This is a genomic window from Halomonas sp. AOP13-D3-9 (assembly GCF_052379125.1).
Lineage (GTDB): Bacteria > Pseudomonadota > Gammaproteobacteria > Pseudomonadales > Halomonadaceae > Vreelandella.
On sequence record NZ_JBQSYH010000003.1, the window covers coordinates 1 to 230,686 of the forward strand.

At 55.0% G+C, this 230,686-nt stretch carries 205 protein-coding genes, 7 tRNA genes and 2 pseudogenes (1 of these 214 cut by a window edge); 93 read left to right on the top strand and 121 right to left on the bottom strand.

What is annotated here, in order from left to right; genetic code table 11:
• Positions 1-50 precede the first annotated feature (50 nt).
• The 5 genes from ACT3UM_RS03735 to doeA form a co-directional block, all read right to left on the bottom strand.
• Complete coding sequence (locus tag ACT3UM_RS03735) at positions 51-1,484, bottom strand: aspartate aminotransferase family protein (RefSeq protein WP_498896244.1); 1,434 nt, start codon at positions 1,482-1,484, stop codon at positions 51-53.
• Between the two features lie 187 nt (positions 1,485-1,671).
• The gene (locus tag ACT3UM_RS03740; RefSeq protein ID WP_498896246.1) at positions 1,672-3,168 is read right to left on the bottom strand and encodes an NAD-dependent succinate-semialdehyde dehydrogenase; all 1,497 of its coding nucleotides are present in this window, start codon (positions 3,166-3,168) and stop codon (positions 1,672-1,674) included.
• 223 nt (positions 3,169-3,391) lie between these two features.
• Positions 3,392-3,868 (bottom strand): Lrp/AsnC family transcriptional regulator, encoded by a 477-nt coding sequence (locus ACT3UM_RS03745; protein ID WP_498896248.1) that lies wholly within the window; start codon positions 3,866-3,868, stop codon positions 3,392-3,394.
• Between the two features lie 8 nt (positions 3,869-3,876).
• On the bottom strand, positions 3,877-4,908 hold the full coding sequence (doeB, locus tag ACT3UM_RS03750) for a N(2)-acetyl-L-2,4-diaminobutanoate deacetylase DoeB (protein ID WP_498896250.1): 1,032 nt from the start codon (positions 4,906-4,908) through the stop codon (positions 3,877-3,879).
• Between the two features lie 24 nt (positions 4,909-4,932).
• Positions 4,933-6,132 carry an ectoine hydrolase DoeA gene (gene doeA, locus ACT3UM_RS03755; protein WP_498896252.1) on the bottom strand — a complete coding sequence of 400 codons (1,200 nt, stop codon included), beginning with the start codon at positions 6,130-6,132 and terminating at the stop codon, positions 4,933-4,935.
• Between the two features lie 305 nt (positions 6,133-6,437).
• Here doeA and ACT3UM_RS03760 point away from each other — a divergent pair, with 305 nt between their 5' ends.
• From ACT3UM_RS03760 to ACT3UM_RS03770, 3 genes are all read left to right on the top strand, one after another.
• Complete coding sequence (locus tag ACT3UM_RS03760) at positions 6,438-7,376, top strand: 2-hydroxyacid dehydrogenase (protein ID WP_498896254.1); 939 nt, start codon at positions 6,438-6,440, stop codon at positions 7,374-7,376.
• Positions 7,377-7,464: 88 nt separating this feature from the next.
• Complete coding sequence (locus ACT3UM_RS03765) at positions 7,465-8,184, top strand: hypothetical protein (RefSeq protein WP_498896256.1); 720 nt, start codon at positions 7,465-7,467, stop codon at positions 8,182-8,184.
• The gene (locus ACT3UM_RS03770) at positions 8,185-9,117 is read left to right on the top strand and encodes a LysO family transporter (protein ID WP_498896258.1); all 933 of its coding nucleotides are present in this window, start codon (positions 8,185-8,187) and stop codon (positions 9,115-9,117) included.
• Here ACT3UM_RS03770 and nanR read toward each other — a convergent pair.
• Positions 9,114-9,824, bottom strand: a complete 711-nt coding sequence (gene nanR / locus ACT3UM_RS03775; RefSeq protein ID WP_498896260.1) for a transcriptional regulator NanR — start codon at positions 9,822-9,824, stop codon at positions 9,114-9,116. The genes ACT3UM_RS03770 and nanR overlap by 4 nt on opposite strands.
• A 233-nt stretch (positions 9,825-10,057) precedes the next feature.
• Between nanR and ACT3UM_RS03780 the strand changes: the two genes are divergently transcribed.
• The 8 genes and pseudogenes from ACT3UM_RS03780 (at position 10,058) to ACT3UM_RS03815 (ending at position 18,787) form a co-directional block, all read left to right on the top strand.
• Entirely contained in the window at positions 10,058-10,885 is an 828-nt protein-coding gene (locus ACT3UM_RS03780) for a phosphogluconate dehydrogenase C-terminal domain-containing protein (RefSeq protein WP_498896262.1), read from the top strand.
• A gap of 59 nt (positions 10,886-10,944) precedes the next feature.
• Positions 10,945-11,943 carry a TRAP transporter substrate-binding protein gene (locus ACT3UM_RS03785; RefSeq protein WP_498896263.1) on the top strand — a complete coding sequence of 333 codons (999 nt, stop codon included), beginning with the start codon at positions 10,945-10,947 and terminating at the stop codon, positions 11,941-11,943.
• 65 nt (positions 11,944-12,008) lie between these two features.
• Positions 12,009-12,539: a TRAP transporter small permease gene (locus ACT3UM_RS03790; RefSeq protein ID WP_144811333.1), complete on the top strand. Its 531-nt coding sequence runs from the start codon at positions 12,009-12,011 to the stop codon at positions 12,537-12,539.
• Complete coding sequence (locus tag ACT3UM_RS03795; RefSeq protein WP_498896266.1) at positions 12,536-13,810, top strand: TRAP transporter large permease; 1,275 nt, start codon at positions 12,536-12,538, stop codon at positions 13,808-13,810. Before ACT3UM_RS03790 ends, ACT3UM_RS03795 begins: the two co-directional genes overlap by 4 nt.
• An 18-nt stretch (positions 13,811-13,828) precedes the next feature.
• A complete protein-coding gene (locus ACT3UM_RS03800) occupies positions 13,829-15,097 on the top strand; it encodes a ribulose-bisphosphate carboxylase large subunit family protein (protein ID WP_498896268.1) in 1,269 nt (422 codons plus the stop codon).
• Positions 15,094-16,431, top strand: coding sequence for a four-carbon acid sugar kinase family protein (locus ACT3UM_RS03805; protein ID WP_498896270.1), 1,338 nt, complete (start codon positions 15,094-15,096; stop codon positions 16,429-16,431). The genes ACT3UM_RS03800 and ACT3UM_RS03805 overlap by 4 nt, the downstream gene beginning before the upstream one ends.
• 89 nt (positions 16,432-16,520) lie before the next feature.
• Positions 16,521-17,757 (top strand): annotated as a pseudogene (locus ACT3UM_RS03810) (nucleoside recognition domain-containing protein).
• A gap of 163 nt (positions 17,758-17,920) precedes the next feature.
• Positions 17,921-18,787 (top strand): DMT family transporter, encoded by an 867-nt coding sequence (locus ACT3UM_RS03815; protein ID WP_498896272.1) that lies wholly within the window; start codon positions 17,921-17,923, stop codon positions 18,785-18,787.
• 5 nt (positions 18,788-18,792) lie between these two features.
• Here ACT3UM_RS03815 and ACT3UM_RS03820 read toward each other — a convergent pair whose 3' ends face one another.
• The 3 genes from ACT3UM_RS03820 to ACT3UM_RS03830 form a co-directional block, all read right to left on the bottom strand.
• Entirely contained in the window at positions 18,793-19,806 is a 1,014-nt protein-coding gene (locus tag ACT3UM_RS03820) for an asparaginase domain-containing protein (RefSeq protein ID WP_498896274.1), read from the bottom strand.
• A gap of 39 nt (positions 19,807-19,845) precedes the next feature.
• Positions 19,846-21,309, bottom strand: coding sequence for an alanine/glycine:cation symporter family protein (locus tag ACT3UM_RS03825; protein WP_144811351.1), 1,464 nt, complete (start codon positions 21,307-21,309; stop codon positions 19,846-19,848).
• A gap of 185 nt (positions 21,310-21,494) precedes the next feature.
• The gene (locus ACT3UM_RS03830) at positions 21,495-21,710 is read right to left on the bottom strand and encodes a DUF2798 domain-containing protein (protein ID WP_498896276.1); all 216 of its coding nucleotides are present in this window, start codon (positions 21,708-21,710) and stop codon (positions 21,495-21,497) included.
• Between the two features lie 101 nt (positions 21,711-21,811).
• Between ACT3UM_RS03830 and ACT3UM_RS03835 the strand changes: the two genes are divergently transcribed.
• Complete coding sequence (locus ACT3UM_RS03835) at positions 21,812-22,714, top strand: LysR family transcriptional regulator (RefSeq protein WP_498896278.1); 903 nt, start codon at positions 21,812-21,814, stop codon at positions 22,712-22,714.
• Positions 22,715-22,804: 90 nt separating this feature from the next.
• Here the strand turns inward: ACT3UM_RS03835 and ACT3UM_RS03840 are convergent, their stop codons facing one another.
• On the bottom strand, positions 22,805-24,988 hold the full coding sequence (locus tag ACT3UM_RS03840) for an OsmC domain/YcaO domain-containing protein (protein WP_498896280.1): 2,184 nt from the start codon (positions 24,986-24,988) through the stop codon (positions 22,805-22,807).
• 191 nt (positions 24,989-25,179) lie between these two features.
• Positions 25,180-25,821 (bottom strand): TetR/AcrR family transcriptional regulator, encoded by a 642-nt coding sequence (locus ACT3UM_RS03845; RefSeq protein WP_035585227.1) that lies wholly within the window; start codon positions 25,819-25,821, stop codon positions 25,180-25,182.
• Between the two features lie 81 nt (positions 25,822-25,902).
• Between ACT3UM_RS03845 and fabF the strand changes: the two genes are divergently transcribed.
• Entirely contained in the window at positions 25,903-27,174 is a 1,272-nt protein-coding gene (gene fabF / locus ACT3UM_RS03850) for a beta-ketoacyl-ACP synthase II (RefSeq protein ID WP_498896282.1), read from the top strand.
• A gap of 61 nt (positions 27,175-27,235) precedes the next feature.
• Here the strand turns inward: fabF and ACT3UM_RS03855 are convergent, their stop codons facing one another.
• Positions 27,236-28,120, bottom strand: a complete 885-nt coding sequence (locus ACT3UM_RS03855; protein ID WP_035585230.1) for an alpha/beta fold hydrolase — start codon at positions 28,118-28,120, stop codon at positions 27,236-27,238.
• Positions 28,121-28,237: 117 nt separating this feature from the next.
• A complete protein-coding gene (locus tag ACT3UM_RS03860; protein ID WP_498896284.1) occupies positions 28,238-29,122 on the bottom strand; it encodes a LysR family transcriptional regulator in 885 nt (294 codons plus the stop codon).
• A 122-nt stretch (positions 29,123-29,244) separates the two neighbouring features.
• On the opposite strand from ACT3UM_RS03860, the gene ACT3UM_RS03865 reads away from it, so the two are divergent.
• Positions 29,245-30,255, top strand: coding sequence for a zinc-binding alcohol dehydrogenase family protein (locus ACT3UM_RS03865; RefSeq protein ID WP_498896286.1), 1,011 nt, complete (start codon positions 29,245-29,247; stop codon positions 30,253-30,255).
• Between the two features lie 108 nt (positions 30,256-30,363).
• A complete protein-coding gene (locus ACT3UM_RS03870; RefSeq protein WP_498896288.1) occupies positions 30,364-31,167 on the top strand; it encodes a helix-turn-helix domain-containing protein in 804 nt (267 codons plus the stop codon).
• 24 nt (positions 31,168-31,191) lie between these two features.
• Here ACT3UM_RS03870 and ACT3UM_RS03875 read toward each other — a convergent pair whose 3' ends face one another.
• Positions 31,192-31,782, bottom strand: a complete 591-nt coding sequence (locus ACT3UM_RS03875; RefSeq protein WP_498896290.1) for a TetR family transcriptional regulator C-terminal domain-containing protein — start codon at positions 31,780-31,782, stop codon at positions 31,192-31,194.
• A gap of 216 nt (positions 31,783-31,998) precedes the next feature.
• Here ACT3UM_RS03875 and ACT3UM_RS03880 point away from each other — a divergent pair, with 216 nt between their 5' ends.
• The 6 genes from ACT3UM_RS03880 to ACT3UM_RS03905 all read left to right on the top strand — a co-directional run bounded on the left by ACT3UM_RS03880 (position 31,999) and on the right by ACT3UM_RS03905 (position 40,609).
• Positions 31,999-33,213: an efflux RND transporter periplasmic adaptor subunit gene (locus ACT3UM_RS03880; protein ID WP_498896292.1), complete on the top strand. Its 1,215-nt coding sequence runs from the start codon at positions 31,999-32,001 to the stop codon at positions 33,211-33,213.
• Positions 33,210-36,332, top strand: a complete 3,123-nt coding sequence (locus tag ACT3UM_RS03885; protein WP_498896294.1) for an efflux RND transporter permease subunit — start codon at positions 33,210-33,212, stop codon at positions 36,330-36,332. Before ACT3UM_RS03880 ends, ACT3UM_RS03885 begins: the two co-directional genes overlap by 4 nt.
• Positions 36,332-37,738 carry an ATP-binding protein gene (locus ACT3UM_RS03890; protein ID WP_498896296.1) on the top strand — a complete coding sequence of 469 codons (1,407 nt, stop codon included), beginning with the start codon at positions 36,332-36,334 and terminating at the stop codon, positions 37,736-37,738. The genes ACT3UM_RS03885 and ACT3UM_RS03890 overlap by 1 nt, the downstream gene beginning before the upstream one ends.
• Before the next feature lie 87 nt (positions 37,739-37,825).
• Positions 37,826-38,521: a response regulator gene (locus ACT3UM_RS03895; RefSeq protein WP_498896298.1), complete on the top strand. Its 696-nt coding sequence runs from the start codon at positions 37,826-37,828 to the stop codon at positions 38,519-38,521.
• A 14-nt stretch (positions 38,522-38,535) separates the two neighbouring features.
• Entirely contained in the window at positions 38,536-39,237 is a 702-nt protein-coding gene (locus ACT3UM_RS03900; RefSeq protein WP_498896300.1) for a response regulator transcription factor, read from the top strand.
• The gene (locus ACT3UM_RS03905; protein ID WP_498896302.1) at positions 39,230-40,609 is read left to right on the top strand and encodes a sensor histidine kinase; all 1,380 of its coding nucleotides are present in this window, start codon (positions 39,230-39,232) and stop codon (positions 40,607-40,609) included. Before ACT3UM_RS03900 ends, ACT3UM_RS03905 begins: the two co-directional genes overlap by 8 nt.
• Here ACT3UM_RS03905 and ACT3UM_RS03910 read toward each other — a convergent pair.
• The 4 genes from ACT3UM_RS03910 to ACT3UM_RS03925 all read right to left on the bottom strand — a co-directional run bounded on the left by ACT3UM_RS03910 (position 40,602) and on the right by ACT3UM_RS03925 (position 44,712).
• Entirely contained in the window at positions 40,602-41,612 is a 1,011-nt protein-coding gene (locus ACT3UM_RS03910; protein ID WP_498896304.1) for an AbrB family transcriptional regulator, read from the bottom strand. The two genes, ACT3UM_RS03905 and ACT3UM_RS03910, sit on opposite strands and share 8 nt — an antisense overlap.
• Before the next feature lie 21 nt (positions 41,613-41,633).
• Positions 41,634-43,142, bottom strand: a complete 1,509-nt coding sequence (locus ACT3UM_RS03915) for a tripartite tricarboxylate transporter permease (protein ID WP_498896306.1) — start codon at positions 43,140-43,142, stop codon at positions 41,634-41,636.
• Positions 43,143-43,151: 9 nt separating this feature from the next.
• Entirely contained in the window at positions 43,152-43,601 is a 450-nt protein-coding gene (locus tag ACT3UM_RS03920) for a tripartite tricarboxylate transporter TctB family protein (protein WP_027958069.1), read from the bottom strand.
• Positions 43,602-43,698: 97 nt separating this feature from the next.
• A complete protein-coding gene (locus ACT3UM_RS03925) occupies positions 43,699-44,712 on the bottom strand; it encodes a Bug family tripartite tricarboxylate transporter substrate binding protein (RefSeq protein WP_009287368.1) in 1,014 nt (337 codons plus the stop codon).
• A gap of 366 nt (positions 44,713-45,078) precedes the next feature.
• Here ACT3UM_RS03925 and ACT3UM_RS03930 point away from each other — a divergent pair, with 366 nt between their 5' ends.
• Positions 45,079-45,579, top strand: a complete 501-nt coding sequence (locus ACT3UM_RS03930) for a hypothetical protein (protein ID WP_498896309.1) — start codon at positions 45,079-45,081, stop codon at positions 45,577-45,579.
• A 13-nt stretch (positions 45,580-45,592) separates the two neighbouring features.
• Here ACT3UM_RS03930 and ACT3UM_RS03935 read toward each other — a convergent pair whose 3' ends face one another.
• Positions 45,593-46,546, bottom strand: coding sequence for an alpha/beta hydrolase (locus tag ACT3UM_RS03935; protein ID WP_035585255.1), 954 nt, complete (start codon positions 46,544-46,546; stop codon positions 45,593-45,595).
• 148 nt (positions 46,547-46,694) lie between these two features.
• On the opposite strand from ACT3UM_RS03935, the gene ACT3UM_RS03940 reads away from it, so the two are divergent.
• The 5 genes and pseudogenes from ACT3UM_RS03940 to dauA all read left to right on the top strand — a co-directional run bounded on the left by ACT3UM_RS03940 (position 46,695) and on the right by dauA (position 52,065).
• On the top strand, positions 46,695-47,117 hold the full coding sequence (locus ACT3UM_RS03940; protein ID WP_498896311.1) for a hypothetical protein: 423 nt from the start codon (positions 46,695-46,697) through the stop codon (positions 47,115-47,117).
• A 202-nt stretch (positions 47,118-47,319) separates the two neighbouring features.
• Positions 47,320-49,368: a choline BCCT transporter BetT gene (betT, locus tag ACT3UM_RS03945; protein WP_498896313.1), complete on the top strand. Its 2,049-nt coding sequence runs from the start codon at positions 47,320-47,322 to the stop codon at positions 49,366-49,368.
• 185 nt (positions 49,369-49,553) lie between these two features.
• Entirely contained in the window at positions 49,554-49,781 is a 228-nt protein-coding gene (locus tag ACT3UM_RS03950) for a DUF433 domain-containing protein (protein ID WP_498896315.1), read from the top strand.
• Positions 49,782-49,806: 25 nt separating this feature from the next.
• Positions 49,807-50,112, top strand: a pseudogene (locus ACT3UM_RS03955) (DUF5615 family PIN-like protein); the annotation flags it as partial.
• A gap of 192 nt (positions 50,113-50,304) precedes the next feature.
• Entirely contained in the window at positions 50,305-52,065 is a 1,761-nt protein-coding gene (gene dauA / locus ACT3UM_RS03960) for a C4-dicarboxylic acid transporter DauA (protein ID WP_498896317.1), read from the top strand.
• Positions 52,066-52,138: 73 nt separating this feature from the next.
• Here dauA and adhP read toward each other — a convergent pair whose 3' ends face one another.
• Together adhP and exaC are read right to left on the bottom strand one after the other, a co-directional pair.
• Positions 52,139-53,167 (bottom strand): alcohol dehydrogenase AdhP, encoded by a 1,029-nt coding sequence (adhP, locus tag ACT3UM_RS03965; RefSeq protein WP_498896319.1) that lies wholly within the window; start codon positions 53,165-53,167, stop codon positions 52,139-52,141.
• A gap of 122 nt (positions 53,168-53,289) precedes the next feature.
• Positions 53,290-54,810 (bottom strand): acetaldehyde dehydrogenase ExaC, encoded by a 1,521-nt coding sequence (gene exaC / locus ACT3UM_RS03970; protein ID WP_498896321.1) that lies wholly within the window; start codon positions 54,808-54,810, stop codon positions 53,290-53,292.
• Positions 54,811-54,939: 129 nt separating this feature from the next.
• Between exaC and ACT3UM_RS03975 the strand changes: the two genes are divergently transcribed.
• Positions 54,940-55,617, top strand: coding sequence for a response regulator (locus tag ACT3UM_RS03975; RefSeq protein ID WP_498896323.1), 678 nt, complete (start codon positions 54,940-54,942; stop codon positions 55,615-55,617).
• Between the two features lie 9 nt (positions 55,618-55,626).
• Here the strand turns inward: ACT3UM_RS03975 and ACT3UM_RS03980 are convergent, their stop codons facing one another.
• The 11 genes from ACT3UM_RS03980 to ACT3UM_RS04030 form a co-directional block, all read right to left on the bottom strand.
• Entirely contained in the window at positions 55,627-57,039 is a 1,413-nt protein-coding gene (locus ACT3UM_RS03980; RefSeq protein WP_498896325.1) for a hybrid sensor histidine kinase/response regulator, read from the bottom strand.
• Complete coding sequence (gene nosP, locus ACT3UM_RS03985) at positions 57,008-58,174, bottom strand: nitric oxide-sensing protein NosP (protein ID WP_498896327.1); 1,167 nt, start codon at positions 58,172-58,174, stop codon at positions 57,008-57,010. The genes ACT3UM_RS03980 and nosP overlap by 32 nt, the downstream gene beginning before the upstream one ends.
• Positions 58,155-60,404 carry a hybrid sensor histidine kinase/response regulator gene (locus ACT3UM_RS03990; RefSeq protein WP_498896329.1) on the bottom strand — a complete coding sequence of 750 codons (2,250 nt, stop codon included), beginning with the start codon at positions 60,402-60,404 and terminating at the stop codon, positions 58,155-58,157. Before ACT3UM_RS03990 ends, nosP begins: the two co-directional genes overlap by 20 nt.
• Positions 60,394-60,891, bottom strand: coding sequence for a putative pterin-binding protein (locus tag ACT3UM_RS03995; RefSeq protein WP_498896703.1), 498 nt, complete (start codon positions 60,889-60,891; stop codon positions 60,394-60,396). The genes ACT3UM_RS03990 and ACT3UM_RS03995 overlap by 11 nt, the downstream gene beginning before the upstream one ends.
• A gap of 176 nt (positions 60,892-61,067) precedes the next feature.
• Positions 61,068-61,886, bottom strand: coding sequence for a DUF2189 domain-containing protein (locus ACT3UM_RS04000; protein WP_498896331.1), 819 nt, complete (start codon positions 61,884-61,886; stop codon positions 61,068-61,070).
• Positions 61,887-62,382: 496 nt separating this feature from the next.
• Entirely contained in the window at positions 62,383-62,811 is a 429-nt protein-coding gene (locus ACT3UM_RS04005; protein WP_498896333.1) for a universal stress protein, read from the bottom strand.
• 11 nt (positions 62,812-62,822) lie between these two features.
• Positions 62,823-65,417 (bottom strand): TRAP transporter permease, encoded by a 2,595-nt coding sequence (locus ACT3UM_RS04010; protein ID WP_498896335.1) that lies wholly within the window; start codon positions 65,415-65,417, stop codon positions 62,823-62,825.
• Between the two features lie 157 nt (positions 65,418-65,574).
• On the bottom strand, positions 65,575-66,555 hold the full coding sequence (locus ACT3UM_RS04015; protein WP_498896337.1) for a TAXI family TRAP transporter solute-binding subunit: 981 nt from the start codon (positions 66,553-66,555) through the stop codon (positions 65,575-65,577).
• Positions 66,556-66,905: 350 nt separating this feature from the next.
• Positions 66,906-68,210, bottom strand: coding sequence for a TRAP transporter large permease (locus ACT3UM_RS04020; RefSeq protein ID WP_498896339.1), 1,305 nt, complete (start codon positions 68,208-68,210; stop codon positions 66,906-66,908).
• On the bottom strand, positions 68,200-68,679 hold the full coding sequence (locus ACT3UM_RS04025) for a TRAP transporter small permease (RefSeq protein WP_498896341.1): 480 nt from the start codon (positions 68,677-68,679) through the stop codon (positions 68,200-68,202). Before ACT3UM_RS04025 ends, ACT3UM_RS04020 begins: the two co-directional genes overlap by 11 nt.
• A 61-nt stretch (positions 68,680-68,740) precedes the next feature.
• Complete coding sequence (locus ACT3UM_RS04030; RefSeq protein ID WP_498896343.1) at positions 68,741-69,751, bottom strand: DctP family TRAP transporter solute-binding subunit; 1,011 nt, start codon at positions 69,749-69,751, stop codon at positions 68,741-68,743.
• Positions 69,752-69,969: 218 nt separating this feature from the next.
• Here ACT3UM_RS04030 and ACT3UM_RS04035 point away from each other — a divergent pair, with 218 nt between their 5' ends.
• Positions 69,970-70,704, top strand: coding sequence for a ParA family protein (locus ACT3UM_RS04035; RefSeq protein WP_498896345.1), 735 nt, complete (start codon positions 69,970-69,972; stop codon positions 70,702-70,704).
• Positions 70,705-70,808: 104 nt separating this feature from the next.
• Here ACT3UM_RS04035 and ACT3UM_RS04040 read toward each other — a convergent pair whose 3' ends face one another.
• Positions 70,809-71,807, bottom strand: a complete 999-nt coding sequence (locus ACT3UM_RS04040; protein WP_498896347.1) for a LacI family DNA-binding transcriptional regulator — start codon at positions 71,805-71,807, stop codon at positions 70,809-70,811.
• A 262-nt stretch (positions 71,808-72,069) separates the two neighbouring features.
• Here ACT3UM_RS04040 and ACT3UM_RS04045 point away from each other — a divergent pair, with 262 nt between their 5' ends.
• Genes ACT3UM_RS04045 through ACT3UM_RS04055 form a run of 3 tightly spaced genes read left to right on the top strand, consistent with a single transcriptional unit; the run spans position 72,070 to position 75,612 of the window.
• A complete protein-coding gene (locus ACT3UM_RS04045) occupies positions 72,070-73,248 on the top strand; it encodes a Gfo/Idh/MocA family protein (protein ID WP_498896349.1) in 1,179 nt (392 codons plus the stop codon).
• A gap of 2 nt (positions 73,249-73,250) precedes the next feature.
• On the top strand, positions 73,251-74,327 hold the full coding sequence (locus ACT3UM_RS04050) for a sugar phosphate isomerase/epimerase family protein (protein WP_498896351.1): 1,077 nt from the start codon (positions 73,251-73,253) through the stop codon (positions 74,325-74,327).
• Positions 74,328-74,385: 58 nt separating this feature from the next.
• A complete protein-coding gene (locus tag ACT3UM_RS04055; RefSeq protein WP_498896353.1) occupies positions 74,386-75,612 on the top strand; it encodes a nucleoside permease in 1,227 nt (408 codons plus the stop codon).
• Between the two features lie 110 nt (positions 75,613-75,722).
• On the opposite strand, the gene ACT3UM_RS04060 is transcribed toward ACT3UM_RS04055, so the two are convergent.
• From ACT3UM_RS04060 to ACT3UM_RS04100, 9 genes are all read right to left on the bottom strand, one after another.
• Entirely contained in the window at positions 75,723-76,001 is a 279-nt protein-coding gene (locus tag ACT3UM_RS04060; protein ID WP_035585297.1) for a hypothetical protein, read from the bottom strand.
• A 393-nt stretch (positions 76,002-76,394) separates the two neighbouring features.
• The gene (locus tag ACT3UM_RS04065; protein WP_498896356.1) at positions 76,395-76,736 is read right to left on the bottom strand and encodes a hypothetical protein; all 342 of its coding nucleotides are present in this window, start codon (positions 76,734-76,736) and stop codon (positions 76,395-76,397) included.
• 130 nt (positions 76,737-76,866) lie between these two features.
• On the bottom strand, positions 76,867-77,505 hold the full coding sequence (locus tag ACT3UM_RS04070) for an HAD family hydrolase (protein WP_498896358.1): 639 nt from the start codon (positions 77,503-77,505) through the stop codon (positions 76,867-76,869).
• A 244-nt stretch (positions 77,506-77,749) separates the two neighbouring features.
• Entirely contained in the window at positions 77,750-78,520 is a 771-nt protein-coding gene (locus ACT3UM_RS04075) for a 3-keto-disaccharide hydrolase (RefSeq protein ID WP_498896360.1), read from the bottom strand.
• 37 nt (positions 78,521-78,557) lie between these two features.
• Complete coding sequence (locus ACT3UM_RS04080; protein ID WP_498896362.1) at positions 78,558-79,718, bottom strand: carbohydrate porin; 1,161 nt, start codon at positions 79,716-79,718, stop codon at positions 78,558-78,560.
• 212 nt (positions 79,719-79,930) lie between these two features.
• Positions 79,931-80,590 carry a gluconate 2-dehydrogenase subunit 3 family protein gene (locus ACT3UM_RS04085; protein ID WP_498896364.1) on the bottom strand — a complete coding sequence of 220 codons (660 nt, stop codon included), beginning with the start codon at positions 80,588-80,590 and terminating at the stop codon, positions 79,931-79,933.
• Positions 80,587-82,275 carry a GMC oxidoreductase gene (locus tag ACT3UM_RS04090; protein ID WP_035585310.1) on the bottom strand — a complete coding sequence of 563 codons (1,689 nt, stop codon included), beginning with the start codon at positions 82,273-82,275 and terminating at the stop codon, positions 80,587-80,589. The genes ACT3UM_RS04085 and ACT3UM_RS04090 overlap by 4 nt, the downstream gene beginning before the upstream one ends.
• Positions 82,276-82,311: 36 nt before the next feature.
• The gene (locus tag ACT3UM_RS04095) at positions 82,312-83,211 is read right to left on the bottom strand and encodes a hydroxypyruvate isomerase family protein (RefSeq protein ID WP_498896367.1); all 900 of its coding nucleotides are present in this window, start codon (positions 83,209-83,211) and stop codon (positions 82,312-82,314) included.
• Between the two features lie 47 nt (positions 83,212-83,258).
• Positions 83,259-84,143: a sugar phosphate isomerase/epimerase family protein gene (locus ACT3UM_RS04100; RefSeq protein WP_498896369.1), complete on the bottom strand. Its 885-nt coding sequence runs from the start codon at positions 84,141-84,143 to the stop codon at positions 83,259-83,261.
• A 326-nt stretch (positions 84,144-84,469) separates the two neighbouring features.
• Between ACT3UM_RS04100 and ACT3UM_RS04105 the strand changes: the two genes are divergently transcribed.
• Entirely contained in the window at positions 84,470-85,330 is an 861-nt protein-coding gene (locus tag ACT3UM_RS04105; RefSeq protein WP_498896371.1) for a DMT family transporter, read from the top strand.
• Here ACT3UM_RS04105 and ACT3UM_RS04110 read toward each other — a convergent pair.
• From ACT3UM_RS04110 to ACT3UM_RS04140, 7 genes are all read right to left on the bottom strand, one after another.
• Complete coding sequence (locus ACT3UM_RS04110) at positions 85,327-85,860, bottom strand: DUF192 domain-containing protein (protein WP_144811430.1); 534 nt, start codon at positions 85,858-85,860, stop codon at positions 85,327-85,329. The genes ACT3UM_RS04105 and ACT3UM_RS04110 overlap by 4 nt on opposite strands.
• Positions 85,861-85,862: 2 nt before the next feature.
• The gene (locus ACT3UM_RS04115; protein WP_498896373.1) at positions 85,863-87,011 is read right to left on the bottom strand and encodes an ABC transporter ATP-binding protein; all 1,149 of its coding nucleotides are present in this window, start codon (positions 87,009-87,011) and stop codon (positions 85,863-85,865) included.
• Positions 87,004-87,672: a molybdate ABC transporter permease subunit gene (gene modB, locus ACT3UM_RS04120; RefSeq protein ID WP_144811436.1), complete on the bottom strand. Its 669-nt coding sequence runs from the start codon at positions 87,670-87,672 to the stop codon at positions 87,004-87,006. Before modB ends, ACT3UM_RS04115 begins: the two co-directional genes overlap by 8 nt.
• A 13-nt stretch (positions 87,673-87,685) precedes the next feature.
• Positions 87,686-88,480 (bottom strand): molybdate ABC transporter substrate-binding protein, encoded by a 795-nt coding sequence (gene modA, locus ACT3UM_RS04125; protein ID WP_498896376.1) that lies wholly within the window; start codon positions 88,478-88,480, stop codon positions 87,686-87,688.
• Positions 88,458-89,942 (bottom strand): pyruvate kinase, encoded by a 1,485-nt coding sequence (gene pyk / locus ACT3UM_RS04130; RefSeq protein WP_498896378.1) that lies wholly within the window; start codon positions 89,940-89,942, stop codon positions 88,458-88,460. The genes modA and pyk overlap by 23 nt, the downstream gene beginning before the upstream one ends.
• Before the next feature lie 104 nt (positions 89,943-90,046).
• A complete protein-coding gene (locus ACT3UM_RS04135; protein ID WP_498896380.1) occupies positions 90,047-90,535 on the bottom strand; it encodes an ureidoglycolate lyase in 489 nt (162 codons plus the stop codon).
• A 9-nt stretch (positions 90,536-90,544) separates the two neighbouring features.
• Positions 90,545-91,375 carry a bifunctional allantoicase/(S)-ureidoglycine aminohydrolase gene (locus tag ACT3UM_RS04140; RefSeq protein WP_498896382.1) on the bottom strand — a complete coding sequence of 277 codons (831 nt, stop codon included), beginning with the start codon at positions 91,373-91,375 and terminating at the stop codon, positions 90,545-90,547.
• Positions 91,376-91,697: 322 nt separating this feature from the next.
• On the opposite strand from ACT3UM_RS04140, the gene ACT3UM_RS04145 reads away from it, so the two are divergent.
• Positions 91,698-93,146 (top strand): YfcC family protein, encoded by a 1,449-nt coding sequence (locus ACT3UM_RS04145; protein ID WP_498896384.1) that lies wholly within the window; start codon positions 91,698-91,700, stop codon positions 93,144-93,146.
• A gap of 11 nt (positions 93,147-93,157) precedes the next feature.
• Here ACT3UM_RS04145 and ACT3UM_RS04150 read toward each other — a convergent pair whose 3' ends face one another.
• The 6 genes from ACT3UM_RS04150 to puuE form a co-directional block, all read right to left on the bottom strand.
• Entirely contained in the window at positions 93,158-93,886 is a 729-nt protein-coding gene (locus ACT3UM_RS04150; RefSeq protein ID WP_035585332.1) for an amino acid ABC transporter ATP-binding protein, read from the bottom strand.
• Complete coding sequence (locus ACT3UM_RS04155; RefSeq protein ID WP_498896386.1) at positions 93,867-94,523, bottom strand: amino acid ABC transporter permease; 657 nt, start codon at positions 94,521-94,523, stop codon at positions 93,867-93,869. The genes ACT3UM_RS04150 and ACT3UM_RS04155 overlap by 20 nt, the downstream gene beginning before the upstream one ends.
• Positions 94,520-95,197 carry an amino acid ABC transporter permease gene (locus ACT3UM_RS04160; RefSeq protein WP_035585336.1) on the bottom strand — a complete coding sequence of 226 codons (678 nt, stop codon included), beginning with the start codon at positions 95,195-95,197 and terminating at the stop codon, positions 94,520-94,522. The genes ACT3UM_RS04155 and ACT3UM_RS04160 overlap by 4 nt, the downstream gene beginning before the upstream one ends.
• Before the next feature lie 8 nt (positions 95,198-95,205).
• On the bottom strand, positions 95,206-96,060 hold the full coding sequence (locus tag ACT3UM_RS04165) for a transporter substrate-binding domain-containing protein (RefSeq protein ID WP_498896389.1): 855 nt from the start codon (positions 96,058-96,060) through the stop codon (positions 95,206-95,208).
• A 339-nt stretch (positions 96,061-96,399) separates the two neighbouring features.
• A complete protein-coding gene (locus ACT3UM_RS04170) occupies positions 96,400-97,275 on the bottom strand; it encodes a MurR/RpiR family transcriptional regulator (RefSeq protein WP_498896391.1) in 876 nt (291 codons plus the stop codon).
• Positions 97,276-97,297: 22 nt separating this feature from the next.
• Positions 97,298-98,236, bottom strand: a complete 939-nt coding sequence (gene puuE, locus ACT3UM_RS04175; RefSeq protein ID WP_498896393.1) for an allantoinase PuuE — start codon at positions 98,234-98,236, stop codon at positions 97,298-97,300.
• Between the two features lie 309 nt (positions 98,237-98,545).
• Between puuE and ACT3UM_RS04180 the strand changes: the two genes are divergently transcribed.
• From ACT3UM_RS04180 to ACT3UM_RS04190, 3 genes are all read left to right on the top strand, one after another.
• The gene (locus ACT3UM_RS04180) at positions 98,546-99,310 is read left to right on the top strand and encodes an aspartate/glutamate racemase family protein (RefSeq protein WP_035585342.1); all 765 of its coding nucleotides are present in this window, start codon (positions 98,546-98,548) and stop codon (positions 99,308-99,310) included.
• Positions 99,311-99,476: 166 nt separating this feature from the next.
• Positions 99,477-100,835 (top strand): NCS1 family transporter, encoded by a 1,359-nt coding sequence (locus tag ACT3UM_RS04185; RefSeq protein WP_498896395.1) that lies wholly within the window; start codon positions 99,477-99,479, stop codon positions 100,833-100,835.
• 30 nt (positions 100,836-100,865) lie between these two features.
• On the top strand, positions 100,866-102,335 hold the full coding sequence (locus ACT3UM_RS04190; RefSeq protein WP_498896397.1) for an NCS1 family nucleobase:cation symporter-1: 1,470 nt from the start codon (positions 100,866-100,868) through the stop codon (positions 102,333-102,335).
• A gap of 358 nt (positions 102,336-102,693) precedes the next feature.
• Here the strand turns inward: ACT3UM_RS04190 and ACT3UM_RS04195 are convergent, their stop codons facing one another.
• The gene (locus ACT3UM_RS04195) at positions 102,694-103,458 is read right to left on the bottom strand and encodes an alpha/beta hydrolase (RefSeq protein WP_498896399.1); all 765 of its coding nucleotides are present in this window, start codon (positions 103,456-103,458) and stop codon (positions 102,694-102,696) included.
• 171 nt (positions 103,459-103,629) lie between these two features.
• Entirely contained in the window at positions 103,630-104,373 is a 744-nt protein-coding gene (locus ACT3UM_RS04200) for an SDR family NAD(P)-dependent oxidoreductase (RefSeq protein WP_498896401.1), read from the bottom strand.
• A gap of 88 nt (positions 104,374-104,461) precedes the next feature.
• Here ACT3UM_RS04200 and ACT3UM_RS04205 point away from each other — a divergent pair, with 88 nt between their 5' ends.
• The 7 genes from ACT3UM_RS04205 (at position 104,462) to ACT3UM_RS04235 (ending at position 107,901) form a co-directional block, all read left to right on the top strand.
• Complete coding sequence (locus ACT3UM_RS04205; RefSeq protein ID WP_498896403.1) at positions 104,462-105,019, top strand: TetR/AcrR family transcriptional regulator; 558 nt, start codon at positions 104,462-104,464, stop codon at positions 105,017-105,019.
• A 72-nt stretch (positions 105,020-105,091) separates the two neighbouring features.
• Complete coding sequence (locus ACT3UM_RS04210) at positions 105,092-105,199, top strand: hypothetical protein (RefSeq protein WP_498896405.1); 108 nt, start codon at positions 105,092-105,094, stop codon at positions 105,197-105,199.
• A 189-nt stretch (positions 105,200-105,388) separates the two neighbouring features.
• Positions 105,389-105,865 (top strand): transposase, encoded by a 477-nt coding sequence (locus ACT3UM_RS04215; RefSeq protein WP_498896406.1) that lies wholly within the window; start codon positions 105,389-105,391, stop codon positions 105,863-105,865.
• A gap of 203 nt (positions 105,866-106,068) precedes the next feature.
• On the top strand, positions 106,069-106,647 hold the full coding sequence (locus tag ACT3UM_RS04220) for a hypothetical protein (RefSeq protein WP_498896408.1): 579 nt from the start codon (positions 106,069-106,071) through the stop codon (positions 106,645-106,647).
• Positions 106,634-107,053 carry an SH3 domain-containing protein gene (locus ACT3UM_RS04225; RefSeq protein ID WP_498896410.1) on the top strand — a complete coding sequence of 140 codons (420 nt, stop codon included), beginning with the start codon at positions 106,634-106,636 and terminating at the stop codon, positions 107,051-107,053. Before ACT3UM_RS04220 ends, ACT3UM_RS04225 begins: the two co-directional genes overlap by 14 nt.
• 132 nt (positions 107,054-107,185) lie before the next feature.
• Positions 107,186-107,407, top strand: coding sequence for an addiction module protein (locus ACT3UM_RS04230; protein ID WP_498896412.1), 222 nt, complete (start codon positions 107,186-107,188; stop codon positions 107,405-107,407).
• Positions 107,408-107,442: 35 nt separating this feature from the next.
• Positions 107,443-107,901, top strand: a complete 459-nt coding sequence (locus tag ACT3UM_RS04235; protein ID WP_498896414.1) for a hypothetical protein — start codon at positions 107,443-107,445, stop codon at positions 107,899-107,901.
• A 49-nt stretch (positions 107,902-107,950) separates the two neighbouring features.
• Here the strand turns inward: ACT3UM_RS04235 and ACT3UM_RS04240 are convergent, their stop codons facing one another.
• Positions 107,951-108,223 carry a BrnA antitoxin family protein gene (locus ACT3UM_RS04240; protein ID WP_498896415.1) on the bottom strand — a complete coding sequence of 91 codons (273 nt, stop codon included), beginning with the start codon at positions 108,221-108,223 and terminating at the stop codon, positions 107,951-107,953.
• Complete coding sequence (locus ACT3UM_RS04245) at positions 108,198-108,509, bottom strand: BrnT family toxin (protein ID WP_498896417.1); 312 nt, start codon at positions 108,507-108,509, stop codon at positions 108,198-108,200. Before ACT3UM_RS04245 ends, ACT3UM_RS04240 begins: the two co-directional genes overlap by 26 nt.
• 217 nt (positions 108,510-108,726) lie before the next feature.
• On the opposite strand from ACT3UM_RS04245, the gene ACT3UM_RS04250 reads away from it, so the two are divergent.
• Complete coding sequence (locus tag ACT3UM_RS04250; RefSeq protein WP_498896419.1) at positions 108,727-108,963, top strand: type II toxin-antitoxin system Phd/YefM family antitoxin; 237 nt, start codon at positions 108,727-108,729, stop codon at positions 108,961-108,963.
• 19 nt (positions 108,964-108,982) lie between these two features.
• Here the strand turns inward: ACT3UM_RS04250 and modF are convergent, their stop codons facing one another.
• Together modF and ilvC are read right to left on the bottom strand one after the other, a co-directional pair.
• Entirely contained in the window at positions 108,983-110,470 is a 1,488-nt protein-coding gene (gene modF / locus ACT3UM_RS04255) for a molybdate ABC transporter ATP-binding protein ModF (RefSeq protein ID WP_498896421.1), read from the bottom strand.
• Positions 110,471-110,608: 138 nt separating this feature from the next.
• Complete coding sequence (gene ilvC / locus ACT3UM_RS04260; protein WP_498896423.1) at positions 110,609-112,081, bottom strand: ketol-acid reductoisomerase; 1,473 nt, start codon at positions 112,079-112,081, stop codon at positions 110,609-110,611.
• 208 nt (positions 112,082-112,289) lie between these two features.
• On the opposite strand from ilvC, the gene ilvY reads away from it, so the two are divergent.
• Positions 112,290-113,168, top strand: coding sequence for an HTH-type transcriptional activator IlvY (ilvY, locus tag ACT3UM_RS04265; protein WP_498896425.1), 879 nt, complete (start codon positions 112,290-112,292; stop codon positions 113,166-113,168).
• Between the two features lie 51 nt (positions 113,169-113,219).
• On the opposite strand, the gene ACT3UM_RS04270 is transcribed toward ilvY, so the two are convergent.
• From ACT3UM_RS04270 to uraH, 3 genes are read right to left on the bottom strand one after another with little or no spacing between them, the layout of a single operon-like run.
• Complete coding sequence (locus ACT3UM_RS04270) at positions 113,220-113,966, bottom strand: GntR family transcriptional regulator (protein ID WP_498896427.1); 747 nt, start codon at positions 113,964-113,966, stop codon at positions 113,220-113,222.
• Positions 113,967-113,981: 15 nt separating this feature from the next.
• Positions 113,982-115,184 carry a urate hydroxylase PuuD gene (locus ACT3UM_RS04275; protein ID WP_498896429.1) on the bottom strand — a complete coding sequence of 401 codons (1,203 nt, stop codon included), beginning with the start codon at positions 115,182-115,184 and terminating at the stop codon, positions 113,982-113,984.
• Between the two features lie 11 nt (positions 115,185-115,195).
• Positions 115,196-115,549, bottom strand: coding sequence for a hydroxyisourate hydrolase (gene uraH / locus ACT3UM_RS04280; RefSeq protein ID WP_035585369.1), 354 nt, complete (start codon positions 115,547-115,549; stop codon positions 115,196-115,198).
• Between the two features lie 146 nt (positions 115,550-115,695).
• Here uraH and uraD point away from each other — a divergent pair, with 146 nt between their 5' ends.
• Together uraD and ACT3UM_RS04290 are read left to right on the top strand one after the other, a co-directional pair.
• A complete protein-coding gene (gene uraD, locus ACT3UM_RS04285; protein ID WP_498896431.1) occupies positions 115,696-116,232 on the top strand; it encodes a 2-oxo-4-hydroxy-4-carboxy-5-ureidoimidazoline decarboxylase in 537 nt (178 codons plus the stop codon).
• A 152-nt stretch (positions 116,233-116,384) separates the two neighbouring features.
• Positions 116,385-117,752 carry a uracil-xanthine permease family protein gene (locus ACT3UM_RS04290; RefSeq protein WP_498896433.1) on the top strand — a complete coding sequence of 456 codons (1,368 nt, stop codon included), beginning with the start codon at positions 116,385-116,387 and terminating at the stop codon, positions 117,750-117,752.
• 75 nt (positions 117,753-117,827) lie between these two features.
• Here ACT3UM_RS04290 and ACT3UM_RS04295 read toward each other — a convergent pair whose 3' ends face one another.
• From ACT3UM_RS04295 to ACT3UM_RS04305, 3 genes are all read right to left on the bottom strand, one after another.
• The gene (locus ACT3UM_RS04295) at positions 117,828-118,187 is read right to left on the bottom strand and encodes a phasin family protein (RefSeq protein WP_035585375.1); all 360 of its coding nucleotides are present in this window, start codon (positions 118,185-118,187) and stop codon (positions 117,828-117,830) included.
• Positions 118,188-118,368: 181 nt separating this feature from the next.
• On the bottom strand, positions 118,369-119,058 hold the full coding sequence (locus tag ACT3UM_RS04300; protein ID WP_498896436.1) for a glutathione binding-like protein: 690 nt from the start codon (positions 119,056-119,058) through the stop codon (positions 118,369-118,371).
• A gap of 114 nt (positions 119,059-119,172) precedes the next feature.
• Positions 119,173-119,865, bottom strand: a complete 693-nt coding sequence (locus tag ACT3UM_RS04305; protein WP_498896438.1) for a glutathione S-transferase family protein — start codon at positions 119,863-119,865, stop codon at positions 119,173-119,175.
• Positions 119,866-120,242: 377 nt separating this feature from the next.
• Between ACT3UM_RS04305 and ACT3UM_RS04310 the strand changes: the two genes are divergently transcribed.
• The gene (locus tag ACT3UM_RS04310; RefSeq protein WP_498896440.1) at positions 120,243-121,934 is read left to right on the top strand and encodes an L-lactate permease; all 1,692 of its coding nucleotides are present in this window, start codon (positions 120,243-120,245) and stop codon (positions 121,932-121,934) included.
• Between the two features lie 94 nt (positions 121,935-122,028).
• Here ACT3UM_RS04310 and ACT3UM_RS04315 read toward each other — a convergent pair whose 3' ends face one another.
• The 9 genes from ACT3UM_RS04315 to ACT3UM_RS04355 all read right to left on the bottom strand — a co-directional run bounded on the left by ACT3UM_RS04315 (position 122,029) and on the right by ACT3UM_RS04355 (position 132,692).
• Positions 122,029-122,553, bottom strand: a complete 525-nt coding sequence (locus tag ACT3UM_RS04315; protein WP_498896442.1) for a gamma carbonic anhydrase family protein — start codon at positions 122,551-122,553, stop codon at positions 122,029-122,031.
• 36 nt (positions 122,554-122,589) lie between these two features.
• Positions 122,590-125,592, bottom strand: coding sequence for an FAD-binding and (Fe-S)-binding domain-containing protein (locus ACT3UM_RS04320; protein WP_498896444.1), 3,003 nt, complete (start codon positions 125,590-125,592; stop codon positions 122,590-122,592).
• 18 nt (positions 125,593-125,610) lie between these two features.
• Positions 125,611-126,822: a pyridoxal-phosphate-dependent aminotransferase family protein gene (locus tag ACT3UM_RS04325; protein ID WP_498896445.1), complete on the bottom strand. Its 1,212-nt coding sequence runs from the start codon at positions 126,820-126,822 to the stop codon at positions 125,611-125,613.
• 100 nt (positions 126,823-126,922) lie between these two features.
• Entirely contained in the window at positions 126,923-128,110 is a 1,188-nt protein-coding gene (locus ACT3UM_RS04330) for a CaiB/BaiF CoA transferase family protein (protein WP_498896447.1), read from the bottom strand.
• A gap of 41 nt (positions 128,111-128,151) precedes the next feature.
• Entirely contained in the window at positions 128,152-128,958 is an 807-nt protein-coding gene (locus ACT3UM_RS04335; protein ID WP_498896449.1) for an enoyl-CoA hydratase/isomerase family protein, read from the bottom strand.
• A gap of 64 nt (positions 128,959-129,022) precedes the next feature.
• Entirely contained in the window at positions 129,023-130,306 is a 1,284-nt protein-coding gene (locus ACT3UM_RS04340) for a TRAP transporter large permease (protein WP_240718793.1), read from the bottom strand.
• Between the two features lie 9 nt (positions 130,307-130,315).
• Complete coding sequence (locus ACT3UM_RS04345) at positions 130,316-130,876, bottom strand: TRAP transporter small permease (RefSeq protein WP_498896452.1); 561 nt, start codon at positions 130,874-130,876, stop codon at positions 130,316-130,318.
• Between the two features lie 66 nt (positions 130,877-130,942).
• A complete protein-coding gene (locus ACT3UM_RS04350; protein WP_498896454.1) occupies positions 130,943-131,920 on the bottom strand; it encodes a TRAP transporter substrate-binding protein in 978 nt (325 codons plus the stop codon).
• A gap of 310 nt (positions 131,921-132,230) precedes the next feature.
• Positions 132,231-132,692, bottom strand: coding sequence for a GlcG/HbpS family heme-binding protein (locus tag ACT3UM_RS04355; protein WP_498896456.1), 462 nt, complete (start codon positions 132,690-132,692; stop codon positions 132,231-132,233).
• Positions 132,693-132,899: 207 nt separating this feature from the next.
• Here ACT3UM_RS04355 and ACT3UM_RS04360 point away from each other — a divergent pair, with 207 nt between their 5' ends.
• On the top strand, positions 132,900-133,583 hold the full coding sequence (locus tag ACT3UM_RS04360; protein ID WP_498896458.1) for a GntR family transcriptional regulator: 684 nt from the start codon (positions 132,900-132,902) through the stop codon (positions 133,581-133,583).
• A 7-nt stretch (positions 133,584-133,590) separates the two neighbouring features.
• Here ACT3UM_RS04360 and glcC read toward each other — a convergent pair whose 3' ends face one another.
• Positions 133,591-134,370 carry a transcriptional regulator GlcC gene (glcC, locus tag ACT3UM_RS04365; RefSeq protein WP_498896460.1) on the bottom strand — a complete coding sequence of 260 codons (780 nt, stop codon included), beginning with the start codon at positions 134,368-134,370 and terminating at the stop codon, positions 133,591-133,593.
• A 216-nt stretch (positions 134,371-134,586) separates the two neighbouring features.
• On the opposite strand from glcC, the gene glcD reads away from it, so the two are divergent.
• From glcD to ACT3UM_RS04385, 4 genes are all read left to right on the top strand, one after another.
• The gene (gene glcD / locus ACT3UM_RS04370; protein WP_498896461.1) at positions 134,587-136,086 is read left to right on the top strand and encodes a glycolate oxidase subunit GlcD; all 1,500 of its coding nucleotides are present in this window, start codon (positions 134,587-134,589) and stop codon (positions 136,084-136,086) included.
• Positions 136,087-136,138: 52 nt separating this feature from the next.
• Positions 136,139-137,239: a glycolate oxidase subunit GlcE gene (gene glcE / locus ACT3UM_RS04375; protein ID WP_498896463.1), complete on the top strand. Its 1,101-nt coding sequence runs from the start codon at positions 136,139-136,141 to the stop codon at positions 137,237-137,239.
• 14 nt (positions 137,240-137,253) lie between these two features.
• On the top strand, positions 137,254-138,486 hold the full coding sequence (glcF, locus tag ACT3UM_RS04380; RefSeq protein WP_498896465.1) for a glycolate oxidase subunit GlcF: 1,233 nt from the start codon (positions 137,254-137,256) through the stop codon (positions 138,484-138,486).
• Positions 138,487-138,580: 94 nt separating this feature from the next.
• Positions 138,581-138,982 (top strand): heme-binding protein, encoded by a 402-nt coding sequence (locus ACT3UM_RS04385; RefSeq protein ID WP_498896467.1) that lies wholly within the window; start codon positions 138,581-138,583, stop codon positions 138,980-138,982.
• Positions 138,983-139,101: 119 nt separating this feature from the next.
• On the opposite strand, the gene ACT3UM_RS04390 is transcribed toward ACT3UM_RS04385, so the two are convergent.
• The 6 genes from ACT3UM_RS04390 to ACT3UM_RS04415 form a co-directional block, all read right to left on the bottom strand.
• Positions 139,102-139,178, bottom strand: a tRNA-Asp gene (locus ACT3UM_RS04390).
• 78 nt (positions 139,179-139,256) lie between these two features.
• Positions 139,257-139,332 (bottom strand) — tRNA-Val (locus ACT3UM_RS04395).
• A gap of 53 nt (positions 139,333-139,385) precedes the next feature.
• A tRNA-Asp gene (locus tag ACT3UM_RS04400) sits at positions 139,386-139,462 on the bottom strand.
• A 58-nt stretch (positions 139,463-139,520) separates the two neighbouring features.
• Positions 139,521-139,597, bottom strand: a tRNA-Asp gene (locus tag ACT3UM_RS04405).
• Between the two features lie 70 nt (positions 139,598-139,667).
• Positions 139,668-139,743: transfer RNA gene (locus tag ACT3UM_RS04410), tRNA-Val, on the bottom strand.
• A 149-nt stretch (positions 139,744-139,892) separates the two neighbouring features.
• Complete coding sequence (locus tag ACT3UM_RS04415; protein ID WP_498896469.1) at positions 139,893-140,669, bottom strand: alpha/beta fold hydrolase; 777 nt, start codon at positions 140,667-140,669, stop codon at positions 139,893-139,895.
• Positions 140,670-140,833: 164 nt separating this feature from the next.
• Between ACT3UM_RS04415 and ccoN the strand changes: the two genes are divergently transcribed.
• The 11 genes from ccoN (at position 140,834) to fnr (ending at position 152,032) form a co-directional block, all read left to right on the top strand.
• The gene (gene ccoN, locus ACT3UM_RS04420) at positions 140,834-142,258 is read left to right on the top strand and encodes a cytochrome-c oxidase, cbb3-type subunit I (protein ID WP_498896471.1); all 1,425 of its coding nucleotides are present in this window, start codon (positions 140,834-140,836) and stop codon (positions 142,256-142,258) included.
• Positions 142,259-142,277: 19 nt separating this feature from the next.
• Positions 142,278-142,886 carry a cytochrome-c oxidase, cbb3-type subunit II gene (gene ccoO, locus ACT3UM_RS04425; RefSeq protein WP_035585413.1) on the top strand — a complete coding sequence of 203 codons (609 nt, stop codon included), beginning with the start codon at positions 142,278-142,280 and terminating at the stop codon, positions 142,884-142,886.
• 3 nt (positions 142,887-142,889) lie between these two features.
• A complete protein-coding gene (locus tag ACT3UM_RS04430) occupies positions 142,890-143,114 on the top strand; it encodes a CcoQ/FixQ family Cbb3-type cytochrome c oxidase assembly chaperone (protein ID WP_035585415.1) in 225 nt (74 codons plus the stop codon).
• Positions 143,111-144,040: a cytochrome-c oxidase, cbb3-type subunit III gene (ccoP, locus tag ACT3UM_RS04435; protein ID WP_498896473.1), complete on the top strand. Its 930-nt coding sequence runs from the start codon at positions 143,111-143,113 to the stop codon at positions 144,038-144,040. The genes ACT3UM_RS04430 and ccoP overlap by 4 nt, the downstream gene beginning before the upstream one ends.
• Before the next feature lie 257 nt (positions 144,041-144,297).
• Entirely contained in the window at positions 144,298-145,737 is a 1,440-nt protein-coding gene (gene ccoG, locus ACT3UM_RS04440; protein ID WP_498896475.1) for a cytochrome c oxidase accessory protein CcoG, read from the top strand.
• Between the two features lie 6 nt (positions 145,738-145,743).
• A complete protein-coding gene (locus ACT3UM_RS04445; RefSeq protein ID WP_498896477.1) occupies positions 145,744-146,295 on the top strand; it encodes a FixH family protein in 552 nt (183 codons plus the stop codon).
• Positions 146,292-148,760 (top strand): heavy metal translocating P-type ATPase, encoded by a 2,469-nt coding sequence (locus tag ACT3UM_RS04450; RefSeq protein ID WP_498896479.1) that lies wholly within the window; start codon positions 146,292-146,294, stop codon positions 148,758-148,760. The genes ACT3UM_RS04445 and ACT3UM_RS04450 overlap by 4 nt, the downstream gene beginning before the upstream one ends.
• Positions 148,757-149,002 (top strand): cbb3-type cytochrome oxidase assembly protein CcoS, encoded by a 246-nt coding sequence (gene ccoS / locus ACT3UM_RS04455; RefSeq protein ID WP_144811500.1) that lies wholly within the window; start codon positions 148,757-148,759, stop codon positions 149,000-149,002. Before ACT3UM_RS04450 ends, ccoS begins: the two co-directional genes overlap by 4 nt.
• The gene (locus ACT3UM_RS04460) at positions 148,999-149,691 is read left to right on the top strand and encodes a sulfite exporter TauE/SafE family protein (RefSeq protein ID WP_144811502.1); all 693 of its coding nucleotides are present in this window, start codon (positions 148,999-149,001) and stop codon (positions 149,689-149,691) included. The genes ccoS and ACT3UM_RS04460 overlap by 4 nt, the downstream gene beginning before the upstream one ends.
• A 78-nt stretch (positions 149,692-149,769) precedes the next feature.
• Positions 149,770-151,203 carry an oxygen-independent coproporphyrinogen III oxidase gene (hemN, locus tag ACT3UM_RS04465; protein ID WP_498896482.1) on the top strand — a complete coding sequence of 478 codons (1,434 nt, stop codon included), beginning with the start codon at positions 149,770-149,772 and terminating at the stop codon, positions 151,201-151,203.
• A gap of 82 nt (positions 151,204-151,285) precedes the next feature.
• Positions 151,286-152,032, top strand: coding sequence for a fumarate/nitrate reduction transcriptional regulator Fnr (fnr, locus tag ACT3UM_RS04470; RefSeq protein ID WP_035585430.1), 747 nt, complete (start codon positions 151,286-151,288; stop codon positions 152,030-152,032).
• On the opposite strand, the gene ttcA is transcribed toward fnr, so the two are convergent.
• From ttcA to ACT3UM_RS04485, 3 genes are all read right to left on the bottom strand, one after another.
• Entirely contained in the window at positions 152,025-152,936 is a 912-nt protein-coding gene (gene ttcA / locus ACT3UM_RS04475) for a tRNA 2-thiocytidine(32) synthetase TtcA (protein WP_035585432.1), read from the bottom strand. The two genes, fnr and ttcA, sit on opposite strands and share 8 nt — an antisense overlap.
• A 101-nt stretch (positions 152,937-153,037) precedes the next feature.
• Positions 153,038-153,691, bottom strand: coding sequence for a 3'-5' exonuclease family protein (locus ACT3UM_RS04480; protein WP_498896705.1), 654 nt, complete (start codon positions 153,689-153,691; stop codon positions 153,038-153,040).
• Positions 153,692-153,696: 5 nt separating this feature from the next.
• Positions 153,697-155,541: a DUF294 nucleotidyltransferase-like domain-containing protein gene (locus ACT3UM_RS04485; RefSeq protein ID WP_498896485.1), complete on the bottom strand. Its 1,845-nt coding sequence runs from the start codon at positions 155,539-155,541 to the stop codon at positions 153,697-153,699.
• Positions 155,542-156,251: 710 nt separating this feature from the next.
• On the opposite strand from ACT3UM_RS04485, the gene ACT3UM_RS04490 reads away from it, so the two are divergent.
• From ACT3UM_RS04490 to ACT3UM_RS04505, 4 genes are all read left to right on the top strand, one after another.
• A complete protein-coding gene (locus ACT3UM_RS04490; RefSeq protein WP_498896487.1) occupies positions 156,252-156,512 on the top strand; it encodes a DUF4212 domain-containing protein in 261 nt (86 codons plus the stop codon).
• A gap of 6 nt (positions 156,513-156,518) precedes the next feature.
• Positions 156,519-158,300: a sodium:solute symporter family protein gene (locus ACT3UM_RS04495; RefSeq protein ID WP_498896489.1), complete on the top strand. Its 1,782-nt coding sequence runs from the start codon at positions 156,519-156,521 to the stop codon at positions 158,298-158,300.
• A gap of 120 nt (positions 158,301-158,420) precedes the next feature.
• Complete coding sequence (locus ACT3UM_RS04500; protein WP_498896491.1) at positions 158,421-158,942, top strand: hypothetical protein; 522 nt, start codon at positions 158,421-158,423, stop codon at positions 158,940-158,942.
• A 126-nt stretch (positions 158,943-159,068) separates the two neighbouring features.
• Complete coding sequence (locus ACT3UM_RS04505) at positions 159,069-163,010, top strand: hybrid sensor histidine kinase/response regulator (RefSeq protein ID WP_498896493.1); 3,942 nt, start codon at positions 159,069-159,071, stop codon at positions 163,008-163,010.
• A 45-nt stretch (positions 163,011-163,055) separates the two neighbouring features.
• Here the strand turns inward: ACT3UM_RS04505 and ACT3UM_RS04510 are convergent, their stop codons facing one another.
• The 3 genes from ACT3UM_RS04510 to ACT3UM_RS04520 all read right to left on the bottom strand — a co-directional run bounded on the left by ACT3UM_RS04510 (position 163,056) and on the right by ACT3UM_RS04520 (position 166,678).
• On the bottom strand, positions 163,056-163,718 hold the full coding sequence (locus ACT3UM_RS04510) for a response regulator (protein ID WP_007113812.1): 663 nt from the start codon (positions 163,716-163,718) through the stop codon (positions 163,056-163,058).
• A 268-nt stretch (positions 163,719-163,986) separates the two neighbouring features.
• Positions 163,987-165,936, bottom strand: coding sequence for an acetate--CoA ligase (gene acs, locus ACT3UM_RS04515; RefSeq protein ID WP_498896496.1), 1,950 nt, complete (start codon positions 165,934-165,936; stop codon positions 163,987-163,989).
• A 193-nt stretch (positions 165,937-166,129) separates the two neighbouring features.
• A complete protein-coding gene (locus tag ACT3UM_RS04520) occupies positions 166,130-166,678 on the bottom strand; it encodes a SprT family zinc-dependent metalloprotease (protein WP_498896498.1) in 549 nt (182 codons plus the stop codon).
• Positions 166,679-166,741: 63 nt separating this feature from the next.
• Here ACT3UM_RS04520 and ACT3UM_RS04525 point away from each other — a divergent pair, with 63 nt between their 5' ends.
• Positions 166,742-167,401, top strand: coding sequence for a YecA/YgfB family protein (locus ACT3UM_RS04525; RefSeq protein ID WP_498896707.1), 660 nt, complete (start codon positions 166,742-166,744; stop codon positions 167,399-167,401).
• A gap of 19 nt (positions 167,402-167,420) precedes the next feature.
• On the opposite strand, the gene ACT3UM_RS04530 is transcribed toward ACT3UM_RS04525, so the two are convergent.
• From ACT3UM_RS04530 to ampD, 7 genes are all read right to left on the bottom strand, one after another.
• Entirely contained in the window at positions 167,421-168,542 is a 1,122-nt protein-coding gene (locus ACT3UM_RS04530) for a phospholipase D-like domain-containing protein (RefSeq protein WP_498896500.1), read from the bottom strand.
• A 36-nt stretch (positions 168,543-168,578) separates the two neighbouring features.
• Entirely contained in the window at positions 168,579-169,322 is a 744-nt protein-coding gene (locus ACT3UM_RS04535; RefSeq protein WP_498896502.1) for a class I SAM-dependent methyltransferase, read from the bottom strand.
• Positions 169,319-170,017 carry a tRNA (adenosine(37)-N6)-threonylcarbamoyltransferase complex dimerization subunit type 1 TsaB gene (gene tsaB, locus ACT3UM_RS04540; RefSeq protein ID WP_498896504.1) on the bottom strand — a complete coding sequence of 233 codons (699 nt, stop codon included), beginning with the start codon at positions 170,015-170,017 and terminating at the stop codon, positions 169,319-169,321. Before tsaB ends, ACT3UM_RS04535 begins: the two co-directional genes overlap by 4 nt.
• Positions 170,018-170,159: 142 nt before the next feature.
• Positions 170,160-170,813 (bottom strand): adenylate kinase, encoded by a 654-nt coding sequence (gene adk / locus ACT3UM_RS04545; protein ID WP_498896506.1) that lies wholly within the window; start codon positions 170,811-170,813, stop codon positions 170,160-170,162.
• Positions 170,814-171,084: 271 nt separating this feature from the next.
• Positions 171,085-173,103, bottom strand: a complete 2,019-nt coding sequence (gene aceF, locus ACT3UM_RS04550; RefSeq protein WP_498896508.1) for a pyruvate dehydrogenase complex dihydrolipoyllysine-residue acetyltransferase — start codon at positions 173,101-173,103, stop codon at positions 171,085-171,087.
• Between the two features lie 58 nt (positions 173,104-173,161).
• Positions 173,162-175,834, bottom strand: a complete 2,673-nt coding sequence (gene aceE / locus ACT3UM_RS04555) for a pyruvate dehydrogenase (acetyl-transferring), homodimeric type (RefSeq protein ID WP_498896510.1) — start codon at positions 175,832-175,834, stop codon at positions 173,162-173,164.
• A gap of 400 nt (positions 175,835-176,234) precedes the next feature.
• Entirely contained in the window at positions 176,235-176,816 is a 582-nt protein-coding gene (gene ampD, locus ACT3UM_RS04560) for a 1,6-anhydro-N-acetylmuramyl-L-alanine amidase AmpD (RefSeq protein WP_498896512.1), read from the bottom strand.
• A gap of 113 nt (positions 176,817-176,929) precedes the next feature.
• Here ampD and nadC point away from each other — a divergent pair, with 113 nt between their 5' ends.
• Positions 176,930-177,784, top strand: a complete 855-nt coding sequence (gene nadC, locus ACT3UM_RS04565; RefSeq protein WP_498896514.1) for a carboxylating nicotinate-nucleotide diphosphorylase — start codon at positions 176,930-176,932, stop codon at positions 177,782-177,784.
• 6 nt (positions 177,785-177,790) lie between these two features.
• Here the strand turns inward: nadC and ACT3UM_RS04570 are convergent, their stop codons facing one another.
• Positions 177,791-178,321 carry a GNAT family N-acetyltransferase gene (locus ACT3UM_RS04570; RefSeq protein ID WP_498896516.1) on the bottom strand — a complete coding sequence of 177 codons (531 nt, stop codon included), beginning with the start codon at positions 178,319-178,321 and terminating at the stop codon, positions 177,791-177,793.
• Positions 178,322-178,493: 172 nt separating this feature from the next.
• On the opposite strand from ACT3UM_RS04570, the gene tsaA reads away from it, so the two are divergent.
• On the top strand, positions 178,494-179,231 hold the full coding sequence (gene tsaA, locus ACT3UM_RS04575; protein ID WP_498896518.1) for a tRNA (N6-threonylcarbamoyladenosine(37)-N6)-methyltransferase TrmO: 738 nt from the start codon (positions 178,494-178,496) through the stop codon (positions 179,229-179,231).
• A gap of 15 nt (positions 179,232-179,246) precedes the next feature.
• On the opposite strand, the gene purC is transcribed toward tsaA, so the two are convergent.
• From purC to dapA, 3 genes are all read right to left on the bottom strand, one after another.
• The gene (gene purC / locus ACT3UM_RS04580) at positions 179,247-179,963 is read right to left on the bottom strand and encodes a phosphoribosylaminoimidazolesuccinocarboxamide synthase (RefSeq protein WP_498896520.1); all 717 of its coding nucleotides are present in this window, start codon (positions 179,961-179,963) and stop codon (positions 179,247-179,249) included.
• A 32-nt stretch (positions 179,964-179,995) separates the two neighbouring features.
• A complete protein-coding gene (locus ACT3UM_RS04585; protein ID WP_498896522.1) occupies positions 179,996-180,979 on the bottom strand; it encodes a lipoprotein, NlpB in 984 nt (327 codons plus the stop codon).
• A gap of 77 nt (positions 180,980-181,056) precedes the next feature.
• Positions 181,057-181,941 (bottom strand): 4-hydroxy-tetrahydrodipicolinate synthase, encoded by an 885-nt coding sequence (gene dapA, locus ACT3UM_RS04590; protein WP_144811540.1) that lies wholly within the window; start codon positions 181,939-181,941, stop codon positions 181,057-181,059.
• A gap of 280 nt (positions 181,942-182,221) precedes the next feature.
• Here dapA and ACT3UM_RS04595 point away from each other — a divergent pair, with 280 nt between their 5' ends.
• A complete protein-coding gene (locus tag ACT3UM_RS04595) occupies positions 182,222-182,698 on the top strand; it encodes a peroxiredoxin (protein WP_498896524.1) in 477 nt (158 codons plus the stop codon).
• Between the two features lie 68 nt (positions 182,699-182,766).
• Here the strand turns inward: ACT3UM_RS04595 and ACT3UM_RS04600 are convergent, their stop codons facing one another.
• Both ACT3UM_RS04600 and ACT3UM_RS04605 read right to left on the bottom strand, forming a co-directional pair.
• Positions 182,767-183,876 carry an AI-2E family transporter gene (locus ACT3UM_RS04600; RefSeq protein ID WP_498896526.1) on the bottom strand — a complete coding sequence of 370 codons (1,110 nt, stop codon included), beginning with the start codon at positions 183,874-183,876 and terminating at the stop codon, positions 182,767-182,769.
• Positions 183,873-184,136 (bottom strand): sulfurtransferase TusA family protein, encoded by a 264-nt coding sequence (locus ACT3UM_RS04605; RefSeq protein ID WP_498896528.1) that lies wholly within the window; start codon positions 184,134-184,136, stop codon positions 183,873-183,875. Before ACT3UM_RS04605 ends, ACT3UM_RS04600 begins: the two co-directional genes overlap by 4 nt.
• A gap of 216 nt (positions 184,137-184,352) precedes the next feature.
• On the opposite strand from ACT3UM_RS04605, the gene ACT3UM_RS04610 reads away from it, so the two are divergent.
• Complete coding sequence (locus tag ACT3UM_RS04610; RefSeq protein WP_498896530.1) at positions 184,353-185,816, top strand: M48 family metalloprotease; 1,464 nt, start codon at positions 184,353-184,355, stop codon at positions 185,814-185,816.
• A gap of 105 nt (positions 185,817-185,921) precedes the next feature.
• Here ACT3UM_RS04610 and nadA read toward each other — a convergent pair whose 3' ends face one another.
• The 9 genes from nadA to radD form a co-directional block, all read right to left on the bottom strand.
• Positions 185,922-186,968 (bottom strand): quinolinate synthase NadA, encoded by a 1,047-nt coding sequence (gene nadA, locus ACT3UM_RS04615; RefSeq protein WP_498896709.1) that lies wholly within the window; start codon positions 186,966-186,968, stop codon positions 185,922-185,924.
• Positions 186,969-187,235: 267 nt separating this feature from the next.
• Positions 187,236-187,311, bottom strand: a tRNA-Lys gene (locus tag ACT3UM_RS04620).
• A 119-nt stretch (positions 187,312-187,430) separates the two neighbouring features.
• A tRNA-Lys gene (locus ACT3UM_RS04625) sits at positions 187,431-187,506 on the bottom strand.
• Between the two features lie 174 nt (positions 187,507-187,680).
• On the bottom strand, positions 187,681-188,556 hold the full coding sequence (rluB, locus tag ACT3UM_RS04630; protein WP_498896532.1) for a 23S rRNA pseudouridine(2605) synthase RluB: 876 nt from the start codon (positions 188,554-188,556) through the stop codon (positions 187,681-187,683).
• Positions 188,543-189,385 carry an SMC-Scp complex subunit ScpB gene (gene scpB, locus ACT3UM_RS04635; RefSeq protein ID WP_498896534.1) on the bottom strand — a complete coding sequence of 281 codons (843 nt, stop codon included), beginning with the start codon at positions 189,383-189,385 and terminating at the stop codon, positions 188,543-188,545. The genes rluB and scpB overlap by 14 nt, the downstream gene beginning before the upstream one ends.
• On the bottom strand, positions 189,382-190,332 hold the full coding sequence (locus ACT3UM_RS04640) for a segregation and condensation protein A (protein ID WP_498896536.1): 951 nt from the start codon (positions 190,330-190,332) through the stop codon (positions 189,382-189,384). Before ACT3UM_RS04640 ends, scpB begins: the two co-directional genes overlap by 4 nt.
• Positions 190,333-190,361: 29 nt before the next feature.
• Positions 190,362-190,610, bottom strand: a complete 249-nt coding sequence (locus tag ACT3UM_RS04645) for a DUF2442 domain-containing protein (RefSeq protein ID WP_498896538.1) — start codon at positions 190,608-190,610, stop codon at positions 190,362-190,364.
• Entirely contained in the window at positions 190,594-190,836 is a 243-nt protein-coding gene (locus tag ACT3UM_RS04650; protein WP_498896540.1) for a DUF4160 domain-containing protein, read from the bottom strand. The genes ACT3UM_RS04645 and ACT3UM_RS04650 overlap by 17 nt, the downstream gene beginning before the upstream one ends.
• A gap of 66 nt (positions 190,837-190,902) precedes the next feature.
• On the bottom strand, positions 190,903-192,693 hold the full coding sequence (radD, locus tag ACT3UM_RS04655) for a DNA repair helicase RadD (RefSeq protein WP_498896542.1): 1,791 nt from the start codon (positions 192,691-192,693) through the stop codon (positions 190,903-190,905).
• A 117-nt stretch (positions 192,694-192,810) separates the two neighbouring features.
• Here radD and ACT3UM_RS04660 point away from each other — a divergent pair, with 117 nt between their 5' ends.
• Positions 192,811-193,050, top strand: a complete 240-nt coding sequence (locus ACT3UM_RS04660) for a hypothetical protein (RefSeq protein WP_081899177.1) — start codon at positions 192,811-192,813, stop codon at positions 193,048-193,050.
• 85 nt (positions 193,051-193,135) lie between these two features.
• Here ACT3UM_RS04660 and purL read toward each other — a convergent pair whose 3' ends face one another.
• Positions 193,136-197,083 carry a phosphoribosylformylglycinamidine synthase gene (purL, locus tag ACT3UM_RS04665; protein WP_498896544.1) on the bottom strand — a complete coding sequence of 1,316 codons (3,948 nt, stop codon included), beginning with the start codon at positions 197,081-197,083 and terminating at the stop codon, positions 193,136-193,138.
• A gap of 165 nt (positions 197,084-197,248) precedes the next feature.
• On the opposite strand from purL, the gene mltF reads away from it, so the two are divergent.
• Both mltF and ACT3UM_RS04675 read left to right on the top strand, forming a co-directional pair.
• On the top strand, positions 197,249-198,712 hold the full coding sequence (gene mltF, locus ACT3UM_RS04670) for a membrane-bound lytic murein transglycosylase MltF (RefSeq protein ID WP_498896546.1): 1,464 nt from the start codon (positions 197,249-197,251) through the stop codon (positions 198,710-198,712).
• 12 nt (positions 198,713-198,724) lie between these two features.
• Positions 198,725-200,683 (top strand): GGDEF domain-containing protein, encoded by a 1,959-nt coding sequence (locus ACT3UM_RS04675; RefSeq protein WP_498896548.1) that lies wholly within the window; start codon positions 198,725-198,727, stop codon positions 200,681-200,683.
• 3 nt (positions 200,684-200,686) lie between these two features.
• Here ACT3UM_RS04675 and tadA read toward each other — a convergent pair whose 3' ends face one another.
• The gene (gene tadA / locus ACT3UM_RS04680; protein WP_498896549.1) at positions 200,687-201,154 is read right to left on the bottom strand and encodes a tRNA adenosine(34) deaminase TadA; all 468 of its coding nucleotides are present in this window, start codon (positions 201,152-201,154) and stop codon (positions 200,687-200,689) included.
• 112 nt (positions 201,155-201,266) lie between these two features.
• On the opposite strand from tadA, the gene ACT3UM_RS04685 reads away from it, so the two are divergent.
• Complete coding sequence (locus ACT3UM_RS04685) at positions 201,267-202,085, top strand: acyl-CoA thioesterase (protein ID WP_498896551.1); 819 nt, start codon at positions 201,267-201,269, stop codon at positions 202,083-202,085.
• A gap of 71 nt (positions 202,086-202,156) precedes the next feature.
• On the opposite strand, the gene ACT3UM_RS04690 is transcribed toward ACT3UM_RS04685, so the two are convergent.
• The 7 genes from ACT3UM_RS04690 to rpmE all read right to left on the bottom strand — a co-directional run bounded on the left by ACT3UM_RS04690 (position 202,157) and on the right by rpmE (position 214,076).
• Positions 202,157-203,428: a malic enzyme-like NAD(P)-binding protein gene (locus ACT3UM_RS04690; protein ID WP_498896553.1), complete on the bottom strand. Its 1,272-nt coding sequence runs from the start codon at positions 203,426-203,428 to the stop codon at positions 202,157-202,159.
• 758 nt (positions 203,429-204,186) lie between these two features.
• Positions 204,187-206,304 carry a sigma factor-like helix-turn-helix DNA-binding protein gene (locus ACT3UM_RS04695; RefSeq protein WP_498896554.1) on the bottom strand — a complete coding sequence of 706 codons (2,118 nt, stop codon included), beginning with the start codon at positions 206,302-206,304 and terminating at the stop codon, positions 204,187-204,189.
• Position 206,305: 1 nt separating this feature from the next.
• Complete coding sequence (locus ACT3UM_RS04700; RefSeq protein ID WP_498896556.1) at positions 206,306-208,549, bottom strand: DEAD/DEAH box helicase family protein; 2,244 nt, start codon at positions 208,547-208,549, stop codon at positions 206,306-206,308.
• Between the two features lie 363 nt (positions 208,550-208,912).
• On the bottom strand, positions 208,913-209,581 hold the full coding sequence (gene gmtX, locus ACT3UM_RS04705; RefSeq protein ID WP_498896558.1) for a gamma-mobile-trio protein GmtX: 669 nt from the start codon (positions 209,579-209,581) through the stop codon (positions 208,913-208,915).
• Positions 209,571-212,198, bottom strand: a complete 2,628-nt coding sequence (gene gmtZ / locus ACT3UM_RS04710) for a gamma-mobile-trio integrase GmtZ (RefSeq protein ID WP_498896560.1) — start codon at positions 212,196-212,198, stop codon at positions 209,571-209,573. Before gmtZ ends, gmtX begins: the two co-directional genes overlap by 11 nt.
• Position 212,199: 1 nt before the next feature.
• Positions 212,200-213,666 (bottom strand): gamma-mobile-trio recombinase GmtY, encoded by a 1,467-nt coding sequence (gene gmtY / locus ACT3UM_RS04715; RefSeq protein ID WP_498896562.1) that lies wholly within the window; start codon positions 213,664-213,666, stop codon positions 212,200-212,202.
• 194 nt (positions 213,667-213,860) lie between these two features.
• Positions 213,861-214,076 (bottom strand): 50S ribosomal protein L31, encoded by a 216-nt coding sequence (rpmE, locus tag ACT3UM_RS04720; protein ID WP_081742600.1) that lies wholly within the window; start codon positions 214,074-214,076, stop codon positions 213,861-213,863.
• A 183-nt stretch (positions 214,077-214,259) separates the two neighbouring features.
• On the opposite strand from rpmE, the gene ACT3UM_RS04725 reads away from it, so the two are divergent.
• The 13 genes from ACT3UM_RS04725 to tatC all read left to right on the top strand — a co-directional run bounded on the left by ACT3UM_RS04725 (position 214,260) and on the right by tatC (position 226,990).
• Positions 214,260-216,518, top strand: coding sequence for a primosomal protein N' (locus ACT3UM_RS04725; RefSeq protein ID WP_498896564.1), 2,259 nt, complete (start codon positions 214,260-214,262; stop codon positions 216,516-216,518).
• Positions 216,519-216,653: 135 nt separating this feature from the next.
• Entirely contained in the window at positions 216,654-218,339 is a 1,686-nt protein-coding gene (argS, locus tag ACT3UM_RS04730; protein WP_498896566.1) for an arginine--tRNA ligase, read from the top strand.
• 3 nt (positions 218,340-218,342) lie between these two features.
• A complete protein-coding gene (locus ACT3UM_RS04735) occupies positions 218,343-219,080 on the top strand; it encodes an SPOR domain-containing protein (RefSeq protein WP_498896568.1) in 738 nt (245 codons plus the stop codon).
• Positions 219,081-219,218: 138 nt separating this feature from the next.
• Complete coding sequence (hslV, locus tag ACT3UM_RS04740) at positions 219,219-219,752, top strand: ATP-dependent protease subunit HslV (RefSeq protein WP_113268993.1); 534 nt, start codon at positions 219,219-219,221, stop codon at positions 219,750-219,752.
• A 52-nt stretch (positions 219,753-219,804) separates the two neighbouring features.
• Entirely contained in the window at positions 219,805-221,127 is a 1,323-nt protein-coding gene (gene hslU / locus ACT3UM_RS04745) for an ATP-dependent protease ATPase subunit HslU (RefSeq protein WP_144811563.1), read from the top strand.
• Between the two features lie 101 nt (positions 221,128-221,228).
• Positions 221,229-221,612, top strand: coding sequence for a gamma-butyrobetaine hydroxylase family protein (locus tag ACT3UM_RS04750; protein ID WP_498896570.1), 384 nt, complete (start codon positions 221,229-221,231; stop codon positions 221,610-221,612).
• Between the two features lie 149 nt (positions 221,613-221,761).
• A complete protein-coding gene (ubiE, locus tag ACT3UM_RS04755; RefSeq protein WP_144811567.1) occupies positions 221,762-222,517 on the top strand; it encodes a bifunctional demethylmenaquinone methyltransferase/2-methoxy-6-polyprenyl-1,4-benzoquinol methylase UbiE in 756 nt (251 codons plus the stop codon).
• Positions 222,518-222,569: 52 nt separating this feature from the next.
• Positions 222,570-223,226 carry a ubiquinone biosynthesis accessory factor UbiJ gene (locus ACT3UM_RS04760; protein WP_498896573.1) on the top strand — a complete coding sequence of 219 codons (657 nt, stop codon included), beginning with the start codon at positions 222,570-222,572 and terminating at the stop codon, positions 223,224-223,226.
• Entirely contained in the window at positions 223,223-224,845 is a 1,623-nt protein-coding gene (gene ubiB / locus ACT3UM_RS04765) for a ubiquinone biosynthesis regulatory protein kinase UbiB (protein ID WP_498896575.1), read from the top strand. The genes ACT3UM_RS04760 and ubiB overlap by 4 nt, the downstream gene beginning before the upstream one ends.
• Positions 224,846-224,877: 32 nt before the next feature.
• Positions 224,878-225,240 (top strand): phosphoribosyl-ATP diphosphatase, encoded by a 363-nt coding sequence (locus tag ACT3UM_RS04770; protein WP_498896577.1) that lies wholly within the window; start codon positions 224,878-224,880, stop codon positions 225,238-225,240.
• A gap of 185 nt (positions 225,241-225,425) precedes the next feature.
• Positions 225,426-225,719 (top strand): Sec-independent protein translocase subunit TatA, encoded by a 294-nt coding sequence (tatA, locus tag ACT3UM_RS04775; protein ID WP_498896579.1) that lies wholly within the window; start codon positions 225,426-225,428, stop codon positions 225,717-225,719.
• A gap of 3 nt (positions 225,720-225,722) precedes the next feature.
• Positions 225,723-226,202, top strand: a complete 480-nt coding sequence (tatB, locus tag ACT3UM_RS04780) for a Sec-independent protein translocase protein TatB (protein ID WP_498896581.1) — start codon at positions 225,723-225,725, stop codon at positions 226,200-226,202.
• Positions 226,199-226,990 carry a twin-arginine translocase subunit TatC gene (gene tatC, locus ACT3UM_RS04785; protein WP_498896583.1) on the top strand — a complete coding sequence of 264 codons (792 nt, stop codon included), beginning with the start codon at positions 226,199-226,201 and terminating at the stop codon, positions 226,988-226,990. The genes tatB and tatC overlap by 4 nt, the downstream gene beginning before the upstream one ends.
• Before the next feature lie 81 nt (positions 226,991-227,071).
• On the opposite strand, the gene elbB is transcribed toward tatC, so the two are convergent.
• The gene (gene elbB, locus ACT3UM_RS04790) at positions 227,072-227,731 is read right to left on the bottom strand and encodes an isoprenoid biosynthesis glyoxalase ElbB (protein WP_498896585.1); all 660 of its coding nucleotides are present in this window, start codon (positions 227,729-227,731) and stop codon (positions 227,072-227,074) included.
• A gap of 200 nt (positions 227,732-227,931) precedes the next feature.
• On the opposite strand from elbB, the gene hemB reads away from it, so the two are divergent.
• Complete coding sequence (gene hemB / locus ACT3UM_RS04795; RefSeq protein WP_498896587.1) at positions 227,932-228,942, top strand: porphobilinogen synthase; 1,011 nt, start codon at positions 227,932-227,934, stop codon at positions 228,940-228,942.
• Positions 228,943-229,049: 107 nt separating this feature from the next.
• Positions 229,050-230,686 carry the 5' portion of a polyphosphate kinase 1 gene (ppk1, locus tag ACT3UM_RS04800; protein ID WP_498896588.1) on the top strand. Its footprint extends 553 nt past the window's final position, so the window shows 1,637 of its 2,190 coding nt (coding positions 1-1,637); the start codon lies at positions 229,050-229,052; its stop codon lies off the right edge, out of view.

Here is a 230,686-nt window from a genome sequence, read left to right on the forward strand (position 1 = left end):
CAAAAGCGCCGCTGCACAGGCAGCGGCGCTTAGCAGGCTAAAACAGGCGATCAAACCGTAAACGCGGCTTCTTTTTCTCCACTTTTCAGGTCACCAGAGCGCACTAGCTCATCGGTCACCCGATCAATGGCGCGCTTGGCACGGCCGATCATCTCGTCCACTTCATCACGATTGATGGTCAGCGGCGGTGCGAAGCCGAGAATGTCGCCTTGGGGCATGGCGCGGGCAATCAGGTTCTCTTCCATGGCGGCGGCGGCTACACGAGGGCCGACTTTGAGTGTCGGATCGAAGTGCAGGCGCTGTTTGGCATCTGGTGAGAATTCCAGTGCCGCCATCAGGCCAACGCCACGAACGTCGCCCAGCAGAGGATGACCTTCGAAGTTAGCTTTTAGCTGCTGCTGAAAGTAAGCACCGGTTTCTGCCGCGTTGCCCACCAGGTTTTCTCGCTCAATAATATCCAGGTTGGCCAGGCCAGCCGCGCAGCCCAGCGCGTGACCGGAGTAAGTCCAGCCGTGGCCGATGGGGCCATACTCACCGGTTCCTTGCTCCAGCACCTGCCACACCTTCTCGCCAACAATCACGCCAGACAGCGGCTGATAAGCGCTGGTGAGGCCTTTGGCAATAGTGACCAGATCAGGCTTCATATTGTAGTGGTGGCTACCGAAGTCAGAGCCGGTACGGCCAAAGCCACACACTACTTCATCGGCGATTAGCAGCACATCGTACTTCGCCAGTACGGCCTGAATCGCATCCCAGTAGCCTTCCGGCGGCGGTACGATACCGCCAGTACCCAGCACCGGCTCGCCAATAAAGGCGGCCACGGTATCCGGGCCCTCTTCCAGAATCATGGCTTCCAGCTTCTCGGCGCAGTAGGCGGAGAACTCAAGCTCCGTCATACCGTGCTGTTCGGCGGCACGCAGATAGTAGTGCGGCGCTTCGGTATGGCGAATGGTGTCAATCGGCAGATCGAAATGGTCATGGAATGCTTTCAGGCCGGTCAGCGAGCCGGAAGCAATGCCCGAACCGTGGTAGCCGCGCATGCGCGAAATGACTTTTTTCTTCTGCGGGCGGCCCAGCACGTTGTTGTAGTAACGTACGATCTTGAGCTGTGTTTCGTTGGCGTCCGAGCCGGACATGCCGTAGTACACCTTGGACATATTCATCCCGGCGATTTTCAGAATGCGCTCGGAGAGCTCGATCTGCGGCTCGTTGGAGTGACCCACATAGGTGTGGTAGTAAGAGAGTTCCAACGCTTGCTTATAGATCGCTTCGGCCACTTCGGTGCGACCGTAGCCGATGTTGACGCAGTAAAGCCCGGCAAAGCCATCGATAAATTCACGGCCATCTTTATCCACGATATTGATGCCTTTACCGCCGGTAATCACTCGGCCCGGCGCATCGCCATGGGCGAAGTCGCGCAGGTGGGTAGAGGCGTGGAAAGTGACTTTACGGTCGCGTTCGATCAAATCCTGATGCAAGCTCATAGCGTTCTCTCTATACGGTAAACCTCCCCAAAAAGTGGGGAGGTATTTTATCTTGGGTACTAACGAATTTCTTGGGCACCTAGCGGTGCCTTCGCCTGGCGCAGCCGGCCTCCCACAGAAACAGCTCAATTTCCTGAACGGGTATTGTGGGAGGGCGCTTCAGCGCGCGATGCTGTTCTCCTCAAATCTAGCTACCAGAAACTGAACCCAGCGCGCCCAGGCAGTAGTATTTCGTTTCCAGGTACTCATCGATACCCGTGGCGCCGCCTTCCCGGCCAAGACCGGACTGCTTAACGCCGCCGAAAGGCACCGGCGGGCCGGTCATCTTCACTGAGTTGACGCTGACCATACCGTACTCGAGTGCGCGCATTAGCTTCCAGATACGGCGAATATCGTGGGTGTAGATATACGCGGCCAGGCCGTACTCGGTGTCGTTGGCCATTTCGATGACTTCGTCGTCGGTGCTGTAAGCAGTGATACCGGCCACAGGCGCGAAGTTCTCTTCCCGCCACACTTTCATCTGAGGCGTTACGCCGGTTAGCATCACCGGCATAAAGAAGTTCTCACCGGGCGCTTGGCTTTGGTCGCCGCCGACCATGGTGGCGCCTTTAGAAATGGCGTCATCGACAATCGCTGCGGCTTTCTCTACTGCTTGGCGGTGTATCAGCGGGCCAAGATCGATCTCCCCCTGCAAGCCGTTGCCCACGGTGAGTGCGGCCATACGTTCGGCGAACTGCGCAACGAACTCATCGTGAATGGACTCGTGCACAAGGATGCGGTTGGCTGCCAGGCAATCCTGCCCCGCGGTTTGAAACTTGGCGTCGACGGCCGCGTAGGCAGCCTCTTTGGGATCCATATCCGGCCCGACAATAAACGGCGCGTTGCCCCCCAGCTCCAAAGACAGACGCTTGACGGTATGCGCGCTCTGCTCGATCAGAAGGCGGCCAACGCGGGTGGAGCCGGTGAATGACAGCGCCCGAATGCGCGGCTCAGCGCAGAGAATTTTCGAGACCTCCGCCGGGTCACCCAGCACCACGTTAAAAATGCCCGCTGGAATACCTGCGCGCTCGGCAAGTTCTGCCAGCGCCAACGCCGAGTAAGGCGTTTCATTGGCAGGTTTGACGATCACCGGGCAGCCCGCCGCCAGCGCAGCGGCGGCTTTGCGGGTGATCATCGCCAACGGGAAGTTCCAAGGCGTAATCATTGCCGCGATGCCCACCGGCTCTTTAATGGTGCCCAGCGATGCGTTCGGGATATGGCTAGGGATAGTCTCGCCATAGGTGCGCTTGCTCTCTTCGGCAAACCAGCGCACAAAGCTGGCACCATACTCAACTTCACCACGGGCATCGGGCAACGGCTTGCCCTGCTCCAGCGTCATGATAGTGGCGAGGTCTTCACGGTTGGCTTGTATCAGGTCGTACCACGCCAGCAAACGCTCGCAGCGCTCATCAACGCGCAGGGCGCGCCACTGAACAAAAGCGACTTCAGCCGCATCCACCGCAGCGGTAATTTGCTCGGCTTCCAGCAGCGGGATATGGCCAATGGCTTCGTTGGTGGCAGGGTCATAAACCGCTTCTTCGCGTCCGCCTTCCCCGTGGGTCCACTTGCCGTTCACGTAGGCGTACTGCCGGAACAGACGCGGATCTTCCAAGCGCTTTGCGAGCGTGGCCGATAGTGTGGTCATGGGAACCTCTCCTCAAATGCAGGCTGGCTAACCGAGCACTGCAATCACTGTGTGGCATTGTCAGCAAGCACTTATTAGCCTTGCCGTCGAATGCCCCCAGGTTAACGGAGAGTGGCCACGAAGTGTTTTTGAAAACCGAGGCTTATCGCGCGACTTTTTTTGTCAGTAGTCGTTTAACAGTGCTTTTTTTTGGTGGGCTAGCCAGAATAATGAAAGGTGTGTTTTAAAGTACATCATCGGTATCAATACCGATGGGCACCCGCTTAACGGTCTTCGTCACGATATAAGTGAAGTAGCGCTCGATACCGACTTCCGAGACCAGCCACTTATCCATCAAACGCTGGTAGCTATCGATAGTGCGCGCCTCAAACTTCACCAGATAATCGACCCCGCCGCCTACTGCGACGCACTCAGTAACTTCTGGCGTTTTCATCACCAGGGCTTCAAAGCGGGTGAAGCTTTCGGCGTTGTGCTGTTTAAGCTCTATCTGTACCCAAACCGGGTTGCGTGGCACCAGCACGTCGGCGTCAATGCGCGCACTATAGCCCTGGATAACCCCGGCATTTTCCAGCCGCTTTACCCGCTCCCAGCAGGGACTGACCGAGAGGTTGATCGCCTCGGCCAGCTTCGACTTGGTGATTCGCCCGTCGCGGGAAAGAATGTCGAGAATTTTCAGATCGTAACGGTCAAGTTTCATCACGATGAACGTTACGCCTCCAGGCGTTCAACAACATCGGCGATCACCGCCAGGGTGTCCCCCATATTGATCAGCGAGGGCGCACGGCGAGCCATTAAAATACCGTCGCGCTCTGCTTTATAGGCCACCGGCTCGGGGCCGCTGCGGGTCATATCGTACACGTAGGCGATGGTTTGGCCTTTTTTCACCTCGTCCCCCAACGCGACCAACAGTTCTAGCACGCCCGAGTGCTGGCTCTGCACGTAGCAGCTGGCATCGGGCATATCGAGGTACATCTGCCCGCCTGCAGGCATTGCCACTTCGCCTTCTACCAGGCCGTAGTGAATCAGGAAGTTGCGTACACCGCGTTCGGCAATCGCGATACTCAGCGGCGTCGAGGTGCCGCCGCCGCCAAGCTCGGTGGCGACGAATACTTTGCCCTGGCGCTCGCAGGCGGTGTCGAAGAGTTTTTCCGCATCCAGCTCAAACATCACCATGGCGTAAGGGGCACCAAAGGCTTTGGCACCTTCCAGAGCTGCCTGCTGCTGCGCTTTATCATCCAGCACGTGGGATGCACCAAACGGAAGAATGTCCAGCGTGCGGCCACCGGAGTGCAGGTCGAGTACTACGTCCGCCATGGGCACCAATACGCGGGTAAAGTAGTCGGCGATTTGTGGCGTAACGCTGCCGTTGGGGTCGCCGGGAAAGCTGCGGTTAAGGTTGCCTTTATCCATCGGTGAGGTGCGCTTGCCCGCCATCACCGCCGGGGTGTTCATGCACGGCACGATAATCACCCGCCCCGTCACGTCTTCTGCCTTCAGCGTTGAAGAGAGCTTCAACAGCGAGGTGATGCCTTCGTACTCATCGCCGTGGTTACCGCCGGTCAAAAGCGCCGTTGGGCCGTCGCCGTTTTTCACCACGGTCACGGGGATCATCACCGCGCCCCAGGCAGACTCATCGGTAGAGATCGGCAGCTTTAAAAAGCCGTGCTGCACGCCATCGGCATCAAAATCAACGGTGGCGGAAATCGGGCTAGGCCGCAGTTGGCTTGGTTGATCGGTCATTGGATGTTCCTTTTTTACAATCCGCTACTTAACAAACAGCTGGCGCGGGAAATTGGCCAGGGTTTCGCAGCCATCTTCAGTAATTAAAATACTCTCGGTAATTTCCAAGCCCCACTCCTCTACCCATAGCCCCGGCATAAAGTGGAACGTCATGCCAGGTTTGAGAATGGTGTCATCCGAGGGACGCAGGCTCATGGTGCGTTCGCCCCAGTCGGGCGGGTAAGAAAGACCAATCGAGTAACCACAGCGAGCGCCGCCGCGGTCAAAGCCGTATTTATCCATCGCTGCACCCAACGCCATGGCGATATCCGCCGTGCAATTGCCGGGCTTGGCCACCGCCAGTCCGTTTTCGATGCCTTCCAGCAGGGCGGATTCTGCACGGATAAAGTCAATCGGCGGTGACCCTAAGTACACAGTGCGCGACATCGGCGCGTGGTAGCGCTTAAACACCCCGGCAATCTCAAAGAAAGTGCCTTCGCCTTTGCGAAACGGCGTGTCGTCCCAGGTCAGGTGCGGCGCCGCGGCGTCTTTGCCGGTGGGCAACATGGGCACAATGGCGGGATAATCACCGCCAAACACTTTGCCGTTCTCATCCACAAAGCCTTCAATGCCAACGCGATAAATTTCCGAGACCAGCTTGCTCTTCGGCAAGCCAGGTTCAATGACTTCCAGGATACGCGTGTGCATGCCTTCGACAATTTTGGCGGCAATGCGCATGTACTCGACTTCTTGCGGCGATTTGATCGCCCGGCACCAATTCACCAGCGAGTTGGCATCCATAAAGCGCGCATGGGGCAGCTCTTTAAGCAGGCTTAAATAGGCCTTGGCGGAGAAGTAGTAGTTATCCATCTCCATGCCTACCACGCCCAGATGCCAGCCGCGGTCAGGCATAATCGACTGCGCCAGATACTCCATCGGGTGCATATCCGGATTCTGTACGTAGTAATCCGGGTAGTAGGTAATATTGTCAGGGTCGATCCAGCATGTGCGCAGGGCACCATTGGCATCCATGCGACGTCCGAACCATACCGGCTCGCCTTCAAGGCCCACCAGCACACACTGATGCACATAAAACGACCAACCGTCGTAGCCGGTTAGCCAAGCCATATTGGAAGGGTCACTGACGATCAATACGTCAATGCCGCGACTGGCCATTTCAGCACGCACTTTCCACAGGCGGGTAGCATACTCTTCGCGCGTGAAAGGCAGGGAAACCTGAGTCATCGGGCAACTCGCCATTAAAGATCACCAAGAACCAGCGTACTGCCCACTATAGGCACGCAACGCTGGGCCACAGGATCGACCTGGCCACCACCGATCAGGCGTCGGGGTTGCATCTGCTGCCATTGCAGCAGGCCCGCCAATGTCGTCTTAAGCCGATACTAGCACCGACCCTTGGTCAGCGGTCAAAGGCTTTATGACAAAAAGTGCATACGGCATCGATATTTGCACTAAGCAAGCTTGCAACGGCCTCTAGGGCTCACCATGATAGCTTGCAGTAATAACACTTTTATCAAGAGGGGATGGCGATGAAAATTGTTGTGCATATTGATGAGGCTGATCAGTGGCAAGCGGCGCTTGCGGAAGCATTGCCCCAAGCCACTGTGCTGACCAGCGAGGCGCCAGCGCATGAGCGAAAAGGTGCGGACTATCTCGCTATCTGGAAAGCCCCCGCCCACTTGCTGCAAGAGCAGACCCAGCTTAAAGGCATTATCAATTTAGGCGCCGGGGTGGATTACCTGCTGAAAACCCCAGGACTACCCAGCGATGTGCCCATTGTAAAATTACGCGACGCAGGCATGGGCGAGCTGATGGCCGATTACGCTCTGTATGGCGTACTGCACTTCTATCGCAGCATGGATCGTTACGCGGAACAGCAGCAAAGCACCACTTGGCAGCCGCAGGAAGTGGTAGAGAAGGCGCAATGGCCTGTAGGTGTATTAGGGTTAGGGGCCATTGGCGGTTTTGTGGCCAGCGCTCTGCAGCAGGCTGGTTTCCCAGTGCTGGGCTGGAGCCGATCCCCCAAACAGATCAGCGGCGTACACTGCTTTCACGGCGATGATGGGCTAACCGAACTGCTCGGCCAAGTGCAAAGCCTGATCACTATTCTCCCTGACACGGCCGCCACCCAGCATATTCTCAACGCCGAGCGACTGGCCCAACTGCCCCAGGGCGCCAGCGTGATTAATCCTGGTCGTGGCAGCTTAATTGATGAGCAGGCGCTGTTGGATGCGCTGGGAAGAAGCGCCGGTCAGACAGGCCACTTGCGAGGTGCACTGCTGGATGTATTTCATGAAGAGCCGTTGCCCACTGACAACCCGCTATGGCACCACCCCAAGGTAATCGTCACACCGCATATGGCGGCACCCACTCCGCTGAATGATGCCATCGACCAAGTGATCTCTTACTTGCATGCCTTTGAATCAGGCGAAAAACTCTCCACGATAAACCCCGAGGCAGGTTACTGACGACGCTACCACCGGCTATACTGGTGCGCTGGGAACCAAGTGCAGTCTCAAGGCTCTTAGGAAGATACGTTTTTATGGAGGAAGGCTCTTGGTCAATGTTCTCGCACGACTGCCTAGCCGCTTGCTAGCAGGTATGGGGCTGAGTTTTGCCGTCTTGTGTTCCAGCGATATGGCGTTAGCAGCAGACACACTTAAAGACCCTCGTCCCTTTGAAGCACAGTACCGGCTAGAGGTTCGCGGTTGGCCTGGGGCGACTATTACCCATCGTCTCTCTAACGAAGGAAATCACTGGTTAAGCGATATGCGCTTTTCGGTCACCGTGGCGCGCGGCCAGGAGTTCAGCCGTTTTTCGCTGAACAACAATGATACCCACGCGTTGCTCTATAGCAGTAGCTATTCGTTGCTGGGCGTGGGCGACAGTTATCAACTGAGCGAACGTGATATTCCCACCTTAGACCGGCAGACGGCGCTCTTTGACCTATCGCGCCGAGCAGGTCACGAAGAGTGCACAGAGAGCGCCCCGTGCGATATTGAGTTTGTCGATCACAAAGGGCGTGATGAGCATTTCCAATACTATGTTGAAAAGCAGCGGGTAACTGATCCTAGTAGCATTGGGATGCCGGGCGACGAGTTCGAAGCACTCAACGTATCGCTCATCGATATGGAAAAGCCTAACCGCCTGCTACAGATCCGTTTTCACCCTGACTGGCCCGGCCTGATTCTATCGGTGGTGTACCAAAAAGAGGGCAGCCGTGAAACCCAGCTGACACTGACTAACTTCAACCCAAACGGGGGCGCGACGCCCTAAATGTTTTCAGGTTTATTGATCGTTCTATTACCACTTTTATTGGGCTACTTAGTTCGCGTCCGTTCCGCACAGTTACAGAACTTGATCAATCGAGCGGTTAATAGCTCGGTCTATCTTATTCTACTGTTCATGGGTATAAGCCTTGCCGGCCTTGAGAATCTGTCTAGTCAGCTTTCACGCTTGGGCGGCAACGCCTTGCTGTTGTTTAGCATTACCACCCTGTTTAATTTAGCAGCGCTATGGTGGTTATCGCACCGTTTAACGCTTAAGGCAGGCAACTCGCCGGTGGTCAAAGACGCCCCCACCAGCAAGCTGGCGGCCATGCAGGGGTCGCTGTTATTGGTCGCCGTGGTGGCTGGGGGTGTGATCACTGGCTTGCTGCTGGGGCCACACCTGGGCGAAAGACTTTTCAACACCGCAGATTTACTGGCCGAATGGGTACTCTATGTACTGCTAGCGCTGATCGGCTGCCAACTGCGTAACTCCGGCATGCCACTCAGGCAAATATTACTTAATCGCATGGGGCTGGCGATTGCCATCACGCTGGCGCTAAGTTCGCTGTTAGCTGGCTTAGCCGCCGCCCCACTGCTCTCGCTAAGCTGGAACGAAGGCCTAGCGATGGCATCAGGCTTTGGCTGGTACTCGCTTTCAGCCATTTTGATTGGCGACCAGCTTGGCCCATTGATGGGTGGCGTGGCATTTTTCAACGATCTCACCCGTGAGTTGCTGGCGTTTATCCTGATTCCGCTGGTCATCCACCGCCACACCGCCTTGGCCATTGGCTACGGCGGCGCCACCTCCATGGACTTCACCCTCCCCGTCATTCAGCAGCACGGCGGCGTAGCCTGCGTGCCTATTGCCGTGGTCAGCGGGTTTATTCTCTCGCTGCTGTCACCACCGCTGATTCTGTTTTTTCTCTCGCTTTCGGGTTAACTATTCAGGCTATAAAGCAAACGTGCGCGCTCTAAGTGTTTGCGCATCTCCTCTACAGCAGCCCGCTTATTGCCTTGCTCGATACAGTCGATAATTTTGGCGTGCTCCAGCAGGGTAATATCCTCGTTGCCTTCCCAGTGCAGCAAACTAGCGTGAAAACGCGCCAGCCAACCCAGCATGGCTTGGCTAGTCGCCATAAAAATCGGATTGCGGGTTATCCCGGCAATGGCGGTATGAAAGGCCATATCGACCTCGATAAAGGCTTGAGCATCGCCATTTAAATGCCCGCGCTGCTGCTCTAACAGCTCTCTTAAGTGAGCAATGTCTTGCGCGGAGGCCTGACCTGTCGCCTTTTCCACCATGCCCAGTTCAAAGAAGGTGCGTGCCTCTTTAAGTTGTTCAAGCGACTGTGGCGAGCTAGCGAGCATATGACGAGCGGTTAAATCGATCTGCGACATCAATCCTACCGCCGTCGGCTGCAGTACTTTAGGGCGCTGACCATGGTTTATCTCGACAAGACCAATACGCTCAAGTGTTTGCATCGCCTCACGGATTGCCGGTCTTCCCACGCCATAGCTATCCATCAGCTCGCGCTCGGAAGGCAGCGCATCACCAGGCTTGTATTGGCCCGCTTCAATCATTTCATACAGTCGATCAAACACCTCATCTGACAGCTTGCGCCGAGTGATTTTAGGGGCTGGTTGCACGGCGGTTTCTCCTAACAAGCCAAACAGCGGCTTGGTTATCCAATGAGCGTCAGCAGTCTAACGCTGCACTACTGCAAATGGGCAAAATTTACTTAAATACGACCAAAGCAGCATTTGACAGACTGCTATAGATATTATGTCATCATACCAGTTGCCGAGCAATCAGCTCTTTCCCTTTAGACCCTCGGCCAACACATGGCTAGCGCCATGCAACCCCTTCATTGGAGTCTGCTATGACCAACATTGCCCTTATCGGCGCAGGCGGAAAAATGGGCTATCGCCTGTCGAGCAACCTGCAACCGTCAGATTACGCCGTCAGCCACGTTGAATTGAGTGACGCAGGCCGCCAGCGCCTATTGGAAGGCCTCGGAATCAGTTGCGTAGATGCCAAACAGGCAGTTCCCGAGGCTCAAGTAGTGATACTAGCGGTTCCCGACACGCTAGTGGGCCGCGTCGCCGAAGAGCTATCGCCACTAATGGCCAGCGGTACCATGGTGATCACCCTGGATGCCGCCGCCCCTTTTGCCGGCCACCTGCCCAGCCGTGACGACTTGGTCTACTTCGTGACGCACCCTTGCCACCCACCGATCTTCAATGATGAAACGGATCTAGATGCCAAGCGTGACTACTTTGGCGGCGCCAAGGCTAAGCAGCACATCGTCAATGCCCTGATGCAGGGGCCTGAAGAGCTTTATGCATTAGGTGAAGCGATCGCGAAAACCATTTATGCGCCGGTGGTTCGCTCGCATCGAGTGTCGGTTGAGCAGATGGCACTGCTTGAGCCCGGACTTTCTGAAACCGTATGCGCCACGCTGCTGGTAGTAATGCGCGAAGCAATGGATGAAGTCGTTGCCCGCGGCGTTGACCAAGAGTGCGCGCGCGACTTTTTACTCGGCCATATGAATATTCTGGCGGCAGTCATTTTCGAGGAGCAGCCCGGCGTATTCTCCGATGCCTGCAATAAAGCGATTGAAAATGGCAAACCCCAGTTGATGCGCGATGACTGGAAACGCGTATTTGAGCCTGAGGAAATTGCCGAAAGCATTCGGCGTATTACCTAGGGTTAATGCGACTTAAACACCTCAGCTCTACCGCTAATTACAACAAACTGGAGTAGAACATGACCTCTTACAAGCTCAACAAAATATCAGTCAGCATTGCGGCCACCCTCGCCTCAGCCCTTGTACTGACCGCCAGCACCTCAGCGTTTGCCGTTCAAGAGATGAATCTAGCGTTCACGCCGCCACTCAACTCCCACTATGGTGAGGCAGGCCAAGCGTTTGCCGAAGAGATTGACCGGCTTAGCGACGGTGAATTTAAAATCAATCTGCGCCCTGCCAGTGCATTAGGCGGCGAGCGCGACGTACTTGAAGGCCTTCAGATCGGTTCAGTGGAGCTGACGCTAACCTCCACCGGCCCTATCGGTAATTTCGTCCCCTCGGTTTACGCTCTGGATTTTCCTTTCCTATTCCGCGACTACGATCACGCCCATAAAGTGCTGGATGGCGAGATTGGCCAATCACTGCTGGAGGAGTTCGAAGACGAAGGCTTAATCGGATTAGCCTGGGCGGAAAACGGTTTCCGGCACCTCACCAATAGCGTGCGCCCGGTCAAAACGCCCGAAGACATGGAAGGCATGAAGATTCGCACCATGGAGAATCAGGTGCACCTGGAAACCTTCAAAGCCTTGGGCGCCGCACCAACGCCCATTTCTTGGACAGAAGTCATTACGGCCCTTCAGCAAGGCACCATCGACGGCCAAGAAAACCCGATACCCATTTTGACCGTGAATAATATGTGGGAGATCCAGGATTACCTGACGCTGACTGGCCATGTTTACTCCCCCACTGCCCTAGTAATGTCCAAGATCTATTGGGACGACCTGAGTGAAGAGCAGCAAGGCTGGTTCAGAGAAGCGGCTCAGGTAGCCGCTCAAACCTCACGTGATGCCGTCCAGCGTATCGAAGCGGAAGGCGTTGATCTGCTGCGCAGTAACGGCATGGAAGTGGTGACCGAGATCGACTACGAGCAGTTCCGTGCCGCCGCCGAACCTGCCTACGAACGCTACGCCGACCAGTATGGCAGTGAACTACTAGAGCGTATCCGCGCAACCGAGTGAGCCTTCCTCTGCTGCATGCCTCCCTTACGGGAGGCATTTTCTCCCCGACGATGAGGTTTACGCTTATGTTGTCGCTACTGAATAGCTTGGCCCAGGGGCTCATCAAGCTCAGCCATAATCTCGCTGCAATACTCCTCGCCATTGCGGTGGCCTTAGTCTCCTTCCAAGTCTTTACCCGTTTTATTCTCGGCGACCCCGCTGCCTGGTCAGAAATCCTGGCGCGAGGATTAATTGTCTGGAGCGTGTTTTTAGTCAGTGCTGCGGCTTTTTGGTATGGCGCCATGATCTCCATTGACCTTTTCCTTGATCGCTTGCCGCCGCGTTTGCGCATTTATGGTCAGCGTTTGGTATGCGCCGCCGTATTAACACTACTCACAATTCTTGTCTGGCAGGGGTACCTGATCACCTTACGCGTCTCTGGACAACAAATTGCCATGCTCGAAATTCCTATGTCCTGGTTTTATGCCGCTATACCCACTGGCTGTGCCGTCGCCATCGTCGCAGTGGTTGCGCGCCAGCTCAGTGTCGAGTATCAGCATCATCACGGGCAGCACAGGACGAGCCCTATCCGCCCTGATGTAGGAGAAACACCATGAATCTGGCAATCAGCTCAGCGTTGATCGCGCTGTTTGCCTTGTCGATACCGATTGCGGTTGCTATCGCCTTAACCGCAGTGATTGGTCTTTATTTCTTCAGCAGCGTTCCACTCATGGTCGTCCCACAGCGCATGTTCGTGGGCTTGGATAGCTTTCCGCTCATGGCGGTGCCGTTCTTTATTCTAGCCGGCCATATAATGAGCAACGGCGGTATTGCCACCCGCATGGTCGAGTTTGCCCGCTCACTGGTAGGCGGCATTCAGGGCGGCCTGGCCTGCACCTGCGTGGTTACCTGCATGATGTTTGCCGCCATCTCGGGCTCCAGTGTGGCCACCACCTTTGCCATTGGCGCCATCTTGATTCCTGCCATGGTAGCCCGTGGCTACCCGGCGCCGATGGCTGCCTCTATCCAGGCCTCTTCTGCGGAACTGGGTATCATCATACCGCCTTCCGTACCATTGATCCTCTACGGTGTCAGCACAGAAACCTCCATTACACAGCTATTTCTCGCTGGCTTTGGCCCCGGCCTAATGATCGGGCTAGCCTTGATTGTAATGGTCGTTATTTGGTGCCGTTTAAAAGGCTACGGCACCCAGGATGGTGATTTACGCTCGTCCATCTGGCCCGCATTTCGCAGTGCCTTTCTCGCTCTGCTAATGCCGGTCATTATCATTGGTGGGATTTACGGTGGCATCTTTACCCCCACTGAAGCCTCCGCGGTGGCAGTGATGTATGGGCTGTTCTTAGGCATGGTGGTTTATCGCACCATCAAACTAAGTGATCTGCCGCGTATTTTTCGCGAGAGCGCGCTATCGGCAGGTTCGATCATGCTGATTATCGCCGCGGCCTCGATTCTTAGTTTTGTAATTGGACGCTCTGGACTAGCTAGTGACATCGGCGCCTGGGCACAAAACACCTTTGATAATCGCTACACCTTCCTACTAGCCATCAATATGTTGCTACTGGTGGTCGGAATGTTTATCGAAACCTCCGCCGCCATTTTAATTCTTGCCCCCATCTTGGCCCCCATTGCGATTGGGTTTGGCATTGACCCAGTGCATTTCGGCATCGTGATCGTCGTGAATTTAGCGTTGGGTATGTTTACCCCGCCTCTAGGGGTGAATCTTTTTGCCGCCGCGCAAGTAGCCAAGCTACCCGTTGAACAGCTATTTCGCTTTTTGCTGCCGCCGGTACTCACCATCATCACCTGCCTGATGCTGATTACCTATGTGCCGATGATCTCGCTGTTTCTACGCGATCTTCTTTTTTAAGCTGCCGGAGTCTAATTGATGAGCACACGTATTCACGCCCGCTACCTGATTGAGACGCCCTACCCGGTTGAACATGCGGCTCAGGTTATGGCCGGTGAGCAGTCGTCCGGCACCTTTACCCGCTTAGCCAATGAAACCGACGCCTTGCGAGAAGCCCATGGGGCGGTTGTCGAAAACATTGAGACACTGGAGGCGGTTGAGACACCTTCGCTACCCATGCGAGAAGATCTGGCGCCGCAAGGCCACTCTCTGTTTCAGCGCGCACTAGTGGAGCTTTCCTGGCCTCTAGAAAACATGGGCCCCTCTCTGCCGAATCTAGTGTCTACCGTTGCGGGCAACCTGTTTGAACTCAAAGAGTTTTCCGCACTGAAGCTACTGGATATCGACTTACCCAGCGCCTTCGCAGGCGCCTACCCTGGCCCACAATTTGGGATGGCGGGCACACGACAGCTAACCGGCATTACCAACGGCCCACTGATAGGCACCATTATTAAGCCCAGCGTGGGTTTATCTCCGGCTGAAACTGCTGACATGGTGGCGCAACTTGTGGCGGGAGATATTGATTTTATTAAAGACGACGAGCTGCAGGCCAACGGCCCCCATAGCCCGCTACGCGCGAGGGTCGATGCTGTCATGCCCATCATCAACGCCCATGCAGAGCGCACCGGCAAAAAGGTGATGTACGCCTTTAATATCAGTGGTGATATCGACGAGATGCGCGCTCAGCATGACTACGTGGTGGCTGCTGGCGGCAGCTGCGTCATGGTCGCCATTAACAGCGTTGGCTTAGCAGGTGTCGTGCATTTGCGCCGCCACTGCCAGGTAGCGCTGCATGGCCACCGCGCAGGCTGGGGCATGTTAAGCCGTTCACCTCACTTGGGGATGGCGTTTGACGCTTACCATAAACTGTGGCGGCTAGCGGGGGTGGATCATATCCACGTTAATGGTCTGCGCAATAAATTCAGCGAAGAGGACGACAGCGTGATTAACAGCGCACGCGCCTGCCAAACAGCGATGTTTGAGGCGCCTACGGCGGGTTATCAGATTATGCCGGTCTTCTCTTCGGGGCAAAGCGCCGCCCAAGTGGCTGATACCTATCAGGCACTTGGCAATAGCGATCTGATTTACTGCTGTGGTGGCGGCATCATGGCTCACCCCGGCGGCATTTCTGGCGGGGTCGCCAGCCTGCGCCAAGCGTGGCAAGCCGCCATGGCGGGCATCCCGCTGGCAACCTATGCTCGTGATCACAGAGAACTTGCCCAGGCCATGGAGACCTTTAGCGTATGAGCACGCCTCTTCTTCTCTCCTATTACGGCGATGACCTTACTGGTTCGACCGATGTGATGGAAGCGTTAAGCCTGAACGGGGTGGAAACAGTGCTTTTTCTGGCACCGCCCAGCGAAGAGCAATTAGCTCCATTTGCCGATTTTCCAGCGATTGGCCTAGCGGGTACCAGCCGCAGCGAATCACCTGAGTGGATGGAAACACACCTCACCAACGCCCTGGCATGGCTGCAATCCCTTAACGCCTCACTGTGTCACTATAAGGTGTGTTCCACCTTCGATAGCGCACCGGATATTGGCAATATCGGCAAAGCGCTGGAAATAGGCCAAGCCCTGTTCGCGCAAAGCTGCGTACCGCTGGTGGTCGGTGCCCCTCAGCTAAAGCGCTACACCGTTTTTGGCCAACATTTTGCCGCCTTCGATGGCGAGGTTTATCGTATTGACCGCCACCCGGTAATGAGCCGCCACCCGGTGACGCCCATGGCAGAAGCCGATTTACGACTTCATTTGGCTAAACAGACAGCGCTCTCTATCGGTTTAGCCGACGTACTGTGTATCGAATCAGCCGATACCGATTCTCGGATTGACCAGCTTAGCCGCTCAAACGACGTACTGCTTTACGACACGCTGACCCGCGACCATCAGGCAAGAGTGGGCAAACAGCTTTGGCGAACGCGCTTACCCGATGGAAGCTACGTTGTGGGTTCATCCGCCGTAGAATACGCGCTAGTAGATACTTGGCGAAAGCAGGCGCTCATTCCCGAAAACCCACCACTGTTCTCCTCTCCCGGGGCGGTTGAACAAATTGCCGTAGTCTCAGGAAGTTGCTCTGAAGTAACTGCCCGTCAAATCCGCCACGCGGAAACCAACGAATTTCGCGCCATTGCCATTGATGTCGTCAAACTTATCGACGATCGGACGCATGCCGACACCATGAACAAGGCATTGAAAGAGGCTATCGAGGCACTCAATCAGGGCAAAAGCGTCATTGTGTACACTGCCATGGGGCCAAACAGCGATGCGGATGCAGTGCGTAAGGGCGGAGAAAAGGCACGCCACCTTATTGGCCGCTCTTTAGGTCAGTTATTACGCCAAATGTTAGAAGCCCATAGGCTTCAGCGCATAGTGATCGCTGGGGGCGACACTTCCAGCCATGCGCTTAGCCAACTTGGCGTACACGCCCTAACCACGCGCCTACCGCTGCCGGAAACGCCGGGCTCGCCGCTCTGCACCGCCCATAGCAACCAGCCAGCCTTTGATGGTTTGGAAGTCGCCTTAAAAGGCGGACAGATCGGCAGTGAAAGCTACTTTGTGACTATTCGTGATGGCAACGCCTAGGCGTCTATTACCCCCACTAGTGTTGTAGCGACCTGAATTCGGTAGGATTGGCGTCATCGCTCGTTTCGCTGCCCAGGATGCCACTCCCCATGCTCAACGGAATTTGGTTAAGCTTCTTTATCGCGGCCTTTGCGGCCTCTCTCTGGCAGTGGTTGGTTGGTGGCGATAGCGAGGTATTTGCCCGCTTGGTGCAGTCACTGTTCGATATGGCAGAAGTAAGCGTTGATATTATTTTGGTGCTACTGGGCACCATGACACTGTGGCTGGGGTTTCTCTCGATTGCCGAAAAAGCGGGCTTGATTCGCTTGCTAGGGCGGGTGCTCGACCCGCTGTTCTGCCGCTTAATGCCAGAGGTGCCCCGCGGCCACCCCGCTATGGGGCTGATCAGTATGAACTTCGCGGCAAATATCCTGGGTCTGGATAACGCCGCCACGCCGATTGGCATCAAAGCGATGCACTCGCTGCAGAGCCTTAACCCCAGCTGTGAGACCGCCAGCAACGCGCAAATTCTGTTTCTGGTGCTCAATACGTCTTCTCTCACACTACTGCCGGTAACGATTTTCATGTATCGCGCCCAGCAAGGCGCTGCCGACCCCACGCTGGTCTTTTTACCTATTTTGCTGGCGACAACGGCCTCTAGCCTGGCTGGGCTTTTGGCAGTGGCGATGATGCAGCGCTTAAAACTGTGGCAGCCCGTGGTGCTAGCTTATTTATTAGCTGCTGCTCTAGCGTTGGGGCTACTGATTACCACGCTGGCAGGCATCAGGCATGTCCGCGCAGGCGCTGGCCGCGGCCTCTACACTAGTCGGTAACCTGACGCTATTTAGCATCGTGATGATGTTTTTAGTGGTGGGGGCGTTACTGGGTGTGAGGGTGTATGACGCCTTTATTGAAGGCGCGAAAGAAGGGCTAAGCTTTACCATTACCCTGCTGCCCTACTTGATCGCCATGCTGGTGGCCGTCGGCGTGCTGCGCGCCAGCGGCGTATTGGACGCAGGCCTTAGTGGCATCCGCTGGCTAGTAGAGGGCTTTGGCTGGGACACTCGCTTTGTCGATGCGCTGCCCACCGCCTTTGTGAAGCCACTTTCCGGTAGTGGCGCCCGCGCCATGATGATTGAAACCATGGACACCTTTGGCGTCGATAGCTTTCCAGGGTTGCTCGCCGCCACTATGCAAGGCAGCACCGAGACCACTTTCTATGTATTGGCTGTCTACTTTGGCGCCGTTGGCATTACTCGCATTCGCCACGGTCTGGGCTGTGCTCTGGTAGCAGACTTCGCAGGCGTTACCACCGCTATTGCAGTCTGCTACTGGTTTTTTGGCTGACCGGCGTTAATAGGCTTTCGTTTGTAGAGCACAGCGTCTACCTTTCATATGAGTAAAAATAGGGTCTGCAGGCAGCAGATCTAGAGCTATCGTTAAGCAAAGGAAATGCGTTTAAACAGCCGTCGCTCCCGGGTGTTAACCGCTCAAGGATGAAAGGTGAAATATGGCAGGCGCCAGCACTATGTTGATTGCGCTCGCCGCTTTTTTCTGGGGAATTTCCGGAGGAATCGCGGGCATTCTGTTAGACAGCGGTTGGGATCCGGCTGTCGTGTCATTTTATCGAGGGTTTGTAGGACTTCTCTTCGCGCTTGTTTGGCTACTGTTTCAACGCAGCCATAGCGGCCTGAACAGCAGGCAGCTTTGGTTCTGGTCGGTCGTGGCAGGCCTTGGCGTGGCAGGTAACTTTACGTTCTATTTCCTTAGTATTGAGTATGGCAATGTGGCGGTCGCGGCCACCTTGATGTACTGCGCCCCTGTTTTTGTCTATCTCGTTTCATTTGCCCTCAAGCTTGAACGACCCACCGCCGCCAAGTGGCTCGCCATCGCACTAGTGATGGTGGGTGTGGTGTTGCTAACCAAACTGTATGCTATTGGCGCCAGCGACCTCTCGCTGATGGGTGTGGGTACGGGTCTGCTTGCCAGCCTCTCTTATGCGCTGTTCATTTTTGGCTTTAAGTATGCGGCACCCCATGGCAGCCCATCCGCCGTTCTCACAATTGCCTTCACCGTATTAGCGATAGCCCTTCTACTACCAGCGGATATCCCCCAGGTGATCAGCGTTATTAACGCTCCAGAGCTGCCGCTGTTTGTGGTGTTAGGTATTCTGGGCGCGGGTCTATCGTTCTTGCTTTATGTGGTCGGCATTAAGCATGCGGCACCGGCGTTAGCTTCCATGGTGGCCATGGTGGAGCCGGTCACCGCCACTCTGTTTGGGGTAGCGGTGTTAAGCGAGAGCCTGGGTATTATTCAAATGGTAGGCATGGGGATCATATTGATAACCGTCACCGCGTTGAGTCTCTCCTCCCGTTAATGGGCTTAACGGCTACACTCACCGCGCATGGACGCGCTCAATGCCTTGCGCAGCGCTGACCCCACGAGCCCTTGCCCAATTAACACGGTGAGCTTCGCGATGGCGGCTTCCAGGGTGATATCGCTGCCGGCAATCACGCCTGCTTGGTTAAGTGCGGCACCCGTGGCATAGGCGCCTTGCACCACCTCGCCTTGGGCGCACTGGGTCACGTTAAGCAGTGTTACACCTCGCTCGTTGGCAGCCGATAAGGCGTTAAGCAGCTCGCCTTCAAAGCTAAGCGGGTTGCCAACCCCGTAGCTATAAAGCACCAGTCCTTTTAGCGCTTCATCCTCCAGCAGCGCCTTGGCACGGCGCAGCGACATCCCTGGGTGCAACGGCAGTACCGCTACCGCCTCGTCGTCCACATCAATAGGCGCAAGATTCGGTAGTCCGCTCAGCAGCGCCGAGGGCTGGAGAAAACTAATGCCAATGCCCAGCTCGGCAAGCCAGGGGAAGTTGGGTGAGTCGAAGGCATCTAAGCCTTGTGTGCGCACCTTCCGGGCCCGGTTTCCACGCAACAGCCGGTCATGAAAAGCCAGGGTGACTTCGCAAGGTGTCGCGGGGTGAGCCGCAAGCTGCAGCGCGCTGACCACATTATTCAGTGCATCGCTTCTTGGCTCACCCAATGGAATTTGAGAGCCGGTAAAGATCACCGGCTTGTTCAACGCACCGAGCATAAACGAAAGCGCGGCGGCGCTGTACGCCATGGTATCGGTGCCGTGGAGCACCACAAACGCATCGTAACGCGGCCAGTGGCTTTCCAGCAGCGCCACCAGGCGATTCCAGGCCTCCGGCATTAACTCGGCGCTATCAATCAGCGGCTGCATTTCCAGCACATCAAACGCTGGCAGCCGGTAAGGATCGTCCAAAGCCAAATGCGTCGTTAGGCGTTCAGCCAGCCCCGCGCAGGGTATATAACCGTGTGGCGATGGCTGCATACCAATAGTTCCACCGGTATAGAGCATCAGTACGCGGGGCATGGGCGCTCCTCTCCTTATCAGTACAATCTAGTTAACTACTTACTTCGCAGGTGCGCCTTCCAGGCGCTGTTTTAACGCTTCAGCCTCTTCAGGCTCTAGCTCCCAGGCTTTTGGATCCAAATCGAGATCCGGATGCTGGTTAGCGTCAAAAATCGGCTGCTTGATGCCCTGCCGACGCTGCCCATCAAAGTCTTTCAAAATGCGCAGGCCACACTTGAACAGCAGAATCAGCGCAAACAGGTTAACGACCGCCAAGAGCCCCATGGTGACATCAGCAAAGCCGAACACGGTGCCCAAATCGGTAGTGGCACCCCAGCACACCAGCAGTACGATGGCCACGCGGAAGGCGTTAAAAAGGTTTTGGTTGTCGCGGCTGAAGAAGTTAAGGCTGTTCTCGCCCAGGTAGTAGTTATAAAGAATCGTACTGAAGGCAAACAGCAGCAGTGCCAGGCTGACAAAGGTGCGGCCCCATTCGCCCACATGATCGGCCAGTGCTGCCTGGGTCAGGGCAATGCCCTCAACGCCAGCGCCCGCAGCAGGGTCGTATACACCGCTGAGTAGAATCAAAAACGCCGTGGCAGAACAGATAATCACGGTATCGATAAAGACTGAGAACGCCTGCACGATGCCTTGGTTAGCCGGGTGCGGTACGTAGGCCACTGCCGCCACATTGGGCGCACTACCCAGGCCCGCTTCGTTAGAGAACAGGCCACGCTTCAGACCCATCATGATCGCCGCGCCAATACCGCCACCAATCAGCGGTTCAAGGCCGAAGGCACTCTTTACAATCAGCGCAATCACGCCAGGGATTTCCGTAATATTCATGGCGATGACCAGCAGCGCAATGGCGATATAGCTGACCGCCATAAAGGGCACCAATACCTCGGAAATACGTGCGATACGCTTAATACCGCCAAAGATAATCAGTCCCACCAGCATGGCAAGACCAATGCCGCTATACAGTACCGGTACGCCGAAAGCGTCACCGAAAGAGGTCGCCACCGAATAAGATTGCAGTGCGGTAAACGCAAAACCGAAGGTCAACAGCAGTAGTACCGAGTAGAACGCTGCCAGCCAGCGCCACTGTTTACCCAACCCTTTAACGATGTAGTACGCCGGGCCGCCGCGGTAAGTGCCGTCACCTTCGGCTTCTTTATAGGTTTGTGCCAGGGTGCATTCCAAAAAGCTGGTGGCCATACCCATTAAGCCCACCAACCACATCCAAAAAATCGCCCCTGGGCCACCCAGCGTAATCGCCACCGCTACACCGGCGATGTTGCCGCCACCGACACGCCCGGCTACTGAAAGCACCAGCGCCTGAAACGAGCTTAAATGGCCGTGTTTATTACGCTTAAAGGCTTGGCCGGAACCAAGGATACGAAACATCTCACCGAAATAGCGAAACTGCACAAAGCGGGACGCAACGGTAAAACCGATGCCAACGCCCACCAGCAGCACTAGCAGAACCTTCCCCCATAGGAGGTCATTGAGCATATCAAGCATGTGATTCTCTCCGCGTTTTTGTATTAGCGTTATGTTGGAATTCGCGTCGTTTGCTATCGCGCTTTTGGAATTCGCGCCGCGGAGAATGTTGTACCAAGCGTGGGGCAGGATTAAATTTGGCGCAGCGATGCAGTTGTGTGCACTCACTGCATCAGTGGGTGCACCAGAGTGCATCAGGCGGGCCGTCAGATCTTCTCGGCAATGCGATGGGCTAGCTTATGAATAAAGGGGCCGCTGATAAACGCGATGATCCCCGCAGCTGGCCAAGCAAGGAGCCATGCATGCATCCAAATAGCCACAAAATCGGGATGAGCTCCGATATTCACATAAGTCACCCACGCCGACATAATCAGCGAGAGTGCGAACGACATCAGTAGCGCGAAAATAATTCTGTGTTTCATGGGGTGTCCTTAAAAGCATTATTTACCTGGGACAAGGCTATCAAACACCCATTACGGTAATATATGCCAATATATAAGAAACCATTTTACAGAATTGCAAAATGCGAAAGCCTTCTCTGGATGACCTGAACATCTTTATCGTGGCTGCCAATCAACACAGCCTTACGGCGGCGGCGGCAAAGCTAAAGATGACTATCGCCACCGTGTCGCGGCGTATTAGCGCACTGGAGGCCACGCTAGGCGTAGAACTGCTCCATCGCTCCACTAAAGGGTTAACGTTAACGCCCCACGGTGAGTCCTATTATCGCGAGTGTGAAGAGCTAGTGCTCGCGCTGGATCAGCGCATATTGGATCTGGATCAGACGCTGCATAGCCTGAGCGGGCCGTTGAAGATTATGGCGCCGGTCAATCTGGGGAGCGGGCCACTAGATGCGTTTTGGCGACACTTTATTCACCGCTATCCTGAGATTGCACTCACTATTGAGTTAGATAACAACGTGGTCGATATTCGCGATCACCAAGCGGATATTGCGCTTCGCTCTGGGCCACAAAAAGATTCGACGCTGATACAGAAATACCTGGGCTATATAGAGCCGATTTTGGTGGCTTCTCCGACGATGAAGCACCCTATTCCCAGCAAGGTTGAGGAACTACAGGCGTGCCCCAGCGTGGCAGCAAAGATGTTTAGCGAGTGGCAGCTGTTCCATCAAGAGGGTAGTCAGCACGCTTGTCACAAGAGCCATTTCCATATCAGTAACGATATGAATATTGTGCTTAATCTCACTCTATCTGGGGCAGGTATCTCATTGATGCCCGCCAGTATGGTGGCGAACAGCTTACAAGCGGGAGAATTAATACGAGTGCTCCCTGAGTGGCAGGGACGCCACAGAGAGATCTTTTTGGTATGGCCCTATCGGCGTAGCCTTTCAGCGCGGGCCAAGCTATTTCGCAGCGAGTTAATCGAATTTCTCAGTTACCAATCCTGGTTCCACTCTGCTGATTAGATCGCCTGTTCGGAGCAAGCTGGCTGCAAATAACCAGCTCTGCTGACGCCGTAAGGCCAGCAGAGCTCTATCAACTCTCGTGGATAATGCTTAGAGGCCTGCTTTAGCCGCCCTTGCTGCATGAAGCTTCTTATAGCTTTCAATCAAGCGCTGGTGGCGCTCCAGGCCGTCTAACTGCATATTCGTTGGCGTTAGTCCGTGGAAACGTACCTCGCCACTCACCGAGCCAACAACCGCCGCCATGGTCGCTTCGCTGAACATACGCTGGAAGTTGTGCAGGTAATCGTTCAGTTCCAGTTCATCATCCAGCACAATTTCCAGCACCGCATTCACCGCCTGGTAGAACAGGCCGCGCTCGACGGTGTTGTCGTTGTACTGCAGGAACATCTGCACGCAGTCCAGTGCTTCTTCATGGCGTTGCAAAGCTAGGTAGACCAACAGCTTCAGCTCCAGAATCGTCAGTTGGCCCCACTCGGTGTTCTCATCAAACTCGATACCAATCAGGGTGATGATATCGGCGTGGTCATCCATCTGGCTCTCTTCCAGCCGCTCGACCAGATCAGTCAGTTGATCGTCGTCGAGGCGGTGCAGGTTGAGAATATCTTCACGGTAATCCAGCGCCTTATTGGTGTTATCCCAAATCAAATCTTCGATGGGGTACACCTCGGAGTAGCCCGGCACCAGAATACGACACACCGGTGCGCCCAAGTCTTCGTGTACCGCCATATACACTTCGGCGCCCAGCTCTTCAAAAATGCCAAACAGCGTGTCGGCCTCTTCTTCATTGCTGCCGGAGAAGTCCCACTCGCTGAATTCAAAGTCAGGCTTTGCGCTAAAGAAGCGCCAGGAAACCACGCCCACCGAGTCGATAAAGTGCTCAACAAAGTTGTTGGGCTCTGAAACCGTCTGTGAGTTAAAGGTCGGCAGCGGCAGGTCGTTAAGGCCCTCGAAGCTGCGGCCTTGCAGCAGCTCGGTCAGGCTGCGCTCCAGCGCCACTTCAAAGCTCGGGTGGGCGCCAAAGGAGGCAAACACGCCGCCGGTGCGTGGGTTCATCAGCGTGACGCACATGACCGGGAACTGCCCGCCCATGGAAGCATCTTTGACCAGCACTGGGAACCCTTGGGCTTCCAGGGCGTTAATGCCCTCTACTATGCTTGGGTATTTCGCTAACACCTCCTGCGGTACATCCGGCAGGGTTAGCTCCTGCTCAAGGATTTCCCGCTTCACCGCTCGCTCGAAAATTTCCGACAGGCACTGCACCTGGGCTTCCACCAGGGTATTGCCCGCGCTCATGCCGTTACTTAGGAACAGGTTTTCGATCAGGTTGGAAGGAAAGTAAACCGTTTCGCCATCGGATTGACGCACATAAGGCAGCGAGACAATGCCCCGGTCTTCGCGACCCGAGTTGGTATCGATCAGGTTTGAGCCGCAAAGCTCGCCTTCCGGGTTATAGATCGCCAAGCAGTGCTCGTCGAGGATTTCCGCAGGCAGTTCATCGTTCGGGCCCGGCTTGAACCACTTCTCATTGGGGTAGTGAACAAAGTCGCTACCCGCAATCTCTTCGCCGAAGAACTGGTCGTTGTAAAAGAAGTTGCAGCTCAGGCGCTCGATAAATTCGCCCAATGCCGAGCACAGTGCACTCTCTTTGGTCGCGCCTTTACCGTTGGTAAAGCACATGGGGGCAGCCGCATCGCGGATATGCAGTGACCAGACGTGGGGCACGATATTACGCCAGGAAGCGATCTCGATTTTCATGCCCAGGTCGGCAAGGATCGCGCTCATATTGGCGATGGTCTGCTCTAACGGTAGGTCTTTGCCCTCGATATAGGTGCTGCCGCCTTCCGGGGCGCCCATCAGTAGCGCCTGGGCGTCTTCGTCGATGTTCTCGACCACCTCGATCTGGAACTCGGGACCGGTCTGGACGACTTTCTTCACCGTACAGCGGTCAATGGAGCGCAGCATGCCTTCGCGATCCTTATCCGATATATCTTCCGGCAGCTCGATCTGGATTTTGAAAATCTGCTTGTAGCGGTTTTCCGGGTCGACAATGTTGTTTTGCGACAGGCGGATATTCTCGGTGGGAATATTCCGTGCGCTGCAGTACACCTTGACGAAGTAGGCAGCGCACATGGCCGACGAAGCCAGGAAGTAGTCAAACGGCCCAGGCGCCGAGCCGTCGCCCTTATAGCGAATTGGCTGGTCAGAGATGACCGTAAAATCGTCGAACTTGGCCTCCAGGCGGAGGTTGTCGAGATAGTTAACTTTGATTTCCATGAGCGGGCGTCCGGGGTAATGAGTGTGCCTGGGCCATTAAATACTTAAGCCGGTAGGCGAATGGCAGCCATTATCCAGTTTTTCACCCGCTTCGTCTTGGGCCATCGCCCAAATCATCCACCACTCGTCGTGCGAAAACGGCAGTGCTTGCTACAGCAGCATCTTGGCGATCTCTCCAGGAGAGGAAGGAATTACTGTGCTTGCAGCATACTCTCTGCCTCGGTTTCGCTGACCCCGAGCATTAGTAAAATCTGGCGTTGTGTGGCTATCAGCACCTGCTTGCGCTCCACTTCTCCCGGCAGACTTTTGGCAATGGCGACGGCCCCTACCAGGGAAGCCAATATAACCCGGGATTTATCAGCAATCGCGTTGCGGTCATTGGCAAAAGGGAGTTGTTTCAACTTGCTCAGTGCTATTAAACGGGTTTCAAGCATCTTTTTCATACTCATATAAGACGCTTCAAACAGGGTGCGGATTTCTGTTTTTTCACTGCCTATTTCGTTAAACAGTACCGCTTCAGGCCCCGGCTTATGCTTAGCTTCCAACTCTTGGAGATTGCAGTAGTTGGCGACTAATTCGGTTAGATGCTGTAACGAAAGCGGGCCTTTTACCAGTCTAGCCGCCCGGCTGTTATCAATGGTCAGGCGAACAGACTCATTGTAAAGGGCCTCTTTTGAAGCGAAATGGGCGTAAAAGGCGCCGTGGGTCATCTTGGCTAGTTTCATGATCTGGCCAATCGATACCTTTTGAAACCCATTGCGGCTAAATAGCTCCGTCGCCGAAGCCAAAATGCGCTCTTTGGTTTTCGATTTATGGCTCTTGGGATAAGGCATATCTACCTCGTCAGCTAAATATTATCTTGATCATATAGTGCCCATTGCTAGGGTGACCATATCAATAAATTAGGAGCCACTATGCACTCACCTATCGTGATTACCGGCATGGGCATGGTCAGCCCGCTAGGCAACAGCGTCAATAAAAGTTGGCAGCGACTGGTTGACGGCCAGTCTGGCATCAGCACCATTGACCGCTTTGACACCAGCAATATCCCGATCAAAATTGCTGGGGTGGTGCCTAGCATTAACCAAGACCCCAGCGGCGGTATTGACCTGAATGAGATAGCCGACCCCAAAGAGCAGCGCAAAATGGATCTGTTCAGCCTTTATGCGTTAGCAGCAGCCCATGAGGCACTGTCACAGGCCAACTGGTTCCCCGTTGAGCAGGCTCAAAAACGCAGAACGGCCACCATTATTGGCTCTGGCATTGGCGGCTTCCCTACCATTACTCAAGCCCAAAAAACCCTTGCTGAGCGCGGCTATCGCAAACTCTCCCCCTTCACGGTGCCCGCCTTTCTGGCCAATTTGGCGGCTGGCAATCTCTCCATTCGCTATGGTTTTCAAGGCCCTCTGGGATGCCCGGTTACAGCTTGCGCGGCAGGTCTACAGGCCATTGGTGACGGTATGCGCATCATACGCAATGGAGAAGCCGATGTAGCCCTCGTCGGCGGCGCCGAGGCGTGTATTGACCCGCTTTCACTGGCCAGCTTCAACGCTCTAAAGGCCGTTTCCAAAGAAGCAGACCACCCTGAACGCGCGTCCAGGCCCTTTGATAAAGCCCGTAACGGTTTTGTGATGGGAGAAGGCGCTGGCGTTATGGTGATCGAAACGCTTGAACATGCGGTCGCCCGGGGTGCAACGCCGTTAGCGGTGATCAGCGGCTACGGTACCAGCGCGGATGCCTACCACCTGACGGCAGGCCCAAAAGATGGGGCTGGCGCAGCAGCAGCGATTCAAGCAGCGCTAGGCATGGCGAACCTATCTACTGATGCTATTGACCATATCAATGCCCACGCCACCTCGACACCCGTTGGCGACCGGGCTGAAATTGCTTCATTGCGTAATGTATTCGGCGAGCGCTTGCCCGCCATCCCGATTTCGGCAACGAAAGCCGCCACAGGCCATCTCTTAGGCGCAGCAGGGGGCATCGAGAGTATTTTTTCTGTATTGGCAGCCAATACGCAGCAACTTCCGCCTACCATCAATCTTGAGCACTGCGATGATGATATGCAGGATTTAACCTTCGTCACGGCGACTCATCAGAAGCACGTCACTAAGCATGTATTGTGCAACGGATTCGGTTTTGGTGGCGTCAATGCGGCGCTTATTATTAGCAGTATCGAGCGTTAAAGAGGGAAATAAATAAACCGATCTGCCGCCAGACTATGATCGGTTTATCCAAACAATATTGTCATCCTTTCTTGCATAGAAACGATAGCGCTTCCTCAAGCAGCATTTCGGGAACTTCCTCAGCGATGTAGTGGCCGCAAGGAAGCGCCTTGCCTTCTATATCAATGGCGACTTTTTGCCATTCACTTAGGGCATCAAAGCAGGCTTCAATGGCGCCTTCCGCGCCCCACATCACTTTTAACGGGCAGGTGAGTTTTACGCCCGCATCGATATCGGCCTGATCATGCTCCAAATCGATGGTGGCGCTGGCGCGGTAGTCACCGCAAATGCCGGTAGCCGTACCGGGTAGAGCGAGACAGCGCCCGTACTCCGCCAGTGCTTCCGGAGAGAAAGGCGCCATACCGGCACTGCGGGCACCCATGACGCTTTTCAGATATTGGGCGGGATCGCTCTGGATCAGCATTTCCGGCAGCGGCTGGGGACGAATCAAGAAGAACCAGTGCCAGTAGCTGCGCGCAAAGGCCTCATTAGTGCCACGATACATGGCAAGCGTCGGGGCGATATCCAATAGCACCATGCGCTCTACGCGTTCAGCGTGGTCAACCCCTAAACGGTGGGCAACCCGCGCCCCGCGATCATGGGCTAGCACTTTAAAATGCTCAAAGCCCAGCGTGCTCATCAGTTCTGCCATATCGGCAGCCATAGCGCGCTTGGAGTAATTTAGATGCTCAGGATCATCGTCGGGTTTACTGCTGTCACCGTAGCCGCGCAGATCCGCGGCGATAACGGTGAAATGTTGGGCAAGTTCTTCTGCCACTTTGTGCCAAATCACGTGGGTCTGAGGGTGACCATGAAGCAGTAGCAGTGCCGGGCCTCTGCCACCCATTCGAAAAGCGATCTCGACGCCGTTAACGTGGCGCGTTTGTTTTTCAAACCCATGAAACATGGTGTTCTCCTGATCTGCTGGCAATGTAACTAACACAACGTAATCGCGTAACCCTTTTATAAACGCCTATATCAGTGATTCGCAATACAAGTTGATGTTAAACCCTGACCTCAGCCGCTAGCGGCTGTAACCTTTTAACTGCTGGATAAGAAAGTCTTTTAACGCTACCACGGCAGGCGTTAGTGAGAGGCGATGAGGGCACACAAGATAGAGCGGCGTTGGCTCACTGGGAAACTCCTCCAGCATTGCCACTAGGCGACCATTGCGAAGATCTTCTTCAACGTCTAGCCGTGACTTGTAAGCAATGCCCTCGCCAGCCAATGCCCAGCGCCGCACACAATCGGCATCGTCGCTCACCCGATTGCCTTTTACGTTGATGTTGTCACTCCCGAACTTCCACTGGTTATGAACACGTTCGCCAAGCACGAAACATAGGCAGTTGTGCTGATGTAAATCGTCGGGGTAAGCAGGACTGCCATGACGCGTAATATAGTCTGGAGAGGCACATACCACGCGATAATTATCGCTTTTAAGCGGCAATGCGACGAGGCTGGAGTCTTCCGGAACGCCGTATCGCAGGGCGATTTCTACGGGTTGGCGGAACAGATCACTCACGCGGTCACTTACTCGCAGGCGTAAATGCAACTGCGGGTGCTGGGCCATAAAGGTGTCCAACCAGCCCAGCAGCACATTGCGACCCAGGTCGGAAGGCATGGCAAGACTGAGCTCTCCAGCGATCTCTTGGCGCTCGCGGTGAAGTTCTTTCTCGCCTTGGTTGAGAGCATTGAGCGCCGCTTTAGCGTGCAAAAGGTAGTGTGCGCCCGCGGTGGTTAGCCGCAAACTGCGGGTAGAGCGCACCAATAGCCGCGTGCCTAGCGCATCTTCCAAACGTTTGATGGCCACACTGGCCACCGCTGGAGTAATCGCTAACTCCCGTGCAGCGGCAGAAAGGCTGCCGTGCTCGGCAGCATAGATCAGCACTTTTAGATCATCGACACGCATTAAAACCTCTGGCGCCTACTATTTTCAAAATTTATTAGAAACTGTTAGCAAGATTACCCCTCTTTTTAGCAAAACAACATCCAGGCATGATGGCGCAACCTAAACTCACGAGACTACCCATTATGAAAGCGATTGCCTTTACCCAAAGCCTGCCTATTGATCATCCTGATGCGCTTCAAGAGATTGAATTACCCACCCCAACCCCAGAAGCCCACGATATTCGTGTTGCGGTTAGCGCCATTTCCGTAAACCCCGTTGATGCCAAAGTGCGCAACAGCGCCTTGCCGAAAACCGGCGAGCCGCGAGTGCTGGGGTACGATGCTGTGGGCATTGTGGATGCCGTTGGCAGCGCCGTTACGCGTTTTCAGCCGGGCGACCGAGTGTGGTACGCGGGCAACATTGCGCGCCAGGGCTCTAACGCCGAGTATCAACTGGTCGATGAGCGCATCGCCAGCCTAGCGCCAAAAAGCCTCTCTGACACTGAGGCCGCTGCGTTGCCGCTCACCGCCATTACCGCTTGGGAACTGCTGTTTGACCGCCTAGAGCTGGGCATGCGCGACACTAAAGGCAAAAGCCTGTTGGTGATTGGCGCGGCGGGGGGAGTAGGCTCCATTTTGATTCAGCTTGCCAAACAACTCACCGATATTACCGTCATTGGCACGGCATCCCGGCCTGAAAGCCAAGCCTGGGTGAAGTCGCTAGGCGCGGACGCCGTTATTGACCACCACCAACCACTTGATCAGGCGCTTAAAATGGCAGGCTTTGACGGGGTGGATATGGTGATCAGCCTTAACCAGACCGATCACCACTTTGAGGCCATTATTGAAGCCCTTAAGCCGCAAGGCAAACTGGCGCTTATTGATGACCCGGAGCTGATTGATGTGCGTAAGCTCAAAATGAAAAGCTTGTCGCTGCATTGGGAGCTGATGTTTACCCGCCCTTTGTTCACCACGGACGATCTTGCCAAGCAGCACGACTTATTGATGGAAGTCGCGGGCATGGTTGATAGTGGCCGGTTGAAAACCACCCTAGGGGAAGCATTAGGCCCCATTAACGCTGAGAACCTAATACGCGCGCACGCACTTATTGAGAGCAACAGCACGATCGGCAAACTGGTCTTGGAAGGTTTTTAAACAAGCTACCGCTTAATTGACGCGACGGCCCTGGCACCGGGCCGTTGCACTCTGGGGCGTGAACCATCACATTAGGCAGCCACGACACTAAGAGAAACGAGTCACCCCATGCATGACGATTTCGTGGCCAACCTGCGCCTGCTCTGCAGCTACTACCCGTCTATTGCTGAGGTTTGTCGGCGTTTAGCGATCAACCGTGCTCAGTTTAACCGCTACCTGAGTGGGCGCTACCGTCCCAGCCACGCGGCACTACAACGCATTTGCCACTTTTTTGGCGTCACCACTGAGGATATTGCGCTTCCCCACCACGATTTTCGTGCCCTGGTGCAAACCGGCCAACTGAAGTCAGAAGCAACCCCAGCAGCATTGCCGTGGCCGAACGCACTGGTTCAGCGCGGCAGCGAAGGGATGGAACGCTATATAGGTCGCTACTTTGAGCTTTATCACTCTATGTCCCGTCCGGGGCAGTTGATGCGTACCTTGGTTTGCCTGGAAGAGCGAGAGGGCGGCGTGGTTTATCAGCGCACCGAGCGGATGCAGACCGCCCCCGGCGCCCGCCCGTGCCACAATCGCTATGTAGGCACCGCGGTTAAGCTTGCGGATCGGCTGTTTTTGGTCGACCACGAAACCCTTAACGGCCACGAAATCACCCAGACGATTCTGTTTCCGAGCTTTCAAAGCCAAGTAACGCGATTGACCGGCTTAAAAATGGGCGTGGCGGATAACAGCGAGCGCATGCCCTGCTGTGTGCGGGTGGTGTATCAGCGCCTGGATGAGCAAGTCAGCCTACGCGAAGCGCTGGCACAGTGTGGTTTAATCGCCCTGGATGACCCTTCACTCGATGATGCCCTCATAGCTGCAACCCGAAACGATGTAGCCACTGAAGAGCATCACTTCCGTGCTCGTCACTAGAGCACAAGCGAGAGGGAAAAGGGGTTAAGGCGAAGGCACCAGCACCTGCTGAAATAGAATCGTTTCAAAGTGCACCATGGGCTCGACAGACTTCAATGTCTTGGCGCGTAGAATAGCGCCCTCCCAACCGGTAAGGATAAAGCTGGCGAGCGCTTCTGGCGTGGTATGGATGGCAATATCACCTTGCGCCTGGGCGTCTTTCAGGCACTGCACGAAGCGCTGTTCCCAGCGCTGAAAGACCAGATTTAGCGCATCACGGAAGGTGTCACTTTGGCCCGAAAGTTCTTGGCCGAGGTTACCAATCAAACAGCCTGTGGCGTGATTGCATTCGTGCATATGCTCACGGCCAGCCGCGAAGTAACGCCTTAGACGTTCGAGCGGCGGCGTGTCATTATCTTCCAGCAGCGCCACCAGGGTTTCATCATAGCGGGTAGCAAAGCGTTCGATCACCGCCAGCCCGAAATCTTCTTTGCTGGAGAAATAGTGATAAAAGGAGCCTTTGGGCACACCGCAAGTTTTTAACACGGCATTAATGCCCGTCGCATTGTAGCCTTGCTGACTAATCAGCTGGGCGCCACTATCGATGAGTTTGTCACGGGTTGCATTGTTTTTCATAATCTTAAAGTAGACCAGTCAGTCTATTGTTTTCAAGTGAGAGAACCAAGTGAATAAAAGCCAAGTTAAGCTAAAACCAAACCAGCGGATGCAAGTGAAGTAGCGGTTGCATGTTATTTGCACATTGTTTGACTAATGGCTGCTTAACAATGCGAGACCCTAGCATCATACGCTTATTTTTCTGGAATTTTCGCTCCTAATGGATGACGCGCGGTAATGACTCTTTCTCGCTATTACGCTACGCATCAACATGGCCGCATTCGTTTAGGTGCCGTGGTTGCATTATTGATTCTTGTTGCCACATTGGCGCTTGCTTGGTGGATTATTACCCAACCACCGCGTATAGAGCGTACCCCACCACCGGAGCCTCTGCCTAGTATGGTAGACGTCGTCACGGTGAGCGCTAGTGCCCAGGCTCCGAACCTGTATGCTTTTGGTCGCGTTGAGGCGGAGCAGGAAACAATGCTGGCCAGCCGTGTGGCGGGCCAGTTGGAGCGTTTTGCCGACGGCGTTGTGCCCGGCCAGGTAGTCGAGCAGCAAGCGCCGGTCGCCTATATTGACCAAGCCGACTTACAGCTAGCCCTTGAAGATGCCGAGGCCCAGCTCGCCAACGCCCAGGCCCAGCTAGCGCTAGAGCAGGCGGAACAGCAGCGGGCTCGCAGCGAGTACGAATCTTTTGGCCGCCAGCTCTCTGCCGAACGTCGGGCGCTGGTACTGCGCGAACCGCAGTTGCGCCAAGCCCAGTCTCAGGTCACCCAAGCGCGGGTGGCTCGCGATCAAGCGGCGCTCAATGTGGAGCGCGCCACCCTCATCGCGCCCTGGCGAGCTATGGTGCAAGAACGCTTGGTCGGTGCTGGCAGCTTGCTCAGCCAAGGTACCGAGGTGCTGCATCTGGTGGGCGTGGAACAATTTTGGGTGCGCGCCTCGCTCCCCGGTGAGTGGACTGAGTGGTTGGAAGCGGGCACCACAGTCACCTTAACCAGCCGCGGCTGGCCCGAAGCCGCCACACGCCAAGGGACACTGGTCTCGATGCTGCCTAGCCTTGAAGAGAATGGCCTGCAGGCTCAACTGTTGATCGCCGTTAACGACCCGCTCGCCCTAGAGACCGACGGCCCTGCCCTGCGCCTGGGTGATGTGCTGCGCGCCTCTTTCCAACCGGCTGTTCAGGAGCAGCTCATTTCTCTGCCGTCTGCGGCGCTTCGTCCAGGTGACGTAGCATGGCGGGTAGATGAAGATAACCGCCTACGCCGTACACCGGTCACGCTGGCTTATCGCGGTGAAGATGATGCGTTAATCCGTAGCGGGTTGGAAACCGGCCAGCAGGTCGTCACCGCTGGGTTGGCCCAGCCCAGAGAAGGCCAGCTAGTGCGCGTCCGCCGCCCCAACGACACCCCGGCTCAAGCGGAAGATGAACCGGGAGATGAGTCATGAAAGTGCCACGCGGCCCATTAGCTTGGATGGTGGATCACGGCGTAGCGCCTAACTTACTGATGGTGCTGTTTATCGTCGGCGGCCTCATGGCTTCGCTGGCGATTAAAAAAGAGGTCTTCCCCGAGTTCGAAACCGAAGTTGTGCAAGTCTCTATCAGCTACCCAGGCGCCACGCCGGAAGATGTGGAACAGAGCCTGCTGCTACCGGTAGAAGCCGCGATTGCTGATGTAGAAGGCATCGACGAGCTGACCGCCACGGCCAGCGAAGGCAGCGCCAGCGTCAACGCCACGCTGATTGATGGTGTGGATGTGATGCGCGCCTATCAGGATATTCAGCAGGCAGTGAACGCCATCACTACCCTGCCCAGCGCTGCCGACCCACCCCGCTTTACCCTAGCGGGGCGCTCCCGAAGCGTGTTGAGCCTGCAGGTATATGGCCAAGTCGGACTGGAGGCACTGCACAACGCGGCTGAAGATGTACGCGGTGAGCTGCAAGCCACTTCCGGCATATCCCGAGCGGAGCTATCCGGCAACCGCGAGAGGGAGATTCAAGTTCACCTGGACGAAGAGGCCATCGAGCGCTATGGCCTCGACCATCAGGAACTGGCCAGTCGCATTGCCGAAGAGGCGCTAGATCTTGCCAGTGGCCAGCTAACGACAGCCGAAGGGGAATGGCTAATTCGCTACCAAGGCCGCCGCAACAGCGCCGAGGCTTTTGCCGAGCTGCCGATTCTGACCAGCACTCAGGGGTCGCCGATTACCCTGGGCGAGATCGCCAGAGTCAGCGATGGCTTTGCCGAAACCGACCGTGAAGAGTTTTATAACGGCCAACCCGGCCTCTCCGTGGATGTTTACCAGATTGGTGACCAAACCCCGACCAGTATTTCACAAGCGGTCAACGGTGAGCTTGAACGCCTGCGCGCCAGCATGCCGGAAGGCGTTAGCCTGGATATTTCCCGCGACAGCTCAGAGATTTACGAAGCCCGCCTCAGTCTGCTGCTTAAAAACGCCTGGATGGGGCTAGCGCTGGTACTGGTACTCATGGCACTGTTTTTAGAAGCGCGGCTGGCGTTCTGGGTCACCCTGGGCATCCCCACGGCGTTTCTCGGCGCCATGCTGTTTCTGCCCTGGATCGGCGTCTCGCTCAATATGATGTCGATGTTCGCCTTTATTATCGCTCTGGGGATCGTCGTCGATGACGCCATTATCGTCGGCGAGAATATCTACAGCTACCGTGAAGAGGGCTATTCGCTGCGCGATGCGGCAGTCAAAGGCGCCAGCGAAATTGCTACGCCGCTGACCTTCGCGATTCTCTCCAATATTGTCGCCTTCCTGCCGCTGCTATTTTTACCCGGTTTTTTGGGGCTGATTTTTGCCACCGTGCCGGTGGTGGTCGTGACGGTGTTTTTGATCTCCTGGCTGGAAGCTTTGGTGATTCTGCCTGCCCACCTGGCGCATAGCCGCAAACCCCGCCAAACCCCGGCGTGGCAACGCCCCCTTGAAGCGTTGCGCCAGCGGCTTCAGGGCGGTTTACACCACTTTACCTACCGCCAGTTTGAGCCGTTCTTGCAGCGCGCCCTGAACCAACGCCTGCTGAGCATTTCCCTGGGCATCGCCATTCTGCTCATCGCGCTCTCCTGGGCGATGAGCGGGCGGTTGGGTTTCTCGCTAATGCCACGGGTCGAATCGGATCAGGTGCAGGCCACGGTCACCCTACCCATTGGCAGCAATATCAGCATTAGCCGCGAGCTAAGCCAACAGCTGCTCGACGCTGCCGATGTCCTTAGCGAGCGCGAAGAGACCCTCAGTTTTAGCAGTTCACGCAGCCGCCTGGACGGCGAAAGCCTGGAAGTGCGGTTAGATATTGCCAGCGAAAGCCTGGAAGCGTGGCCACCCTCACGCATCGCCCGGGAATGGCGTGATCTCACCGGCGATTTACTCGGCGCCCAGTCGGTGCGTTTTGAAGCCGACGTCGGCGGCCCTGGTAGTGGCGCGGCACTCAGTCTACGCCTCTCACACCCGGACACCCAGGTGCTGGAAGCCGCCGCCGAACGCTTAGCAGAAACGCTAAGCGGCTATGGCCTCACGGATATCGACAGCGGCCTGGGAGACGGTAAGCCACAGCTGGAAATGCGCCTTTCTGCCGAAGGCCGCGCCTTGGGGCTGACGGGTAATAACTTGGCCCAAGCCCTGCGCGGCCCCCTCCAGGGCGCCACGGCGCTTGAACAGTACGTAGGTCGCAGCGAAATCAGCGTTGAGGTACGTTTACCCAACGACAACCGCAACAGTTTGAATGCGCTCTACCGCATGCCGGTGCGCACGCCTGATGGGCTAAGTGTACCGCTTTCCCGGGTGGCCGACATTACCATCAGCCAAGCCTCTAGCAGCCTTGAACGCATTAACGGGCGGCGGATTATTACCGTCACCGCTGACTCCGAAAGCGACCTGGCCATTAACCAAGTGCTTGCCACACTACAGGAAGAGGTGTTCCCCAATTTGGAAGCGACCTGGCCAGGGCTGGAAGTCAGCATGGGTGGTCGTCAGCAGGACACCGCCGACAACTTAGCCACGCTAAAAACTTCCATGTGGTTAATGATTGCCGCGCTCTACGCCTTGCTCGCTATTCCCTTCAGAAGCTACCTACAGCCGCTGCTGGTGCTGGCCGCGATCCCCTTTGGCATTGTTGGCGCCGTCGCTGGGCATATGATCATGGGCTTTGGGCTTTCGATCATCAGCCTGCTCGGCATGTTGGCACTATCCGGCGTGGTAATTAATGATGCGCTGGTACTGATCGACTACGCCAACCGCAAACGCCGCGAAGGCATGGCCGCCCGGGAAGCCATTGTGGCGGCCGCCACCCGCCGCCTGCGGCCAATAATGATGACCACGCTGACGACCTTTCTCGGCCTGGCACCGATGATCTTGGAAACCTCCAGACAAGCGCGCTTTATGATCCCCATGGCGATCTCGCTCGGCTTCGGTATGCTTTTCGCCACAGTGATACTACTGATCCTGGTGCCCTGCCTCTATCTAGGCATGGAGAACATCCGCGAACGACTTAACGCACCGCGCCAACCTGCATTAGATAAAAAGCCTAGCCAAGAAAAAGGAGCCCACTGATGGCCTTGCCCACAGCGATACGTCAATGGCGCCCCTCTCGGCTGGGACTCAAACTGTTCGTCATTATTCTCAGTGTCAATGTAGCAATCTCAGCCAGTATGTTTCTGGCGGTCTCTTACAGTATCGACCGCGGCTTTCTCGACTACCTCAATCAAGCCCAGGAGCGCCGCGCCACACTGCTGGCTGATGGACTCGTCACCCGCTGGGAAACCCAGCAGAGCTGGGAGTGGCTGGTGCAGTCGCCGGAACGCTGGCCGTATATCGTCCGCTTTGAGCTCGGCCAGGAGCACCGCGATCGCCCTTCCCCGTTAGGCGAGGCGCGGGATTTCACTCTGCGCGCCGCCGATAACCGCTTTGTGGTCCCGCCCAGAAGTGGACGAGAAAGTTCGGGTAGCTGGCACTGGCTCACCCTTCAAAGCGGCGATACCCATATCGGCTCGCTGGGTTTCCGCCCTCCCCGAGAAATGATGGAACGCATGGAGAGCCGCTTCCTGGAGCGCCAACAGCGCAACCTGGTGCTTATCGTAGTCTCACTCTGCGTTGCCTCGTTACTCTTGGCGGGGGGGCTATCTTGGTGGTTGGGTCGGCGCACCCGAGCACTGGCGGGGGCTACGCTGCGCCTTACCGAGGGCGACTATCGCACCCGTCTTCCCGAGCGCGGTCGCGATGAGCTGTCGCGCTTGGCGCGCGACTTCAACGTCTTGGCGGCCACGCTGGAAGCCAGCCGCGATGCCCGCGCCCGCTGGGTGTCTGACACCGCCCACGAGTTGCGCACGCCGCTGGCGGTGCTGCGCGGCGAGATCGAAGCCATGCAGGATGGCATTCGCCCGCTGAACCAGGAGAACCTTAGTTCCCTCGCCCAAGAGGTGGGGCAGCTAGAGCGCTTAGTGGCGGATTTGCGCTTGCTATCGCAAAGCGACGCGGGTGCGCTGGATATCCAACTGGCGCCGATGGATCTGAGCGACTGCCTCGTCAGCCGCCTGGCCGACGCCGACCGCTGGTTAGTCGAAAGCGGGTTAACGCTGACCGAACAGGTCGAACCTGGCATTATGATTCGTGGCGATGCCCAGCGCCTGCGCCAGCTGTGGAACAACCTGTTGGACAACAGCTGCGCCTACACCCAGCCGCCGGGTGAGCTGCGAGTCACGCTCACCAAGAGCCAGGGGATGGCGGTGGTCACCTGGGAAGACACTACCCCAGGCGTGCCGGAAGGTGAATTAGCCCGCCTGACCGAGCGGCTCTATCGTGTGGAAGGCTCGCGCAGCCGTGCCAGCGGCGGCAGCGGCTTGGGGCTCTCGATTGCCAGCGCCCTGGTTAATGCCCACGGCGCAACGCTGACGCCCTCTAGCTCAACGCTGGGTGGGCTACGCTGGACGCTACGTTTTCCGCTGTTGGCTGCTGATTAATATTCCCGGGATTAGTACCACCAAAACTGATACTACACGAACCGTTAAGCCCTGCTTTTACGTTCACTGTTAAGCGAGTCTACCGCTATGTCTGATGCTGCCTCTTTACTGATTGTTGAGGATGAACCGAAGATTGCCCGCCTAATGGCAGACTACTTAACCACCCACGGTTTTGAGGTGACGACCCTGGGTCACGGCGATGAGGTGATGCCGTGGCTGGAGCAGCACTCCCCTGCGTTGGTGCTACTCGATATCATGCTACCGGGTAAAGATGGCCTCACCCTCAGCCGGGAAATTCGTCAAAAGTGGCCGACCATTGCGATCATTATGGTCACCGCCAAGGTGGAAGAGGTGGATCGATTACTGGGTCTGGAGCTGGGCGCCGATGACTATATCTGCAAGCCATTCAGCCCACGGGAAGTCGTCGCCCGGGTGAAAGCGGTACTACGCCGTAGCCAAGCGGCGGCCGATGCCCCAGCCGAGGTGCAAAACGCACCGGTGGTATTAAACGAAGATGGCTGGCAAGCGCTCGCCCACGGGCAGGATTTAGGTCTAACGGCAGTGGAGTTTCAGCTATTGCGGGTGATGATGCAGGCGCCGGGACGTATCTTCAGCCGCGAGCAGCTAATGGATCACATGTACCGTGACAACCGCATCGTCTCGGAGCGCACCGTAGACAGCCACATCAAAAAGCTGCGCAAGAAGATCCACGAAGCGCTGCCTGAACTGGAAATTATCCGTTCGGTGTATGGCGTCGGCTATAAGTATCAGCCGGAGGGGTAACAATAGGACGACGTATGAAGGCGCTCGTAGTAGAAGACAACGTTAATCTAGCTAACTCTATTGCAGCCACACTTAGCGAGGCTGCCTTTAGCATTGATGTCGCCGACGATGGCAGAAAAGCACTCCATATGCTTGAACAGGGCGGGTACGACCTGTTGGTATTGGATCTTGGCCTGCCTGAATTGGATGGCATCTCCCTACTACGCACATTACGCCACCAGCAAGATACGATCCCTGTCTTGATTATTTCGGCACGCGACAGCCTAGATCAGCGCATACATGGTCTTGAAGTGGGTGCAGATGACTATCTATGCAAGCCTTTTTCGCTGGAAGAAGTGACTGCACGTGCCCGGGCGTTAGTGCGGCGTGCCAAGCACTTTGGCGGAGAAACGCTGCAGTGCGGGCGCTTAGAGTTTTTACCTGATGCCATGGAGCTTCGGCTTGACGGCAAACCCTTGCTGTTGCATCGCCGCGAGCTAGAAGTCATGGAGTACCTGCTGATAAACCAAAATCGCCTCGTTAATAAGGATCAAATTATCGACCGACTATCCACCTCAGATGAGACGGTCAGCTACGCCGCGGTGGAAACTTACATCTCCCGGATTCGTAAAAAAATTGGCTACGATTTCGGCTTAAAAACGGTACGCGGTCTGGGCTATTACCTGGAAGCTAAAGACTGCGAACCTAAAGACGTGGAAGCCCCTGACGATGAATAAACGCCAATCGATCCGCAGTCGGCTGCTTTTATGGATTGGGCTGCCTTTCACCGCCCTCGCTATCTTGGCATTGATCTCTAGTCACCTGCTGCTGTCTCGGCAAATTAATGCCACCTTTGATGACCTGCTACTTAATGCAGCCCAGCGGCTGGAGCGTCGAATTTACACAGCGGATGGCGAGCTACGCATCAATATGCACTATTTCAGCATCAGTACACTTGGCAGCAGAGGTGAAGGAAAAATTTTCTATCGCATTAAAGAAAATGACGGAGACATAATCGCAGGCTTTAGCGGTTTGACAGATCCACCCGAAACGTCACAAGAGCCGATTTTTTATGATGTAGATTATGCGGGCAATGCTTTAAGAGCTGTTGCGCTCACCCTTCCGTTCCGGCGCGGAGGCGAACCGGTAGACATTGAAGTCGTCGTCGCCGAATCAAAGGAAGCCCGCCACACCCTTACCAACGACTTCATGATAACGCTCACAGGATTAATGGTCGTTACAGGATTACTAGCCATTTCAATTGCACTTTTAGCCATTCACCTTGGGTTAGCACCTCTTAACGCGGTTAGCCAAGCCTTGCGACAACGTTCACCGAATGACTTGCATGCATTGGATGATGCAGCCCCAAAAGAGATCCTGCCGCTAATCCAGAGCATTAATCATTTAATGCAGCGTATGCGGCGCAGTATTGAAAGCACTCAGCAGCTCAATGCTGATGTCTCGCATCAGCTTAGAACACCCGTCTCAGAGATTCGCGCTTTAACGGAAATGTCGCTTAAAGACCCCTCGCAATCACCCGCTCATACTAGCCTGCGAGAGATTCAACGCATCGCTGAACATGCCAGTCATACCGTTAAGCAACTGCTTAAATACGCCAAGACACGCAGCGAATTAGTCGATACGTCTCATCTCGAAAGTGTCGATTTAATCGCCATTTGCCATGATGCCTGTGCCCAGACTGCCCCTAATATTTATAAACAAAGCCAAGAACTCGCCTTTGATCAACATAAAGCAATACCTAACATTTTGGGCGACCCCATTATGCTGCGTTGGTTGGTGACCAATCTCATCGAAAATGCCAGCGTGCATGCGGGTGGCAGCATGGCCTATAGAGGCGTTATAACCGTTGCACTAACGGCTGACTCGCGCCAAGTAACCTTAACGGTTAGCGATGAGGGTACCGGCGTGGAGGAAGCGCAGCTTTCCAAATTGACGGAGCGCTTTTTCCGCCACAACAAACATACGCCTGGAAGCGGATTAGGTCTGGCCATTGTGGAACAAATTACAACGACGCACTCTGCCCACCTGGCGTTAACGAATCGACCCCAGGGCGGCTTTGAGGTTACGGTGACTTTCCCCGCTATTTAAGCGGCTGATTAACTATTCGCAGCATTAGCGGGGTCATAAAGATCAATAACAGTAGACGCAGTATGTGGTGAGAAACAACATAGACTGGGTCGATACCCATCACCATGGCGATCACCGCCATTTCTCCTACTCCACCAGGAATTAACGCAAGCAGGACAGCAACGAAGGCTAGTTGAGTAAAACTTGAAACCAACCATGCCATTAGCGCCGCTACCACCAACGCAAATAGGGCAAATGTAATCCCATAGCGCCCCATGCTGACTACCTGCGACCACTGAGTTCCTGAAAAACGCGAGCCTACAGAAGCCCCCAGCACCAGAAAGGCTGCAAGCACTACCCCAGTCGGCAGGGAGTAATCAAATCCAAGGTTAGCAATAATGGCCCCTGCGGCCATGGGCCCTAAAAACTCAGGCAGGGGAATTCTTAACAAGCGCGCTAACCACCAACATAGTGGTGCCAATAACAGAGGCAAGATATCGACTAAGGCTAGCGCTGATGGCGAACTGGCAAGCGCTACATCATCAACAAAAAAACTCGCCACGAAAGCCGCACCCGAGACCACGGTGACTAAGCGTAGCGAGTGAGAGATGGCGATCCAGCGTAAATCTCTATTTGCACGTTCAGCCAGCACCAGCGCTGAATTCATACTCCCTGGGTACGAGCAAAAAATAGCATTCATGCGTCCTACACTTGCTCGGTTAAAAATCCAGAATCCGCCGATCAGCATTAGTCCCATATAAACCAGCATTGCCAGCACACTGGGGTACCACAACACCAATCCTACGAGTTCATCTGCTTGGATTCGACTCCCTATAAATAGCCCTAGCAGTGCGATGGCAGTGCGATGCAGGCGCTTATCGACACCTGTTTTCACCCCCATCAGTGATAAGCCCATCACCATAAACAGAGACCCAAGCATCCAAGCCAAGGGCAATGAAAAAAGGGTGGCAAACCAGCCACCCATAAAACCCAAGCCAACGGTAATGACAGTTCTTTTCAACATTTCAAATTCTGAATTCAAGAATCATAGTTGAGCAGCCTCTTGGCGCGCTTTAAGCTGCTTCATTACAGGCTGGCTAAATAGCGAGATCAGCAGTAAGGCAAAAATAGCCAGCGTTACTGGGCGCTCAAAAACGTACGTAATGTCGCCACCACTGATTTGGTAGGAGTGAAGTAGCGATTTTTCAGCCAACGATCCTAATAGCATGCCGATAACAGCGGCGGGTACGGAGTAGCCGTAGTGGCGAAATATCCAACCGATCACCGCAAACACCAGTACCGTAGCGGGGCCCGTCATATTGCCGGTTAGCCCGAAGGATCCCATTACCGCCAGCACCAACACAGAAGGTATCAAGTAGCGCATGGGCACTTTGACGATATTGGCCAAGAGAGGAATAAACAGTAAACCGATGATCACCAGTAGAAACACCTGGGCAAAGTTAGCGAAGATAATCGCGTAAACCACATCGGTTTGTTGGCGAATAAACTGCGGGCCGCCAGTGATATTATGCATAGCAAACGCCGCTAACATTACCGCTGTAGCGCCACCGCCGGGAATCCCTAGTGCCAGCAGTGTTGCCATCGAGCCCCCTTCGGAGCTGCTATTCGCCGCCTCAGACGCCACGACCCCTTTCGGATTGCCCTTCCCAAATGAATCGGGATCCCGGTCACGGCGCTTAGTTTCTATGTAAGAGAGCAGGTTAGACACGGAGGAGCCCACCCCAGGAACCGCCCCAACCAATACCCCGATCAAACCACCTCGAATCATCACAACAGGGTAGCGCATCGCCATTCTGCAACCTTCGAAGATCTCGCTCACCTTGACCTTACGGGCATCGGCGGATTCAACGATGAAGCCTTTATTAGCTAGCTTAAATAGCTCTGAAGCTGCAAACATACCCATCATGGCAGGAATGACGGGGACGCCGTCCAACAGGTAAGTCTGCCCCATCGTCCCGCGTGCCAAGCCGATTTCGCTAAACCCAATCGTCCCAACTAACAGGCCAACAAACCCTGCAATCAAGCCTTTAAGTACCTGTTCACCTTTCAAGCTCGCAATCAGCGTCATCCCCCAGAGAATAACCACAAACATCTCTGCTGGCCCCAATCTCAGCACCATGTAGGAAAGCGGCTGTATCATAAAGAACAGCACCACGTAGCCCATCAGCGCGCCAATCACCGAGGAGGCTAACGCGACACCTAACGCCTGGTTATGCTGCCCCTTCCGCGCCATGGGGTAACCATCAAACGCGGTAGCGATTGCCGAAGAGGTACCCGGAATATTCATCAGAATGGCTGGGATACCGGCACCAAATGAGCCGCCAGTAAAAATAGCGGTAAGGAACAACATGGCTTGAATAAAGTCCATGTACATGGTCATCGGCAGGAAAATGGCCATAGCCATTGATATCTGCAGGCCTGGCGTTGCGCCAAAAATAAGCCCCAGTACGATACCCGGCACTACCACCAACCAAGGGCCAAAATTAGAAAAAAGCAGATCAAAACTCTGCCCTACTGCGCCAAAATCAATCATGGTATCTCCTCAGCTTGGAAGCAGCAGCAGTGTCATCGGGTACGGCAGCATCTGCGAGAAAAAGAACGCGACACTCAGCCCAAAAACGACGCTATAACCACCTACCAACAACCAATTGCGCTCCCCCTTAAGGATCAGGAAAAGCGCCAGAAACGCTACGGTGGCAATATCAAAGCCTATCGCTTCAAGCGACATTACATAGGCGGCGAAGAGACCCACAACAGGTAATGTTTTATGCAGCGGTTCTTCTTCAGAGGAGCGAAACAGCGAGCCGTGTTTAATACGCAGGATCAACTCGAGTGCAATAATCGCTAACACGATAACGGCAAGTGGCAATATAAGCAGCAGGTTTTGCGGTGTGGCGGATACGCGAATGGCGTCTAATAAATACCATAGTGTAAAGCCAGCCAGACCCATGAGAACGATAAAGTCCCCATAGTCACGTTTACATTCAGACATGGTAAAACCCCATACTGGCCCCTCATTAATGTGAGGGGCCAGCTATCATGGAAGGACTAGTTCGAAAAAACTGTTCGGAAAAACCTGGTCGTGAAAATTAGTTAAGCAGGTGAGCGTATTTTTCAAACACCTGATAGTTTTCGCGCATCAGCTCGTTGGAGCGCTCTGGGCCTACCCAAACGCCGCCCATTTCGTTGCGCTCAAGCTGCTCTTGAACATCTTTGCGGGCAAGCGCACTTTGAATAGCCGAGGAGATCTTCTCGAAACGCTCAGGATGCTGGCGCTCCATTTCACTGGTCACTGCAAAGCCGCGCATTGAGCCCTGAAGAACGGGCACCTCAAGATTCATCGGCGCCAGCGCTTCATTGATTGGGAGTGCATCCCACTGCTCAATGCGCTCATCACTTACGATCGCCAACGGGGTTAAGAACTCACGGATTCCCTCACTGCCCTGGGCACTAATAGAGACGAAATCCACCTGCCCACCCGCTACCGCTGAACGGGCTTCGCCACCGCTGTTATAGGTCACCAAGTTGAGGTTATCTTGGGGAATACCTGCTTCATCAAGTAGCAAGCGCACCATTAAGTGACCAGCAGAGCCTTGAACCACCGCACCGCGTACTTGACCCTCTTCTTCGCGGATCGCTTCAAGCAGGCTTGGCAGGTCTTCATAACCGCTGTCTTTATTTGCAGCGATTAGATCCAAATCAAACCACTGGAAGTTGATATAAGAAAAGTCGTCGACACTAAACTCTGCATCACCAGTCAGGATCGAGTTGGTTAAGTAAGGAGCAAACGTCGAGGCATAGACGGTATAACCATCATCAGGCACGTTAAGGACGTAATTAGAAGCAACCTGAGTGCCCGCACCGGGGCGATTAGTTACTTGTACCGGCACACCTAGCTCTTCGGAAATAGGCCCTGACATCATGCGGGTCATACGATCCGCGCTTCCGCCGGTGCCAAAACCTACCACCATGTTGAGCGGTCGAGAGGGAAAGTCGTCAGCTACAGCAGGAAGCGCCATTGATAGAGAGGCAATGGCGGCCGTTGCCCCTACCAATATCGATTTGATATTAAACGATAAGGAAGCACTGGAAGTGTTAAGCATAGCGTGGCTCTCTTTTTATAGGTTTGTTTGGTTTTCGCACAGGTATCTCGCTGTGAGCTTAGAACGCTACTCCCCGAAACTGTCACCAACCTTGCATAAAGTAAGAACGCAACTAAAGTCTAGTCCTCACTAACTACCTGCCGATTGAACAACGCGATGCCTGCATCAATGGCTGTGCAGAAAAAGATCGCTATCAATATTCCACTGACTTTCAGGTTATCTAGGTGTTTCTTAGCGTAAGCTAAAGTATTGGTTCGGACTGTCGATAGTACTATTAGCCTGCTTAGAACCTATTTCCCTAAGCAGGCCTGCGTAGTCGCTGTTGCGCCTGCTTAAAATAGCCTTTAACACTATCGAGAGATTGCCATGACCATCTCTTTACCTACCGGGAGTGCCCCTTTAGACGCACATCCTTTACGTAGTGAGCCGTCAAATGCCCAGCAAGTAACAACAACATCGGTTTCTTCCAACGCCGCAACGACGGATTCCAATACCAGTATTCACTTGGATCTTTCGCCCGTGGCTAGAGGCATAGCCTCAGCTTCAGAAAAGGCTGGTAACACACAGGAAGCGAAGAACACTAAAATCGATGAAAGCGATCTCCCACAGGAGGTCAAAGAGTTACTAAAGCGAGTTGCTGAATATAGAGAAAAATTAAGGGAGAAACAGCAGGAACTGGAAGATGTTATGCGCGACCAGTCCCTAAACGATGAACAACGACAAGCAAAACTTGACGCCCTGCAACAGGAAATCAGTAGCCTCAATAATTCGCTTCAAGAGGCTATGAGCCAACTAAGCAAACTCGTCACTCAGATGGATCTTGATGATGACGCTGTTGTCGGAATGATGTCATTGGCCATGTCTTGATGACGTATAGGCGTTAAGGATTGACCTGCCGATTGAGAAACGCGATGCCCGCATCTATGGCGCCGCCACGCAGCAGGAAGCTAGTAATGTGGCCGCGCCAGCGCTGCAGGTAAAGCTCGCTCTCTATATTGTTGTCCTGCAGGGCTTTATAAAAGTCCGTAGCGTGATCGACCGGCACTAGTTGATCCCAATTGCCGTGGAACAGAAAAAAAGGCGGCGCCTTCGGGGTAATTTGCCGCGCGGGTGAGGCTAAGCGATATGCTTCGTTTTCTTCAGCGCGGGTACCGCCGATAAAGTCGACCACTAAGCGCCCATCATCAAATTTGAGCAAATCACTGGGTAGCCCGCCAGCCAATACCGCGGCTAAACGGCTCTGCTCGCCGCCGTAGGGTTCGGCCAGCGGCCCTTCTGCTCCCGCCACCGCCAGCAAGCTCACCAAATGCGCACCGGATGAAAACCCAACGCCTACAATTCGGTTTGTATCCACTTGCCACTCATCCGCATTAGCGTGAATCCAGGTCATCGCCTGCTGCAAATCATGCAACTGGCTAGGGAAGCGATACTCCGGCGCAAAACGGTACTCAATATTCACCGCCACGTAGCCTTGCCCCGCCAACTGCTCGGCGATGCCCTGCATATCTTCCGGCGTTCGATTGCGCCAGCCACCACCGTGTACCACCAAGGCGGCTGGTCGCAGCCCGTCACTTAAATTATTAGGCAGGTAAACGTCCGCCGTTAACGCCTGGGGCCACTCGTCTGGCGTGTAGGTTGCTGGCGGAATGCGTGTAAAGGGCTGGGGTTCGTGCAGTTGACTACCTTCAATGGCAGGGTCATCACCTTGGCTAACGTGCTGGACAGCGCTACAGCCACTTAGCAATAAGGCAACCGCCCCTAGGCCAGTAACTCGGCGTAGGGTGGTAAGTGCTCCATGCTGTTGCCACTCGCGAATTAGCTTGGTACGCGACATTATGTTTCTCCTGGATTAATAGGTGACCCCTCACCTACCCACTACGACCTGCAACAAGCCAATAAGATCATGATTGTTGCACACTATCTGCAAACGGTTTGCACGCCGCCTAGTGATACTGGCATCGTCAACTCACCAGGAGAGAACTATGAACGTTTCAAGTGCTAAGAAAATGTCAATTCGCCAACTGTTTGCCCCTGCCCTGCTGGCTATCGCCATTATGCCATTAGCGTTTGCCGCTCAAGCGCATAGCCACGGTGACCATGAAGGCCAAGGCCCTGATCGCGAGCGTATGGAAGAACGCATGGAGGAGCGTCGCCAAGAGGTGTACGAGCGTGCTGATATCTCAGCTGAAAAACAGGCCGAGCTCAACGAGGCACACGCCGAACATCGTGAAGCCATGCAGGCGCTGCGCGAAGAACACCACGAGCGGGTAGCTGAAATTCTCACCGAAGAAGAGCAAGAAGCACTGCGCAACGCCATGCAAGAAGCCCATGAAGAGTATCGTGGCAAGCACGGCAAACGCGGCCAACACGATGGTCATCACGACGAAAATGCCGATAGTGAATAAACGCGGGTAAATCGTCAAAAGTAGAGCCAACGCCCGGTACCCCCGGCGTTTTTGTATCTATGCGTTCGTCACCACACCGCTAGCTTCACGCTAATTCAACCCAAATAGAGGAGGTTAACTTGAAGGGGGGCGCTTAATCGCGTATTTTATTTGAACGTTCATTCAAAATAAAATCATCTTTCAACAACAGGAGTCCGCCTGCATGGCGAAAGACAACCCCATCCTCCCCTCCCGCGACCGCCTCAACCCCGTGGTTTTCCATGGCAGTGTGGCGGGTATCATCATTTTTTTGGTGCTCACCATGCTGTTCACCGAACAAGCAGGCGCCTTTTTTGATGCCGGCCTCGCTTGGGTAAGCAAAACCTTTGGCTGGTACTACATGCTCGCCATTGTGGCGTATCTGGTCTTTGTCATTGCGATTGGCCTATCACGCTTTGGCAGTATCCGCCTGGGGCCCGATCACTCACGACCTGAGTTTTCGCTGCTCTCCTGGTCTGCCATGCTGTTTGCCGCGGGTATCGGTATCGACCTGCTGTTCTTCAGTGTTGCCGAGCCGGTTGCACACTATTTAGCACCGCCGGATTTAACCCCAGAAAGCCAGGCAGCGATGCGTAATGCCGTCGTCCAAACCTATCTGCACTGGGGGCTCTCCGGCTGGGGGCTGTATGTGTTGATGGGTATGGCGCTGGCCTACTTTAGCTACCGCCACCGCCTGCCGCTTGCGATCCGCAGCGCGCTCTACCCGATTCTGGGCAAGCGTATCCACGGCCCCATTGGTAACGCTGTCGACATTACTGCGGTGATCTCCACCGTATTCGGCATCGCCACCAGCCTCGGCATTGGGGTGATGCAGCTGAACTACGGCCTGGCATATATGTTTGACGTGCCGGAAACCATCACCGTGCAGATCATTTTGATCGTCATGGTGGTCATATTGGCGACGATTTCTGTCGTAACCGGTGTTGAAAAAGGCATTCGCCGCCTATCAGAGTTCAACATGCTGTTGGCGTTAGCGCTGATGCTGTTTGTGCTCTTCTCCGGCGACACGCTGGTTTTGCTAGATAAAGTGGTCAATAACGCCGGTGATTATCTGTCTGGGTTTGTCGGTGCCAGCTTTGACACCTATGCCTTTGCCGATGAAGGCGCCCAAGAGTGGAAGATGTGGTGGACGATCTTCTTCTGGGGCTGGTGGATTGCCTGGACACCGTTTGTGGGTCTGTTCCTGGCGCGTATCTCCCGCGGCCGTACCATTCGTGAATTTGTCGCAGGCGCCTTGTTTATTCCGCTGGCCTTTATGATGGTGTGGATGTCGGTATTTGGTAACACTGGCATCGAACTGGTGGCCAATCAAGGCGCTGTTGAATTAGGCCAACAGGCGCTCAACACCCCGCAAACGACCCTCTATACCTTGCTAGAGTACTTCCCCTATGCGGGCCTAACCGCCGCGGTTGTCACCGTTCTCGGTATTGTGTTCTTTATTACCTCTGCAGACTCCGGCGCGCTGGTACTGGCCAACTTCACGTCTATTTTGAGCGACGTAAACCACGATGCGCCGGTGAAACTGCGTATTTTCTGGTCGGCCGTCATCGGCTTGATCACTATTGCCCTGCTCATGGCCGGTGGCTTGAACGCGCTGCAGAGTGCCGTGGTGATCACCGCACTGCCCTTCTCGCTGGTTATTTTCGCGGTGATGGTGGGTATGTATAAAGCGCTGAAACTGGAAGGCAGCAAAGCCGACGCGCGCCGTATGATTGCCGGTGGCGCCCCCGGCGGCGACTGGAAGGAGCGTTTGGATCGCGCCCTGGATACCTCCACGCGAGCCGGTGCGGCGGCGACCCTTGAACACTCCATCCGCCCGGCGATGACCCAGTTTGCCCAGGAGCTTGAGAGCCGTGGCCAAACCGCTAACGTGACCGAAGAGCACCTTGAGGGTGAGACGCTGCCTAACTTAATGCTCCAGGTCGACTTCGGCGAAGCTACCAGCTTTGTCTATCAGGTGTGCCCGCACCGCATGCGTACACCAAGCTTCATCCCCGCCGATGATGACTTCTATGTACGTCTGGACGTCTACCTAGCAGAAGGTGGTCAAGATAAAGACCTTAACGGTTATACCCGTGGTCAGGTGATTGGAGATCTGGTGGCTGAGTATGAACGACATCTGCACTTCCTCACCTTGGCCGGTGAGCAGATGGGCCACGTGCAGGCAATGCCCGGCACCATCGGCGAACCGCCGGAAGATTCCCAGATGTAACGGCGTTAGCGTTTAAGCCAACAGATTAATCCCGGCCTGAGTGCCGGGATTTTTCACTGCCTCCTAATCAACCTAGGCGGCTCTTTTCCTCACAAAACCAACCTCACAGTGCTGCCCCCCCCTCTTGACGCCTCAACCTCCAAGAACCAAAATGAATGACATAATTCGATTACCTTGGATCAATTATGAATTACCAAGCGCATATTGAGATCACATCAGGCAAAAGAAGCGGAAAGCCTTGTGTGAAGAACACTAGAATATCCGTGTACGATATATTGGGCTGGCTTGCAAATGGCATGTCCACAAAGGAAATTCTAGAAGACTTTCCAGAGCTGAGCGCAGAGCAAATTCACGCTTGCTTGGCCTATGCAGCTGACCGTGAACATCACCTGACAGTTATACCTGCAGCGTGAAGCTACTTCTTGACAAAATCTCTCTTATCGTCTGGTTAAGCACCTGGAAGAATTCTTCCCTGGCAGTAATCAGGTCTCGCTATTGGAGCTGGGCACAGCACCGGATCAAACGATATGGCGCTACGCAAAGGATAATCAATACGCTATTGTCACGTTAGACGCAGATTTCCACGAATTCAGCCTGCTATGGGGCAGCCCTCCACTAGTCATATGGTTAAAATGTGGAAACCAACCGAAAAGTGTGATTAAAGAAATCCTGCTGAGTAACAGACAGGCAATAAAGGGGGCATTCAGCGATCCAGAAATATGGTGCGTGGAACTCTACAGCTAATGACGAACAGCTTTCATTCACTTCTTTAATATCTGCGACTGATACGAACCGCCTCCCTCTTATCCAATACAGAAATACGCGCTTCGCCCCGCCCCGCTATTTTAGCCATAAATGACCAATAGCCAGTTGTGCAAATTTCAGCACAGGCGTAGCGTAATGGCTTGTTTTCCCTATTTTTAGGAGGCTCGCCCCATGTCCCGTGCCCATCGTTCTTCGGGTTACGTTTTTCCGCTGCCTGGCAGTGCGCTAGTAAGCACTTGGCGTGAAGGGTATACGCTGGCCAAGTTAAAGCGCGATGTGATGGCGGGGCTAACGATTGGCGTGGTGGCGGTACCGCTTTCCATGGCGCTGGCAATCGCCACCGGCGTGCCGCCCCAGCACGGGCTATACACCGCTATCGTAGCGGGCGCGGTAATCGCCTTAACCGGCGGTTCGCGGTTTAATATCTCCGGACCCACCGCCGCTTTTGTGGTGATTCTGTTTCCCATCGTGGCCAACCACGGCCTGGGTGGGCTGCTGATTGCCACGCTCATGGCGGGCGCTATTTTAGTCGCGCTGGGGCTTTCGCGGCTGGGAAGCCTGATTCAGTACGTGCCCTACCCGGTCATTCTCGGCTTTACGGCGGGCATTGGCGTGGTGATTGCGCTGTTGCAACTACCTGACTTTCTCGGCTTATCCGGGGTCGAGCTTGGCGACAGCACCCTGCAGAACCTAATGCTGATTGGCCAGGCGCTACCCACACTTTCACCAGCAGAGATCAGTGTTGGGCTTATCACCCTGGCGACGCTGTTAATCTGGCCCCGCCTGAATACGCCTGTACCTGCCCCGCTGGTAGGTTTGGCGGTGGGCACGGTGGCGGCTGCGCTGTTGCTGATGAGTGGTATTGAAGTCGATACCATCGCTTCACGGTTTAGCTGGGAGTTCGAAGGTGAGAGCGGCAGTGGCATCCCCCCCTTTGCGCCTAGCTTCACCGCGCCGTGGCATTTTCCCGGCGCAGATGGCACCCCACTTGAGATCAACTTTGCACTGATTCAGGCGCTGCTTGGCCCAGCATTGGCGATTGCGCTACTGGCGGCGATTGAATCGCTGCTGTGTGCCGTAGTGGCGGATGGCCTAACCCGCACCCGTCATGACCCTAACGCGGAGCTGATTGGCCAAGGGCTGGGCAATATGGTGGTGCCCTTCTTTGGCGGCATTACCGCCACGGCAGCCCTGGCCCGCACGGCGACCAATATCAAAAGCGGTGCCTATTCACCTGTCGCCGCGGTGGTGCATTCGCTGGTGGTATTACTTGCCGTAGTCGCGCTGGCGGGTGTGCTGGGGTTTGTCCCCATGGCCGCCTTAGCCGCCCTGCTGTTTATCATTGCCTGGAACATGAGCGAGGCGCGCCACTTTGTACATACGCTGAAAAGCGCTCCCGTCAGCGATGTATCAGTGCTGGTGATCTGCTTTGCCCTCACGGTGATTTTCGACATGGTAATCGCGGTGGCCGTTGGGATTGGCCTTGCGGCGGCACTATTTATCCGCCGCATGGCACAGCTAACTCATACCCAGCGTTTAGACACACCCGATTCCGACCAACACTTCCCCGCCGAAGTAGCGCTCTACAAAATCAGTGGCCCGCTATTTTTCGGTGCGGCAGAAAAGGCGATTGCCACGCTGCGGGTGATTGATCACTGCGTTCGGGTTGTCGTTTTGGATATGCGCGATGTGCCCAGCCTGGACACCACCGCCATGGTGGCGCTGGACAGCCTGCGCCGGGAACTGGGGGAGCAAGACGTAGGCGTTATATTTGTTGGGCTGCCGCCGCGTATGGCGCTGAAAATTAAACGCGCGGGCATTAAGCGCGAAGCGGGTAAGTTAGCGGTCGTCAGCAACCTTGCCCACGCTGAGCGCATGTCGCGACGTTGGTTGAGCTGGTGGGATAGCAGCGAGGTGACAGCGGGGACTTAATAGCGGCGGTGCAATGAAAACGTCAGCATTAGAAAGGGGAGTTGCCTCCCCCGGTTGCTTATATAGCCAGCTTTCAGCTCGCCATATCAAGCACAATACGGCCTTCTATCTTGCCGTCGATCATGCGCTGGAAAATGTCGTTGATATTGTCCAGCGTATCAGTTGCTACCGTGGCTTTAACCTTGCCTTCGGCGGCGAAGTCCAGCGCTTCCTGCAAATCGCTGCGGGTACCGACGATAGAGCCACGAATGGTAATACCGTTGAGCACCGTGCTGAAGATCGGCAGCGGAAAGTCGCCGGGCGGTAAGCCATTGAGCACTAACGTTCCGCCGCGGCGTAGCATATTCTGCGCCTGATCAAACGCCTTCGGCGATACCGCGGTGACCAAGGCCCCGTGAGCGCCACCGATGGTTTTCTTCAAGTACGCCGCCGGGTCGGTTTTCATGGCGTTAACCGTTACCGTGGCGCCTAAACGCTCCGCCAGAGCAAGCTTACCGTCATCGATATCAACAGCCGCCACGTTCAGCCCCATGGCTTTGGCGTACTGCACCGCCATATGCCCCAGACCACCAATGCCCGAAATCACCACCCACTGACCGGGGCGGGTATCGGTCATTTTCAAGCCTTTATAAACCGTCACCCCCGCACACAGCACCGGGGCTATTTCGATGAAGTCGATGGCATCCGGCAGTCGCCCAACATAGCCCGCATCAGCCAAGGTGTAGTCGGCAAACCCACCGTTAACGCTGTAGCCGGTATTTTGCTGAGACTCACAAAGGGTTTCCCAACCGCCCAAACAGTGCTCGCAGTAGCCACAGGCCGAGTAGAGCCAGGGCACACCAATACGATCACCCTCTTTGACATGGGTGACACCTGCACCCACCGCCACGATATGCCCAACGCCCTCATGGCCGGGAATAAATGGCGGCGAGGGTTTCACCGGCCAATCGCCATGGGCGGCGTGTAAATCGGTATGGCAAACCCCAGAGGCCGCCACTTTCATCAATACTTCGCCCTGCTTGGGGCGAGGTACGTCGACTTCTTCGATAACCAACGGCTGGCCAAACTCACGAACCACCGCCGCGCGCATTGTGCTATCCATGATACAACTCCTAATAATTTTCGATACGGCCATTTAACAACGGCTCTTATCGGTAGAGTCAGCGTCAGGGGGACTGACAATACCACCCGGGAAATAACCGGGCGGTGTGGCTAGCAGAACGCTTAGAAGAAGCCCAGCGGGTTGATATCGTAGCTGACCAGCAGGTTTTTGGTTTGCTGGTAGTGCTCAAGGGCAACTTTATGGGTTTCACGACCGACGCCGGACTTCTTGTAGCCACCAAAGGCCGCGTGGGCCGGATACTGGTGGTAGCAGTTGGTCCACACGCGACCGGCTTGAATGCCGCGCCCCATGCGGAAAGCGACGTTCATATCGCGGCTCCACACACCCGCGCCCAGGCCAAACTCGGTGTCGTTGGCAATCGCCAGCGCTTCCTCTTCGTCTTTGAACGTGGTCACCGCCACGACCGGGCCAAAGATCTCCTCCTGGAAGACGCGCATCTGGTTATTGCCCTTCAACAGCGTGGGCTGAATGTAGTAACCGCTGTTAAGGCTGTCGTCCATGGTCTCTTTATTGCCGCCAGTGAGGAACTCCGCCCCTTCGTCTCGAGCGATATCCATGTACGACATGATCTTGTCGAACTGCTCTTGGGAAGCCTGAGCCCCTACCTGTACATCGGTATCCAACGGGTTGCCGCGCTTGATGGTTTTCGTGCGCTCGATCACCTTGGCCATGAACTCTTCGTACATGCTCTCTTGAATCAGTGCGCGTGACGGGCAGGTACACACTTCGCCCTGGTTAAAGAACGCCAACACCAAGCCTTCAACCGCTTTATCAATAAACGTCGGTTCGGCGTTCATGATATCAGCGAAGTAGATGTTGGGGGATTTGCCACCAAGCTCTACAGTAGAGGGGATAATGTTTTCCGCCGCGCATTTCAGTATATGCGAACCAACGGGGGTGGAGCCGGTGAAAGCAATTTTGGCGATGCGTTTGCTGCTGGCCAGTGCCTGACCCGCTTCGGCGCCAAAGCCGTTGACGATATTAAGCACGCCCGGAGGTAGCAGGTCGCCAATCAATTCGACGACTTTCAAAATCGATGCTGGGGTTTGCTCGGCAGGTTTGAGCACCACGCAGTTACCCGCCGCCAGTGCAGGTGCCAGTTTCCAAACCGCCATTAGAATCGGGAAGTTCCAGGGGATAATCTGGCCCACTACGCCCAGCGGCTCGTGGAAGTGATAAGAAACCGTGTTGGCATCGATATCCGCCGCCGTGCCTTCCTGCGAACGCAAACAGCCCGCAAAGTAGCGGAAGTGGTCAACGGCCAGCGGGAGATCTGCATTGAGGGTTTCGCGTACCGCTTTACCGTTATCCCAGGTTTCCGCGACGGCAAGCATTTCCAGATTTTGCTCAATGCGGTCGGCAATTTTCAGCAAAATATTGCTACGCTCTTGAACAGAGGTTTTTCCCCAGGCAGGTGCCGCTTTGTGGGCTGCGTCCAGCGCTTTATCGATATCTTCTGCCGTGGAGCGGGGGATTTCGCAAAAGACATGTCCATTGACGGGGCTAATATTATCGAAGTACTGGCCTTTCACCGGGGCGACAAATTCACCGCCGATATAGTTACCGTAGCGTTTTTCAAATGACACCACAGAACCGGTATCACCAGGGTTGGCGTAGATCATTGTCATGCTCCTGAGTATTATGATTATTTAAGGTGCTTTTTTAAGGTGCATTGACAGTGTTGTTCACTAAAGCAAATGGCGATATAGCCCGATGGCAGGATTAGCCCTCATCCCTTGGTAGGAGACGCCATGTATTCCCTGTTGGTGGCGGATGACCATCCGCTGTTCCGCGACGCACTACAAACCGTGATTAGCGGGGGCTTGGCAGGTAGCCAGTTATTGGAAGCGGAGAGCCTCGCTGACGCCATCGCGCTGATTGAAGCGCATACCGAGTTAGATCTACTGCTGCTGGATTTAAGCCTGCCGGATTCAGAAGGGCTAGAAGGTTTAACACGGCTGCGCGAGAAATTTCCCTTGCTGCCGGTGGCAATCGTATCTGCTCATCAGGAGCGTCAACTGGTGCTCGATGCGATAACCTTGGGCGCAGTGGGCTATATCCCCAAATCCACTCCCCGGGAAGCATTGCTGGCCGCGTTAACGCAGATTCTTGAGGGCCAGCTCTACCTGCCGCCCGATGTGATGCGCCGCCCAGCGCCGCGCACTACTTTGCCACAACCCGTCACCCAGGTTTCGTCGTCCAGCGAGCGCTTAGCGCGCTTAACCGACAAACAATTAGAGGTGTTGGCGTGCATGACAACAGGCATGTCGAACAAGCATATTGCCCGGGAGTTGTTGATTGCCGAAACGACCGTTAAAACCCATGTCTCAGCAATTTTACGTAAGCTGAATGCCACTAGCCGGGTTCACGCGATCGTTATCGCAGGAGAGGAGGATCTAAGCTTTCACCGGGCCAACCGCACTCGTTAGGCTGCGCTATTAGGCTTTATTGAGTAGCGTGCCAAGCAGCATACGCAGCCGCAGGGGCTTTAACGGTTTGAGCAAGCAGTGCATACCGGCTTCACGGGTGGCACGCTTAATCTCCGCTTCGTGGTTGGCCGTAATCACCACCGCTGCCAGGCCGGGATAGCGCCGTTGCAGCCGTGCGGCCAGCTCAATACCGGTTTCGCGGTGCTCGCCCAAATGGTAATCCACTAGTAACACCGCCGGGCGCTCACCGTCACTGGCAGCTTCCAACGCACTTACCGTGGCCGCCGCACGCACCCTGCACCCCCAACTGCCCAGCAGCGCCTGCATGCCTTCTATAATCGCCAGGTCGTCATCAATCACCCAAATAACACAGCCGCTCAACGCATCCTCTCCGGCCTCAGGCAGTATCGCGCTACGCGAGTTGCTGACGGTGGGAATCGCCGCCGTTGCATAGGGCACGGTAATCGAAAATAGCGCGCCCACGCCGGGGCGCGAGGCCAGCGATATCGGCTGCTCCAGCATAATGCTGATACGATCGACGATGGCCAGTCCCAGCCCCAAGCCGCGGCTGTGGGCACTGTTGGTCTGATTAGCGCGCCGAAACTCAAGGAAGATGGCTTCGCGCTGCTGCTCGGGAATGCCGGGGCCGGTATCGCCCACCATAACCTCCAGGCCGTCCCGTCTGCGCCGACAGCCCAACAGCACACGGCCCTGGTCGGTGTAACGCACTGCGTTGCTTAAGAAGTTACGAATCACCCGCGCAAGCAGCGCCAGATCGGACTCAACCACTGCGCTGGAAGGCACATAGTGAAGCGCCAGACCCCGCACCCCGGCCACTTGGCGATACTCTTCGGCTAGCGCGTCGAGCAGCGTGCTCACTGCAAAAGGTGCTTTATCGGCGTGGAGCACGCCTGCGTCCAAGCGCGAAATATCCACCAGCGTGCCTATCAACCCTTCGACATCTTTCAGCGAGCGTCCAATATGGCCTACTAACATTTGCGAGGTTTCTGGCAGTGAATGAGTCTCCAAGGCACTGGCAAACAGCCGGGCAGCGTTAAGCGGCTGCAGCAGGTCGTGGCTGACCGCCGCCAGAAATTTCGTTTTGGATAAGTTGGCAGCTTCGGCTTCGGCTTTCGCGGCCAGTAAGCGCGTATTGACTTGGCTCAGTTCGTCTAAGGTGCGGTGCAGCGCGTCGGTGCGCTCACGCACCTGCTCGGCAAGTAACACCGAGCGCTCAAACGCCGCATAGGGGGCCGGATCAGCACCGCCCCCGGTTTCCACCCGCTCCATCAGCGCTTGGCACACTTTACGCAAGCGGCGGTTCTCTTCCCGCAGCGCTGCCACGTCCGCCTCATCAGTGCCCTTTGCCGCTGCTGTGTGTTCAGCCGCGTCAGTGGCTGTCGTTAGTTGGAAGAGATCCAAACGCCACCCCCGTAAACGTTTGATTCACATGCATACCGTGATGCTGCTCGCCATAGGTATTGAAGCCCACTACGCCTGCTTGGCGCAGCAGTTGTGATGCCTGATCCAGTTGCTGCAGCGCCTCAAGCTCCATACGGCGCAGAAAACAGTCACAGCCAATAATCATGCTCGGCGCCCCCAGTCTTGCACCCACCCCGGCAAGCATCACTTTGAGATCATCCAACAGCGGGGTTGGCTGCATGGCCGTGAGTACAATGCCGTTTTCCACCGCGCAGTAAAAACTCAAGCTACTGTCACTGTTAACACGCTGAATGGAGCGCACATAGTGCTGCCCACCGATGCGCACGGCGAGTGGGTGACGGGCAAAAACGGCGGCGCTCAGCTGCGCAGGCGCCATACCTACCAGCTCCGCATAGACCTGGGCGGCGGGTAGCCCATTGAGTTCAATCACTCGCCGCTGCTCACGGTCAGCCTCGGTCACCACCAGCTTGTGGGTCAATGGGATTAAGTGATGGGTTGAGAACACTTCAAAGGGCAGCCGGGTGTTGATCATTACCACCACCGCCGCACGGGTATGAAAGTGCCCGGCGGTATACACATGGGTATGGCTAAGGTGATTGTCATCGCCCGCCGAGCCGCCAAAACTGGGAATACGCCCTAGCGCGGCGTCTAAGGTAGCCAGCACCTGCTCTTCACGACTGGATAGGCCATCCAGCAGGGTCAACGCAAAGCTGTGCTCATTAATCGGCGCGATGGCTTGTTGGCGACACTGCTCCAACAGCGTATCGACCAGCGGTTGAGCGTTGGCCAGCTCAAAATGCTCAAGATCATCAATCAGCGCCGTTTCAATGGCAAACAGGCGGCGATCAAATCCGATGGCCACGATGGAGCCGCGATCATAGCCTGCAGGCGTTATTTCTCCAGCAGTGGTACAGCCACTTAGCGGCGTGGTGGGGAAGCAGCTTTCCAGTGCGTCGGCCAGAGCCGCTAAATCATACTCCGCACTGCAGAAGAACAGCACGAAGCCCAAGTGTTCGTGGCGTAAAATGTCGGCTAGCTCCGCCGCGGCCTGGTTAGCATTAGTCTGCTGGCTGGTCGCAGTGCGAATACCCTGTTCAGCCTGATAAGTGGTCACGGCTCCACCTCTCCAGTGCGGCATGCGTATGCGCCGCTGCGAGCCTTAACGTACTAAATACTTCATCAAGTTGCGTGGATGTGGACCGCTGTGTTTTGGCTAATGTCTCAAGCTGTTTTGCCAGCTCGGCAATCTTGTCGGCCCCCATGCTTAATGATTCACCACGCAGTTGATGCGCAAGCCGCGCGACTTGCTGTTCCTGCTCTGGCGTTAAGGGGGTTGCAGCCAAGCACGCAGCCAATTGAGCGGAGTAATCACTGACTTGCTGGTGGTAAAGCATGATCAGCTGGATCATGCTGGCTTCCCCCAGCGCTGTTTTCAGCATGCTAAGCGTGTCGCTATTAAGCAACGATTGCTCTCCAGTGAGCCCTGGGGTCACCGCTAACGCCGGTAAAGGCGTCTCGTCCAAGGACGACAGTTGCAACGCCAGTACGTTACTTAATGCAGAGAGCGACAGCGGCTTGGTGACGTAATCATCCATACCCACTGCCAGGCAGCGTTGTCGGTCATCTTCGGCGCCACCGGCCGTCATGGCAACGATCGGTACACTGGCTAACCACCCGCCCTGTTCACGCAGACGCTGGGTGACCGTTAGGCCATCCATATCAGGCAACTGAATATCCATAAAGATCAGATGCACCTGCTGCGACTGAACCATGGCCAAGGCGTCATGGCCACTCTCCGCCCAGACGATATCGCACCCTAAGCGCGCCAATAAACCCATCGCGACTTTGCGGTTGACAGCGTTATCCTCTACAAGCAGCAGCGTTGTGCCGGCAAAGTCCCGCTTGGGCACTGGGGGCAGCGATGTTGCTACGGGGTCAGCGGCGATCAAGGGCAACTCGCACCAGAAGGTACTCCCCTGGCCTGGGGTACTTTTTACCCCTAAATGCCCTTGCATGGCCTCGCTTAGCCGTTTGCAAATTGCCAACCCTAACCCAGTGCCACCAAATCGACGTGCCACCGACGCGTCTGCCTGCTGAAAAGGCTCAAACAAGCGTTGTTGTTGCTGTTCACTTAGACCACAGCCCGTGTCACTGATCTCAAAGAGTAGCTGCTCCACCGTTGAGGAGACTCGCACGCGGACTTCACCGTGGTCGGTGAATTTGATCGCATTAGCAATAAGATTAAGCAAAATTTGTCGCAGGCGGCCTGCATCTACCAGCACCCAGGTTGGCACCAGCGCATCCACATTAACCGTCAGCGCTAGCCCTTTCATTTTTGCTCGGGGTGCAAACAGCACCACCACGCTATCAATCAGCGGTTTGAGTTCTGTGGGCGATGTTTCAAGGGTTAAGTGCCCTGCTTCGATTTTTGAGAAGTCGAGAATTTCATTGATCATTGCCAGCAATTGATTGGCGCTATCGTGGATCGTATGGGCGTAATCCTCTACCTGAGCGGGGCTCGCTGATTCGCGTAACAACTCGCTCATGCCGATAACGCCGTTTAGCGGCGTACGAATTTCATGGCTGACCATGGCTAAAAAGTCTGACTTGGCTTGATTCGCCGCCTGAGCCTGTTTGGCAGTGACTTCCAGTTGGCGGCCAAGCTGCTCCTGATTGCGCCTTATCGCCGCACTTTCACGCATTTCGCGCACCAAAAAGGCAATCACCAGAAAGGCCGCTAAGCTCATGCCAATAATCAGGCTCATGAGTAGCTTGTAAAGCAGGCTAAGCTGGGCACGCTCTTCCGTCGCCGATTCAGCTAAATAGCCGTTAATCGCAATCACCAAGCGTTCAGTTAGCCGCGTTAGCGCCTGTAGTTCATCTTCCAGCAGCGCTACCGGCAACTGATCAAGCTCGAGCGCATTATAGGGCGTAAATATAATATCCAGCACATCAAGCTGCTGCTGGATTTGCCCCAATAGCTCACGGGCGGTATCGATCTGTTGCAGGAGGTTGCTGACTTCACCGTCGTTAAGCAGCGTGATGCGGCTATAGAGTAACTCAAAGCGAAGATTGAGTTCCTCGTGAGCCGCAGGTGATAACGGCTGACGGGTCACTGCCAACAAATGGTTCAGTAGCTGTACCGCATCACGATCCAGTTTATAGACAACCCATGCGGTATCTTCCCGCAGACTTTGAGTGAGATTTTCCTGCCGCCACGCAGCCAAGGTGGCGACGACCAGCGCCGCAGCGAACAGCAACACCGCGACAATGGCAACGAGCTTAAAACGAAGAGGATAACGCAGTAGACTGGAAGCCTGCGCATTAGAAGCGCTAGAGAACATCAATATGCATAACCTGCCATACCGCTCTAAAGCGAATTTTTTCGCTTAACAGCGTTTCATCTTGATCAAAGGGATAAAGCACCCACAAAGGGCCGTATTCTCGAATCGGAATCGCCTCACCATTTTTGGTCATGGCTAAGATAACATCGTGATCATTAAAATCACTGACCGGTATTTCGGCTTCGTAGCCGTTCAGCGCGGAGACGAGCACTGCATCACACTCCAGGCTTAACAGCGCCAGCAAATCACGCATTAATGGGCCACTATAGTGGCTGCTGCCCTCTGTCCAAGGCGTGCTGGTATCAAACTCGTGCTGGGGTAACGCCGCTAACATGGCACGGTCAAACTGGGCTTCACTGCCCACATTGGTATGATCAAGATTACCGCTGACGGTCAAGATAACTGGCCCGCTAGGCGCCTCTAAGTCATCAGCCGATTTAGCAAGCACCGCCAGAGGAGTGCTGAACATCAGCACGACCCACCCCATTAACAACGCTTTCACAGTGAACACCTCACACAGGATTACTCTCTGGTTATACCAGCCAGGAGCAATGGAAGAAGATAGCGTAAAGACTACGCTATCCCCTTGAGCAGGTCAGGGTAAATACTGTATTTCGGCGCTATTTTTAGCAACCAGAGCGTTATTAACTGTTCACAGTTGAGTTACGTTTTAATTTTCTCGAAGGGCTCAATGCGCACTAGCTCTTCATAGGCGTGCCAGCTTGCGTGGCCTAAAACGGGCAAGATCAGCGCCAAACCGATATAGAACGTCATCACACCCACCAAAACGCACAGGGTAAGAATCACCGCCCACAACAGCATCACACGGAAATTACGCGCAACACAGCGCACGCTGGCTTCAATACCCTCCATAAAGGTTAGGTCTTGATCCATCAGCGTGGGAATCGCTACAACGCTGATAGCGAAGGCACCAAAAGCCAGGATGCCGCCAGCTACCGTGCCAACCGCTAACATTCCTAAACCTTCAGAAGTGGTCAGCAGTGAGGAGTAAAGTGTAGCGGGGCTGGGGACTTCAAAGCCAAAAAACAGTGCAAAGAGAAGCGTTGCCAAGCGTATCCAGGCGAGGAAGAAGATCATCATCATCACGCCCATCATTGCCAGCTGCCCGGCATGGGGTTTCCAACTGCCGAATGCATCGCCTAGGTTAGGCACCTGGCCACGCTCCAGCGCCCTGCTGATGCCATAAGATCCCACTGCCACCAGGGGGCCAATAAACATAAAGCCAGCAATCATGGGCAGTAGCCAGTACCAGTACCCCATGGTGAAAGCGCCTAGGGTAATAGCGATACTTAGGCCCACCCAAAACATGCCATAAGAAAGGCTTACTACTGTAGCACGGCGAAAATCCTCTACGCCTGCAGCTAACCACGCCCTGGGTCGATCCAAACCGACTTTGTTGATAGTGATTTTAACGCTGGGCTGATCCGAAGAGTGGTTTGTTTTTGTTGTAGCCTCATTCATGGCATTACTCCTGTCGTTCCTGATATAGATCCTGGATTCAGGATTTACCTCAAACGCATCAACGCGGGTTACTCGCTGACGGTATTAATACCAACTCAATGGCTGAACATTATCTTTTAATACCCTCTTAATGTAGCTGACCAGGGCTCTTGGCGAGTGGCACTTTGAGATACGCGTACAAAAAATCCACGAAATAGCGGCAAAGCGTCAATTAAATTGCTGCGTTAGCAAAGATAGATATAGGGAACCCCTGATTAACGTAATGAGCGAAGGCCAGACAAGGCAAAAATCAACGAAAAAAGGATCGGATTCGCGTGCGAATTTACAGGTTGTAAATGAGCATTTTGAGGCGATTTCTAACGCCGTATGGTCGAGCGCAATAGTTAATCAGAGGTTTCATAGTTAAAAAGTGCTATCGACAGCCATAAAAAACCCCGAGCACTTGCCCGGAGTTCTTGGTTTTTCCTATGCGGCTCGCACTACACAGGCATGGCGTCTAGCGTACGATCATTACTGACATTTTGGCATGGTGCACAACGTGCTCGGCATTGGGACCGAGCACATAATCGACAAACTTACGCTTATTGTGGGAAGCCATGACGATTAGATCCACGTCCAGTTTTTTACCCGCTTTGATAATGGCCTCCCAAGGTGAACCATCCACAATGACGCTTTGCGTCTGGATATCGTCAGGCACATTCGTCTTGATAAAGTCGTGAAGCGCATCGGTAATCGCCGCATGCGCTTTTTTGGCGAAGTCCTTGGGGAAGTAGGAGCCCACCATGGGCATGCGATAGTCCGGCAGTACCGTGACCACATGCAGCGAGGCACCGAACGTCCGGCATAGCGTCAAGGCTGTGGGCAGCGCCTTCGCCCAGGAAGACTCCTCGTTCAAATCCACCGGCAACATGATTTTGCTGTACATGGCACTCTCCTTCACGCGGTGGCGGCAGCTTGCGTGTTATCACGACGGCGACGCTGCATCAAAACAATCAACCCAAAGATCAGGAAGGCAGGAATCCACATTAACTCTTTCGTCCAGCGGTCAACGGGGGCCAGTACTTCAATGATTTCTTGATCGAAGTCGAAACCAAGTTCTGCCGCCTGGCTGCCGTAGGTCACCATATCCACGGTTGCCGTGCCGTCTTCAATAAACAGCTCCATGCCCAGATTATCGAGCCGCTCCTGCCCCGTTTCACCTTCCGGCACCGGTAGCGTCATATAGGTGGTCATGGGGTCGCCATAATCATCTAGACCGGCAATCTGTAAGCGCAGGGTGGAGTCTTCGTCGACATCGCCCAGCGCTTCGACGAACTGCGCGGGCGGTATCGATTCATAGGGATCATGGATCATGTCCATCCAGAAGCCGGGCCGGAACAGCGTGAACGCAATCAGCAGCAATACGACAGACTCATACCAACGGTTGCGGGTAATCATGAAGCCCTGGGTCGCCGCGGCGAAAATCAGCATGGCGATGGTCGACACCACAAAGATCAGTACCCCCTGAAGGAAGGTCACATCGATAAGCAGCAGGTCGGTATTAAAGATGAACAAAAATGGTAGCGCCGCGGTGCGCAGGCTGTAGTAGAACGCCTGGAAGCCGGTTCGAATGGGATCGCCACCCGATACTGCCGCCGCCGCAAAAGAGGCAAGCCCCACCGGTGGCGTAACGTCGGCCATGATGCCGAAGTAGAACACGAACAGGTGTACCGCAATCAACGGCACCAGCAAGCCGTTTTGAGCACCCAAGCTGACGATAACCGGTGCCAACAGCGCTGATACGACGATGTAGTTAGCGGTCGTTGGCAGCCCCATGCCGAGAATCAAACTAAGTACGGCGGTAAGCAGCAAGATCAGCATCAAGTTACCCATGGCCAGTGTTTCCACCACTTCGGCCAACACCAGGCCCACCCCAGTCTGGGAGACGGCACCGACGATGATACCGGCGGTGGCCGTGGCAATGCCGATGCCGATCATATTGCGGGCACCCGTGACGAGACCGTTCCACAGATCCATCGCGCCCTCACGCAGATCCGCACGCATATCGCTGCGACCCCGGAAAATCGACGTAATAGGGCGCTGGGTAAGAATGATAAAGATCATAAACACCGTGGCCCAAAAGGCCGACAGCCCAGGCGACAAACGCTCAACCATCAGACACCAGACCAACACAATGACCGGCAGGATGTACTGCAGGCCCACTAACACCGTCGGCTTGGTTTGCGGCAGCGAATAGATCGGTTCGTTAGGGTCATCGAGTTCGAGTTCGGGATAACCTGCCGCCAGTTTAAGCAGGGCGATATAGATGATGGTAAGCCCAACCGCCACTACCCAAGGTGTCGCATCGCCCAGTACCGGCTTGAGCCAGCCAAGACCGTAATAGACCGCCAGGGCGGTAACCATCATCAGTAACAAACCACCCAGAAAACCGATTACTTTGTTAACCAGCGGCTTAGGTGGATTGCTGCTTTTAAGCCCCTGCATATTGGCCTTTAAGGCCTCAAGATGAACGATATAAACCAGCGCAATATAGGAAATCAGCGCGGGCAGGAAGGCATGCTTAATCACCTCGACATACGAGATGCCGACATACTCGACCATTAGGAAGGCAGCCGCCCCCATTACCGGGGGCATAATCTGACCGTTGACCGATGATGCCACTTCGACGGCACCCGCCTTTTCGGAGGAGAACCCAACGCGCTTCATCATCGGCACCGTAAAGGTACCGGTGGTGACCACGTTGGCAATCGAAGAGCCGGAAATCAGCCCGGTCATGGCCGAAGCCACCACAGCGGCCTTCGCTGGCCCACCGCGGTAGTGGCCGAGTAGCGAGAACGCCACCTTGATAAAGTAATTGCCCGCGCCCGCCTTATCGAGCAAAGCACCGAACAGTACAAACAGGAACACGAAGCTGGTGGAGACCCCCAGGGCAATACCGAAGACCCCCTGAGTCGTCAACCACTGGTGGTTAATCAAGCCAAAGAGACTTACCCCACCATGGGAAAGAATACCCGGCATCCAAGGGCCAGCCAGGCTATAGATAAGAAATACCGACGCCACGATCATTAACGGCGGGCCAAGTGCTCGGCGAGTCGCCTCAAGCAATAGCAATATCCCGGCGATACCAATAATGACGTCCTGCAATATGGGGGCGCCAGGACGCTGGGATAACTGCTCGTAAAACATGAACATGTAAGCGCCACAAAAAGCCGCTGCCGCGGCAAGCACCCAATCCTGAATCGGAACACGGTCGCGCGGGGAGCGCTTGAGTGCCGGATAGGCCATATACGCCAGAAACAGCGCAAAGGCTAAGTGAATAGAGCGGGCTTCCGTGGCATTAAATACACCAAAACCCAGAATGAAGGGCACCGGGGAAGCGATCCACAGTTGAAAAAGAGACCACGCTGCTGCAATGCTCACCAAGAGCTTCCCGGGCATGCCGGCTGGTTTACGGGCTCCCGTGTCACTGGAGGCGACCATATCCTCCAAGTCTAACCCAGCTCCCGAAGGCCTGTTCTTATCGTCTGTCATATGCCTGCCCTGCTCCGAGTCGATTGACGCATCATTGCCATATCGAAATGCCCTATCCACATTCTCAATGCCTTATCAACATTCTAAACCAAAATGCGCGGCACCCTGAGGTAACCGCGCATTTCTTACCAAGGTAGCAATACCTTAGGCTTCTGGATTACTCAATCCAGCCCTGTTCACGGTAGTAACGCGCCGCTCCATCATGCAACGGTGCGGAAAGACCCTGAGTTACCATCTCTTCCGGAACAAGATTTTCGAAGGCCGGATGCAGACGCTTGAAACGATCAAAGTTGTCAAAAACCGCCTTGACGGTTTGATAGATCACTTCATCGTCAGCTTCAGCGGTGGTGACAAAGGTCGCCGCCACACCGAAGGTTTCGACATCTTCGTCATTACCGCGATAAAGACCACCCGGGATGACCGATGCGGAGTAATAAGGGTATTCATCGACGATGCCTTGAATATCTTCGTCGTTCAGCGGAATCAGACGAGAATCAACGGTAGTGGTCGCTTCCTGAATGGAGCCATTGGGGTGGCCAACCACATATACCATGGCATCGACGTTATTATCGGCGAGTGCCGCAGCCTGCTCGGCAGCATCAAGCTGAGATGCCAGAGAGAAGGTATCTTCGGTCCAGCCCTTGGCGTCCATCACCACTTCCATAGTGTTGCGCTGGCCTGAGCCTGGATTACCAATATTGACGCGCTTGCCTTCCAAATCATCAAGGGTCTCAATGCCTGAGTCAGCACGCGCCAGCAGGGTCAAAGGTTCACCGTGTACGCGGAACACTGCCCGCAACGCTTCATAGGGTTCGCCTTCGAAATTACCAGTGCCGTTATAGGCCTGATACTGCACATCGGATTGCGCGACCCCCATGTCCAACTCGCCGGACTTGATGCCATTGATGTTGGCAACAGAACCACCGGTGGAAGGTGCATTACACTTGATATTGGCCTCTTCCAAGCGATTTACCAGGCGACAGATCGACTGGCCGACCACGTAATACACACCTGTTTGGCCACCGGTGCCGATGGTGATGAATTGCTCATCATCCTGGGCCATTGCCGGTGAGGCGAAGGCAGCGGCGGCAAGCAGCGCACCGGAGAAGGCAGTAGTGGAAAATACATGGCGTTTCATGAACACACCTCTTTATATTGATGTTATGAGCATATTTGATGTTATGGGCATCGTGCGCTTTGTTCTCACCTGACGAACCGTTCCTTCAGGTAGACTTGCTCCAAACGCTTTTTCAAGACAGCCTATTTTTAAGGCCGCCTTTTTTTTAAGACAATTTGTTTTTAAGACAAACCGTTACAGGCATCCCTTTGGCTACCTGCTAACACTACTTTAGCGAAAAAAACCTGATTAGCGAAATGTAATACGCTAAAAAATGCGCTTCGCTGACCTCTAATACTCAGTGTAGCGGTCTTCATCGTTTAGGGAACGTTAATTGCGATGCCGCCTTTGCATAGGCTAAGCGACACCAATCAAACGTTGTAGCCCAACACGCTGGGCAGCCACAGCGCGATGGCGGGGAAAACGGCCACCAGCGCCAGGGCGCAGCCCATCGCAACGACAAACAGCAGCGCCCAGCCGAGAGTTTGCTCCAAGCGAATTTTGGCTACTTCCGTGGTCACCATCAAATTGACCGCTACCGGCGGGGTAAATTGACCAATGGCAATATTCATTGCCAATAGAATCCCAAACCACACCGGGTTCCACTCAAAATGCTGCATCACTGGGATCAAAATCGGCATCATAATCAGATAAATCGAGATCGCATCCAGCAGCATCCCGGCGACCAGCACTGCCAACATCACCAGAATCAGCAGCAGCACGCCGTTATCGGTCAGGCTAATAATCCACTCGGCCAGGTGGCGGAAGGTGCCCAGCATGGTGCCCGCCCAGGCGAAAATACCTGCCAGCGCGATAATCAGCATCACCACGCCGGAGATAATCGCCGCCTCACCCAATAGCTCCCATAAATCGCGCAGCGACAGCTCTCGGGTAAGAAAAAGCCCGACAATCGCGCCATAAGCGACGGCCACCACTGCGGCTTCGGTGGGTGTAAACAACCCTGAACGCAAACCGCCCAAGATCAGCACGGGAGCAAACAGCGCCGGTATCGCCTGTTTAAAGGTGGTGCGTACGCTTAGCCGTTCGGCGCCCTCTACCGGCGTGCCGCCCTCCCAGCCGTAGCGTTTGGAAACGATCATGGCAGGTACCAGCAGCGCCAGCCCGGCCAAAATGCCGGGAAATAATCCCGCTGCGAAAAGGGCGCGCAAATCGACACCCGGTACCACAATCGAGTAGAGAATCAACGCCACTGAAGGGGGAATCAGAATAGCGGTAGACGCTGAGGCGGCAATCAGCGTGGCCGAAAACGGCTTGGGATAACCCGCTTTGGTCATGCTCGGCAGCATTACCATCGCGACGGCCGCCGCATCCGCGGGGCCTGAGCCGCTCATGCCGCCCATAATCATGCACACCAGCACTGCGACCAGCGCTAAACCACCATGGCGCGGGCCAATCAATGCCTGGGCAAAGCGCACCAAGCGCAACGCCACGCCGGAACGCTCAAATATAAGCCCGGTTAAAATAAACAGCGGAATGGCAATTAACGGGTACTTGGCGATGCTGTTGTAGGTGTTGGTGCCCATCGTCGCCAACATATCCGGCGACAACCCCAGCACGATGCCCACCGCCCCGGAAAGCGCCAATGAAAAGGCCACAGGCACACCCGCAATCAGCAAGCCTGCAAAGGCCAGAATCATCCATATATCAGGGCTCATCAGTGAGCCTCCCGGTCAAGCGGTCAGCGGTTTGCTGGAACAGGCGCCAGAACATGACCGCGGAAAGCACCGGCAGCCAGACTAAATACCACCACTGGGGCAGCCCAAGCCCTGGCGAAAGCGACTCCCACTGATACTCTTGCCAGGCTAACTTGCCGCCGTACCAAGTGATCAATCCCAGTACGATGGCGCCGCAGAGCGCTTGAAAAAGAATCAAAGCACCACGGTACTTAGCGGGCAAGGCGCGTTCCAGAAAGCCAATGCGAATATGCCGGTTACGCCGCAATGCCACGGAAGCGCCCGCAAAGGTAAGTACCACGAGCAGAAAGACGGAAAACTCTTCAGTGAACGAAAAAGAGCCACCGGTTACGTAGCGTGTAATGACATTACCCAGACTAATCAACGAGATAATAATTAATGCCAGCGCACCCAGCCAGCGTTCGGGGCGCGCATCAGGAAAGCCTTTCATGGCAGCCTCACAGCAAAAAATACCCGGCCCTCAGGGCCGGGAGTGACAACATCAAAAGTAATTAGCGGGCGTCGATAGCGGTTTGTGCAGCGTCTACCACCTCTTCACCAATCCGCGGCGCCCATTTTTCATAGACAGACTGTGTGGCCTCAACAAACGCCTGGTACTGCTCGTCAGAAAGCTCAGTGACCGTCACGCCGCGCTCCTGGATGGCCGCTAGCCGCTCGCCCTCCTCTTCACGGGTCATGGCGATTTCCCACTCACCGGCTTCTTGAGCGGTTTCACGCAGCATAGTTTGCTGCTCTTCACTCAATGTTTGCCAGACCTGCTGGTTGACCGCAAAAATCAGCGGATCATTCATGTAGTTCCAGAGCGTTAGATGCTCTTGGCCTACTTGGTCGATACGCGCCACATCAAACACTGAAAGCGGGTTTTCCTGACCGTCTACCGCGCCGGTCGTCAGCGCGGGCTGCGCATCCGTCCAGCTCATCTGCGTCGGGTCAGCACCGAGTGCCGAGAAGGTGTCCTGGAACAGCGGCGAGCCCACAACGCGAATTTTTAGGCCATCCAGATCATCTGGCTGACTAATCGGACCACGTGAGTTTGAGACCTGACGAAAGCCATTTTCCCCCCACGCCAGCGGAATAACACCGCGGGATTCAATCGCCTCAAAGACCAACCCCCCCGCTTCCCCACCAGTGACCGCATCCACGGCGGCTTCATCGGGAATAAAGAATGGCAAAGAGAATAGATTAAGCTCCGGCACCTGAGGCGACCAGTTAATGGTCGAGCCTACGGCGGCGTCGATCAACCCAGAGCGCATAGCAGAAAATTCGCGGGTCTGGTCGCCAGAGACGAGTTGAGAGTTGGGATAAACCCGCAGCGTGAGTTCACCTCCGCTGCGTTCTTCCACCAGTTCGGCCCACTTCTCCGCCGCCTGCCCCCAAGGGAAAGCGTCAGACAAAACGGTGGAAACCGAAAGTTCGCGAGCCTGTGCAGAAAGGGAGGCGGAAAGCAGTGCCGCACCAGCAAAACCAGCGGCCAAACCAGCCATTGAGCGTGTCAGCGTCATGTTAGATCCTTTTTTAGCTATTTTTATGGTGTGCGTTTTTATGGTGTGTCGATAACAGTTGCGAGGCTTTTGAAGAAGCCCCGCTTATTGTATGCACTTAGCGCGCGAAAGAAACACGCCTAAAGTTGGCATGATGCCACCGCCGCTGTCATCGTAACGTCACATATCCGCGCGGGCCAATCGGTTAGACTGGTCTGTCACCGAGTTTGGAGTTCCCCATGCAGATGCTGGCGCTTTACAGTATCAAAGGCGGGGTGGGCAAGACCGCCTCCGCCGTCAATCTCGCTGCCGAAGCGGCACGCGACGGCAGGCGAGTGTTACTTTGGGATATCGACCCCCAGGCTGCCACCACTTTCTACCTGCGCAGCAAGCCCAAAGTGCGCGGAGGGGTCGACAAACTGGTCAAGGGCAAGGCCGATCTCGATCGAGCGATCCGCGAGACCGACATTGAGGGGCTCGACCTGCTGCCTGCTGCGCTGGGCTCGCGCGATTTGGAAGCGTCAATGGAAACCCGTAAGCCTAGTCGGCTGCGCAAGATTCTCAAGCCGGTGATGGCCAGTTACGACTTGGTGATACTCGACTGCCCGCCGAGCCTGTCGGGGCTCGCCGAGCAGATTTTCTCAAGCGTCGATGCCCTGCTGGTGCCGGTGGTGCCGACTACCCTATCGTTGCGCACCCTTGAGCAACTGGACAGTCATCTCGACGCAGTCGAACAGGCCTGCCCAATCTGGCCGTTCATAACCCTAGCCGACCGCCGCAAGACTCTGCACCGCCAGGTGATGGAGACTCTCAGCGAACGCTGGCCGAGGCGCCTGTCGACAACCGTGCCCAACGCCAGTGCGGTCGAACGCATGGGTATCGAACGCGCGCCGGTAGGGCATTTCGCCCGCAGCAGTCCAGGCGGTCGCGCCTATGCCGCGCTATGGCGAGAGATCGCTCAGCGTCTGCAATAACTGTCTACAACGACCCGGTCGCCCACTACGATGTTTCGTGAGGTGAAACCGCTGTCGTTAAAGCCTTATTAACTCTAGGCACTGAGTAGGCAAAAGGACGGGGTCTAAGGTCTGCATCCCGCTGTGCTTTTCCTTGATACAAGGGAGTGGGGCAGCATCAGGTTATTAACTTGCCGCCCTTCCAGCACCTCAATCAACATGGCAACCGCTTCGCGTCCGAAGGCTTCCGCCGGTTGGGCAATCGTGGTCAGCGGTGGGTCGCTATAGGAAGCGAACGCAATATCGTCAAAACCTGCCACCGAAATATCCTCCGGCACGCGTAGCCCTGCTTCTTTGATACGGCTCATGGCGCCTATCGCCATTTCATCACTTTCACAAAAAATAGCAGTGGGCCGCTCCGCTAATGCAATCAGCGTTTCAGCCGCCTGATAGCCCGCCAGAGGGGTGAAATCGCCAGGGCACAGCAAGCACTCATCCAACGCAATACCCGCCGCGCTCAACGCATCCTGATAGCCCAGTTGGCGGTCACGGGTTAACGGGCTGCGCCGCGGTCCTTTAATCATGCCAATTCGCCGATGCCCCAGGGCAATTAAGTGCTCGGTGGCCTCGCGAGCCGCCGCGCGGTTATCCAGCTTGACGGTAGGACACGGCGCATCGTCCAGCACCTCGCAGGCATTGATCATGGGCAATGCTGCCCCGGCGGGAAAGGCATTGTCAGAAAAAGGGTTGAAAGCGCGCAGTTGGATCACACCATCCGCCTGGCGCGTCGTCACTAAGCTGGCGTATTGAGTTTCCATCGCCTCATTACCGAGCGTATTACACAGCAGTACGCCGTACCCGCGTGCTTGGGCAGCTTCCTGGATGCCGCTGATGACCCGCGCAAAGAAAGTGTTGGCAATGGTGGGCACCAACACCACCAAATTATAAGTGCGTTGTGAACGAAACTGTACCGCCATCAAGTTAGGCTTGTAGCCCGCCTGTTCAACCGCCTTGAGCACTTTTTCACGGGTGACGGGTGAGACGATATCCGGCGACTTCAACGCCCGCGACACGGTCGCTACCGACACCCCCGCCAACTCGGCGACCTTACGTATATTGGTCATGGACTCTCTTAACGTTATTTAATCGCCGTTAGCAGATGATTGCGCGGCATTATTTATCTCAGCTTAACGCATCCCAGCGTTAAACTCAGCGCGCTATTTAACGACCCCTTTTTCAACACCGATAGACCTTTGTCGCATTGACGCTCACAGCGTGGCGGCCTAATTTCCACTTAAATGTAACCGGTTACATAACGGTTTTGATAACCGCTTTACTAACCGTGAATATCAACAAATACAGTTTGCTTAAAACAGGAGCCTACCTATGCCGCGACCCAAGCAGTCACGTATCCGTATCGGCATGATCGGCGGTGGACAAGGGGCGTTTATCGGCCAGGTTCACCGCTTAGCCGCCCGCCTCGATGATACTTGCGAGCTGGTGTGTGGTGCCTTTAGCCGCTCAGCGGATAATAACCAATTGACCGGCGAAGCGTGCCACCTAGCCGAAGAGCGTGTGTACGCTGACTGGCAGCAGTTACTCGAAGGCGAGCAGCAACTTCCCACCGAACAGCGCATGCAACTGTTGGTGATCGCCACGCCAAATCATCTTCACGTGCCGATCGCCGAAGCGGCGATGCAGGCAGGCTTTCATGTATTCTGCGAAAAACCGGCGGCAGTATCGCTCCAGGAGGCCCAGCGCTTAGCAGAAAGCTGGCATGCCAGCGGTTGCCTGTATGGCTTGGCGCATACCTACTTAGGCTACCCCATGGTATGGCAAGCCCGGGAAATGGTCAGCGAGGGCCAAATAGGTAGCATCCGCAAAATTCATGTGGAGTACCCCCAGGGCTGGCTAGGCGAGCGTTTAGAACAGCAGGGTAATAAGCAAGCCGCGTGGCGCACCGACCCTTCGCTCGCAGGCATCAGCGGCTGCATGGCCGACATTGGCACTCATGCGTTTGGCCTTGCTGAGTTTATCTCTGGTCATCAAGTTAGCGAGCTGTGCGCATCGCTTTCCAGCCACGTCGACGGCCGTCAATTGGACGATGATGGCGATGTGCTGCTGCGCACCGACCAAGGCGCCAGCGGAACCCTGGTGGCCAGCCAGGTCTGCAGCGGGGAAGAAAACGCACTTAAAATTCGCATTTACGGTGATCGAGGGGCGCTGGAGTGGCACCAAATGGAACCCAACAGCCTGCTCTACCGCCCGCTTCAAGCGCCGATGCGCACGCTCCGTGCGGGCATCGACCAACCCGACCTTTTTCCCAGCGCGATGCAGCGTCTGCGCCTACCCGGCGGCCATCCCGAAGGGTATCTGGAAGCACTCGGCAACCTTTACCGCGACTTCGCCCAGGCGATTCATCAAGGCCAGCACGGGGACGTTGATGGCGTTCCCGGCATGGCATCAGGGCTACGCGGCATGGCGTTTATCGAGGCCGTCACCACCAGCGCCAAAAGCGAACAGAAATGGACGCCGCTGCCCGCCACTGACCTACCTGGAGCTTAACCATGCCAACTACCCATAGCGGCATCCGCGGGCCCGCCATTTTTCTGGCCCAATTTATCGGTGATGAAGCGCCTTTCGATAGCCTCGACGGTATCGCTCGCTGGGCGGCCGAACAGGGCTATCAGGCCATTCAACTGCCCACTGTTGATAGCCGCTTTATCGACTTACGCAAAGCCGCTGAAAGCCAAACGTACTGTGATGAACTCAACGCCCGCTGTGAACAAGCCGGCGTTGTAATCAGCGAACTCTCTACCCACTTACAGGGCCAACTGGTCGCCGTGCATCCCGCCTGTGACGACTTATTCGATGATTTCGCGCCCGCCGAGCTGCACGGCAAGCCCCAGGAGCGTACCGAGTGGGCCATTGAGCAGCTAAAACTGGCTGCCAAAGCCAGCCAACGGCTGGGATTAACGGCTCACGCGACGTTTTCCGGCGCGCTGCTTTGGCCCTTCGTTTACCCCTGGCCCCAGCGTCCCGAGGGGCTAGTCGAAGAAGGGTTCAACGAGCTGGCCCGGCGGTGGTGGCCAATTCTGGATGCCTTTGAAGAGGCAGGTGTTGACCTGTGCTTTGAGATTCACCCCGGTGAGGATCTCCATGACGGCGCTTCTTTCGAGCGTTTTCTAGCCGCGGTGGACAACCACCCACGGGCAAAAATTCTTTTTGACCCCAGCCACTTACTGCTCCAGCAGCTCGATTATCTCGATTTTATTGATCGCTACCATGAGCGTATCGGCATGTTCCACGTTAAAGACGCTGAATTTAACCCCAATGGCCGCAGCGGCGTTTATGGCGGCTACCAAGGCTGGGTAGAGCGCCCTGGGCGCTTCCGTTCATTAGGCGATGGGCAGATTGATTTCAGCGGTATTTTTAGCCGCCTGACCCAATACGGGTTTAATGGCTGGGCGGTGCTTGAGTGGGAGTGCTGCATTAAGGACGCCGCTCAGGGCGCTGCAGAGGGCGCGCCTTTTATCGAAGCGCACCTGATTCAGCCCGCCGGTCGCGCCTTTGACGATTTCGCTGGTGTCACCGCCAGCCCTTCTCGAAACCGACGAATTCTCGGTCTTCCTCCACACCGCTAATTGATTGTTTTAAATCAAGACAGCAATCACGACCACAACCACAACAAAGGATCACGTCATGGCTATGATACGCACACGACTCAGTATCATGATGTTTTTGCAGTTCTTTATCTGGGGCGGCTGGTTTGTCACCCTGGGAACATTTCTAGCTAACAATCTCAACGCCAGTGGCGGCCAGATTGGCATGGCCTTCTCCACCCAATCCTGGGGCGCTATTATTGCCCCTTTTATTATCGGCTTGATCGCTGACCGTTATTTCAACGCCGAGCGTATTCTCGCCGTGCTCCATTTAGCAGGCGCAGCGCTAATGTACGGCCTCTATATGGCCAGCGATTTCAGCACGTTTTACCCGCTAGTGCTGATGTACATGATTGTCTATATGCCCACCTTGGCGCTGGTCAACTCGGTCTCTTTCCGTCAAATGAGCGACCCTGGCCAAGAGTTCGCTAAAATCCGCGTGTGGGGAACCATTGGCTGGATTATCGCCGGTCTGGGTATCAGCTACTTATTCGCCTGGGACTCATCACAAGGCATTGCCGACGGCATGCTGCGTAACACCTTCTTGATGTGCGCTATCGCCTCTTTAGCCCTTGGCCTGTATAGCTTTAGCCTACCCGCGACACCGCCTAAAGCAGACGGCCCGGTCGGCTTAAAAGAAGTGCTAGGGCTCGATGCGCTCGCCCTGCTGAAAGACCGTAACTACGCCATCTTCTTTATTGCCTCGATCTTGATCTGCATTCCGTTGGCCTTTTATTACCAAAACGCTAACCCCTTCCTGGCCGAAATCGGCGTTACTAATCCTACCGGCAAAATGACCTTGGGCCAGGTATCAGAAGTGCTGTTTATGCTGCTGCTACCGGTCTTTATTCATCGCTTTGGTATCAAGAAAACCTTGCTGATCGGCATGCTGGCCTGGGCGCTGCGCTACGCGCTGTTTGCTTTCGGTAACGCTGACGAGATGGTGTTTATGCTCTTGATCGGTATTGCCCTGCATGGCGTGTGCTACGACTTCTTCTTCGTGACCGGGCAGATCTACACCGATGCCCGCGCGGGCGATAAATTTAAAAGCTCAGCCCAAGGCATGATAACGCTGGCCACTTACGGGGTAGGCATGCTGATAGGTTTCTGGGTCGCGGGTCAGATTACCGACCACTTCTCTACCAACGGCGCCCACGATTGGCAGGGCATCTGGATGTTCCCAGCGGTGTTTGCTATCGCGGTACTGGCGCTGTTCTTCCTCACTTTTAAAGACGATAAAAGCGTAACGGCTAAGTCTGAACTGTAAGAGTCTAGAACATAAAACATGCCGGGCGCTTTGGCAGCGCCCGGCTAACTATTTTATAAACTTTTAAAGTACTTAATGGGCACATCGTCTCAGTCATGAAGCCTTATTGGTCACAGGCTAAAAAGCCCCGATATTGCGCCTACGACAACTTCAACAATAGTCATGATGCCTTCAGCTACCGACATGACGATCTCTAGCAGCACCTCTAAAACTCCCTCACTGCTGACAATCACGGGTGTTGAGATACCAGTGAGAGCAATCCCCATCGCGCCAAGCGCCACCACTTCAAACCCCATGATCACTATATAAAGTAGCGCCCCGATTAACGCACTTGCACAAACTGAGTTTAGCGTCTTGATCTTCAATGATCTTTGTTTTCTAGCCGCCACTCCTTTCCCTCCTGACAATAGAATTAAACTCACCTAAATGAATGGCATAGCCGAAATCTAAAACTGTCCGAGCAAATAAAGCGCCAACACAATCAACGCTAGCAAACCCACTACTGCACATCAAGCGCCGTCAGCTCGACTCCTATGCTCATCGAGATATATCACTTTAGAAGCCGAAGGATATTTTCCCAAAGTAACTAGCTTGCAGATTGGCCAGCCAACCCAGTAACAAATTGTTCTGAAGAATATCTCTGCCAGTATGTAACCTATTCCCCTAAAAAACCCCCTGCCTATCTCTTCATAAAAGCCGTCCATAAAATCCCTTTTTGGTTAAATGTAACAAGGTTGTAGAGCAAACGCATAATGCACGTAAGTCAGCGCTTGCCGTGTTTTCTACCATATTTCGATAGTCGGGTTAATCTGCCCTGGCTTACCGGAATGACTTGTACGCATATGGATTTTGGATGGGACAAAGCTATTCCCCTTATATTCCGGCTCGGCATTTAAGTTGTCTATGAGCCCCTCTTCAACAAACCTGATCAATGTGCCAATAATTTGTGTTTGAATATCTCGTGTTTCAGGTGGCACATAAACCGTGTTCTGTGGAGCTTCTGGGCCACCAAGCTCTGCGGGAAACAATAGAATGGGCACGAGTCTACCTTCTTCCACTAGCCTTATTGCCTTCTCTTTCGAATCAATGTCCGTAAAGTTATGTGGATTTTCAGCAAACGCCATGGCAGCTCCCAGAAGGCTAAATAATAGAATTATAAATTGCTTCATTGAAGTTTCTCACTTTAGATGTAACGCCATTACCGGTGATAAAACGGTAGCGAAGCGGAGATTGCGCATTGGTTGCTTGGCCTGTTTATAATCCAATGTACCTAAAGGCCACATCAGCTTCACTATAATCTCGAATCGACTGAGGGCTAGAAATACGATTTCCGACTGAGATGAAGTTGTACCCCAGAGTTTCAGATGCTTTCTGATCCCAGGGGCCGTCTCCAAAATAGGTTATAGCGTCGTAATGACCGTTACCCGCGCGCCTTTCTGCCAATCGCATAATCTCTATCCTGCGAAAGTGATCCGAAGACGAAGCCAGTGGTATAGACGGAAAGCAGATACCTGCAGCTTCAAGCTTCATCCTCGCGGATTCACTCCAGCCACCAGTAGCAAATGCTAACGCAACGTCCTGACGTGCAACGAGCTGCGATATAAACTCATAAGCTCCAAAGATAGGGAATACATCATGACACGAGATGTAATCCGCTACTCGACTCACGAACCGCGCCTTCACTTCCGTTGTGATTCGCTCGCTGTCACTTTGAAGATGCAGTTCTTCAATCACCTCAGTGAGAATTCCAGCATCGGTCACATGATTATAACGGCTCCAATCAGGGCCAATGGTCACACCCAATATATCCTTGGTTGCTGCTTGAAAGCATTCTGTATCGAAATCGTATGACTCGACTAGCGTTCCGTCTATGTCGAATAAGACTAGGTGCACAACCGCCCCCTTGGCTTATAAAAGTAATTATACCGAGCATCTAATTATTGAATGATGGAGAAAAATTAATTTTACCTAATAATATTGTATGGAAAAGCAACGTACAAAGCACTAACCCATGATGAAAAAAGTTCAAGGCCTGCCTGCCAACTAGTGACGACACCTATAACGCAAAAAAGCCCAGCCTCCGATACTGTCTAGCATCAGAAGACTGGGCTTGCTTAGGGTGCTTATAAGCGCTCTGCTATAACTCTCTCACCCATATATTGCGAAAGCTAACGTCAGCATCGTGATCCTGCAGGTAAATGGGCGCACAGCCGTGGGCTTCTTCGTAATTGGGCTCTCCAATCCATTCGGTGGTGCCTTGCACTTCAACGTGGTGCTGAACCACTACGCCGTTATGCAAAACAGTGATGTAGGCAGGGCTTTCAAGGGCGCCCTCATCATCAAAGCGTGGCGCGGTGTAGAGAATGTTATAGCTCTGCCACTCCCCCGGCGGGCGCGATGCGTTAACCAGCGGGATATGCTGTTTATAGATGGAAGCCGCCTGGCCGTTGGGATAGGTCGGGTTGTCGTAGGAGTCCAGCACTTGGACTTCATAGCGCTCCTGTAGAAAGACGCCGCTATTACCTCGATCCTGCCCCTCCATACCATCGATATCGGACGGCGCTCGCCACTCCAAGTAGAGCTGCACATCACAGAAATCCTTGCGTGTACGAATGCCTCCCGCACCGCGATTTACCGTCATGGCGCCATCTTCCAAGTGCCACTCGGCTGCCCCGCCTTCTTCGTTTTCCCACTCATCTAAGTCGGTGCCATCGAACAGGATGATCGCATCGGATGGTGCGTCGGTTTCGGGTACCGAAACCGTAGTGGGTACTGGTTCCCACACTTCGGTTTTGGCAGCCTGTTGTGGAGGACTCAGTTCATCTTCAATTGAGCCCTCATTTGCTAATAGCGGGGCCGCTATCAGACCACTACAGACCGTAAAAAATAGCTGTGTTGGTAAGCGCATATAGGTTTTCCTCAGCAGTTAAAAAAAGCAAAAATTATTAAAACAAATATTTAAAACGCATTCTTCCGCCATAGCGATCTGCATCATCTAGATCATCAATTTGGTAATGATCAATACGGCCAAAGTAGGCACCAAGGTAAATACTCAAATTTTCAATATTCAGCACATCTGAGAAATGATAAGAGGTATAAAGCGTGTCGATGTTATAGCGACCAGGCATGCTAAAAACCACCTCTTCATCGTTAATCGGTTTAACATCGTCAATTTCATTGCGTGCATGTATATAGCCAACGCCGAAACCTCGCCATAACGCGTTAAAACCCAAGGTTAGATTTGTCTCTTCATAAGCGTCCAAATAAGCTAGGTTTGTGTTCAATTGCCAATCGCCTTGGTTATACGACAGCCGTGTCCCATAGCCTGTGCGGTTACTAATATCGGCGCCACGTTCATCGACAACAGCATCACTCACCAGATTAGCTTCAAGCCCTGCAGCCAGTGTCCAGGGGCCTGGAGACCAAGCAACAACTGGGCGTACAATAAACGAGTCTTTGACTTGTCCATCAGGATCAATGCGATAGCCATGATAAGTATCTGTATCGAACAGATCTGTACGGTCTCCGAATAGCGTTGAAACCTCGCCGTAAAGATTTCCACTGCGCTTGCTAACCATTACTTGACCAGAATCACCTCCTCTCCCACGTCCTTCCTTAGCTTGATACACATAGCCTTGACCATCGCGGTACAGGCTATCTGAGGTATCTCCACTGAAACCAACAAATACATCTTGACCTAAAGGGAATAGATCAAATGCTTCGAAGCGACCAATCTTAACTTCAAGCCCGTAGGAACTACCGATTGCTAACCATGCGTCATCGACACCAAAATCACCGTTAGTCTGAACCAGTGGCTGCACTTTAAAGCGCGCATAGTGGTTAGCAGGACTACTACGCTCGCCACTAATATCGAGCAATATACGACCGGTTTGGTCAAATTCATCACCTCGTTCAATATCCCCCTCAAAAAAAATAGGGCCTTCACCTGCATGGGTATTCTGCGCATTAATATCTAGTTCTACATCGCCTCCAAAGGTAAGTTTTTGCGATTCATCTTCATAAAAAACTTGTGCAATACTGGAAGTGCTACTAAGAGTTGCAATGCTGACAATAAGAAAGCCTCTAAGAGGAAGCCTTTGAGACATCACGCTTTGCTCCTTTTATTCTTGTTACTAATATGCAATTTACCGAAATTATCCCTTAGAACAGTCGCAACAATGCACTCAGCTAGACAGTTGTCGTCTATAAGCCAAGTCAATGTAGACTTCAAAGAGATAGCTGCATCCTGAGCGCGGTGCCAACGTCTGCCGCCAACAATAGGCGATAAATCACTTGGCACCACTGCTTTAAATCACAATTAAGTTGCCCAGGCAGGCTCGCCGTTATAGGGCGCGCAGCCGTCGTAACGGCCAGGCACCGCTTCATAGCGTAAGACTTCCGTCGCGCCGACTTCTGAAGTAAAAAAGCCGAACAGCGTTAGCTGCTTCATCATGGTGAAGTAGTGTGGAAGCGATTCTTCGCTACCCGCGCGCTCCTGGGATGACTGGTTTTCTGCCGTTTGATTTTGAGCGGTCTGGGTCTCTGCAGTCAGTGCCTCAGCAGGGGTTGGCTGCTCTCTACGAGCCTGTTGCTGGGCGTGCGCCATCGCTTCACGGTCTAACTCGGTTATGAGCTCTAATCGCTGTTCGCCGCTTAACGCCATAAAGTCACGCTCGTAAGCCGCTCGGCTGCGCGCCTCAAGCTGCGCTAAACCAAAATAAAACACCTCTCTCTCTGAGGGCGTATAGCAGTCGCTAACGAACACGGCCATAAACTCCCCGACGTTGGCGTCCTTAGCGCCTGGGGTATCGGTACGTGGCAAAATAGTTTCGGCCAGCTCATCTAGGCGCTGCACATCCTGGCTGCTAAGGGAGTGGTCTGCCTGACCAGTACCGCTAAAGGCAAATAGAGATTTGCCCCCAATCATCGCTGTACCGGTCGTCAGCGCGATCATTTTGAGTAGCTCGCGACGATTCATGACAGGTTCCCCCGCTTAAGCTCTTCCACGGCATAGTCCACCGCCCGAGCGGTAAGTGCCATGTAGGTTAAAGATGGATTCACACAAGAGGATGACGTCATGCAGGCACCATCCGTCACGAAGACATTGGGCGCGTCCCACACCTGGTTATGGCTGTTCAGCACGGACGTTTTCGGGTCACGGCCCATCCGCGCAGTGCCCATTTCATGAATGCCCATGCCCGGCGCGTAATCGCCTACGTCGCCTTTGACGTTCTTCACGCCAGCGGCCTCCAGCAGCTCGACCGCATCCTGAACCATATCCCGGCGCATATCGCGCTCGTTTTGCTTGAGCTCAACATTGATCGACAGCACCGGCAGCCCCCACTTATCGCGAACGCTATGATCCAGAGAAATACGGTTATCGTGGTCGGGCAGCATTTCGCCGAAGCCGGTCATTCCGATCGTCCAACCGCCTGGCTGGGTGAGTGCTTGCTTTAAATCAGCGCCGATATTGAGTTCGGCAATTTCGCGATCCCAACCCTGGCGGCTCGCCGCACCTTGATAACCAAACCCCCGCACGTAGCTACGCTGCTCATCGCCTACGTTGCGAAAACGAGGGATGTAAAAGCCTGCGGGGCGGCGTCCAAAATAGTATTTATCCTGATAGCCTTCCACTTCGCCACTGGCACCACAGCGGAAGTGGTGATCCATCACATTGTGGCCCAGTTCGCCGCTGCTGCTACCCAAACCGCCTTCCCAGACATCGGTGGCAGAGTTCATCAAAATCCAGGTGGTATTGAAGGTCGAGGCGTTGAGAAACACCACATCGGCGGTGTACTCGTGGGTTTCATGGGTTTCGGCATCAATCACCTCAACGCCTCGCGCTCGCTGGCGGTCCTTGTCATACAGCACCTGGCTGACAATCGAGAACGGACGCAACGTTAAATTGCCGGTGGCCACCGCAGCAGGCAGCGTAGCGGACTGAGTGCTGAAATAGGCGCCATAGGGGCAGCCCAGCCAGCACTTATTGCGGTATTGGCAGTTGACTCGATTTTGCTCCGGTTTTGGCTGGGTAATATTGGCCACCCGGCTGTGGATAAGATGACGCTGGCCACCAAACGCCTCTTTAATACGCTTGGCGGCATCTTCTTCCACGCAGTTAAGCGGTATTGGCGGCAGAAACTCGCCATCAGGAAGAATATCCAGTCCTTCCTGGGTGCCCGCGATACCGGCAAAGCGCTCCACATAGTCGTACCACGGGGCAATATCTTCGTAGCGAATCGGCCAATCAATGGCGATGCCTTCCCGCTGGTTAGCCTCAAAATCCATCGGGCTGAGCCGGTAGCTTTGTCGCCCCCACAGCAGGGAGCGCCCGCCTACGTGGTAGCCGCGAAACCAGTCAAAGCGCTTCTCTTCTACGTAGGGATTGGCCTGTTCATCCGCCCACATGCCCATGGTGGCTTCATTGAGGGGATAGTCGCGTTTGAGCACCGGAAACTTGGCAATCATCTCTTGGGTAGGCTCGTTGCGGTGGGGATAGTCCCAAGCCTCTTTATCGGCGTTGTGGTAATCCTTCACGTGCTCAATATTGCGTCCGCGCTCAAGCAGTAAAACCTTTAGCCCCTTCTCGGTTAGCTCTTTAGCAGCCCAACCGCCGCTAATGCCTGAGCCAACCACAATGGCATCGTAGTGATTATCTGGCATGGTCATCTTCCTTACTGTGTTGTTATTGGAGTCGAATCACACATCACAGAGCTGAATAGCCGCCTGCAGTGATTCTATTTTTGCCTGTTGACTAGCCCGGTCAGGGAGAAACTCTTGGGCGATATAGCCCTTAAAGCCGGTATCTCGAATAGCGCGACAAATCGCGGGGTAGTTGAGCTCTTGGGTGTCATCTATTTCATGCCGCCCAGGCACACCGGCAGTATGGTAATGGCCGAAAAAATGGGAGTTTTCACGGATTGTGCGAATGACATCCCCTTCACTGATCTGCATGTGATAGATGTCGTAGAGTAGTTTGAAGTTGGGTGAATCGAGGCGACGGCAAAGCTCAATCCCCCAGGCAGAGTTATCGCAAAGGTAGTCGGGGTGGTCGATTTTGCTGTTGAACAGCTCCATCTGCAGCACCACGCCCTTTGACTCCGCATGGGCGATCACCTGCTTTAAACCCGCTTCGGCATTTTGCAAACCCTGTTCAGGTCTCATGCCCCGGGCATTGCCGCTAAAGCAGATTAAATTGGTGTAACCCGCTTGGCTGACCAAATCGATATGATTGAGATAGCGCTCAACCAGTTCGGCATGAAAACGGGCATCTCCCCAGCCATCCTCAAGACTCAGCTCCGCGCCATTACACATAGCGGAGTCGAGCCCGTAGCGCCGAAGCACAGGCCACTCTTCGGGCCCCACCAGATCAATCGCCTTAATACCCAACTCAGTTGAAAGCTGGCACAGCGCTTCCAGAGAAAGAAAATCGAACGTCCAGCGGGCAACCGAATGCTGGATATTGCCCTTTAAAGCCCGCTGAGCAGGTGTGTTGTCAGCTAAGACTTTAGACCCAAGATGCGGTAGTGCAGCCAAGCCGATAGCACCAGTAACGGAGTGGCGCAGCAGGCTACGCCGATCAATAAGGTAGCGCTTCATAAAGCATCCTCGCGTTTGTCATCTAAATGAGATGGCCTATGCGTGCATTACTCTTCTCGAAGCGCTGCCAATTTCTCCTCTAGGAAGCTATTTCCTTCGGTAATCACCGCTTCAGCGTCTAGCGGCATATCGTGTTCGATGATGTACCATTCAACATCAGTGGCCTCAATGGCGGGTAATATCGCATCCCAATCCAGTACGCCTTTGCCGAGTGTTGCGAACCCACCCTCATCTTCAGCGGTGCCTTCTGGCGCGTTATCTTTGGCATGTACAGCAAACAGTTGCCCATCAAACCGCGTTACGTACTCGACCGGGTCAAGCCCACCACGCGCTACCCAGGCGATATCCAGTTCTGCCAACAGGTCAGATCCGGCCGCATCAAACAGATGCTCTAGGGCGGTTTTATCGCCGTACACTTCCATTTCAAAATCGTGGTTGTGATACGCCAAGCGCAACCCTTCGGCGTCTAGCTCAGCGGCAATATCACCAAGCTCTTCACCCAGCGCCTGCCAGCCTTCTGCATCGCTAGGGCGAGCGTCCTCGGCTAAATAAGGCACCGTTAAGGTGTCGTTACCTACCGCCTGATTAAACGCCACCGTTTCGTCTAAGCGATTGCGCAGGTCATCTAGTTGCACATGGCTTGAGATCACCTCAAGCGCATGCTCTGCTAACAGTGCATTGAGTTCTTCGGCAGTCACTTCCTGGGTGCCCACCGTTTCAATCGCCGAAATACCTGCCCTGTTTACGGCAGCTAACTGTTCTTCCAAACTGCCAAAATCCCGCAGCGTGTACATTTGCACGGCAATGGGTAGCTCGGCGGAGTCGTCTTGAGCTTGGGCAAAGCCAGCTACACTCAGCGCTGACAGCGTCACGGCACTGGCAGCCAATAGAGCCTGTGAACTCATGCGTTTTAAGCGTCGCGGGGTATCCATATCCACCTCGTTGTTGTTGGATTGTTATAGGTTGTGAAAGCGCCGATGCAAAAATGTAATCGGTTACATTTTTTTAGATCATCTTAATTAAATGTGCAAGTCAGCCGTCTGCTTTACCGCTTAAAAGATGCCCAAAAGAACTGAACATCCTCACAAATTAATTCACAACCAATTGGTTATAAACGACATATAGACTATTAAAGTAAAACCTAATACTTTGGTATCAAACAGCAGCGATGCCTAACAGCTACTCATAGCACTATTATTTTTGCCGTCGGCCAAACTGGTACAATGGCTATCGTTTCCCTCTACCAACGGACATCAACGTGCCACTACGCGATTTACTGCTCGGCCTGTTTGTGATCGCCATTTGGGCGCTGAATATCATTGTGATTAAGGTCGGCGTGGCGGAGTTACCGCCGCTGTTGATGACCACGCTGCGTTTTATGCTCGTCGCGGCGCTGCTGGTGCCGTTTTACCCTGTGGCGCGGGTACAACTGCCCTTTTTGCTGCTGCTCTCGGTAACCTTTGGCAGCCTGCACTTTGCTCTGCTGTTTATTGGCCTGGAGCACGCTGAGGCGGGTACCGGCGCGCTACTGGTACAAATGGGGACGCCTTTTGCCACGCTGTTGGCGGTAATTTTTCTGAAAGAGAAGCTGGGGCCCAAGCGTATCGCCGGGCTGCTGCTCTCTTTTGCCGGGGTCGTCGTGCTGGCTGGCGGGCCAACGTTACCCTCTCCGCTCCCGCTGGCGATTCTTTTGTGTAGTGCCATGGGCTGGGCAGTATCACAGCTATTGATCAAGCGCGGCCCGCCGATTGCGCCCATGGCGCTGGCAGGCTGGATGGCACTGTTTGCGGTGCCCCAGGTAGCGCTAGGCTCATGGCTGTTTGAGAGCGGTCAGTGGCAGGCGATGCAGCAGGCAACTTGGTTAGGCTGGGGGGCGGTGATTTACACCGCTGTGATGTCGTCGATTGTTGCTTATGGGATTTGGTACGCACTGCTGCGCCGCCACCCGGTTAATCGCGTGGTGCCCATGACGCTACTCGTACCGGTACTGGCAGTCGGCTTAGGTGCGCTGTTGATGGGCGACAGCCTAGGCGTGCATAAACTGGTGGGCGGCGGCTTAGTGGTCGCGGGTATCGCTCTGATTGTGCTCAAGTTTCGCCGCCGACCACGGCCTGCTTAATCGGTAGGTTGGCAGAAACCGGCTTCGTCAGGAATCGATACGCAGTCGCCCACTTTGATACCGCGCTCGGCAAAGTAGCCGCCATTGACCTCTAGCGCTGAATGGTAAGCCGCACCCGCCGGGTAAGAGGGGCAGTCACTCGGCGAGGAGGATTCGCAGGGCTGCATGGTATTGATCGCCACGATGCGCCCGTCGCCACCGATAAAGGCAATATCGAGGGGGATCAGCGTGCGATACATCCAAAAAGCGTTGTTGGCCGACTGCTCGCTCTCAAAGCGAAACAGCATGCCGCGCTCTTCGGGCAAGCTCTCACGCTCCATCAAGCCACGCTGACGCTGAGGCGTCGTTTCTGCCACTTCAACGTCTAAACGATGCGGACCGCCCTCGCTGTGAATAGCCAGCGCCAGCGTTTGCATCTCTTTCGTTGACGCCTGCCCCCAAGCCAACGAGCTGAGTAGCGACATCGGCAGCAGCGCCGCCAGCGGTAATAGTAACGATGCTTTAAGCAGCGTGCGACGCGTGGGATCCATGCTTACTTCCTTTTATCATGCGCATCTGCGCGAACTCGGTGGCCTCGCATCAGGTGAATGCCTGCCGCCAGTAACGAAACGTTCACCACAGCGCCGCAGGTTAACTGATTGCGCCGTGCGGCATGGGTGGCGATATCGAAACGTAACATATCACCATGGTCTGCGCGCAATGAAACTGACGTAATGCCACCCAACACCACCAACTCACTGACCGTGGCCGTGATCGGATTTTCCCGCTCACCCTGGGATGGGCGGTCACGGCGGTGAAGCACAATATCTGACGGCGGCAAATACCAGGTGACACTTTCGCCCAAAGGTAAACCGTTGAGCCCATCGGCGACTTCCAGGCAGCTTTCACCCCACCGCAACCGTCGCTCACCTTCCACCTCCACAATCACGCCTTCAAACAAATTGTGGCGGTCCAACAAACGCGCGACTAACGGTGATGAAGGGCGACTAAATAGCGCTTCGGGGGTGCCCTGCTGAAGGCTTACCCCGTTGTGCAGCACACAAATTTGGTCGGCTAGCGCGGAGGCTTCTTCCAAATCGTGGGTCACTAGCACAATCGGAATGTCGATCTGCTGGCGCAGCAGCGCCAGCTCGCGCTGCAGCCGCCGACGGGTAACCTGATCCACCGCCGAAAACGGCTCATCCAGCAACAGCACCTTGGGGTCACGGGCCAAAGCGCGGGCCAACGCCACTCGCTGGCGCTGACCACCGGAAAGCGCATTCGGGTAACGCTCACCCAGCCCTTCCAAGCGCACCTTGGCAAGCCACTGCTCCGCCTGCTCACGGCGTTGCGGTTGGGCTAAATGGCGCAGAGGGAGCTGAATATTTTGCGCGGCAGTAAGGTGGGGAAACAGCGCATAGTCCTGAAACACCATGCCTACCTGCCGACTCTGCGGCGAGAGTGAATGCTTACCCTCAGCGTCAAACCAAACGTCGCCCGCGCACGCCACTCGTCCACTTTGGGGGCGGTAAAGCCCGGCAATAGTGCGCAGCAGCGTGGTTTTTCCGCTGCCCGATGGCCCTACCAGCGCCAGCAGTTCACCAGGCTGGCAAGCAAACTCGGCGGCCAGAGGAATCGGCCCCGTTTGATCGACCGCCACGCATAGCCCTTGAAACGGCTCTGCCATTCGCGAATCAGTCACGTGCCCACCGCCTACGCCCGGCCAGCCCATACACCAGCCCCAAGGTAATAAACGATACCAATAGCAACAGCGCCGACATCTGCGCCGCGCCCTGTTCATCAAACGCTTGAACGCGATCGTAGATAGCGATGGCGAGGGTGCGGGTTTCGCCATCAATGGCGCCGCCCACCATTAAAATCACCCCGAACTCCCCCAGCGTATGAGCAAAAGTGAGCGCGGCTGCTGACATAATCCCTGGCCATACCAGCGGCAGCTCAATGCGTAGCAGTGTTTGCCAAGGGCTAAGCCCGCTGCACCAGGCCGCCTCGCGTAGATTATGAGGAACGTGCTCAAAGGCGCGCTGAATCGGCTGAACGGCAAACGGCAGGTTAGCGATAAGAGAGGCCAGCAGAATGCCAGTAAAAGTGAAGTTCAGCCCGTTGCCGGTCATTTGTGCCCAAAAAGAACCCACCGGCGCGTCGCTACCGAAGCTAAGCAGCAGATAAAAGCCCAGTACGGTAGGTGGCAATACCAGCGGTAACGCTACGAGCGCTTCGCATAAGCCTTTGCCACGAAAACGCGCGTAGGCCAGCGCGCGGCCTAGCCAGATAGCGACAGGGATAAGAATCAAGCAGGTAAACCCGGCAAGGCGAAGCGAGACCGAAAGCGCCGACCAATCCATTAAGAACCAGCCATTATTCGGCGCTAAAGCCGTAGCGGCGCAGAATGGCTTGCCCTTCGTCTTCTTGCAGCCATTGATAGAAATCGCTAGCGATGTCTCCCGCCTGGTTAGTCAACACCATGCGCTGGCGTAGTGGGCTGTGCCATGCCTCAGGGATAAGTACGTACTCACTTCGCTCACTCAACGCGGGGGCAAGCGCCAAGGAGTATGCGACTAATCCGCCGCGAGCATCGTCAGAAAGCGCAAACTGCGCTGCCTGGGAGACATTTTCGCCTAGCACGCGCAACGGCTCGGTTTGCTCCCAAAGCCCGGCATGCTCAAGCGCCTGTTGCGCCGCCACACCGTAAGGCGCGTGCTCTGGGTTAGCCAGGGCGATGCGCTCAGTGGCGCCACTTGCGTGAGCTTCCAGCGCGCTTTGCACCGCCGCTAGCGGGGTATCCTGACCGGGCAAATTATCGTGCCCGCTGCGCTGCAGCCACACTAAACGCCCAATGGCGTAGATCACGCCTTCGTCTTTGGTGTAACCCTCTTCATACAGCGCCTGAACGTAGCGTTCGTCAGCCGAGAGGTAGAGTTCAAAAGGCGCGCCCTGGGCGATTTGGCGGCGAAAGTTGCCCGACGAGCCAAAGTTGAGCCGCAGGGCATGGCCAGTTTGCTGCTTAAACTGCTCAGCGGCTTCAGTGAGGGCAAACTGCAGATCCGAAGCCGCGGCGACAATGGGCGCCCCTGCCATCGCAGGGGACCCAATCAGCAGCAGGCAGGCCAGCAGCAGCCCACGAGCGGCTTTAGCGGTTGCTAGCTTCAGCATTTTCGTCGCTAATCTCCATCACTTTCATGGTGTTGGTGCCGCCGTGGGCATTCATGTGGTCACCGCGGGTAAGGATCACATGGTCACCGACTTTAGAGATCCCCATCTTCACCAGTAGCTCAAGGGCACGACCATTTAGCTCGGTGGCGCTCATTTCAGAGGTATCAAACGGCAGCGAGACAACGCCGCGGTAGAGCGCCATACGCCGCTGGGCGATGGGGTTATGCGCCAGGCCCACAATCGGTAAGCCCGAGCTAATGCGCGAGGCAATCAGCGGCGTATAGCCCGACGACGTCATACAGGCAATCGCGGTAACACCCGTCATGTGGTTGGCAGCGTACATGGCGGAAAGCGCGATGGTTTCGTCCGGGCGGGTAAAGCCTTCATGAATACGGTGGCCGGACTCCTGGGCGGACTTTTCACGCTCGGCACCCAAACAAACACGCGACATCGCTTCCACGGTTTCCAGCGGGTAATCGCCAGCAGCGGTTTCCGCCGAAAGCATGACCGCATCGCTGCCATCCAGCACCGCGTTGGCCACGTCAAACACTTCTGCGCGGGTGGGAAGCGGCGCAGAAATCATGCTTTCCATCATTTGTGTGGCGGTAATCACCGCACGATTCAGCGAGCGAGCGCGTTTGATCATGCGCTTTTGCACGCCGACCAGTTTGGCATCGCCAATTTCAACGCCAAGATCGCCCCGCGCTACCATTACCGCTTCAGAGGCTTCGATAATGCCGTCCAGTGTGGCGTCATCCGCCACAGCTTCGGCGCGCTCGACCTTGGCAACCAAACCAATTTCCTTGCCCGCCTCGCCCAACAGGCGACGCGCTTCGAGCATATCTTCGGCATGGCGGGGGAAAGAAATGGCGAGGTAGTCGACGCCAATCTCAACAGCGGTTTTGAGGTCTTCTTTGTCTTTCTCGGTCAATGCCGGCGCTGATAGCCCGCCGCCCTGCTTGTTGATGCCTTTATGGTTGGAGAGCTTACCGCCCACGACCACAGTGGTATGCACCTGCTGACCTTCAACGCGGGCCACGTCGAGCACCAAGCGCCCATCGTCTAATAGTAGGCGGTCACCGGCGGTGACGTCTTGGGAGAGGGTTTTATAATCACAGCCCACCTGGTGAATATCACCCGCATCGCCATCCAGCGCCATATCAAGAATAAACGGCTGGCCCTCTTTGAGCACCACGGCACCATCTCTAAACCGCGCAATACGAATCTTGGGGCCCTGCAGATCACCCAACACCGCGACACTGCGGCCTAGCTGGGCAGCAATTTCACGCACCTCGGTCAAACGGCGGCGGTGGTCATCGGCGGTGCCATGGGAGAAATTTAGACGCACCACATCCACACCCGCTTTAAGCATGGCTTCCAACACGCCTTTCCGGTCGCTGGCAGGCCCAAGGGTGGCGACAATTTTGGTACGACGGATCGAAGAGAAGTGCAGTGCGTTCATAATATTCCAACCATGCAAATTAACGTGTAGTGGCTCTATTTAGTCACCCTAGCTTATCAGTTTAACGCGCTCTACATGACAGCGGTGCAACGTATCGGGTTGGACTACGCTAACGTCACCGTGATCGCCAGAGGAAACTCATCGCAGTTATTGCCATCGCCGCCCCTGTCCACCACCAAGAACTCGCCTTCACGTTCCAGCACCGATTGAATCGCATGCCAAGTGCCTGCGCGGTAGTTCACCCCTTGGCGGCCATCGGTGACAAAAGCGCGTACATCTGCAGGATCAATGTTCTCACCTGCCGGAGCCACCACGACAATAAATCGTTCCTGGTGCAGCGGCATAAACGCTTGGCTGCCCTGGGGGTGGCGCTCTAAAAAGGTAAGCTCTAGCGGCAGCGTGACCGGCTGGCTGACAAAGATATTAATCAGCGTATGGGCGTTTTCACCCAGGGTTTCCACCTTCGCCAGATCGTGATGGCGCTGGGTGCGCCCGGCGTTGATGGGAAACGACGCGGAGGTGCGTGCATCAATCACATCGCCAAAAGGGGCGAAGGCGTCAGCCGTTAGCGGCTCGGCTTTTAGTTCAAGCATTGCAGTTCCTTAGCGAGACGACAGTTTAAGAGAAGCATGACGGTTAACGTCTTTATACAACAAATAGCGGAACGGCCCTGGGCCAGCGGCATAGCAGGCTTGGGGGCAGAAGGCGCGCAGCCACATAAAATCCCCAGCTTCCACTTCTACCCAGTTTTGATTTAAGTGGTAAACAGCTTTGCCTTCAAGCACGTACAACCCATGTTCCATGACATGTGTTTCGTCAAAGGGGATAACGCCGCCGGGCTGAAAGGTCACGATATTGACGTGCATATCGTGGCGGACGTCCGCGGGGTCGACAAAGCGCGTGGTGGCCCAGCGCCCTTCGGTGCCCGGCATTTCGATGGGAGCAATGTCCTGCTCGTTGGTAACAAATGCCTTTGGTACTTCAAGCCCTTCAACAAACTCATAGGCCTTACGCACCCAGTGGAAACGTACCGGCGCGTTAGATTCATTGCGCACCTGCCAGTTGCTGCAGGGGGGAATAAACGCATAGCCGCCGGGCTGCAGGGTGTGGCGCTCACCAGCAAGGGTAAGCGTTAACTCACCCTCTACAATAAACAGCACGCCCTCGGCCTGGGAATCTGGCTCGGGTTTATCGCTACCGCCCTGGGGCTGTACTTCCATAATGTACTGGGAGAACGTTTCGGCAAACCCCGACAGCGGCCGCGCCAGCACCCATAGCCGAGTGCCTTCCCAGAACGGCAGATTGCTGGTAACGATATCGCGCATGACGCCTTTAGGGATCAGCGCATAGGCTTCGGTAAATACCGCACGGTCGGCGGTAATTTGTGTTTGTGGCGGGTGCCCGCCGGTGGGGGCATAGTAAGTAGCTGGCATTTTTAAACCTATATTGCTTAGCAAAAACAAGAAACATATATCTTGTATACAATATTAGCGAACCATATTAAAGCGATCTTTGGCGAAGCTCTTTAGCAAAACGCTTGTGAAACACTCCTCCCAATAGTAACGTCTTTAGAAACTTTCGTTTCATAATTCTAAAACCATACGAACATGTCCACAAACAGCATCCTCGGCACGAATTGGCTTCCGCAAACCGCTGCGCTCACGAACCCTATCGTTGCTCGGTCAGGCGCTTATAACCGCCGATATTGATAACAACAGCCATCCTGGATGGCAGCTCTAAAACGCGAGGCTTAGCATGTCCCAACACACCCCCTCTCCGTCCTCCCCAGGCAGCCCCACACCTAAGAAAAGCTGGTGTCGGATCCCTGATATATACGCGGTTCTGTTTATCTTTATCGCCCTGGCCGCGATAGCTACGCACTTTGTGCCGGCCGGGCAGTTCGAGCGTGTTCCTGGCCCGAATGGGCGCATCACTATCGACCCGACCTCTTATGAGCAGATCGCTTCGTCACCGGTTGGCATCGTCGACTTTATGCTGGCGATACCCAACGGCTTGATGAGTGCCGGAGAAGTCGTCTTTTTCACCTTTATGATTGGCGGCATGTTTATGGTGCTAAGGCGCACCGGCATTATTGAAATAGGTGTGGATAAGTTAACACGACGCTTTGCCCGCCAGAGCCTGCTCACTATTCCCGTTTTGATGACAGTATTTGCGCTGATAGCCACCGTCATCGGCACTCAGGAATTGGCACTGGTCTATGTGCCCGTCATCCTGCCGCTGATGATTGCCTTGCGCTTCGACTCAGTCACGGCCGCAGCGGTGGCGCTTTGCGCCACCACGGTCGGCTTTACTACGGGCGTACTCAACCCCATTAACACAGGGCTTGGGCAGCAACTTTCAGACCTACCGCTCTATTCCGGTTATGGGCTGCGTATTATGGCGTTTATTGTCATGCTGGCTGTGGCGATTTTTTTCGTCATGCGTTACGCCCGCAGGGTGCGCCAAACGCCCTCGTTCAGCCTATTGAGCCGCGACCAGAGCGAATCCGAAAAACGCACGCTGTACCAACACGCTGATAATAGCCCTGCATTAATCGCCACCGCTCGCCAAAAACTGGCCGCTGTCACAACGTTCGCCTTCTTTGCAGTCCTCGTTTATGGCGTCCTGCAGCAAGGCTGGTTCATGATGGAGATGGCGGGTCTGTTTATCATCATGGGCATTGTGGTGGGCCTGATTGCGGGCCTCGACACCGACGAAATATGCTCGGGCTTCAACCAGGGCTTCCGCGATGTATTGGTCGGCGCCATGATCGCAGGCGTCGCCCGGGGCGTTGCCGTGATGCTGGAAGATGGCCAGATCATGGATACGCTGGTGTTTGGGCTAGGCAACCTTGTGGGTGGCCTGCCTACTCTACTTTCCGCGATTGGCATGTTCTTCGCCCAGCTGGGCTTCAATTTTATTGTCCCTTCCGGCAGCGGCCAGGCCCTGGTCACCATGCCGCTGATGGCACCGCTCTCCGACATTATTGGCGTGACTCGCCAAACGGCGGTGCTGGCATATCAGCTTGGCGATGGCATCGGCAATATTCTCTACCCAACGTCAGGCTACTTTATGGCCACTCTGGCGCTTGCGGGCGTGCCATGGCAAAAGTGGGTCAAATTCTTCTTCCCACTTTTTTGCGTATGGGTAGTGATTGCCCTGGGCTTTCTTATCTTTGCCCAGGCAACGCAGTGGACCGGCTAGAAGTGGATCGACTAGAGCACCGCAGAGATAAACTGCTTTAGCTCCGGCGTTTGCGGGTTGCTGAACAGCTCGCCGGGGGCGCCCTCTTCATGGATGCGCCCCTGGTGCATAAATACCACGCGGTCAGCTACGTCGCGGGCGAAGCTCATCTCGTGGGTGACTAGAATCAGCGTCATACCCTCTTTTGCTAAAGCTTCCAGCACCCGCAACACTTCCCCAACCAATTCAGGATCAAGCGCTGACGTCACCTCATCGCAAAGCATGACCTTGGGGCGCATCGCCAACGCCCGGGCAATAGCCACCCGCTGCTGCTGACCGCCGGAGAGCTGTGCCGGATAGGCATCGTACTTGTCCGATAGGCCGACTTTCTCAAGCACTTCCCGAGCGATTTCCTCAACCTCAGCCTTGGCTTCGCCGCGCACCACCAGCGGTGCCAAACAGACGTTTTCACCCACGGTTTTATGCGGAAACAGGTTAAAGCTTTGGAATACCATGCCGACGTTTTCACTCAGCTCTTTGGGCGACATCGACGCCGCATCGAGCTGCTTATCGGCGATGGTGATCTCGCCGCTGTCGTGTTTTTCCAGCTGATTCAAGCAACGCAGCAGAGTACTTTTACCCGAGCCGCTGCGGCCAATAATCGCCACGACTTCGCCTTGCGCAACCGAAAGGTTAATACCTTTAAGCACTTCCAGGTCGCCAAAGGCTTTATGAACGTTATCAACGTAGACCAGCGTCATAGAGCTTTTTCTCCAGATAGCGCGCGTAGCAGGAAAGGGGGAAGCACAGCGCGAAGTAAAGCAAAGCCACAAGGGCAAAGATGGTGAAGGGTTCAAAGGTCGCGTTATTGAGCATGGTGCCCGCCTTAGTTAACTCGACAAAGCCGATAATGGAGGCCAGCGCCGTGCCTTTAATGACCTGTACTGAGAACCCCACCGTGGGGGGAATCGACAGCCGCAGCGCCTGGGGCAGAATCACATGGCGCATGGTCTGAAAGTAGTTCATGCCCAGCACCCGTGACGCGTGCCACTGCCCTTTAGCCACCGCTTCCAAGCAGCCGCGCCAGATGTCACACAGAAAGGCGCTGGTAAACAGGGTGAGTGCAATGGAGGCGGCCAACCAGGCGGAGATCGGATGCCCCATGGCAGCAGCGCCAAAGAAGATCAAAAACAGCTGCATCAGCAGCGGCGTGCCCTGGAAAAGATCCACATAGAGTGACGTTAAGCGCTGCAGCCAGCGGTTGCTTGAGAGGCGCATAAAGGTCAATAGCAGCCCCACCGTCGCCCCGCCCACAAAGGCAATCAGCGACAGCACAACCGTCCAGCGAGCCGCCAGCAACAGGTTGCGCAAAATATCCCAGAAGGTGAACTCAATCATCGTTGTTCTCCTTGCTGATAGGCGAATACCCGCTTGCCCACCAGCATAAAGCTGCGCCGCATGCCGAAGGCGAGGAGCAAATAGACCAGCGTGATCAGCAGGTAGACTTCGAAGCTGCGGAAGTTGCGCGACTGGATAAAGTTAGCCGCGTAGGTCAGATCAAATACCGAAATCTGCGACACCACCGCCGAGCCCAGCATGACGATAATCGACTGGCTGATCAGTGCCGGGTAAACCCGCGCAAAAGCAGGCACCAGCACCACATGGCGATAGCTTTGCAATGTGGTCATGCCCAGCGCCCGTCCGGCCTCCAACTGACCTTTCGCCGTGGCGCTAATACCGGCGCGTAAAATCTCGGCGCTATAGGCGGCCAGGTTAAGCGTCATGGCAATAAAGGCCGCGGTGATAGCATCGATTTTGATGCCGAGCCCGGGAAGCCCGAAGAAGATAAAAAACAGCTGCACGATAAAGGGCGTGTTGCGGGTCAATTCGACGTAGCCGCCGAGCCCCCAGCGCACCCATGGCTGCGCGTTTACGCGTAAATACGCTACTGCCACTGCCAGTGCCAGCCCCGTCAAGGTCGTCACCACGGTCAAAATGACCGTGGTGGTAAGACCTTTGAGAAGCTCACTGACATAGGGCAACAGGGTAAGAAAATCGAGTGTTGGCCCCATGGTAACCCTCAGCTACCGAAGTTTTCAGGCAGGTCGGCGCTGAACCAACGCTGAGACATCTCGTTTAAGGTGCCATCTTCCAGCCCCTGGGCAATCAGGCGGTTCACCTCTTCCATTAGTGCAGGCTCATTCTTGTTCATGCCCACGTAGCAAGGTGAATCTTTAAGTTGGTACACCAGCGAGGGCGCACGGTCGCTATTGCGTTCGGCGATTTCAGCGGCAACGACGTTACCGGTAGCCACGTAATCAACCTGGCCAGACAGAAACGCAGAGATGGTGGTGGCGTTATCTTCAAAGCGCTGCACCGTAGTGGAGTCGGGGGCAATCTCAGAAAGCTCCATATCCTCAACGGCACCGCGGGTGACCCCGATAGTTTTATCGGCTAAGCCTTCTGGGCCATCCACGCTTTCATCTTCATCAGCACTAAACACACCTAAGAAGAACGGCGCGTAGGCGTCTGAAAAGTCGATCGCCGCTTCGCGTTCCGGGTTCTTACCCAGGCTGGAGATCACTAAATCCGCCTGACCGGTCTGCAGATAGGGGATCCGGTTAGCGCTGGTAACGGTGATCAGCTCAAGTTCAACGCCCATCTCGTCAGCGAGGTAGTTGGCCATATCGATATCGTAGCCACGCGGTTCAAGGTCGGTACCCACCGAGCCAAACGGCGGAAAATCCTGCGGTACAGCAATACGGATGGTGCCTCGAGATTCGATATCCTCAAGGGCATCCGCCTGAACGCTGGGGCTGGTGGCGAACGCACCCAGAGCGACTGCGGCACTCAGCCCCGTGGCTAAAACGCTAGTCTGTAGAGACTTGAAGCGACGGGTAAGGGAGTGATTAAGGCGGTGTGATAACGATTTCATAAAGCTCTCCTGGCAGGCGCATGTTCTGCAAACTCTTGGTTTTGCTAGAGACAATTCGCTGAATAATTAGCAGTGGTGGTCTGAGCAATGGAAGCAAAGCGAATGAAAGCTTTGTTGCATAAAATCTAACAAAGAAACTTTCGTTTCACCTGATCACCTAAAAGCAATCGTGATACCAGAAGTCACTAAGATTTTTTATAACAGTAGCTTAGCGGGCATGCGTAGCCGCAATGCCATTGAAACCGCATCGGGAGGATAGTTTGAATAAAAATAAGTGCAACGTCTTGGTGCAGTTTTCATCCATCAAAAGGGGCGTTGCACCATGCTAGAGTAAAGAACCTACTGCGCATTCCAATCCACACTCATAGTCGGCGCTTCCAACTCACTAAGCTCAGCGTAAACATCGCTGATCGCGCTGATACGCTCACGACCTTCTGCAAGGCGACGGTGCAGCACGCCGTTGGCAATCAGGCAGATCAAGCTATTGGCGGCGGCGTAGCTATCAAACGCCGAAAGGCTTTCCAGCGGTGTTTCAAAAAACCATGTTACCTGTGAGGCAAAATTGACCGCGGTGGGGTCAGCCAGCAAGGCTACCTTGGCAGGCGTTCGCTCAAGGGCATTGATCAGCGCAGCAAACGCCGCTGGGCGCCGGCGGAAACCAAACAGCACCACCACATCCTGCTCGGTTAAATCGACAATCTCTTCGGCTAACGACTGGTTAGGGTGGGGAACCACCCGCACCTGGGTGCGCGCCTGAATTAACTGCTGACGAAAATGCAGCGCCAACGGGTAGCTATTACGAAACCCGATCACCACCACATGGCGCGCGCTATCCAGGCGTTCTACCAACGCTGAAAACTGATCTGCGGCAATACCGTTTAAGCAGCGCTGCAGGTTTTCCTGCTCGCGCTGCAAGTGACGCTGAAACGGCGCCCCCGCCTCATCCTGCATGGCGTTGGCATCGATCACCAACGGCACCCCCAGGTTGCGCAGCTGGCGGGCGTGGTCTTTAACGGTGCGGTAGCTCTCAAACCCCAACCGCTTGAACAGGCGACTGACGGTCGATTTGGAAACCCCGGTCAGGCGCGCCAAATCAGCGGCACTGTACACCGCTAGATCATCAAAGTGATCGAGGATAAAGCTCGCCACCCGCTGCTCCTGGGCACTTAGCGCGTCAAACTGGGCGGTAATTCGCTGTCCGATATGCGGCGTCATAACATCCTATTGAGCTGTCTGATTAGCGGGTTGATGGCGGGTGGTGCTCCGCCCAGTGGCGGGCGATATCGACCCGCCGGGCCACCCACACCCGGTCATGGGTTTCGAGGTAATCCAAAAAGCGCTGCAACGCGCGAAAACGCCCTGGCCGCCCCAATAACCGGCAGTGCATACCGATAGAGAGCATTTTCGGCGCCTCCTCCCCTTCCGCGTAAAGCACATCAAAGGCGTCACGCAGGTAGGTAAAGAAGTGATCCGCGGTATTAAAACCTTGCGGCGCGGCAAAGCGCATATCGTTGCTGTCCAGAGTGTAAGGCACGATTAAGTGGTTATGCTCACTACCCTGACTATCAGTCACCTGCGTCCAGAAAGGCAAATCATCGCCGTAGTAGTCGCTATCGTAAAGGAAACCACCCTCATCCAGAACTAAGCGCCGAGTATTGGGACTGTCACGGCCGGTATACCAACCCTGGGGTTTTTCGCCGTAGAGGCGCTGAAAAATCTCCATGGCCTGTTGAAGGTGTTGCCGCTCAACGTGCTCGGAGACTTCCTGATAGTGAATCCAGCGGTAGCCATGGCAGGCAATCTCGTGGCCTAGCTCTTTAAATGCCATGGCGACATCCGGGTTGCGCTCCAGCGCCATGGCCACGCCAAACACCGTGAGCGGCAGGTCGCGCTTCTCAAACTCGCGCAGAATGCGCCATACCCCGGCGCGAGAGCCGTATTCGTAGATCGACTCCATGCTCAGGTGGCGATCAGGATAAGCCGGTGCGCCGATGATTTCTGACAGGAACTGCTCGGAGCCTGAGTCACCGTGCAGCACACAGTTCTCGCCCCCCTCTTCGTAATTGAGCACGAACTGAACGGCAATTTTGGCCTTGTTGGGCCAATTGGCGTGGGGTGGATTACGCCCGTAACCGATTAAGTCGCGTGGGTAATGGCTCTTAGAGGATGACGACATAGCTAGCTCCTTTTATGCCTATTTCTGGCTCGTCACTGGCGAATGAGCAGCCCAGCGATACAGAAAATTATTTGTATACAAAATAGCGAGATTAATAACGAACCGCAACGCGGCCGAACGCTAATCCCCTGACACTCATAGCGTTTCTAAGTTAAAACATCGTTAAGCTGTTGAATCCTGAACAATTGGTCAAACTTTTAGCGGGACATTTTTATCGTCTATTCACGTTTAGAGGCTTGCATAAGGCTAGAAACCGCCCTATTTTTGTATACAAGAAATTTTATATTGTTTACATACGGATTGTTCAACGTGCATATACGCATCATTAACCCTAACACCACGGCCTCCATGACCGCTGCTATGGGTCAGGCAGCACAGCAGCAGGCGGGGCCTGGCACCACGGTCAGCGCTTCACAGCCTGACGCGGGCCCGGTTTCGATAGAAAGCCATTTTGACGAAGCGATCAGCGCGGTAGGGGTTGCCGAAGAGGTGCTTAAAGGCGAGCGTGAAGGCGGCATCGATGCCTACGTGGTGGCCTGTTTCGGCGACCCGGGCTTGCTCGCTGCCCGCGAACTCACCCGCGCACCCGTGATTGGCATTGCCGAAGCGGCTTTTCATCTTGCCACCCTGGTGAGCACCCGTTTTTCTATTGTGACCACCTTGGGTCGCACCGGCATTATTGCCGAGCACTTGCTACAGCAGTACGGCTTTAGCCACCACTGCCGCCGCATTCGCGCTGCGGAAATTCCGGTGTTGGATCTTGAGCACCACCCTGAAGCGGCGTTTACCCGCATTGTTGAAGAGTGCTGCCGCGCCCGGGATGAAGACGGCATTGGCGCCATCGTTCTGGGCTGCGGCGGCATGGCGAATTTGACCCAGGAGATCAGCCGCGAAGTCGGCCTACCAGTAGTGGAAGGTGTTAGCGCTGCGCTAAAACTGGCGGAATCGCTAGTCGGTTTAGGTCTGTATACCAGCAAGCACGGTGATCTCGCCTACCCAAGGCCGAAAGCGTTCACCGGCAAGTTTGCTGGGCTTACTGACCTTGCGCTACCGCTTAAGCCATCAACGCTCTAAAAAACTGTGTCTTAAAAACAACGTCTCAAAAAACCATGACTCAAAAAAAAACATTTAATAACAAAAAATTAAGAAACACGAACGTCCAATAGCACGCCACGCCGCAAGCGTTTCCCGATGTTAAATCGGGGATTAATAAAACCGATAATCTTGCGAGGACGACACCATGAGCGCTTCAACCTCGGCTCTTGCGTCAGACGACCGATCCGATGCTGGATCAAAAGCAATAGGGGCGGAGAGCTTAGCCCCGCAACACACCCGGATTATGGGGCGTAGCTCCTATTTTCTGGCCTGGTTCGGCGGCTGCGTTTCCATTGGCACCTTCGCCATGGGCTCAAGCGTGGTCGGCACCTTAAACCTGTTACAAGCCACCCTGGCCATCGCCATCGGGTGCTTTGTGATCGGTATAGCACTCGCCATTAACGGGGCCGCGGGCTACAAGTACGGCATTCCGTTTATGGTGCAGGCGCGCAGCGCCTTCGGCTTTACCGGCACGCGGCTGCCCGGCTTAGTGCGCGCGGTGCCTGCGGTAGTGTGGTACGGCTTTCAAAGCTGGATTGGCGCCGGGGCACTCAATATGGTGTCGGCCACCCTGTTCGGTTTCGACAACCTTATCTTCTACTTTATTACCTTCCAGTTTCTGCAAATTGGCCTGTCGGTAATGGGCTTTCAGGGCATCAAGTGGTTAGAGAATATCGGCAGCGCCTTTATCCTCGCCTCATTGATGTATATGTTCTACGCCACGGTGCAGCGCTATGGCGATGAGCTTTCCGCCAGCCTGCTGACCATGGAAGGCTCCTGGGGCATGCCGTTCTGGGGCGCGACCATGCTGTTCTTGGGCATCTACAGCACCATGATGCTCAACGTTAGCGACTACTCCCGCGAGCATAAAAAGGGCACCGCCCAAAGTCTGCTGACCACCATTTACGCCATGTCGATTCTGCCCTGCACGCTGTTTATGGGTTTGATTGGCTATATGGTCTCCGAGGCCACCGGCACTGCCGACCCTATCCAGGTGTTCGCCAACGCCGTGGACAACACCCCGCTGTTAATGACCACCCTGCTGTTCATCGCCTTCGCCCAGGTGACTACTAACGTGCTCAACAACGTAGTGCCACCGACCTATGTGCTGATGGACGTGTTTAAGATCAAGTTCTCGGTGGCCACGGTGATCGTAGGCTTGCTGGCCTTCGCCACCTTCCCCTGGAAGCTGGTGCAGCCAGGTTCCGCGGCGGGCCTGCAGCTGTTTGTGCAGACCTACTCCGCCTTTCTAGGCCCGATCTTCGCCATTCTGGTGGTGGACTATTATGTGATTCGCCGCCGCACCCTGGATATCGACAAACTGTATGACGTCAACGGCCCTTACCAGGGCGTAAACCTAGCTGCGTTTATTGCCACCGCGATCGGTATTGCGGCGGCGCTCTCTTTCTCGGCGATCTCGTGGTACGCCAGCCTGATACCCGCAGGCGTGAGCTACTACCTGTTAATGAAGTACTGGGCACCCTGCCAGCGCTTTAGCCAGTAACCCCATTTAGCCAACCTGCGAGCCAATACAATGAAAGAGAGCAACGACGTTAGTGACCTGGATATTAAACATATTGATCCCACACTCTATAACGAGGATCTGGCGCCGCTTAAACCCCAGGATCGTAACTGGGGGGCGTTTGAGATATTCAACGTCTGGTCTAACGATATCCAGAGCCTGTTTGGCTACACCCTGGCCGCCTCGCTGTTTTTAACCTACGGCCTGAACGGCTGGGCGGTGATGGCAGCGATTATTCTGGCCGGTGTGATCGTGATGTTTTTGGTTAACCTTACCGGCAAACCCAGCGTTAAATATGGCATTCCCTTTCCGGTGATGGTGCGCGCCAGCATGGGGGTGCGCGGCGCCAACCTACCCGCGATGCTGCGCGCCATCGTGGGGATTTTCTGGTACGGCGTGCAGACTTACTTCGCCTCCACCGCCGTCACCCTGCTGATTACGGCATTTTTTGGCGCAGGCAATGGCAGCACCTTCCTGGGGCTCTCCGGCGTGGCCTGGGTGTCATTTGTGATTGTGTGGCTGTTTCAAATCGCCATTTTCTGGCAGGGCATCGAGCGCATTAAGCACTTTCTCAACTGGGCAGGCCCGCTGGTCTACGTGGTGATGCTGGTGCTGATGATCATCGTTTGGTATCAGGCGGGAAGTGAGCTAATCCCCGCTATTGGCACTATTTTTAGCGGCGATGGTGAAACCAGCGGCAGCTCAATCGCCGCCTTTATGGCGATTGTCGGCACCATGGTGGCGTATTTCGCGGCGGTGGTAATCAACTTCGGCGACTTCACCCGCTTTGTAAAAACCGAGCGCCAGATGAAGCTGGGCAACCTGCTGGGCTTGCCGCTTAACGTAGCGTTCTTCTCGTTTATCGCACTGATTATTACCGCAGGCACCCTGGTACTGTTTGGCGAAGCGCTAACCAATCCCGCCGATATCGTTGAGCGAGTGGATTCATTGCCGCTGACAATAGTCGCCGCGCTAACCTTCTTTGCCGCCACGGTGGGCATCAACTTGGTGGCCAACTTTATTCCCCCCGCCTACGACCTGGCCAACCTCTTCCCCAGCAAAATCAGCTTTAAGATGGGCGGCCTGATTACCGCGGTGATTGCGTTCTTTGTCGGTGCGCTATGGCTTTCAGTGATCAGCCAGATCGGCGTACCCGGCTTTGTGAATGCGTTAGGTGCCGTCGTCGCGCCCTTCTATGGCATTATCGTGGTCGACTACTACCTGATTAAGCGCCAGCACTTAAACATGCAGGAGCTATTCTCATCAGCACCGGGCAGCGCCTACTATTACGTAAACGGCTGGAACACCCGCGCGCTTATCGCTTTTGGTGGTGCCGCGCTGTTCTCGCTCTCTACCGTGTTAGTGCCCGCGCTCTCCAGCCTGGGCGGCTACGGCTGGCTGATTGGTGCAGGCTTAGGTGGACTGTTCTACTACGGCTTGATGCGGCAGTTTAAGGCTGCGCCTGCATTGGCTCAACAGTAGACAAATGGATCGTAACTAGCTGATTAAAAGCTCATACAAGCGCCATCGGTTTTGCCGATGGCGCTTTTTTTGTGGCGCAGGCTGGCGCGGCTGATTTGGAACCTGCTGACAAACTCCCATGGCGGTACCAAGCAACGTATTTTTGCGGTCTCAAAACTCAGCAAAATGAGATATTTTCGATTTGCCTGAATTCATATAATAACTGCAGCCATCTTGATTACGTCAGTAACGGGATACGGAGCTGCTTTATTTACTGCGTTTGAAGCTTGGGTCAGATGAAAATATCTACTAAAACGATGATCTTGTGTAAAGGGAGAAGCGTGCGAACCGCTGTCGCGATCCGCACGGGAGGGCTGGACTAGTTCACCGCCTTGGCGGCCTGCGCGATCACCTCGGCCACCTCATCGGGGCTCGTCATCGGCAGCATATGGCCGTTCTTGATCTCAATGACTATCGAACCGGCACGCTCGGCCATTCGGCGCTGCAACTCCGGTGAGATGAGAAGGTCCTCGGTAGCGACCGTCATCCAGCTCGGTTTATCCTGCCATGCTGCAGAAGTAACTTTGTGAGCAAGATTCCCCGCGTTGGCCCATGCTTGGGATCTTGCCAAAAAGAGTGCATCTTCTTCTGAAAGACCGTTACCTGCCAAGGAGAGGAACGCGTCGTCATTGACCAAAAGAAAGCCATCGTCGGAGACCGTCAGCTTGTCGGCCGTGAAATCGCTGGCCGCTGAGGCTAGCAGGTCGCCGCCGCTTTCCCCGATATCAGGCTGGAAGGCTGTGACGTAGACGAGACCTTTGACGTCTGGGTCGATGCCGGCTTCTGTTACAACCACGCCGCCATAAGAATGCCCCACGAGCAGCACCGGGCCGTCCTGCACGTCCAGGCTTCGCTGGACCGCCGTGACGTCATCCTCGACGGATGTCATTGGCAGTTGAGTAACTGTGACTTTTAGGCCTTCGGCAGTCAGTCGGTCGTAAACCCCTCTCCAAGTACTGCCATCGACGTTTCCGCCGTGAACCAGAACGATGTTCTTTACGTCAGCGATAGCCATGCCCGGCAGCGCAATTATGGCGCCTAGCGTGACGCTTACGGACAAGGTTAGAGTACGGAGATTGATCATGTTGACTACCTCTATTGAGAATTGAAATCGGTGTGAGTATGCCATTTCAATATGGAGGGTCCCTCCACATTGGAGAAGAAGGGGGGCAAATGAAAATTACTGCAATTACTCTGAGAACTAATCTTCATCTGACTCCAATATCTTGAGAACTGAACGAGACTTGCCCGGGGACTAAACTGCGGCTGCACCGCCATCGACAAAAAGTTCATGTCCAGCGACAAAGCTGCTCTCGCTTGATGCCAGGAATAGGACTGCTCGTGCTATCTCGTTCGGTTCCCCCAACCGCCCAAGCGGAACGCTTTTATTTAGTGCCTCTTCGACTTCCGGTTGCGAGTCAAGGTAGCTCCTTATCAGTCGAGTTTCTGTTCCAACAGGCGAAACCACGTTCACGCGGATGCCTCGCTCCTTAAGGTCATTCGTCCAGCTTCGAGCGAAAGAGCGCACTGCTGCCTTACTGGCGTTGTAAAGAGACTGGCCTGGCAGGCCTTTACTGCCAGCAATGGAGCCGTTGAGCACGACAGCACTTCCCGCTGTCATCAGCGGTAGTGCTTTTTGCACAGTGAACACCATGCCTTTCACATTGACGTTGAAGGTCGAGTCGAAATGCTTATCCTCGATCGCATCGAGTGGAATGACCTCGTAAATGCCCGCATTGGCGAACACGACATCGACCTTTTGGTGGTCACGTTGGATCCGTTCGTAGAGCCGAGCGACGTCGGCAGAGTTGGTGACGTCGCCTTGCACGCCGACCGCCCCGTGGCCGATTTCTTTCACCGCCTCGGCGAGTAGTTCTTGCCGACGCCCTGTGATGTAAACGTGCGCACCTTCGATGGCGAACAGTTTCGCCGTTGCGAGGCCGATGCCGTCGCTGCCTCCCGTTATCACCACAACTTTGTTTTCAAAACGCTTCGTCATTTTCTAGTACCTTTTTTAAATAAGTGGAGCATTGCTCCACTTAATATATGGAGGTAGACTCCATTTAACAAGCGAAAGAGGAAAAAAATTGAGTAATGAACCTGCCCTCCGGGCTGACGCACAGAAAAATCGCGAACTTATCCTTACTGCCGCCGAGGAGCTTTTTCTGGAAAAAGGAGCGGGGGTTCCGCTGGAGGAAGTTGCCAAGCGCGCAGGCGTCGGTATAGGTACGCTTTATCGTCGCTTTCCCACGCGCGAGGCACTTTTGGCCGCGACGAGCAATGAGCGTTTCTTGTCGCTGGCGGAGACCAGCCGTGCACGCGACTCAGATCTCACTCCAGGTGACGCGGTACGCGCTTATCTTGAAGAACTTGCTAGGAACATGAGCATTTACCAGAGCCTTGCTGCTTCGATTGGGACTATTATCCAATGCGGTACGCCTGGGTGTAATGCGATCACTGCAGAAGGGCATCGGCTGCTTCAGCGTGGACAGGAAGCAGGTGCCATCCGCCGCGATGTCACTTACGAGGATTTCATTTACGTGGTAACGGCGATTTCCATCGCAATCGAAAATGACCGTTCATCGAAATCGCGTATTGGGCATCTGGTAGACTTGTTCCTGAATGGCGTAAGCGTAAAAGGTTGATCGCCGATTTAGATAACGACCCTTTAAAGCTCCAGCAAAGTCGACTTTTGGGAATACCTTCATTCAAGAGGAATGGAGTACCCGCTAGACGAGAACGGCACGCCTTTAATTCTTGTCGATCAAGTTAATTTTTCTGAAATTACTCAACACAAAAAAGCACTTTGGTTTGGCCGCTGGTGAGCTGGGCGTTGAGGCTGTAGAAAAAACCCACTGACGGCTAAGTTTTGGTAGGATCGAGAAAACAGACGAGGAGTGGTCAACATGCCGTGCTTTAAGCCCTATAAGCACGATCAGCTCCAGCCAGGGATCTTTGTACCTGATTGAGACTAGCGCCATCAGAACCTGCCGGACAAAAGCTGGCGAGAGACGATGCCAGCTAGCGCATTCCAGTTTGATCCTGTAAAGCAAACGTGTATCTGCCCAACCGGCGAAAAACTGTCCTATCGCGGGCAACGAGAAACGGACAATGGCAAGACCCGGATACACTTTGAAGGGCGCTTGCTGCAATGTCGGCACTGCCCAAAGAAATACCGATGCATGCAGAACCCGAGTTCAGCCGACCATCGCAAAGGCGCAGGGCAACAAGTATCTTTTATTATCGATAACAATCGCTTACCTAATTACACTGACTGGATGAAGCACCGAGTCGATAGCCCCAAGGGCAAAGAAATTTACAGTCATCGCATGTCAGTCGTAGAGCCGGTATTCGGCAACATTGGTACGACGAAAAGGCTAAGCCGCTTCAGCTTGCGGGGCAAGAAGAAGGTGCAAGGTCAGTGGAAGCTCTACTGTCTGGTGCACAATATTGAGAAGTTAGCGAATTATGGTCACTTGGCCGCGTCATGAAGGGCTATGAGCGAGATAAGTCGCTACATAAGAGCCGAATAGTCCTCTTAACTGGCGTTAGGCGCGCACTTTAGTGGCTGAATACCGATATTAATATTATCCAGCCAGATGACTGGCTGGGTAAATAAATTAGGATCACAGGCGGTAGAGATGGCTCAAAATCGGGTTTTTCTACAGCCTCGTTAGAGAGCTTAGAGACTATTATGGAGTATGCTGAAGACTACTCAGGTTGGGGAAATGAAGTTCTCTATCGGATGTGCTCCGAGAGACCATTGCATGATAGTGTCGATACAGTTGTCGGCAAGCTTTGGGTAATTGGCCGCTCTTACTCGGCTAGTATTGAACGAAAGGCAGGGAAAGATTTTAATATTGTAGATGCAGCGCAAATATTAATTGGCTCGGGTATCGATGCCGCAATTAATGACCTTAAAAACATTAATCGACCGACAATTGATAATATATTTATTGTCTTGAATGCACATAAAATTCTTACAGACCTTTTTGCCAGTGCTACAGGTATTGAAAAGCGTTCCCTCGCATCAAAATATCTTCATTTTCATGCGCCTAGATCAGTTTTTATTTATGATTCCATAGCAAACAAGGAGCTCAGGAGCCGACTGCCAAGAAAGCGATTTGAAGTCCCCGGTGAGTATGACCAAGCATATTCGGCTTTTTGTTATCGCTGCTTGCATTATCGTGACTTTGAGTTTGAGCCAAGGTTAGGTGCACTATCGACACCAAGGAAATTGGATATGGAGCTTCTTGGTTATGCATCGCCCTAACAATCGCAGGCACAGCGACCGCTTTTTCGTTGCGGCTGCGCCTTCATTACAAAGCCTACATATGCCTGAAGTAGTTGTGGTTCGAGAACACAGATCAAATTACCCGAATCCGGTCAGTTTTGCAGCCGGAGATAGGCTTTTGGTTGGAGAACGAGATACGGAATATGCCGGCTGGGTGAAAATTACCGATAAAAAAAGCCGTGTCGGCTGGGCACCGCTCGAATATATTGAGCTATCTGAAAATGGTGCTAGCGGAGTTGCGGTTAAATTCTACTCAGCTAAAGAGTTGGATGTCGATCCGGGTGAACGACTCAGTGTCAAGTATGAGCACTGCCAATGGTGTTGGGTAGAGCACAAAGCTAAAGGTGCAGGCTGGGTGCCAAATGAGTGCCTAGGCAATGCATAACCAAGCCATTAAATACGCTCGGACGCTCGTTCCTCACGCCGTTTTATTGCAGGCGTTATGCCGTTATCCCTCCCGTCGCCGGCATGCTAGGATTAAAGAGTAAATCTGCTAATGCAAAGAGGCTCCACGACCATGAGACTCGAACAAGTCATTCAAGAGACAAAAGGGTTTTCAGCCCATGATCGAGCTTTACTTGCCCATTGTCTGATTTCTGGCCTTGAAACTCAGCAAGATGAAGGGGGCGATGCTGTTTGGCTCTCTTTTGCCGAACAGCGGCTCGATGAGCTTGAGACTGGCAAAGTTCAAGGGGTGTCATGGGAAGAAATTAAAGGCCAACTGAAGCGTCCCTCGTAATGGCTGAATTCCAGGCTTAGATTTTTGGGAGTGTCATGGAGTTATCCAAAGCTCAAATAGGCAAATGCGGTGAACTTTTAGTTCAGTACCGTCTCCTTTTGTGCGGAATAGAATCTGCTCCAATGAGCACAGACACTGGCGTTGATCTCGTTGCGTTCTCGCCCAAAGATGGAGACGCCCGAACAATACAAGTGAAGACCAACCATAAAGCAAAACCAGGAGGTGGTTCAGGTAAGGCAGCTTTAGATTGGTGGCTACGCGAGGATTCTCCCGCTGAGTTGGTTGCTTTCGTTGACCTATCAAGTGAACAGGTCTGGCTAATGACGCATTCTGAGGTTGAGGAAATCGCGCAGCAGCGCTCTGGTGGCCGTTTTCACTTGTATATGTACACCGACCCAACAGCGCGTCCAAGAAAGAAGGATCGATTGAGTCATCAATGGGAATTTCAACAGTTCCTTCTTGAGAACCATGTACACAATACATTCAAAGTCTAAACAGCAGGCAAGGGGGCTCTCCTAACATCTCGCCGCTGGCATTAGCACCTCAGCTTCGGCGACTGTCGTTCACGTCATCCGCAAGCCAAGCCTTGATCAGTGACTGGTAGGGCATATCTCGCTTGTTAGCTTCGATTTTGATCCGATCAAGCAGGGTTTCCGGCAAGCGGAGTGAAATAGTCTTGGTTGAGGGCTTCAGCTTCGAGAAAGAAACAGATTTTGCTTGGCTCCAGTCCAAATAGTCGGAGGAATCATGGATTTCCCAGAATTCTCGTTCTTCGGCCTCATTCTTGAACTCAGGCATCTTTTTTAGCTTGCTCATAAACAGCCCTCTCCTTTCGGTGCATGTCGCGAGCGGAGATCGCCCTAACTAGCGTACCGTTCTGCCTCAGTGTGAACGTGATGTGGAGCAGTCTCTCATCATCTGTTTCACCAAGGGCATGAAAACGGGCCTCTGTCTGGCTGTGTTTGGGATCTTCCAGCACCAGAAGCGGCTCATTAAAGAAAATTTCTTCCGCTTCGGATTGGTTGACGCCGTGCTTCTCTGCGTTTTTGCGAGAGTTGCCTGCATCCCAGTCAAAGCCAGTGACATGCGCCCAATTGATCATAATTGTATATTATCAGCATATACACAGGCGTCAACAGGTGCTAAATAATGTAGGCACACAGACTCCAAGCATAGCTTTTACGTTGCCTGTCTAGAATTAGGCTATGGTTATTTGATCTATCAAAAATTCGCTAGGCAAACCGGGCATTGCGTTCGCTTTGACGTTCTTACCTGAAAAGTTACACTTGGTGAAAAGCTAAACAGGAAGGAGGTGCGCCATGACTAGAACCACAGCCACTGAGGCGCGCAGCAATCTTTACCAGTTGATTGATGAAACTGCCGAATCTCACCAGCCAATCGTTATTATGGGGAAGCGGAACAGCGCCGTCTTAGTATCCGAAGAAGATTGGTCAGCTGTTCAGGAAACACTTTATTTGCTCTCCGTACCCGGTATGCGGGAATCTATTCGCGAGGGGATGAATACCCCTTTGGCTGAGTGCAACGTTAAGCCCTAGCGCCTAGCCAACCTACCCACTAGTGATTCTTCTCCAGCGCCAAATGATTGTCTATTTCCTTTATCTTGTCTTCCGTGTGGTGATTCACGTAGAGCACCGTGGTCTCTTTCCCTGCACAAATTTTCTCAATAAGCGCTAGCACCAGTTGGCGATTCATATCGTCTAGCCCGAGGCAGGGCTCGTCTAGAATCAGCAGCGGCGGGTGCTTCACCATGGCGCGGGCGATAAGCAGCAGACGCTGGTCGCCGTAGGAGAGTTTGTTGAAGGGCTGATCGGCGCGCTCTTGCATACCCAGTAGTTCGAGCCACTGGTCGGCAACCTTTTTCTGGTGATCGGTGGCTTTTGTGTACACGCCGATACTGTCGTAGAAGCCTGAAATAATCACGTTTTTGCAGCTGGTGCTGACGCGATACTCCCACTGCAGAGCGGTGGAGACATAGCCGATAAACTGCTTGATCTGCCAGATGCTTTCGCCGTTACCGCGCTGGAAGCCAAACACAAAAATATCGTTGGTATAGCACTGCGGATGATCCCCCGTGATCAGGGACAAGACGCAGGTTTTGCCACTACCGTTGGGGCCACTCAGCTGCCAATGCTGGCCCTGTTCAATCGTCCAATCCAGCTTATCGACAATCACGGTATCGCCGTATTGGATCGTCGCTTGCTTGAGTTTTACTAACGGCTGGCTGGGGTCGAGAGCGGGTAATTTGCTGGCTGGGTCGGCCTCGGGCAGGCTTAGGTCGGTAGTTTTCAAGTGCAGCAATTGGTACAGCTCATTGAAGGCGGCTTCATCCTGACGCTCTACCGTGAACGCCAATCGTCCACTGTCTCCCCGCTTCTTATCCCCTCTCTTTTTCTCCAAACGCTCTTTATCTAGGTAGGCCACATGGGTGATAAAGTCCGGCATCTCATCAAAGCGGTTCAGCACCAATACCATTGGAACAGTGTCGATGATGGAGGCGAGATGGGCTTGCAGCATGGCGAGGGTGTCGACGTCCAAGCCATCAAACGGCTCGTCTAAAATCAGCAAGTCCGGCTTGCTCGACAAAGCGCGAATCAGCATGACCTTGCGGGTTTCGCCCGTGGAGAGCTTACGAAAGGCGCGGTCAAGTAGCTTCGTAAGACCGAACTTTTCGACTAGGTCGCTGGCAAGTTCAGGGTCTTGGCACTGCTCGAAAATCATTTCATTGACGGGGGTGCCGAGTGAAATGACATCCATGATATCGGCATCGTCTTTTTTCAGCTCTTTGGCGATCAGTTCGGCCTGCGCTTCGAAAGAGACCAAGCCAACGTTTTTGGGCAGCCCTTGAACCGTGCCCGATTCAATTTTGCCAACGCCAGCCAGCGCCGCCGCCAGGGCCGATTTGCCTGAGCCATTGGTACCCGTGATAACCCAATGCTGGTGGGGTTCGATGATCCAATCAATCTCGCTTAGGGTGAAGCGATCATCAAAACTGATTGTCGCTTTGTTTAGCTGAATACGCGCTAAGCGGTTTGAAGGCTCCATCAATGTGTTCCTTATTGTTTGGAAAAATCACTGTTCGCATGCAATGAGACAAAAAAGCCGAGAATATCGTGGCGATATCTCGGCTTTTTAGATGACTTAGCGGTCTATTCTTTGACGAGCCATCATTTAATCAGCCGATTAAACGATCTTCTTCATGTCCGCCATATGGCCACGCAGCACTGCGCCAACGGCTTCAACCGGGTGAGCGCGCAGGGCATCGTTGACTTCGATCAAACGCGCGTTATCAACGCCGTTGTCGTCCAGATCCAAGCCTTTACCGATAACATCGGATTTAATGCCTTTCATAAAGTCAGCCAAGAGCGGTACACAGGCGTGGTTGTAGAGGTAGCAACCGTACTCCGCTGTATCAGAGATAGTCGCGTTCATCTCGTACAGTTTCTTACGCGCGATAGTGTTGGCGATCAGTGGCGTTTCGTGGAGAGATTCATAGTAAGCAGACTCAGCGATGATGCCCGCCGCGGTCATGGTTTCGAAGGCCAGCTCAACGCCTGCTTTAACCATTGCCACCATCAAGATGCCGTTGTCGAAGTACTCCTGTTCGGTAATTTCTACGTCACCCGCAGGGGTTTTCTCGAAGTTGGTTTCTGCGGTTTCTGCACGCCATTTGTGCAGGTTCGCGTCATCGTTCGCCCAGTCTTCCATCATCGTGTGGGAGAAGTGACCGCTCATGATGTCGTCCTGGTGCTTGTTGTAGAGCGGGCGCATGATGTCTTTCATCTCTTCAGCAAGATCAAAGGCTTTGATCTTAGCCGGATTAGAAAGACGATCCAGCATGTTGGTCACGCCGCCGTATTTCAGTGCTTCTGTGATGTTTTCCCAGCCGTACTGGATCAGCTTAGCGGCGTAGCCAGGCTCAATGCCCTCTTCGATCATTTTGTCGAAGCACAGCAGTGAGCCGGTTTGCAGCATGCCGCAAAGGATCGTCTGCTCACCCATCAGGTCGGACTTCACTTCCGCGATGAAAGAGGACATCAGTACGCCAGCTTTATGGCCGCCAGTGCCCACTGCATAGGCTTTTGCCAGGTTCAGACCTTCACCTTTAGGATCATTGGCTTCGTGAACAGCGATCAAGGTAGGAACGCCGAAACCACGCACGTATTCAGCGCGAACTTCAGAACCCGGGCACTTAGGCGCCACCATGATGACGGTTAAGTCTTCACGGACTTTCATGCCCTCTTCCACGATGTTGAAACCGTGCGAGTAAGACAGGCAAGCACCCTCTTTCATCAGCGGCATGACAGTCGTCACAACAGACGAGTGCTGCTTATCGGGCGTCAGGTTCAATACAACGTCTGCCGTGGGGATCAACTCTTCGTAGGTACCTACTGTAAAACCGTTCTCGGTGGCGTTTTTCCACGACTGACGCTTTTGCTCAATGGCTTCAGGGCGCAGTGCGTAAGAGACGTCTAAGCCGCTGTCGCGTAGGTTCAAGCCTTGGTTGAGGCCTTGGGCGCCACAGCCGATCACGACCATTTTTTTGCCTTTCAGCGCTTCTACGCCATCGGCAAATTCAGAGCTGTACATGAAACGGCATTTGGCGAGTTGCGCCAGTTGCTCGCGGAGCGGCAGCGTATTGAAGTAGTTAGCCATCGTTAGCATCCTAATATGTTATGAGCACGACATCGATGTAAGGCACATCGATGCTAAAACCGGTACTTAAAAGAGTGACACAGTCGCTAGATGCGAGATCCAGCGTTATGTGAGTAAGGCTAATCTAACCAAAAACGACCATTTCTTAAATTGATATATTTGCAACAGCATGTCCCTTTTTTTGCAAAACTCAATTACTATGGCAGTTATGAATTTTAAAATCTTAAAACAGTTCCTCGCCTTGGCAGAAACCCTGCATTTTGGGCGCGCCAGCGATGAGTGCTATGTCAGCATTTCTGCCTTGTCGCGCAATATTCGGCATTTAGAAGAGGAGCTGGGGGTGTCGCTGTTTAACCGCGACAACCGTACCGTGGTGTTGACCCAGGAGGGGCAAAAGTTTCTCAAGTACGCCCGCGATGCCAGCAGCCAATGGCATTTGATTCGTCATGAATTGACGGACAATCCCGATCAATTAAGCGGGGAAATCAGCCTGTATGGCTCCGTCACCGCCAGCTACAGCTTTTTGCACGAGCTGCTGCGCCGTTTTCGTATTGCCTACCCGGTCATTGAAATTAAGTTGCGCACGGGGGATCCAGAACACGCGATTGCGCATATTCTGGATGGTAAAGAAGATCTTAGCATCGCGGCCCAGCCTGCCAACTTGCCGCGAGGCCTGGCGTTTAAATCCATTGCCACGTCGCCTTTGCTGTTCATTGCACCGCTTGAGCAGCAGGTGCCGAATGTGCCAACGAACACGCCAACCACACCGCAAGAGTGGGCGAGCATCCCGATGATTCTATCGGAGAGCGGAGTCTCAAGAGCCCGTGTGGATGAGTGGTTTCGCCAGTTGGATGTCTCCCCGCGCATTTATGCACAGGTCACCGGCAATGAAGCCATCGTGAGCATGGTGAGCTTGGGCTTTGGGATTGGCGTGGTGCCAAAAATCGTCCTCAACAACAGCCCATTGATGGATCGCATTCGCGTGCTCGACGTGACACCGGAACTGGAACCCTACGATATTGGTTTGTTTACCTTAAAGAAAAACCTAAAAAACCCACTGGTCGACGCGTTTTGGCGGTTGATGTAAGCCCTCCTTAATAAGCCCCAGGCGCTGTTTTTTAGCGCTCCAAAACCGCCCTTACCCGCCAAAAATCTGCTGCAGATCCGGTGCGCTCTCCTCCTCTTCGACCATGGAGAGCGAGGCTTCGATAGCTTTCAGGTGGCGGCTCATAAAGGCTTTGGCACGTTCGCCGTTGCCGGCTTCCAGGTAGCCGATCAGATCGTCGTGGTCGTGGGATTCGCAGCCCAGATGACCGCGGTGGCCGTAGACGGCAAGGATCAGCGAAGAGCGCGAGCAGAGCCGCTCGACAAATTCCGCCAGGGTGGCGTTGCCTGACAGCTGCGCTAGGCGCACATGAAAGTCGGCCGATAGCCGAATGGCGACGCTCTGTTGGCCGCTGCGCAGCGCCTGACGCTCCTGGCGGGCCATTTCGCGCAGCTCCGCGGCCTCTTTTTCACCCATGCGCCGCGCTACATCGGGCATTAATCCGCACTCGATCAACTGGCGGGCATCGAAAACGTCTTTGGCTTCTTCGGCGGTGGGCCGGGTAACACTGGCGCCGCGGCGCGGGGTTAGCGTAACGAGTTGCTCTAGCGCCAGGCGCTGGAGGATTTTACGAATACCGGTGCGGCTAATGCCAAACACATCCGCCAGCGCATCTTCGCGCAGCCGTGCGCCGGGCTTCAGGCGCTGCTCGACGATCGCATCGCTCACCGCACGGTAGATTGCCTCGTGGCGCTCATCGCCCTCTTTGCTGTCTTTTTTACTCTCTTTGCCTTCTTTAACAAGAGCGCGCCGCTTTTCCGGCGCCTGCGCATCACTCATAGCTGGCCTCTTTGATTATTCCTCCCAAGCGGCAATGATATCGCGCTCTTCATCGCTCATGTTGGTCATATTGCCTAACGGCATATAGCGGCTGGCCACGACCTGCTGAATTTGCGCCTTCTGGCCGAGAATTTCATCCCAGTTCTCAAACGCAAACCCAGCCGGTGGCGCGGAGAAACCGGCATGTTCCGGGTTGCGTGCGTGGCACTGCACACAGTGCTGCTCAATCAAACCGGTGATTTGTGCCTGATCAGGCCCTTGTGCGTCGGCATCACTACCCGTTGACGAAGCACTCGGTGCGGCCACCCAAAACGCCAACAGAATAAGCCCTACCCCAAAAGCGGGATACGCGGGCTGGGTTTTGCCTGCGTGCATTAGAACAAAGAATTGCCGTATCAAAGCACCGGCAAAGATAAACAGCACCATCACCACCCAGGCAAGCTCATGGGAGTAGATAAACGAGTAGTGATTACTCACCATCAGCAAAACGACCGGCAGCGTGAAGTAGGTGTTGTGTACCGAGCGCTGTTTGCCGCGTTTGCCATCCAGCGGATTGGGCGCATCGCCCGCCTTCATGGCTTTTACCATGCGGCGCTGACCGGGAATAATCCAGAAGAAGACGTTAGCCGACATCGCCGTCGCCATGACGGCACCGGTGAGCAAAAAGGCGGCGCGGCCGGTGAACATGTGCGTGCTTAGGTAGGCCACCACGACCATCATGACGGCAACCGCAACGCTGAGCAGGCCGTCGCGATCCATATTGGGGCTAATGCGCTTACACAGTTCGTTGTAAACCACCCAGCCGCCTAATAAAAAGGCCAACGCCAGAATATTGGCCTGCCAGCCCGTCATGTTGGCGGCCCACTGCCAGGGACTATTAGGGTTTACCAAATAGAAGCCCGGATTAACCATGTAGAGAATGACGAACAGCGCAAAGCCGGAAAGCCAGGTGGTGTAGGCTTTCCAGAATGACCAGTGCAGATCATTGGGCAGCTTGGCAGGCGCCGTGGCGTACTTCTGGTTGTGGTAGAAGCCGCCGCCATGCACCGACCACATTTCGCCAAACACGCCCTTTTCGCGATCTTCCGCTGCCTTCGGCGAGCGCAGGCTATTATCCAGCATCACGAAATAGATCGACTCGCCGATCCAGGCGATAGCCGCAATCACATGCAGCCAGCGCAGCAGCAAGTTAACAAAATCAATAATATAGGCTTGCATGCCAGGCCCTCTTAACTACCGCGATAAGTTGAATAACCGTAAGGCGAAAGCAGCAACGGCACATGATAGTGTTGACTGGCATCCGCAACGCCAAAGCGCAGCGGGATAACGTCTAAAAAGCGTGGTTCAGCCGCTTCAACGCCCTGAGCACGCAGATAGTCGCCAGCATGGAACACCAGTTCGTACTCCCCTGCGGTGAGTGCCTCCCCGTCTAAAATGGGCGCATCGCAACGTCCGTCACTGTTGGTGGTCACTGTGGTTAGATGCTGGCGTTCGCTGCCTGAAAGGCGAAACACCTCAATGGTAATGCCATGACCGGGCTGACCTTTGGCGGTATCCAGTACGTGGGTGGTTAAGCGTCCCATGGCCACTCCTTATTAATAGCGTTGCTTGCACGACTTGACCTACTGGTCAAAGAGTACCGTTACTGCTATTTATTGTATACAGTAATTCCATCCCTGCACGTTTTGAACATTTGTCGCATTAAAATTTCCCGCTTTGGAGAGTGCCAGTGCCCACATCTAATCCGTTATTGCTTTCACCCGCGCCCAGCCAGTGCAGCCTGGAAATGATGACCCATCACTATGGGGACGTTTATGAGCACTCGCCCTGGGTAGCCGAATCCGCTTGGCAGCAAGGCTTGACTGAAGCCCATGATACCCCGGATGCGCTGGCCGAACTGATGGGGCTTATGTTGCAGCAGGCGAGCAGTGAACAGCAAATCAAGGTGATCCAAGCGCACCCGGATCTAGCCGGAAAAGCCGCTCTGGCCGGTGAATTAACCCAGGACTCGACCAGCGAACAGGCAGGTGCAGGGCTTGATCAGTGCAGTCCTGAAGAATTTGCGCGCTTTGAGGAGCTTAACGCGGCGTATAAGGAGAAATTTGGTTTTCCCTTTGTGATTGCCGTTAAAGGGCTAGATCGCCATGCCATATTAGCTGCTTTTGAGGAGCGCCTGAACAACGACGCAGTCACCGAGCGGCAAACGGCCATTCAACAAATTATTCGCATTGCGCGATTTCGTTTGAGGGCGCGCGCCGAGCAATAAATCATTGGGTACAGCTAAAGGGTGGGGTTAAATCGACAAGCGTTGAAGGCTATTCGCCAAACGGGCTATTGCAATTATTTCTTGTATACACTTTTATTAGTTAATGGATGCAAGAAGAAAACAATGCCACCCACTGCGAATAAAGGCTTTTTATGTCGACTCCGCCCGATGCCCAAACGCGGCCTTCGCGTACCATTAATCAAAACCCCGATGCGATGCCGCCGTTATCAAAAGCGATTCCGCTTGGCCTTCAGCACATTATGGCCATGTTCGCGGGCAACGTTACACCACCGATTATTATTGCGGGCGTCATCGGCGCCAACCCAGCGGAGCAGATCTTTTTAATTCAGGTAGCGCTGTTTGTCGCCGGGGTGTCCACGTTGGTACAAACCATCGGTATCGGCCCCTTTGGCGCACGCTTACCCATTGTGCAGGGCACCAGCTTTGGTTTTTTACCGGTGGCGCTGCCACTGGCGAAGGCGTTTGGCTTACCCGCCGTTCTGGGCGCCTCATTTGTGGCGGGTTTGCTGCAAATTGTACTGGGGGCTTTTTTAAAGAAGATTCGTCACTGGTTCTCCCCAGTGGTTACCGGGATTGTGGTGCTACTGATCGGTATTACGCTGATGCCAGTGGGCCTTAATTACGCCGCTGGCGGGGTGGGCGCGGATGACTTTGCATCCCCCGGCAACCTCACGCTGGCGCTCTTTGTACTCAGCATTACGATCGCCGTTCACCAATATGGGCGGGGCTTTATTAAAGCCTCCTCGATTCTGTTTGGCTTAATGGCCGGTTACCTGGTCGCTATTGCCCTAGGCAAGGTTGATTTCACCTCACTGAGCAATGCTGCCTGGTTTGCGCTCCCCAAGCCACTGGAGTACGGCATGACGTTCTCTGGCACCGCGATCGTCGGTATGACGCTGATTATGTTTGTGGTTGGCTTAGAGACGATCGGTAATATCTCTGCAATTACCACCACAGGGGCTGGCCGCCCTGCTAAAGACCGCGAGCTTTCCGGCGGCGTGATGGCCGATGGCGTAGCAACGTCCTTTGCCGCCGTTTTCAATACACTGCCCAACACCGCTTACGCCCAGAATGTCGGCCTGATTACCCTCACCGGCGTAGTTAGCCGCCACGTAGTCACCATTGGTGGGTTGCTATTAATCGCCATGGGTCTATTCCCCAAGCTGGGCGGGCTAGTGGCGGCCATGCCACCTGCGGTACTGGGTGGTGCGGGTGTGGTGATGTTCGGCATGATCGCCTCAGCGGGCCTCAAAATCATCAAAGAGTGCGAGCTGGATCAGCGCAATATGCTGATCATTGCCGTCTCGCTAAGCTTGGGTATCGGCCTACCCGCCGTTGAGGCGATTTCTGACACCATGCCAGGGCAGCTGGGTCTGTTGCTTAAATCAGGCTTGGTGCCTGCGGCACTCGCCGCGCTTCTGTTGGATGCCATCTTGCCGGGCAAGCCAGATAGGCGTGCTAAATTGGAGAAGGCTGAAGCTGATTCTCGTCAACAATAGCTTTCAAGCAAAACGCCGCACCCTATCGGGCGCGGCGTTGTTAAGCGGTGTTACTTTCGATTACTGCTTTTTCAATTACTGCTTGGCAGTCTCTACCGCTTTCTTAGTGGTCTCTTCTACTTGCTTCTGGCTATCTTCCGCAAAGCTTTTGCTGATGGAGGTGACTTTTTCCGTGTCTCCCTTCATCCGCTCCATAAAATCACTCGCGGTTTTTTGCTGGCTTTCCATGGCTTTTTTGAAGCTGTCTGGGTCTTTGACGTCAAGCCAAGTACGCGCTTGTGTAATCGCCATGTCCGAGTAGGCACGGGCAGCATCCAACTGAGCGCTGAACAGCTGGTCATAATAATCAAGCGCAGTCAGTGTGTAAGAACGCATCGGTGAAACAAAAACAGACTCAAACTGTTGCTTGGTTTTATCAGTCGTTGCTTTATTCATCGTAATACCTCCAAGAGTGAGCTAGCACATGAACACGCCTCGGTTAGGCGGTTCTTACGTCAGGCTTTTGCCTCTGCTGTCTTAAAGCTAGCAGTGCTTTTTGTGCAGCGCAACATGATTTTTCCTCATCCTGCGCATGCTCACTCACTGACCGTTAGAATGGCCGACAGCCGCCTTGCTACTAGCGGTTACCGAACAAGTGCTTACGCGCCTGCTCATCCATTTCTACGCCCGCCTGAGGATTAACGTCTTCGACCAAAGCGTAGGCACGACGCACGGCTGGGCGTGCTTTGATCATATCGAACCAGCGCTCCAAGTCCGGAAACTCTTCTAACGTTTGACGCTGTTTTTCCCAAGGTACAATCCAGGGATAGATCGCCATATCAGCAATTGTGTAGTCATCACCGCCCACATAGGTGTGATTTGCCAAGCGCTGATCCAACACGCTGTACAGCCGATTGGTTTCGCGCACATAGCGCTCAATGGCGTAGTCAATTTTTTGCGGCGCGTAGTGGCAGAAGTGGTGATTTTGGCCTGCCATTGGGCCTAACCCGCCCATTTGCCAGTGCAGCCACTGCAATACGATATAGCGTTCGCGCCCTGCTGAAGGCAAAAAGAGCCCGCTCTTATCAGCGAGATACTCTAGGATCGCACCCGACTCAAACATCGACAGCGGCTGGCCGCCATCCTGGGGGGAGTGATCGACAATGGCAGGAATACGGTTATTGGGGGCAATAGTAAGAAATTCAGGATCAAACTGTTCGCCTCGACCAATGTTAACCGGCTTCACTCGGTACGCCAGATTGGCTTCTTCGAGCATAATGGAGATTTTATGGCCGTTAGGTGTTGTCCAATAATACAGGTCAATCATTGCCATCTCCTTGATGAAAGCCTTGATTCACTCGCAATGAGCCTACCAAGCTTTCAAAATTTATCGGGCGGTATCTTAACGTACCGCCCTGATCAGATAATCCAGCCGTTGGCGTTATATATCGCGTACGGTCAGGACATTACCGGCAGCTCCATTGTGCACGTTGAGCATACGCTTAAACCACTCGTCCACCGGGTCGCCAGGCTCTACTACCGCCTGTGTCGATACGACGTGAGCCCACATCATGCTGCCGAACAGCAGGTAATCCGAGCCGCTTGGCGCATCACCGTCTAAAAATGCGCTATCACGCAGTAGGTCTCGTACCGGTGCCAGCGCCTGTTTAAGCTGCTGTTTACCCTGGTCAGGCTGATGAAACTCTTCTAGCGTGCAACCAAACCGGGCTTCACGGGTTTCGCGGAAATAGGCGCGGTCATCTGGGTGCACTGCGGCGAATAAATCCATGCCGATAATGCGGAATAGCGCCGGATTCACACTACGCTCAACGAAGTATTTGAACAGTAATACCCGTTGATAGCTGACGCCTTCGCCTAACACAGGCGCCTCGGGATAGGCCTTATCCAGATAGCGCATAATGTCGAAGCTGTCGGTGACGACTTGATCGCCATCGCAGAGCACCGGCACTTTGTCGTAATCGGCAAATTCCAATGCTTGTTTATCGAGGAATCGCCATGCCACGGTGGTGAATTCCAAGCCTTTATGGGCAAGTGCCATACGCACGCGCCAGCAGTAAGGTGAGAAACGTAGTCGTTCATCCCGGCCGCACAGATCATAAAGAGTAATTGCCACTGCCATAACCTCCGTGTGGTTGATCATAGTGAGTAAAAAGTACTTCAGCCGCTAACAATGAGCGTAAGCCAGCTACGACGCAACTAGCGAGCTCTGTACTTATCCTTCCACTGGCCACTGTACTGTCTATTAGTCTAATGGCACCGCGTGCTGGCAATTCTACTCAACTGCATAAAAAAAATTTAAAAACAAACACTTACTAGAAAAAATTGATATAAATCGACACACCAAACAAGCGTTACACTGGTAAGACCAATTTTCCAAAGTAGTCATATGGTTAGCCTAATCGTATCTTTCACCTACACCCGACTGGCGGTACAACTGCCAGACGGATATTGCGGAGCATACCAAATCAATAACAAGGGGCAGTTCCTTCCATGAATGAAACGATACTTGCACTTCTGGCTTTCCTGCCGCTGTTGCTGGCCGGTATTTTGCTCATCGGGTTTAAAATACCTGCCAAGATAGCGATGCCGATTGTTTTCCTTACCGCGGCCATTATTGGCTTAACCGCTTGGGATATGTCGTTTAGCCGTGTAGCGGCGTCGACTATCCAAGGCCTGATTCAAACTGCGGGTCTCCTCTGGATCATCTTTGGCGCCATCCTGCTGCTTAACACCCTTAAACACTCCGGCGGCATTACCGCTATCCGTAACGGTTTTTCAGGCATTAGCCCTGACCGCCGCGTACAGGCGTTGATCGTTGCTTGGCTGTTCGGCTGCTTTATCGAAGGCGCTTCAGGCTTCGGCACGCCAGCGGCAGTTGCCGCACCGCTGATGGTCGCTCTTGGCTTCCCTGCGCTGGCAGCGGTAGTCGTGGGTATGATGATTCAATCAACGCCGGTTTCCTTCGGCGCAGTGGGCACGCCTATTGTGGTCGGCGTGGGCAGCGGCCTGGATCGCGCAGGTATTAGTGCCGAGCTCGACTCGGTAGGCTCTAGCTGGGATGTCTTCTTTCAGCTAGTCACCAGCGAAGTGGCGATTACTCACGGTATCGTGGGTATTTTGATGCCACTGATTCTGGTCACCGTGATGGTGCGCTTCTTTGGTGCTAACAAATCGTGGAAAGAGGGACTGTCGATTACCCCTTTCGCCATCTTTACCGGCATCTGCTTCGTAGTGCCTTACATGCTGGTAGGCGTGCTATTGGGCCCTGAGTTCCCTTCAATGATCGGCGCTATGGTGGGCTTGGCAATTGTCGTACCCGCTGCCAAACGCGGCTTTTTGATGCCGAAAGATACCTGGGATTTCCCCGAGTCCTCTTCTTGGCCAGACGAGTGGATCGGCAACCTGCAGATCAAACTTGATGACGTTGTCGGCAGAGCACCGATGTCCACCTTTAAAGGCTGGGTACCCTATGTGCTGCTCGCACTGTTTTTGGTGGCTTCTCGCATTATTGAGCCCCTCAAAGCAGCGCTTACCTCTATTAACCTTAGCTGGAATAACATTCTTGGCGAGGCGGGCATCAGCGGTGGCGTTCAGCCGCTCTACTTGCCCGGCGGTATTATTATTGCCGTGGTCATCGTGACCTACTTCCTGCACCGCATGAATCCGCAAAAGATCAGCGCGGCAGTATCTGAATCAACCAAAACGATTTTTGGTGCGGGCTTCGTGTTGATCTTTACCGTGCCAATGGTGCGCATATTGATCAACTCTGGCGTTAACGGCGCGGATCTTGTCTCCATGCCGGTGATGATGGCCCAGGCGGTGGCTGATAGTGTGGGCGGCATCTACCCCTTCTTTGCTCCCGCTGTCGGGGCGATGGGCGCCTTCATTGCAGGCTCCAACACGGTCTCTAACCTGATGTTGGCGGAATTCCAGTTCAGCGTTGCGGAGACCCTGGGGCTTTCCACCGCCATGATGGTTGCACTGCAGGCAGTCGGTGCAGCGGCAGGTAACATGATCGCCATTCACAACGTGGTCGCGGCTTCTGCCACGGTGGGTCTGCTCGGCCGTGAAGGGGCGACGATCCGTAAAACGATCCTGCCAACGATCTACTACCTCATCTTTACCGGCATCATCGCGCTAATTGCGTTCTACGTGATTGGCGTAACGGATCCGTTAATGTGACCATGAAGTAGCACTGGCGGTAATAACGACGCTAGAAACGCAAACCCCCAGGCCAAGGCCTGGGGGTTTGCTATTTAGCACAGCGGGTTTTGCGTTAATCGATACGCTTTAGCTGCTGACTATGGAGTTTGCCGCGCTCTACGTAGCTTTGGGCATTCTGCTTCAGTCCCGCCACCGCTTCCTCGGAAAGCTCCCGCACCACCTTGGCCGGCGAGCCAACGATTAACGAGTTGGGCGGAAACACCGCGCCCTCCTTAATAAAGGCACCGGCACCTACCAGGCTATTCTCACCAATCACTGCACCGTTCAGCACGACCGCCTGAATACCGATCAGGCAGCCATCACCGATGGTGCAGCCATGAAGCATCGCCTGATGCCCGACCGTTACGCCTTTGCCAACCTTGAGCGGAAAACCTGGGTCAGCGTGAAGTACGGCGCCATCCTGAATATTGCTCTCTTCACCAATTTCCAAGTGATCGGTATCACCGCGCAGCACTGCTTGATACCACACGCTTGAGCGTGCCTTTAAGGTCACCTGACCGATAACATCCGCCGTTTCGGCAATGTATACGTCGTCGTGAATAGCCGGGCGATGCTCGCCGTATTGATAAAGTGCCACGTTGACCTCCTTAGTTTGTTATTGGTGCACCGCTGTTCAGGCTAGCGCTTGTTCCAGCAATCGAGCAACGTGAATCGCTTCGCGGCCACTTCCATCGTGAATCTGATGGCGACAGCTCGTGCCATCGGCAATCAATACGGCGTTGCTATCCGCTTTTCGAATCGCCGGTAATAGCGAGAGCTCCGCCATTTTCAGCGAGGCATCGAAGTGCTCCGCTTCATAGCCGAAGCTGCCCGCCATGCCGCAGCAGGAAGACTCAATGGTCTCGACTTTAAGGTCAGGAATCCAGCCCAGCACCTGCTCAACCGGGCGCAGCGCATCAAAGGCCTTTTGATGGCAATGACCATGCAGCATCGCCCGCTCGTAGTTCAGCGGCTTAAGTTCGAGGGGGAGCTGATTCTCGGCACGCGCCTTGACCAGAAACTCTTCAAACAGATAGGCCGAGGCCGATAGCGCCTTCGCTTCCTCACCAAAACCGTACTGCAGGAACTCATCGCGCATGCTGAGCAAGCAAGAGGGTTCCAGGCCGACTATCGCCACGCCGCGCTCTACAAACGGCATCAGGTGCTCAAGGGTACGCTTGGCCTCCGCTTTGGCTTTATCAAACTGCCCGGAAGATAAGTAGGTACGCCCACAGCAGAGCGGCCGTTGGCCCTTGGTCGCATTGAGGTGTACAAGGTAGCCCGCCGCTTCCAGCACCCGCTTGGCCGCTTTGGCGTTATCACCTTCCATATAGTTATTGAAGGTATCCACAAACAGCAGCACTTCCCGCTCAGAGGTGACTGGCTGCCGAGACGCCTCGGCACTGGCGAGGAAATTCCCGTTAAACATCGGCAGCGAGCGTTGGGGCGCCAGCTTTAACGCCTGCTTGATCTGTTTAGCCAGGAACGGCACCCGCTCAACGCCATTTACCAGTGCAGAAAACTTGCTGGCCCAGGGTGCGTAGCGCGGCATTTCACCGACCATACGATCACGCAGCGATAAGCCTTTGACACGGGCGCGGGCAGTCCGCGCCTCTATCTTGAATTTGGCCATATCGACGCCCGTGGGGCAGTCACGCTTGCAGCCTTTGCATGACACGCAGAGATCCAGCGCTTCTTTGACATCGTCGCTGGCCAGCCCTTCATCACCTAACTGCCCCGAGAGCACCAAGCGCAAGGTGTTAGCGCGACCGCGGGTCAGGTGCTGCTCATCTTTCGTTACACGGAAACTCGGACACATGGTGCCTGCATCAAACTTACGGCAGTGACCATTGTTGTTGCACATCTCCACCGCCATGGCCAAGCCATGGGTGGCATCACCGCCGGAACCTGGCGCGGTTTGCTCGCCCGTTAACGGGTCGCGCTTCACATTCCAGGCGGACCAATCGAATACCGGGGTAAGCGGGATGGTGGTATAACTCTTCGGAAAACGAAAATAGCGCTCGTCATCCATTTTTGGGGTATCGACGATTTTGCCGGGGTTGAACAGGTTTTCAGGGTCAAACAGCTGTTTAATGTCGCGGAAGGCATTGTTGACCGTTTCGCCAAACTGCCACGCCACCCACTCGCCACGGCAGATACCGTCGCCATGCTCACCAGAGTAGGCGCCTTTGTATTCGCGCACTAACGCGGAGGCCAGCTCGGCGATTTCGCGCATTTTTTCCGCACCATCCCGGCGCATATCGAGGATTGGCCGCACGTGCAGCGTGCCGACGCCTGCGTGGGCGTACCAAGTACCTTCAGTGCCGTAGCGGTTGAATACCTCAGTGAGCTTATCGGTGTATTCAGCCAAGTGCTCAAGCGGCACCGCGCAATCTTCGATAAACGAGACCGGCTTACCGTCGCCCTTCATGCTCATCATGATGTTGAGCCCAGCCTTGCGTACGTTCCACAACGCTTTCTGCTCAGCGGCCTCGGGCATATCCACCACGCTGCCCGGCAGGCCCAAATCGCCCATTAGCTCATTAAGCCCGCGTAGGGCTTCAAGCTGCGCTGCGTGGTCGTGACCGGCAAACTCCACGAGAAGAATGGCTTCCGGCTTGCCGATCAGCGCTTTCTCAATGACGGGGCGGAACGCGGGGTTCTCCAGCGACAGCTCAATCATGGTGCGGTCAACCAGCTCCACCGCCGTGGGGCCCAGCTTGACGATATGCTGGGTGAAATCCATCGCCTGATAAAAGGTCGGGAAGTTCACCACGCCCAGCACCTTCTGCTCGGGCAGCGGTGAAAGCCTGAGTTTGATGCGCTGGCTTACCCCAAGCGTACCTTCCGAGCCCACCAGTAGATGGGCCAGATTGGCGCGGTGGTCTGGGTCGTAGGGCATCGGGTTCTGGCAATCGAACAGATCCAAATTGTAACCACCGACCCGCCGCAATACCTTGGGGAAATGATCACGAATTTCAGGGCCTACCCGCTCTGCAATCGCCCTCACCTGCTGGGCAAGGCGCTGCTCCCGCGAGCCCTCTGCAAAGGTGTCAACGAAACCAAAACTCGCCGCGTTGCCGTCGGCCAATAGCGCGTCCACGCCCAGCACGTTATGCACCATGTTGCCGTAGAAGATCGAACGCGACCCGCAGGAGTTATTGCCTGCCATACCGCCGATGGTGCACTGGGCGCTGGTGGAAACATCGACCGGATACCAGAGCCCGTGGGGCTTAAGCCAAGCGTTGAGATGATCCAGCACCATGCCGGGTTCGACCACCACGGTGCGCGCCTCGGCGTCGAACTCAACGATCTCGTTAAGCCAGCGGGTGGTGTCGATCACCAGCGCCTCACCAACGGTTTGGCCACACTGGCTGGTACCCGCGCCCCGAGCCAAAATCGGCACCTTGGCATCACGGGCAATATCCAGGGCAATTTTCAGATCTTGCTGGTGGCGCGGGATGACCACGCCTACCGGGGTCACCTGATAAATAGAAGCGTCGGTTGAATAGCGCCCCCGAGTGGCCCGATCAAACAGCACCTCTCCCGCCATTTCTCGGGATAAACGCTCGGCGAATTCGCCGAGCGGTTTAATCTTGGCATCACGGGACGGGTATTGGTTCGTCAGAGACGTCATATGGCTCTCCCCCGTCGTTTAGCGCTCGCTTGGGTTAAGCGGGTTAGCCGCAAAGTAGTCCAGCGCTGCCGTCACGCCACTGCCTTTGAGGTTAACGCCGGACAGCTTCATGCCCGCCTCACAGCCGCCCAAGGTAGCAATCAAGGTTAAATCGTTGCAGTCGCCCAAGTGGCCAATACGGAACATCTTGCCCTTGGCCTTACCCAGCCCCATACCTAATGAAAGGTCAAAGCGCTCATAGATAATCTTGCGCACCGCATCCGCATCGACGCCCTCAGGCATGACCACACCGGTCAGCACCGGTGAGTAAACAGACGGATCTAAACACTGGATCTCAAGCCCCCACGCTTCTACCGCTGCACGCACCCCAGCGGCCCAGCGTTGGTGGCGAGCTAGGACATTGTACATGCCTTCATCCAACAGCATATCCAGCGCTTCATTCAGGCCATAGAGCAGGTTGGTGCTAGGTGTGTAGGGCCAGTAGCCGTTCTTGTTGGCTTCGAGAATTTCATCCCAGGCCCAGAAGCTTTTGGGTAGTTTTGATTGTTTGCTGGCTTCAATCGCTTTTGGCGAGAGCGCATTAAAGCTAATACCGGGAGGCAGCATCAAGCCTTTCTGCGAGCCGGAGACGGTGACATCCACGCCCCACTCATCATGGCGGTAGTCGGCGCTGGCCAACCCGGAAATGGTATCGACAATCAGCAGCGCGGGGTGCCCAGCCGCATCGATGGCTTTGCGCACGGCAGCGATATCGCTGGTCACCCCGGTAGAGGTTTCGTTGTGTACTACACAGACCGCTTTAAGCTCGTGGTTGGTGTCCTCTTTCAGGCGCGCTTCGATCATGTCGGCCTGAACACCATGGCGCCAGCCTTCATAGCCCGGCAAGCCCAGAAACTCAGGCTGCACATCCAAACGCAGGGCCATTTTGTGCCATAGCGTGGCGAAGTGGCCGGTCTCAAACATCAGTACCCGGTCACCTGGTGACATGGTATTGGCCAGCGCCGCTTCCCAGGCACCGGTGCCGGACGCCGGGTAGATAATCACCGGGTTCTCGGTTTTGAAGATTTTTTGAATCTTGCTCAGTAGCTCTAGCCCCAACGCACCAAACTCAGGCCCGCGGTGGTCGATCGTGGGCAGACTCATCGCCCGTAAAATGCGGTCTGGCACCGGCGAGGGGCCAGGAATTTGCAAAAAGTGACGGCCGGACGGATGAAAATTAAGCTTTAACATGATGAGGTTCCTGTTTGTTGTTGTCAGGCTAAACGTTGGCTCTGCCGGTTAGCGTTATTCAAAATGGATAATGAATGCAATTTCTCACATCAAAAAAGCGCTATTTGATACATCCTTCAGCACGTAACGCATCAAGCTCATCGCCAGAGAAGCCTAAGCTGTCGAGCACTTCGTCGGTGTGCTGGGCAAAGAGCGGTGCCGGACTGCGGATTTGCGACGGTGTTTCTGAGAATTTGCTGGGAAATCCGATGGTTTTCATTTTGCCCATTACTGGGTGTTCCATCTCTTGCACCATACCGCGCGCTAAATAGTGCTCGTCCTGCATCGCCTGGGCGAAGTCGTTGATTGGCCCGGCAGGCACGCCAGCGCTGTCACACAGTGCTAACCACTCATCGACGCTTTTATCCGCCATTAGCTCTTCCAGCAGCGCTTCCAGCTCTTCAACGTGCTGGCCACGGTCTTGGTTTGTGATAAAGCGTGGGTCTTGCATAAGCTCTTCGCGCTTTAGTACATCCTGACAGAAGCGCTCCCAGGTGCGCTGGTTGGCGCAACCGAGCATCAAAAAGCCATCGCTTGCTTTAACTGCTTGATAAGGGGCGGAAACACGGTGGCGCCAGCCCGTTGGCCCTGGCACGGTGCCTTCAGAGAAATAGGCCGCCGCTTCCCAGGTAAACCAGGGCAAACCACACTCGGTAATAGCGATATCGATATGCTGCCCGGCACCGGTTTTCATCTTGTGGATGCACGCCGCCAAAATCGAGTAGACCGCCGTTAGCCCACCGCCGATATCGTAAACTGCAATACCAGTTTTAAGGGGGCGCTTGCCCTCCTCCCCGGTCATCGACATCAAACCTGTCATGCCCTGCGCCACTAAATCAAAGCCCCCTTTGTGGCTATAGGGGCCGGTTTGGCCATAGCCTGAAATGGAGCAGTAGACGATGCCAGGGTTGATCGCTTTGATGGTGTCGTAATCGATCTCCAGCGACTTGGTCACACCAGGTCGGTAGTTCTCAACGATGACATCGGCATCAGCTGCCAAGCGGTAGAAGATTTGCCGCGCCCGTTCGTCTTTAAGATTGAGCGAGATACTTTTTTTGTTGCGGTTAATCTGTGAAAAGCAGGTCGATTCGCCATTCACATAAGGACCCATTTGGCGGCTATCGTCTCCGCCATTGAGTTTCTCGACCTTGATAACTTCAGCGCCCATATCGGCCAGCACCATGGTGCAGTAGGGGCCTGCCATAATTTGAGACACATCCAGCACTTTTATATCTTGTAGGGGAAGCATGCGCTCTCCTCCTAAGTAGAAGTTTTAAACGCTGTCCAACGTTAGTGGCCAGACCACTCAAAGGGCGTTTTATTGACGAATTTATCCACCGCCGCGGCGAAATCTCGGCTCATATAGCAGGTGGTTACCCAATCGTCGCTGGCATCGGCGGGAAGACGGCGTTGCTCTATCGCTCTGCCAATCAGTGCCTTACTGGCCTGAAGCGTCAATGGCGCGCGCTTGGCAAAGGCTTCCGCCAGCGTGGCCACTTCTTCGTAAATCGCATCAGCGTCAAACAACTGATTGACCAAACCTGTCGCTTGAGCTTCGTCCGCGCCGAACAGGCGCGCCATCATTAGCGCTTCTTTGGTGCGGGCAACGCCAAGCATGTCGATCATGCGTGAAACGTTATTAATCGAAAGCGTATTACCCAGCGTTTTAGCAATCGGCACGCCAAACTTCATCGTTGGGGTGGCGTAGCGGAAGTCGCACACCAGCGCCAGTGCGGCCCCGCCACCGACACAAGCACCTTCAATCAGCGCCAGGGTTGGCTTGGGAAAGGTTTCCAACTTGCCTACTACGCGGTCAATGCGTCGTTCGTAGCCAATCGCGTCTTCTGGCTTACTAAAGCCTGAAAATTGGCTGATGTCGGTACCGGCGACAAAGGCTTCACCGCCAACGCCGTGCAGCACTACGGCATACACAGTGTCATCCTCGGCCAACTGATCGCAGTGCTTTTCCAGGGCGTCGTACATCTCCCAGGTCATCGCATTACGGCTCTGGGGCCGGTTAAAACCAATCCAGGCCACGCCATTGCGAACGGAAAACGTGACGCTCTGGGCAGGCTGTGATTCGTCAAGATGGCTCATTTTCGTCTCCTGTTTGGGCTTGGTGCCAGGCTAATAACACCCGGCAACCAGCGCATATACGTGCTTAGCCGTAGATGAAGTTAACCAACGCCAGCGCAAACGCCGGAATGTAGGTATTAATCATCAACACGGCGAACAGGACGGCGATAAACCAAAGGTTGGTTTTAGACGTTGCCCAGACATCTGATTTGGCGATTGAACAAGACGCAATGAGCACGCTGGCCACCGGTGGTGTTTGCTGACCGATCGCCAAGTTCAGCGTCACAATCAAACCAAAGTGAAGCGGATCGATACCGACTTCCAACACCAGCGGCAGAACGATCGGCACTACTAGGATAATCGCGGCGGCAGAGTGAAGAAAAATACCTAATATCAAGAAGATGACATTGAGAAGTGCCAAGATGAGATATTTATTATTAGTCAGTTCACTGATCTGCATCGCAATTTCTTGCGGCACGCGGGTTTCGGTAAGGTAGCCACCTACCACTGCTGACGCGGCCACTAGCAACATAACCACGGCTGTTTGCACACCCGCGCTCTTGCACGAGTCAATGAAGTTTCTCATCGTGAATTCGCGATAAACCACCGCACTGATAAAGATAGCCACACATACCGCCAGCGCCGCGCCTTCAGTCGCGGTAACGAAACCACCAAAAATACCGCCCAGGATGATGACAGGAATCAGCAACGCCCAGATCGCCTCTTTAAAGGCTATCCAAAGCTGCGAAACCCGGAAGCGCCCCTCAGAAGGGAAGTTGTGTTTGCGCGCCAAGTAGTAGCACATAGCGGCTAAGCCCATCGCACCCAGTAAGCCTGGCAAAATACCGGCCACAAACATCTGTACCACTGACTCACCCGACATCACCGCGTAAAGAATCATTGGGATAGAGGGCGGCAAGATAATCGCTAAGCTCGCAGCGGATGAAGATATAGAAGCAGCAAACTCTTTTGAGTAGCCCTTCTTGCGCATGGCAGGAATCAGAATACTGCCGATCGCCGATACCCCCGCCACTGCCGACCCGGAAATTTCTGCGAAGAAAACCGAAGCACCGATGGTCACCATCGCCAAGCCACCCTTGATGAACCCCACCATTGCCATGGCTAGGTCGATCAAGCGCCGCGAAATACTCGAGGCGTTCATAATGGCACCGGCTAAAATAAACAGCGGTATTGCGATGAGCGGAAAGTTGGTCGCACCCTCAAACATCGTCATGCCCACCGTGGGCATTGCCATGTTGCCGTATGTCATAAAGGTGGCGACGGTACCCACCAGTGCCAAGGCAACGGCGACCGGTACGTTAATCAGGATCAACAGAATCAGCGCTATAAATATGTACAGTATGACCATGGTATCTACTTACCCTCGCTGATGTGTGCTGACGGAGGCGACTTCTTCCGCGTCGATACCGGCTTCTTCAAGCTCATGATCAATAAAGCCCCTGCCCTTAGCGCTTTTAATTACGTCAGGCAGCCGCAGCAGTTCAGCAATGGTGAACAGCACGGCGGCAACGGGAATCGCTGAATGAACCAGTTGCATTGACACACCAGGAAGGCTAACCATACCCACGCCTTCGAGAATCAACATGACTTGGAAGCTGGCGAGGCCCAAAAACACGAAGAACCCGATAGTGATGGCTTCAGCTAACAACGCGACAGGCACACGAATAGAGGGTGGACACATGTTCAACACACTAGGGCAAGTGATGTGCGCGCCTTTGGCGGCGGCTAAGGCAGTGCCGTAGTAGGTCACCCAAGCCAACAACGCAGCGGCGAGCTCGTCATACCAGCTTAGCGGCGAGCCCAGGTAACGGGTCACAAAGCCCAGGGTGACTACAGCCGCAAGCGCAATTACCAGAAAGACCACGATGCCTTCAAGAAACGAAAAATACGCGTTCTTGAACTTTGTAAAAGTACTCATTGAGACCTCCGAAAAGCGAGGCGCCCCGCGCATTCGCGGCACACCTCTAGGTGATTGGCGCTTTACTTACTCGCGAAGAGCAGTCACGGCGTCAATCATGTCCTGTCCACCATCCACTTCATCGGCAAATTTGTTATAGATGGTTTCAGAGGCTTCAACAAAAGCATCGAAGTCGACTTCATTCACTTCCATGCCTTCATCGCGCATTTTTACGAGAGTCTCATCGTCTAGTCGTTGACCTTCGTCTAAAACAAAGTCTTCCATTTCGACCGCCACCTCTTCGAGGACTTGCTGCACCTCTTCAGGTAGGCGGCTCCAGCTAGCACCCGCCGTTAAATAAGCGGGGGTATAAACGTGGTTGGAAATCGAGAGGTAGTCTTGTACCTCGTGAAAACGTGAGGAGTAGGTTTGAATAAGGGGATTTTCCTGGCCATCCATTGCCCCTGTTTGCAGCGCAACGAACACCTCCGACAGCGACATTGGCGAAGGTGCCGCGCCGTAGCTACGGAACATATCGATACGCCATGTGCCGCCGGGTACGCGCAACTTGATACCACTTAGATCTTCTGGCGTAACGATTGGCCGCTCGTTGTTAGTAATCTGGCGAAAGCCGTTTTCCCACACGCCAATAATTTTAAAACCACGGGCTTCTGCAGCGTCATACAAAGGGCCACGGACGATTTCCTCGCGCACGCGCTTCATATGTTCGCGGTCTTGTATCAAGTAAGGCATTTCGAACAGCGCAAACTCAGCGGATTCAGAACTCATCACTGTCGAGGGCAGCGAGAGGTCTAACGACCCTAACCGCAGGCGGCGCATCATCGATTCGTCACCACCCAGTTGGCTATTGCCAAAAACGCTTACTTCCGCCACGCCTTCCAAACGTTCGTTGGCGAGTTCGGCAAAGTGATTCGCAGAAATTTCAAACAGTGATCCAGGACCACCGACATGACCCAGGCGAATTTCCGTCTGGGCGTTGGCGGCGGCGGCCTGTAAGCCAAACGACACAACGGCCGTAACGAGTGCTGTTTTGAGCAATTTCATTGTGAACTCCAGGTGAAGCATTTGTTGTTGTTAGCAATGTCACCATCGTGGCTCTGGCATCCGATGGCACCTGCAAAAGGCGTCGCTTGAGTAGATCTACTTATTGTTGGTCTAGCGCTACTCTTGCAACATCCTCCACTTCAATTTGAATTCAAAATTCAAAATTAGGTATTAAACTTTCGTCTCGACACAAAAATCTTGTTGCAACCGATTGATTTTAAAAGGGCTAATAAAAAGTAGTCATGAAAAAAAGCGGGTAGCGCCTTGGTTAAGTCGCTGCCCGCTTCCATTAACGCCTTCCTGCTAACACCTAGCTCGGTGCAAGTCCCCAGCGCAGGCCGGCCAGTTCAATACCGGCTATCGCCGCTTGCTGATCCTCATCCGATGACGCGCCGCTAACTCCCACCGCGCCGATTACACAGTTTTGCTGATCTAGAATGGGCACGCCCCCTGCTACAGCCACAAAATGCCCCTGGGAAGCCGCCGAAACGCTAGCAACAAACCCGGTGCGTTCGGCATTGCGTTCACCTAGCACGCCACTGGCAACACCAACGCCCAATGCGGCATACGCCTTCCCCTTAGCTACCGGAAAACGCAGCGGCGCGCAGCCATCCTCGCGCTCCGCAGCAACCAGGTTGCCGCCGCCATCCAGCACCACGATAGTCAACGGCGTCAAATCTGCCTTACGTGCCAACGCTATGGCACCATCGATTATCTTTCTGCTCTGTTCTCTGGTGAGCTGCACGCTGCAATGAAATACTTGTCCAGCCATGGGGTTTACCTTTGTCGTTGTTAGTAGGCATTGATGGGCAAAATGCCACCAAAGGAATATTGAATTCATAATTACTTTTGCAGATCATATAAACAATAGCCACTATACAAAGCTGGTATTTCAGAAATGGTATCGTGCTCAAAACGATCCAGGTGGTCTGGGTAGCTTGACTGTAAGGCGAGCGAGCCACTGACAAGGAACTGACGAATGACAAAGATATTGCAACGCAATTTGTATCGGGAAGTGGCCGATAGAATTGGCGACCTGATTGAGCACGGCGAGCTTTTACCCGGCGAACGTATCTCCGAAAAGCAGCTGTGCGAGCGCTTCGGCGTATCGCGTACACCATTGCGGGAGGCGTTGAAAGTACTCGCCACTGAAGGCCTGATTGAGCTGCTACCCAATCGCGGCGCGCGGGTGGTACGGCTGACCTTAAAGAACGTTAAAGACACCTATGACCTGATGGCCGCACTAGAGGGACTGTCGGGGGAACTCGCCTGTGAGCACATCAGCGACGCTGAAATTGCCGCCATTCGTCAGCTGCACGACACGATGCTGGAACACTACCGTAATCGCGATTTAATGCCCTACTTCCAGGTGAACCGGCAGATTCACGAAAGCATTTTGGCGGCGTCCAATAACGATGTGCTGCAAGAGATGTATAGCAACCTCAGCCAGCGCATCAAGCGCGTGCGTTACTCCAAGAAGATGACCGAGCGCTACTGGAGCCAAGCGGTAAAAGACCATGAAAACATGATGGCCGCGCTTGAAAAACGGGACAGCCAACTGCTCGGCCAAATTTTACGTGACCACCTATGCAACAAGATTGAAGTGGCCACCTTGGCGGGCGTGATTGACACGGAAGACGATAAAAGTGTAGCCAATAGCTAAAAATTCGCTACTGCCACTCCTCAAGACGCATGGATGAACGTTCGAGCCGCTGGTGTTCCTCTTCTAAATCGCGCAGCAGTTGGCTAATGCTGGAGAGGTGTTCAAGCGCTACCTTTTTTGCCTGCTCCGCGTCGCCGCTGACGACCGCATCATGCAACTGTGCATGCTGCTGATTGATCATCGCTCGGGGGGCTGGCAAGTGGTAAAGGTGTTTGACCGAGGCGAAGACCGAGCTAAGCAGCAGATCGGTCAGGCTCTGTAGCGTGTGAACCAACACCGGGTTGTGCGACGCCTGAGAAACCGCCAGATGAAAAGCGTGGTCGAGGCGTGCGAGCCGCTCGACGTCAATGGCTTCCGCACTTTCGGCGTAATCAGCCATTTCACGATAGCGCCGGGTGATCATCACTTTGTCAGCGGAGGTACCTCGACTTGCCGCCAACTGCGCCGACTCCCCTTCGAGCAGGGCGCGCACCTCTAATAGATCAAACAGCGTGCGCGGATGGTCTTTAAACAGGTGCATCAATGCGCTTTGATTGCCTACGGGCAGCAGCGTGGCCACCGTCGAACCATGGCCCTGGCGGGTATCGATAATGCCCTTACTGCGCAGAATCCGTAACCCTTCCCGCAGCGAAGCACGGGATACGCCCAGCCGGTCGCAGAGGCGCCGTTCAGAAGGCAGCAGCTGACCGGGGCGAAAAACACCATCAAGAATTAGACGCTCAAGCCGGGTAGCCACCTGATCCGGCATTCGCAGCCCGGGTGACAAGGCTTGATTCTCCACTGGCATGCTGGCTCTCCTGATGGACGATTTGACCAGCTTGCCACTACTGGCCGCAGAAGGCATCCATGTCGACTAATTACTGGTCAGACCAATGCACCACGGCCTAGACAGATGCACAAAAAAAGCCCAAATTGAGGCCATGTTACGCGGGCACACTGCGCGCGATCTGGCATAAAGAATGTCGCCGTTTGCCTTTAATGATAATAAGCATGGGATGTCGTTATGAATATCCTCTTTGATGAGCGCCTGGACGGTGAGCTGGTCCGGCGAGAGAAAAGCGAAGTCTTAAACGATCTTCAGCAAGCCGTCCCCGATATGACGCTGCTGCACCGTGAGGAAGACCTGCGCCCCTTCGAGTGCGATGGGCTGGCGGCCTATCGCGTATTGCCCATGCTGGTGGCACTGCCGGAAACGCTGGAGCAGGTGAAAGGGTTACTCCAGCGCTGCCATGCCTTAGGCGTACCGGTGGTGACCCGTGGTGCGGGCACCGGCCTCTCCGGCGGCGCGCTACCCTTGGAGCAAGGCGTGCTGCTAGTCATGTCACGCTTTAACCAAATTCTAAAAGTCGACCCTGATGCCCGCCTGGCGCGGGTTCAGCCAGGTGTTCGCAATCTGGCGATTTCTGAAGCCGCTGCGCCTTACGGCCTCTATTATGCGCCGGACCCTTCATCACAAATTGCCTGTTCCATCGGCGGTAACGTGGCTGAAAATGCCGGTGGCGTGCACTGTTTAAAATATGGCCTGACAGTACATAACGTCATGCGCGTGGACGTACTCACCATTGAGGGTGAGCACATGACGCTGGGCGCTGAGTCTCTCGACGCACCGGGCTTTGACCTGCTGGCGCTAATGAACGGCTCGGAAGGCATGCTTGGTGTGGTCACGGAGATCACCGTCAAACTACTGCCCAAGCCGGAAACCGCGAAAGTATTGATGGCCAGCTTCGACGACGTCGAAAAAGCCGGCCGCGCGGTGGGCGATATTATTGCCGCAGGCATTATCCCCGGCGGCCTGGAGATGATGGATAAACTGGCCATCAAAGCCGCCGAGGACTTTGTCAAAGCAGGTTATCCGCTGGATGCCGAAGCGATTCTGCTCTGTGAGCTGGATGGCGTGGAAGCCGATGTGGACGACGATTGCGACACCGTTCGCCGCGTACTGGAGGCCGCCGGGGCCACCAATATCCAACAAGCGCGGGATGAAGCCGAGCGCGCCAAGTTCTGGGCCGGGCGAAAGAACGCCTTCCCCGCCGTGGGTCGTATGTCGCCGGACTACTACTGCATGGATGGCACCATTCCCCGCCGCGAACTTCCACGCGTACTTAAAGGTATTGCTGCACTTTCCCAAGAGAGCGGCCTACTGGTAGCCAACGTGTTTCACGCCGGTGACGGCAACATGCACCCATTGATTCTGTTTGATGCCAACAAAGAGGGCGAACTAGCCCTTGCCGAAGAGGTAGGCGGAAAGATTCTGGAACTCTGCGTGGCGGCGGGCGGCTCAATTACCGGTGAGCACGGCGTGGGGCGCGAAAAGATCAACCAAATGTGCAGCCAGTTCCAACCGGATGAGATCAGCGTTTTTCATGCGTTGAAAGCCGCTTTTGATCCAAAGCGCCTACTCAACCCAGGCAAGAACATTCCAACCCTGGCTCGCTGCGCGGAATTCGGTGCCATGCATGTGCATAACAACGAGCTACCGCATCCGGAACTGCCACGTTTTTAATAATGAACCTAGTCAACATACTCACTAGGCAAAATAAATACTGGGATAGACCATGACCGAACTAGCGATGCATGCCGCCGACCGCGATATCGCTGACACCTTGTGTGATCAGGTGCGCAGCGCGTATGAGACACGCACTCCGCTACGCATTGTAGGCGGAGATACCCGCGCCTTTTATGGACGAACGGTGGATGGCCAAGCGCTCACGATGGCCGAACATAGTGGCATTGTCAGCTACGACCCGGTGGAACTGGTGGTCACCGTGCGCGCTGGCACACGGCTAAGCGCCCTTCAAGCAGCGCTGGCCGAGAAACACCAGATGCTGGCGTTTGAGCCGCCCGTGTTTGGCGAAGCCTCGACCATTGGTGGCGCCGTGGCCACTGGCCTTTCCGGCCCACGCCGCCCCTGGGCAGGCGCTGCGCGTGACTTTGTGCTCGGCACGCGGGTCATCACCCAAGAGGGCAAGCTGTTACGCTTTGGCGGCGAAGTGATGAAAAATGTCGCCGGTTACGATCTCTCGCGCTTGATGTCGGGTGCTCAGGGTACGCTCGGCGTGCTGACCGATATCTCGTTTAAAGTGCTGCCTATTCCCACGGCCACGTACAGCTTACGCCTACCTCTCAGCCTTACTGATGCGCTTAAAAAACTTTCCGAGCTGGGCCGTCAGCCGCTGCCAATCACGGCGGCAGCCTGGCATAACGGTGAGCTTTTTCTGCGCTTGGAAGGAGGCAAAAGCTCTGTTAGCGCCACTCAGTCAAGTCTCGGCGGCGAGCCGCTTGATGACCACTTCTGGACCTCGCTACGCGACCATACCCACGATTTCTTCCAGCTCAGCGACGGCCAAGCGCTGTGGCGGTTATCGCTGCCTCCGCATACGTCGCCGCTGGCGCTGGATATTCCCGAAGCGGATATTTTTTACGACTGGGCGGGCTGTCAGCGCTGGGTAAAAACATCGCTGGATGCCAGCACCCTGCGCGCTGCCTGTGCCGCAGCAGGCGGCCATGCCACCTGCTACACGCCGCACGCCCAGGGAGGCGCCGCCGACCCTTTCACACCGCTCAACACGGTAGTGGAAAAATATCATCGTAATTTAAAGGCGGAGCTGGATGCCCATGGCATTTTTAATCCCGGTCGTCTTTATGCGGCGTTTTAATCAGGAGAGCTGACATGCAGACGCACTTTACCGATGCTGACCGTCAGAAGCCGCACATTCAGGAAGCAGAGCGCATATTGCGTACCTGCGTCCACTGCGGCTTCTGTAACGCCACCTGCCCAACGTACCAGTTGTTAGGCGATGAGCGTGATGGCCCCCGAGGGCGCATCTATTTGATGAAAGAGCTGCTGGAGAGCCAAGACGATGATGATCAGGTCACCGACGAGACTCGCCTGCACCTTGACCGCTGCCTGACCTGCCTAAACTGTGAAACCACCTGCCCTTCTGGCGTGGAGTATCACAAGCTGCTCAACATTGGCCGCGCCGAAATTGAGCGTCGTGTCCCCCGCCCGGCAGGCGAGCGGGCCCAACGCTACGCGCTACGCAAAATGATGGTCGAGCCTAAACGTTTCCAGGCACTGCTGAAGCTGGGGCAAACCTTTAAGCCGCTGGTGCCTGGCAAGCTGCGCAGTAAAATGCCCGCAGAAGCGGTGGATGCAGGCGTGCGCCCTGATGTACACCGCCATACCCGGCAGGTATTAATGCTGGAAGGCTGCGTGCAGCCGGGGCTGTCACCCAATACCAACGCGGCTACCGCGCGAATTCTTGACCGCCTCGGCATTAGCGTAACGCCGGTTTCGGAAGCAGGCTGCTGTGGCGCCATTGATTTCCACCTCAATGCCCAGGACGATGGACGTGCACGAATGCGCGCCAACATAGACGCCTGGTGGCCCTATATAGAACAAGGCACCGAAGCCATCGTACAAACCGCCAGCGGCTGCGGCGCCTTTGTGAAAGAGTATGGCTATATGCTCAAGGACGACCCTGAATACGCCGTTAAAGCGCAAAAGGTCAGCACCTTGGCTAAAGATATCGTCGAAATCCTGCGCGATGAGCCTTTAGAGGCGCTGAACGTTAAGGAGTCGAAGCGGCTGGCGTTTCACTGCCCTTGTACGCTGCAACACGCTCAAAAGCTTAATGGCGCGGTGGAAGGCGTACTCACCAAGCTCGGCTTTTCATTAACGCCGGTGCAGGATGCTCACCTGTGTTGTGGCTCTGCGGGCACTTATTCGATTACTCAGCCGGAACTGGCCACCCAGCTGCGCGACAATAAGCTCAACGCCCTGGAGGCGGGTAATCCAGAGATGATTGTCACTGCCAATATCGGCTGTCAGACCCACTTGGCTGGCGCCAACCGCACGCCGGTGCGCCACTGGGTAGAAATCGTCGATGCGGCGATCACTTAACGTTAAGCACTAGCTCTTGGCATTCATTAACCCTGGTCGCGCTGCTATTGTTGGGCGCGGCAACTTCACTCCCTACCATTAATAGGATTTAAGCATGCAAACAAAAGCCATTCTTGCCCAAGCCGATGTCATTAACGTACTGGATGCAGCGCAGAGAGAAGCTGATAGCAATAGCTGGCCCGTGACCATCGCAGTAACCGACGATGGCGGCCACCTGCTGGGCCTGCGCCGCTTAGATGGCGCCGCCCCTTTCAGTGCTGAAGTGGCGACCCAAAAAGCACGCAGCGCAGCGTTAGGTCGTAAAGAGACCCAGGTATTTGAAGAGATGATTAACGGCGGCCGTACAGCGTTTCTTTCTGCGCCGCTGCAGGGTCTACTTTCAGGTGGTGTGCCGATCACAGTGGATGGCCATGTGGTGGGTGCTGTGGGCATTTCTGGCGTTAAACCCGACCAGGACGTACAAGTTGCCAAGGCGGGTGTTAGCGCTATCGGCTAATGCTAGCTAGCGTGCAGCCTCCGGGCTGCACGCAATAAAAAAGCCCGGATCATTGATCCGGGCTTTTTTGGAATTCGTTCGGCTGATGCCGATGTTACATTTTCAATCTAAGCGCTTAATGGCGGACCGGACGAGACTCGAACTCGCGACCTCCGGCGTGACAGGCCGGCATTCTAACCGACTGAACTACCGGTCCACGTTAAGGGCATTACTACTACAACCATCGTATGCATAGCATTTTTAGCGGTTCAGAGGCGCTTTAAATGGTAGGCGATGGTGGGTGGTACTGGGTTCGAACCAGTGACCCCCAGCTTGTAAGGCTGGTGCTCTCCCAACTGAGCTAACCACCCAATCTGTCAATAAGTCCCTACAGGCACTTACCAACCTTGCTTAGCAGTTATCGTGGCGGACCGGACGAGACTCGAACTCGCGACCTCCGGCGTGACAGGCCGGCATTCTAACCGACTGAACTACCGGTCCGAATAGCGATAACGTACTTTAATGCTACTTGCTCATAAAGAAGATACTGTTTTGATGTTGGCGGACCGGACGAGACTCGAACTCGCGACCTCCGGCGTGACAGGCCGGCATTCTAACCGACTGAACTACCGGTCCGTTATGCACATCAAAACTTAATCTTACTTTTTACTTCACGTTTCCAAACCATTTTAGTGATTACTAAATATGGTGGGTGGTACTGGGTTCGAACCAGTGACCCCCAGCTTGTAAGGCTGGTGCTCTCCCAACTGAGCTAACCACCCGCTGGTCACGTGGCGCTGCATTCTACCGAATACTTGAGGGAAGTCAACCTACTTGGTTTAAAAACTGTGTTTAAAACTGGTTTTAAAAACGACTTTTAAAATCAGCGATTTAAACCAGCGTATTGCTTTAATCCAAGCGACGAAGCTCTTCACTCTGCATCTGGCGTTTGAGCGCGGACGAAGGATGCCGCAATCTGGGTAGCTTCGTCAATCAAAACCGTTTGATTTAGTCCAGAAGAGCGCCGCGGCTTAAAATCGTGGTCACCATCTTTTAGCCAAGCGAGCTGCGCGTTGGGCGGCAACGCATAGCCGGTCACCTCTTCCCAAGTACCGAAAGGATCACGCTCGCCTTGTAAAATCAGCATAGGGCAGGCAATCGAAGGCCAGTGATCCAGGCGCAGCTTATCCGGCGCTTGGGTGGGATGAAACGGATAACCAGCGACTATCACGCCAGGCACCCCGCTCGGGCATGACTGTTCGCTGGCTAGCTGTTTTCTAGCAAACTTTTCACTGGCAAATAAGGTCGCCACGCGCCCGCCCATGGATTTACCCCCAACCCACAGCGGCCCATCAAACAGACAATCCAATAGCCCGTACCACTGGGCAAACTGAGCAAGAGTCTGAGCAATGGGAGGCGGTGGTCGGCGTTTGCCGGTTTCCTGCATTTGTTGCATGTAGGGGAAATCAACACATAAAACCTGAATGCCCCGATCAGCCAGCGAGGTGACAAATTGACGCATGAAGGAAGACTGCTGACCCGCCCCTGCGCCATGGGCAAACAGCAAGCGGCCTATCCTGGCATGACCGTGGACAGCCAACGGCCCCATGCCCTGCACCAAAAAAGCCCCATTGGGCTGGTGCTCAAGCGCAGCTTTTAACCTCGCAGCAGACACCTCGATATATCCAGACAAAGCATAATGTGACACCTATCACTCCTGATAATTCACTCTTTAACTAATTGGCATGTTCAGGTTATGCCCCGGCTGCGATAGAATCTTGGACGGATCTTGACCTGCATCATCAAGCGGGTGGCCGCACCCGTGCAAAATGCCACGGGTTACCCCCTAACCGCGTTCGATGGGAACATGACATGAGCACAGCATTTGAACACCCGACCTATAACTACAAGATAGTTCGGCAGTTCGCGATTATGACCGTTGTGTGGGGCATCGTGGGAATGACAGTGGGTGTCATCCTCGCCTCGCAACTGGTTTGGCCGCAACTGAACCTTGGCCTACCTTGGACAAGCTTTGGACGCCTGCGTCCGTTGCACACTAACGCCGTTATTTTCGCCTTTGGCGGCTCGGCGCTGTTTGCTACTTCGTATTACGTGGTTCAGCGTACCTGTCAGACACGGCTTTTTTCTGACAAGTTAGCGGCCTTTACGTTCTGGGGCTGGCAAGCGGTCATTATCTCTGCGGTCGTGTCGCTGCCCATGGGCTACACCACGACCAAGGAGTACGCTGAACTGGAGTGGCCGATCAATATTCTGATCGCGGTCGTTTGGATCAGCTACGCCATCGTGTTCCTAATGACGATCAAAAAACGCACTACGTCGCATATTTATGTGGCGAACTGGTTCTTTGCGGCTTTTATTTTGACCGTTGCGGTGCTGCACATCGTCAACAACGCGGCCATCCCGGTTACCCCCATGTACTCCACCTCGATCTACGCCGGTGCGGTAGATGCCATGGTGCAGTGGTGGTACGGCCACAACGCGGTAGGCTTCTTCCTGACCGCCGGCTTTCTGGGCATGATGTACTACTTCGTACCCAAGCAGGCTGAGCGTCCGATCTACTCCTACCGTCTCTCTATCGTCCATTTCTGGGCATTGATCATAATCTACATGTGGGCAGGCCCTCACCACCTGCACTACACCGCGCTGCCGAACTGGGCACAGTCGCTGGGTATGATCATGTCGATCATTCTACTGGCGCCCTCCTGGGGCGGCATGATCAACGGTATGATGACCCTATCGGGGGCCTGGCATAAGCTGCGCACGGATCCCACGCTGCGCTTCTTGGTGGTGGCTCTGTCCTTCTACGGCATGTCCACTTTTGAAGGCCCGATGATGGCGATTAAGACCGTCAACGCGCTTTCCCACTACACTGACTGGACGATCGGCCACGTACACTCCGGTGCACTGGGTTGGGTTGCGATGATCACCATCGGCTCGATGTATCACCTGATCCCGCGCGTCTTTGGTCGCACTGAAATGCACTCCATCAACCTGATTGCCGTGCACTTCTGGCTGGCCACGATCGGCACCGTGCTGTACATCGCCTCCATGTGGGTGAACGGCATTCTACAAGGCTTGATGTGGCGGGCGATTAACCCTGACGGCACCTTGATGTACACCTTTGTTGAAGCCGTGGAAGCCAGCGCGCCGGGCTACTTTGTTCGCTTAATCGGCGGCCTCTTCTGGGTCACCGGCATGCTGATCATGGCATTCAATGTGTACATGACCGTTAAGCGTCGTGAGGCCATCAGCCATTCAGCGCCACAAGCTGCTTAAACCGGGGAAGTTGAGACCAATGAAACACGAGATTGTCGAAAAGAACGTTGGCCTGCTTGCCGTGTTGATCCTTGTCGTGATCAGTTTCGGCGGTTTGGCTGAGGTGGTTCCGCTGTTTTTCCAGAAGCAGACCACCGAGCCGGTTGAAGGCCTGGAGCCACTGTCGGCGCTAGAGCTGGAAGGCCGAGACATCTATCGCCGCGAAGGCTGCGTGGGCTGCCACTCGCAAATGGTGCGCCCATTTCGCGCGGAGACCGAGCGCTACGGCCACTACAACGTGGCAGGTGAGCAGGTTTACGAGCACAACTTCCTATGGGGTTCCAAGCGTACCGGGCCAGACCTGGCGCGTGTCGGCGGGCGCTATAGCGACGACTGGCACCGTGCTCACCTCTACAATCCCCGGGATGTAGTGCCCGAGTCGATCATGCCCGCTTACCCCTGGCTGTTTGAAAACACCCTCGATGGTGATGCCACTCCCCAAAAGATGCGTACGCTGCGTCAACTGGGCGTGCCGTATACCGACGAAGATATCGCCAACGCTACTGCAGACGTTCGCGGCACCCAGGAAATAACCGCCCTGGTCGCCTACCTCCAGCAGCTCGGAACCGTGCTCGAGGGCACTCGTTAAGTTATGGATACGGGAACTTTTCGCGGTCTCATCACGCTGATCTTGATTTTCGCGTTTATCGGCATTGCCCTCTGGGCTTACTCCAAGCGACGCAAGCCAGATTTCGACGAAGCGGCTAATTTGCCCTTTGCCGACGACGATGAGCTACCGACCAGTGACAAGCACGCTTCGCGTGAACGCGACAGCGAAGCGCATTCCCGCGACGACAGGGGAGATAAGAAGTTATGAATAATTTATGGGGTGACTCCCTATCCGGCTTTTGGAGCGCCTGGATCATTATCATTACGCTGGGCACGATAGCGCTGAGTGTATGGATACTGCTGGCCAACCGCCGTACCGATAAAACGCCTGATGCAGAAGGTAACGTAGAAACCACTGGCCACGCCGCCGATGGCATCGAAGAGTATGACAACCCGCTGCCGAAGTGGTGGTTCCAACTGTTCGTCCTGACGGTGGTTTTTGCACTCGGCTATTTGGTGCTTTACCCCGGCCTGGGCAACTACGCGGGGATACTAGGCTGGTCGCAGGAGAGCCAATGGGAAGAGGAAGTCGCTCAGGCCGAAGAGCGCTTTACGCCGATTTTTGCCCAGTATCAGGAAGTCCCCATTCCTGAGCTTGCCGAAGATCCCGAGGCGATGCAGGTCGCCGAGCGTATCTACCAAAACAACTGTGCGGTGTGCCACGGCTCAAACGCCCAGGGCGGTTATGGTTTCCCTAACCTGACCGACGATGATTGGCTGTACGGCGGTGAGCCAGACAATATTTTGACCACCCTGAACAATGGCCGAAATGGCCTAATGCCCTCCTGGCAGCAGTTAGGTCAGAACAATATCGAGAACCTGACGCAGTACGTTCTTTCGCTGTCTAATGAAGAGCATGACGCGGCGCAGGCTGAACAGGGCGAAAGTACCTTTATGGCGGTGTGTGCTGCCTGTCACGGCCCCAGCGGTACCGGCAACACGGCACTTGGCGCGCCTAACTTGACCGATAATACCTGGCTCTACCTGGCACCAGGCCAAGAGGTAGGCGACTCAATACGTCAGACGCTGCGCAATGGCCGTAACGGTCATATGCCTGCACAAGCGGCCTATATTGGTGAAGAGCGTGTTCACCTGGTCGCCGCCTATGTGTACAGCCTGCGCTTAGCGGACTAATTGGATCGCTGACAGAGAGTAATCAATGTCAGCCACGTTAGCCCAGCAAGGGTGCGGCCCCAAACCGCACCCTTTCTTTATACCCAACCCAATACGATTTTGCGCAACCCGATACAATAGTAATGCAACACCCAGACCGACTAAGCATCAGATTTAACGACGCATCAGGTTGAACTAGGCAAATGGTTTAACCAAGCACCTAGCTTCAATGAGCACTGGGTGCTACCTCTCCTGCCTTTTGAGCCGGGAATACCACCATGGAAAAGATACCAAGCCAAGACGTCACACCGAACCCGGTGGGACATCACAGCCCCTCAAGTGAAACGGTTAGCCAGGAAATGTACGCCAAACGACGCCACATTTATGTGCGCGAAATCAAGGGCGTTTTCCAGAAGCTACGACGCAGTGCCAACTGGGCGTTAATGCTGGCATTTTTCCTCTTACCCTGGATTAATATCGACGGTCGGCCGTTAATTCTATTCGACCTGCCAAGTCGAGAATTCCATATCTTTAGCGCCACGTTTTACCCACAGGAGTTCATCCTCCTTTCGTGGTTGCTGATCATCTGCGCCTTTGGGCTGTTTTTTATTACCGTGTTTGCGGGACGGGTTTGGTGCGGCTATACCTGCCCACAAAGCGTTTGGACGTTTCTGTTTATCTGGCTTGAACACCGCATAGAAGGCTCGCGCAATCGACGCATTAAGCTCGATAATCAACCGATGAGCGCGGATAAAGCCTGGCGTAAAGGGGCCAAGCACACTGCCTGGCTGCTGATTGCCCTCGCCACCGGCGTCACCTTTGTGGGTTACTTCACGCCGGTTCGCGATTTAGTGGCTGAACTTCCCACCTTAGAGGCCCACGGCTGGTCCTACTTCTGGGTTGGCTTTTTCCTAGTGTTTACTTATCTGAACGCAGGTTGGCTGCGCGAGCAGGTGTGCATTTACATGTGCCCCTATGCGCGCTTTCAATCGGTTATGTTTGACCGCGACACGCTGATCGTCTCCTACGACGAATCACGCGGCGAACCCCGCGGGCACCGCAAAAAAAACCTTAGCCACCTAGAAGCCCGCGAGGCAGGCTATGGCGACTGTATCGACTGTGATCTTTGCGTGCAGGTCTGCCCCACCGGTATCGATATCCGTGATGGGCTGCAGTACGAGTGCATCACCTGCGCCGCCTGTATCGATGCCTGCGACAGCGTGATGGATAAAATGGGCTACCCGCGGGGCTTGGTGCGCTACACCACCGAAAATGCCCTTGAGGGTAATAAGAGCCATATCATGCGCCCTCGCCTGCTAGGCTACTTCGCTGCGCTGGTGCTTATGGTGGGCACCTTTGCTTGGGCCATTAGCGACCGCATGCCGCTTAATTTTGACGCTGAGCGCGAGCGCACCCAGCTCTACCAAATGACCCGCGACGGTCAAATTAGCAATGTGTTTAGCCTGACGGTGCGCAATCTGGATGATCAAGACCACACCTACCAGCTAAGCGTTGCCGGTTTGCCCAGCTTAACCCTGGATAGTACGTCGATCAGCGTGCCCGCCGGGGAGTCGCGCTTTGAAGCCGTTACCGTAACCGCCAACCCCGACGACTTACAGCAACCCAGCCACCCCATTGTATTCACGCTGCAGGCTCAGCAGGATGCGGATATTCGCCTTGAACGCGAGACCAGCTTTCTGGGCAATATTAGGAGATAGAAGCTTATGTCATCCCTCCCCTCCGGCGATAAGCTAGCCCCTGGAGATAAAGTAACTCCTTGGTATAAGCAGTTTTGGCCGTGGTTTTTAATCGGCATACTGCTTTCATCCATTATATTCAGTATTACCTATGCGATCTTATCGATAACAAGCTTCGACGGCATGGTCGTGCAAGAAGATTATTACGAGCACGGCAAAGCCATCAACATGGTGCTGGCCAAACAAGATCGCGCCCGTGAGTTAAACCTGAGTGCAGATTTACGCCTTGATCCGCTTACCAGCGATATTGTGGTTGATTTAACGGGCGATGCGCGTCCCGACGCGCTCTATCTTGACCTTATCTTCCCCACTGAAAATGACCGCGATCAGTCGTTTGTGCTCGAGCATGTGCGCGACGGTCGCTATATCACCCAGGGCCCGGACAATCTGCGCTACCGCTGGTATCTGCAGATACAGCCTGCGTTAGAAGATGCCAACTGGCGCCTCACCGGTGAGGCGACCTTCCCCAATGAAAATAGCGTCACGCTACTACCGGGAGGACGCAAAGCAAGCGAATGAGCGATGCAACGCCTGCCACCCCCTGCTACCACTGCGGTAACCCGGTGCCCGCTGGGTCACCCTGGTCGATTAGCCTGGATGAGGCTACCCACCCGCTTTGCTGCCCCGGCTGCGAGGCGGTGGCCCATGCCATCGTCGACGGTGGCCTAGAGAGCTACTATCGCTACCGGACCGAACTGCCCGAACGCCCGGATGAGCGCCAAGCCGCCAAAGCGGACACCTGGTCGGTGTTTGATGACCCCGGCCTGCAGGCGCAGTTTGTCCATCCTGATGGTGATGAGGGCAACGTCAAAGCGACCCTCGCCATTGAAGGCATTACCTGCGCCGCCTGTGCCTGGCTGATCGAGCACCGCCTGAATGCCCTGGAAGGGGTCACCTCCAGCGCGGTGAATTTAACCCACCACCGGTTGCGGGTAAGCTGGAATCCCCAACAGCTGAAGCTCTCGCAACTGCTGGCGGAACTGGCCGCCATCGGCTACGACGCCCAGCCCTACGAGCCCGATCAAGCCCAGGCGCGCATGCAGCATGAGGAGCGCATGAACGTACGACGGCTGATTATCGCCGCTGTCGGCATGATGCAGGTGATGATGTTCTCGATCCCGATCTATGTCTCCGGCCCTGGAGAAATCAGCGACGACTTCTATGCCCTGTTTCACTGGCTCTCTTTTGCACTGGCGACGCCGGTGGTGTTTTTCTCCGCCCAGCCGTTTTTCCGCAACGCCCTGCGTGACCTACGCACCGGGGTGCTGGGCATGGATGTGCCCGTATCGCTGGCGATTGGCGGGGCTTACCTTGCCAGCAGCTACGCGGTGCTGTTTAACGTCGGCGAGGTCTATTTTGACTCGGTGGCCATGTTCACCTTCTTTTTACTCTTTGCCCGCTACGTGGAAAGCCGCGCCCGACGCCGCAGCGGCCATAGCGGCAATGCGCTAAGCGGCGTGTTACCCATTTCGGCCACGAGGCTGGCAAGCGACGGTAGCGAGCGCATTCTACCCGCCAGCGAACTCGTCCCCGGCGACCGTGTATTGATCAAGCCCGGCCACGGCGTCCCTGCCGATGGCATTATCGAGGAAGGCGAATCGAGCCTGGATGAATCGATGCTGACCGGCGAATACCTACCGGTCACCCGCCGGGTGGGCGACCGCATTACCGGCGGTAGCCAAAACATGGAAAACCCATTGGTGATCAGGGTAACTCACGCCGGGCGCGATGCCCGGGTAGCGGGCATTGTCGACCTTACCGACCGCGCCTTTGCCAGCCGCCCGCGGCTTGCGCAGATGGCGGCGCGTATGGCCCACCTGTTTGTACTCCGCCTGCTAATAGTGACGGCTTGCGTAACGATTGCCTGGTGGTTTATCGATCCTTCGCGGATGCTATGGGTGCTGCTCTCGGTGCTGGTGGTAACCTGCCCCTGCGCGCTGGCGCTGGCTACTCCCGCGGCGCTGACCGCAGGTCACGGCCAACTACGTAAGCGCGGCGTGTTGATTACCCGCGCCGATGCCATGGAAACCCTCTCCAACGTTACCCGGGTGATTTTTGATAAAACCGGCACCCTGACCCGCGGCGAGATGCAGCTTACCCAAACCCAGCCTCTCGGCGAATTAACCGCCGAGCGTGCCCGGGCAATTGCCGCCGCCCTTGAGGCCCATTCGGAGCACCCCATTGCCCGCGCCTTTCGGCCGTTCCGGGATGCGACGCTGCAAGCCAAAGATATTCACAGCTACACCGGGCAAGGGCTTGAAGGCAGCTTAAACGGTGCCCGCTGGCGGTTGGGCAAGCACGAATTTGCTGTCGATGGCGCCGTGGCTAGCGGTATGGCGGCGCCCGCCAAGGGCCAATGGCTGCTGCTTAGCGAAAACGGCATGCCCCGCGCCTGGTTTGGTCTGCATGACGGCGTTCGCGATGACGCTGCGGCGACGATCGCGGCCCTCCAGGCCCAGGGGTTAAACGTAGAGCTGCTTTCTGGCGACACCCGAGATGCGGTGGAAAGCCTGGCCAGCCAGCTCAATATTACCACCTGGCACGCGGGCACCAGTCCAGAGGGCAAGCTGGCCCGGATGAAACAACTCCAAGCCGCTGGCGAAACTGTGGTGATGATTGGTGACGGCATCAACGACGTGCCAGTCTTGGCTGGCGCTGATGTGGCGATTGCCATGAATGGAGCGACAGATCTCGCCCGTACCCGCGCCGACGCGGTGCTGCTCAGCCCACGTCTAATGCGGATTTTTGAGGCCATCGAGATTTCCCGCGCAACGCGGCGTATCATGCGCCAGAACATGATTTGGTCAGTGTGCTACAACGTTTCGGCGCTGCCGCTGGCGGCGATGGGGCTGGTGCCGCCCTGGCTAGCCGCGATTGGTATGTCGCTTAGCTCGCTAGTGGTGGTGGGTAACGCCCTACGGCTGTCACGCTGGCGCCCCCAGCCCGCACCAACGCTTGGCACGTCAACACCGGTAACCGCATGACGATTCTGTACCTGCTTATTCCGCTTTCGCTGATTCTGCTCGGACTCGCCGTCTGGGCCTTCTTCTGGGCGGTCAAAAATGATCAGTTCGACGATTTAGAAGGCCCGGCGCACCGCATCTTGTTTGATGAGGACGACAACGATCTTCCCCCCGAACAGCGCCGCCAGCGCCCACCAGCCAAGCAAAAAACCGCCGCACCAAAAGATAAAAACGCCCCCGACGACCAAGAGCCTCGGCCATGAATCCCACAGGGCTTGATCTACCGCCGCTGCTGGCGGCATTCGTATTTGGCTTAATGGGCGGTGCCCACTGCATTGGTATGTGCGGCGGCATTATGAGCGCCCTCACCTTTGCAGTACCCCCCAGCATGCGCCATCCAGCGCGTATGGGGGGGCTGCTACTCAGCTACAATGCTGGCCGTATTATTAGCTATATGAGCGCAGGCGCGCTGGTTGCCCTGCTGGGCACGCTATTTTCGCTTTCCGCCACGGCACGAATGCTGCTTCAGGTGTTTGCCGCGCTGATGCTGATCCTGATGGCACTGTATATCGCCAACTGGTGGAAAGGGCTGCTCAAAGTGGAGGCGGTTGGCCGCCGTCTATGGCGCTTTATCGAGCCTGTGGGGCGGCGCTTAATGCCGGTGGTGTATATCCCTCAAGCCTTCGCGCTAGGCGCACTTTGGGGCTGGCTACCCTGTGGGCTGGTCTACTCCATGCTGGCCTGGAGCCTGGCGATAGCCGACCCGCTCCAGGGCGCGCTGCTAATGGGCGCATTTGGGCTAGGCACCCTGCCGGCGCTGCTCGCCACTGGCCTCGCTGCGCGCCAGCTAAGCCACCTGATTCGCCACCCGGCGACGCGCAGCGTGGCGGCACTAACGATTATCGCGTTTGCGCTGTGGCAGCTCTGGACTCTTACGGCACACAACCTCTAATAGCATGACATGGCTCAATCTTTACGCTTTCGTCACGGGTTAGGCTAGCGGCATTACCTCACGTCGGAGCGCCCCTTCATGCCCGTTCATGCCCCTGCGGTTTCACCTCTTACCTCGTCTGTGGCGGCAGCGCCCGTGCAGCCGGTGTGGGATGAAGCCCTGCTGCGCCGCTACGACACCAGCGGACCACGCTACACGTCTTACCCCACGGCGCTGTCATTTCACGACCAATTCACCCCCGGTGACCTGACCCAGGCACTAGAGCGTAGCAATGCCAGTCAGCGTTCGCTGTCGCTGTATGTTCACGTGCCTTTTTGTCGCAAGATCTGCTTCTACTGCGCATGCAATAAAATCGCCACCAAGAACACCGCCCTGACCGAGCCTTACTTATCCCGGCTCGACCGTGAAATGGTGCTGACCGCACGCCACTTGGATACATCACGACCGGTGGAGCAGCTACACTGGGGTGGCGGAACGCCGACCTTTCTTAGCTTGAATCAGATGGGCGACCTGATTGATCGTTTGGATGCCCGGTTTGGCCTTTCGTCCTCTGCCGATCGCGACTACGCGATTGAAATAGACCCCCGGGAAGCGGATGTATTTACCCTGCGCCACCTGCAGTCGTTAGGCTTTAACCGCATTAGCCTGGGCGTGCAGGATTTAAGCCCGTTGGTGCAGAAAGCCATTAACCGCATTCAACCGCGGGTACTCACCGAAACGCTGATGGAAGAGGCGCATCGCCTGGGCTTTCGCTCGCTCAATCTCGATCTTATTTACGGTTTACCGTTTCAGACAGAAAAGAGCTTTGCGAATACCCTCCGCCAGGTGATTGAACTCAATCCGGCGCGTCTTTCAGTATTTAACTACGCCCATATGCCCGAGCGCTTTGCTCCCCAGCGGCGTATTAATGTCGATGATTTGCCGGGCGGTGAAGAGAAGCTGGCAATTCTGCGCACCACGATTGAAATGCTCACCGCGGCTGGCTACGTACATATCGGGATGGATCACTTTGCCCGGCCTGACGATAGCCTGGCCATTGCTCAGCGCGACGGCTCGCTACAGCGCAACTTCCAAGGCTACTCCAGCCATGCCCAGTGCGATTTAATCGGGCTTGGCGTTTCGGCGATTTCACGTATTGATGACGTCTACGCGCAGAACCCGAGCGATCTGGCAAGCTACGAGGCGGCGTTGGATCAGGGTCAGCTCGCTACTGTGCGAGGCGTGCGGTTGAGTGATGACGACCTAATCCGGCGGGATGTGATTGAGCGGCTGATGTGCGATATGGGCATTGATCTGGCTGCGGTCAGCCAGCGCTGGAACATTGATGCCCCCCGCTATTTTGCCCCCGCTCTGGAGCGTTTACAGAGCGCCGAGCAAGATGGCTTACTGACCCGTAGTGGTGATCAACTTAACGCCACGCCCATGGGTCGACTGCTGGTGCGCCATTTAGCCATGGCGTTCGATACCCATCTTTCTGGGCAAATAGGGCAGCGCTACTCTAAGATTGTTTAATCACCTTATTGCAGGCATGCTAACGGCACCACAATAAGTAAGAATTTGCTAATTTTATCCTGACCCACTCAAGGAGCACCGCATGTTGGAACCTATGAGCAGCCGACGCTCGCTACTCCACGAAGCGCGCTGCCAAACCTGCAGCCTTAGCTCGCTGTGCCTGCCGCTTGCCCTTGAGTTGGACGATATGGGGCAGTTCGATGCGATTATTCGCCGCCGTGCGCCGCTGAAAAAAGGCGAGCCGCTGTTTCGCCAGGGTGACACTTTTACCAGCGTTTACGCGGTGCGTTCGGGGAGTTTGAAACAGGTCACCGCCGAAGGTAACGGCAGTGAGCAGTTGACCAATTTCTACCTGCCCAGTGAACTGGTGGGGCTGGATGGCATTGATGAAGAGCACTACCCCGGTAGCGTTATCGCCCTGGAAACCACCACCGTTTGCGAGATTCCTTTTGACCGCCTGGATTTGCTCTCAGAAGAGATCCCTGAGCTACGTGGCCAGCTGTATCGGAGCATGAGCAAAGAGTTGCGCGATGACCGACGCATGATGCGCCTACTCTCGCGCAAAACCGCCGATCAACGGCTGGCCACCTTTTTGATTACCCTTTCGGACCGTTTTCGTCGCCGAGGCTACTCGCCCTACAGCTTTCGCCTCTCAATGCCGAGGGCCGATATTGGCAACTACCTGGGCTTAGCGGTGGAAACCGTCAGCCGCATTTTAAGCCGCTTTCAGCAGCAGAGCGTGGTGGCGGTTTCTGGGCGAGAGGTCAATATTCTCGATATGCCGCGTTTGATTACCCTCGCCGAAGAGGAAGAGCAAACGGTTAGCTGACGTTGAAGGCCTGGATGCGACCCGCCAGCAGCTCCGCCTGCTTCGCCTCTAAGCCCTCAAAATCAAACAGGCTGCGGTCTGCCAACTGGGAGGGCGCAATATTGGTCACCGCTTTAAACATGCTTTCCAGACGGCCAGGAAACTTCTCATCCCACTCGGCGAGCATCTCTTTGACCACCTGACGCTGCATATTAGGCTGGGAGCCGCACAGGTTGCAGGGAATGATTGGGAACGCCATCAGCCGCGAAAATTCCGCAATATCCGCTTCTTTGCAGTAGGCCAACGGCCGAATAACGATATTCTTACCATCATCGGATAGCAGCTTCGGCGGCATCGCTTTCAGGTTGCCGCCGAAGAACATATTCAGAAACAGGGTTTCAAGAATGTCTTCCCGGTGATGGCCCAGGGCAATTTTATTGGCCCCAATCTCTTCGGCAAACCCATACAGCGAGCCGCGGCGAAGCCGTGAACAGAGCGCGCAGGTGGTCTTGCCTTCAGGGGTTTTCTCCTTCACCACCGAGTAGGTATCGCGTTCTACGATGTGATACTCCACCCCCTGCTTGTCCAGATAGGCAGGCAGCACATGCTCAGGAAAGCCCGGCTGCTTCTGATCCAGATTGACCGCTATCAACGAAAAGTTAACTGGCGCGTTGCGCTGCAAGTTGCGCAAAATCTCCAGCATCGTGTAGCTGTCCTTACCGCCGGAGAGGCACACCATCACGCGATCGCCTTCATTGATCATTTGGTAATCAATAATCGCATTGCCCACTTCTCGGCGCAGACGCTTTTGCAGCTTGTTAAATTCACGCTTCTGCTTAGCATCAGCCTGCACAGCGTCTGGAGAGGCTGCAGGAGCAACATCTGGCGTGTCAAAATGCGGGTCGAAATAATCTAGGGATTGCATGAAATAAGCACTGCCGATAGTGAAAGGCGCTAAAAGAGGAAATATTGCCACATTCTAACAACACTCACCGCCTGACCCAAACACTAGTGCTTCCCCCATTCCTATGCCACCTCCGCCATAACGCGCTGCAGGCGCATATACAGAAGTGCGCTGGCGGTTGCCTCGCCAAGCACGCTTTGCACACCCATGGCGGGCACCTGCCAGCATGCCAGCGCCTGGGCGAAGCTGGTGGGCGCTTCTACCTCCGGATGCAAACGCCGCAGTTGGCGCTGATGCAGTCTCGCCACATCAACCTGGGCATTGGGTAGCGCAAAATTCAGCTGCTTAGTCAGTAGTCTATTCAACGCTACAATGCGCTGCTCCAACTGCCAGCCCACAATGGGCCGATTGCCGATAAATTCCACTAATGCGCTCAAGTTATCGCTGCTTGGCGGCTGCACCTCCCCTGCCTCACATAGCAAATAATGACGGCGCAGCGTCGCACTTTCGGGCTGTTTCGTGCTACCTAACGTCATCACAAAAGCACGGCTGGTTCGTACCTGCTGCTGGCTCAGCACCACCGCCGCCAAGCTGATCACCGGCGATGACAATGTGGGCGTTGTCGTACATGCGAGTGCTACCAGCTCCTCGCCCATATAAGGTTGAAACAACCACTCATAGGGGGAATCAGCACAGCGCCGACGATCGCTTTCACGGCGCAACAAGGTGCGCAATGAACCGCTAAATAGCCCTACGTGTCGATCTAACAGCCGCATTCCGCTCACGAATACTCCAAATGATAACGATGGGAAAGCCGCTGCTTAAAGTCTTTGACAATATGCATCGCTTCGCGCAATAGGTCGCGCTCCAAGGAAGAAAGGTTTTGCACCACAACGCGATTAGCGCGATTGCTGCTCTGGGCGTTAGCTTCTTTTGTGTCCGAAGACGTTTCCACCGTACTTAGCTGCTGTTTAAGGCGTAGTTCGGAAAACAGTGCCAACGCTTCCCCCAAGTCATCGGCAAAACGACGATCCAAGCGACCGTCGGCAGCCAGCGCATCCAACCGATCAAAGGTTGAGGTGGCTTTTATCTGCCGCTCAAGCGCCATGGTGCGCACGCCGTGAACAATCGGGAAAATGCCGCCTTTCTTAATATCGATACCGTGCTGGGGCTTTTTCAACGAGCCAAACAGGGTCAACGGCGTCGAGAAACGCAGCGCTGTGCGGGCGAAATAGGAGAGTAGCAGCTCATCACCCGAGCAGCGTTCAAATAGCTCATCGCGGACGCTCTCCAGCAAGCTGAGATTGCCTGCCACGGCGTGGGCATCAAGCATAATCGCCAGCTTCATCAGGCTATCGCCGTCACGCTCCCTAACCCATTTTGCGATACGCTCCTTCCATTGGGTGACCGTGGCCACCCACTCGGGGTTAGACACCATAATATTGCCGGGGCACGGCGGATAGCCGAGCTGAATCAGCGTATCGGTGAGCGTCTGCATATGGCTTGCAAGGTCAGGCCACTGGGTTTCATCGGCCAGAATCAGGCCGTTATCCTGATCCGTTTTGAGGATCTGTTCACCGCGCCCTTCGCTGCCCATCACCATCATGCAGCTCTGCCCGTGATAGCGCTCATCAATGGTGAACTCCCAGGCTTTACTCATGATACGACCGTTCAGCGCGGCGAGCAGGTCCATCGCAAAGCGCAGCTTAACGCCCTGGGCCATCAGCGCTTTGACCAGCTCAGGGGTGCGCTGACTGGCCACCGCAAGCGCTTCCAAACTGGCTGCCTGCTCCACCTGCAAGCTCACCACATAGCTACGGCTTGAGAAGTAGCTAAGCACGTCAGTGAGCTCAACAACGCCTTTCAAGGCGCTGTGCTCCATCACGACCACCCTTGCCACTTTATGGCGGGTCATCAACACCAATACTTCAAATAAGTACTGATCCGGCGCGACGGTCACCAAATTAAAATGGGCAATCTCATCCACCGGCGATGTTACCGCGCTGCCCTGCAGCACCAGGGCATTGAGCAGATCGGTTTTGGTCACCATCCCCAGGGTGTCCTGGGTCTCTACCAGCAGGCTATCGGCGTGGCTAGCGTTGAGCTGTTTGACCGCGCTGGCTATATCGGTCGTCGCCGCCATTAGCAGCGGCTCTCGCATACACTCGCTCACTTTGGCCAACATAAAGCCCGCCATGGTGACACCCCCTTCGGCGCGCTTTTCGGTCAGCAGACGCGCCTTATGGGTCAGCGACTGGCGAAAGAAATTACTGAAGTCAGGGTAGTGACGACACAGTTGCTGAAACAGCGCTTTGGGCAGTAAGTAACACAGGCACTCCTGCTCAGCTTTAAAGCGGTAGCGGCTTTTACCATTGAGAATACTGATCGCGCCAAACAGATCCCCCGCCGTGTAGTGCCCAATACGCGCGGTAGCCGAGGGCAGCGTGGGGTCGATTTCCGCCACTTCGCCTTTATGAATCAGAAAGACAAACTCACCCGCTTGCCCCGTCTCTAAAATGATTTCGTCACGATCAAAATAGGCAAGGTCAATGCCACGGCGAATGTGCTCACGCCCCTCATCGTCAAGGAGCGTAAACGGCAGCTGGGATAGATCCACATCAACCATGGGGTTTGACCTCATTAAACGGGGCTGCGACTAACCGGTTTTTGCCTTAAGGCAAGCTAGCAGACATAAGAAAAAACAAATAAATATCGTGACTCGATGCTGATCCACATAAACTGAACCACTCCAACGCTTCAGAAAGCAGTTATCGATTATTATATGAAGGTGGCTGTACGGGTATAAAGGATTCACTTCCCAAGTAGCAAGTAGAACCTTGTTATACCTTTAGCTATCACGCTAAGGTCGAAGCGACCTTTGATACGCGACCAAAGTATCGATAGTTAATAACCGCCACTGCCCATTAAACGCAGTACATGTATTTAAAGTAGCCAATAAATGCATTTATTTGCTTACTAGACTATTGTCCCATAGCCCTGCAAACACCTACAAAATTCGCTTAACGGGCGTTTAAAAGCACTCAATTTCAACAACATGCAGCTAGCAAAGAGCCACTTCGCTGTTTATTGATACCAAAGTCTGGGATTTATTTTTTGACGTTTATTGCCCAGTATTAACAATGAGTCATGCAGGGTAATCGCACGTCACTAACTAACTCGACATTTCATATCGAATAATAAGGTGACGTGCCAACAGGAACTGACTCACCACTCCTAACGATTGAGTGGCTTTAGACGTGCGATTGCCCTGATGGGTCACACGCTATTCCTCGTGAACTTTCCCAACCTTAAAAATCACAAGTGGAGAGCAACACAATGGCAGACGACAAAACCAATGCTGCTGAATACTGGAAAGCAAACGTCCGGTTAATTTTCGGATGCCTAGCTGTTTGGGCATTTGTTTCTTACGGATGCGCTATCCTGTTTCGCCCACTGCTCGCCGGTATTCCGGTTGGCGGCACTGATCTTGGCTTCTGGTTTGCACAACAGGGCTCAATCCTAACGTTTATCGTGCTGATCTTCTTCTACGCCTGGAAGATGAATAAGCTCGATAAAAAATTTGGCCTTGGGGAGTAAGCCGGTATGAGCCAGTTTGCAATTAACCTACTGTTCGTCGGCGCCTCCTTTGCCTTGTATATAGGCATTGCGATTTGGGCGCGCGCCGGCTCAACGAAAGACTTCTATGTCGCGGGCGGCGGCGTTCACCCGATCACCAACGGGATGGCGACCGCAGCTGACTGGATGTCAGCGGCATCGTTTATCTCAATGGCGGGTTTGCTGGCCTCTGGTGGCTACGCCAACTCCACCTTCCTGATGGGCTGGACCGGTGGCTACGTTATCCTCGCGATGCTATTAGCCCCTTACCTGCGTAAGTTTGGTAAGTTCACCGTGCCCGACTTCATTGGCGACCGCTTCTACAGCAACACCGCTCGTCTCGTTGCGATCGTGTGCTTAATTGTGGCGTCGGTTACCTACGTTATCGGCCAAATGACCGGTGCGGGCGTTGCGTTCTCGCGCTTCCTTGAAGTCAGCAACACCTGGGGTATCTGGCTAGCCGCGTTGATCGTATTCCTTTACGCCGTATTTGGTGGCATGAAGGGCATCACCTACACCCAGGTGGCGCAATACATTGTTCTGATCATCGCTTACACCATTCCTGCGGTGTTTATTGCCTTCCAACTGACCGGCAATCCGATTCCAATGTTCGGCATGTTCAGCACGCACACCGAATCCGGTATTCCGTTACTAGAAAAACTGGATGACGTTGTCAATGCGCTGGGCTTCCGCGACTACACGGCCGATGTGGATAACAAGCTCAACATGGTGTTGTTCACCCTGTCGCTGATGGTCGGTACTGCCGGTCTTCCCCACGTTATCATTCGCTTCTTCACCGTACCGAAAGTGGCCGACGCGCGTTGGTCTGCTGGTTGGGCGCTGGTGTTCATTGCCCTGCTCTACCTGACCGCACCGGCGGTAGGCTCTATGGCGCGCTTGAACCTGGCGACTACCGTGTATCCGGAGATGGCGGGGCAGGTTGAGAACTACGAAGAGGCTGCGCAAAACCCGATTCTGTACGAAGAGCGTCCAGGCTGGGTCCGCACCTGGGAAGAAACAGGTCTTATCAGCTTCAATGACCTGAACAATGACGGTCGTATCCAGATGTATAACGATGCTACCGACTATTCTGACCGTGGCTGGGAAGGCAACGAGCTAACCGTTAATAACGATATCCTGGTACTCGCCAACCCGGAAATTGCCAACTTGCCCGGCTGGGTCATTGGCTTGATCGCAGCAGGCGGTATCGCCGCGGCGCTGTCTACCGCAGCAGGCTTGCTACTGGCGATCTCTTCGGCGATCAGTCACGATTTGATCAAGACCATGATCAACCCGAAGATTTCCGAAAAAGGCGAAATGTTAGCAGCGCGAATTTCCATGGGCGGCGCGATTCTACTGGCCACCTATCTGGGGCTTAATCCGCCAGGGTTTGCGGCACAAACGGTGGCATTGGCCTTTGGTATCGCCGGTGCATCACTGTTCCCTGCGCTGATGATGGGTATCTTCTCCAAGCGGATGAACAGCCCTGGCGCAGTGTCCGGTATGCTGGCAGGCTTGATTTGTACCCTGCTGTATATCTTCACCTACCTGGGCTGGTTCTTCGTTCCGGACACCAACACACTGGCCAACACGCCGGATAACTGGATCTTCGGTATTTCGCCGCTCTCCTTCGGTGCCGTCGGCGCGATGATCAACTTCGCCGTTGCCTTTGCGGTCTCCAGAGTGACCGCTGCACCGCCACAGGAAATTCAGGATCTGGTGGAAAGCGTTCGCTATCCAAAAGGTGCTGGTGTGGCGATCGATCACTAAGTCATACTCTTTCCTGGCGTTATCGCAGTGCCGTGATATCGCTTAGGAATCGACCTTACCATCGGGCTTCCTTCGGGAGGCCCGATGGCTTTTATAGACGGCTTTTGGAAAGGATATTTTATGATTTGGCATTTGATCGCCGCCGTTTTTGCTGGCCTTGCGGCGGCAGGGATTGGCTTAATACTTCGCACACTGAGCGGTAAGCGACTCCCCAAGTGGATCGTACCGGTCTGCGGTGGGCTGGGCATGTTGGCCTATCAAATACAGGTTGAGTACAGCTGGTTTGAACACAAAAAGGCGCAGCTTCCCGAGACCGCTACGGTCATTTCCACCGAAAGTGGCACGGCGGTATGGCGCCCATGGACTTTTGCCATTCCCATGACCACCAAGTTCAGCATGATCGATAGTGAAAATATTCGCATGAGCGAGCAGGATGGCGCCCGTTTGGCGGAATTTATCCTGTATCAGTTTGAGCGTCATCACACCGATATTTTGATCACCCAACCCTATCTGCTCAACTGTGATAACCGTGAGCTAGTGCCGCTGGATCAAGACTCCCGCGAGCCTATTCTGGAAAAGATTCGCACGCTGCGCGAAACCTCACCACTACTCAACAACGTTTGCCCAGCGTCAAATAAATAAACAAATACAGCCCGTAGTATAAACAAGCCGAGGGAATGGTCGTACAGACCCCTCCATTTCGCCTAGAATGAAGCCTTTTTATTAGCATATGTTGAGTGGGTCGCACACTCTGGCGGGGAGAAAGGCATGTTTCACGGCGGGCTACTGGTAGCGGTTTCGCTACTCTATATTGCCGTTCTATTCGGCATCGCTTGGTACGGTGATCGCCGTGCACGCACCCACGGCGCCACCCGTCGGCGCCCGATCATCTATAGCTTAGCGCTGGCCATTTACTGCACTTCATGGACCTTTTATGGCGCGGTCGGCCAGGCAGCGACCGCAGGCTGGTCATTTGCGAGCATCTTCGTTGGCCCTATCCTGACGTTTTTGCTGTTTTGGCCAGTGTTGGCCAAGATGATTCGCGTTGCCAAGCACCAGAACGTCACGTCGATTGCTGACTTTATCGCCTCCCGTTACGGTAAAACCCAGTCATTAGCCGCCTTTGCCAGCTTGGTGGCCCTTGTCGGCACCCTGCCCTACATCGCGCTACAGCTAAAAGCGGTTTCCACCACCTTTAGCGTGCTCACCGACGCCTCCGATGTCACCCATACGCCGCTGTTTGGTGATACGGCCTTCTATGTGGCCATTGTGATGGCGATTTTTGCGATTCTCTTCGGCACCCGGCATACCGATGCCACCGAACACCATGAAGGTTTAATCCACGCCGTAGCGTTTGAATCGTTGGTCAAGCTGCTGGCCTTCGTAATACTCGGCGCCTTTGTCACCTGGGGTATGTTTGATGGCCTGGGTGAGCTGATGGGGCACGCTGAAAGCCAGCTCGAACTCCAGCGCCAGTTAGCCAACCAGGATTTTGGCCAGAGCTTCTGGGCGCAAACGCTGCTCGCCATGCTGGCTATTCTGTGTCTGCCCCGCCAGTTCCATGTGGCAGTGGTGGAAAACATTCACCCTGACGACGCTACCAAAGCGCGCTGGCTGTTCCCGCTCTACCTGCTGGCCATTGCCTTCTTTGTGGTACCACTGGCCGCCGCTGGGCTGCTGCTGTTTTCCGAAAGCGGCGTAGAGCCCGATACTTACGTACTGGCGCTCTCCATGGCTTCTGGCCATCAGTGGCTGACTCTGCTTACCTTTATCGGCGGTTTCTCGGCCGCGACCGGCATGGTGATTGTCGCCGCGGTGGCGGTGTCGATCATGATCTCCAACGAGATCGTTATTCCGGCACTGTTCCGGTTGCGCTGGTTTGATACCAAGGCGCGGGATTATGGCCGCTTAGTACTGCGTGCGCGGCGGTTGACCATCGTGGCCGTATTGGCCATGGCCTATGGATTTTACCAACTGATTGCCGAGTTCACCTCGCTGGCCTCGATCGGCATGCTGTCGTTTGCCGCCGCTGCCCAGTTTGCCCCGGCGGTGATTGGGGGGCTTTACTGGAAGCGCGGTAATCGCCTCGGGGTCATTGTCGGCATGAACGCTGGCTTTGCCATCTGGGTCTATAGCCTGCTGATGCCGGCCATGGTCAATGCCGGGGTGCTGCCCACCGGCTGGCTTGACGGTGGGCCCCTAGGGCTTAACTGGCTATCACCCACAGCGCTATTTGGCCTCAACTTGGGTGACAGCTTTACCCACGGCGTAATGCTGTCACTGGGAGTAAACCTGTTCTGCTACATTTTTGTATCCCAGGTTACTTCGCAGCGGGTGGTTGAGCGCATTCAGGCCTCGCTGTTTGTGGACAGCGTGGAGACGCGTCAAACCTCGGTTAACCGTCCCTGGACCGGCGCCACCACGGTGGGCGACTTAAAAGTGCTTTGTGAGCGCTTCCTGGGTGCTGGCCAGGTAGACCGCGCCTTTGAAGACTACGCCCGCCGGGTAGGGAAGCCGCTCGACAACGGCACCCGCGCCTCAATTGATATTATCCAGTTCACCGAACGCTTCCTGGCCTCGGTGCTGGGCGCTTCATCAGCGCGGATCGTGGTTAACTCGGCGCTTCAAGGGCGCGGCATCGGCATCTCGGATGTGATCTCGATTGTCGATGAAGCCTCCCAGGTATTGGAATTCAACCGGGCTCTGTTGCAGGCCACTATCGAAAATATTAACCAGGGCATCAGCGTGGTTGATCAGAACCTGCGCCTGGTAGTGTGGAACCAGCGCTATCTGGAGCTATTCCGCTTCCCTGACCACTTGATTCGCGTTGGCGCTCCCATCGACCGTATCTTCCGCTACAACGCCCACAACGGCGAGTATGGCCCCGGAGACCCGGAAGAGCATGTGCAACTACTACTCGACAATATTCGCGAAGGCCAACCCCACCGCTACGTGCGCTACCGCCAGGATGGCAGCGTGCTGGAAGTCCAGGGCAACCCCATGCCCGGCGGCGGCTTTGTGTATACCTATCAGGATATTACCCAGCAAAAGCGGATCGAAGAGGCGCTGATCCGTTCAGAAAACAATATCCGTATCTACACCGACAACGTGCCCGCGCTGATTGCCTACTTCGACAAAGAGTGCCGCTACCTATTTACTAACCGCGCTTACGAGCAAGTGTTCAATATTGACCGCAATGCGGTGATTGGCCGCCGCTTTGAAGACGTGCTGCAGGTAAAGCAGGCGGAAGAGCGCGTGCCATGGGTCGCGCGCGCCTTAAAAGGCGAGCGGGTGAGTTTTGAGGTCTCACTGCGAGTGAATGAGGCCATGCGCTATATGCTGGTCACTTACACACCGCACTTTGGTGATAGCCAGGCGATTCTGGGTTTCTTTGCTCTTTATCAAGATATTACCGAACGCCGCCAGGCGGAGATTGCCCTTAAAGAGACCAACGAAACCCTGGAAGAGCGGGTACGCGAACGCACCCAGGCACTCTCTGAAGCCAACGCGGCGCTGCGCCAAGAGAACCGGGTGCGTGCTGAAGCAGAGCTCGCCCTGCGCCAAGCCAAGCAATTGGCAGAGGATGCCAACGCCTCTAAGACGCGCTTTTTGGCCGCCGCAAGCCACGACCTGCTGCAGCCGCTCAACGCCGCACGGCTATTTACCTCCGCGCTGATGCAGAACGTGACCACCACCGATACCCAGCGCATCGTGGGCCATATCGATAACTCGCTACAGGCCGCCGAGGAGCTGCTGAGCACCCTGCTGGATATCTCCAAGCTGGACGCAGGTGCCTTAACGCCGCGGCGCAGTCACTTTGCCCTGGCGGATATCATTCGCCCGCTACGCGCCGAGTTTGAGGTGATGGCGGATGATCGGGGACTGGATTTAGAAGTGGTACCCACCCAGCTTTGGGTCGACTCAGATCCCCAGATGCTGCGCCGCATTGTGCAGAACTTCCTCTCCAACGCCATTCGCTATACCCAAGAGGGGCGCGTACTGCTGGGCTGTCGCCGCCAAAATGGCTGGCTGTCCATTGAAGTGTGGGACAGTGGCCCGGGCATTCCCGAATCCAAACTGACTGAGATTTTCCAGGAATTCCGCCGCTTGGATCAGGTCTCCCGCCATAAAGAGAGTGAAAAAGGCCTGGGGCTGGGGCTGTCGATTGCCGACCGTATGAGCCGGGTGCTGGACCACCCCATTAAAGTACGTTCGACGGTAGGCAAAGGCGCTGTTTTCTCGGTGAGTGTGCCGATTGTGACCGCCAGTGAGGCGAGCAGCGCCGAGCTCGAGCCCCAGGGCCGACGGGGCAGCCATAAGCTGAGCGGTACGCGAATTGTGTGTATCGACAACGAGACACTGATTTTGGAAGGCATGACCGCCATGCTGAGCGGTTGGGGCTGCGAGGTATTTACCGCCACCAGTATCGGCGGGGCTAAATCGATCCTGCGCAATATGGATGGTGACCCGGACGCTATTCTGGCGGACTATCACCTGGATAACGAAGTCACCGGATTAATGGCGTTAGAAGCGCTCAGCGAGCGTTTTGAGGGGGCGGTACCGGGGATTGTGATTACCGCTGACCGTACCGAAGCAGTGGCTGAAGAGATTAAGCGCGCGGGCTACCAACTGCTGCTCAAGCCCGTTAAACCAGCGGCACTGCGGGCGCTACTGACGCGCACTTTACAGGCCAATCGCGCGGCGCGTTAAGCGCCGCAGATGGTGGTTTTATCAAGCGGTGAATAAAGGACGTCCTTACGAAACCACTTTTGGCGGTTCGACTTCCAGCTTCTGGGCAGCAATCACTGCCTGGGTGCGGGAGTGAACGCCCAGCTTGCGTAGAATCGCGGTCACGTGAGCCTTTATGGTCGCTTCAGAGACGCTCAGTTCATAAGCGATCTGTTTATTCAGCAGGCCTTCGGTGAGCATATTCAAAACGCGGAACTGCTGGGGCGTTAGCGATGCAATCGCCTCAGCAAAGCGCGACTCCTCTTCGCTAGTCTCTTCCAGCACGTTGGCCAACGCCTCTGGCAACCACACTTCGCCCTGCAGGATTTCACCTACGGCCTCAGCAATTAGTTGTAGCGACGATGATTTAGGGATAAAACCCGACGCGCCGTAGTCAATAGCACGACGGACCACATAGGGCTCATCGCTGCCTGATACTACCGCCACGGGAATATCGGGCATTTGACCACGCAGTTGGATCAAGCCCGAGAAGCCGTGGGCTCCCGGCATATGCAGATCGAGCAGAATCAAGTCGGCATCAGGATGGCGATTCACCACGTCAGTGGTGGCTTCCATGGTATCCGCTTCGACAATTTCCGCCTGGGGGGCCAACTGGCGTAACGCTTGGGTCAGCGCTGCACGAAACAGCGGGTGATCGTCAGCGACGATAAACTTATGAGCTACTGCCATGGATATTCCTCCGGTTCCTCGAGCAGCGGGGTTGTCTGCCGCCGCGACGCTAGGCTCTTACGGTTGTGAAGCATGGTACCCCATGGGCTTCATCATGCCCAAGCATCACATGCACAATTTATAATAGATAGTTCATACAAATAAAACGCGTGTCTATAAACGCATATTTATAAACACGTATCTATAAACACAGCCGTGCCGACCTACTCGGGTCGGCACGGCTTTTTCAAGGGCCTTTGCGGCTAAACAGCCTAGATCGATGTCGCCACTATTGATTGACGCGATGCTCAATCAGCTCATCGACCACAGACGGATCCGCCAGCGTACTGGTATCGCCCAAGCCATCACACTCGTTAGCGGCAATCTTGCGCAGAATACGACGCATGATTTTACCCGAGCGGGTTTTCGGCAAACCTGGCGCCCACTGAATGACATCCGGCGAGGCAATCGGGCCAATATCTTTGCGTACCCACTGGGTCAGCTCTTTTTTGAGCTCGTCGGATTCCTCAATACCGTCGTTCAGGGTGACATAGATATAGATGCCTTGTCCCTTAATATCGTGCGGGAAGCCAACAACGGCTGCCTCAGCAACAGCACTGTGCGCCACCAGCGAGGACTCTATTTCGGCGGTACCCATGCGGTGACCGGACACGTTCAGAACATCATCCACACGGCCAGTGATCCAGTAGTAACCATCCTCATCGCGACGACAGCCGTCACCGGTGAAGTACATACCGTCGTAGGTCGAGAAGTAGGTCTGAGTATAGCGTTCGTGATCACCCCAAATAGAGCGCGCCTGCCCCGGCCAGGCGTCAAGAAGCACCAGATTACCTTCAGTGGCACCTTCCAGGATATTGCCTTCGTTATCCACCAGAGCAGGCTTCACACCAAAGAAAGGAACCGTCGCAGAACCCGGTTTAAGCGGCGTAGCGCCCGGCAGCGGCGCAATCATGATGCCGCCAGTTTCAGTTTGCCACCAGGTATCCACAATCGGGCATTTTTCGTTGCCGATAACGCGGTAGAACCACTCCCAGGCTTCCGGGTTAATCGGCTCGCCCACGGAGCCTAGCAGACGCAGGCTATCTCGCTTGCTCGAATCCATGACGTTATCGCCATGAGCCATCAATGCTCGTACAGCGGTGGGCGCAGTATAGAGAATATTAACGTTGTGCTTATCAACGATATCGCCCAGTCGGCCATGGGTCGGATAGCTGGGAACGCCTTCAAACATCAAGGTGGTCGCGCCGTTCGCCAAGGGGCCATAAACAATATAGCTATGCCCGGTGACCCAGCCAACATCCGCGGTACACCAGTAAATCTCACCCTCTTGATAGTCGAACACGTACTGGTGAGTCATGGCAGCGTAAGTCAGGTAGCCGCCGGTGGTGTGCTTCAGGCCTTTAGGCGCACCGGTAGAGCCAGAGGTGTAGAGAATAAACAACGGGTCTTCGGCGCCCATGGCTTCGGCTTCACACTCGCTGGACTGCTTGTCGACCAGCTCGTCAAACCAGACATCGCGGCCATCTTTCCACTCAATCTCACCGCCGGTGCGCTTCACCACCAGAACGTTTTTGCACACGTCGGTGCCTTCGCGGGTTAGCGCGGCGTCCACGTTCTCTTTCAGCGGTACATGCTTGCCACCGCGCACCGACTCATCGGCGGTAATCACTAGTTTGGAGTCGGCGCCGATAACACGCTGGGCAACGGCGTCCGGCGAGAAGCCGCCAAAGACAACCGAGTGAACGGCCCCGATACGCGCACAGGCAAGCATCGCCATGGCTGCCTCGGGAATCATCGGCATATACAGCGTAACGGTATCGCCTTTACCGATGCCCAATTCTTTCAGCGCGTTGGCCAACTGATTTGTACGTGCGTACAACTCACGGTAAGTAATGTGTTTGGAGTCATCGGGATTGTCGCCTTCCCAAATAATCGCCGTTTGATCGCCGCGCTTGTCCAGATGGCGGTCAAGACAGTTGGCGCTGACGTTAAGCAGGCCATCCTCAAACCAGCGAATATCGACATTGTCACGCGCAAAGGAGGTGTTTTTGATTTTAGTGGGCGCTTTAATCCAGTCCAGACGCTTGGCCTGCTCAGCCCAGAAGCCTTCCGGGTCGTCCATCGACTGCTGATACATAGCCTCATATTTGGCTTTATCGGCCCAGGCATTGGCGGCGAAATCGTCGCGCACCGGATAGACGTTCTGTTGATCGCTCATAAAATTGCCTCTGTCCGTGAAAATGCACTCTCTAAGAAATTGTAGTCGATACGGTTATTTATGGGCTTATTGGCCATTATCGGGTGTATCGACTGCCATTAATGTTCCCCTAGCATAAACCTCCTCGCGCGGGCTTCCCTTTAGACATTGGTATTATCATTTTTTATTTAAAAAACAAACATTTATACTCGACTCACGAGACAACTTCAGGCCTGTAGACCAAGGTCTTAGCGCAGTGTCGACAGCGGTAGCGACGCCCATTTACCACTAAAGCATGACGCCGCGGGGTAAATTGATGAAAGCGGCAATCACACTGGTAACGATAAGGTGCGGACTGCGCCTGCTTAATGTCAAACCGGTGAGTCACGCTGGGCACTAGGCCGAACAGATCGCGCATTACCGTTTTCCACTCGCGGCCGTGGGGTTTCAGGCGCGGGCCATTGTCCAAATGGAACACCAACCAGTGGGCCATTTCATGGGGAATCACCTCGTCAAAAAACGCTACGCGGTTTTCATTCAGCAGCACCGGGTTTAAGCGTAAGCCACCATGCCCCAGGTGGGCCTGACCAGCCGACGCGCCGCGTAGGTTAAACCACACTTTGGGCGCTGGCAGCGCAGGGCTCACTTCACAGCAGCGCTGCCACGCCTGTTCGACGCGCGTCCGCGCGGCCCGGTGTAACGCTGTTTCCGACATGGCGGCCAAATCAGCGGCGGGCCAAGGGGGCAGTGGTAATGTCTTCATTAGTGATAAACTAGCCGTTAAAGATAACCATTGATGAACGATTGTATAGATGAGGCTTTACCCATGGCAGAGCGCAGTGACACGCCCGACACCAACACGCCCCCGCAGCCACTGCTTGAGGATGAGCAGTTGGATAGACTGGACGACTTCCTCGACTCTGATCAAGTCGATGAAGACGCCCTTGACCTGATCTCCGCCCATGGCTTTTTAGTGGCGCTTGCGGTGGCGCCTAGCGAAGTGCCGCCTACCCAGTGGCTGGCGGAGTTGTTTCAGGGCGAGCCACGCTATGCCGATGATAGCGAGCGTGATGAGATTATCTCCCTGCTCACGCTGCTGCGTGATAACGCGGTGGCAGTACTCGAGCAAGGCGGCTTACCGGAACTCCCCTTTGAGCTAACGCTAGGCGGTGAATCCGCCGAAGACACCCCCATTGGCGATTGGTGTGCAGGCTTTATGGAGGGCGTCTTCAGCGACGAGAGCGCATGGTTCCAGGACGATGAAGAGGCCGCCGCCACGCTGCTGCTGCCATTTATGCTGCTCTCTGGTCTATTCGACGACGAGCCGGATATGGCCGAGCTGGCGAAAGATCAAACGCGCCAAGAGTCGCTGGTGGTGCAGTTGCCGGAACTGGTGTTGGATCTTTACCTGCACTACCGCGTACCGCCGGAAACCCCCAAACCCAAACCGCGTAAAAAAACGCCGGCAAAAGGTAAAAAGCGCTAGGCACTTTTTTAGAGCAACGTTACTTAAGCCGCGTCACGATGGCATCCAGCACGCCATAGAGCCACTCACGGGCGCGCTGGCCCCATGGCCGAGCCGCCCAAGCCGCGGCGTCTACCTCCTCGCTGGCGGCAAAGTTACGCTCAAACAGCTCGCGTACGTCGGCTGCGAGCTGCGGATCCTTCGCCTCTTGGTTGGCTTCTAGATTCCAGTGCAAATTCCAGTGGTCAAAATTACACGAACCGATGCTCACCCACTCATCGGCAAGCACAAACTTGGCGTGGATAAAGGTCGGCTGAAACTCAAAAATGCGCACCCCAGCCTTGAGCATGGTGTGATAAAAGCGCTGCCCGGCAAAACGCACACTGGGATGGTCATGCTTGGCCCCCGGCAGCAATAAACGCACGTCAATCCCGCGACGAGCCGCCTTAATCAAGCGTCGACGCAGGGCAAAGGTGGGCACAAAATAGGGCGTACACAGCCAGAGACGCTGCTCGACCTGGCTGACACGGAGGTGCAGCGAGTGGCGAATTGCTTGATAACGGTAGCCACGGGCTGACATTGCCCGCCCCGGCACGCCATTGGCCAGCGCTTTAGGCTCGCGGCGCTCTGGGAGAGCCACCGCCCGGCCATCGCCCTTCTCCCCGCGGGTCAGCCGCGAGTGCCACAGGCGACGAAACAGCAGCTCCCAATCGGCCACCACCGGGCCTTCAATACGCAGCGCAATTTCGTACCAGGCGTTGAGAAACTCATCCACCGCGCCAAAGCCGCCGGTAAACGCAAGCTCACCATCGATAACCACTATTTTACGGTGATCACGGCTCAGGTTACGCGCTAAAGAGTGAAAACCAATGGGGTTAAAAAAGCGCAATTGCACGCCGCCGTGCAGCAGCTTTAGACGATCAGCGCTGGAGAGACCCATCGCGCCATAGCCATCCAGCAGCAAGCAGACGCAGACCCCGCGCTGGGCAGCCTCCATCAGCACATCGCTGACTTGCTCTGCCAGCTCCCCCGACTCCATCAAGTAGAGCTCTACCAACACATAGTGCCGCGCGGCATGCACCGCTTCAAACATAGCGGGTAGAAAGCGTGTGGCCTCCGGTAGCAACGTAAATCGATTACCTTCTCGCCACGCGTTCTGCATGGATGCTCCTTGCGTTAGCGCTAATAAGCGAGCCGATTAACGCACTAATGAACGATGGACATACAAATCATAACGGCTGGTTTTACCCTCAAGGGTATGCTGCGGTGCTGGACCCGCAATAGGCGGCGCTTTACGGGGGCGCTTTACCACCACGCGATGCGTCGCCACATCCAGCGCCGCTTCCAGCAGGCGTGGGGCATCGTCGTCATCACCGGCCAACTCGCGAAACAGGCGCATCTCTTTTTTCACCAGCGCCGATTTTTCACGATGGGGAAACATCGGATCCAGATGTATCACCTGCGGCGTAAAGTCAGCACTGGCGACAAGCTCCGCCAAGGTTTGAGCGGCATCGCCGTGACGCAGCGTCATGCGGGCGGCAATATCCGCCGTATCGCTATGTCTGTAGGCACGCTTCAAGCCATCCTTCAACAGCGCCGCAATCGCCGCGACTCTCTCAATTAACAACACCTGGGCGCCTAGGCTGGCCAATACAAAGGCATCACGCCCCAGCCCTGCCGTTGCATCAACGATACTGGGCGTCACTCCCTTGGCAAGCCCACAGGCCTTAGCAATTAGCTGGCCACGGCCACCGCCGAAGCGGCGCCGATGAGCCGCTTTGCCCGCCGCAAAATCAACGCTGAGTGGCTTGCCGTAGCGCTTCTCATCACCGATCAGCACTAACCCTTGATCGCGCTGCTCTAAACGCAGGTCGTCTGGTAGAACAATGCCTTCAACGTCGTTCTCAACGAGGCTCTCAACATAGCGTTCTACAAAACTCATGCAGGCTTTTTCCAGGCCACGTCGTTGCGCAGATAAACCGGCTGAACCAGATGCGCGGCTTGCCCCAGCCCAGCGGCAAAATCACGCGCCGCCAGCCACGCCATCTCTTCGGCGCGGGGCTCTAAATCATCCAAATGTTGGGGCATGCTGAGCTGTACGTCGACAGTGAAGCGTTCCCACAGCGTAAAGCCACTGCCCACACCGACCCAGTCGGTTTCATCGCCCGGCAGGCGCAGCGCCTCAGGGGCGAGCACCGCCTCCGCACTCATCGGCGTAATGGTATCTTTAAGGCAGTGCCACGTTGCAGCGTATACCTCGCCCATTCGGGCGTCTAAGGCAGTCACTACGTGGCGTAGGTGATAGCGCCGGTGGGCCTGCAGCGCTAACGCTTCCAAGGTAGACACTCCCAACAATGGGCAGTCGAGGCCAAACGCCAGCCCTTGAGCGGCTCCCGCCGCTATACGCAGGCCGGTAAACGATCCAGGGCCTCGACCAAAGGCCACAGCGTCAAGCTGGGAGGGCGTTAGCTGTGCGTCGGCCAGCACTTCATCCACCATCGGCAGCAGCCGACGAGTGTGCGCACGGGGTGTCATCTCAAAGCGCGCCAGGCACTCGGTGCCCGCGTCGTCTTGGCGCAGCAAGGCTGCAGAGCAGGCGCTTGAAGAGGCGTCCAGGGCAAGCAGGTGTAACGGCATAGCAAATGGCCACTCGAAAGAAAGATTGCGGCATTATACCTTTGTCACGCTAACACGACGATGGCCCGCTTAATGCGGGCCATCGGCAAAGGCGAAAAACGTTTCTAGTCAGCTAAGCGTTTTTATCAGTTAAGGGCTCTTATTAACTCAGGGCCTCTTTTACCTGGCGGGTAATATCCGTCACGCTGCCTACGCCTTCGATGCGATGGTACTGGGGGGCGCTCTGGGGGTCTTGCTCGGCCCACTGCTGATAGTAATCAACCAGCGGCGCGGTCTGGTCGTGATAAACCGACAGGCGATTGCGCACCGTGGACTCTTGGTCGTCTTCACGCTGAATAAGCGTTTCACCGGTCACATCGTCTTTGCCCGGCTCTTTGGGCGGATTGTGGTCTACGTGATAAACCCGGCCCGATGCCTGATGCACACGGCGACCTGCCAAGCGGCTGACGATCTCTTCGTCGGGCACAGCAATTTCCACCACGTGATCCAACTTAACGCCGCCCTCTTTCATGGCGTCGGCCTGGGGAATAGTGCGTGGAAAACCATCGAACAGAAAGCCATTTTCGCAGTCGGGCTGGCTGATGCGTTCTTTGACCAGGTCGATGATGATGTCGTCAGACACCAGACCACCCGTGTTCATGATCTCTTTTACTTTCAGGCCCAGCTCAGTGCCATCTTTAATGGCCGTGCGCAGCATATCCCCGGTGGAAATCTGAGGAATCTTAAATTGCTCGCAAATAAACTGAGCTTGAGTCCCCTTCCCCGCGCCGGGGGCACCCAACAGGATTAAACGCATGGCACTGCTCCTTGAAGTTCTTGGTATGAAAAAGCGTATGAAAAATGAGTATGCAAATTCTGTTAACCGACAATAACCGCGCCTCTCAGGCGACACAACTCCCCAAAAGCCTGAGAGACCCGCTTTTATTTCAATTTTTTTAAATTAAAACAGCCAAATGCCCTAAATCTACCACTTTGGTCGCCCTGCGAGAGGTTGAGGCAGCCTTTAAGTTGAGTAAACACAAGCGGCGCCCCGAGGGGCGCCGCTTGTGAAAGCACATCGCTACCCACTACAGCAGTAAGCGACGAATATCGGTCAGCACATCGGCCAGGAAGGCGGTAAAGCGTGCCGCGTCGGCGCCATTGATCGCCCGGTGATCGTAGGAGAGCGATAGCGGCATCATCAAGCGCGGCTGGAAGGCGCTGCCATCCCATACCGGCTTCATCTGCGCTTTCGAGACACCCAAAATAGCCACTTCCGGCGCGTTGACGATCGGGGTAAACGCTGTGCCACCAATCGAACCGAGGCTCGAAATAGTGAAGCAGCCACCGGTCATCTCGTCGCGCTTGAGCTTTTTGGTCTGGGCTTTCTTGCCTAGCTCCGCCATCTCCTTGGCAATCTCGATCAAGGACTTTGTATCGGCGTTGCGCACTACCGGCACCATCAGACCATCGGGCGTATCCACAGCAATACCGATATGGACATAGTTCTTCCATACCAGGGTTTCACCGTCACCCTTCAAGCTGACGTTGAACTGCGGGAATTTACGCAGCGCAAAGGCGCAGGCTTTAACCATAAACGGCAGCGGCGTCAACTTGGCCCCCTGGGCTTCCGCTTCGGCCTTCATCGCCTTGCGGAAAGCTTCCAGCTCGGTGATGTCCGCTTCGTCGAACTGGGTGACGTGGGGCACATTGAGCCAGCTGCGGTGCAGGTTGGTCGCGCCCATCTTGAGCAGACGCCCCATGGGCTTCTCTTCCACTTCACCAAACTGGCTGAAGTCGACTTCCGGAATGGGCGGAATACCCGCACCGCCGGTAGCCGCGGCTGCCGCGCCTGGCTGGGCTTTGCCCTGATTGGCAATCGCCTGCTTCACGTAGGACTGCACGTCCTCTTTGAGCACGCGATCTTTCGGGCCGCTGGGCTTCACCAGCCCCAAGTCGACGCCCAGCTCGCGGGCCAGCATACGCACCGCGGGACCGGCGTGAACCAGCTTGCCATCACGGGGCTTATGGGCCGCCATCTGGGCTTCTGGACTGGGCGTGCCCGCCGGAGACTCAGTGGCCTTGGCCTCTTTTTTAGGTTCGGATTTTTCGGGCGCCGCTTTTTTCGGTGCGGCTTGCTTGCTCTTAGCACCCGCCACTTCCATATAGCCGATCACATCGCCTTCGGAAACGGTGTCGCCCTCTTTAACAGTTAGCTCAAGGAGCTTACCTTTAAAGGGGCTAGGCACGTCCATAGAGGCCTTGTCGGACTCCAGGGTAATCAGCGGATCTTCTTCGTTGATTTCGTCGCCTGCCGCTACGCCAATCTCGATAATCGGCACGTCAGAAGCACCGGAAAGATCCGGCACGCGAATCTCTTTGCGCGCAGGCGATTCGCTGGCGGCTTCTTCTGGCTCGTCATCCTGCTCAGCCGCCGCTTCCGGCTCGCTGCTGGTTTGACTGGATGCCTGGTCGTCAGCAGCGTCTTCGCTGTCATCGCCTTCGCCAAGGATCTCCATCTGGCCGATCACATCGCCTTCCGAGACCGTGTCACCCTCTTTCACGGTAAAGCTAACGATCTTGCCGCTATGGGGGCTGGGCACGTCCATGGAGGCTTTGTCAGACTCCAGGGTGATCAGGGTGTCTTCGGCCTCGACCTCATCGCCTTCGCTAACGGCGACTTCGATAATTTCGACGCTGTCCGAGCCGCCGAGATCCGGCACTTTAATATCAACCGTCTGCTTACCACCCGCTGATTTTTTAGCCGCGGGCTTCTGCTCTTGAGACGGCTCTGCCGGCTTATCTTGTTTCGCTGGAGCTTCCTCAGGCTGGCTCTCCGACGAACTCTCTTGCTGCTCGTCGCCGCCACCTTCCACTTCCAGCTCAACGATATCGTCCCCTTCGGAGACGCTATCGCCTTCTTTGACCAGCACTTTCAGTACTTTGCCGCCTTTCGGGGCCGGTACATCCATGCTGGCTTTGTCGGATTCCAGCGTGATTAGGGTGTCTTCCGCTTCGATGACGTCGCCTTCTGACACCGCAATCTCGATGATTTCGACATCGGTATCGCCGCCGATATCGGGAACTTTGATGATTTCGCTACTCAAGGTCGCGCTCCTTCCAAATCGGATCGAGCCGGTGGGCAAGCGCCCACCGGTCAGCGGTTTAGCTAGTCAGCGGGTTAGGCTTATGGGCATCAATGCCGTACTTCTTAAGCGCTTCACCAACCTGCTTGCGATCAATCTCACCACGTTCAGCCAGCGCACGCAGCGCCGCCACGGTAACGAAGTAGCGATCTACTTCGAAGAAGTAACGCAGCTTCTCACGGGTATCGGAACGGCCAAAACCATCGGTACCCAGTACAGTGTAGTCACCCGGCACCCAGGCGCGCACTTGATCGGCATACAGCTTCATGTAGTCGGTCGAGGCGATAATCGGGCCGTCGCGCCCTTCCAGGCACTTGGTGACGTGGGGCTTATTGGCCTCGGCCTCTGGGCTTAGGAAGGCTTCACGATCCAACAGCAGCGCTTCACGACGCAGCTCGTTAAAGCTGGTCACGCTCCAGATGTCGGCGCCAATGCCCCAATCGTTCTCGAGCAACTCAGCGGCGGCTTCCACTTCACGCAGGATAGTGCCCGAGCCCAGCAGTTGCACACGGCCTTTGTCGCCCTTGGTTTCGCGTAGCAGGTACATGCCTTTGACGATATCGTCGGCAGGTACGTTTTCTAGCGCCGGGTGCTCGTAGTTCTCGTTCATCACCGTCAGGTAGTAGAAGCAGTTCTCCTTATCGGTGAACATACGCTTCAGGCCATCCTGCATGATGACCGCCACTTCATGGGCGTAGGTCGGATCGTAGCTGCGGCAGTTGGGAATGGTGGATGCCTGAATCAGGCTGTGACCATCCTGGTGCTGCAAGCCTTCGCCGTTAAGGGTGGTACGCCCCGCGGTGCCGCCGACCATAAAGCCGCGCGCCTGTAGGTCGCCAGCCGCCCAAGCCAAGTCACCAATGCGCTGGAAGCCAAACATCGAGTAGTAGATGTAGAACGGCAGTAGCGTGACGTTGTTGTTGCTGTAGGAGGTCGCCGCGGCGATCCAGGCCGACATCGCGCCCGCTTCGGTAATGCCCTCTTCAAGGATCTGACCTTTCTGATCCTCGCGGTAGAACATGATCTGGCCTTTATCGACCGGCTCGTACTTCTGGCCTTCCGAGGTGTAGATACCCAACTGACGGAACATGCCTTCCATACCGAAGGTGCGCGCCTCATCGGGGATAATCGGCACGACTTTCTTGCCCAACTGCTTATCTTTCACCAGACCATTGAGGACGCGTACAAACGCCATAGTGGTGGAGACTTCACGTCCTTTCGAGCCACCCATTTGCGAGGCAAAGGTTTTGTCTTCGAGGCTAGGAATCTCCAGGGCCTCAAAGTCGCTCTGGCGGCTGGGCAAGTAACCACCCAGTCGCTCGCGCTGCAGGTGCATATACTTGAGCTCGGGAGAGTCGTCTTCCGGCTTGTAGTAGGGTACGTCTTTGAGCTGTTCATCGGTAATCGGAATGCCGAAGCGGTCACGGAAAGTCTTCAGCGCCTCGTATTCCATGCTCTTGACCTGGTGCGCTTCGTTGGCGGCTTCGCCATCGCCACTACCCATGCCGTAGCCTTTAACGGTGTGCGCCAGGATGACCGTGGGCTTGCCGTTAGAGGTGTTTACCGCCTCGTGGTAGGCCGCGTAAACCTTGAACGGGTCGTGGCCACCGCGGTTGAGCTTCCAGATATCTTCGTCAGAGAGGTCGTTGACCATCGCCTCGGTTTCTGGGTACTTACCAAAGAAGTGCTCGCGGGTGTAAGCGCCACCGTTGGCCTTGTAGTTCTGGTACTCGCCGTCGACCGCTTCGTCCATACGCTTCTGAAGGATGCCTTTCTTATCCTTCTCGAACAGCGGATCCCAGTGACGGCCCCAAACAACTTTGATGACGTTCCAGCCAGCCCCGCGGAAGACGCCTTCGAACTCGTCCATGACGCGGGAGTTGCCGCGTACCGGACCGTCAAGGCGCTGCAGGTTGCAGTTGATAACGAAGATCAGGTTGTCGAGGTTTTCACGACCGGCCAGTGAAATGGCACCCAGGGATTCCGGCTCGTCACACTCACCGTCGCCCATGAAGCACCAGATCTTGCGGTCATACATATCCTTCAGCTCACGGTGATGCAGGTACTTCATCACGTGGGCTTGATAGATCGCTTGAATCGGCCCGAGACCCATGGAGACCGTGGGGAACTGCCAGTAGTCCGGCATCAGCCAGGGGTGCGGGTAGGAGGAAAGACCGCCGCCATCAACTTCTTGGCGGAATTTATCCATCTGCTCTTCGCTCAGACGGCCTTCCAGGAATGAACGGGCATAAATGCCTGGCGCCACATGGCCTTGGATATAAATCAGGTCACCGGCAAAATCACCCTGAGGCGCACGGAAGAAGTGGTTAAAGCCCACGTCATACAGCGTTGCCGAGGACATAAAGCTGGCAATGTGGCCACCCAGGCCGGGCTTGGCACGGTTATTACGAATCACCTGCGCAATGGCGTTATAACGGATCAAAGAGCGGATACGGCGCTCCATGAACAGGTCGCCAGGCATCGGCGCTTCGCGGTGAACCGGGATCGTATTACGGTGCGGGGTTGTCACCGAGAAGGGCACCTTCATGCCGTCCCGGCGCAGGCGATCCGCCAGGCGGGTCATCAGGTAGCGGGCACGATCTTCGCCCTCACGATCCAATACCGATTCCAGGGAATCAATCCATTCCGTGGTTTCGATCGGATCGAGATCTTCTCTTGTCTCCAGACTCATAGAGGTCTCTCCGAATGACGATAAATGACAATAATCCCCGCTACCCGAAGGGCCTGGGACGGCGGTGTGGAACTCCACCACTCGCCAATATTCAGCCGGTGATTAAACGCCGGATAGGGGTTTTAGCTCTACATTCAATAAGCTACGTACTTATTGATGTAGTAAAGCTACACAATTTTGTTAAAAGTTAGCCTTTTGTATAGGGGAAGATACCTCAAAGTCGCCACGCTGCCAATTCTGTCGCAGCGGAAAAGCCTATCGAAAACAAACTATTGCACTGCAACATAAGCAATACATAGAGCAGTTTTCAGGGCTACCAACCAGTCACCCAATGTAATTAAACTACCGTTTTATTACGTTATTAGTGAAATACTTAGCGCGGGAAAACGTATTCCAACCGCTAACGCTCAAGGCGCGATCCCAGCCGCTGCTGAAAATACGCCCAGTCAAACGCCGGACCAGGGTCTGTTTTGCGCAGCGGCGCCACATGGGCATGGCTGGTTATACGGCTGCTATCTAGCTGGGGGTGGCGCGCCATTAGCCACACCACCGCGTCTACCAGCGCGTCATACTGGGCTCTGCTATAGGGGGTAACGTCATCCCCTTCAAGTTCAATCCCCACCGAAAAATCGTTGAGCGCCCTTCGCCACCCTGCTTGGCGAGCGTCCCACCAGCATGAGCGACCGGCATGCCAAGCACGCTGATCTGTATCAACAAACTGCACGCACTCACCATCGCGACGAATAAGCAGGTGTGCAGAGACTCTTAAATGGGCAATTTCGGCGAAAAACGGATGCTCATCTAGCGCCAATTGATTGGTAAATAGTGCCTCAATCGCATGACCACTAAACTGACCAGGGGGGAGGCTGATCGCATGAATCACTAGCAACGACACCTCACCGGTGGGCCGAGAGTCACAGTTTGGTGAAACGACTTTACGCGCGCTTTCCCACCACCCGTCAAGGGGTTGTTTGTTTTCCACTGGCAAGGGCTCCTCTACGTTAGCGCTCTCTTTACTGTGTTCTCTTTCACCTTCACCGCTGTTTTTCACTACAATGCCCGTCATCGAAGACGACGTTCAGGGAATCCACGGCCATGCATTATCAATCCGCTCTTGCTGAAGAAATCCGCGCCAGCGCCGCTCGCTTGCTAGCAGAAGACGTTGGCCCGGGTGATATTACCGCGCAATTGATCCCTGAACACCAGTGGGCCAGCGCCGACGTGATTACCCGTGAAGCCGCAGTGCTGTGTGGCGCACCCTGGGTAGATGAGCTGTTTCGCCGCCTGGATAGTCGGGTAAGCCTGACCTGGCACGCCGCCGACGGCGATAAGCTAGCGGCCGAACAGTGTTTTTTAACCCTGGAAGGCCCCGCCCGCGTTCTGCTCACTGGGGAGCGTGCGGCGCTGAACGTGCTGCAAACACTGTCGGCCACTGCCACCGCCACCCGCGCTTATGTCGACCTGATCGATGGTACCGGCGTGCGCCTGCTGGATACCCGCAAAACGTTACCCGGCATGCGTCTGGCGCAAAAGTATGCGGTCACCTGCGGCGGCGGTCATAACCACCGCATTGGCCTGTGGGACGCGTTTTTGATCAAAGAGAACCACATCGCTGCCTGCGGGGGCATTAAAGCGGCGGTTGCGCAAGCGCGCAAGCTGGCCAGCGACCTGCCCGTGGAAGTCGAGGTAGAAACCTTTGAGGAGTTGGATCAGGCGCTGGCAGCCGGTGCCGACATTGTCATGCTCGACAATTTTGCCATTGAAGACCTCCACGTTGCAGTTGAAATCAACGGCGGCCGCGCCACCCTGGAAGCTTCAGGCAATGTGGATGCCAACACCCTGCGCGCAATCGCCGATACCGGCGTTGACTGTATCTCCAGCGGCGCACTGACCAAAGATATCGCCTCCATTGATCTCTCAATGCGCATTACGCGCAGCTACAGCGTGTAACTCTGCTTACGTTTCGACGGCGTTAAGCCGCTTGGTGAGCTTATAACGCAGCAGTCGTTCCCCGCTTCGCTCGACCCACTCCTCGCCGTGGTTCTCCCAACCACGGCGCAGTAGACGCTCATAAAGAATTAAACTGGCCTCTATCTCAATTTGCCCCTTGCCTTGCTCAAGCAGCAGCCGTTCGGCATGCACCAGCAGCGTGGTGCCGATACCGCGGCCGGTCAGCGACGGCCAAACGTAGAGGGTTTCAACCCGCCCAGCGGCTAAGTCCAACTCCAAAAACCCCACGCAGCGGCCATCGCAGGCAGCCACCAAGGTGGTATACAGCGCTTGTCGCACGCCCCAGGCACTGCCTTCACGGGGCAATGCCTGTGCCCAGGCTTTTCGCTCTGAGAGCGTGTAATACGTCGCTGCACCCTGCATCACGGCATGGTAAAACACTTCAGCCTGGTCGGCGGCATCGCGTGCCAGCGCCGCCCGATACATGACGCGCGCGTTTGTCGGCGTCGGCGCTTGTTGCTCTGCGGTATTGGTCATGCGTCACCTCTGAGCTGTTCAGCTAACATTCAATCAAGACTCATTCGATCATGCCCACTGGGTCACGCCCCATTGATAGCGTTTAAGCCATTGGTCTGCTTTATACTACTCTCAACAACCCTATGCGTATCAACCCTATGCGCATCACCCTCAGCAAAGGCAGCGCAGTGTGATGGACGACGCCCCTAACAACGAGCACTTTATCCTCACGCCCATTGGCCATGTGGTCAGCGACTACCCCGATAAATTCGGCATTCCCCGCCAGCCAGGGCTCGCCCCCGCTGCCAATGCCCGGCTTGTACTCACGGCACCCTACAACGACCCACTCGCCGTGCGCGGCCTAGCAGACTTCAGCCACCTGTGGCTGAGCTTCATTTTTCATCACAGCCCCGAACGCTGGTCACCGCTGGTCAGGCCGCCACGCCTGGGAGGCAATAAAAAGGTCGGCGTTTTTGCCAGTCGCAGCACTCACCGCCCTAACCGCCTGGGGCTTTCGCTGGTGAGATTAGTCGGCATCGACACCCAGCACGGTGTCACTCTGCAGCTCCAGGGCTGCGACCTGGTCAGCGGCACCCCGGTGGTCGATATCAAGCCTTATCTGCCCTGGGCCGAAGCTCATCCTGGCGCACAGGCTGGCTTTGCCCCAGAGACACCGTCACTAATGGCGGTCACCTTTCATCCCGCCGCACTGGATACCCTGGCCCAGCGCCAGGACAGCGCCACCCTGCTGGCATTAATTGAGCAGGTGCTAAGCCAGGACCCCAGGCCCGCCTATAAGCAAAAGGATAGCGATTCTGAGCGCCTTTATGGCGTACGCCTGCGCGACGTGGACGTTAAGTTTTGCCCTCGCCAAAATGGCGAAGCCACCACCTTGGAGGTGATGGCTATCGAGCCTTACGCCGAACAATGAATCTGACGTGCGGATTTAAGCAGGAAAGGTAATACCCAAACGGCGGCCAACTTCCTCATACGCCTCAATCACACCGCCCAACCCCTGACGGAAGCGATCTTTATCCAGCTTCTCACGGGTGTTGGCGTCCCAAAGACGGCAACCATCCGGGGAGAATTCATCGCCCAGCACAACTTCACCTTTGAATACGCCGAACTCCAGCTTGTAATCCACCAGCAGCATATCACCCTCAGCAAACAGCGCCTTGAGGATATGGTTAACCTTGAAGGTTAATACCTTCATCTTGGCTAACTGCTCGGGCGTGGCCCAACCAAAGGTCTCCGCCAGCGACTCATTGATCATCGGGTCGCCCTTCTCATCGTTCTTCAGGAACAGTTCAAAGGTAGGTGGCGTAAGGGCGATGCCCTCTTCAACCCCGAGCCGTTTGACCAAGCCACCCGCAGCGATATTGCGCACCACGCACTCCACCGGGATCATCTGCATCTTTTTGACCAGACTCTCGGTATTGGAGAGCTGTTTTTCAAAGTGGGTGGGGATCCCCGCTTCCTGCAGCCGCTCCATAATGAAGGCGTTAAAGATGTTATTGACCATCCCCTTGCGGGCCAGCGACTCCACTTTCTTACCATCGAAGGCGCTGGTGTCATCACGAAAACTGAGCACCAACAAATCTGGATCGTCGGTGGTATACACAGATTTTGCCTTACCGGCGTAAAGTTCTTGGCGCTTTTCCATGGGGGCTCCGTAAGGGATCAAAGGTCAAAAAGTTAACGTAAATAGCCGGAGACACGCTCAAGCAGCTCGCGCTGATCATCGGCGCTGAATGCCCGCTCGCTGGCATTAATGGCACGCAGAATCGTCTGGTCGCCGTTAGGCTGCAGAGCAAGACGAATTTGCTGTGACATTTTGCGCACATCCGGGCTGAAGACGATTTGCAGCGGGTTGCGGTTGCGCTCGGTTTCAGTCATATATTCAACCATAAACTCATGACTGGCGGGGTCGGCGGCTAGCAAATCACGCTGACCTTCCTGAGCAAAATCCAGCTCAAGATAGTGATTCAACTCGGCCCATACCCGATCGACCGGCTGCGGAATCACCACTTCCCACTCGTCGTCCTGCTGACGAATTTGCAATGTCTGCTCATCGGTAAGACGCTGAGCCGTCCAGGAAGAGGAGACACTGGCAGAGGCACTGCGTGCACTGAGATGACTCTCTAATGCATCGAGGCAGCTCGCCATGGTTTGCCCGCCGCGTTCGCAGCGAACTTCGCTACTGCCTGCGCGCAGCGCGCTCTGTAGCTGTATTTCCGCCTGGGAGGTAACGATAACCCCCTCGGAAGCACTGCTCTGTAGCACTTCCAACTGGCGGCTACGCACAAACTCTTCCAGCTGCGGCCACACCGTACCGGTATCAGCGGCGACGACTAACCAGGTTTGATCGCCGACTTCGCGGCGCTCAACGTACTCAGGCTCCATCCCACTGCCGATAGCCAGTGACTGTGGGGGACGAATCTCTGCCGCTTCGTCAAGCCGTGCACCTTGGGTGGCGGCTTGAGGAACCGGCAGCGCATCGCGGTAGCGTTGGGTATTGCGGGTCTCTGGCAATACTAGCGGCGGCGCTGGCGTAGCGTCGGTGTAGTCCAGGTTACGGTCGTCGTAAAAACCATCCCGCGCACAACCAGAGAGCGCGACAGCCGCTGCGATTGCCAGCGGAACCCATTTAAGCGCACGAATATCAAGCACAGAGCTCATCAAGCCACCTTAAGTCAACAAATCAGGTACCCAGCTCAGGGTTAAGTGAGCTGGGCAGCAAAGGGTATTGCGTCGGATTACTCCTCTACGACGCCCGCCAGCTGCAGCGCTTCGCTCACCGTGGCGTGGTATTTTTCCGACAGCCAGGTTAGCGGCAAACGAATACCTGCGTCCGCGTAACCCATACGGTTCAGCGCCCACTTCACCGGGATAGGATTTGACTCTATGCCCAGATTGGTGTGCAGCGGCATCAACCGCGTATTAATCTGGTGCGCCTTATCGGAATCACCCGCCACGGCTGCCGTACAAAGCTCATGCATCGCCCGAGGGGCAACGTTGGCAGTGACCGAGATATCGCCATGGCCACCCATCAGCATAAAGTCACAGGCGGTCGCATCGTCACCGGAGTAAAGCATAAAACCACTGCCCTTTAGGCGAGTGATTAGATCTTCTGCACGCTCCAGGTTCCCCGTGGCGTCTTTTAAACCAATAATATTATCGACGTCGGCCAGACGTAACACGGTCTCGTTGTAGAGATCCGAGCAGGTGCGGCCCGGCACGTTATACAGAATCACCGGCAGTTTGCTGCCCTCAGCGACCGCTTTGAAATGCTGGTAGAGGCCTTCCTGGGTGGGCTTGTTATAGTATGGGCATACAGACAAGCAGTAATCGGCCCCGACTTCACCGGCGTAGCGCGCCAGCTCCACCGCCTCAGACGTGGCATTGGCCCCGGTGCCCGCAATCACGGGGATACGACCATTGACCTCTTCTACCACGCTGCGAATAACGTCAAAGTGTTCTGCGAAGGACATGGTCGTCGGTTCGCCCGTGGTGCCAGCAGCCACAATGGCATCGGTGCCATTGTCGAGATGGAAGTTCACCAGGCGACGAAGCGCCTCCCAGTCGATGTCGCCATTGACCTTCATAGGCGTCGCCAGGGCGACAATGCTGCCTGTGATCATCCGTTTATTCCTCACCAGCCAAATTGTGATATCAACTATCTAGATGTTTAAGTCTAGGTTTTTAAGTGCTAACTGTTATAGATGCTTGTCAAAACCGAGCGCGATCACGCTATTTCGCATCACGCGACAACTCGCACAGAGGCCAAATGGTACTCAGGCGATTCAAGCCTGTACAGCGTAAAGCGGTGTGAGTTTTTCGTCACCCTGTTTTGCGCTTTGACAACAGCCCCTGGCTTGCGTGTAATCACCCTTAACATCCACCGTTAATAAGGATCTCATCATGCCTGTTGAAATCGGCCAGCCTGTCGCAGATTTTTCCGCCACGGCCACCGGGGATACCCGCGTGACGCTGTCGGAACTACGCGGCAAACAAGTGGTTATTTACTTCTACCCCAAAGCCAGCACACCCGGCTGCACCACCGAAGGCGGTGATTTCCGCGACCGCAAACCCGCCTTCGACGCGGCGAATACGGTGATTCTTGGCGTCTCCCGCGATGGCCTGCGCGCCCAGGAGAACTTTAAGGCCAAGCAGGATTTCAATTTCGACCTGATCTCCGACAAAGATGAAAATGTCTGCACGCTGTTTGACGTTATCAAGCTCAAGAAAATGTACGGCAAGGAGCATCTGGGTATCGAACGCAGTACCTTCCTGATTGACAAGGAAGGCAAGCTAGCCCAGGAGTGGCGCGGCGTGAAAGTGCCTGGCCACGCTGAAGAAGTGCTGGCTGCGGCTGAACAACTTAACGCTGCTAGCTAGCTTTTCCAACACGCCTTTCAGCTAACCCCATTACCCGGTGCCGAACCGCCACGGGTAATGGGTGAACCTCACTCGGCCTCTTGAGCCGCAGGCGCTTTCAGCCCCCGCCACTCATCACGTCCATGCATGCTCCGCGGCCAAGCGTAGATTAGCGCCTTCAGCAGCGTTGCCAGTGGAATGGCAAAGAAAATGCCCCAGAACCCCCAAATCCCACCGAAGAACAGCACCGCCACAATAATAGAAACCGGGTGAATATTATTGGTCTCAGAGAACAGAATCGGTGCCAAAACGTTGCCATCCAGCGCTTGAATCACGCCATAAGCCACCAATACATAGACAAAATCCTCACTCAGACCAAAATAAAACCCCGCCACCGCGGCGACCGGCAGGGTGGCCACCGCTGCCCCAATATACGGCACCAACACGGAACAACCGACCAGCACGGCCAACAGCGCTGTATACGGCAAGCCAAAGAACGCAAAGGTAAAGAACGCCACCGTACCCACAATAATGATTTCAATGAACTTGCCGCGAATATAGTTGGCTATCTGATCGTCCATCTCACGCCAGATACGCGATAGCAGCGTGCGCTTTTGGGGCAGTAGCGAAAGTATAAAACCAACCAGTACCTCGCGATCCTTGAGCATAAAGAAGACCAGAATCGGCACCAGTACCAGGTAGATAATCAGCGACATGATATTGCCCAACGACGCCAGCGAGAGCGTTAAGGCGCGCTGGCCCAGTTGACTGATTTCACGGCTCGCCACCCCAATCCAGCTCTGCATCTGATCCGGCGTAATAATATTCGGGTAGCGCGCCTGTAACTCATCCAACCACCCCTGACCACTGGCGAACATCCGCGGCGTCTCTTGCACCAGCCCGACTAGCTGATTCCAGATCAACGGCATCAGAATAAACGCCAGGGTAAGCAGCACACTAATAAAGGCTAAAAAAACCAGGATCACCGCTAGCAGATGTGGCACCCCCCGCCGAGTGAATGCGCTCACTACACCTTGCAACAGAAACGCAATCACCAACGCGGTAAAAAAGGGCGCCAGCATCCGCCCGAACCAAATAATCGCGGCAAAGCCCGCCACCAGAACGACCAGCAGTATCAGCGCCTCTTCGTCCGAGAAGTAACGCTCCACCCAGCTTTTTAGAATCGTGCGCAGAGTCATGGCTGCGCATCCCCAGCTTTTCTAATCCAATACACATAAACGTCGTCGCGCTGTTCACGACCTTCCAGCGTATGTGCACTCTGGTCGGTAAACGACGCCATATCCCGCCACGAACCCACATCCGTTGAACGTACTTCCAATAATTGACCTGCCGCCAGGCTCGATAAAGCCTGCTTCGCTTTTAGCAATGGCAAAGGGCAATGCAGCCCACAAGCGTCAAGCACCGTGTCGGGTTGAAAGCCCCCGGTTTGCTCAGACATACACTCTCCCTCAAAATAACTTGCCTATTGGTTACATAGATTTATCAATGCTGTTGCATAAACATTGTTTAATAAACCCTGCGGCATACACTGTCTTTTAGCGATTGATTTCACTAGGTAGTCGATTTAACGGCACTTCCCCGTGTTTATCAATGTCACACTCTCAATCGATGCATACCCTGACCGCTGTACTTCACCACCACTTAAGAGGATGCCATGCCGACCCTTCGTACCGCTTACCCAAGTTGGATATGTGCGTTCGCTTGTGCCTGTGGCAGCCTACTGTTTAGCCCACCCAGCGCGGCTAATAGCGATTACGGCCTGCCAAGTTTAGGAGCAGCCTCTACCTCCGTCAGCAATGAAGAGTATCGCCTGGGCCGCGCCTGGTTGCGCCAGTTTCGTGCCCAAGCCCCCCAGTGGCAAGACCCCATTGCCAATGATTATTTGCAAAGTCTAATTGCCCGACTAGCCCCCCATAGCCAAATTAGCGGACTGCGCACGATCACCGTGATGGTCGATAACGGTTCCCTTAACGCCTTTGCTGTACCTGGTGGTGTAGTGGGTATCAATTCAGGTCTCTTCGCGTTTGCCGAAGATGAAGGGGCTTTTGTCTCGGTATTAGCCCACGAACTGGGCCACCTTTCTCAACGCCACTATGCCAGGGGGAGTGCCCGCGCGTCACAGACCCAACTACCCGCCATGGCGGCCATGCTGGCAGGCATGCTGATTGCTGCCAGCGGGGGTGGCGACGTTGGCATGGCGGCCGCCATGGGCTCCCAGGCGGCGCTGATTCAGGATCAGCTCAGCTACTCACGGCTGTTTGAACAGGAAGCCGACAACATCGGCTTGCAGGCGATGGCCGACGCGGGCTATGACCCCCAGGCAATGGTGCGCATGTTCTCGGCCATGCAGCGCATGGCCCGCCTGCAGGGCGATACGCCGCCGGAGTTCTTGCTCACCCACCCGGTCACCGATAATCGCTTAAGCGCCGCACAAGCCCGCGCAGCCCAGCTCAATGTCGCCGATGCTTATACCAGCGACACCCTCTACGACATGATGCGCGCCCGTGCACTGCTGAGTATTTATTCCAACACTCCCCAGCAAGCCGCTTCACGCCTTGCTCAGGAAGGCGCCGAACAAGCCGCTCAGGACTATTTAGCCGCGCTGATAGACGCTCGCAACGGCCAAACCGACAGCGCCCTGGAGCAACTGGATAGGCTTGCCAACCAGCACCCTGACTATGCCATGCTGCCCGCCTCTGCGGCGAGCGTCGCGCTGGAAGCTGGCCGCTACGAACAGGCCATTCAGCGCAGCCAGCGATTACTGCGCTTTATACCCAACTACCTGCCTGCCCAGCTGATACTGGCTGAAGCGCAACTCCAGCGAGACCCTCCGGCGGCTTATCAACTGCTAAACGATATTACCGCGCAGAATCCAGAAAACCCGCAAGGCTTTAACCTGTTGGCGGAAGCAGCCGGGCGAAGCGGCCATGCTAGCTGGGGGCATTTGGCCCGTGCCGAATACCTCCAGCTAACCGGCCGCGTTGACCGCGGCATTCGCCAGCTCTCTATCGCCCGGGATGCCGCCGAGCGCGAGAACGACCAGCAGGCCCTGGCAAAAATAGAGCAGCGCCGCGAGGACTTTATTGAGTATCGCGAAGCCCTGGAAGATTTTAGTTGATGCCCTGACGTATGAAAAAGCGCCCATGGATCAGCCAATATGGGCGCTATATGAGGTTGTCGAGCCAAGCGCTGAAGCTATAGATAGCAATTATTGACTGAGAAGTTATGCATTGAAGTTAAGCATACGCTCCAGGGGCTTTAAGGCCTGCAGGCGCAGCGCTTCATCCACCTGAATCTCACCACTCCCTTCGCGCAACGCACCCGCCAGGTTATCCAGCGCGTTCATGGCCATCCAGGGGCAGTGCGCGCAGCTGCGGCACGTGGCACCGTTGCCCGCTGTAGGCGCTTCAAACAGGGTCTTGTCGGGCACCGCCTGCTGCATCTTGAAAAAGATTCCCCTATCCGTCGCCACAATCAGCTTATCGTTGGGCAGCTCTTTAGCCGCCTTGATCAGCTGCGAGGTGGAGCCTGCCACGTCGGCCAGCTTAACCACCCCCTCCGGCGACTCTGGATGCACCAGCACCGCGGCATCGGGATAGATACGTTTGAGGTCTTCAACGCCCTTGGCCTTAAACTCCTCGTGGACGATACAGGCGCCGTCCCACATCAACATATCGGCGCCGGTTTTATTCTGGATATAGCCGCCCAAATGTTTGTCGGGTGCCCACAGAATTTTCTCGCCCTTGGCTTGCAGGTGCTCAATCACCTCTACCGCAATCGACGAGGTCACTACCCAATCCGCCCGTGCTTTAACCGCCGCAGAGGTGTTGGCATACACCACCACGGTGCGATCAGGGTGGGCATCGCAAAAAGCGCTAAACGCACCCGCCGGGCAGCCAATATCCAGCGAGCAGGTGGCCTCCAGGGTGGGCATCAGCACGCGCTTTTCAGGCGAGAGGATCTTGGCGGTTTCACCCATAAATCTAACCCCCGCAACGACCAGCGTGGTGGCGTCATGGCGAGCACCAAAGCGCGCCATCTCCAGCGAGTCAGCGACACAGCCGCCGGTCTCTTCCGCTAGCTGCTGAATGGCGTCATCGGTGTAGTAGTGGGCAACCAGGACGGCATTGTGGGCTTTCAGCAGTCGCTTGATCTCTTCAACCCGGGCTTGATCTTCTGGCGGAATACGAGTCGGACAGTAGGCGGTGGGTAGCTGGGCACTGAGTTCTGCTTGCGAAGCCCTTAGCTCAGCTTGCCTCATAATGGTCATAATAGTCATTGTGTCTACCACTGTGACGAACAGGGAATCCCCCTGTTAAACACTGGGTCACGGCATAGGCCAGTTATCGTGCTATACCTATGCCGCTGCGTGCGCGGTGGGCCGATGCGTCTCTCGCGGTGGCCTACCGCTTTAGAATCAATTCTAAACTATTGTGGTGGGAAATTGCTGCTTGCTGCAAGCAACTTGTCACAGCAGATAATTTTCTGCCTGCATAGCAAAACGCCCCTGGCAGTAAACTGCCAAGGGCGTTGAATTTGGTGGGTCGTGCAGGATTCGAACCTGCGACCAATTGATTAAAAGTCAACTGCTCTACCAACTGAGCTAACGACCCAAACTTGCTTTGCTGCTCTTTACTACTCGCTTACTAACGTTACAGCACACATGCTACCTACATTAAACGTCCATCACTGAATTCAAACTGACTTCATCTAAACGGATCAGCTGTTTGAATGGTGGGTCGTGCAGGATTCGAACCTGCGACCAATTGATTAAAAGTCAACTGCTCTACCAACTGAGCTAACGACCCGCCTGAACGGATGCATATCCTACGCTTACAGCTTATTGATAGCAAGCGTTTTTTGCCTTCACTCTACGATAATGAACCATTTTCGTGCCTGCTCACATCACTCAATGCGGGCAGGCATGCTTACGAGTCTAAACGCTAACGGCGGAGACCAAGAGAGGGCTCAGACAGCCCCGTTTAACGGGCTTTGCTTTTCGGCTTGCGCAGCGCCTGTACCGGCTTGCGCTTGTGCTTATCACGGTTCCAGCGGTTCTTCTCATCGGGCGTCAGCGCGGGCACTTTACGGGTTTCCAAGTTAGCCAACGTGGCTAGGTCATCCACCTCATCCTGGGTAAGTTCGACCCATTCGCCGGCTTTTGCCCGCTTATCGAGGAAGATATTACCATAGCGTACGCGCTTCAGACGACTCACCGTCAGCGCCTGGGACTCCCAAAGACGCCGCACTTCACGGTTGCGCCCTTCCAGAATCACCACGTGGAACCAGGTATTGATACCCTCGCCACCGAACTCCTGCACATCGGTAAAGCGCGCCGGGCCATCTTCCAACATAACGCCATCGACCATGGCCAGGATATGTTCGCGCTTCACTTCCCCCATCACGCGAACCGCATACTCGCGCTCTACCTGAGTAGAGGGATGCATCAAACGGTTGGCCAACTCACCATCGGTGGTGAACAGCAGCAAGCCGCTGGTATTGATATCCAGGCGGCCAATCGCAATCCAGCGCTCACCTTTCAGGCGCGGCAAACGTTCAAATACGGTGCGTCGACCTTCCGGGTCTTTACGGGTGCACAGCTCGCCTTCCGGCTTGTTGTACATAATAACCCGACGCGGCGCCTCTTCTTCCGGACGCAGCGCCACCGGGCGGTCATCAAAGCTGACCTTGTCCAGCGCTTCAACGCGGTCGCCCAGCTTGGCCACTTGGCTATTCACTTTAACGCGCCCGGCAGAAATCGCTGTTTCCATCTCGCGCCGCGAACCAAGGCCTGCACGGGCCAAGACTTTTTGCAGCTTTTCGCTGGTGGGGGGCGTGGTGTTATCACTCTGACTCATGGTCGTCTGACCTCACATCGGTAGTCTCCGTGCGCTCGCGCTCATCGTCGTCAGCGCGCTGCGCACGTGCCGCTAGCCGTGCCTGTAAATCGGCAAAACTCAGCGGCTGGGTTAACGCCGTCTCGGCGTGCTTGTCGGCTATTTCAGCCGCGGTAATCTGATCTTTCTGGGGAGGCGCATCCTGCACCGTTTTATGCGTTTCGTCTAGTGCTTCACTCTGTGGATCGGGGAGATTTGCTGCATTGGCGCCCTCACCATTGGACACCAAGCCCTCTTCGTCAGGTAGTTCGCTCTCCTCCCAACTGGCCAGCGTGTGCATGGGCGGCAGTGCATCGAGGGTTTTTAAGCCAAAATCGTCCAAAAAACTACGCGTCGTGGCGTAAACCGCCGGGCGGCCCGGCACATCTCGATGCCCCACTACCCGAATCCAGCCACGCTCCGCCAAGGTACGCATAATGGAGCTACTCACGCTAACCCCGCGTACCTCTTCGATATCGCCCCGGGTAACCGGCTGGCGGTAGGCGATCAATGCCAGGGTTTCCAGTAGCGCCCGGGAGTAGCGCTGGGGACGTTCGTCCCATAACCGCGACACCCACTGGGAAAGCCGCGGACGAATGCGTAGCTGGTAGCCTGAAACGGTTTCCAGCAGTTCTAGAGCACCGCCGGAGTGGCGTTGCTGTAAACGCTCAAACACATCGCGAAACTCTTTGCGCGTTGGGCATTCGCCTTCCAGAAAAAGGGTTTCCAAACGCTCAAGAGGCAAAGGTTCGCCAGCGGCCAGCAGCGCTGCTTCAACAATGTCATCTAACGCGGTGACGGCATTACTCATGGCGTCTCCTCGCCAGGCTCAAAAGCGGACTCGCCATAGGCATCATCTTCTATCTCGCCCTCCTCAAAAGCTCTCTCCTCATCGTCAGCAAGGGCCGCACGCCGGGCACGCACGTGAATCGGCGACAGGGGCGCATTCTGGACAATCTCGATCATGGCTTCTTTGGCCAGTTCTAAAATCGCCATAAAGGTCACTACGACACCTGCCCGCCCTTCTTCTAGGGTAAACAGCGCTTCAAAGGGGGTATAGCGGTGGTGGCCGTCATCGTGACTGAGCTGATCCATAATCTTGAGCATGCGCTCGCGAGTGGACAGCACCTCGCGGCTGATCTGGTGGGCCTGCACCAGTTCGGCACGCTTGAGAATATCCGATAGCGCGCTGAGCAGTTCATCGAGCTCGACGTCAGGATGTATTACCCGGGATTCCAGCGGTGGCAAGCCCGCCTGCACGCTAAACCAGTCACGCCCCATACGCGGCAGCGTATCCAGCGTTTCTGCGGCCTCTTTAAGTCGCTCATACTCTTGCAGGCGACGGATCAGCTCAGCGCGGGGGTCTTCCTCGTCGTCGCCTTCTGCCTTCGGCGGGCGGGGTAACAGCGTGCGAGACTTGATCTCAGCCAGCATGGCGGCCATTAGCAGGTACTCACCTGCCAGCTCGATCTCCATGGCCTTCATCAGCTCCACGTACTCGATGTACTGGTGGGTGATGGTGGCCACATTGATGGTTAGAATGTCCAGGTTCTGACGGCGAATCAGATAGAGCAGCAAGTCCAGTGGACCTTCAAAAGTTTCCAGGAAGACCCGCAACGCTTCCGGAGGAATGTATAAATCCTCTGGCATTTGCGTAATCGGCTCATTAAACAGACGCCCAAACGACATCTGCACAGGCTCATTAGGCTGAGAATCAGGTGTTTCTATGTCGCTATTAACGCTTGGCGTCTCGCTCACGCGGGTCGGCTCTCTTGAGGTGGTGGAAATCAGGCAACAGCCTGGCGGTGTCGTGTTAAATCGCCTTGCCCGGCCAGAATCCCATCGATAGACACATCTTCATCCAGCGCATCCCAATGAATTCCACGGGCACTCAATTCATAGCACGCCAACTGTTGGGGCGACGCTTTAAGAAGGCGCGGGTACCAAGCCAGCGGTACGCCGATCGTACGCCCATCACTTAACTCAACCCAAAAATTATCCTCATCAAAAGTAACTCGTTTAGGAGAAGTAGTCATGCCAGGCAGCCTCTAGTGTATCGCGGTGTTGAATAATCATCGCCGTAATAGTGCGTAGCGCTTTGGCATCAAAGCCATCATTTCTCGCCAACTGCACATCAGGCGAGAGCCAAAATTTAGCTTCAGCGCCCGCTTTAAATATATGGATGTGGGCAGGCTCTAAAGGGTTACCTTCATTTGAATAGAAGAAGAACCTAAAACCCTGCAAGCGTAGCACCGTCGGCATCGAGCGCTCCTGCAGTTTACAGCCTAAATATTGAATAATAGATGGTTTAACGCCACAAGGCACATGCTAACCCGCCTCAGCCGCTTTGCGGTAGCGGCCTGCGTAGTCAAACAGCTTGTCACGGATTTGGAAATGGCGCCCCACTTTGCGCCCTACGACAAAATCAGGATGGCGTAGGCGGCGCTGTTCGGCGACGACTTCCTCGGCGCTTAGCGGCTGCCATTTACCCCCTGGGGCGCGCAGGTGATAACGCAGAAAAGCGGCATAGAAGGCGCGCCGCTGGGCGGGGGTTTCCAGCGCAAACCACTCGGCAAGGTGAGTACCATCTTCGTCGTGATAGGTGACTTTTAAGCGCGGCAGGCCACGGCCGTTGGTGGTCGCTTCCAGCTGCATACCGCTTACCCGCAATACCTTGGCGTCTTTCAGCTTTAGGGCGTCTTTGAGTTTATCATCCGCGTCTACCAGTAGTTTTTCGCAACCGTGGCAGCGGCGGGCAGCAATATCATTTTCGGCGCCGCACTCATCGCAGACTTTGAAGCGGAACCTGAAGTCGCATTGGCGCCGCCTTCCTTCATCATCTTCAATTAGCCCCTGACAGCGACGGCCAAAGTGCTCAATCACTAAATCACCGTCGCGCTTTCCCCAGTAAAGATTGGCATGACCGCAGTCGGGGCACTCTACCTGAACCGGTTCGCTGTCGCTATCCGGCTTTGGCTCGCCCACTTCCGGGGCGAAGATATCCCAGGGGTTACCGGCGTAATCCAGAATCAGGCAGTCACTCTTACCCGGCGACAGGCGAAGGCCTCTGCCCACCATCTGCTGATAAAGGCTCACCGACTCGGTAGGCCGCAAAATAGCGATTAAATCCACGTGAGGGGCATCAAAGCCGGTGGTCAGCACCGCCACGTTGACCAGATATTTCAGCTGCCGCGCTTTAAAGGCATCGATCAGCGCCGTGCGCTCCTGGGAAGGCGTTGCGCCGGTAATGAGCGCCGCCTCTGCTCTGGGCAGATAGCCCATAATTTCTTCGGCGTGGGCCACGGTGGCGGCAAAAACCATCACCCCCTGGCGCTCAACCGCACGTTCGATAATTTGCCCGATGATGCCCGGCGTAGCGCGGCTACCCGCCACCACGCGATTAAGCGCCTCCTCCGCAAACAGACCACTTGAAGAGGGCTTAAGCGCAGAGAAGTCGTAGCCCTCAATGGCCATATCCAGTCGCTTGGGCGCGGCGAGATAGCCCTGCTTAACCATCAGCCGTAGCGGTTGCTCAAACACGCAGTCGCGGAAAAAGCTCTCTTCGCTGCCCCGTACCATGCCGTGGTGGTGGCGATAATAGATAAACCCCTGCCCCAAACGGTACGGCGTTGCGGTGAGTCCGAGTATTTTAAGCTGCGGGTTGTGTTGGCGCAGGTGCTCAATCACCTGGCGGTAGCTGGCGTCCTCATCAAGCGATACGCGGTGGCTCTCATCGATCACCAACAGGGTAAAGTTAGCGTCGTTAAAACTCTCCAAATTGCGCACCACCGACTGCACCGAGCCAAACACCACTTGGCGACTTGCCTCTTTACGCTTTAAACCGGCGCTAAAAATATCCGCCTCAAGGCCATAGGCCTGGTACTTGGTGTGGTTCTGTTCCACCAGCTCGCGCACATGGGCCAACACCAGCACACGCCCCCTCGCTAAGCGCGCCAGCTCAGCAATCACCAGGGATTTGCCGCTGCCAGTAGGCAATACCACCAAAGCAGGATCGCTGGAGGCACGGAAATGCACCACCACGCGCTTTACCGCTTCCTGCTGATAGGGGCGAAGCTGGGGCGTTAGAGAAGACGTCCGTGAGGCGTTGGGTATCGGCAAATTAAATAGCCTGCTATTGAACTATTGCGACTTTCGTCGCATCTTAATAGTGAAGGTTTTCAAATCCACTTTTAATCTCCCGCGTTGTGGAGAGAAAGTTTAATCAAGAGGTTTGCCATGACAACTAATCATTTCAGCCCTGAATGCCCAGAATGCAGTAGCCGTTTAAAACGCCTACCCGCCACACGGCGTGGTCAAGCCCATGTGTTCTGTATGGATTGCGGACATGATTTTGGGCGCTTCGAATACCTCGTTGAGCGCTACCGTTTAGAGCTTGAAACACTGGAAGCCAAGCTAGGACTGCCGCCGACGGGAGCAGATGAAACACCGGCAAGCACGCCTCAGCAGCACTCTTAACAATTGACGTAACAGATTAACGACGGCAAAAACCGCCGTTAATCTGTTCGCTACTCCCATCGCGTGGCTTGCAGCGCTAGTGATATTAGTTGAGCCAAACCCGAGCGTTGCGGAATAGCCGTAGCCAAGCGCCATCTTCCGTCCACTCTGCCGGGCGCCAAGAGTTGGTGATTGCGCGGGCGACACGCTCCGGGTGCGGCATCATAATGGTCACCCGACCATCCGGCGTAGTCAGGCCGGTAATACCAGCAGGCGAGCCGTTGGGGTTGGCGGGGTAGCGGGTAGTTGCCTGGCCATAGTTATCGATGTAACGCAGAGCGATTTGGCTGCTCGACTGCATGCTGCGCAAATGAGCGCTGTCGCGGAACGCCGCCTGTCCTTCACCATGGGCCACGGCGATGGGGAGTTTTGACCCTTCCATGCCAGCAAGCAGGATCGAGGGGCTCTTCTCGACCCGCACCATGGAGACCCGCGCTTCAAACTGTTCTGACTCGTTACGCACAAAGGTCGGCCAGTTTTCAGCGCCGGGAATTAACGTCTTCAACTGTGACAGCATCTGGCAGCCGTTGCACACACCCAGTGAGAAGCTGTCGTCGCGGGCGAAGAACGCCGCAAACTGCTCCCGGGCGCGCTCGTTAAACAGCACCGACTTGGCCCAACCACCGCCAGCACCGAGCACATCGCCATAGGAGAAGCCGCCGCAGGCCACCAGGCCTTTGAACGCTTCCAAGGACACGCGCCCTTCAAGGATGTCGCTCATATGTACATCCACTGCTTCAAACCCGGCCTTATCGAAGGCCCAGGCCATCTCCACCTGCCCGTTAACGCCCTGCTCGCGCAGCACGGCCATGGTGGGCTTGGCAGTATTCACAAACGGTGCGCTGATATCGTCGTTGATATCAAAGGTCGGTGTTGCGGAGAGCCCCGGATCGCGGCTATCGAGCAGATTGTCGAATTCGTTTTTAGCGCATTCGGGATTATCGCGCAGCGCCTGCATGCGGTAACTGGTTTCCGCCCAGGTGCGCTGGGTAAGTTGACGCGTGGTTTCCAGCAGCGGCTCTTCAAACAGCGTAACGCGCACTTGATCGTCGTAACGCGGGCGAGCGATAACGCCGCAGGTTTCAATACCCGCCACGGCAAACTGCGCCAGCACCTCTTCAGTGTATTCACGGTTGACCTGAATCACCGCACCCAACTCTTCGGAGAACAGCGCGTTCAACGCCTCCACCGGCTCATCGATCATCCAGTCGAGCTTAATCTCTAGCCCGGCATGAGCGGCAAAAGCCATTTCCAGTAGCGTGACGATTAGCCCGCCGTCGCTGCGGTCGTGGTAAGCCAGCAGCTTACCGTCGCGGTTAAGACCCTGAATGACTTCGAAGAACGCCTTGATATCTTCCGGGTCGTCCACGTCCGGGCAGTCATTGCCGACTTGGCCGTACACCTGCGCCAAAGCAGAGCCGCCCAGACGGTTTTGGCCGCTGCCTAAATCAATCAAAATCAGATCCGATTCATCTTGATCCAGATTGATCTGCGGGGTAAGCGTCGCCAAGGCATCCGTCACCGGGGCAAAGCCCGTGACGACCAGCGAAAGCGGCGAGGTTACACTTTTCTCTTCAGGTTCGCTTTCATCCTGCTCATTCTCATCGACCCAGGCGGTACGCATGGACATAGAGTCTTTGCCCACCGGAATGGCGATGCCCAGTGCCGGGCACATTTCCATGCCCACCGCATAAACGGCATCATACAACGCCTGGTTTTCACCTGGGTGGTCGGCGGCGCTCATCCAGTTAGCGGAGAGCTTGATATCGCTTAGCTTGGCGATCGGCGCTGCGGCCAAGTTGGTAATCGCTTCGGCGACGGCCAAACGAGCGCTGGCGGCAGGATTGATCAACGCCACCGGCGGGCGTTCGCCCATGGCCATGGCTTCGCCGGTGTGGGTATCAAAACTTGCCGTGGTAACCGCTACATCGGCCACCGGCACCTGCCAGGGGCCGACCATCTGGTCGCGGGCCACTTGGCCAGTAATTGAGCGGTCACCGATGGTAATCAGAAAGTTTTTGGAGGCTACGGTGGGTAGACGCAGCACCCGATCCAGGGCTTCGCGCAGGTCGAGGTTATCGAGCATCATGCCGGAAAGCGCCGGTTCGTGGCGCTCAAATTCGCGCTGCATCTTAGGCGCTTTGCCAAACAGTACGCTCATCGGCAAATCGACCGGCTTACTGTCAAAGTGGCCATCGCGCACTTCAAGGTGATGCGCGTCCAACGCTTCGCCAACCACCGCATAGGGGCAGCGCTCACGCTTACATAGCGCGTCAAAGGTGGCTAAATCTTCCGGCGCAACGGCCAGCACGTAGCGCTCCTGGGCTTCGTTACACCAGATTTCCAGCGGACTCATGCCCGGCTCGGCGTTGGGTACCGCACGTAGATCAAAGCGGCCGCCACGGTTGCCATCTTTAACCAGTTCTGGGAGCGCGTTGGAGAGCCCGCCTGCGCCCACATCGTGAATAAAGCGAATCGGATTGTGATCGCCCAGCGCCCAGCAGCGGTCGATCACTTCCTGTGCACGGCGTTCGATTTCGGGGTTCTCACGTTGTACCGAGGCAAAATCCAAATCGGCACTAGAGGTGCCGGATGACATGCTGGAGGCTGCACCGCCGCCAAGGCCAATTAGCATCGCCGGGCCGCCCATCACAATCAGCTTGCCACCGACGGGGATATCGCCCTTCTGAACGTGGTGGGCACGAATATTGCCGTAACCACCGGCGAGCATAATCGGCTTATGGAAGCCGCGCCGCTCGATGCCGCCATCGTTCAGCGACTCCTGCTCGTAGGTACGGAAGTAGCCGGTTAAGTTGGGTCGACCAAACTCATTGTTGAACGCCGCGCCCCCGATGGGGCCATCGAGCATAATATTAAGCGCCGACTGCATGCGCTCGGGCTTGCCGTAATCAAACGCCTCCCAGGGCTGCACGAACTCAGGAATGCGTAAATTGGAAACGGTATAGCCTGAAAGGCCCGCCTTGGGTTTACCGCCGATGCCGGTAGCGCCCTCGTCACGGATTTCCCCACCGGAGCCCGTCGCCGCTCCCGGGAAAGGGGCAATCGCGGTGGGGTGGTTGTGGGTCTCTACCTTCATCAGGATATGGATGGGCTCCTGATGAGTGGCGTAGTTCGCACGTTCGTCATCAACGCCGGTCAATGGCGTGGCAAAGAAGCGTCCGGCTTGGCTGCCCTTAATCACCGCAGCGTTGTCGCTGTAGGCCGAGAGCACATTATCCGGCGATGAGGCAAAGGTATTCTTGATCATCTTAAACAGCGAGTGGCTTTGCAACTCGCCGTCGATCATCCAATCGGCGTTAAAGATTTTATGACGACAGTGCTCGGAATTGGCCTGGGCAAACATCATCAGTTCAACGTCGCTGGGATTACGCCCCAGCTCATTGAAGGCATCGACCAGGTAATCGATTTCGTCTTCTGCCAGCGCTAGACCGAGCGCTTGATTGGCCGTTGCCAGGGCTTCCCGCCCGCCTGCCAAAATATCCACACTGCCCAGCGGTGCCGGGTCGTGCTGGGCAAACAGCTTAGCGGCGTCGGAGGCATCTGCTAGCACGGTTTCCGTCATACGGTCGTGCAGTAGTGCCGCCAGCGCGCTCAAACTCTCTTCGTCCGGCATAGCGGTGAAGCTGACCCGGTAATCGATGCCGCGCTCGATGCGGCTAATTTGGCGCAAGCCACAGTTATGGGCGATGTCGGTGGCTTTTGACGACCAGGGTGACTGGGTACCTAGGCGCGGCACCACCAAAAAGCGCTGGGCACGCTCAGGAACCTCTACGTTTAAGTGAGTACCGTAATCCAGTAACTGCACCAAGCGTTCGCGGGCAGCGTCATCTAGCTCGTCGTGGGAGTGAACATCGATAAAATGAACATAGTGGGCAGACAGCGCTTCCACCTCGGGAACACGTTCACGCAACACCGTTAACAGCCGAGCATGACGGAAGGCAGAAAGGGCGGGCGCGCCTCGCAGTTCAAGCATATCCTGAAGCCTCTAGAGCAGGGAAATTCGAGCAGGGAAATCACCAGGCCGCAGTGCGGCAATCTCACTATGATACTGGAAACCAGCCGCCACACGAAATCAACAAGGTGACAGCCTGCTCCTGGCTGGGTATCGTGGCAGCTTGTTTCATGCCGACAAGACGCCATGCTGACGTTGATTTGCCGACATTTTGTAGCCCAGGCCAGCGCTTATTATGCGCTGATCGCCATTACACTTTTGACCTTAGTGCCAACTCTCTCCCTGGTTCCTCCCGGCGAGCATCTGACGCAGATCAGCGCAAAAGATTTTATTACCGTGCATACCCGCAACACGCCGACGACCTATTACCAAGGCCGCCAAGGCCCTACCGGCTTTGAGTACGAGCTTATGCATCGCTTTGCGGACTATTTGGGGGTGAGCCTTAACCTTGACGCCAGCCATCACCCAGAGAGCGTGCTGCCCGAAGTGCGTAAAAACGGCGACCTGGGGGCCGCCGCACTTCCACTGCTGCCCAATACCCCGGGTATATACTACACCCGGCCGATTATTCAGATGCAGCCACTCGTCGTATATCGGCGTGGGCTACACGGCATTCAGCAGCCCAGCGACCTTGTCGGTCTGGAGTTGGGTACACTTAGCAAAGCGGGCACCAGCGAGGCGCTGCGCGATCTGCAGATTCTCCACCCTACCCTGAGCTGGAAAGAGTCACATGAGCTGGAAGTCGCCGAACTGCTGGCGCGGGTAGAGAATGGCACCCTGGACGCTGCGGTTATTTTCGAGCATCAGTTCCGCTTAAACCGGCTGTTTTTCCCCAATGTGGAGCGTGGCTTCATTCTCGGCGATCCGCTCTCCATGGTGTGGGCAGTGCCCAGCGGCCGCGGCTTGGGGTTGCTCGAAGCCGCTAATCGTTTTCTGCAAGACCTGCAGGAGAGCGGCACTTTGAACCGTCTGGTTAGCCGCTACTTTGGTCATGACGACTACCTGGAGTATGTCGGCACCCGCACCTTTCTTGATCACCTGGATGCGCGCCTGCCCCGCTATACCGAGCTATTCCAACAGTCTGCTCGTGAAACGGGGTTTGATTGGAAGCTACTCGCTGCGGTGGGCTACCAGGAGTCTCACTGGGATCCGGACGCTGTCTCGCCGACGGGGGTACGCGGCTTGATGATGCTGACCAATGACACTGCGGGTGAAATGGGCATTAGTGACCGAACGGATCCAGCCCAGAGCATTGACGGCGGTGCCCGCTATTTGCGCAGTATTAAAGACCGCTTACCGGACAGCATCACCGGCGATGACCGGCTGTTTATGGCCATGGCGGCCTATAACGTGGGCCTAGGCCATTTATACGATGCTCGCAAGATCGCCGAAACACGCGGCGGCGACCCCGACAGTTGGACCGATGTGCGCGCCGCGTTGCCACTACTCCAGCAGCGTGAATGGCATAGTCAGACACGCTACGGCTATGCCCGAGGCGGCGAGCCGGTGATATATGTACGCAACATCCGCCGCTACTACGAAATGATTGAGTATGTTGAGCGCAGCCGCCAGCAGTTTTTTCAGCTAGAACAAACGCCTGTCAACGATGATCCACTGCTATTGTTCGAGCTTGTGCCGCCGCTTAATTAACGTGAGGATGCGATGCCCTTACTCATTGCACGCGCAGCGCGTTGGCTACCGATTATTGCTGCCTGCTGTGCCATTACGCTGGCTGTTATTGCGACGAGTGTTAGCTCAATCGCGCTGGTACTGGTGGCGCTAGCCCAACTGAGTACGCTGAAAGGTTTTCGTTGGCTCACTTGCCTGCTGTGCATTAGCGCTATTGGACTCCTTTTGCCAGGGCTTATTAGCTACCTGACACCCGAAAGCTGGGTATCCACCGCGGGCTGGCAAACGCTTACCCGTTGGGCGCAGCCCGTAGCATTTGAAAGTTTTCGCGCGCCGCTGCTAATGACACTGGCCCTTCAATTGAGCGCGCTAGCGATACTGCTTCGCCAGCGTGCCCGTTTAGGGGCACCGTTATTGCTGCTCACGGCCCTGCTACTCACGGGTTTACAGCTGATCCCCAGCAGCCAACCCTTTGCGCCGCTGCTGCGCTATACGGCCGACTGGCCTGGCCTGCTAACGTTGGGCTTATTACTGCTGGGCCAATACCTACTGTCATTACGCTTCTGGCGCGGCAAACGCTATTTGACTAACGCGCTTTGGCCAGCCTGTGGACTGCTTATCGCGGTCCTGATGCTTTGGGAAAAGCTCCACCATGAGGCGGAACAAGGGCTGTATCAGCAAGTTGAGGCACGCGCCCAACAAGCGACTCACCAACTCTCCTTTGAAATCGACACGCACTTAAATGCCATGCGCGGTTTCGCCCGTATTTGGCAGCTACAAAGGAGACAGCCAACCTATCAGCAGTGGACGGATCAAGCGGCGGGCTACCGACAGGACTTTACCTATTTAATCAATATCGCCTTTGTCACGCCTGATAGCGTTATACGCCACGTTTACCCCTTTACCACGACCAATTTAAGTGTCCTGGGACAACGCCTTTTTGACGTTCAACCGGCAGGGCGCGAAGCGCTAGAGCCAGCGCTTAGGGGGCAGCAAGAAGGCAGTACGGATATTATTGAGCTGCTGCAAGGCGGGTCAGGCGTCATCCACTACTTTCCGGTACTTAATGCGGATGGTGTCCCTCTAGGCGCGGCGGCCATGGCGGTGAGTTTTCCTCTCTTTGCTGAAACACTGTTTGCCCAACTACCTGCCGAAGAAGGGGTTATCCGCTGGCACGACGGCACTCAGCTGCTGGCGCACCACGGCGACGCCACCCACCCCGGCCCCTGGGCATACGATTACCCGGTTCATTTATTGGATAAAGCGCTCATACTTTCCTATCAACCGCGCTGGGATTACCTGGTCAGCCAACTATCGCGGCTGCCAACCATCAGTTTGGCCACCGGCTTAACCCTGACGTACTTACTCTATCTCGTGCTGTATACCTTTCAGCGTCTGGGGCATCAGCACGCAGCGATGCAAAACAGCAACGCCGATCTGCAACAGGAAATACGCAAGCGCAGTAAGTTACAGCAGGAAGTTGAGTGGCTGGCGCGCCATGATGAATTAACCGGGATTGCTAACCGTCGCCACTTTCTAGAACAGGTCAAAACCATGCGGTCGGTACGCCCGATCAGCCTGGTACTGTTCGATATCGACTATTTTAAACGGATTAACGACCAGTTAGGACACTTAGTCGGCGATGAGCATTTACACTTTTTTGCGCAATTGGGTAAAGCGCATATCGAATACCATGGCGGCATTTTTGCCCGTTACGGCGGTGAGGAGTTTGTCGCCTGGCTGCCAGACCACCACCAGCCCTCAGCATTTAAGGTAGCGGATGAACTGCGTCAAAAATTGGCCACTTCAAGCCTCTCCCATGCCGACGGCAACTCCCTCACTCTAAGCGCCGGGGTTGTTACCTTTAATTGCCCTGAAGACGTCGATCTAGCGCGCATGATGCAAGCCGCCGACGAGGCGCTCTACCACGCCAAGCACAACGGGCGTAACCGGGTCGAGTGCGGCGAACTCAATACAACGGAAGATGCCTAGCGTCTATTGATCAGCCGACGCTCGCCGCGCGGCAAAAAAACGCTTTAGCAGCTTTTGCGAGGCCGAGGCCAAAACGCCACCAGACACCTCTATCCGGTGGTTAAACCACGGCTGCGCCAATAGGTTAGCCTTTGATTCAACCATGCCAGCGCGGGGTTCGGTGGCGCCATACACTAACCGCGCCAGGCGTGCGTGTATCATCGCACCTGCGCACATCATGCACGGCTCTAAGGTGACAAACAGCGTACAGCCCTCCAGCCGATAATTACGCTGGTGCTTGCCCGCCTCGCGTAGGGCACAAACCTCCGCATGCCCGCTGGGATCGCAGCTGGCCACCGGCGCGTTGCAGCCAACGCCAATAATCTCCCCCTGCGCATCGACCACCACCGCCCCCACGGGCACTTCGCCTGCGGCAGCGGCCAAGTGGGCTTGGTCAAGCGCCCGGTGCATGTAAAATTCATCGCTGCGCATAAACGTAAACTCCGCTAAGGTAGCTAAACGATCGTATGAAAGGGTTGCCATCGCTGTGACAGCCCCCCTTCACCGACAGCATTCGATAGAGACAGCCGCAAGGATACCGAGAATGACAGACGCGCTGAACAAACTGGTAGCGTTACTGGAACTAGAAACGCTGGAAGAGACGCTGTTTCGTGGCCAGAGCCAGGATCTAGGCTTTCCTCAGCTCTATGGTGGTCAGGTACTCGGCCAAGCGCTGGCAGCCGCCGCTCGCACAGTGCCCGACGAGCGCAGACCGCACTCTCAACACGGCTATTTTCTGCGCCCCGGCGACCCCCATCGACCCGTTGTTTATCAGGTGGATACTATTCGCGACGGTGGCAGCTTTACCACTCGCCGCGTCACTGCTATTCAAAAAGGCCGACCTATCTTTTTCTGCAGCGCTTCGTTCCAAAGCGAAGAAACGAGCTTTAGCCATCAGCGCGCCATGCCGGATGTGCCAACCCCCGAAGCGTTAATCGAGAGCGGCGAAGCCAAGCACGACCGCTTTCCCGGTCACCCGATTGAGTTTGTGCATCTACCCGGCAACCCCGACAACGGCACGCCAGCGGGCCAATGCCTATGGTTTCGTCTTTCCGGCACGCTCCCGGACGAACCAGCGTTGCATCGTCACCTGCTCTCTTATGCCTCAGACTTCAACCTGCTGACCACCAGCCTGATTCCCCACGGCATTGAGTACCGCGACCCCAAGTTGCGCATCGCCAGCCTTGATCATGCCCTTTGGCTGCACCAGGACAGCCGTTTGGACGACTGGCTGCTCTATGTGATCGACTCCCCCTGGGCGGGCGGCGCTCGCGGCTTGGCGCGGGGGCATATCTACAGCCGCGACGGCCGCTTGGTGGCCTCTACTGCTCAGGAGGGGCTGACACGCTATGCAAAAGACTAACAGGGCAGCCTCTCAAAACACTTACGCCCGCTAAGAAGCGGGCGTAAGTAAGCTAATCAGGACACAGTGCCTTAGCCACCGTAAACGTCGTTGATGGATTGCAGTGGATAGTGTGCCGGGAACGGCTTACGCGCGACGCCAGAATCAACCGCAGCTTGAGCAACCGCCGAGGTGACCCGCGCCAGCAGGCGAATATCGACAGGCGTGGGAATAATGTACTCGCGACCGAAGCTCATTTCAGTGCGCTCGTAGGCGTCGAGCACTTCCTGGGGCACCGGCTCGCGAGCCAGATCTTTCAGCGCATGCACGGCAGCCAGCTTCATCTCTTCATTGATGCGCGTGGCACGAACATCCAAAGCACCGCGAAAGATAAACGGGAAGCCCAGCACGTTATTGACCTGGTTGGGGAAGTCCGACCGCCCGGTCGCCATGATCACATCCGGACGAGCTTCGCGGGCCACGTCAGGGTGAATTTCAGGATCAGGATTGGTGCAGGCAAAAATCACCGGATCGGGCGCCATTTTCTTGACCTGCTCAGCAGACAGTAACCCCGGGCCTGACAAACCGATAAACACATCGGCGTTGTCGATGGCATCGTCTAAGGTGCGCATCTTGGTATCGCGGGCGAACTCGGCTTTATATTCGTTGATGCCTTCGCGATCGGTATGGATAACGCCACGCCGATCCAGCATCACCAGGTTCTCTTTACTCGCACCACATGAGACCAGCAGCCGCATGCAGGCAATCGCCGCCGCACCAGCGCCCATGCAAACAATCTTAACGTCTTCGATTTTTTTACCGGCAATATCCAGCGCATTCAGCATGCCGGCTGCAGTGACAATTGCGGTGCCGTGCTGATCATCGTGAAATACCGGGATACTGCAGCGCTCAATCAGCGCTTTCTCAATTTCAAAGCACTCCGGCGCCTTGATATCTTCAAGGTTGATGCCGCCCCAGGTATCGGCAATGCGTGCAACGGTATCGATAAACGCCTGCGGGCTTTCCGCATCCACTTCGATATCCACCGAGTTGATACCGGCAAAGCACTTGAACAGCACGCCTTTACCTTCCATGACTGGCTTGCTCGCCAGTGGACCCAAATTGCCTAAGCCAAGAATAGCACTGCCGTCGGTAATGACGGCGACCAGATTACCCTTGCCGGTATAGCGGTAAGCATTTTCCGCATCCCGGGCGATTTCAAGTACTGGCTCAGCCACGCCCGGGCTATACGCCAGCGCCAAATCCCGTGCAGTCGCGGTGGGTTTGGTCAACTCCACCGAAAGCTTACCGGGAATCGGTTTCGCGTGATAATCCAAAGCAGCCTGCTTATTTGCATCCGTCATGGTCAGAGTCCAGTTAACATAAAGTAGATAAGTCACTTCAGAATATAGAAAAAACCAGAGCGCCTCAAGCGCGCCGTCAACTTACAACAAAACGCTCGTTTAACTGAATTTTCCCTTCATATTCGCCACATTTCGTAGTTATTTGCTGAAACTTATGTAAATAGGTCTGATCTATAACGCTTTGCTTATTGCTGTAGCGCAGCATTTGTGAAAATTTATTCCACAAAACAAAAACCCACGCTTGCAGAGTATATAGTGAAATTCGTGTACTTCAGTCTGTGAGTGAATGAATGCCCCAATGGCTAGGGCTTTTGGGGCATTTTCATTATTACACAGTCTGTAATTTCGTGTGTAAAATTGGGTGGCCACGTAGCTTTGGAAGACACTCAGGTTCTTACGGGGTAGTAATACCTTAGTTTGGCCGCGGATTGTCACCACACGTTGGCCGCTCTGTTTTCAAAAGGGGACCTTCCTCGGCGGTCAGACTAGCTGAGGCTCCTAAACAAAAGCGGATATTCGCACCTTTACTGTCGAACTTCGCCTGGCTTGTGATGCCTCCCCCCGCAGTTGGCTATATTTTCCAGGTTGTATAATGTGCATTATGTGGTCAAGGCATTAGTTCCAAAAAAACGTGCAATGGCAAAAAGTTATCGATAAACACTTAAACGATCTGTTGCACCGAAATATCTTGCGGACCAACTCTAATGGTCTGCATACCATTAGGTAAATTGGCTCAGCGGCACTTAGACTAAGGTCTATTACTCTTTAGCGTTACGCCAATTCCAGAAAGCTCTTTCAGCAACTAGGCGCTCTACACAAACGTGCTCGTTAATGATCTTTATCGCCGTGTTTAAAGAAACTTCCGAATGAACATTTTTATTGAGCAAATCAACGAAATTTTGAAAGGTAATCGGATCTTTTGAGAAAAAATGCGAGGCTCGATGGAGGCTTAGGTCGTCAGTCCAGAATTTAAGGAACGCATTATAAAACTTCCAATTATAGGAATAACCAAACTCCGAATTCGCTAAAGCAGCCAAACTGCTGGGGTGGACAGGTTTAGTGGATGAAAGAATCCTCTTACTCAAAAATTCAGACAATGCACCAACATCAATATTATCGAACGCTTGCTCTGGAGTTGTGTAAAGCATCCTGTCGACCTGGATGATTTTCTTATCATATGTCATTTCGTCAATATAGAGTGCTGCATGGAATAAGCTTTTACTTTTTATGAGTTGCGCTATTTCACTTTTCGTCATCGCAGATTGGCTACTTCGAAGCCTCTCAAGAATGACGTCTTTTTGGTTCACATTCTGAAATTTCCGCTGCAAACTTATTGAGTCAGATTGCGACTTCCCATTGAAAAACAGACCGAAATCAGGTCCAAACATCTTAATAATGTATCGGAGACCATAATAGTCAACTTCTTTTAGAGCGTCAGAAACCTCTATAACCTCCATTAAATGAGCTACATTTCTCGGGTATTCCTCAAGCTTATTTTTAACAATCTTAATGAGGCATTCGAAATTCGATTTTTCAATAGGGAGGAATTTTGTATGACGATAGATTCCCTTTCCAGCCAAATAGACATTTTCTGAATCGTTAAACGCGGAACTATCGATGCGCTCTGGGTCAAATCTGGCAGCACAAACACCAGAGCTATTGATGATTCTCCCAGCGTCTTTCCAAGGCAACCCCCGTTTATTTTTGGCAAGCACTCCAGCTATGGCGTCACTCTTATTTAATTTTCCAGGAAAACAAAGATCTGACTTTAACTGAATATCGCCATTATCACTCAAATATTCGAGCACAAGATCCAAGCTAAAGTCTGCTTCAATTGCAGGCTCCAAAAATTCAAGCAATTCAGGTTTCGTAATAGGAAAACCGTGTGAAGTGAAAATATCTATGAGAATGCTTTTATCCAGATCCGGCCGCAAACGATCCTTAATGTTTAATCCATTCGCGCATGTACCAAGAAAAGAAAGGAAATCACTCTCGTTATCAAAACATTCCGATAAACACGGAAAGCCTGAAGCAATATTCAGACTCAAATTTTCAAGTATAATTATTTTCATTGAACTCGAAGATATTCTTTTTGAAAGATTGAAATTATCGATAATTTTTTTCTCAATCTGTCGAACTCGCTCTCTAGTTAGATCAACCTCCTCACCGATTTCTTGTAGAGTGCATTTCTTATCGGTAAAACCTAACCTCTTGCAAAAAACGAGCGCCTCTATTTCTGAGATTTTATCGAGATAACTATCCAAATCCTCTATCAAAATCTCATCGATTTCCGAAAGGCCCATATCGCCTTTATCTCTAGGGATGACTAATCGGCTCTCGAAAGCGTCTATATCCAAATCACCTTTTATGTGAGCATCCAATTCAGATATGCAATTTTGTCGCAAGTTCAAAACATGATTGACTGAAGCAGGGCCAACCCCATTTTGGCCGGTCAAATCACCTCGCTGAAGCATCAGAAGACCCTGAATAGAAACGTCAAAACCTCTAGCTGAAAATTTCTTTAAAGCTGCGATAGTCTTTAGTGGAAGTTGTGCCTGTGAGATTTCAAAGCTGTCTGCAAGGGAGAGAATCTCCTCCCATTGTCTTTCATCCTGAGAATGACGAAGAAGACCGTGCGATTCCGAACTTGAAAGCTCTTGCTTCAGACTACGGAATAATTCAAGGTATTTGACACCAAAATAGGGAATTTTTCTTAAGACAGACTCATCCTCATCAAGAATACTCCTTAATTCGGTTTCGCTTCCGTTTCCGACATACCCCTCTTTCACTCCAAAGGAGAGCCTTTTAATAAGCTTCTTATATTTTCCCTGTGTATTTATCTCGAATATTTTTGCATCTAAATCAGAAGCTCTCATATTACTTTTCACGCACCTTACGAAGTTTATTAAGAAATATAGACGGAGACTTGAATGCCGTCGCAATTTCTTCTTTGTCTTTCGATGGGAGGCTTTGATAATCTTTCCGCCCATATACTTTGCCGGCATATTTTTCAAGAATCAGATTCTGTTCACCGAGGTCATTTTCCATATCTGCAGACGGCTCAATCTTAGCTCTACCTTCATCAATCCGTGAATTTTTTGTGTCAACGTCATTTTCGTGCTTGGTCTCATCGCCGATTCCAGTGGATCGGATCTGTAATTTATGCAAATCCCGCTCGGAAACTAGCGCAAGTGATTCGAATGACAATCCATTGACGATTGCCCTAGAGCTTGGAAGAACGCCGTTTTGAGCCTTAAAATCTCTTACAAATTCTTCAACCTGGGAGATTATTCCGAATGGATTGAATGTATGGCCTAATGTTTCCGACAGAAATCCATAGTAAGATTCGAAATGAGTGCAGACCTGATCGACTGACACATTATCGAGAAGTATCTCTAGTTGATTCAACTTTGGAATATAATTTTCCTGATGTACAAAATTTTTAAGCTTCGCAATCAAGTCAGCTCGGGAATTCAAGCGATACTTCAAATCTTGAATAAGGTCCAACACTCTCGCAGCAGATTCACTATATAGTACATCAATAGTTGAATCGTGAATATTTTCGCTTGAGGGCCTTTCGTCAGGCTCAGGTCGTTCCTTTGGATCTTGCGCTGTACTCTTGACTGCACTTGAGAATTTGTTTATCTGATCTAAACGATCAAGGGAACCCACGAAGTCCAAGACGTCAACATATTTCTTGGCTTCGGTCTTTCTAAGGCCTCTTCCGAGTTGCTGCAACCAAACTGTTTGTGAACCTGTATATCTCATAAAAACAAGAAGGTTGGTCTCAGGGATGTCAACGCCCTCGTTAAAAAGATCGCACACAAGAATGAATTTGTAATGATCCTCTCGGAATTTTCTCAAGTTCTCACGCCGTAAATCCTGCGTCTGGTGTGAATGAATAGAAATCGCAGTTCCAAGTTTAAAAAAACCAATAAGATGATTTATGTGAGAGATATTCCGGCAGAATACTATGCCCTTAACTGGGTCCAGTTTTTTTTCCTTTACCGTTTTCTCTATAACTTTTACTACTTCCTCATCTTTCTTATGCAAAAAAAGCTTCTTATCAAGATCTGCAATAGACAGCCCAGATTCAAGTTGATCGATTTTATCTTGGTCCAGATCATCTAATAGGACGTGGTATCTCGGAAATGCGAGCTTTTTGTTGGCCAACGCCCAAATTAGGTCGTATTTGCCCACGTGTCCATCGTCGCCCCCAAAAAATTTATTCACGTTTTTGTTATCAGCTCTGAAAGGCGTTGCCGTCAGTCCTACAAGCAGCTTCGGATCAAATGCTTCTACTACCTGCCTGTAAGTGTTTGCAGGTGTGTGATGTGCCTCATCTACAACGATGAAATCGAACTCCTCTTTTTTCAAATTCGATATCTGTCCATAAAGTGTATCAAATGTACCAAAAACAAAATCGGTGTTTTCAGGCGCTGCGCCTGAAAAACAAGCACTGAATGAGTATCTACCTATTCCAAAAACGTTTTTAAAGGCTGTAACGGTCTGCAATAAAATCTCGATCTGGTGAGCTAAAAATAAGACTTTTGGCTGACCACCTTGAGAGACCATTAACTTCTTCAAAAAAAGAGCTACAGTATAGGTTTTACCGAGGCCGGTCGCCATTTCAATCAATAATTTTGTCCTCTTTTTATTATATTTCGACAGGCATTCATTTATTATGTCCTTTTGGAAATTATGGGGCTTTATCTCCCTTCCGATTTCAGATTTCTTTTCCAACCAGAGATTCTGCAACTCATCCCTATCTATTAGTTCGACACCCAATCGAAGTGCTCGTATTTTCACTTCAGACGTGAAGTAGGAGTTTGTTACCAAGATTGAATTCGAAGCATTACCTAGCTTTGCTCCGGTGTGCAATTGGTTTAAAGCTTTTACATCGACCGCCGTCTTTATGTCACGCTGCTTTACCTCGATCGCGTATTTTCGCTGGTTACGGTACGCAAATATGTCGACACCTCCATCTCCGCTTCTAAACCCATCGCCAAGCTGGGTTATATAGGCGTCTTTCCAGCCAGCCGATATAAAAAGGTCTTTGACGAATATCTCAAAATCGGAATGGTGCAGGTTATCAATATCTTTGAACTTAGAAATTTTCACAGAGACTCCCTTTTACAATACCGCTCGGCCGTAAGTATTTTTGGCACATCGGACTTCCGAAAACAATGATGAGACCCGCTCCTCAAGAACAAACTTTGTAAACTTTTTCTTTGATGAAGCTAAAGTGGCTTCTCTCTGGCGCTACCCCTGCGAACCAACTGTAACCATCCCTTCAACTCGGCGCATGCGCAATTAGATTTCCCCAGACTTGGCTTAGATCTGAACGTTCGCTTTGCGACCTCAGCGCACTTTACCCACCAGAAATACGCAGCCCCAAAAGGTCCGCTTTTTAAGAGCGGCCAATCTATGCTCAATACTGGCCAAATTATGGTCTCACTACCATCACCTGATCTTTCCTGACCATTACTCATCCATTTCCCCCAGGATCTTTTTGATCGCTGTTAGAAACCCGCGAGGGAGGATTTCCGTACCCAGCTCATCTTTCACTTGGCCCAGTGCGTTCGCTCTAAATCCGAGTTTCTCCAACCATTCCTCGGTGCAGACGGTTTGCAACGCCTTGATCTCGTTTTCCGAACAGATCCCCTTTAACGAGGGCAGCAGCTCCACGCTGGCGTCAGACTGGGGCTCCACGTAAGTCGTCGGACGCTTATCAATCACGATCTCGGTTGTACTCTTCAGCATGTTGGCTTCGCTTCTGTAGCGATCCCGCTCCCGAATGATTTGTCCGAACAGCGCACGCACCGCCGCGTCCTCAATACGCTCCAGAAGTTGGTGATCCTGGCTCATTCTCTTGGGTGGCCCTACCGGTGGTTTCTTCGTGGTGGTCTTCGCCTTGGCAGCCCACGCTTCGACCAGATCCCGATAATGCTTGTTTGCGGTGGCACGGATCGACTGATAGCCCACACCGCCATCTTCCTCGGATACGCGACCAATGGTGGTGATGGAAAAGTCCCGAGCACCGGAGTCGAAGTAGGCGTTCAACGTTTCGTGGAGCTTATCCAGAGAGGCCTTCGTCTTGGCGGTCTTGCCGTCTTTAAGGGTGTCCAGAATCGCATCAACATCAATGTTCATCGGACACCTCCAAGGCCGGAATCCGTTTGAGACCGCCCGACGACAGCGTGATCGGGGTGATTTTTTTGACTGCCTCAAATCCGGATTTCAGCAGTCCATCGTTCTCCAGGTACTCTTGCGCTTCGATGTAATTTGTTGCGATTCGGTAGCCTTCCATTTTTTCGTCTGGTTCCGCGATCTTAGCCATCTTTCGAATGAGAGCATTACCCACGATCAACTGCGTGTTTTCGTCCATTTCCAAAAAGACGGGCTTGTACCCGGAGCGGGCCATCATGCGACTCAAGGCGTTGGTACGCTTGGCAATCGCAGGCGTCTTGCGCAGGTCATCGTGAAGGTCGGGGTAGAATTCAGCGTCCTCACAGAGCAAAGACAGGTGCAGCAATTCCGAGTCGGTTTCGATGAATTTCATGCTAACATTGAGGTCTTCCGCAGACCCCACGGCGACTAGCTTTTGACGATCATCGTCCTCAGTTCGCCCATTCTCGATCTGGACCACTTTGTTGATCAGATTGAAGATCGCGATGTAGTCCTTGGCGTACTCATCTGCCTCCACGCGCTGCTTTTCGTACCGGCGCTCCAGCGCCTGAAGTTCGCTGTGCTTGAGGAACGGCTTACCGTCTTCCTCGGCAATGAACATCTCATCCTTCAGGGCCTCTAATTGGCCTTCAATCTCAACGGCCAGTTCAGCCGCCTGGTGCGCTTTGTAGCTGACTTGATTGAACTTGGAATTCAGCGCTGGCAGGTAGGTCGCATCGGTGATGTGCCAGCGACAGCGGGGGCAGTTTTCCGGGCCGTAGGGTACCGGGCCATAAACCCTCTGTTCACTGTTTTTGGCATCTTTGACAAGCGGCCCACCGTTCCAGCAGCCGCCAAGGGTGGATAGCTCATCCGAACGCACGGAGTTACCGCCGACCAGGCACAAGCCCGTGGCCCGTTCCTCCCAGCCAATGGGATTCCGGTTGGCAAGTACGCTCTCGACGGAATTGTGCTGGTCGTTGTGAAAGGCAGCCCGGAGCGGAATCTGCCTCATCTCTGCGTCCTGAAGAAAGTTCTTAAGCGACGCTTCCCCGCGCTCAACCAGAGCGGAGTCGGCCTCAGTCATTTTCTCGGCCATCACTGAGGGCGTGATCTTGTTGTAATAGATCGTCATTAACAGCCGGATATGACCGGCCAGAAGCTTGGAGATCACCGGCAACGGCAGATTGGTGTCCATGGTGTAGCAGGTGATCAACGACACGCGGAGGCTGTGCAGCGGGTATTCCGTTCCCACCTTGCTCACTTCTTGCCCCTCGTAGTCATCGCCGTAGTCTTTCACGAACCGAAGGCGGTCGCCGTTCTTCATCGTCAGGCCTGACTGGGACACATCCTCTTCCAGTTTCGACAAAAGGCGGTACCAAGGGTTTTTGATAGATCCTGTGGTGATCGGAAACGCGGAATTTCGCTCCCGAAACAGAAAGGCGAACTCGCCCATTTCGGCTAATTGCTTCTTGGATTTGGCTGCGCCAACGTGTTTTGTTTGAAGCTCTGTGCCACCGATCAACCGGTCGATGGGGTTATATTTTTCCTGCCAGTTGCGGAGTTTTTCCAGCCAATACAGCAGTTCTTCGTGCTGCCACGGGATGGTATACCCTCGCTGAATTTCTTCTTTGTTTTGATCGGCGGTTTTGTTGGTCGAGACGTACAGCCCAGTGGCATAGCTCTCCATCATCGAGTCAAAAATGCGCCGGAATACGCCTTTCTGATAGGGGCGTTTCGGTGTTCCGTACCTGAACGGGTGCTGGATGTTCTCGACCCAATGACCGCGCTCGTAACGCCAGGTATCGCCTTCGCCGGAGTCTAGAAACCGCACCTGGTAAGAACGAAGCGGCAAATGGAGCTTGGTAAATAGAAACATCGCCATCACAGGCGACCAGATCTCATGAACCTCAACGCTCTTATTGTTCCTGTTAATAATCCGTGTACGGGCAACGCAATCCGGATCATCGGAATCAATGACCTCCGAAGGCACTGCCATCCAAGCCAAATTGCCATACTGAAGGTAGTCGATAGCCCACTGCCAGTCCCGGAAATGAAAGCCGATCCATGGCGTTTTATTCCCAGGGTCATCGGTTGGATAGGGGCAAAGAATGTGCCTGGTTTGTTGGATATAGCGATAGGGTAATGGGCTGTGGACGGTTTCGGTGTTTGATGTGTTTTTCTTGATTTTATCGAGCGGATTCAGGAACAGGGGCTGCTCGACGCCGTTATCATCCTCGGCACTCAGATGGTGCTTGAGGATGTAGTCGCATAACTCGACCATGAGCGCAACGTATTGAGAGTTAATAGCAGTCGTTCCACTGCTAACCAGAAAGGCCTCAAGCTCTTCACTGGAGACCTTGTGGCCGCTCGGATGGCCCTTGAACATTGTGGCCACGTCAGCGGCATACGGGGCTTTTGCGTTCAGGTAAAGAAGAAATTTTCTTATCCCCTCCAAACGCTTACTAATGCCTTTGTCTTGCGTTTTTAGCCATTCAACGGCGTACTGCTGCCATTGTAGCCAGTCGTGCCCCAGTTCCTCAGTCACCCATCCCAGCGTCAGATCCGTGGTGTAGCCTTTGCTTCCCGATTTTTTGGTCATGTTATCGCTTCCCTAACCGTGGATTCTTGCCGGTGAAGTGGCCGTTTGGATCGAGGTGTTCAAAACCGTGTTCTGCCAACGTCTTCCAGTCGAAAGAGGCGGGAGGCTTTTCCTTATCCGATCCCAACTGAAGTTGTTGTGTTGCCTGGCATAGCGCTTCTGAGACTTGCACGCTGGAGGGCATGGTGTAAGGAACCTGAGACTCCAGGCTTGCGTGATGCAGGCACTTTTTCCGAATGAGTGGGTCGACCCCGGCATCCGTCAATCGACGGCCATAGTTGTGGCGATGGCCATGAGGATCGAGCCCTACGCTCTTGTTGGGTTCGAGGCCAACTCGCCTTAGTCCAGCAGCGTAGCTTTGGGTGAAGGCGTTGTAGGTATAGGGATTGCCCAGATAGCGAGAGTCGAAGCTGATAAACGCATAGGGGTGATGGCACTCCAACGATGCACGGAAAACCAAATACTGTCGCCACAGCAACATGAATATCCGAGCAAACTCCTGCGGGAAGAAATACGCCTCCAGGTAACCATCCTTGTGATCCAGGGTTTTGGATTTCCAGCCAAGATGCTGGGTGTTTTGCATCTCCTGACGCGGTATGCGTGAATACTTTTCTTGTAGGTACGCCTTGCGGTTTTTTATCCCTTTTCGGGACTTCCATCCTTCAGGTGCCTTACCTTCTATCTCGTTATAGATCCTCACGATTGCCCGATCCGGATCGGAGGGATCTTCGAAGACATCTGTGACCCAAAGCAACAGTGCTTCGCTACGCCTCAACCCGGCCGCGTGCATCAGGAGCAAGATAAGCTTGTCCCGCAGCGCAACTCGCGGGTCTTTGGCTCCTCCCAAGCCCTTCATGTAGAAGTCTTCAAACTTTCCCGTAGGGAAGGCAATGGCATCGTCATTGGTTCTTGCCAGAGGCGTTCTGCCCTTGATGCTGCGGGCTCTCTTGACAGTATTGTTGATCGACTTGTGTTTGATGTGTCCGAGGAAATCGTTCTGGTTGCGCCTAAACCAAGCGGCATACTGGATGCGCTCCTCATGTCGAGTGGCTGTCCGCAAGGTATTAAGAGGCTTGCCCAGGCCTTTGTCCGAGAGCCAATTGGTGAAATTCGTCAGATTGCTGATGTGTCGATGTATCGTGCCATTACTGGCCGGTATCCAATAAAGGCCAGAGGGGTCCAATCCATCTTCACCGATTGTGCCGCTGTAGAGCCGTCGGACAAAGGCCGCGAATAACGCTTCAGGTTCATCGAACATGCCTTCGTTGGCATCTATGAACTCGATGAGGAGCCTAATCGACTGAATATGGTTAGTGATTGTTGAAAGTGAGGTGCCATTTAGGTGAAGGCTAAGCACATAATCTGTGACTGACCCCAGAACCCCTTGATCGGTCAGAATGACAGGGATCTCTGTGGCCACTCCACTTTTGTCCTGAACTACCTTGGCTGTAACCTTCGTTGCAAACATCCTTGAACCCTACACATATTACACAGTATTTACTATACATATAGCGCAGTCTTCAGGAAAAAGAAACCCCCAGTTAAGGGGGTTTTTATCAAAATTACACAGTTTTATGTACTATACAGAACCGAGGCGTGGGTTTTGCGCGAGCTGAACCTGATATACACAGGCATGCTGGCGATATGGCTATCCGACTAGGATTAGCCGCGCTTAACAGCAGCGCCGAAACGCTTGTTAAAGCGCTCTACGCGGCCACCAGTGGTCGCTTGCTTCTGCTTACCAGTGTAGAACGGGTGGCAGTTGGAACACACATCCAGAGAGAAGTCCTGACCAGAGGTCGTACCTACCTGGAAAGTGGCGCCGCAAGAACAGCTGGCGGTGACCGTGTTGTAATTCGGGTGAATACCTTGTCTCATTTCGAGCCTCACGAAGCTATATGCCGCCACCTGATCTCTTGCCAGGTACCGCATACGGGTTTGGGAAAAACGACTAACCGGTTAGCCGCTCTGTCGTTACGAGAAACCTTTACAATAGATCGATAAAGATCGTTAAGATTCAGAGCGGTCGCATATTCTAGCAAAACTAACGCCGGAGGCCAATTGGCTGACTCCTTTTCTTCACAGGCATCTTTTCAAGGATCTGCTCAAGCACCCGATCAGGTGCTTAAAGTAGCCCTGCCCTCTCCGCTGCGCCGCCTGTTCGATTATCTGCCCTCCCGGGAAACGCCTCCCTGCGGCTGGCAGCCGGGGCTGCGAGTGCGGGTGCCGTTTGGGCGGCGCGAAGTGGTTGGCGTAGTGGTCGAACTGGCTGACAGCAGCGACCTGCCGCGCAGCCAACTCCGGGCGATTAGTGAAACGCTGGATGATGCCCCGCTGCCGGAAGATTGGCTATGGCTATGCCGCTTTGCCGCCCGTTACTACCAGCACAGCCTGGGCGACACCCTCCACCATGCCATGCCAGCTCGGCTACGCCAGGGACATCCCATGGCGGGACGCACCCAAACCCTATGGCTCGCCAAGGGCGAAGGCGCAGAAGAGATACTCAGCCGCGCCCCCAAACAAGCCGAGCTATATTCGCTGCTGCGCCAACACCCACACGGCCTACCCAGTCGTGCGGTTAGCGCCCACGGCTTTGCCCGCGACCAGCTATTAGCGCTAGAGAAGAAAGGTTTAGCGACCAGCCAGGAACACATCCTGATGGCCCCAACGCCGCCCAGCGGCAACTTATTGGCAACCCCAGCGCTCCCCCTTAACCGTGAGCAAGCAACGGCGCTGGCAGCGCTGCACGAAAAGCTCGATAGCTACCACCCCTGCTTGCTCGAAGGCGTCACCGGTAGCGGTAAAACCGAAGTCTATCTCCAACTGATTGAAGCCATCGCCGCCAAAGGCAAGCAGTCGCTGGTGCTGGTACCAGAAATTGGCCTCACACCGCAGACGCTCGCGCGCTTTAGAAGCCGTTTCCGCGTTCCTGTGGTGGCGCTGCATTCAGGCCTTACCGACCCCGAGCGGCTCGACGTATGGGAAGCCGCCGCCAGCGGCCGGGCGCTGATTATTATTGGCACCCGCTCGGCGATTTTCACCCCGCTAGCCAACCCCGGCGCGATTATTGTCGACGAGGAGCACGACGGCTCCTACAAACAGCACGACGGTTTACGCTACCACGCCCGCGATCTTGCGGTGGCACGCGCCCACTACCATAAAATTCCGCTGCTAATGGGCAGCGCCACCCCTTCGCTGGAGAGCCTGCATCAGGCACTTGCCGGTGCCTACCGCCATCTGCGCCTTACCCAGCGCCCCAGCCAACACCCACCGGCCAAGCTGGAATTAATCGACCTACGCCACCAGCGCCGCCAGGGTGGGCTGCTACCCGGTGCTATCAAGGCGATTAAAAGCACGCTCGCTGCAGGCAAGCAGGTGCTGATTTTTATCAACCGGCGCGGCTTTGCGCCGACGCTTGCCTGCCACGCCTGCGGCTGGATGGCCGATTGTAACCAGTGCGACGCGCGCATGACGCTGCACCGCCAGCCACCGCTGCTGGCCTGTCACCACTGCGATAGCCGCCGCGCCCTACCGGATGCCTGCCCCGAATGCGGCAGCGGCGACCTACGCGCCCTGGGTAGCGGAACGGAGCGCACCGAAGAGACCCTGCAAACGCTGTTTCCGAAGACCACCATCCATCGCATCGACCGCGATAGCACCCGACGCAAGGATAGCTTTGAGCAAGTATTAAAAGAGATTCAACGCGGTGAACCCTGCGTGTTGGTCGGCACTCAAATGCTCGCCAAAGGCCACCACCTACCCCATGTCACGCTGGTCGTGGTGGTCAATGCCGATGGCGGCCTCTACGCCGCTGATTTCCGTGCCCTCGAACATAGCGCCCAGCTGCTTGAGCAAGTGGCGGGCCGGGCCGGTCGCGCCGCCCACCCAGGCCGCGTGCTGGTGCAAACCCTGCACCCCGACGATCCTCATCTGGGCCAGTTGGCCGAGCATGGCTATGGGGCGCTAGCGCGCAATATGCTCGAAGAACGACGTATCGCCCAGCTGCCCCCGTTCTGCTTTATGGCGCTGCTACGCATCGAAAGTCCCAAAGAGGAGGCCGCTTTAGCCATGGCGCAGCAAGCCGCCCAGGCCCTGCGCCAGTGGCTTAAAGAGTCCCGCGTGGCCACCCGCTGCCTAGGGCCAGTGCCCGCCCCGATGGAAAGACGCCAGAACCGCTACCATTTACACGTTATGCTGGCAGCCGATAAACGCAGCCAATTGCACCCCGCCGTTAGCTGGCTGGTGCAGTGGCTTGAAGCCAATCGCGAAGCACGCAAGGTACGCTGGTCGATTGATATCGACCCACAAACCCTCGCGTAGCGCTTATCTCTTGGCACTTGTTTAGCAACACGCCTTTGAAACTGCGGCTCAATTGCCGATAATAGCCGCCTTACCGACGCACCTTTTACAGCTGCGCGTTAGCACACGCCGCCACCGACGACACCGGATACCTCAATGAAAGATACGATAGTTTCACTGCTCGAAGGCGCAGTTACCGCGCTCAAGCACCAAGGCGTGCTGCCCAACGACCTTCAGCCCAGCATCAAAGTCGACCCTACCAAAGATAAAGCCCACGGCGATTACGCCACTAATCTGGCGCTAATGCTGGCAAAACCGGCCGGCAAAAACCCGCGTGAATTAGCCAACGCGCTGGTAGCAGCACTACCAGAAAGCGACGCCATCCAAAAAACCGAGATTGCGGGCCCCGGCTTTATCAACTTTTTCGCCGCCGCCGACGCCGCCGCGCAAATTGTTGCCCAAGTACTCGACTGTGGCGACACCTTTGGCCGCAGCATGGTGGGCAAAGGCGAGAAAGTGCAGGTTGAGTTCGTTTCCGCCAACCCCACCGGCCCGCTCCATGTCGGTCACGGCCGTGGTGCAGCGATTGGCGACTGCCTCTGCCGCCTGCTCGAAGCCACCGGTTTTGATGTCACCCGCGAGTTCTACTACAACGACGCTGGCGCCCAGATCGCCAACCTGGCCCGCTCGGTACAAGCGCGAGTGAAAGGCTTAGGCCCTGACGACGATAGCTGGCCCGAAGACGGCTATCGCGGCGAGTATATCGTCGATGTAGCCACCGACTACCTGGCAGGCAAAACGGTCAGTGCCGATGACCGCGAAGTCACCGCCAAAAAAGACCCGGATGATTTAGAGGCGATTCAAGAGTTCGCCGTGGCGTGGCTGCGCCGCGAGCAGGATCTGGACCTCAAAGCCTTCGGCGTCGAGTTTGACGTCTATTTCCTAGAGTCATCGCTCTATGAACATGGCAAGGTAGACGCCACCGTTGAGAAACTGGTGAACGCGGGCCACACCTATGAAGAAGATGGCGCCATGTGGCTGCGCACCACCGACTTCGGTGATGACAAAGACCGCGTGATGCGCAAACAGGACGGTGGCTATACCTACTTCCTGCCCGATGTGGCCTACCACCTGGACAAATGGCAGCGCGGCTTCAAAACCGTGATCAACGAACAGGGTGCCGACCACCACTCCACCGTTACCCGCGTACGCGCCGGTTTGCAGGCGCTGGAAGTGGGCATTCCCAAAGGCTGGCCCGACTATGTGCTCCACCAGATGGTCATGGTCACCCGCTCCGGCGTTGAGGTAAAACTCTCCAAGCGCGCCGGTAGCTACGTCACCGTGCGCGACTTGATCGACGAAGTAGGCCGCGATGCCACGCGCTTCTTCCTCGCCGCTCGCCGCGCCGACTCACAGCTCACCTTTGATATCGACCTGGCCCGCTCGCAGTCCAACGACAACCCGGTTTACTACATCCAGTACGCCCACGCCCGGGTCTGCAGCATGCTGCGTAAAGCCCAGGATGCCGACCAGCCATTTGATCATGCCCTGGCACTGGCCAACCTGGCGCTGCTGGACAGTGACCAGGAGAAAGCCGTCCTAAACCGTTTAGCGCGCTTCCCTGAAGTCGTTGAAACGGCTGCCAAAAATCGTGAACCCCAGCAGGTTGCCCAGTATCTGCTCGACCTTTCCGGCGACTTCCACACCTGCTACAACGCTGTCAAAGTCATGGTCGAGGACGACACCCTACGCAATACCCGCCTGGCGCTGGGCCTTGCCACCCGTCAAGTGCTGCGCAACGGGCTTGATTTAATGGGGGTTAGCGCCCCAGAGGAGATGTAAGTAATGGCTAGCCCGCGTAAAAAGCCCGCCCCCCGCCGCGGCGCCACCTCGCAGCGCAAGTCCTCCCGCAGCTCAGGCGGGGGCTTTCGCCTACCCGGCTGGCTGTGGGGCCTTGCCGGTATGGCGGCTGGCTTCTTTTTGGCGCAGCACCAGCACGGCACCGCCCCCTGGCAAGAGCAGCCGAGTGAAACGCCCCAGGCCACGGTGATGCCCAAGCCCTCAGGTAGTGAAGAGCGCGCTGCCGCTCGGGAAACCGAGGAGGCCGCCGAGCCGTCAATGCCGACGTTTGAGTTTTACACCTTGCTGCCAGAAACCGAGGTCATTGCGCCAGGCGTTTCGCTCCCTTCCAGCGTTGTGCGCCCGGAAGCACCCGAACAGGCAGCCGATAGCGATGCGGCTTCTGGCGCCGCAGGTGACGACCCCATTGCCCAGGTTATTGCCGCCAATACCCGGCCTGAAGACCAGGTCTCGGCGGCCCAGGAGAATGAAGCGGCCACCAACACCCCAGGGCGCTATATGCTTCAAGCAGCTTCATTTCGAAAAGCAAGCGACGCCGAACAGCTGCGCGGCCGGCTGCGCAATTTAAGCCTGCTGGCGGAAATCAGCGAAGTACAGGCGGATGGCAATACCTGGCACCGGGTACAGGTGGGGCCTTACGAGGACACCCGAGAGCTGAACCGGGCCCAGGATTTAATGAATACCCAGGGTATCGAGCCGCTGCTTATTCAACTGCAAAACTGATAATCCCCTCCTGAATACCCTGCGGGCGGTTGATTTTTTATCAGCCGCCCGCATTTTGTTGTGAATCGCTTTTTTTACGGTCGCCTGCAGCGGCCGATCAGTCATCGGGAGCGCGCCTCCCCCCAAGGAGTTATCTCCATGACCACCATTGTCTCTGTCCGTCGTGGTAACCAGGTCGCCCTCGCTGGCGACGGCCAAGTGTCGCTGGGCAATACCGTAATGAAGGGTAACGCCAGCAAAGTACGCCGCCTCTATCGTGGCAAAGTACTGGCCGGGTTTGCCGGTGGCACTGCGGACGCCTTCACGCTGTTTGAGCGCTTCGAAGCCCAGTTGGAAAAGTACCAGGGCCATTTGACCAAGGCCGCCGTTGAGCTGGCCAAAGATTGGCGCACCGACCGGGCGCTGCGCCGTCTGGAAGCGTTGCTGGCCGTCGCCGACCATAGCGCCTCGCTGATCATTACCGGTAACGGTGATGTGGTCGAGCCCGAGCGCGGCATTATCGCCATTGGCTCTGGCGGCAACTTCGCCCAGGCCAGCGCTCGAGCGCTGCTGGAAAACACCGAGCTGTCGGCGCGTGACATCACCGAGAAGTCGTTGGCGATCGCTGGTGATATCTGTGTATTCACCAACCACCACGTAACGCTCGAAGAGCTGTCGATTGACGGTCGCTAATTAGTCCACGCGACCACCCAACGCTGCTTAATGCACATTTAAGGTTACCGATATGACTCAGATGACACCCCGCGAAATTGTTCACGCCCTGGATCAGTACATTATTGGTCAGCAGGATGCCAAACGTGCCGTTGCCATCGCCCTGCGCAACCGCTGGCGCCGCATGCAGCTCGATGACGACCTGCGCCCGGAAGTCACGCCTAAAAATATTTTGATGATTGGCCCCACCGGCGTGGGTAAAACCGAGATTGCCCGCCGCCTGGCCAAGCTGGCCAAAGCGCCGTTTATCAAAGTGGAAGCGACCAAGTTTACCGAAGTTGGCTATGTAGGCCGGGACGTTGAGTCGATTATTCGCGACTTAATGGAAGCCGCGATCAAGATGGTGCGCGAACAGGCCAAAGAAGAAGTCAGCCACCGCGCCGCAGATGCTGCAGAAGACCGCGTACTGGATGCCCTGCTGCCGCCGCCGCGGGGTCAGGAAGATAAGCCCCGTGAAGACAACGGCACCCGCCAGACCTTCCGCAAGAAGCTGCGCGAAGGGCAGTTGGACGATAAAGAGATCGATATCGAAATCGCCTCCCAGGGCCAGGGCATCGACATCATGACCCCGCCGGGCATGGAAGAGATGACCAGCCAGCTGCAGAGCATGTTCTCTAACATGGGCCAGCAGAAGCGCGAAAACCGCCGCGTTACGGTGAAAGAGGCGCTGGTACTGCTGCGCGATGAAGAAGCGGGCAAGCTGGTCAACGAGGAAGAGATCAAGGCCCGCGCGGTCTATTCGGTGGAACAACACGGTATCGTGTTCCTGGATGAGATCGATAAAGTCGCCAAGGGCAGCGGCCAATCCAGCGGTGGCGAAGTCTCCCGCGAGGGTGTTCAGCGCGACCTGCTGCCACTGATCGAAGGCTCCACTGTGTCGACCAAGTACGGCATGGTTAAGACTGACCACATTCTGTTTATCGCCTCCGGCGCGTTCCATCTGTCGCGCCCGTCGGACCTGATTCCAGAGCTTCAGGGGCGTCTGCCGATTCGCGTTGAGCTCGATGCGCTCACGCCCAACGATTTCAAGCGCATCCTTACTGAGCCTTCTGCGTCGCTGACCAAGCAGTATCAGGCGCTGCTGGCCACCGAAGGGCTCGACATTGAGTTTACTCCCGACGGTATCGAGCGTATTGCGCAGATCTCCTGGCAGGTCAACGAAGGCACCGAAAACATCGGCGCCCGCCGCCTGCACACAGTGATGGAACGGCTCTTGGAAGAGGCCTCTTTCCGAGGTGGCGATATGGAGAGCCCGCTGGTGATTGACGGCGACTACGTCAACGCTCAGCTTGGCGAACTGGCGGTCGACGAAGACCTGTCGCGGTATATTTTGTAAGCCGCCCACGGGCTGTCATATTAGGCATTGTCAGCAGCAGCTTGCCCGCTTTTACGGTCAAGCTGCTGTGCTAATAAATAGGCGTTTAAAGAGGCCCACCGATGAATGCCCCTATCCCCAATCGGGTTCACTACCATAAGCAGGCCCGCGAGTTGGAACTTGGCTACGCCAGCGGCGAAAGCTACCGACTGCCGGTGGAGTTACTGCGCGTCTACTCCCCCTCTGCCGAGGTACGCGGTCACGGCGGCGACACGGCGGTATTGCAAGTGGGTAAAAAAGACGTCGGCCTGCAAAATATTACCCAGGCGGGCAACTACGCGCTGAAACTACACTTTGACGATGGTCACGACAGCGGGCTGTTCAGCTGGAACTATCTGTATGACCTCGCCACCCACCAAGAGGCCTACTGGAATAACTATTTGCAGCGCCTAGAAGAGGCCGGTGCCTCGCGCGAGCCCGCCAGCATTCAATTCAAACAACTGTGACCACCTGACTCAGGCCCCTTACCAGAAGCCAGGCAGACAAGCCCGGGTGGAGAAGGCTACAATGGCGTTAACTTTTAATCGCGTCGACCCATAGGTCAAAAGACTTAGGGTTGATTTGCCACCGCCTCGAATTCGGGAGCTACTGCCCAATGAGCCCCACAGAAAAACGCACCACTGACTTTGGTTTTCAGGAAGTCCCCGTTGATGAAAAAGCCTCGCGAGTGGCCGATGTCTTCCACTCCGTGGCTGCCCGCTACGATGTCATGAACGACCTGATGTCCATGGGCATCCACCGGATATGGAAACGTATGACCATCGAGCGCGCAGGCGTGCGCCCCGGTCAACACGTGCTGGACATCGCGGGCGGCACCGGGGATTTAACCCTTAAATTTTCCCGTTTGGTCGGCCCCCGGGGCAAAGTCGTACTCGCCGATATCAACGCCTCAATGCTTAAAGTGGGCCGCGACAAACTGATGGATAACGGCGTCGGCGGCAACGTCGAGTATGTGCAAGCCAACGCCGAAAGCCTGCCGTTTCCCGACAACAGCTTCGACTGCATCACCATCGCCTTTGGGCTGCGTAACGTCACCGACAAAGACGCCGCGTTGCGCTCCATGGCCCGTGTGCTCAAGCCCGGTGGTCGGCTACTGGTGCTGGAGTTCTCCAAGCCCAACAACCCACTGCTTTCCAAAGCTTACGATGAGTACTCCTTCCGCCTGCTGCCCAAAATGGGCGAACTGGTGGCGGGGGACGGCGATAGCTACCGCTACCTGGCGGAATCGATTCGCATGCACCCGGACCAGGAAACGCTCAAAGCCATGATGGAAACGGCAGGTCTCGAGCGGGTTGAGTACACCAACCTGACCGGCGGCATCGTGGCACTGCACCGCGGCATTAAGCTATGAATGTTTGTGCTCTGACTTGTTGTGCCCTGACGTTTTCTGCCAAGAGGTCAGCATGCTGGTAACCCCGACCCTGCTGCTGGCCGGTTGTGAACGCACGCTCAACGCCCTACTTTCCCGTGACCCGGCGGCGCCTGCACGGCTAGCGGCGTTGGCGGGTAGTCGGTTATTGGTGCGCCTGGAGCAGCCTCACTTAGCGCTGGTCATTCACTACCATCACGCCGGGCTCGACCTGATGCGCGGCGATGACGTTGATGAAACTGACGTAGACGCCGTGGTCGAACTCACCCCAGAAACGTTTTCCGAGTGGCTCAGCGGGGCGTCGGTTGAGCGCCTTATGTTTGACGGCAAACTGGCCGTCCGCGGGCGCATCCACCTGCTCGAAGCGACCCGCGACCTGCTCTTCGACCTGGATATCGACTGGGAGAACGAGCTGGCCCACTGGCTGGGCGATCTGCCCGCCCACTCCCTGGCCGAAGGCCTGCGCCGTGCTGCCCGCTGGGGGCTACGCGCCAAAGATGAGCTGATGCAGGATGTATCGGAGTATGTCTTTGAAGAGGCACGCCTGCTGCCAGGACGGCAGCAGCGTAGCCTACTCCGCGAGCACCTGACCGAGTTAGAGGTGGCGACCGATCGCCTGGAAGCGCGCCTAAACCACTTACAGCGACGATTAGAACAGCTGCAGCCTGCGCCACAGGAGTCACGCCCATGAGCCTGCGTCTGCTGCGGATAAGCTGGGTGATCAGCCGCCACCGATTGGACACACTGCTGCCGTTAGAGCGGCTGCCCTGGTGGCTCCGGGCGCTGCTGTGGTTTTCTCCGCTACGTTTGATCCCCGTTGGCAAGCGCTCACGGGGCGAACGACTGCGCCTGTCGCTGGAAGCACTGGGGCCGATTTTTATTAAATTTGGCCAGATGCTCTCGACCCGCCGCGACCTGCTGCCAGCGGATATCGCCGATGAGTTGAAACGCCTGCAAGATCAGGTGCCGCCTTTCCCGGGCGAACAAGCCGCCGCCCGCGTCGAGAAAGCGCTGGAAATGTCGCTGGAAGAGGCCTTTGCTGAGTTTGACCGAGTGCCACTGGCCTCGGCGTCGATTGCCCAGGTGCACGCGGCAAGGCTGCACGGCGGTGAGGACGTGGTGGTGAAAATCATTCGCCCCGGTATTGACCGCGTAATGCGTCAGGATATGGCGCTGATGTACCAAGTCGCCAAGCTATTTTCCAAAATCCCCGAAGCGCGCCGTTTGCGCCCGGTGGAAGTCATTCGCGACTACGAAGCCACGCTGTTTGACGAGCTGGATCTTTACAAAGAGGCCGCCAACACCTCGCAGCTTAAACGGAACTTTAAAGACTCACCGCTGCTGTTTGTACCCACCATCTACTGGCCCTTCACCCGCCGCCATGTGATGGTACAGGAACGTATACGCGGCATTCCGGTCGCCGATTTAGATACCCTGATTGCCCGGGGCACCAACCTTAAAAAGCTTGCCGAACGCGGCGTTGAGCTGTTCTTTACCCAGGTATTCCGTGACAATTTCTTCCACGCGGATATGCATCCGGGCAATATCTTCGTCAACTGCGACAATCCCGAAGACCCTCAGTATATTGCCATCGACTGCGGCATCGTGGGCAGTCTGACCCGGGAAGACCAGGACTATCTGGCGCGCAACCTGCTAGCGTTTTTCCACCAGGACTATTACGAAGTCGCTGCACTGCATATTGAGTCCGGCTGGGTGGGTGAAAACACCCGTGCCAATGAGTTCGCGGCGGCGATTCGTACCGTTTGCGAACCCATATTAGAAAAGCCGTTGAAAGATATCTCCTTCGGTCAGGTGCTGCTGGGGCTGTTTCAAACCGCGCGGCGTTTTAATATGGAAGTGCAGCCGCAGCTGGTACTTTTGCAAAAAACGCTGCTCAATATTGAAGGCCTGGGACGCCAGCTCTACCCTGATCTAGATCTGTGGAGCACCGCCAAGCCCTATTTAGAGCAGTGGATGAAAGAGCGTGCGGGGGTCAGCGGTTTATGGGAGTCGATGAAACGTCAGGCACCGGAACTTTCACGCCAGCTACCTGAGTTGCCAGTACTCGCGCACCAAGCACTTAGCCGTATGGAGCACGAGCATCGACAACGCCACCAGCAGGTCGACTCGATCAACGCCATGCGCGAACAAATGGCACGCCAGGGCAAGCGGCTATACCGTCTCAGGATTGGCTTGATTTTACTGGCGCTGGCACTGGCTTGGCAGCCATTAAGCGGTTGGATTGCGCTTCAGGAGTGGCCGATACTAGCGGCCGCGGCCATTGGCCTACTGCTGTTAGTGTGGCAATAGAAGGGCGTGATTCAACGACTATGAGGATTTCCATGGACAATAACTCGCTATCGCCTAGCAATACGCATGTACTTGATACGCTCAATGAGGTATTAAAGCAGCGGCGCCATGCAGCGGCGGAAGATTCTTATGTTGCCTCCTTGCATCATAAGGGCTTGAACAAGATACTCGAAAAGGTGGGCGAAGAAGCGACCGAAACAGTGCTGGCGGCAAAAGATGCTGAGCACGGTGGAGAGGCTGAACGCCAGGCGTTGATTTCTGAAACCGCCGACCTGTGGTTTCATAGTCTGGTGATGCTGTCGCACCTGGGGATGGATCATCAAGCTGTGTTAGACGAGCTGGCAAGGCGCGTTGGCATTTCCGGACATGCGGAAAAAGCCGCCCGCCAGCCGTAGTTGACACCTGTGGTTGACACATATAGCGGTCAAACAAAGTGTCGCATGGTGGTAACGTGGGTGTCGTATGGTGTTCATACACATAGGGTGGTTACACTCAATAGTGACGACATTTGCATCAACGTTTGCATCAACGGTTTCATCAACAACCAAGAAAGTTAATCTGCTCCCATGAGGAAACGCATATGTTAGGTGGCATTAGTATTTGGCAGTTGCTGATTGTTCTGGGCATTATCATCCTGGTTTTCGGCACCAAAAAACTGCGTAACGTGGGCACCGACCTGGGCGGGGCGGTCAAGGGCTTCAAGAAAGCCATCAACGACGAAGAGAAAAATAAAGAGTCTGATAAAGAGGAGGCCGACCAGCCCCATGCCAAGGTGAGCCATGAAGAGCCTGGTAACACTTATGACGTTCAAGCAGAAGAGAAAAAAGCGGCTGAAAGCCGCCCCTCGGATGCCCACAACGAAGAGCGCAAATAAACCATGCTGGATATCGGTTTTCTTGAACTGATGCTGATTGGCGTCGTCGGGCTGTTGGTGCTGGGTCCCGAGCGCCTGCCCCGCGCGGCCCGAACGGCGGGCATGTGGATTGGCAAAATCAAGCGTACGGTATCCGGTATGCAGCGTGAAATCAGCGCCCAGCTGGAAGCAGAAGAGCTACGTCAAAAGCTTAACGAGCAGCAGCAGAAACTCGATGACAGCTTGAAGAAAGCCAAGCTGGATGTAGAGAGCATTGCTGATACGCCCTCAGACGCTGCGCCAGCGAAGCAGAGCGACACTGAACAGCGGGTTGCCAAGGCCAGTTCCCGGCTGGATGACGCCCTGCAAACGGTGCGTGAAGAAACGCCTCCATCTTCTTCCACCCCAGCGGAGCTCGCCCGCGACGCTGAAGCTGAAACGGCTACACCTGAATCGGCTGCACCTAATACGGCTGAATCTGAAAAGGATCGTAATCACCAATGAGTATGTCTGGCGATTCAAAGGAGCCGCGGGAAGAACAGAGCCAAGCCCCCCTGATTGAGCACCTGATCGAGTTACGCTCGCGGCTAATGCGTGCCGTGATCGTGATTTTGGTGGTCTTTTTGGGCCTCTACTCCTTTGCCAATGATATCTATACCTTTGTGGCCGAGCCGTTAATGGCGCTTCTGCCTGAAGGCTCGCAGATGATCGCCACGGAAGTGGCTTCGCCGTTCTTGGCGCCGTTTAAGCTCACCTTGGTTGTGGCGGTGTTTATCGCTATTCCCTTCGTACTGCACCAAGCCTGGGCCTTTATCGCCCCAGGGCTTTACGACAATGAAAAAGCGCTGGCGATTCCGATTCTGGTTTCAAGCATTGCGCTGTTCTACGGCGGCGCGGCGTTTGCCTATTACGTGGTTTTTCCGCTGCTGTTTGAGTTTTTTACCCAAACAGGACCTGAAAATGTCGCCGTGATGACCGACATCAACCAGTATTTGAACTTTGTTCTGAAGCTGTTTTTTGCCTTCGGTGTAGCCTTTGAAATCCCTATTGCGACTTTTTTGCTTATTTTATCTGGCGCCACCACAGTAGAGAGTCTGTCTAAAAAGCGCCCCTATATTCTGCTGGGCTGCTTTGTTGTCGGCATGCTGCTTACCCCGCCGGATGTGATTTCTCAGAGTCTGCTGGCGATTCCGATGTATTTGCTTTATGAAGTCGGGCTATTGTTTGGTCGCCTAGTGCGCAAGCGTAAAGAGGAGAAAGAGGCTGCTGAAGAGCAGGAAGCAGATATCTAAGCGCTCGAGGCAGTACTCAGATAGTTAACAGCCGCCGCCATTTACCATGGCGGCGGCTGTTGTATCAGCACAGCGTCGAGCTTAATCCATCATTTCTGCAATACGATCTACCAGCTTAAAAATACCGGTAGCGGCTTCACTGATCCGCGTTGCCAGCATATAGGCTGGCGTAGTGACCACACGATGCTCAAGGTCAACCACTATATCTTCTACGCTACAGGTACGGTGCAGCCCCCCCATGGCGCTAATTGCCCCGGAGACCGCCGGGTCATTGCCCACCGTTACCGCAATGCCATCATCGAACAGGCGGGGCACTATGACAGGCGCAATACACATTAAACCTATCGGCTTGTTTTCTTGTCGAAAGCCAATCAACCCCTCTTTTAGTGCCTCTAACACCTGCATATTGTCACCGGCACTGGCAAAGTCCGACAGGTTCTTGGCGACGCCAAAACCACCGGGGACAATGACAGCATCAAAATCATCCGACACTAATTCGTTCAATGGGAGAATGTCACCCCGTGCCAGGCGGGCAGACTCCAGCAGCACGTTACGCTGCTCGCCCTCAACGACTTCTTGGGTGAGGTGGTTAACTACATGGTGCTGATCAATATCCGGGGCAAAGCAACGGTAATCGATCCCCAACTGATCCAGGCGCAACAGCGTCAGCGTGGTCTCATAAATTTCCGAACCATCGTAAACGCCGCAGCCGGCTAAAATCACTGCCACCTGTTTGGTCATGCCTATCTCCTTATCCCAGGGTCTGCCGAAGGCAATACAGCAAAGCAATCGCTCACTTTAGACACTCTGTCGTGTTGTCACAAGGCGGCTTTCGCCGCAAGGCATGGCTGATATACTCCCTCCAGGCCTTCAGGCATGTTTATTTACGATCCTTAATGTTCACGTTACCTGATCTTTACCACTGCTAATGGAGAGACACCTTGAGTACACCCACTGCCCGCCATTTTCCCGCCACGCGCATGCGCCGTATGCGCCGCGATGATTTTTCACGCCGGTTGATGCAGGAGAACAGCCTAAGTCCATCAGACTTGATTCTGCCGGTATTTGTGCTTGAAGGCACAAATCAGCGTGAGGCTGTCGCCTCCATGCCCGGCGTTGAGCGGCTCTCGATCGACCTTTTGATCGAGCAAGCCCGCGAGGCGTATGCACTAGGCATCCCTGCGCTGGCACTGTTTCCTGTGGTTGGCCCCGAGCACAAGAGTGAGCTTGCCGAAGAGGCCTATAGCGCCAGCGGTTTAGTCCAGCGCAGCGTACGCGCCCTTAAAGAGGCGCTGCCCGACTTGGGTATTATCACGGATGTGGCGCTTGACCCTTATACCAGCCATGGGCAGGACGGTATCCTTGATGAACACGGCTACGTGCAGAATGACCGCACGGTGGATACGCTGCTTAAACAGGCGCTTTCACATGCCGAAGCCGGTGCCGACGTGGTCGCCCCTTCCGATATGATGGATGGCCGGATCGGCGCGATTCGCCAGGTATTAGAGCAAGAGCACCTACACAACGTGCGTATTATGGCCTACAGCGCCAAATACGCCTCGCACTACTACGGGCCTTTTCGCGATGCGGTCGGCTCGGCTGCCAACTTAGGCAAAGCGGACAAGCGCACCTATCAAATGGATCCCGCTAACAGCGATGAAGCGCTCCACGAAGTGGCCATGGATATCGCCGAGGGCGCCGATATGGTGATGGTCAAGCCCGGCATGCCCTACTTGGATATCGTGCGCCGGGTAAAAAGCGAACTGCAGGTGCCCACCTTCGCTTACCAAGTCAGCGGCGAGTACGCCATGCACCGCGCCGCCTTCGACAACGGCTGGCTGGAAGCGGAGCCGGTGATACTGGAGTCGTTGATGTGCTTCAAGCGGGCAGGCGCGGATGGCATTCTGACTTACTTTGCCCTTGACGCCGCGCGTTTACTTCAGCAACGCTAAGATGACAACCAGGTGACACCTGTTTGTCATCTTCTCCCCGCATACTGCACTGATAGACCAGTATCAGGCTATGATACCTTCGAGCTATTAACGCGGGGAGATCCACTATGGACGAGCAAGCTTCAGATTCTTTACCACTATCGTCTACTGATCACACCAGCAGCGACGGCGATATGCCGCTACGGATTAATCGTACCCCGACAGGGGTGCAAGCCCGTGAAGTACAGCCTGAAACCGATCTTGATGATACCCAGCTCTACTTCAACCGCGAGCTATCGCATCTGCAATTCAATATCCGCGTGCTGGAACAGGCGTTAGACGACGCCCATCCGCTGCTCAACCGGCTGATGTTTCTACTGATTTTCTCCTCCAATATGGACGAGTTCTTTGAGATTCGTGTGGCGGGCTTGAAGCATCAAATTGCCCTGGGCGACGACACCACCGCCGCCGATGGCCGCCTGCCCAAAGCAGTGCTGGCGGAGATATCGCAGCTTGCTCATACGCAGATCGACCGTCAGTACCAGATACTCAATGACACCTTGCTACCCGCACTGGAAACCCATGGGCTGCGTTTTCGGCGCCGTGATCAGTGGACCGATGAGCAGAAAGTCTGGGTTAAGGCGTTTTTCGATAATGAAATTATGCCGGTTATCAGCCCTATCGGGCTTGACCCCTCACACCCCTTCCCGCGCCTGGTCAATAAAAGCCTTAACTTTATTGTCGAGCTGGAGGGTAAGGATGCCTTTGGTCGTGCCGGTGGTATGGCGATTCTCCCCGCGCCGCGCTCGCTGCCGCGCCTGATGGCACTGCCTAAAGAGCTATGCGAAGAGGGCTTTTCCGAGTATGTCTTTCTGTCGTCGATGATTCATGCCCACGCCGAGGAGCTATTTCCCGGCATGAGTGTGCGCGGCTGCTACCAATTCCGGCTGACCCGCAACGCGGATATGAGCGTTGACCCTGAGGAGGTCTCGGATCTCGCCTCGGCGCTGCGCGGTGAGCTGCTGGCACGCCGCTACGGCAGCGGCGTGCGCCTGGAAGTCGCCGACAGCTGCCCGGATGACTTAATCAACTTTTTGCTGCGCCAATTTGAGCTCGAGAGCGGTGATCTGTATCGCGTTAAAGGGCCGGTCAACCTAACCCGCATGATGTCGGTGCTAGGCGACGTGGATCGCCCCGAACTGCTCTACCGGCCGTTCACCCCCAGCATTCCCAAAGCGCTTAAGGCGGGCAGTCTGTTTGATGCTATTGCCAAGAACGACATTCTGCTCCATCACCCCTTCCAATCGTTTACACCGATTGAAGATCTGCTGCGCGAAGCCGCACGCGACCCCCATGTACTGGCGGTAAAGCAGACCCTGTACCGTACAGGTGCAGACTCGGCTATTGTTAATGCCCTGGTAGAAGCGGCCAGCCAGGGGAAAGAAGTCACGGTGGTCATTGAGCTTCGCGCGCGCTTTGATGAGGCCGACAACCTGCAGCTGGCTTCACGCTTGCAGGAAGCGGGGGCGATCGTTGTCTACGGTATTATGGCCTACAAGACCCACGCCAAAATGCTGCACATTGTGCGGCGTGAAAAGGGCGAACTGTGCTACTACGCCCACCTGGGCACCGGCAACTACCACGCCAAGACCGCCAAGCTATATACCGATTACAGTCTACTGACTGCTAACAAAGCGCTATGTGCGGATGTGCATAAAGTCTTTCAGCAGCTATCGGGGATGGGCCGTGCGCGCAAAATCGACAC

What these genes read in the sequence shown, in the direction of transcription:
- ACT3UM_RS04350 (WP_498896454.1), bottom strand. Translation starts at nt 131,920, where the DNA reads ATGAAATTGCTCAAAACAGCACTCGTTACGGCCGTTGTGTCGTTTGGC.
- ACT3UM_RS03890 (WP_498896296.1), top strand. Translation starts at nt 36,332, where the DNA reads ATGGCCTTGCCCACAGCGATACGTCAATGGCGCCCCTCTCGGCTGGGA.
- ACT3UM_RS04240 (WP_498896415.1), bottom strand. Translation starts at nt 108,223, where the DNA reads ATGAGCAAGCTAAAAAAGATGCCTGAGTTCAAGAATGAGGCCGAAGAA.
- ACT3UM_RS03880 (WP_498896292.1), top strand. Translation starts at nt 31,999, where the DNA reads ATGACTCTTTCTCGCTATTACGCTACGCATCAACATGGCCGCATTCGT.
- ACT3UM_RS04195 (WP_498896399.1), bottom strand. Translation starts at nt 103,458, where the DNA reads ATGATCAATCTCCGTACTCTAACCTTGTCCGTAAGCGTCACGCTAGGC.
- ACT3UM_RS03815 (WP_498896272.1), top strand. Translation starts at nt 17,921, where the DNA reads ATGGCAGGCGCCAGCACTATGTTGATTGCGCTCGCCGCTTTTTTCTGG.
- ACT3UM_RS04155 (WP_498896386.1), bottom strand. Translation starts at nt 94,523, where the DNA reads ATGATTGAGTTCACCTTCTGGGATATTTTGCGCAACCTGTTGCTGGCG.
- ACT3UM_RS04035 (WP_498896345.1), top strand. Translation starts at nt 69,970, where the DNA reads ATGCAGATGCTGGCGCTTTACAGTATCAAAGGCGGGGTGGGCAAGACC.
- ACT3UM_RS04200 (WP_498896401.1), bottom strand. Translation starts at nt 104,373, where the DNA reads ATGACGAAGCGTTTTGAAAACAAAGTTGTGGTGATAACGGGAGGCAGC.
- ACT3UM_RS04430 (WP_035585415.1), top strand. Translation starts at nt 142,890, where the DNA reads ATGGATACGGGAACTTTTCGCGGTCTCATCACGCTGATCTTGATTTTC.
- hemN (WP_498896482.1), top strand. Translation starts at nt 149,770, where the DNA reads ATGCCCGTTCATGCCCCTGCGGTTTCACCTCTTACCTCGTCTGTGGCG.
- ACT3UM_RS04045 (WP_498896349.1), top strand. Translation starts at nt 72,070, where the DNA reads ATGCCGCGACCCAAGCAGTCACGTATCCGTATCGGCATGATCGGCGGT.
- ACT3UM_RS04170 (WP_498896391.1), bottom strand. Translation starts at nt 97,275, where the DNA reads ATGACGCCGCATATCGGACAGCGAATTACCGCCCAGTTTGACGCGCTA.
- modB (WP_144811436.1), bottom strand. Translation starts at nt 87,672, where the DNA reads ATGGATTGGTCGGCGCTTTCGGTCTCGCTTCGCCTTGCCGGGTTTACC.
- ACT3UM_RS04660 (WP_081899177.1), top strand. Translation starts at nt 192,811, where the DNA reads ATGACAACTAATCATTTCAGCCCTGAATGCCCAGAATGCAGTAGCCGT.
- ACT3UM_RS04065 (WP_498896356.1), bottom strand. Translation starts at nt 76,736, where the DNA reads ATGGCGTTTGCTGAAAATCCACATAACTTTACGGACATTGATTCGAAA.
- ACT3UM_RS04600 (WP_498896526.1), bottom strand. Translation starts at nt 183,876, where the DNA reads ATGACTCTGCGCACGATTCTAAAAAGCTGGGTGGAGCGTTACTTCTCG.
- ACT3UM_RS04270 (WP_498896427.1), bottom strand. Translation starts at nt 113,966, where the DNA reads ATGAGTGATGCGCAGGCGCCGGAAAAGCGGCGCGCTCTTGTTAAAGAA.
- ACT3UM_RS03900 (WP_498896300.1), top strand. Translation starts at nt 38,536, where the DNA reads ATGAAGGCGCTCGTAGTAGAAGACAACGTTAATCTAGCTAACTCTATT.
- ACT3UM_RS04015 (WP_498896337.1), bottom strand. Translation starts at nt 66,555, where the DNA reads ATGAAACGCCATGTATTTTCCACTACTGCCTTCTCCGGTGCGCTGCTT.
- ACT3UM_RS04005 (WP_498896333.1), bottom strand. Translation starts at nt 62,811, where the DNA reads ATGTACAGCAAAATCATGTTGCCGGTGGATTTGAACGAGGAGTCTTCC.
- glcF (WP_498896465.1), top strand. Translation starts at nt 137,254, where the DNA reads ATGCAGACGCACTTTACCGATGCTGACCGTCAGAAGCCGCACATTCAG.
- ACT3UM_RS04295 (WP_035585375.1), bottom strand. Translation starts at nt 118,187, where the DNA reads ATGAATAAAGCAACGACTGATAAAACCAAGCAACAGTTTGAGTCTGTT.
- ilvC (WP_498896423.1), bottom strand. Translation starts at nt 112,081, where the DNA reads ATGGCTAACTACTTCAATACGCTGCCGCTCCGCGAGCAACTGGCGCAA.
- ACT3UM_RS03785 (WP_498896263.1), top strand. Translation starts at nt 10,945, where the DNA reads ATGACCTCTTACAAGCTCAACAAAATATCAGTCAGCATTGCGGCCACC.
- acs (WP_498896496.1), bottom strand. Translation starts at nt 165,936, where the DNA reads ATGAGCGATCAACAGAACGTCTATCCGGTGCGCGACGATTTCGCCGCC.
- betT (WP_498896313.1), top strand. Translation starts at nt 47,320, where the DNA reads ATGGCGAAAGACAACCCCATCCTCCCCTCCCGCGACCGCCTCAACCCC.
- ACT3UM_RS04595 (WP_498896524.1), top strand. Translation starts at nt 182,222, where the DNA reads ATGCCTGTTGAAATCGGCCAGCCTGTCGCAGATTTTTCCGCCACGGCC.
- ACT3UM_RS04510 (WP_007113812.1), bottom strand. Translation starts at nt 163,718, where the DNA reads ATGGCAGTAGCTCATAAGTTTATCGTCGCTGACGATCACCCGCTGTTT.
- ACT3UM_RS03975 (WP_498896323.1), top strand. Translation starts at nt 54,940, where the DNA reads ATGTATTCCCTGTTGGTGGCGGATGACCATCCGCTGTTCCGCGACGCA.
- hslV (WP_113268993.1), top strand. Translation starts at nt 219,219, where the DNA reads ATGACCACCATTGTCTCTGTCCGTCGTGGTAACCAGGTCGCCCTCGCT.
- ACT3UM_RS04300 (WP_498896436.1), bottom strand. Translation starts at nt 119,058, where the DNA reads ATGATTGACCTGTATTATTGGACAACACCTAACGGCCATAAAATCTCC.
- aceE (WP_498896510.1), bottom strand. Translation starts at nt 175,834, where the DNA reads ATGAGTCTGGAGACAAGAGAAGATCTCGATCCGATCGAAACCACGGAA.
- ACT3UM_RS03865 (WP_498896286.1), top strand. Translation starts at nt 29,245, where the DNA reads ATGAAAGCGATTGCCTTTACCCAAAGCCTGCCTATTGATCATCCTGAT.
- ACT3UM_RS03845 (WP_035585227.1), bottom strand. Translation starts at nt 25,821, where the DNA reads ATGCCTTATCCCAAGAGCCATAAATCGAAAACCAAAGAGCGCATTTTG.
- puuE (WP_498896393.1), bottom strand. Translation starts at nt 98,236, where the DNA reads ATGTCGTCATCCTCTAAGAGCCATTACCCACGCGACTTAATCGGTTAC.
- ACT3UM_RS04650 (WP_498896540.1), bottom strand. Translation starts at nt 190,836, where the DNA reads ATGCCGACGGTGCTACGCTTGCAGGGTTTTAGGTTCTTCTTCTATTCA.
- ACT3UM_RS04495 (WP_498896489.1), top strand. Translation starts at nt 156,519, where the DNA reads ATGAGCCAGTTTGCAATTAACCTACTGTTCGTCGGCGCCTCCTTTGCC.
- glcC (WP_498896460.1), bottom strand. Translation starts at nt 134,370, where the DNA reads ATGCCAGTGGAGAATCAAGCCTTGTCACCCGGGCTGCGAATGCCGGAT.
- ACT3UM_RS04145 (WP_498896384.1), top strand. Translation starts at nt 91,698, where the DNA reads ATGTCCCAACACACCCCCTCTCCGTCCTCCCCAGGCAGCCCCACACCT.
- ACT3UM_RS04190 (WP_498896397.1), top strand. Translation starts at nt 100,866, where the DNA reads ATGAAAGAGAGCAACGACGTTAGTGACCTGGATATTAAACATATTGAT.
- ACT3UM_RS04460 (WP_144811502.1), top strand. Translation starts at nt 148,999, where the DNA reads ATGAATCCCACAGGGCTTGATCTACCGCCGCTGCTGGCGGCATTCGTA.
- nadC (WP_498896514.1), top strand. Translation starts at nt 176,930, where the DNA reads ATGCATTATCAATCCGCTCTTGCTGAAGAAATCCGCGCCAGCGCCGCT.
- fabF (WP_498896282.1), top strand. Translation starts at nt 25,903, where the DNA reads ATGCACTCACCTATCGTGATTACCGGCATGGGCATGGTCAGCCCGCTA.
- ACT3UM_RS03735 (WP_498896244.1), bottom strand. Translation starts at nt 1,484, where the DNA reads ATGAGCTTGCATCAGGATTTGATCGAACGCGACCGTAAAGTCACTTTC.
- ACT3UM_RS04310 (WP_498896440.1), top strand. Translation starts at nt 120,243, where the DNA reads ATGAATGAAACGATACTTGCACTTCTGGCTTTCCTGCCGCTGTTGCTG.
- ACT3UM_RS03800 (WP_498896268.1), top strand. Translation starts at nt 13,829, where the DNA reads ATGAGCACACGTATTCACGCCCGCTACCTGATTGAGACGCCCTACCCG.
- gmtY (WP_498896562.1), bottom strand. Translation starts at nt 213,666, where the DNA reads ATGTTTGCAACGAAGGTTACAGCCAAGGTAGTTCAGGACAAAAGTGGA.
- uraH (WP_035585369.1), bottom strand. Translation starts at nt 115,549, where the DNA reads ATGGGACGCTTAACCACCCACGTACTGGATACCGCCAAAGGTCAGCCC.
- doeB (WP_498896250.1), bottom strand. Translation starts at nt 4,908, where the DNA reads ATGACCGATCAACCAAGCCAACTGCGGCCTAGCCCGATTTCCGCCACC.
- ACT3UM_RS04480 (WP_498896705.1), bottom strand. Translation starts at nt 153,691, where the DNA reads ATGCGGCTGTTAGATCGACACGTAGGGCTATTTAGCGGTTCATTGCGC.
- ACT3UM_RS03820 (WP_498896274.1), bottom strand. Translation starts at nt 19,806, where the DNA reads ATGCCCCGCGTACTGATGCTCTATACCGGTGGAACTATTGGTATGCAG.
- ACT3UM_RS03825 (WP_144811351.1), bottom strand. Translation starts at nt 21,309, where the DNA reads ATGCTTGATATGCTCAATGACCTCCTATGGGGGAAGGTTCTGCTAGTG.
- ACT3UM_RS04250 (WP_498896419.1), top strand. Translation starts at nt 108,727, where the DNA reads ATGACTAGAACCACAGCCACTGAGGCGCGCAGCAATCTTTACCAGTTG.
- ccoG (WP_498896475.1), top strand. Translation starts at nt 144,298, where the DNA reads ATGGAAAAGATACCAAGCCAAGACGTCACACCGAACCCGGTGGGACAT.
- ACT3UM_RS03995 (WP_498896703.1), bottom strand. Translation starts at nt 60,891, where the DNA reads ATGGGGTGGGTCGTGCTGATGTTCAGCACTCCTCTGGCGGTGCTTGCT.
- ACT3UM_RS04230 (WP_498896412.1), top strand. Translation starts at nt 107,186, where the DNA reads ATGAGACTCGAACAAGTCATTCAAGAGACAAAAGGGTTTTCAGCCCAT.
- ACT3UM_RS04050 (WP_498896351.1), top strand. Translation starts at nt 73,251, where the DNA reads ATGCCAACTACCCATAGCGGCATCCGCGGGCCCGCCATTTTTCTGGCC.
- ACT3UM_RS03740 (WP_498896246.1), bottom strand. Translation starts at nt 3,168, where the DNA reads ATGACCACACTATCGGCCACGCTCGCAAAGCGCTTGGAAGATCCGCGT.
- ACT3UM_RS04770 (WP_498896577.1), top strand. Translation starts at nt 224,878, where the DNA reads ATGGACAATAACTCGCTATCGCCTAGCAATACGCATGTACTTGATACG.
- ACT3UM_RS04685 (WP_498896551.1), top strand. Translation starts at nt 201,267, where the DNA reads ATGACAGACGCGCTGAACAAACTGGTAGCGTTACTGGAACTAGAAACG.
- fnr (WP_035585430.1), top strand. Translation starts at nt 151,286, where the DNA reads ATGTTGGAACCTATGAGCAGCCGACGCTCGCTACTCCACGAAGCGCGC.
- ACT3UM_RS04385 (WP_498896467.1), top strand. Translation starts at nt 138,581, where the DNA reads ATGCAAACAAAAGCCATTCTTGCCCAAGCCGATGTCATTAACGTACTG.
- ccoP (WP_498896473.1), top strand. Translation starts at nt 143,111, where the DNA reads ATGAATAATTTATGGGGTGACTCCCTATCCGGCTTTTGGAGCGCCTGG.
- ACT3UM_RS03925 (WP_009287368.1), bottom strand. Translation starts at nt 44,712, where the DNA reads ATGCTTAACACTTCCAGTGCTTCCTTATCGTTTAATATCAAATCGATA.
- ACT3UM_RS03915 (WP_498896306.1), bottom strand. Translation starts at nt 43,142, where the DNA reads ATGATTGATTTTGGCGCAGTAGGGCAGAGTTTTGATCTGCTTTTTTCT.
- exaC (WP_498896321.1), bottom strand. Translation starts at nt 54,810, where the DNA reads ATGATCTACGCCAACCCTGGTGATACCGGTTCTGTGGTGTCATTTGAA.
- ACT3UM_RS04570 (WP_498896516.1), bottom strand. Translation starts at nt 178,321, where the DNA reads ATGACCAATACCGCAGAGCAACAAGCGCCGACGCCGACAAACGCGCGC.
- ACT3UM_RS04090 (WP_035585310.1), bottom strand. Translation starts at nt 82,275, where the DNA reads ATGCCAGATAATCACTACGATGCCATTGTGGTTGGCTCAGGCATTAGC.
- nadA (WP_498896709.1), bottom strand. Translation starts at nt 186,968, where the DNA reads ATGACCATTATGAGGCAAGCTGAGCTAAGGGCTTCGCAAGCAGAACTC.
- ACT3UM_RS04140 (WP_498896382.1), bottom strand. Translation starts at nt 91,375, where the DNA reads ATGCCAGCTACTTACTATGCCCCCACCGGCGGGCACCCGCCACAAACA.
- ACT3UM_RS04085 (WP_498896364.1), bottom strand. Translation starts at nt 80,590, where the DNA reads ATGAATCGTCGCGAGCTACTCAAAATGATCGCGCTGACGACCGGTACA.
- ACT3UM_RS03770 (WP_498896258.1), top strand. Translation starts at nt 8,185, where the DNA reads ATGTTTTCAGGTTTATTGATCGTTCTATTACCACTTTTATTGGGCTAC.
- ACT3UM_RS04585 (WP_498896522.1), bottom strand. Translation starts at nt 180,979, where the DNA reads ATGAGCTCTGTGCTTGATATTCGTGCGCTTAAATGGGTTCCGCTGGCA.
- pyk (WP_498896378.1), bottom strand. Translation starts at nt 89,942, where the DNA reads ATGAACGCACTGCACTTCTCTTCGATCCGTCGTACCAAAATTGTCGCC.
- ACT3UM_RS04690 (WP_498896553.1), bottom strand. Translation starts at nt 203,428, where the DNA reads ATGACGGATGCAAATAAGCAGGCTGCTTTGGATTATCACGCGAAACCG.
- tatC (WP_498896583.1), top strand. Translation starts at nt 226,199, where the DNA reads ATGAGTATGTCTGGCGATTCAAAGGAGCCGCGGGAAGAACAGAGCCAA.
- ACT3UM_RS04135 (WP_498896380.1), bottom strand. Translation starts at nt 90,535, where the DNA reads ATGCTTGAACTAAAAGCCGAGCCGCTAACGGCTGACGCCTTCGCCCCT.
- ACT3UM_RS03870 (WP_498896288.1), top strand. Translation starts at nt 30,364, where the DNA reads ATGCATGACGATTTCGTGGCCAACCTGCGCCTGCTCTGCAGCTACTAC.
- modF (WP_498896421.1), bottom strand. Translation starts at nt 110,470, where the DNA reads ATGGAGCCTTCAAACCGCTTAGCGCGTATTCAGCTAAACAAAGCGACA.
- scpB (WP_498896534.1), bottom strand. Translation starts at nt 189,385, where the DNA reads ATGAGTAATGCCGTCACCGCGTTAGATGACATTGTTGAAGCAGCGCTG.
- ACT3UM_RS03875 (WP_498896290.1), bottom strand. Translation starts at nt 31,782, where the DNA reads ATGAAAAACAATGCAACCCGTGACAAACTCATCGATAGTGGCGCCCAG.
- tadA (WP_498896549.1), bottom strand. Translation starts at nt 201,154, where the DNA reads ATGCGCAGCGATGAATTTTACATGCACCGGGCGCTTGACCAAGCCCAC.
- ACT3UM_RS04335 (WP_498896449.1), bottom strand. Translation starts at nt 128,958, where the DNA reads ATGAGCCATCTTGACGAATCACAGCCTGCCCAGAGCGTCACGTTTTCC.
- ACT3UM_RS04330 (WP_498896447.1), bottom strand. Translation starts at nt 128,110, where the DNA reads ATGCTTCCCCTACAAGATATAAAAGTGCTGGATGTGTCTCAAATTATG.
- ACT3UM_RS04235 (WP_498896414.1), top strand. Translation starts at nt 107,443, where the DNA reads ATGGAGTTATCCAAAGCTCAAATAGGCAAATGCGGTGAACTTTTAGTT.
- ccoO (WP_035585413.1), top strand. Translation starts at nt 142,278, where the DNA reads ATGAAACACGAGATTGTCGAAAAGAACGTTGGCCTGCTTGCCGTGTTG.
- ACT3UM_RS04185 (WP_498896395.1), top strand. Translation starts at nt 99,477, where the DNA reads ATGAGCGCTTCAACCTCGGCTCTTGCGTCAGACGACCGATCCGATGCT.
- gmtX (WP_498896558.1), bottom strand. Translation starts at nt 209,581, where the DNA reads ATGAACATTGATGTTGATGCGATTCTGGACACCCTTAAAGACGGCAAG.
- tatB (WP_498896581.1), top strand. Translation starts at nt 225,723, where the DNA reads ATGCTGGATATCGGTTTTCTTGAACTGATGCTGATTGGCGTCGTCGGG.
- ACT3UM_RS04225 (WP_498896410.1), top strand. Translation starts at nt 106,634, where the DNA reads ATGCATCGCCCTAACAATCGCAGGCACAGCGACCGCTTTTTCGTTGCG.
- ACT3UM_RS03910 (WP_498896304.1), bottom strand. Translation starts at nt 41,612, where the DNA reads ATGTTGAAAAGAACTGTCATTACCGTTGGCTTGGGTTTTATGGGTGGC.
- ACT3UM_RS03860 (WP_498896284.1), bottom strand. Translation starts at nt 29,122, where the DNA reads ATGCGTGTCGATGATCTAAAAGTGCTGATCTATGCTGCCGAGCACGGC.
- ACT3UM_RS04110 (WP_144811430.1), bottom strand. Translation starts at nt 85,860, where the DNA reads ATGGATCCCACGCGTCGCACGCTGCTTAAAGCATCGTTACTATTACCG.
- ACT3UM_RS04505 (WP_498896493.1), top strand. Translation starts at nt 159,069, where the DNA reads ATGTTTCACGGCGGGCTACTGGTAGCGGTTTCGCTACTCTATATTGCC.
- mltF (WP_498896546.1), top strand. Translation starts at nt 197,249, where the DNA reads ATGCTGACGTTGATTTGCCGACATTTTGTAGCCCAGGCCAGCGCTTAT.
- ACT3UM_RS04095 (WP_498896367.1), bottom strand. Translation starts at nt 83,211, where the DNA reads ATGAAGCGCTACCTTATTGATCGGCGTAGCCTGCTGCGCCACTCCGTT.
- ACT3UM_RS04645 (WP_498896538.1), bottom strand. Translation starts at nt 190,610, where the DNA reads ATGACTACTTCTCCTAAACGAGTTACTTTTGATGAGGATAATTTTTGG.
- rpmE (WP_081742600.1), bottom strand. Translation starts at nt 214,076, where the DNA reads ATGAGACAAGGTATTCACCCGAATTACAACACGGTCACCGCCAGCTGT.
- ACT3UM_RS03935 (WP_035585255.1), bottom strand. Translation starts at nt 46,546, where the DNA reads ATGTCGCGTACCAAGCTAATTCGCGAGTGGCAACAGCATGGAGCACTT.
- ACT3UM_RS04150 (WP_035585332.1), bottom strand. Translation starts at nt 93,886, where the DNA reads ATGACGCTGGTCTACGTTGATAACGTTCATAAAGCCTTTGGCGACCTG.
- ACT3UM_RS04100 (WP_498896369.1), bottom strand. Translation starts at nt 84,143, where the DNA reads ATGGATACCCCGCGACGCTTAAAACGCATGAGTTCACAGGCTCTATTG.
- ttcA (WP_035585432.1), bottom strand. Translation starts at nt 152,936, where the DNA reads ATGCAATCCCTAGATTATTTCGACCCGCATTTTGACACGCCAGATGTT.
- ACT3UM_RS03920 (WP_027958069.1), bottom strand. Translation starts at nt 43,601, where the DNA reads ATGTCTGAATGTAAACGTGACTATGGGGACTTTATCGTTCTCATGGGT.
- ccoS (WP_144811500.1), top strand. Translation starts at nt 148,757, where the DNA reads ATGACGATTCTGTACCTGCTTATTCCGCTTTCGCTGATTCTGCTCGGA.
- ACT3UM_RS04760 (WP_498896573.1), top strand. Translation starts at nt 222,570, where the DNA reads ATGCTGGTAACCCCGACCCTGCTGCTGGCCGGTTGTGAACGCACGCTC.
- purL (WP_498896544.1), bottom strand. Translation starts at nt 197,083, where the DNA reads ATGCTTGAACTGCGAGGCGCGCCCGCCCTTTCTGCCTTCCGTCATGCT.
- ACT3UM_RS03905 (WP_498896302.1), top strand. Translation starts at nt 39,230, where the DNA reads ATGAATAAACGCCAATCGATCCGCAGTCGGCTGCTTTTATGGATTGGG.
- ACT3UM_RS04160 (WP_035585336.1), bottom strand. Translation starts at nt 95,197, where the DNA reads ATGGGGCCAACACTCGATTTTCTTACCCTGTTGCCCTATGTCAGTGAG.
- ACT3UM_RS03760 (WP_498896254.1), top strand. Translation starts at nt 6,438, where the DNA reads ATGAAAATTGTTGTGCATATTGATGAGGCTGATCAGTGGCAAGCGGCG.
- ACT3UM_RS04055 (WP_498896353.1), top strand. Translation starts at nt 74,386, where the DNA reads ATGGCTATGATACGCACACGACTCAGTATCATGATGTTTTTGCAGTTC.
- ACT3UM_RS03795 (WP_498896266.1), top strand. Translation starts at nt 12,536, where the DNA reads ATGAATCTGGCAATCAGCTCAGCGTTGATCGCGCTGTTTGCCTTGTCG.
- modA (WP_498896376.1), bottom strand. Translation starts at nt 88,480, where the DNA reads ATGCTGAAGCTAGCAACCGCTAAAGCCGCTCGTGGGCTGCTGCTGGCC.
- ACT3UM_RS04605 (WP_498896528.1), bottom strand. Translation starts at nt 184,136, where the DNA reads ATGTCTGAGCAAACCGGGGGCTTTCAACCCGACACGGTGCTTGACGCT.
- ACT3UM_RS03885 (WP_498896294.1), top strand. Translation starts at nt 33,210, where the DNA reads ATGAAAGTGCCACGCGGCCCATTAGCTTGGATGGTGGATCACGGCGTA.
- ACT3UM_RS04695 (WP_498896554.1), bottom strand. Translation starts at nt 206,304, where the DNA reads ATGAGAGCTTCTGATTTAGATGCAAAAATATTCGAGATAAATACACAG.
- ubiB (WP_498896575.1), top strand. Translation starts at nt 223,223, where the DNA reads ATGAGCCTGCGTCTGCTGCGGATAAGCTGGGTGATCAGCCGCCACCGA.
- ilvY (WP_498896425.1), top strand. Translation starts at nt 112,290, where the DNA reads ATGAATTTTAAAATCTTAAAACAGTTCCTCGCCTTGGCAGAAACCCTG.
- ACT3UM_RS04520 (WP_498896498.1), bottom strand. Translation starts at nt 166,678, where the DNA reads ATGAAGACATTACCACTGCCCCCTTGGCCCGCCGCTGATTTGGCCGCC.
- ACT3UM_RS03830 (WP_498896276.1), bottom strand. Translation starts at nt 21,710, where the DNA reads ATGAAACACAGAATTATTTTCGCGCTACTGATGTCGTTCGCACTCTCG.
- doeA (WP_498896252.1), bottom strand. Translation starts at nt 6,132, where the DNA reads ATGACTCAGGTTTCCCTGCCTTTCACGCGCGAAGAGTATGCTACCCGC.
- ACT3UM_RS04080 (WP_498896362.1), bottom strand. Translation starts at nt 79,718, where the DNA reads ATGTCTCAAAGGCTTCCTCTTAGAGGCTTTCTTATTGTCAGCATTGCA.
- ACT3UM_RS04275 (WP_498896429.1), bottom strand. Translation starts at nt 115,184, where the DNA reads ATGCAAGCCTATATTATTGATTTTGTTAACTTGCTGCTGCGCTGGCTG.
- ACT3UM_RS03780 (WP_498896262.1), top strand. Translation starts at nt 10,058, where the DNA reads ATGACCAACATTGCCCTTATCGGCGCAGGCGGAAAAATGGGCTATCGC.
- ACT3UM_RS04215 (WP_498896406.1), top strand. Translation starts at nt 105,389, where the DNA reads ATGCCAGCTAGCGCATTCCAGTTTGATCCTGTAAAGCAAACGTGTATC.
- ACT3UM_RS03930 (WP_498896309.1), top strand. Translation starts at nt 45,079, where the DNA reads ATGACCATCTCTTTACCTACCGGGAGTGCCCCTTTAGACGCACATCCT.
- ACT3UM_RS04210 (WP_498896405.1), top strand. Translation starts at nt 105,092, where the DNA reads ATGGAGTACCCGCTAGACGAGAACGGCACGCCTTTAATTCTTGTCGAT.
- ACT3UM_RS04445 (WP_498896477.1), top strand. Translation starts at nt 145,744, where the DNA reads ATGTCATCCCTCCCCTCCGGCGATAAGCTAGCCCCTGGAGATAAAGTA.
- ACT3UM_RS04025 (WP_498896341.1), bottom strand. Translation starts at nt 68,679, where the DNA reads ATGAAAGGCTTTCCTGATGCGCGCCCCGAACGCTGGCTGGGTGCGCTG.
- tsaA (WP_498896518.1), top strand. Translation starts at nt 178,494, where the DNA reads ATGGACGACGCCCCTAACAACGAGCACTTTATCCTCACGCCCATTGGC.
- elbB (WP_498896585.1), bottom strand. Translation starts at nt 227,731, where the DNA reads ATGACCAAACAGGTGGCAGTGATTTTAGCCGGCTGCGGCGTTTACGAT.
- ACT3UM_RS04345 (WP_498896452.1), bottom strand. Translation starts at nt 130,876, where the DNA reads ATGAGTACTTTTACAAAGTTCAAGAACGCGTATTTTTCGTTTCTTGAA.
- dapA (WP_144811540.1), bottom strand. Translation starts at nt 181,941, where the DNA reads ATGATCACAGGCAGCATTGTCGCCCTGGCGACGCCTATGAAGGTCAAT.
- ACT3UM_RS04220 (WP_498896408.1), top strand. Translation starts at nt 106,069, where the DNA reads ATGGAGTATGCTGAAGACTACTCAGGTTGGGGAAATGAAGTTCTCTAT.
- ACT3UM_RS04010 (WP_498896335.1), bottom strand. Translation starts at nt 65,417, where the DNA reads ATGACAGACGATAAGAACAGGCCTTCGGGAGCTGGGTTAGACTTGGAG.
- ACT3UM_RS04340 (WP_240718793.1), bottom strand. Translation starts at nt 130,306, where the DNA reads ATGGTCATACTGTACATATTTATAGCGCTGATTCTGTTGATCCTGATT.
- ACT3UM_RS03805 (WP_498896270.1), top strand. Translation starts at nt 15,094, where the DNA reads ATGAGCACGCCTCTTCTTCTCTCCTATTACGGCGATGACCTTACTGGT.
- hslU (WP_144811563.1), top strand. Translation starts at nt 219,805, where the DNA reads ATGACTCAGATGACACCCCGCGAAATTGTTCACGCCCTGGATCAGTAC.
- ACT3UM_RS03950 (WP_498896315.1), top strand. Translation starts at nt 49,554, where the DNA reads ATGAATTACCAAGCGCATATTGAGATCACATCAGGCAAAAGAAGCGGA.
- glcE (WP_498896463.1), top strand. Translation starts at nt 136,139, where the DNA reads ATGACCGAACTAGCGATGCATGCCGCCGACCGCGATATCGCTGACACC.
- rluB (WP_498896532.1), bottom strand. Translation starts at nt 188,556, where the DNA reads ATGAGTCAGAGTGATAACACCACGCCCCCCACCAGCGAAAAGCTGCAA.
- ACT3UM_RS04075 (WP_498896360.1), bottom strand. Translation starts at nt 78,520, where the DNA reads ATGCGCTTACCAACACAGCTATTTTTTACGGTCTGTAGTGGTCTGATA.
- tatA (WP_498896579.1), top strand. Translation starts at nt 225,426, where the DNA reads ATGTTAGGTGGCATTAGTATTTGGCAGTTGCTGATTGTTCTGGGCATT.
- ACT3UM_RS04245 (WP_498896417.1), bottom strand. Translation starts at nt 108,509, where the DNA reads ATGATCAATTGGGCGCATGTCACTGGCTTTGACTGGGATGCAGGCAAC.
- adk (WP_498896506.1), bottom strand. Translation starts at nt 170,813, where the DNA reads ATGCGTTTAATCCTGTTGGGTGCCCCCGGCGCGGGGAAGGGGACTCAA.
- ACT3UM_RS04020 (WP_498896339.1), bottom strand. Translation starts at nt 68,210, where the DNA reads ATGAGCCCTGATATATGGATGATTCTGGCCTTTGCAGGCTTGCTGATT.
- ACT3UM_RS04530 (WP_498896500.1), bottom strand. Translation starts at nt 168,542, where the DNA reads ATGCAGAACGCGTGGCGAGAAGGTAATCGATTTACGTTGCTACCGGAG.
- ACT3UM_RS04320 (WP_498896444.1), bottom strand. Translation starts at nt 125,592, where the DNA reads ATGACGTCTCTGACGAACCAATACCCGTCCCGTGATGCCAAGATTAAA.
- adhP (WP_498896319.1), bottom strand. Translation starts at nt 53,167, where the DNA reads ATGGATAGCACAATGCGCGCGGCGGTGGTTCGTGAGTTTGGCCAGCCG.
- ACT3UM_RS04450 (WP_498896479.1), top strand. Translation starts at nt 146,292, where the DNA reads ATGAGCGATGCAACGCCTGCCACCCCCTGCTACCACTGCGGTAACCCG.
- ACT3UM_RS03840 (WP_498896280.1), bottom strand. Translation starts at nt 24,988, where the DNA reads ATGGAAATCAAAGTTAACTATCTCGACAACCTCCGCCTGGAGGCCAAG.
- gmtZ (WP_498896560.1), bottom strand. Translation starts at nt 212,198, where the DNA reads ATGACCAAAAAATCGGGAAGCAAAGGCTACACCACGGATCTGACGCTG.
- ACT3UM_RS04030 (WP_498896343.1), bottom strand. Translation starts at nt 69,751, where the DNA reads ATGACGCTGACACGCTCAATGGCTGGTTTGGCCGCTGGTTTTGCTGGT.
- ACT3UM_RS04290 (WP_498896433.1), top strand. Translation starts at nt 116,385, where the DNA reads ATGTCGACTCCGCCCGATGCCCAAACGCGGCCTTCGCGTACCATTAAT.
- glcD (WP_498896461.1), top strand. Translation starts at nt 134,587, where the DNA reads ATGAATATCCTCTTTGATGAGCGCCTGGACGGTGAGCTGGTCCGGCGA.
- purC (WP_498896520.1), bottom strand. Translation starts at nt 179,963, where the DNA reads ATGGAAAAGCGCCAAGAACTTTACGCCGGTAAGGCAAAATCTGTGTAT.
- ACT3UM_RS04485 (WP_498896485.1), bottom strand. Translation starts at nt 155,541, where the DNA reads ATGGTTGATGTGGATCTATCCCAGCTGCCGTTTACGCTCCTTGACGAT.
- ACT3UM_RS04500 (WP_498896491.1), top strand. Translation starts at nt 158,421, where the DNA reads ATGATTTGGCATTTGATCGCCGCCGTTTTTGCTGGCCTTGCGGCGGCA.
- ACT3UM_RS03940 (WP_498896311.1), top strand. Translation starts at nt 46,695, where the DNA reads ATGAACGTTTCAAGTGCTAAGAAAATGTCAATTCGCCAACTGTTTGCC.
- ACT3UM_RS03895 (WP_498896298.1), top strand. Translation starts at nt 37,826, where the DNA reads ATGTCTGATGCTGCCTCTTTACTGATTGTTGAGGATGAACCGAAGATT.
- ACT3UM_RS03990 (WP_498896329.1), bottom strand. Translation starts at nt 60,404, where the DNA reads ATGTTCTCTAGCGCTTCTAATGCGCAGGCTTCCAGTCTACTGCGTTAT.
- ACT3UM_RS04610 (WP_498896530.1), top strand. Translation starts at nt 184,353, where the DNA reads ATGCCGACCCTTCGTACCGCTTACCCAAGTTGGATATGTGCGTTCGCT.
- dauA (WP_498896317.1), top strand. Translation starts at nt 50,305, where the DNA reads ATGTCCCGTGCCCATCGTTCTTCGGGTTACGTTTTTCCGCTGCCTGGC.
- ACT3UM_RS04360 (WP_498896458.1), top strand. Translation starts at nt 132,900, where the DNA reads ATGACAAAGATATTGCAACGCAATTTGTATCGGGAAGTGGCCGATAGA.
- ubiE (WP_144811567.1), top strand. Translation starts at nt 221,762, where the DNA reads ATGAGCCCCACAGAAAAACGCACCACTGACTTTGGTTTTCAGGAAGTC.
- ACT3UM_RS04040 (WP_498896347.1), bottom strand. Translation starts at nt 71,807, where the DNA reads ATGACCAATATACGTAAGGTCGCCGAGTTGGCGGGGGTGTCGGTAGCG.
- tsaB (WP_498896504.1), bottom strand. Translation starts at nt 170,017, where the DNA reads ATGCCGTTACACCTGCTTGCCCTGGACGCCTCTTCAAGCGCCTGCTCT.
- ACT3UM_RS03855 (WP_035585230.1), bottom strand. Translation starts at nt 28,120, where the DNA reads ATGTTTCATGGGTTTGAAAAACAAACGCGCCACGTTAACGGCGTCGAG.
- ACT3UM_RS04735 (WP_498896568.1), top strand. Translation starts at nt 218,343, where the DNA reads ATGGCTAGCCCGCGTAAAAAGCCCGCCCCCCGCCGCGGCGCCACCTCG.
- ACT3UM_RS04000 (WP_498896331.1), bottom strand. Translation starts at nt 61,886, where the DNA reads ATGAATGAGGCTACAACAAAAACAAACCACTCTTCGGATCAGCCCAGC.
- argS (WP_498896566.1), top strand. Translation starts at nt 216,654, where the DNA reads ATGAAAGATACGATAGTTTCACTGCTCGAAGGCGCAGTTACCGCGCTC.
- ACT3UM_RS03835 (WP_498896278.1), top strand. Translation starts at nt 21,812, where the DNA reads ATGCGAAAGCCTTCTCTGGATGACCTGAACATCTTTATCGTGGCTGCC.
- ACT3UM_RS04525 (WP_498896707.1), top strand. Translation starts at nt 166,742, where the DNA reads ATGGCAGAGCGCAGTGACACGCCCGACACCAACACGCCCCCGCAGCCA.
- ACT3UM_RS04490 (WP_498896487.1), top strand. Translation starts at nt 156,252, where the DNA reads ATGGCAGACGACAAAACCAATGCTGCTGAATACTGGAAAGCAAACGTC.
- ACT3UM_RS04355 (WP_498896456.1), bottom strand. Translation starts at nt 132,692, where the DNA reads ATGGCTGGACAAGTATTTCATTGCAGCGTGCAGCTCACCAGAGAACAG.
- ccoN (WP_498896471.1), top strand. Translation starts at nt 140,834, where the DNA reads ATGAGCACAGCATTTGAACACCCGACCTATAACTACAAGATAGTTCGG.
- ACT3UM_RS04325 (WP_498896445.1), bottom strand. Translation starts at nt 126,822, where the DNA reads ATGTTAAAGCTTAATTTTCATCCGTCCGGCCGTCACTTTTTGCAAATT.
- ACT3UM_RS04165 (WP_498896389.1), bottom strand. Translation starts at nt 96,060, where the DNA reads ATGAAATCGTTATCACACCGCCTTAATCACTCCCTTACCCGTCGCTTC.
- ACT3UM_RS04535 (WP_498896502.1), bottom strand. Translation starts at nt 169,322, where the DNA reads ATGAGTTTTGTAGAACGCTATGTTGAGAGCCTCGTTGAGAACGACGTT.
- ACT3UM_RS03790 (WP_144811333.1), top strand. Translation starts at nt 12,009, where the DNA reads ATGTTGTCGCTACTGAATAGCTTGGCCCAGGGGCTCATCAAGCTCAGC.
- ACT3UM_RS04675 (WP_498896548.1), top strand. Translation starts at nt 198,725, where the DNA reads ATGCCCTTACTCATTGCACGCGCAGCGCGTTGGCTACCGATTATTGCT.
- ACT3UM_RS04750 (WP_498896570.1), top strand. Translation starts at nt 221,229, where the DNA reads ATGAATGCCCCTATCCCCAATCGGGTTCACTACCATAAGCAGGCCCGC.